This is a genomic window from Mycobacterium sp. DL440 (assembly GCF_011745145.1).
In the GTDB taxonomy this organism is placed as follows: Bacteria; Actinomycetota; Actinomycetes; order Mycobacteriales; family Mycobacteriaceae; genus Mycobacterium.
Window position 1 is genome coordinate 1,096,873 of record NZ_CP050191.1, and the last position, 225,092, is coordinate 1,321,964.

The 225,092-nt window shown below is 65.8% G+C and carries 222 protein-coding genes, 1 tRNA gene and 3 pseudogenes (2 of these 226 only partly in view); 118 read left to right on the forward strand and 108 right to left on the reverse strand.

Annotation, left to right across the window (positions count from 1 at the left end; genetic code table 11):
- A protein-coding gene (locus HBE63_RS05455) for a hypothetical protein (RefSeq protein ID WP_166903842.1) crosses the window boundary here: on the forward strand, positions 1–2 show a 2-nt sliver of it. Its footprint begins 304 nt before the window's first position; just 2 of its 306 coding nucleotides fall inside the window; its start codon lies beyond the left edge, outside the window; its stop codon straddles the left edge of the window (only 2 of its three bases are visible, at positions 1–2).
- A 29-nt stretch (positions 3–31) separates the two neighbouring features.
- On the opposite strand, the gene HBE63_RS05460 is transcribed toward HBE63_RS05455, so the two are convergent.
- On the reverse strand, positions 32–1,594 hold the full coding sequence (locus HBE63_RS05460; protein ID WP_166903843.1) for a PTS transporter subunit EIIC: 1,563 nt from the start codon (positions 1,592–1,594) through the stop codon (positions 32–34).
- 135 nt (positions 1,595–1,729) lie between these two features.
- Here HBE63_RS05460 and HBE63_RS05465 point away from each other — a divergent pair, with 135 nt between their 5' ends.
- The 4 genes from HBE63_RS05465 (at position 1,730) to HBE63_RS05480 (ending at position 6,896) form a co-directional block, all read left to right on the forward strand.
- A complete protein-coding gene (locus HBE63_RS05465) occupies positions 1,730–2,200 on the forward strand; it encodes a glucose PTS transporter subunit IIA (protein WP_166903844.1) in 471 nt (156 codons plus the stop codon).
- Positions 2,201–2,986, forward strand: a complete 786-nt coding sequence (gene nagB, locus HBE63_RS05470) for a glucosamine-6-phosphate deaminase (RefSeq protein WP_166903845.1) — start codon at positions 2,201–2,203, stop codon at positions 2,984–2,986.
- Complete coding sequence (nagA, locus tag HBE63_RS05475; RefSeq protein WP_166903846.1) at positions 2,987–4,132, forward strand: N-acetylglucosamine-6-phosphate deacetylase; 1,146 nt, start codon at positions 2,987–2,989, stop codon at positions 4,130–4,132.
- A gap of 145 nt (positions 4,133–4,277) precedes the next feature.
- Positions 4,278–6,896 (forward strand): LuxR family transcriptional regulator, encoded by a 2,619-nt coding sequence (locus HBE63_RS05480; protein ID WP_166903847.1) that lies wholly within the window; start codon positions 4,278–4,280, stop codon positions 6,894–6,896.
- Between the two features lie 10 nt (positions 6,897–6,906).
- Here the strand turns inward: HBE63_RS05480 and HBE63_RS05485 are convergent, their stop codons facing one another.
- Positions 6,907–7,107: a hypothetical protein gene (locus HBE63_RS05485; RefSeq protein ID WP_166903848.1), complete on the reverse strand. Its 201-nt coding sequence runs from the start codon at positions 7,105–7,107 to the stop codon at positions 6,907–6,909.
- A 20-nt stretch (positions 7,108–7,127) separates the two neighbouring features.
- On the opposite strand from HBE63_RS05485, the gene HBE63_RS05490 reads away from it, so the two are divergent.
- Both HBE63_RS05490 and HBE63_RS05495 read left to right on the forward strand, forming a co-directional pair.
- Complete coding sequence (locus HBE63_RS05490) at positions 7,128–7,487, forward strand: DUF488 domain-containing protein (protein WP_166903849.1); 360 nt, start codon at positions 7,128–7,130, stop codon at positions 7,485–7,487.
- Between the two features lie 86 nt (positions 7,488–7,573).
- On the forward strand, positions 7,574–8,224 hold the full coding sequence (locus tag HBE63_RS05495) for a GNAT family N-acetyltransferase (RefSeq protein WP_166903850.1): 651 nt from the start codon (positions 7,574–7,576) through the stop codon (positions 8,222–8,224).
- 16 nt (positions 8,225–8,240) lie between these two features.
- Here the strand turns inward: HBE63_RS05495 and mbtN are convergent, their stop codons facing one another.
- The 6 genes from mbtN to crcB (HBE63_RS05525) are packed head-to-tail and all read right to left on the reverse strand — an operon-like array spanning position 8,241 to position 13,162.
- Positions 8,241–9,416, reverse strand: a complete 1,176-nt coding sequence (gene mbtN, locus HBE63_RS05500) for a mycobactin biosynthesis acyl-ACP dehydrogenase MbtN (protein WP_166903851.1) — start codon at positions 9,414–9,416, stop codon at positions 8,241–8,243.
- Positions 9,413–10,978, reverse strand: a complete 1,566-nt coding sequence (gene mbtM, locus HBE63_RS05505) for a long-chain-fatty acid--ACP ligase MbtM (protein WP_243858689.1) — start codon at positions 10,976–10,978, stop codon at positions 9,413–9,415. Before mbtM ends, mbtN begins: the two co-directional genes overlap by 4 nt.
- A gap of 5 nt (positions 10,979–10,983) precedes the next feature.
- Positions 10,984–11,253 (reverse strand): acyl carrier protein, encoded by a 270-nt coding sequence (locus HBE63_RS05510; protein WP_055112333.1) that lies wholly within the window; start codon positions 11,251–11,253, stop codon positions 10,984–10,986.
- 60 nt (positions 11,254–11,313) lie between these two features.
- Positions 11,314–12,393, reverse strand: coding sequence for a DUF190 domain-containing protein (locus tag HBE63_RS05515; RefSeq protein ID WP_166903853.1), 1,080 nt, complete (start codon positions 12,391–12,393; stop codon positions 11,314–11,316).
- Entirely contained in the window at positions 12,390–12,767 is a 378-nt protein-coding gene (gene crcB / locus HBE63_RS05520; RefSeq protein WP_166903854.1) for a fluoride efflux transporter CrcB, read from the reverse strand. The genes HBE63_RS05515 and crcB (HBE63_RS05520) overlap by 4 nt, the downstream gene beginning before the upstream one ends.
- Positions 12,764–13,162 (reverse strand): fluoride efflux transporter CrcB, encoded by a 399-nt coding sequence (gene crcB / locus HBE63_RS05525; protein WP_166903855.1) that lies wholly within the window; start codon positions 13,160–13,162, stop codon positions 12,764–12,766. The genes crcB (HBE63_RS05520) and crcB (HBE63_RS05525) overlap by 4 nt, the downstream gene beginning before the upstream one ends.
- A 71-nt stretch (positions 13,163–13,233) precedes the next feature.
- Here crcB (HBE63_RS05525) and pgm point away from each other — a divergent pair, with 71 nt between their 5' ends.
- From pgm to HBE63_RS05560, 8 genes are all read left to right on the forward strand, one after another.
- A complete protein-coding gene (gene pgm / locus HBE63_RS05530; RefSeq protein ID WP_166903856.1) occupies positions 13,234–14,880 on the forward strand; it encodes a phosphoglucomutase (alpha-D-glucose-1,6-bisphosphate-dependent) in 1,647 nt (548 codons plus the stop codon).
- A complete protein-coding gene (locus HBE63_RS05535) occupies positions 14,877–16,139 on the forward strand; it encodes an MFS transporter (RefSeq protein WP_166903857.1) in 1,263 nt (420 codons plus the stop codon). Before pgm ends, HBE63_RS05535 begins: the two co-directional genes overlap by 4 nt.
- A 55-nt stretch (positions 16,140–16,194) precedes the next feature.
- A tRNA-Ala gene (locus tag HBE63_RS05540) sits at positions 16,195–16,267 on the forward strand.
- 365 nt (positions 16,268–16,632) lie between these two features.
- Complete coding sequence (locus tag HBE63_RS05545; protein WP_208301310.1) at positions 16,633–18,636, forward strand: class I SAM-dependent DNA methyltransferase; 2,004 nt, start codon at positions 16,633–16,635, stop codon at positions 18,634–18,636.
- On the forward strand, positions 18,545–19,516 hold the full coding sequence (locus HBE63_RS31840; RefSeq protein ID WP_371815008.1) for a type I restriction endonuclease subunit R: 972 nt from the start codon (positions 18,545–18,547) through the stop codon (positions 19,514–19,516). Before HBE63_RS05545 ends, HBE63_RS31840 begins: the two co-directional genes overlap by 92 nt.
- 115 nt (positions 19,517–19,631) lie before the next feature.
- On the forward strand, positions 19,632–19,910 hold the full coding sequence (locus tag HBE63_RS05550) for a hypothetical protein (RefSeq protein ID WP_166903858.1): 279 nt from the start codon (positions 19,632–19,634) through the stop codon (positions 19,908–19,910).
- A complete protein-coding gene (locus HBE63_RS05555) occupies positions 19,901–20,848 on the forward strand; it encodes a hypothetical protein (RefSeq protein WP_166903859.1) in 948 nt (315 codons plus the stop codon). The genes HBE63_RS05550 and HBE63_RS05555 overlap by 10 nt, the downstream gene beginning before the upstream one ends.
- Positions 20,849–21,031 (forward strand): hypothetical protein, encoded by a 183-nt coding sequence (locus HBE63_RS05560; protein WP_166903860.1) that lies wholly within the window; start codon positions 20,849–20,851, stop codon positions 21,029–21,031.
- Positions 21,032–21,244: 213 nt separating this feature from the next.
- On the opposite strand, the gene HBE63_RS05565 is transcribed toward HBE63_RS05560, so the two are convergent.
- On the reverse strand, positions 21,245–21,436 hold the full coding sequence (locus tag HBE63_RS05565; protein WP_166903861.1) for a hypothetical protein: 192 nt from the start codon (positions 21,434–21,436) through the stop codon (positions 21,245–21,247).
- 504 nt (positions 21,437–21,940) lie between these two features.
- Between HBE63_RS05565 and HBE63_RS05570 the strand changes: the two genes are divergently transcribed.
- Positions 21,941–22,198 (forward strand): DUF3297 family protein, encoded by a 258-nt coding sequence (locus HBE63_RS05570; RefSeq protein ID WP_166903862.1) that lies wholly within the window; start codon positions 21,941–21,943, stop codon positions 22,196–22,198.
- Between the two features lie 124 nt (positions 22,199–22,322).
- Here HBE63_RS05570 and HBE63_RS05575 read toward each other — a convergent pair whose 3' ends face one another.
- The 5 genes from HBE63_RS05575 to HBE63_RS05595 form a co-directional block, all read right to left on the reverse strand.
- Positions 22,323–22,772, reverse strand: a complete 450-nt coding sequence (locus HBE63_RS05575) for a DUF6319 family protein (RefSeq protein ID WP_371815009.1) — start codon at positions 22,770–22,772, stop codon at positions 22,323–22,325.
- Between the two features lie 109 nt (positions 22,773–22,881).
- Positions 22,882–23,580, reverse strand: a complete 699-nt coding sequence (locus HBE63_RS05580; protein ID WP_166903863.1) for an HAD family hydrolase — start codon at positions 23,578–23,580, stop codon at positions 22,882–22,884.
- Between the two features lie 84 nt (positions 23,581–23,664).
- Complete coding sequence (locus HBE63_RS05585) at positions 23,665–24,054, reverse strand: MerR family transcriptional regulator (RefSeq protein WP_166903864.1); 390 nt, start codon at positions 24,052–24,054, stop codon at positions 23,665–23,667.
- A 19-nt stretch (positions 24,055–24,073) separates the two neighbouring features.
- Positions 24,074–25,558, reverse strand: a complete 1,485-nt coding sequence (locus tag HBE63_RS05590; RefSeq protein ID WP_371814920.1) for a SulP family inorganic anion transporter — start codon at positions 25,556–25,558, stop codon at positions 24,074–24,076.
- Between the two features lie 278 nt (positions 25,559–25,836).
- Positions 25,837–27,333, reverse strand: a complete 1,497-nt coding sequence (locus HBE63_RS05595; protein ID WP_166903866.1) for a potassium/proton antiporter — start codon at positions 27,331–27,333, stop codon at positions 25,837–25,839.
- A gap of 79 nt (positions 27,334–27,412) precedes the next feature.
- Between HBE63_RS05595 and HBE63_RS05600 the strand changes: the two genes are divergently transcribed.
- Positions 27,413–28,105 carry a TrkA family potassium uptake protein gene (locus tag HBE63_RS05600; RefSeq protein WP_166909417.1) on the forward strand — a complete coding sequence of 231 codons (693 nt, stop codon included), beginning with the start codon at positions 27,413–27,415 and terminating at the stop codon, positions 28,103–28,105.
- 124 nt (positions 28,106–28,229) lie between these two features.
- Here the strand turns inward: HBE63_RS05600 and HBE63_RS31845 are convergent.
- Positions 28,230–28,394 (reverse strand): annotated as a pseudogene (locus HBE63_RS31845) (hypothetical protein); the annotation flags it as partial.
- A gap of 83 nt (positions 28,395–28,477) precedes the next feature.
- On the opposite strand from HBE63_RS31845, the gene HBE63_RS05610 reads away from it, so the two are divergent.
- Positions 28,478–28,777: a hypothetical protein gene (locus HBE63_RS05610; protein WP_166903867.1), complete on the forward strand. Its 300-nt coding sequence runs from the start codon at positions 28,478–28,480 to the stop codon at positions 28,775–28,777.
- A 3-nt stretch (positions 28,778–28,780) separates the two neighbouring features.
- Here HBE63_RS05610 and HBE63_RS05615 read toward each other — a convergent pair whose 3' ends face one another.
- From HBE63_RS05615 to HBE63_RS05625, 3 genes are all read right to left on the reverse strand, one after another.
- Positions 28,781–30,157 carry an NtaA/DmoA family FMN-dependent monooxygenase gene (locus HBE63_RS05615; protein ID WP_166903868.1) on the reverse strand — a complete coding sequence of 459 codons (1,377 nt, stop codon included), beginning with the start codon at positions 30,155–30,157 and terminating at the stop codon, positions 28,781–28,783.
- 18 nt (positions 30,158–30,175) lie between these two features.
- Positions 30,176–31,336, reverse strand: coding sequence for an LLM class flavin-dependent oxidoreductase (locus tag HBE63_RS05620; protein ID WP_166903869.1), 1,161 nt, complete (start codon positions 31,334–31,336; stop codon positions 30,176–30,178).
- A 146-nt stretch (positions 31,337–31,482) separates the two neighbouring features.
- Positions 31,483–32,004: an isoprenylcysteine carboxylmethyltransferase family protein gene (locus tag HBE63_RS05625; protein ID WP_166903870.1), complete on the reverse strand. Its 522-nt coding sequence runs from the start codon at positions 32,002–32,004 to the stop codon at positions 31,483–31,485.
- Between the two features lie 89 nt (positions 32,005–32,093).
- On the opposite strand from HBE63_RS05625, the gene HBE63_RS05630 reads away from it, so the two are divergent.
- Entirely contained in the window at positions 32,094–32,693 is a 600-nt protein-coding gene (locus tag HBE63_RS05630; RefSeq protein WP_166903871.1) for a TetR family transcriptional regulator, read from the forward strand.
- A gap of 19 nt (positions 32,694–32,712) precedes the next feature.
- On the opposite strand, the gene HBE63_RS05635 is transcribed toward HBE63_RS05630, so the two are convergent.
- Together HBE63_RS05635 and HBE63_RS05640 are read right to left on the reverse strand one after the other, a co-directional pair.
- The gene (locus HBE63_RS05635) at positions 32,713–33,519 is read right to left on the reverse strand and encodes a Fic family protein (RefSeq protein WP_166903872.1); all 807 of its coding nucleotides are present in this window, start codon (positions 33,517–33,519) and stop codon (positions 32,713–32,715) included.
- Positions 33,513–34,529 carry a putative nucleotidyltransferase substrate binding domain-containing protein gene (locus HBE63_RS05640; RefSeq protein ID WP_243858525.1) on the reverse strand — a complete coding sequence of 339 codons (1,017 nt, stop codon included), beginning with the start codon at positions 34,527–34,529 and terminating at the stop codon, positions 33,513–33,515. The genes HBE63_RS05635 and HBE63_RS05640 overlap by 7 nt, the downstream gene beginning before the upstream one ends.
- 171 nt (positions 34,530–34,700) lie before the next feature.
- Between HBE63_RS05640 and HBE63_RS05645 the strand changes: the two genes are divergently transcribed.
- Genes HBE63_RS05645 through atzF form a run of 5 tightly spaced genes read left to right on the forward strand, consistent with a single transcriptional unit; the run spans position 34,701 to position 41,367 of the window.
- A complete protein-coding gene (locus HBE63_RS05645) occupies positions 34,701–36,242 on the forward strand; it encodes an amino acid permease (protein WP_166903873.1) in 1,542 nt (513 codons plus the stop codon).
- Position 36,243: 1 nt separating this feature from the next.
- Positions 36,244–37,071 carry an urea amidolyase associated protein UAAP1 gene (locus HBE63_RS05650; protein ID WP_166903874.1) on the forward strand — a complete coding sequence of 276 codons (828 nt, stop codon included), beginning with the start codon at positions 36,244–36,246 and terminating at the stop codon, positions 37,069–37,071.
- Positions 37,068–37,688, forward strand: coding sequence for an urea amidolyase associated protein UAAP2 (locus HBE63_RS05655; protein WP_166903875.1), 621 nt, complete (start codon positions 37,068–37,070; stop codon positions 37,686–37,688). The genes HBE63_RS05650 and HBE63_RS05655 overlap by 4 nt, the downstream gene beginning before the upstream one ends.
- Complete coding sequence (locus HBE63_RS05660; RefSeq protein ID WP_166903876.1) at positions 37,685–39,679, forward strand: 5-oxoprolinase/urea amidolyase family protein; 1,995 nt, start codon at positions 37,685–37,687, stop codon at positions 39,677–39,679. The genes HBE63_RS05655 and HBE63_RS05660 overlap by 4 nt, the downstream gene beginning before the upstream one ends.
- Complete coding sequence (atzF, locus tag HBE63_RS05665; RefSeq protein WP_166903877.1) at positions 39,676–41,367, forward strand: allophanate hydrolase; 1,692 nt, start codon at positions 39,676–39,678, stop codon at positions 41,365–41,367. Before HBE63_RS05660 ends, atzF begins: the two co-directional genes overlap by 4 nt.
- A gap of 17 nt (positions 41,368–41,384) precedes the next feature.
- On the opposite strand, the gene HBE63_RS05670 is transcribed toward atzF, so the two are convergent.
- A complete protein-coding gene (locus HBE63_RS05670) occupies positions 41,385–41,963 on the reverse strand; it encodes a TetR family transcriptional regulator (protein ID WP_243858527.1) in 579 nt (192 codons plus the stop codon).
- Positions 41,964–42,146: 183 nt separating this feature from the next.
- On the opposite strand from HBE63_RS05670, the gene HBE63_RS05675 reads away from it, so the two are divergent.
- The gene (locus HBE63_RS05675) at positions 42,147–43,748 is read left to right on the forward strand and encodes an FAD-dependent oxidoreductase (protein WP_166903878.1); all 1,602 of its coding nucleotides are present in this window, start codon (positions 42,147–42,149) and stop codon (positions 43,746–43,748) included.
- On the opposite strand, the gene HBE63_RS05680 is transcribed toward HBE63_RS05675, so the two are convergent.
- The 3 genes from HBE63_RS05680 to HBE63_RS05690 all read right to left on the reverse strand — a co-directional run bounded on the left by HBE63_RS05680 (position 43,726) and on the right by HBE63_RS05690 (position 47,082).
- A complete protein-coding gene (locus tag HBE63_RS05680; protein WP_166903879.1) occupies positions 43,726–44,625 on the reverse strand; it encodes a DMT family transporter in 900 nt (299 codons plus the stop codon). The genes HBE63_RS05675 and HBE63_RS05680 overlap by 23 nt on opposite strands.
- An 81-nt stretch (positions 44,626–44,706) precedes the next feature.
- Positions 44,707–45,849: an acyl-CoA dehydrogenase family protein gene (locus tag HBE63_RS05685; RefSeq protein WP_166903880.1), complete on the reverse strand. Its 1,143-nt coding sequence runs from the start codon at positions 45,847–45,849 to the stop codon at positions 44,707–44,709.
- A complete protein-coding gene (locus HBE63_RS05690) occupies positions 45,850–47,082 on the reverse strand; it encodes an acyl-CoA dehydrogenase family protein (RefSeq protein ID WP_166903881.1) in 1,233 nt (410 codons plus the stop codon).
- Positions 47,083–47,284: 202 nt separating this feature from the next.
- On the opposite strand from HBE63_RS05690, the gene HBE63_RS05695 reads away from it, so the two are divergent.
- Positions 47,285–47,647 (forward strand): PAS domain-containing protein, encoded by a 363-nt coding sequence (locus HBE63_RS05695; RefSeq protein ID WP_208301411.1) that lies wholly within the window; start codon positions 47,285–47,287, stop codon positions 47,645–47,647.
- A 2-nt stretch (positions 47,648–47,649) separates the two neighbouring features.
- On the opposite strand, the gene HBE63_RS05700 is transcribed toward HBE63_RS05695, so the two are convergent.
- Positions 47,650–48,303 carry a ScbR family autoregulator-binding transcription factor gene (locus HBE63_RS05700; protein WP_166903883.1) on the reverse strand — a complete coding sequence of 218 codons (654 nt, stop codon included), beginning with the start codon at positions 48,301–48,303 and terminating at the stop codon, positions 47,650–47,652.
- A 13-nt stretch (positions 48,304–48,316) separates the two neighbouring features.
- Positions 48,317–48,997, reverse strand: coding sequence for a TetR family transcriptional regulator (locus HBE63_RS05705; protein WP_371814922.1), 681 nt, complete (start codon positions 48,995–48,997; stop codon positions 48,317–48,319).
- A 366-nt stretch (positions 48,998–49,363) separates the two neighbouring features.
- Here HBE63_RS05705 and HBE63_RS05710 point away from each other — a divergent pair, with 366 nt between their 5' ends.
- Positions 49,364–50,230 (forward strand): FAD-binding protein, encoded by an 867-nt coding sequence (locus HBE63_RS05710; RefSeq protein WP_166903885.1) that lies wholly within the window; start codon positions 49,364–49,366, stop codon positions 50,228–50,230.
- On the opposite strand, the gene HBE63_RS05715 is transcribed toward HBE63_RS05710, so the two are convergent.
- The 3 genes from HBE63_RS05715 to HBE63_RS05725 are packed head-to-tail and all read right to left on the reverse strand — an operon-like array spanning position 50,210 to position 55,034.
- Positions 50,210–52,072 carry a putative bifunctional diguanylate cyclase/phosphodiesterase gene (locus HBE63_RS05715; protein WP_371814923.1) on the reverse strand — a complete coding sequence of 621 codons (1,863 nt, stop codon included), beginning with the start codon at positions 52,070–52,072 and terminating at the stop codon, positions 50,210–50,212. The two genes, HBE63_RS05710 and HBE63_RS05715, sit on opposite strands and share 21 nt — an antisense overlap.
- Before the next feature lie 17 nt (positions 52,073–52,089).
- Positions 52,090–54,282: an Rv1355c family protein gene (locus HBE63_RS05720; RefSeq protein ID WP_166903887.1), complete on the reverse strand. Its 2,193-nt coding sequence runs from the start codon at positions 54,280–54,282 to the stop codon at positions 52,090–52,092.
- Positions 54,279–55,034, reverse strand: coding sequence for a hypothetical protein (locus tag HBE63_RS05725; protein ID WP_166903888.1), 756 nt, complete (start codon positions 55,032–55,034; stop codon positions 54,279–54,281). Before HBE63_RS05725 ends, HBE63_RS05720 begins: the two co-directional genes overlap by 4 nt.
- A gap of 460 nt (positions 55,035–55,494) precedes the next feature.
- On the opposite strand from HBE63_RS05725, the gene purU reads away from it, so the two are divergent.
- The 4 genes from purU (at position 55,495) to HBE63_RS05745 (ending at position 59,295) form a co-directional block, all read left to right on the forward strand.
- Entirely contained in the window at positions 55,495–56,385 is an 891-nt protein-coding gene (gene purU, locus HBE63_RS05730) for a formyltetrahydrofolate deformylase (RefSeq protein WP_166909423.1), read from the forward strand.
- 22 nt (positions 56,386–56,407) lie between these two features.
- Entirely contained in the window at positions 56,408–56,860 is a 453-nt protein-coding gene (locus HBE63_RS05735; RefSeq protein WP_166903889.1) for a MaoC family dehydratase, read from the forward strand.
- A gap of 177 nt (positions 56,861–57,037) precedes the next feature.
- Positions 57,038–58,390 carry an NAD(P)/FAD-dependent oxidoreductase gene (locus HBE63_RS05740; protein ID WP_166903890.1) on the forward strand — a complete coding sequence of 451 codons (1,353 nt, stop codon included), beginning with the start codon at positions 57,038–57,040 and terminating at the stop codon, positions 58,388–58,390.
- Positions 58,387–59,295: an alpha/beta hydrolase gene (locus HBE63_RS05745; RefSeq protein ID WP_166903891.1), complete on the forward strand. Its 909-nt coding sequence runs from the start codon at positions 58,387–58,389 to the stop codon at positions 59,293–59,295. Before HBE63_RS05740 ends, HBE63_RS05745 begins: the two co-directional genes overlap by 4 nt.
- 86 nt (positions 59,296–59,381) lie before the next feature.
- On the opposite strand, the gene HBE63_RS05750 is transcribed toward HBE63_RS05745, so the two are convergent.
- The 3 genes from HBE63_RS05750 to HBE63_RS05760 are packed head-to-tail and all read right to left on the reverse strand — an operon-like array spanning position 59,382 to position 62,906.
- Positions 59,382–60,872 (reverse strand): class I adenylate-forming enzyme family protein, encoded by a 1,491-nt coding sequence (locus HBE63_RS05750; protein ID WP_166903892.1) that lies wholly within the window; start codon positions 60,870–60,872, stop codon positions 59,382–59,384.
- Between the two features lie 6 nt (positions 60,873–60,878).
- On the reverse strand, positions 60,879–61,700 hold the full coding sequence (locus tag HBE63_RS05755; RefSeq protein ID WP_166903893.1) for a mycofactocin-coupled SDR family oxidoreductase: 822 nt from the start codon (positions 61,698–61,700) through the stop codon (positions 60,879–60,881).
- 24 nt (positions 61,701–61,724) lie between these two features.
- The gene (locus HBE63_RS05760) at positions 61,725–62,906 is read right to left on the reverse strand and encodes an acyl-CoA dehydrogenase family protein (protein WP_166903894.1); all 1,182 of its coding nucleotides are present in this window, start codon (positions 62,904–62,906) and stop codon (positions 61,725–61,727) included.
- A gap of 66 nt (positions 62,907–62,972) precedes the next feature.
- Here HBE63_RS05760 and fabG point away from each other — a divergent pair, with 66 nt between their 5' ends.
- The 5 genes from fabG to HBE63_RS05785 all read left to right on the forward strand — a co-directional run bounded on the left by fabG (position 62,973) and on the right by HBE63_RS05785 (position 68,139).
- Positions 62,973–63,761: a 3-oxoacyl-ACP reductase FabG gene (fabG, locus tag HBE63_RS05765; RefSeq protein ID WP_166903895.1), complete on the forward strand. Its 789-nt coding sequence runs from the start codon at positions 62,973–62,975 to the stop codon at positions 63,759–63,761.
- A complete protein-coding gene (locus HBE63_RS05770; protein ID WP_166903896.1) occupies positions 63,758–64,978 on the forward strand; it encodes an acetyl-CoA C-acetyltransferase in 1,221 nt (406 codons plus the stop codon). Before fabG ends, HBE63_RS05770 begins: the two co-directional genes overlap by 4 nt.
- Complete coding sequence (locus HBE63_RS05775) at positions 64,975–66,168, forward strand: acyl-CoA dehydrogenase family protein (RefSeq protein WP_166903897.1); 1,194 nt, start codon at positions 64,975–64,977, stop codon at positions 66,166–66,168. The genes HBE63_RS05770 and HBE63_RS05775 overlap by 4 nt, the downstream gene beginning before the upstream one ends.
- Before the next feature lie 3 nt (positions 66,169–66,171).
- Entirely contained in the window at positions 66,172–66,840 is a 669-nt protein-coding gene (locus HBE63_RS05780; RefSeq protein WP_166903898.1) for a GntR family transcriptional regulator, read from the forward strand.
- Between the two features lie 93 nt (positions 66,841–66,933).
- The gene (locus tag HBE63_RS05785) at positions 66,934–68,139 is read left to right on the forward strand and encodes a CaiB/BaiF CoA-transferase family protein (protein ID WP_243858529.1); all 1,206 of its coding nucleotides are present in this window, start codon (positions 66,934–66,936) and stop codon (positions 68,137–68,139) included.
- Here the strand turns inward: HBE63_RS05785 and HBE63_RS05790 are convergent.
- Positions 68,136–68,615: a nuclear transport factor 2 family protein gene (locus tag HBE63_RS05790; RefSeq protein ID WP_243858530.1), complete on the reverse strand. Its 480-nt coding sequence runs from the start codon at positions 68,613–68,615 to the stop codon at positions 68,136–68,138. The genes HBE63_RS05785 and HBE63_RS05790 overlap by 4 nt on opposite strands.
- Positions 68,612–69,451 carry an SDR family oxidoreductase gene (locus tag HBE63_RS05795; protein WP_243858532.1) on the reverse strand — a complete coding sequence of 280 codons (840 nt, stop codon included), beginning with the start codon at positions 69,449–69,451 and terminating at the stop codon, positions 68,612–68,614. The genes HBE63_RS05790 and HBE63_RS05795 overlap by 4 nt, the downstream gene beginning before the upstream one ends.
- Positions 69,452–69,521: 70 nt before the next feature.
- Here HBE63_RS05795 and HBE63_RS05800 point away from each other — a divergent pair, with 70 nt between their 5' ends.
- Positions 69,522–70,133, forward strand: coding sequence for a TetR family transcriptional regulator (locus HBE63_RS05800; RefSeq protein WP_166903899.1), 612 nt, complete (start codon positions 69,522–69,524; stop codon positions 70,131–70,133).
- Positions 70,134–70,151: 18 nt separating this feature from the next.
- Here the strand turns inward: HBE63_RS05800 and HBE63_RS05805 are convergent, their stop codons facing one another.
- The 9 genes from HBE63_RS05805 to HBE63_RS05845 all read right to left on the reverse strand — a co-directional run bounded on the left by HBE63_RS05805 (position 70,152) and on the right by HBE63_RS05845 (position 79,118).
- Positions 70,152–70,979, reverse strand: a complete 828-nt coding sequence (locus tag HBE63_RS05805; RefSeq protein WP_166903900.1) for a TIGR03619 family F420-dependent LLM class oxidoreductase — start codon at positions 70,977–70,979, stop codon at positions 70,152–70,154.
- 105 nt (positions 70,980–71,084) lie between these two features.
- Positions 71,085–71,198, reverse strand: coding sequence for a hotdog domain-containing protein (locus tag HBE63_RS31850; RefSeq protein ID WP_166903901.1), 114 nt, complete (start codon positions 71,196–71,198; stop codon positions 71,085–71,087).
- A 9-nt stretch (positions 71,199–71,207) separates the two neighbouring features.
- Positions 71,208–72,335 carry an NDMA-dependent alcohol dehydrogenase gene (locus tag HBE63_RS05815; protein WP_166903902.1) on the reverse strand — a complete coding sequence of 376 codons (1,128 nt, stop codon included), beginning with the start codon at positions 72,333–72,335 and terminating at the stop codon, positions 71,208–71,210.
- Positions 72,332–73,837, reverse strand: a complete 1,506-nt coding sequence (locus HBE63_RS05820; RefSeq protein ID WP_166903903.1) for a class I adenylate-forming enzyme family protein — start codon at positions 73,835–73,837, stop codon at positions 72,332–72,334. Before HBE63_RS05820 ends, HBE63_RS05815 begins: the two co-directional genes overlap by 4 nt.
- Positions 73,830–75,290, reverse strand: coding sequence for a class I adenylate-forming enzyme family protein (locus HBE63_RS05825; protein WP_166903904.1), 1,461 nt, complete (start codon positions 75,288–75,290; stop codon positions 73,830–73,832). The genes HBE63_RS05820 and HBE63_RS05825 overlap by 8 nt, the downstream gene beginning before the upstream one ends.
- Positions 75,283–76,731 (reverse strand): class I adenylate-forming enzyme family protein, encoded by a 1,449-nt coding sequence (locus HBE63_RS05830; RefSeq protein WP_166903905.1) that lies wholly within the window; start codon positions 76,729–76,731, stop codon positions 75,283–75,285. Before HBE63_RS05830 ends, HBE63_RS05825 begins: the two co-directional genes overlap by 8 nt.
- Positions 76,731–77,504 (reverse strand): enoyl-CoA hydratase/isomerase family protein, encoded by a 774-nt coding sequence (locus HBE63_RS05835; protein WP_166903906.1) that lies wholly within the window; start codon positions 77,502–77,504, stop codon positions 76,731–76,733. Before HBE63_RS05835 ends, HBE63_RS05830 begins: the two co-directional genes overlap by 1 nt.
- Positions 77,505–77,507: 3 nt before the next feature.
- Positions 77,508–78,314 (reverse strand): enoyl-CoA hydratase/isomerase family protein, encoded by an 807-nt coding sequence (locus HBE63_RS05840; RefSeq protein ID WP_166903907.1) that lies wholly within the window; start codon positions 78,312–78,314, stop codon positions 77,508–77,510.
- Positions 78,315–78,323: 9 nt separating this feature from the next.
- The gene (locus HBE63_RS05845; protein WP_166903908.1) at positions 78,324–79,118 is read right to left on the reverse strand and encodes an enoyl-CoA hydratase/isomerase family protein; all 795 of its coding nucleotides are present in this window, start codon (positions 79,116–79,118) and stop codon (positions 78,324–78,326) included.
- A 108-nt stretch (positions 79,119–79,226) separates the two neighbouring features.
- On the opposite strand from HBE63_RS05845, the gene HBE63_RS05850 reads away from it, so the two are divergent.
- The 3 genes from HBE63_RS05850 to HBE63_RS05860 are packed head-to-tail and all read left to right on the forward strand — an operon-like array spanning position 79,227 to position 82,108.
- Positions 79,227–79,982, forward strand: coding sequence for a FadR/GntR family transcriptional regulator (locus tag HBE63_RS05850; RefSeq protein ID WP_166903909.1), 756 nt, complete (start codon positions 79,227–79,229; stop codon positions 79,980–79,982).
- Complete coding sequence (locus HBE63_RS05855; protein WP_166903910.1) at positions 79,972–80,874, forward strand: enoyl-CoA hydratase/isomerase family protein; 903 nt, start codon at positions 79,972–79,974, stop codon at positions 80,872–80,874. The genes HBE63_RS05850 and HBE63_RS05855 overlap by 11 nt, the downstream gene beginning before the upstream one ends.
- Positions 80,875–80,926: 52 nt before the next feature.
- Positions 80,927–82,108, forward strand: coding sequence for a thiolase family protein (locus HBE63_RS05860; RefSeq protein WP_166903911.1), 1,182 nt, complete (start codon positions 80,927–80,929; stop codon positions 82,106–82,108).
- On the opposite strand, the gene HBE63_RS05865 is transcribed toward HBE63_RS05860, so the two are convergent.
- From HBE63_RS05865 to HBE63_RS05890, 6 genes are all read right to left on the reverse strand, one after another.
- Positions 82,095–82,934: a MerR family transcriptional regulator gene (locus HBE63_RS05865; RefSeq protein WP_166903912.1), complete on the reverse strand. Its 840-nt coding sequence runs from the start codon at positions 82,932–82,934 to the stop codon at positions 82,095–82,097. The genes HBE63_RS05860 and HBE63_RS05865 overlap by 14 nt on opposite strands.
- A 9-nt stretch (positions 82,935–82,943) precedes the next feature.
- Positions 82,944–84,485, reverse strand: coding sequence for an NAD(P)/FAD-dependent oxidoreductase (locus HBE63_RS05870; protein WP_166903913.1), 1,542 nt, complete (start codon positions 84,483–84,485; stop codon positions 82,944–82,946).
- Positions 84,486–84,502: 17 nt separating this feature from the next.
- The gene (locus HBE63_RS05875) at positions 84,503–85,423 is read right to left on the reverse strand and encodes a ferritin-like domain-containing protein (protein WP_166903914.1); all 921 of its coding nucleotides are present in this window, start codon (positions 85,421–85,423) and stop codon (positions 84,503–84,505) included.
- Positions 85,424–85,486: 63 nt separating this feature from the next.
- The gene (locus HBE63_RS05880) at positions 85,487–86,344 is read right to left on the reverse strand and encodes an SDR family oxidoreductase (RefSeq protein ID WP_166909431.1); all 858 of its coding nucleotides are present in this window, start codon (positions 86,342–86,344) and stop codon (positions 85,487–85,489) included.
- Positions 86,344–87,324 (reverse strand): alpha/beta hydrolase, encoded by a 981-nt coding sequence (locus HBE63_RS05885; protein WP_166903915.1) that lies wholly within the window; start codon positions 87,322–87,324, stop codon positions 86,344–86,346. The genes HBE63_RS05880 and HBE63_RS05885 overlap by 1 nt, the downstream gene beginning before the upstream one ends.
- Positions 87,325–87,444: 120 nt before the next feature.
- Complete coding sequence (locus tag HBE63_RS05890) at positions 87,445–88,185, reverse strand: TetR/AcrR family transcriptional regulator (RefSeq protein WP_208301311.1); 741 nt, start codon at positions 88,183–88,185, stop codon at positions 87,445–87,447.
- Between the two features lie 261 nt (positions 88,186–88,446).
- Between HBE63_RS05890 and HBE63_RS05895 the strand changes: the two genes are divergently transcribed.
- From HBE63_RS05895 to HBE63_RS31135, 10 genes are all read left to right on the forward strand, one after another.
- Complete coding sequence (locus HBE63_RS05895; RefSeq protein ID WP_166903917.1) at positions 88,447–89,208, forward strand: crotonase/enoyl-CoA hydratase family protein; 762 nt, start codon at positions 88,447–88,449, stop codon at positions 89,206–89,208.
- 7 nt (positions 89,209–89,215) lie between these two features.
- Positions 89,216–90,010, forward strand: coding sequence for an SDR family NAD(P)-dependent oxidoreductase (locus HBE63_RS05900; protein WP_166903918.1), 795 nt, complete (start codon positions 89,216–89,218; stop codon positions 90,008–90,010).
- 8 nt (positions 90,011–90,018) lie between these two features.
- Entirely contained in the window at positions 90,019–91,026 is a 1,008-nt protein-coding gene (locus tag HBE63_RS05905) for a dihydrodipicolinate synthase family protein (protein ID WP_166903919.1), read from the forward strand.
- Positions 91,027–91,137: 111 nt separating this feature from the next.
- Entirely contained in the window at positions 91,138–91,956 is an 819-nt protein-coding gene (locus tag HBE63_RS05910) for an enoyl-CoA hydratase (protein ID WP_166903920.1), read from the forward strand.
- Between the two features lie 4 nt (positions 91,957–91,960).
- The gene (locus HBE63_RS05915; protein ID WP_166903921.1) at positions 91,961–93,208 is read left to right on the forward strand and encodes an amidohydrolase family protein; all 1,248 of its coding nucleotides are present in this window, start codon (positions 91,961–91,963) and stop codon (positions 93,206–93,208) included.
- An 8-nt stretch (positions 93,209–93,216) separates the two neighbouring features.
- Positions 93,217–94,839: an acyl-CoA synthetase gene (locus tag HBE63_RS05920; protein WP_166903922.1), complete on the forward strand. Its 1,623-nt coding sequence runs from the start codon at positions 93,217–93,219 to the stop codon at positions 94,837–94,839.
- On the forward strand, positions 94,836–95,666 hold the full coding sequence (locus HBE63_RS05925) for an amidohydrolase family protein (RefSeq protein ID WP_166903923.1): 831 nt from the start codon (positions 94,836–94,838) through the stop codon (positions 95,664–95,666). The genes HBE63_RS05920 and HBE63_RS05925 overlap by 4 nt, the downstream gene beginning before the upstream one ends.
- A 33-nt stretch (positions 95,667–95,699) precedes the next feature.
- On the forward strand, positions 95,700–96,755 hold the full coding sequence (locus HBE63_RS05930) for an acyl-CoA dehydrogenase family protein (RefSeq protein WP_166903924.1): 1,056 nt from the start codon (positions 95,700–95,702) through the stop codon (positions 96,753–96,755).
- Between the two features lie 10 nt (positions 96,756–96,765).
- A complete protein-coding gene (locus HBE63_RS05935; RefSeq protein ID WP_166903925.1) occupies positions 96,766–97,947 on the forward strand; it encodes an acyl-CoA dehydrogenase family protein in 1,182 nt (393 codons plus the stop codon).
- A gap of 95 nt (positions 97,948–98,042) precedes the next feature.
- Positions 98,043–98,255, forward strand: coding sequence for a hypothetical protein (locus HBE63_RS31135; protein ID WP_208301533.1), 213 nt, complete (start codon positions 98,043–98,045; stop codon positions 98,253–98,255).
- On the opposite strand, the gene HBE63_RS05945 is transcribed toward HBE63_RS31135, so the two are convergent.
- The 3 genes from HBE63_RS05945 to HBE63_RS05955 form a co-directional block, all read right to left on the reverse strand.
- Entirely contained in the window at positions 98,252–98,611 is a 360-nt protein-coding gene (locus tag HBE63_RS05945) for a hypothetical protein (protein WP_166903926.1), read from the reverse strand. The two genes, HBE63_RS31135 and HBE63_RS05945, sit on opposite strands and share 4 nt — an antisense overlap.
- Before the next feature lie 231 nt (positions 98,612–98,842).
- On the reverse strand, positions 98,843–99,868 hold the full coding sequence (locus HBE63_RS05950; protein ID WP_243858533.1) for an amidohydrolase family protein: 1,026 nt from the start codon (positions 99,866–99,868) through the stop codon (positions 98,843–98,845).
- On the reverse strand, positions 99,865–100,479 hold the full coding sequence (locus tag HBE63_RS05955) for a TetR family transcriptional regulator (protein WP_166903927.1): 615 nt from the start codon (positions 100,477–100,479) through the stop codon (positions 99,865–99,867). Before HBE63_RS05955 ends, HBE63_RS05950 begins: the two co-directional genes overlap by 4 nt.
- Before the next feature lie 95 nt (positions 100,480–100,574).
- On the opposite strand from HBE63_RS05955, the gene HBE63_RS05960 reads away from it, so the two are divergent.
- Positions 100,575–102,350 (forward strand): CocE/NonD family hydrolase, encoded by a 1,776-nt coding sequence (locus HBE63_RS05960; RefSeq protein WP_166903928.1) that lies wholly within the window; start codon positions 100,575–100,577, stop codon positions 102,348–102,350.
- On the opposite strand, the gene HBE63_RS05965 is transcribed toward HBE63_RS05960, so the two are convergent.
- The 3 genes from HBE63_RS05965 to HBE63_RS05975 all read right to left on the reverse strand — a co-directional run bounded on the left by HBE63_RS05965 (position 102,322) and on the right by HBE63_RS05975 (position 105,237).
- Entirely contained in the window at positions 102,322–103,554 is a 1,233-nt protein-coding gene (locus tag HBE63_RS05965) for an amidohydrolase family protein (protein WP_166903929.1), read from the reverse strand. The genes HBE63_RS05960 and HBE63_RS05965 overlap by 29 nt on opposite strands.
- 88 nt (positions 103,555–103,642) lie before the next feature.
- Positions 103,643–104,791 carry a thiolase family protein gene (locus tag HBE63_RS05970; RefSeq protein WP_166903930.1) on the reverse strand — a complete coding sequence of 383 codons (1,149 nt, stop codon included), beginning with the start codon at positions 104,789–104,791 and terminating at the stop codon, positions 103,643–103,645.
- Positions 104,788–105,237 (reverse strand): Zn-ribbon domain-containing OB-fold protein, encoded by a 450-nt coding sequence (locus HBE63_RS05975; RefSeq protein WP_166903931.1) that lies wholly within the window; start codon positions 105,235–105,237, stop codon positions 104,788–104,790. Before HBE63_RS05975 ends, HBE63_RS05970 begins: the two co-directional genes overlap by 4 nt.
- Positions 105,238–105,332: 95 nt before the next feature.
- Between HBE63_RS05975 and HBE63_RS05980 the strand changes: the two genes are divergently transcribed.
- Both HBE63_RS05980 and HBE63_RS05985 read left to right on the forward strand, forming a co-directional pair.
- Positions 105,333–107,516 (forward strand): molybdopterin-dependent oxidoreductase, encoded by a 2,184-nt coding sequence (locus HBE63_RS05980; protein WP_166903932.1) that lies wholly within the window; start codon positions 105,333–105,335, stop codon positions 107,514–107,516.
- A 103-nt stretch (positions 107,517–107,619) separates the two neighbouring features.
- Positions 107,620–109,155, forward strand: coding sequence for an aldehyde dehydrogenase family protein (locus HBE63_RS05985; RefSeq protein WP_166903933.1), 1,536 nt, complete (start codon positions 107,620–107,622; stop codon positions 109,153–109,155).
- Between the two features lie 55 nt (positions 109,156–109,210).
- Here the strand turns inward: HBE63_RS05985 and HBE63_RS05990 are convergent, their stop codons facing one another.
- The 3 genes from HBE63_RS05990 to HBE63_RS06000 form a co-directional block, all read right to left on the reverse strand.
- Positions 109,211–109,909 (reverse strand): TetR family transcriptional regulator, encoded by a 699-nt coding sequence (locus HBE63_RS05990; protein WP_166903934.1) that lies wholly within the window; start codon positions 109,907–109,909, stop codon positions 109,211–109,213.
- Positions 109,910–109,920: 11 nt separating this feature from the next.
- Positions 109,921–111,153: a cytochrome P450 gene (locus HBE63_RS05995; protein ID WP_371814925.1), complete on the reverse strand. Its 1,233-nt coding sequence runs from the start codon at positions 111,151–111,153 to the stop codon at positions 109,921–109,923.
- Between the two features lie 89 nt (positions 111,154–111,242).
- Positions 111,243–112,025 (reverse strand): SDR family oxidoreductase, encoded by a 783-nt coding sequence (locus HBE63_RS06000; RefSeq protein WP_166903935.1) that lies wholly within the window; start codon positions 112,023–112,025, stop codon positions 111,243–111,245.
- Between the two features lie 148 nt (positions 112,026–112,173).
- Here HBE63_RS06000 and HBE63_RS06005 point away from each other — a divergent pair, with 148 nt between their 5' ends.
- Entirely contained in the window at positions 112,174–113,661 is a 1,488-nt protein-coding gene (locus HBE63_RS06005; protein WP_166903936.1) for an aldehyde dehydrogenase family protein, read from the forward strand.
- On the opposite strand, the gene HBE63_RS06010 is transcribed toward HBE63_RS06005, so the two are convergent.
- Genes HBE63_RS06010 through HBE63_RS06020 form a run of 3 tightly spaced genes read right to left on the reverse strand, consistent with a single transcriptional unit; the run spans position 113,645 to position 116,936 of the window.
- A complete protein-coding gene (locus tag HBE63_RS06010) occupies positions 113,645–115,288 on the reverse strand; it encodes an acyl-CoA synthetase (RefSeq protein ID WP_166903937.1) in 1,644 nt (547 codons plus the stop codon). The genes HBE63_RS06005 and HBE63_RS06010 overlap by 17 nt on opposite strands.
- Positions 115,289–115,308: 20 nt before the next feature.
- Positions 115,309–115,926, reverse strand: a complete 618-nt coding sequence (locus HBE63_RS06015) for a cysteine hydrolase (protein ID WP_166903938.1) — start codon at positions 115,924–115,926, stop codon at positions 115,309–115,311.
- On the reverse strand, positions 115,923–116,936 hold the full coding sequence (locus HBE63_RS06020; protein WP_166903939.1) for a Rieske 2Fe-2S domain-containing protein: 1,014 nt from the start codon (positions 116,934–116,936) through the stop codon (positions 115,923–115,925). The genes HBE63_RS06015 and HBE63_RS06020 overlap by 4 nt, the downstream gene beginning before the upstream one ends.
- Positions 116,937–117,147: 211 nt before the next feature.
- On the opposite strand from HBE63_RS06020, the gene HBE63_RS06025 reads away from it, so the two are divergent.
- Entirely contained in the window at positions 117,148–117,582 is a 435-nt protein-coding gene (locus HBE63_RS06025; protein WP_166903940.1) for a nuclear transport factor 2 family protein, read from the forward strand.
- A gap of 150 nt (positions 117,583–117,732) precedes the next feature.
- Complete coding sequence (locus HBE63_RS06030; RefSeq protein WP_243858534.1) at positions 117,733–118,194, forward strand: SDR family NAD(P)-dependent oxidoreductase; 462 nt, start codon at positions 117,733–117,735, stop codon at positions 118,192–118,194.
- 4 nt (positions 118,195–118,198) lie between these two features.
- On the opposite strand, the gene HBE63_RS06035 is transcribed toward HBE63_RS06030, so the two are convergent.
- Positions 118,199–119,107 carry an LLM class F420-dependent oxidoreductase gene (locus HBE63_RS06035; protein WP_166903941.1) on the reverse strand — a complete coding sequence of 303 codons (909 nt, stop codon included), beginning with the start codon at positions 119,105–119,107 and terminating at the stop codon, positions 118,199–118,201.
- Between the two features lie 76 nt (positions 119,108–119,183).
- Between HBE63_RS06035 and HBE63_RS06040 the strand changes: the two genes are divergently transcribed.
- Genes HBE63_RS06040 through HBE63_RS06050 form a run of 3 tightly spaced genes read left to right on the forward strand, consistent with a single transcriptional unit; the run spans position 119,184 to position 122,894 of the window.
- Positions 119,184–120,203 carry an NAD-dependent epimerase/dehydratase family protein gene (locus tag HBE63_RS06040; RefSeq protein WP_166909439.1) on the forward strand — a complete coding sequence of 340 codons (1,020 nt, stop codon included), beginning with the start codon at positions 119,184–119,186 and terminating at the stop codon, positions 120,201–120,203.
- Positions 120,200–121,816, forward strand: coding sequence for an NAD(P)/FAD-dependent oxidoreductase (locus HBE63_RS06045; RefSeq protein ID WP_166903942.1), 1,617 nt, complete (start codon positions 120,200–120,202; stop codon positions 121,814–121,816). The genes HBE63_RS06040 and HBE63_RS06045 overlap by 4 nt, the downstream gene beginning before the upstream one ends.
- Positions 121,809–122,894, forward strand: a complete 1,086-nt coding sequence (locus HBE63_RS06050; protein ID WP_243858536.1) for an alpha/beta fold hydrolase — start codon at positions 121,809–121,811, stop codon at positions 122,892–122,894. Before HBE63_RS06045 ends, HBE63_RS06050 begins: the two co-directional genes overlap by 8 nt.
- On the opposite strand, the gene HBE63_RS06055 is transcribed toward HBE63_RS06050, so the two are convergent.
- Positions 122,877–123,485 (reverse strand): TetR/AcrR family transcriptional regulator, encoded by a 609-nt coding sequence (locus HBE63_RS06055; protein WP_166903943.1) that lies wholly within the window; start codon positions 123,483–123,485, stop codon positions 122,877–122,879. The genes HBE63_RS06050 and HBE63_RS06055 overlap by 18 nt on opposite strands.
- A 69-nt stretch (positions 123,486–123,554) precedes the next feature.
- Here HBE63_RS06055 and HBE63_RS06060 point away from each other — a divergent pair, with 69 nt between their 5' ends.
- Genes HBE63_RS06060 through HBE63_RS06070 form a run of 3 tightly spaced genes read left to right on the forward strand, consistent with a single transcriptional unit; the run spans position 123,555 to position 126,033 of the window.
- Positions 123,555–124,616, forward strand: coding sequence for a phosphotransferase (locus tag HBE63_RS06060; protein ID WP_166903944.1), 1,062 nt, complete (start codon positions 123,555–123,557; stop codon positions 124,614–124,616).
- Entirely contained in the window at positions 124,613–124,990 is a 378-nt protein-coding gene (locus tag HBE63_RS06065; RefSeq protein ID WP_166903945.1) for a nuclear transport factor 2 family protein, read from the forward strand. The genes HBE63_RS06060 and HBE63_RS06065 overlap by 4 nt, the downstream gene beginning before the upstream one ends.
- Entirely contained in the window at positions 124,987–126,033 is a 1,047-nt protein-coding gene (locus tag HBE63_RS06070) for a TIGR03857 family LLM class F420-dependent oxidoreductase (RefSeq protein ID WP_166903946.1), read from the forward strand. The genes HBE63_RS06065 and HBE63_RS06070 overlap by 4 nt, the downstream gene beginning before the upstream one ends.
- A 74-nt stretch (positions 126,034–126,107) precedes the next feature.
- Here the strand turns inward: HBE63_RS06070 and HBE63_RS06075 are convergent, their stop codons facing one another.
- Positions 126,108–127,604, reverse strand: coding sequence for an acyl-CoA carboxylase subunit beta (locus HBE63_RS06075; protein WP_166903947.1), 1,497 nt, complete (start codon positions 127,602–127,604; stop codon positions 126,108–126,110).
- A 139-nt stretch (positions 127,605–127,743) separates the two neighbouring features.
- On the opposite strand from HBE63_RS06075, the gene HBE63_RS06080 reads away from it, so the two are divergent.
- Together HBE63_RS06080 and HBE63_RS06085 are read left to right on the forward strand one after the other, a co-directional pair.
- Positions 127,744–128,799 (forward strand): LLM class F420-dependent oxidoreductase, encoded by a 1,056-nt coding sequence (locus HBE63_RS06080; protein ID WP_166903948.1) that lies wholly within the window; start codon positions 127,744–127,746, stop codon positions 128,797–128,799.
- Entirely contained in the window at positions 128,796–130,031 is a 1,236-nt protein-coding gene (locus HBE63_RS06085) for a cytochrome P450 (protein ID WP_166903949.1), read from the forward strand. The genes HBE63_RS06080 and HBE63_RS06085 overlap by 4 nt, the downstream gene beginning before the upstream one ends.
- Positions 130,032–130,106: 75 nt before the next feature.
- Here the strand turns inward: HBE63_RS06085 and HBE63_RS06090 are convergent, their stop codons facing one another.
- The 5 genes from HBE63_RS06090 to HBE63_RS06110 all read right to left on the reverse strand — a co-directional run bounded on the left by HBE63_RS06090 (position 130,107) and on the right by HBE63_RS06110 (position 136,911).
- A complete protein-coding gene (locus HBE63_RS06090; RefSeq protein ID WP_166903950.1) occupies positions 130,107–131,390 on the reverse strand; it encodes an amidohydrolase family protein in 1,284 nt (427 codons plus the stop codon).
- Between the two features lie 92 nt (positions 131,391–131,482).
- On the reverse strand, positions 131,483–131,620 hold the full coding sequence (locus HBE63_RS06095) for a YbdD/YjiX family protein (protein WP_243858537.1): 138 nt from the start codon (positions 131,618–131,620) through the stop codon (positions 131,483–131,485).
- The gene (locus HBE63_RS06100; protein WP_166903952.1) at positions 131,620–133,926 is read right to left on the reverse strand and encodes a carbon starvation CstA family protein; all 2,307 of its coding nucleotides are present in this window, start codon (positions 133,924–133,926) and stop codon (positions 131,620–131,622) included. Before HBE63_RS06100 ends, HBE63_RS06095 begins: the two co-directional genes overlap by 1 nt.
- 114 nt (positions 133,927–134,040) lie before the next feature.
- The gene (locus tag HBE63_RS06105) at positions 134,041–135,564 is read right to left on the reverse strand and encodes an ATP-dependent DNA ligase (protein ID WP_166903953.1); all 1,524 of its coding nucleotides are present in this window, start codon (positions 135,562–135,564) and stop codon (positions 134,041–134,043) included.
- A 60-nt stretch (positions 135,565–135,624) separates the two neighbouring features.
- Complete coding sequence (locus HBE63_RS06110; protein WP_166903954.1) at positions 135,625–136,911, reverse strand: NAD(P)/FAD-dependent oxidoreductase; 1,287 nt, start codon at positions 136,909–136,911, stop codon at positions 135,625–135,627.
- Between the two features lie 46 nt (positions 136,912–136,957).
- Here HBE63_RS06110 and HBE63_RS06115 point away from each other — a divergent pair, with 46 nt between their 5' ends.
- Positions 136,958–137,524, forward strand: coding sequence for a TetR/AcrR family transcriptional regulator (locus HBE63_RS06115; RefSeq protein ID WP_166903955.1), 567 nt, complete (start codon positions 136,958–136,960; stop codon positions 137,522–137,524).
- Between the two features lie 12 nt (positions 137,525–137,536).
- Here the strand turns inward: HBE63_RS06115 and HBE63_RS06120 are convergent, their stop codons facing one another.
- Entirely contained in the window at positions 137,537–137,914 is a 378-nt protein-coding gene (locus tag HBE63_RS06120) for a glutamyl-tRNA amidotransferase (protein ID WP_166903956.1), read from the reverse strand.
- 221 nt (positions 137,915–138,135) lie between these two features.
- Between HBE63_RS06120 and HBE63_RS06125 the strand changes: the two genes are divergently transcribed.
- Both HBE63_RS06125 and poxB read left to right on the forward strand, forming a co-directional pair.
- Positions 138,136–138,903 carry an SDR family NAD(P)-dependent oxidoreductase gene (locus HBE63_RS06125; protein ID WP_166903957.1) on the forward strand — a complete coding sequence of 256 codons (768 nt, stop codon included), beginning with the start codon at positions 138,136–138,138 and terminating at the stop codon, positions 138,901–138,903.
- A gap of 71 nt (positions 138,904–138,974) precedes the next feature.
- A complete protein-coding gene (gene poxB, locus HBE63_RS06130) occupies positions 138,975–140,711 on the forward strand; it encodes a ubiquinone-dependent pyruvate dehydrogenase (RefSeq protein ID WP_166903958.1) in 1,737 nt (578 codons plus the stop codon).
- Between the two features lie 4 nt (positions 140,712–140,715).
- On the opposite strand, the gene HBE63_RS06135 is transcribed toward poxB, so the two are convergent.
- The gene (locus HBE63_RS06135) at positions 140,716–141,390 is read right to left on the reverse strand and encodes a helix-turn-helix domain-containing protein (RefSeq protein WP_166903959.1); all 675 of its coding nucleotides are present in this window, start codon (positions 141,388–141,390) and stop codon (positions 140,716–140,718) included.
- A gap of 161 nt (positions 141,391–141,551) precedes the next feature.
- On the opposite strand from HBE63_RS06135, the gene HBE63_RS06140 reads away from it, so the two are divergent.
- Positions 141,552–142,367, forward strand: coding sequence for a class I SAM-dependent methyltransferase (locus HBE63_RS06140; protein ID WP_166903960.1), 816 nt, complete (start codon positions 141,552–141,554; stop codon positions 142,365–142,367).
- Positions 142,368–142,396: 29 nt separating this feature from the next.
- On the forward strand, positions 142,397–143,461 hold the full coding sequence (locus HBE63_RS06145) for a phosphotransferase family protein (RefSeq protein ID WP_166903961.1): 1,065 nt from the start codon (positions 142,397–142,399) through the stop codon (positions 143,459–143,461).
- 85 nt (positions 143,462–143,546) lie between these two features.
- On the opposite strand, the gene HBE63_RS06150 is transcribed toward HBE63_RS06145, so the two are convergent.
- The gene (locus HBE63_RS06150) at positions 143,547–144,308 is read right to left on the reverse strand and encodes a sulfite exporter TauE/SafE family protein (protein WP_166903962.1); all 762 of its coding nucleotides are present in this window, start codon (positions 144,306–144,308) and stop codon (positions 143,547–143,549) included.
- Positions 144,309–144,538: 230 nt separating this feature from the next.
- Here HBE63_RS06150 and HBE63_RS06155 point away from each other — a divergent pair, with 230 nt between their 5' ends.
- Entirely contained in the window at positions 144,539–144,994 is a 456-nt protein-coding gene (locus tag HBE63_RS06155; protein WP_243858539.1) for a homocitrate synthase, read from the forward strand.
- An 85-nt stretch (positions 144,995–145,079) separates the two neighbouring features.
- Here HBE63_RS06155 and HBE63_RS06160 read toward each other — a convergent pair whose 3' ends face one another.
- Complete coding sequence (locus HBE63_RS06160; protein WP_166903964.1) at positions 145,080–146,561, reverse strand: cytochrome P450; 1,482 nt, start codon at positions 146,559–146,561, stop codon at positions 145,080–145,082.
- Positions 146,562–146,689: 128 nt separating this feature from the next.
- Between HBE63_RS06160 and HBE63_RS06165 the strand changes: the two genes are divergently transcribed.
- Both HBE63_RS06165 and HBE63_RS06170 read left to right on the forward strand, forming a co-directional pair.
- A complete protein-coding gene (locus HBE63_RS06165) occupies positions 146,690–147,343 on the forward strand; it encodes a TetR/AcrR family transcriptional regulator (RefSeq protein ID WP_166903965.1) in 654 nt (217 codons plus the stop codon).
- Between the two features lie 22 nt (positions 147,344–147,365).
- Complete coding sequence (locus tag HBE63_RS06170) at positions 147,366–148,259, forward strand: SDR family oxidoreductase (RefSeq protein WP_166903966.1); 894 nt, start codon at positions 147,366–147,368, stop codon at positions 148,257–148,259.
- On the opposite strand, the gene HBE63_RS06175 is transcribed toward HBE63_RS06170, so the two are convergent.
- The 3 genes from HBE63_RS06175 to HBE63_RS06185 are packed head-to-tail and all read right to left on the reverse strand — an operon-like array spanning position 148,256 to position 151,131.
- The gene (locus HBE63_RS06175; protein ID WP_166909443.1) at positions 148,256–149,434 is read right to left on the reverse strand and encodes an AAA family ATPase; all 1,179 of its coding nucleotides are present in this window, start codon (positions 149,432–149,434) and stop codon (positions 148,256–148,258) included. The two genes, HBE63_RS06170 and HBE63_RS06175, sit on opposite strands and share 4 nt — an antisense overlap.
- Positions 149,435–149,444: 10 nt before the next feature.
- On the reverse strand, positions 149,445–150,521 hold the full coding sequence (locus HBE63_RS06180) for a DNA polymerase IV (RefSeq protein ID WP_166903967.1): 1,077 nt from the start codon (positions 150,519–150,521) through the stop codon (positions 149,445–149,447).
- A gap of 4 nt (positions 150,522–150,525) precedes the next feature.
- Positions 150,526–151,131, reverse strand: a complete 606-nt coding sequence (locus HBE63_RS06185; RefSeq protein WP_371814929.1) for a helix-turn-helix domain-containing protein — start codon at positions 151,129–151,131, stop codon at positions 150,526–150,528.
- A gap of 89 nt (positions 151,132–151,220) precedes the next feature.
- On the opposite strand from HBE63_RS06185, the gene HBE63_RS06190 reads away from it, so the two are divergent.
- The 5 genes from HBE63_RS06190 to HBE63_RS06210 all read left to right on the forward strand — a co-directional run bounded on the left by HBE63_RS06190 (position 151,221) and on the right by HBE63_RS06210 (position 156,030).
- Complete coding sequence (locus tag HBE63_RS06190) at positions 151,221–151,763, forward strand: NADPH-dependent FMN reductase (protein WP_166903968.1); 543 nt, start codon at positions 151,221–151,223, stop codon at positions 151,761–151,763.
- Between the two features lie 502 nt (positions 151,764–152,265).
- Positions 152,266–152,505 carry a redoxin NrdH gene (locus HBE63_RS06195; protein ID WP_166903969.1) on the forward strand — a complete coding sequence of 80 codons (240 nt, stop codon included), beginning with the start codon at positions 152,266–152,268 and terminating at the stop codon, positions 152,503–152,505.
- 38 nt (positions 152,506–152,543) lie between these two features.
- Positions 152,544–152,996 (forward strand): class Ib ribonucleoside-diphosphate reductase assembly flavoprotein NrdI, encoded by a 453-nt coding sequence (gene nrdI / locus HBE63_RS06200; protein ID WP_166903970.1) that lies wholly within the window; start codon positions 152,544–152,546, stop codon positions 152,994–152,996.
- Positions 152,997–153,049: 53 nt separating this feature from the next.
- The gene (gene nrdE / locus HBE63_RS06205; protein WP_243858690.1) at positions 153,050–155,131 is read left to right on the forward strand and encodes a class 1b ribonucleoside-diphosphate reductase subunit alpha; all 2,082 of its coding nucleotides are present in this window, start codon (positions 153,050–153,052) and stop codon (positions 155,129–155,131) included.
- A 332-nt stretch (positions 155,132–155,463) separates the two neighbouring features.
- Positions 155,464–156,030, forward strand: coding sequence for a metallophosphoesterase (locus HBE63_RS06210; RefSeq protein WP_166903972.1), 567 nt, complete (start codon positions 155,464–155,466; stop codon positions 156,028–156,030).
- Between the two features lie 96 nt (positions 156,031–156,126).
- On the opposite strand, the gene HBE63_RS06215 is transcribed toward HBE63_RS06210, so the two are convergent.
- From HBE63_RS06215 to HBE63_RS06225, 3 genes are all read right to left on the reverse strand, one after another.
- Positions 156,127–156,519, reverse strand: coding sequence for a hypothetical protein (locus HBE63_RS06215; RefSeq protein ID WP_166903973.1), 393 nt, complete (start codon positions 156,517–156,519; stop codon positions 156,127–156,129).
- Between the two features lie 41 nt (positions 156,520–156,560).
- Complete coding sequence (locus tag HBE63_RS06220; RefSeq protein WP_166903974.1) at positions 156,561–156,821, reverse strand: hypothetical protein; 261 nt, start codon at positions 156,819–156,821, stop codon at positions 156,561–156,563.
- A gap of 263 nt (positions 156,822–157,084) precedes the next feature.
- The gene (locus HBE63_RS06225; RefSeq protein WP_166903975.1) at positions 157,085–157,471 is read right to left on the reverse strand and encodes a DUF5997 family protein; all 387 of its coding nucleotides are present in this window, start codon (positions 157,469–157,471) and stop codon (positions 157,085–157,087) included.
- Positions 157,472–157,499: 28 nt separating this feature from the next.
- Between HBE63_RS06225 and HBE63_RS06230 the strand changes: the two genes are divergently transcribed.
- Both HBE63_RS06230 and HBE63_RS06235 read left to right on the forward strand, forming a co-directional pair.
- Positions 157,500–158,213, forward strand: a complete 714-nt coding sequence (locus HBE63_RS06230; RefSeq protein WP_166903976.1) for a LysR family substrate-binding domain-containing protein — start codon at positions 157,500–157,502, stop codon at positions 158,211–158,213.
- Between the two features lie 72 nt (positions 158,214–158,285).
- The gene (locus HBE63_RS06235) at positions 158,286–158,639 is read left to right on the forward strand and encodes a cupin domain-containing protein (RefSeq protein WP_166903977.1); all 354 of its coding nucleotides are present in this window, start codon (positions 158,286–158,288) and stop codon (positions 158,637–158,639) included.
- Between the two features lie 24 nt (positions 158,640–158,663).
- Here the strand turns inward: HBE63_RS06235 and HBE63_RS06240 are convergent, their stop codons facing one another.
- The gene (locus HBE63_RS06240) at positions 158,664–159,335 is read right to left on the reverse strand and encodes a nitroreductase family protein (protein WP_166903978.1); all 672 of its coding nucleotides are present in this window, start codon (positions 159,333–159,335) and stop codon (positions 158,664–158,666) included.
- A 125-nt stretch (positions 159,336–159,460) separates the two neighbouring features.
- On the opposite strand from HBE63_RS06240, the gene HBE63_RS06245 reads away from it, so the two are divergent.
- Together HBE63_RS06245 and HBE63_RS06250 are read left to right on the forward strand one after the other, a co-directional pair.
- Positions 159,461–160,231, forward strand: a complete 771-nt coding sequence (locus HBE63_RS06245; protein WP_166903979.1) for an SDR family NAD(P)-dependent oxidoreductase — start codon at positions 159,461–159,463, stop codon at positions 160,229–160,231.
- Positions 160,232–160,238: 7 nt separating this feature from the next.
- A complete protein-coding gene (locus tag HBE63_RS06250; RefSeq protein ID WP_166909446.1) occupies positions 160,239–160,667 on the forward strand; it encodes a VOC family protein in 429 nt (142 codons plus the stop codon).
- Positions 160,668–160,734: 67 nt separating this feature from the next.
- Here the strand turns inward: HBE63_RS06250 and HBE63_RS06255 are convergent, their stop codons facing one another.
- Entirely contained in the window at positions 160,735–161,586 is an 852-nt protein-coding gene (locus HBE63_RS06255; protein ID WP_166903980.1) for a TIGR03619 family F420-dependent LLM class oxidoreductase, read from the reverse strand.
- Between the two features lie 89 nt (positions 161,587–161,675).
- Between HBE63_RS06255 and HBE63_RS06260 the strand changes: the two genes are divergently transcribed.
- Positions 161,676–162,866 (forward strand): cytochrome P450, encoded by a 1,191-nt coding sequence (locus HBE63_RS06260; protein WP_166903981.1) that lies wholly within the window; start codon positions 161,676–161,678, stop codon positions 162,864–162,866.
- A 4-nt stretch (positions 162,867–162,870) separates the two neighbouring features.
- Here HBE63_RS06260 and HBE63_RS06265 read toward each other — a convergent pair whose 3' ends face one another.
- Genes HBE63_RS06265 through HBE63_RS06285 form a run of 5 tightly spaced genes read right to left on the reverse strand, consistent with a single transcriptional unit; the run spans position 162,871 to position 167,049 of the window.
- A complete protein-coding gene (locus HBE63_RS06265; RefSeq protein WP_166903982.1) occupies positions 162,871–163,800 on the reverse strand; it encodes a TIGR03564 family F420-dependent LLM class oxidoreductase in 930 nt (309 codons plus the stop codon).
- Between the two features lie 29 nt (positions 163,801–163,829).
- Positions 163,830–164,693, reverse strand: coding sequence for an SDR family NAD(P)-dependent oxidoreductase (locus HBE63_RS06270; RefSeq protein WP_166903983.1), 864 nt, complete (start codon positions 164,691–164,693; stop codon positions 163,830–163,832).
- Complete coding sequence (locus HBE63_RS06275) at positions 164,693–166,042, reverse strand: cytochrome P450 (protein ID WP_166903984.1); 1,350 nt, start codon at positions 166,040–166,042, stop codon at positions 164,693–164,695. Before HBE63_RS06275 ends, HBE63_RS06270 begins: the two co-directional genes overlap by 1 nt.
- On the reverse strand, positions 166,039–166,248 hold the full coding sequence (locus tag HBE63_RS06280; RefSeq protein WP_166903985.1) for a ferredoxin: 210 nt from the start codon (positions 166,246–166,248) through the stop codon (positions 166,039–166,041). Before HBE63_RS06280 ends, HBE63_RS06275 begins: the two co-directional genes overlap by 4 nt.
- Positions 166,249–166,305: 57 nt before the next feature.
- Positions 166,306–167,049: an SDR family NAD(P)-dependent oxidoreductase gene (locus tag HBE63_RS06285; RefSeq protein ID WP_166903986.1), complete on the reverse strand. Its 744-nt coding sequence runs from the start codon at positions 167,047–167,049 to the stop codon at positions 166,306–166,308.
- 136 nt (positions 167,050–167,185) lie between these two features.
- Here HBE63_RS06285 and HBE63_RS06290 point away from each other — a divergent pair, with 136 nt between their 5' ends.
- Together HBE63_RS06290 and HBE63_RS06295 are read left to right on the forward strand one after the other, a co-directional pair.
- On the forward strand, positions 167,186–168,373 hold the full coding sequence (locus HBE63_RS06290) for a cytochrome P450 (RefSeq protein ID WP_166903987.1): 1,188 nt from the start codon (positions 167,186–167,188) through the stop codon (positions 168,371–168,373).
- Positions 168,374–168,388: 15 nt separating this feature from the next.
- Positions 168,389–169,210: a mycofactocin-coupled SDR family oxidoreductase gene (locus tag HBE63_RS06295; RefSeq protein ID WP_166903988.1), complete on the forward strand. Its 822-nt coding sequence runs from the start codon at positions 168,389–168,391 to the stop codon at positions 169,208–169,210.
- A 72-nt stretch (positions 169,211–169,282) separates the two neighbouring features.
- On the opposite strand, the gene HBE63_RS06300 is transcribed toward HBE63_RS06295, so the two are convergent.
- The 3 genes from HBE63_RS06300 to HBE63_RS06310 are packed head-to-tail and all read right to left on the reverse strand — an operon-like array spanning position 169,283 to position 172,237.
- Entirely contained in the window at positions 169,283–170,887 is a 1,605-nt protein-coding gene (locus HBE63_RS06300) for a GMC family oxidoreductase (protein WP_166903989.1), read from the reverse strand.
- Positions 170,884–171,675 (reverse strand): SDR family oxidoreductase, encoded by a 792-nt coding sequence (locus HBE63_RS06305; protein ID WP_166903990.1) that lies wholly within the window; start codon positions 171,673–171,675, stop codon positions 170,884–170,886. The genes HBE63_RS06300 and HBE63_RS06305 overlap by 4 nt, the downstream gene beginning before the upstream one ends.
- A gap of 7 nt (positions 171,676–171,682) precedes the next feature.
- Positions 171,683–172,237, reverse strand: coding sequence for a nuclear transport factor 2 family protein (locus HBE63_RS06310; protein ID WP_166903991.1), 555 nt, complete (start codon positions 172,235–172,237; stop codon positions 171,683–171,685).
- Positions 172,238–172,560: 323 nt separating this feature from the next.
- Here HBE63_RS06310 and HBE63_RS06315 point away from each other — a divergent pair, with 323 nt between their 5' ends.
- Positions 172,561–172,734, forward strand: coding sequence for a hypothetical protein (locus HBE63_RS06315; RefSeq protein WP_243858541.1), 174 nt, complete (start codon positions 172,561–172,563; stop codon positions 172,732–172,734).
- Here the strand turns inward: HBE63_RS06315 and HBE63_RS06320 are convergent.
- Positions 172,731–173,378, reverse strand: a complete 648-nt coding sequence (locus HBE63_RS06320) for a TetR/AcrR family transcriptional regulator (protein WP_166903992.1) — start codon at positions 173,376–173,378, stop codon at positions 172,731–172,733. The two genes, HBE63_RS06315 and HBE63_RS06320, sit on opposite strands and share 4 nt — an antisense overlap.
- Positions 173,379–173,472: 94 nt before the next feature.
- The gene (locus HBE63_RS06325; RefSeq protein WP_166903993.1) at positions 173,473–174,651 is read right to left on the reverse strand and encodes an NAD(P)/FAD-dependent oxidoreductase; all 1,179 of its coding nucleotides are present in this window, start codon (positions 174,649–174,651) and stop codon (positions 173,473–173,475) included.
- A gap of 151 nt (positions 174,652–174,802) precedes the next feature.
- On the opposite strand from HBE63_RS06325, the gene HBE63_RS06330 reads away from it, so the two are divergent.
- The 3 genes from HBE63_RS06330 to nrdF all read left to right on the forward strand — a co-directional run bounded on the left by HBE63_RS06330 (position 174,803) and on the right by nrdF (position 178,203).
- A complete protein-coding gene (locus HBE63_RS06330; RefSeq protein ID WP_166903994.1) occupies positions 174,803–175,543 on the forward strand; it encodes a TetR/AcrR family transcriptional regulator in 741 nt (246 codons plus the stop codon).
- 80 nt (positions 175,544–175,623) lie between these two features.
- Positions 175,624–177,165: an NAD(P)/FAD-dependent oxidoreductase gene (locus HBE63_RS06335; protein WP_166903995.1), complete on the forward strand. Its 1,542-nt coding sequence runs from the start codon at positions 175,624–175,626 to the stop codon at positions 177,163–177,165.
- A gap of 75 nt (positions 177,166–177,240) precedes the next feature.
- Entirely contained in the window at positions 177,241–178,203 is a 963-nt protein-coding gene (gene nrdF / locus HBE63_RS06340; RefSeq protein WP_166909448.1) for a class 1b ribonucleoside-diphosphate reductase subunit beta, read from the forward strand.
- On the opposite strand, the gene HBE63_RS06345 is transcribed toward nrdF, so the two are convergent.
- Complete coding sequence (locus HBE63_RS06345; RefSeq protein ID WP_166903996.1) at positions 178,204–178,746, reverse strand: hypothetical protein; 543 nt, start codon at positions 178,744–178,746, stop codon at positions 178,204–178,206.
- Positions 178,747–178,885: 139 nt separating this feature from the next.
- Here HBE63_RS06345 and HBE63_RS06350 point away from each other — a divergent pair, with 139 nt between their 5' ends.
- Entirely contained in the window at positions 178,886–180,259 is a 1,374-nt protein-coding gene (locus HBE63_RS06350; RefSeq protein WP_166903997.1) for an alpha/beta hydrolase family protein, read from the forward strand.
- A gap of 9 nt (positions 180,260–180,268) precedes the next feature.
- Here HBE63_RS06350 and HBE63_RS06355 read toward each other — a convergent pair whose 3' ends face one another.
- The gene (locus HBE63_RS06355) at positions 180,269–181,720 is read right to left on the reverse strand and encodes an LLM class flavin-dependent oxidoreductase (RefSeq protein WP_166903998.1); all 1,452 of its coding nucleotides are present in this window, start codon (positions 181,718–181,720) and stop codon (positions 180,269–180,271) included.
- A 144-nt stretch (positions 181,721–181,864) separates the two neighbouring features.
- Between HBE63_RS06355 and HBE63_RS06360 the strand changes: the two genes are divergently transcribed.
- Positions 181,865–182,215: a DUF3349 domain-containing protein gene (locus tag HBE63_RS06360; RefSeq protein ID WP_166903999.1), complete on the forward strand. Its 351-nt coding sequence runs from the start codon at positions 181,865–181,867 to the stop codon at positions 182,213–182,215.
- A gap of 20 nt (positions 182,216–182,235) precedes the next feature.
- Here the strand turns inward: HBE63_RS06360 and HBE63_RS06365 are convergent, their stop codons facing one another.
- The 3 genes from HBE63_RS06365 to HBE63_RS06375 all read right to left on the reverse strand — a co-directional run bounded on the left by HBE63_RS06365 (position 182,236) and on the right by HBE63_RS06375 (position 184,806).
- Complete coding sequence (locus tag HBE63_RS06365) at positions 182,236–183,285, reverse strand: NAD(P)-dependent alcohol dehydrogenase (RefSeq protein ID WP_166904000.1); 1,050 nt, start codon at positions 183,283–183,285, stop codon at positions 182,236–182,238.
- Positions 183,286–183,446: 161 nt separating this feature from the next.
- Complete coding sequence (locus tag HBE63_RS06370) at positions 183,447–183,722, reverse strand: YciI family protein (protein ID WP_166904001.1); 276 nt, start codon at positions 183,720–183,722, stop codon at positions 183,447–183,449.
- A 10-nt stretch (positions 183,723–183,732) separates the two neighbouring features.
- Entirely contained in the window at positions 183,733–184,806 is a 1,074-nt protein-coding gene (locus HBE63_RS06375) for an iron-siderophore ABC transporter substrate-binding protein (RefSeq protein WP_166904002.1), read from the reverse strand.
- Positions 184,807–184,983: 177 nt separating this feature from the next.
- On the opposite strand from HBE63_RS06375, the gene ctaD reads away from it, so the two are divergent.
- The 3 genes from ctaD to HBE63_RS06390 are packed head-to-tail and all read left to right on the forward strand — an operon-like array spanning position 184,984 to position 188,340.
- Positions 184,984–186,711 carry a cytochrome c oxidase subunit I gene (gene ctaD / locus HBE63_RS06380; protein WP_166909450.1) on the forward strand — a complete coding sequence of 576 codons (1,728 nt, stop codon included), beginning with the start codon at positions 184,984–184,986 and terminating at the stop codon, positions 186,709–186,711.
- Between the two features lie 42 nt (positions 186,712–186,753).
- Positions 186,754–187,995 carry a phosphoserine phosphatase SerB gene (gene serB / locus HBE63_RS06385; protein ID WP_166904003.1) on the forward strand — a complete coding sequence of 414 codons (1,242 nt, stop codon included), beginning with the start codon at positions 186,754–186,756 and terminating at the stop codon, positions 187,993–187,995.
- A gap of 36 nt (positions 187,996–188,031) precedes the next feature.
- Positions 188,032–188,340 carry a hypothetical protein gene (locus tag HBE63_RS06390; RefSeq protein WP_166904004.1) on the forward strand — a complete coding sequence of 103 codons (309 nt, stop codon included), beginning with the start codon at positions 188,032–188,034 and terminating at the stop codon, positions 188,338–188,340.
- A gap of 13 nt (positions 188,341–188,353) precedes the next feature.
- Here the strand turns inward: HBE63_RS06390 and HBE63_RS06395 are convergent, their stop codons facing one another.
- Entirely contained in the window at positions 188,354–189,793 is a 1,440-nt protein-coding gene (locus tag HBE63_RS06395; protein WP_166904005.1) for a PLP-dependent aminotransferase family protein, read from the reverse strand.
- A 64-nt stretch (positions 189,794–189,857) separates the two neighbouring features.
- On the opposite strand from HBE63_RS06395, the gene HBE63_RS06400 reads away from it, so the two are divergent.
- The 8 genes from HBE63_RS06400 (at position 189,858) to HBE63_RS06435 (ending at position 196,032) form a co-directional block, all read left to right on the forward strand.
- Positions 189,858–190,001: a hypothetical protein gene (locus HBE63_RS06400; protein ID WP_166904006.1), complete on the forward strand. Its 144-nt coding sequence runs from the start codon at positions 189,858–189,860 to the stop codon at positions 189,999–190,001.
- Positions 189,998–190,714: a YitT family protein gene (locus tag HBE63_RS06405; protein WP_166904007.1), complete on the forward strand. Its 717-nt coding sequence runs from the start codon at positions 189,998–190,000 to the stop codon at positions 190,712–190,714. Before HBE63_RS06400 ends, HBE63_RS06405 begins: the two co-directional genes overlap by 4 nt.
- Positions 190,645–191,514, forward strand: a complete 870-nt coding sequence (locus HBE63_RS06410) for an ABC transporter ATP-binding protein (RefSeq protein ID WP_166904008.1) — start codon at positions 190,645–190,647, stop codon at positions 191,512–191,514. Before HBE63_RS06405 ends, HBE63_RS06410 begins: the two co-directional genes overlap by 70 nt.
- Before the next feature lie 40 nt (positions 191,515–191,554).
- Positions 191,555–192,391, forward strand: coding sequence for an NUDIX hydrolase (locus tag HBE63_RS06415; RefSeq protein WP_166904009.1), 837 nt, complete (start codon positions 191,555–191,557; stop codon positions 192,389–192,391).
- Complete coding sequence (locus tag HBE63_RS06420; RefSeq protein ID WP_166904010.1) at positions 192,388–193,059, forward strand: enoyl-CoA hydratase; 672 nt, start codon at positions 192,388–192,390, stop codon at positions 193,057–193,059. Before HBE63_RS06415 ends, HBE63_RS06420 begins: the two co-directional genes overlap by 4 nt.
- 79 nt (positions 193,060–193,138) lie before the next feature.
- Positions 193,139–194,095 carry a class I SAM-dependent methyltransferase gene (locus tag HBE63_RS06425; protein WP_208301414.1) on the forward strand — a complete coding sequence of 319 codons (957 nt, stop codon included), beginning with the start codon at positions 193,139–193,141 and terminating at the stop codon, positions 194,093–194,095.
- A 71-nt stretch (positions 194,096–194,166) separates the two neighbouring features.
- The gene (locus HBE63_RS06430) at positions 194,167–195,267 is read left to right on the forward strand and encodes a class I SAM-dependent methyltransferase (protein WP_243858542.1); all 1,101 of its coding nucleotides are present in this window, start codon (positions 194,167–194,169) and stop codon (positions 195,265–195,267) included.
- A 75-nt stretch (positions 195,268–195,342) separates the two neighbouring features.
- The gene (locus HBE63_RS06435; protein ID WP_166904012.1) at positions 195,343–196,032 is read left to right on the forward strand and encodes an esterase; all 690 of its coding nucleotides are present in this window, start codon (positions 195,343–195,345) and stop codon (positions 196,030–196,032) included.
- Between the two features lie 7 nt (positions 196,033–196,039).
- On the opposite strand, the gene HBE63_RS06440 is transcribed toward HBE63_RS06435, so the two are convergent.
- Entirely contained in the window at positions 196,040–197,323 is a 1,284-nt protein-coding gene (locus tag HBE63_RS06440) for a PQQ-binding-like beta-propeller repeat protein (protein ID WP_166904013.1), read from the reverse strand.
- A 119-nt stretch (positions 197,324–197,442) separates the two neighbouring features.
- Between HBE63_RS06440 and HBE63_RS06445 the strand changes: the two genes are divergently transcribed.
- Positions 197,443–198,186 carry an acyltransferase gene (locus HBE63_RS06445; RefSeq protein ID WP_166904014.1) on the forward strand — a complete coding sequence of 248 codons (744 nt, stop codon included), beginning with the start codon at positions 197,443–197,445 and terminating at the stop codon, positions 198,184–198,186.
- A 7-nt stretch (positions 198,187–198,193) separates the two neighbouring features.
- On the opposite strand, the gene HBE63_RS06450 is transcribed toward HBE63_RS06445, so the two are convergent.
- The 6 genes from HBE63_RS06450 to HBE63_RS06475 form a co-directional block, all read right to left on the reverse strand.
- Positions 198,194–198,799: a hypothetical protein gene (locus HBE63_RS06450; RefSeq protein ID WP_166904015.1), complete on the reverse strand. Its 606-nt coding sequence runs from the start codon at positions 198,797–198,799 to the stop codon at positions 198,194–198,196.
- 75 nt (positions 198,800–198,874) lie between these two features.
- Positions 198,875–199,633 carry a helix-turn-helix transcriptional regulator gene (locus HBE63_RS06455; RefSeq protein ID WP_166904016.1) on the reverse strand — a complete coding sequence of 253 codons (759 nt, stop codon included), beginning with the start codon at positions 199,631–199,633 and terminating at the stop codon, positions 198,875–198,877.
- Positions 199,626–201,020, reverse strand: a complete 1,395-nt coding sequence (locus HBE63_RS06460) for an MFS transporter (RefSeq protein WP_166904017.1) — start codon at positions 201,018–201,020, stop codon at positions 199,626–199,628. The genes HBE63_RS06455 and HBE63_RS06460 overlap by 8 nt, the downstream gene beginning before the upstream one ends.
- Positions 201,021–201,060: 40 nt before the next feature.
- Entirely contained in the window at positions 201,061–202,302 is a 1,242-nt protein-coding gene (locus HBE63_RS06465; protein ID WP_166904018.1) for a glycosyltransferase family 4 protein, read from the reverse strand.
- A 91-nt stretch (positions 202,303–202,393) separates the two neighbouring features.
- The gene (locus HBE63_RS06470) at positions 202,394–203,878 is read right to left on the reverse strand and encodes a glycoside hydrolase family 57 protein (RefSeq protein ID WP_243858691.1); all 1,485 of its coding nucleotides are present in this window, start codon (positions 203,876–203,878) and stop codon (positions 202,394–202,396) included.
- Between the two features lie 113 nt (positions 203,879–203,991).
- The gene (locus HBE63_RS06475) at positions 203,992–204,765 is read right to left on the reverse strand and encodes a bifunctional 2-polyprenyl-6-hydroxyphenol methylase/3-demethylubiquinol 3-O-methyltransferase UbiG (protein ID WP_166904020.1); all 774 of its coding nucleotides are present in this window, start codon (positions 204,763–204,765) and stop codon (positions 203,992–203,994) included.
- A gap of 228 nt (positions 204,766–204,993) precedes the next feature.
- On the opposite strand from HBE63_RS06475, the gene HBE63_RS06480 reads away from it, so the two are divergent.
- The 11 genes and pseudogenes from HBE63_RS06480 to HBE63_RS06530 all read left to right on the forward strand — a co-directional run bounded on the left by HBE63_RS06480 (position 204,994) and on the right by HBE63_RS06530 (position 214,221).
- Positions 204,994–205,785, forward strand: coding sequence for an electron transfer flavoprotein subunit beta/FixA family protein (locus HBE63_RS06480; protein WP_166904021.1), 792 nt, complete (start codon positions 204,994–204,996; stop codon positions 205,783–205,785).
- Between the two features lie 22 nt (positions 205,786–205,807).
- Entirely contained in the window at positions 205,808–206,764 is a 957-nt protein-coding gene (locus HBE63_RS06485; protein WP_166904022.1) for an electron transfer flavoprotein subunit alpha/FixB family protein, read from the forward strand.
- 281 nt (positions 206,765–207,045) lie between these two features.
- Positions 207,046–207,789: an SDR family oxidoreductase gene (locus HBE63_RS06490; protein ID WP_166904023.1), complete on the forward strand. Its 744-nt coding sequence runs from the start codon at positions 207,046–207,048 to the stop codon at positions 207,787–207,789.
- Between the two features lies 1 nt (position 207,790).
- Positions 207,791–208,201 carry a cupin domain-containing protein gene (locus tag HBE63_RS06495; protein ID WP_166904024.1) on the forward strand — a complete coding sequence of 137 codons (411 nt, stop codon included), beginning with the start codon at positions 207,791–207,793 and terminating at the stop codon, positions 208,199–208,201.
- On the forward strand, positions 208,201–208,761 hold the full coding sequence (locus tag HBE63_RS06500) for a nitroreductase (protein WP_166904025.1): 561 nt from the start codon (positions 208,201–208,203) through the stop codon (positions 208,759–208,761). Before HBE63_RS06495 ends, HBE63_RS06500 begins: the two co-directional genes overlap by 1 nt.
- 88 nt (positions 208,762–208,849) lie before the next feature.
- Positions 208,850–209,710: a GNAT family N-acetyltransferase gene (locus tag HBE63_RS06505; protein WP_166904026.1), complete on the forward strand. Its 861-nt coding sequence runs from the start codon at positions 208,850–208,852 to the stop codon at positions 209,708–209,710.
- Positions 209,707–210,561, forward strand: a complete 855-nt coding sequence (locus tag HBE63_RS06510) for a 1-acyl-sn-glycerol-3-phosphate acyltransferase (RefSeq protein ID WP_166904027.1) — start codon at positions 209,707–209,709, stop codon at positions 210,559–210,561. The genes HBE63_RS06505 and HBE63_RS06510 overlap by 4 nt, the downstream gene beginning before the upstream one ends.
- 48 nt (positions 210,562–210,609) lie before the next feature.
- Complete coding sequence (locus HBE63_RS06515) at positions 210,610–211,833, forward strand: cysteine desulfurase family protein (RefSeq protein WP_166904028.1); 1,224 nt, start codon at positions 210,610–210,612, stop codon at positions 211,831–211,833.
- On the forward strand, positions 211,830–212,900 hold the full coding sequence (mnmA, locus tag HBE63_RS06520; RefSeq protein ID WP_166904029.1) for a tRNA 2-thiouridine(34) synthase MnmA: 1,071 nt from the start codon (positions 211,830–211,832) through the stop codon (positions 212,898–212,900). Before HBE63_RS06515 ends, mnmA begins: the two co-directional genes overlap by 4 nt.
- Positions 212,897–213,907: a methionine synthase gene (locus tag HBE63_RS06525; protein WP_166904030.1), complete on the forward strand. Its 1,011-nt coding sequence runs from the start codon at positions 212,897–212,899 to the stop codon at positions 213,905–213,907. The genes mnmA and HBE63_RS06525 overlap by 4 nt, the downstream gene beginning before the upstream one ends.
- Positions 213,908–213,934: 27 nt before the next feature.
- A pseudogene (locus HBE63_RS06530) lies at positions 213,935–214,221 on the forward strand (ArsR/SmtB family transcription factor).
- On the opposite strand, the gene HBE63_RS06535 reads toward HBE63_RS06530, so the two are convergent.
- Genes HBE63_RS06535 through glpK form a run of 4 tightly spaced genes read right to left on the reverse strand, consistent with a single transcriptional unit; the run spans position 214,218 to position 219,578 of the window.
- Complete coding sequence (locus HBE63_RS06535; RefSeq protein ID WP_166904031.1) at positions 214,218–215,792, reverse strand: 4-coumarate--CoA ligase family protein; 1,575 nt, start codon at positions 215,790–215,792, stop codon at positions 214,218–214,220. The pseudogene HBE63_RS06530 and the gene HBE63_RS06535 sit on opposite strands and share 4 nt — an antisense overlap.
- A 12-nt stretch (positions 215,793–215,804) precedes the next feature.
- On the reverse strand, positions 215,805–216,206 hold the full coding sequence (locus tag HBE63_RS06540) for an MmcQ/YjbR family DNA-binding protein (RefSeq protein ID WP_166904032.1): 402 nt from the start codon (positions 216,204–216,206) through the stop codon (positions 215,805–215,807).
- A gap of 40 nt (positions 216,207–216,246) precedes the next feature.
- The gene (locus HBE63_RS06545) at positions 216,247–218,004 is read right to left on the reverse strand and encodes a glycerol-3-phosphate dehydrogenase/oxidase (RefSeq protein ID WP_166904033.1); all 1,758 of its coding nucleotides are present in this window, start codon (positions 218,002–218,004) and stop codon (positions 216,247–216,249) included.
- Between the two features lie 56 nt (positions 218,005–218,060).
- Complete coding sequence (gene glpK, locus HBE63_RS06550) at positions 218,061–219,578, reverse strand: glycerol kinase GlpK (protein WP_166904034.1); 1,518 nt, start codon at positions 219,576–219,578, stop codon at positions 218,061–218,063.
- A 236-nt stretch (positions 219,579–219,814) separates the two neighbouring features.
- Between glpK and HBE63_RS06555 the strand changes: the two genes are divergently transcribed.
- From HBE63_RS06555 to ligA, 5 genes and pseudogenes are all read left to right on the forward strand, one after another.
- Entirely contained in the window at positions 219,815–221,161 is a 1,347-nt protein-coding gene (locus HBE63_RS06555; protein WP_208301313.1) for an MFS transporter, read from the forward strand.
- Positions 221,162–221,236: 75 nt separating this feature from the next.
- The gene (locus tag HBE63_RS06560; RefSeq protein ID WP_166904035.1) at positions 221,237–222,646 is read left to right on the forward strand and encodes an FAD-dependent oxidoreductase; all 1,410 of its coding nucleotides are present in this window, start codon (positions 221,237–221,239) and stop codon (positions 222,644–222,646) included.
- Between the two features lie 123 nt (positions 222,647–222,769).
- Positions 222,770–222,892 (forward strand): annotated as a pseudogene (locus HBE63_RS31855) (helix-turn-helix domain-containing protein); the annotation flags it as partial.
- A gap of 343 nt (positions 222,893–223,235) precedes the next feature.
- On the forward strand, positions 223,236–223,547 hold the full coding sequence (locus HBE63_RS06570) for an IclR family transcriptional regulator C-terminal domain-containing protein (RefSeq protein WP_166904036.1): 312 nt from the start codon (positions 223,236–223,238) through the stop codon (positions 223,545–223,547).
- 99 nt (positions 223,548–223,646) lie between these two features.
- Positions 223,647–225,092, forward strand: the 5' portion of a protein-coding gene (ligA, locus tag HBE63_RS06575; RefSeq protein WP_371815011.1) for an NAD-dependent DNA ligase LigA. It continues 651 nt past the right edge of the window; only the first 1,446 of its 2,097 coding nucleotides appear in the window; its start codon is at positions 223,647–223,649; the stop codon falls past the right edge of the window.

Genomic DNA, 225,092 nt, shown 5'->3' on the forward strand with positions numbered 1-225,092 from the left:
GAGGCCTCATCGGGCCACAGGGTTGCAAGGGTTACAAACTGTCGATGATCTCGTTCTTCAGCGCCTCGGAGCTGGTGCCGAAGACCGCTTGGACGCTGTTGCCGACCTCGATGACGCCTGCGGCGCCGAGCGCCTTCAGCCGGTCCTGGTCGACCTTGCTCTTGTCCGCGACCTCCATGCGCAGCCGCGTGATGCAGGCGTCGACGTTGACAAGGTTCTCCCGGCCGCCGAAGGCCTCGATGATCTTCTCGGCCTGGGTGTCTGCCCGTGCGGGGGCGGTCAGAGTGGCGGCGCCGCCGGCAGTCGTAGACTCGGCGCCCTCGCCGAGGTTCGCCCGCTCTTCGGCCTCGAATTCGGTCTCGGGTTCACGGCCCGGTGTGCGCATGTTCCACTTTGTGATCGCGACGTAGAACAGCACAAAGTAGATGACGGAGAACACCGCTCCCATCGCGATGAGCAGCCAGATGTTCTTCGCTGCGGGCGCACCGCCGTAGAGCAGCAGGTCGATGAGTCCGGCCGAGAACGAGAAGCCGAGATGTATGTCGAGCAGATACGCGATCGCCAGAGACAGCCCGGTAAGGACCGCGTGGATGACGTAGAGCGGGAACGCCACGAACATGAACGCGAACTCGAGCGGTTCGGTCACGCCGGTGAGGAATGCGGTCAGGGCGGCCGCCGACAGGATGCCGACCGCGACATTGCGTTGCTTCTTGTTCGCGGCGAGGATCATCGCCAGCGCCGCGGCGGGCAGACCGAACATCAAGACCGGGTAGAAGCCCGAGGTGAGAATGCCGGCGGACGGGTCGCCGGCGGCGAACCGGGTGAGTTCGCCGGTGACGACGTTGCCGTCCGCGGTCTGATAGTCACCGTAGATGAACCACACGTATGAGTTCGGAATGTGGTGCAGGCCCAGAGGAATCAGCATGCGGTTGGCGAAACCGTAGATGAATGCGCCCAAAGCGCCGCTTCCGCCGATGAACCGGCCGAGCCCGGTCAGCCCGGCATCGAAGATCGGATAGAAGTAGCTCATCAGGAAAGCGATGAACAAACTTGCGAGGGACACCACGATGGGGACGAACCGTCTGCCGCCGAAAAAGCCGAGATAGGACGGTAATTGGATGGTGTGGTAGCGGTCGAACAGCCATGCCGTCACCAGACCGACCACGATTCCGGCGAATACGCTGTAGTTGATCTGAGCCTGATCGCCGGCCTTGTCCACCTCGCCGGCCAGCACGATGGGCGACATGGTCTTGAAGACCGCGGCCATCACCAGGTAGCCGACCACCGCGGCCAGCGCCGTCGAACCGTCGGCCTTGCGGGCGAATCCGATCGCCACACCGACGGCGAAGAGCAGAGGCAGGTTGCTGAACAGCGCGTCGCCGGCAGCGCTCATGGCCTTGAAGAACGCGCCGATGACAGGGGAGTCGATCCGGCCCAACAGGTCGGGCTGGCCCAGGCGCAGCAGGATACCGGCGGCGGGCAACACCGCGATCGGTAGCATGAGGCTCTTGCCGAGCCGTTGCAGCTGCCCGAAAGCTGGTATCTTGAGGCCGGATTTCTCCTGTGCGCCTTCAGGTTTCGTCATAGCGCTCATCGCCTTATCGCCCTCCTGGCCACCCGGCGTGACCTGCCGCGAAGCTGTGCGGAAGCTTAGACGAGAACCGGCAAACTCGAGACCGTCTTTCGGCCACGCTCGTATTGTTGGGGCACGAGAGAAGGAGCCCTCACAGTGAGCTTGACGCGAGTACTCGCCCCGGTCGCCGGGCGCGCCGTGGCACTCGAGGCCGTTCCGGACCCGGTGTTCTCGGCCGGCATGGTGGGGTACGGCGCCGCGGTGGCCCCGCCGCGTGGCGTGATCGACGCGATCGCCCCGGTCAGCGGCACGTTGCTGAAACTGATGCCGCATGCCTACGTCATCATGACGGCCGACAACGTCGGCGTCCTCGTCCACCTCGGTCTGGATACCGTCGCTCTGAACGGTGAAGGGTTCACCACGCACGTGAGTCAGGGGGATGTGGTGGCCGCCGGCCAGGTGGTGATCACCTACGACGTGCCCGCCGTCGAGGCGAAGGGCCTTAACCCGATTGTCCCCGTTGTGGTCATGGACGAGCGCGAGCCCGGCAACGTGACCGTGGCCGAGCCGGTCACCGCTGGAGCGGATATCGATTCGGGCGCAGACCTTTTCACGATAACCAAGTAGATGGAAGTCATCATCCTGGATGATGCCGCGAAGATCGGCGCAGTGGCTGCCGATGCGGTCGGCGCACTGCTCGACCGCAAACCGGACGCGGTGCTCGGACTTGCCACCGGATCGTCTCCGCTGACGATCTACGACGAACTCGCCGCACGATGCGCTGCGGGGCAGATCTCGTTCCGGGCCGCCCGGGGATTCACCCTCGACGAGTATGTCGGCCTGCCTGGCGATCATCCTGAGCGCTATCGCAATGTCATCGACACCGTGTTCGTCTCGCGCGTCGACTTCGCCCCCGACGCGGTCCAGGGTCCCGACGGTCTGGCGGACGACATTCCCGCGGCCTGCGCGGCATATGAGGAGGCCATCCGCGAAGCCGGTGGTGTCGATCTGCAGGTCGTCGGCATCGGCACCGACGGGCACATCGCCTTCAACGAACCCGGGTCCTCGCTGGCCTCACGTACCCGCATCAAGACGCTGACCCGGCGGACCCGTGTCGACAACGCCCGGTTCTTCGGGGACGACCTCGACGCGGTGCCGACGCACTGCCTCACCCAGGGGCTGGCCACCATCATGGCGGCCCGGCACGTGATCCTGGTGGCCCTCGGGCGCAGCAAGGCCGAGGCGGTGCACCAGCTGGTCGAGGGCGGTGTGAGTGCGATGTGGCCGGCCACCGTCCTGCAGCATCACCGGCACGTCACGGTTCTACTCGACGACGCTGCGGCGCAACGGCTTCAGCTCATCGGCTACTACCGCGAGACGTACCGTTCGAAACCGGATTGGCAGGGCATCTGAGTGCTGCTGACCGCCGAGACGCTGATTTCGGGCGCAGAACTGTTACGGCCCGGGTGGATCGACGTGTCGGGCGAGAAGGTGACGGCGCTGGGAGCGGGTCCGCCGCCCCGGCGCACCGATCGCGACCTCGGCCCGGTGACCGTGATGCCGGGCTTCGTCGACACCCACTCCCACGGCGGGGGCGGGGGTAGCTTCTCGGCCGCGTCGACGGCCGACACGTCGGCCGCGGTGGCGCTGCACCGGCGGCACGGCACCACCACGATGATCGCCTCGCTGGTCACCGCGAGCCGTGACGACCTGCTGCATGAGGTCGGTGCGCTGGCGCAGGATGTCAGGGCCGGACTGATCGACGGAATACACCTGGAAGGCCCGTGGCTGTCGACCGCGCGGTGCGGGGCCCATCAGCCTGCGCTGATGCGTGATCCTGATCCGGCCGAGATCGCCCGGTTGCTCGCCGCCGCTGCGGGAACGATCCGGATGGTGACGATTGCCCCTGAGCGCCCCGGGGCGCTGGGGGCGATCCGGCAATTCGTCGAGGCCGGCGTGGTGGTGGCTGTCGGTCACACCGAGGCGACCTACGAACAGACCCGCGCAGCGATCGCGGCCGGTGCCACGGTGGGCACCCATCTGTTCAACGCCATGCGCCCGATCGACCGGCGCGAGCCGGGCCCGGTGATCGCGCTGCTCGAAGATCCCGGTGTCACCGTCGAACTCATCACCGATGGGGTGCACATCGATCCGGCCATCTACCGGCATGTCACGCGTTCCGCCGGGCCGGACCGCGTGTCACTGATCACCGACGCGATGGCGGCCACCGGCATGCCCGACGGCCGCTACCATCTGGGGCCGGTACAGGTCGACGTGACAGACGGGGTTGCCCTTGTCGGTGGCACGGACACGGTCGCCGGCAGTACCGCGACCATGGACCGGGTGGTCCGATTCGCCGTGGCCCATTGCGGTTTGGGTCGCGACGACGCGTTGATGCTCGTCGCCCGACAAGCCTCGCTCAACCCGGCCCGGGCCTTGGGCCTGCCCGCCGGTGATCTGATCCCCGGGGCCGCAGCTGATCTCGTGGTGCTCGGTGCGGACCTGACCGTGACCGGGGTCTTGCGGCGCGGTGCGTGGGAGCTGGAACCGGCGGGGTAGCGCCACGGTGCCGACGTGCCCGGGAAACCCGAGAAGTGTTTCCTGAGGCAAAGATTGGTGGTGTGGCAGCGGTGAATAACCGTTACATATTCCGGTGCCGGCGTACCGTCAGCCGGATACGACGCGAAGCATCTGGGGGTCGTTCTTGTCGGACTGGCCATTTGTTGCACGGGATGCCGAACTGCTCGAGGCCGCGCGGGCGTTGCATGGCGACTTCCGGGGTGTGGTGCTGGCGGGCGGGGCCGGCGTGGGCAAGTCGGCATTGGCCCGGGTGTTGGCCGCGGAAATGGAGAACGACGGGCACCCGGTGCGGTTTGTTTTGGGTACCGAAACCGGGCAGGCGGTACCGCTCGGGGCGTTTCTGCACGCGCTCACTTTGACCGACGCGCATGACCCCACGGTGATGCTCGCCGCGGCGCACGAGGCGCTGGCCGCCGAACCCGATCTGGTCATCGTGGTCGACGACGCACAGCACCTCGATCAGTTGTCGGCACTACTGGTCCAGCAACTGGCGGTGCACGGCTCGGCGAAACTGATCGTCACCATCCAAAATCGTGCGCCCACATCCGATGCCGTGACCGCGTTGTGGAAAGAACAGCTGCTGCTGCGGTTGGACCTGGAGCCCTTCACCCGGGAACAGACCGGTGAGTTGGTGGCAGCGGTGTTGCACGGTGATGTCGACCCGCGCGCGGTCGGTGACCTACACCGGTTCTCGTCTGGCAGTCCGCTCTACCTGCGGGGCGTGGTCAACGCGGCACTCGGCGACGGGGTGTTCGTGCGCGATGAGGGCCAGTGGCGGCTGCGCGGGCCGCTGCGGGCCAGCGCAGACCTGCACGCCCTCATCAATTCACGATTCGACACGCTCACACCGAACGAGCGGGACGTGGTCGAGGTGGTGTCCACCGCCGAGGTCCTCGACTGGGACGTGCTGACAGCAGTCTGCGACCTCGACGCGATCGCCCGGGTGGAACGGCGCGGAGCGATCCAGGTGCTCAATGATGCGGCCTGCACCCTGGTACAGCCCGGCCATCCGATCATCGGTGAGGTTGCGCGCAGCCGCTGCTCGAAGACCCGAACCCGGCAGATCAATACACAGTTGGCGTCGCTGCTGGCCGAACACCTGCAATCGCCCGGAAAAGGATCGGTTCCGGACGTGCGCGGTCGTATCCAATTGGCTCGATTCATGGTGGGTGGCGACGTCCCGGCGGATCCGGACGCCATCGCCGATGCCGCGGCCAGCGCCGTCACCATGTCCAATCTGTCTCTCGGAGAAGAGCTTGCGCGGTACGCAGTGGATCACGGTGCCGGGATGTCCGCGGTGATCGTGCTGGCCGATGCGATGAGTTGGCAGGGCCGGGGCGAGCAGGCCGAAGACCTGTTGGCCCGGTCGGTGCCGGCCCCCGGCGACGAAGCGATGCTGGCCCAGTGGGGCTGCCTGCGGGCATCGAATTTGTTCTTCGGATGCGCCCGGCCGGACGCGGCCCATGCGGTGCTCTCCACGCTCCGCGAGCAGCTGCACTGCCCGCAGACGGTGAGCCTGGTCGCCGCGATGGAAGCGGTTTTCGCCTTCCACGCCGGTGAGCTGGCCGAGGCGATCGCATTGGGCACCGCAGTACTGGACCAGAAGGTGTCACCGACGGCCACAGTGTGGGCCGCACTGGCCACCTCGAGCGCGTTGGCTCTGTCCGGCAGGTCGGACGAGGCGGTCGCGGTGGCGCACGGGGGTGAGCTGGCTGCCGAAGGCTGTGTGTCAGGCTCGCCGCGGTACTGGTTCGTCTTCGCGCAGATGGCGGCGGCTCTGGGCGACGTCGAGCTGGAGAAGGCGCACGGCATCTGCGACGTCTACGCCGTCCGCGCGGCGGGTTCGCCGCAGGCCGAGGCGATCGTCACCGCACTGTACGGGCGGGTGGAGCTGGCGCGCGGCCGCCTGTCGTCCGCCTGCGATGCCCTGCAGGCGGCGGTGTGGACCACGCCGCAGGGCCATCCGCCCGGGTGGCTGATGGTCGTTGTGGCGTGCCTGGCTCAGGCCGAGGGAATGCGCGGTGATGGCGCTGCTGCGGCCGGAGCGCTGGCGCGAGCCGAGGCCGCCGCAGGCGGGCCATGCGATGTGTTCCGGCCCGAGTTGGAGCTGGGCCGGGCGTGGGCGGCGGCTGCGACGGGCGCGACGGACCGCGCCGTCGAGCAGGCGGTGCAGGCTGCGGACGTCGCCAGGGCGAGCGGCATGGACGCGATCGAGCTCACGGCCCTGCATACCGCGTTGAGATTCGGGGACTCGTCGGGCCACCGGCGGATCCAGCAGTTGGCGCGCCGGCGCGGTACTCGGGTGGCGGAAGCCATTGGAGCGCACAGTCTCGCCGTGACTCGGCATGATCCCGCGTTGCTCGTCGCGGCGGCGGACCGGTTCGAGGCGCTCGGTGCGTTGGTGCTGGCCGCCGACGCCGCCGCCGACGCGGCCCGGATGTTCGCCGAGACCGGCTCCCGCGGCAGTGAATTGGAATCCGCGGCCAGGGCACTGTGGCTGGCGGGCCAGACTGGCGCGCGCACCCCGGCGCTGCGCTGCGCCGGCGACCCCCTGCCGCTCACCCATCGAGAGTGGGAGATCGCCGACCTCGTCGGTGTGGGGCTGAGCAACCGGCAGATCGCCGGCAAATTGTGCCTGTCCGTGCGTACCGTCGACGGCCATCTGTACCGCATGTTCGCCAAGCTCGGGGTCGAGGACCGCGATCATCTGGCCCGGTTGGCGCGCTTCGGTCCGGCGGTATGACGCTGCCGGCTCACACGTCGTCGTCGCTGCCGCTGCGGGCACCCACGAAAGCGAGGAGTTGAGGATCGGAGGAGGTGAACCGGTCCACTTCCTCGCCACCGTCGCAGCGCAGCAAGGCGATCGTCAGGCCGTCCGCGGTGCGGGTGAGGACGCGCCAGTGGGCACCCGAATCCTGCCAGCGCTGCAAATCCGCGACCCGATCGACGCTCATGCCTACTACCATGGCACGGCATGGCCGCGAAAAACCGAGTGCGGTTGGCCCGCGTGTACGCCGAGCCCGAATCCGATGAGGGGAATCGGATCCTGGTCGACCGGTTGTGGCCCAGGGGCATGAAGAAGACGGATCCACGGGTGGGCCATTGGCTGCCTGCGGTGGCCCCGTCCACGGAACTGCGTCACTGGTACGACCACAAGCCCGAGCGTTACGACGACTTCGTCGCCCGCTACACCGAGGAGCTGCAGTCCGGTGAGGAGGCCACGGCCTTCGAGCAGCTGCGTGCGCTGGTCGATGCGGGCCCGGTCACGTTGGTGACCGCCACGCGCGAGGTCGAACTCAGCCATCTGACGGTGTTGGCCAAGCTCCTGGCCTGAGCCGGTGGACCGGGCCATGCGGACCGGGTCGACGCACGGGAGGAAGGTAAACCTACCCTCATTCGCTACGGTAGGCTCGGCGCTCAATGACCGATATCGATACCGACGTGGCCGACTTGCCAGGGGCCCCCGTCCTCAAACGCGAGCTGACCGACATCTCCGACGAGGTGCGCGCGGTCGACGCAGCGCCCATCCCGGTTCTGGCCGAGCCGTACGACATCCGGCCGGCCGACGCTGCCGCCGATGCCGAGTTGATCTCGGAATGGATGAACCGTCCGCATCTGGTCGAAGCCTGGGAGTATGACTGGGCGCCTGACCGCTGGCGGCGTTACCTGCAGGCGCAGCTCGACGGCCAGTACTCACGGCCGCTGATCGCGAGCTTTCGCGGAAAGCCCGCCGGCTACGTCGAGTTGTACCGGGCGGCCAAGGATTCGATCGCGCCCCGTTACGCCGCCGATCCGCACGACATCGGCATGCACGCCGCGATCGCCGATCTGAGATTCGTCAACCGCGGTATGGGCCCGATCCTGTTGCCGCGCATCGTGGCCAGCGTGTTCGAACTCGACCAGGACTGCCGCCGGATCATGTTCGACCCGGACCACCGCAACACCGGCGCCCGCCGGTTGTGCGAGTGGGCGGGTTGCGAATTCCTGGGTGAGCACCAGATGTCGAATCGGCGGATGGCCCTCTACGCGCTGCCGCGTACCCCCGACGACGCCTTCGGCGCCGCCGGGTAACGGGTCCGGAACCGGTTCAGGCTCCGGCGAATTCGGCGTAGCCCTCGTAGTCGGGCTTCATCGCCGCGGCCACCAGCTCCCACAGCACCTCATCGGTGCCGCCACCGACCCGGGCCAGCTTCATGTCGCGCCACCACTTGCCCAGCGGGGTCTCGTCGACGAGGTAGCCCGAACCGCCGAAGATGTGCATGCACTCCGACGCGACCTCCTCGCCCAGACGTGCGGCAGTCACCTTGAAGGCAGCGGCGGCCCGGAGATCGAGCTTGCCCTGCAGGGCCACCCCGGCCAGGGCATAACGCAGCAGATCGACGCGGGCCTGCAGATCGGCGATCCGCATCCGCAGCGCCTGGTGCTCATAGAGGGTGTGGCCGAACTGGCGACGCTTCATCATGCGCGCCAAGGTGATTCCGAGGATTCGTTGTGATCCGGACGCCACCTGCCCGGAAATCGACATGCGTTCGTGGGCCAGGCCCCACGAGATCGCGGCGAGCCCGGTCCCGGCCCGGGCCACCAGATGGTCGGCGGGCACCCAGGTGTCGATGTGTACCGCGGCGGTATCCAGGGGACCGTTGCCGACCTTGCGGTAGGGGGTCTGCACCTCGACCTGCGAGGTCGGGACGGCGATGACGACGACGTTGCCGTGCCGGCTCGTCGGGTCGTGGTCGACGTTGCGGGCCACCACCATGATGTGATCGGCGACCGGCGACAGCGAGACGAACTTCTTGATGCCCTTGATCTCGAAACCGTCTCGTGCCGTGCGGACTTCGGTCTCCACGATCTGCAGATCCGAGCCGCCGGATTCTTCAGAGGCGGCGATGCACAGCACGGCCTCGCCGCGAACGGCTTGTTCGCAGATGGTGCGGAGGTGATCGGATTTGCCGAACCGGCGCAAGAGGGCGATGGCCGAATCATGCAGGCTGACACCCACACCGATGCCGGAGGAGCCCGTCCGGCCCAGCGCGAAGGCCAACTCGATCAGCTTGGCCACATCGGGCTGCTGACCGTCGCCCCATTTCTCGGTGAACACCCCGTTGCGGCCGAGGTGTTCGATGAGTGCACGCGGAAAGTGTTCGGTCTCTTCGGCTTCGGCGGTCCATGCCTTGACCTGGTCGTCGAACACCCGATCCAGCAGGTCGCGGTACTCGTCGAGGGTGGTGGTGGCCGGCGCCGGTGTGGGCACTATGGCGGTCATGACTTCGCTGTCTCCATTTGTCGTTTGACCTCCAGGCGGCGCAGCTTGCCCGAGGAGGTGCGGGGGAGTGAGCCCGGTGCCAGGAACACCACGTCGGCGGGCACGATGCCGCATTCGGAGGCCACCTGCTGGATGACCTGGCTGCGGGCTCCGGCCTCGTCGGCACCGCGGAACTCCGCCGCGATCACCAGACCGGACCGGACTGCCTTCTCGCCGGCGCCCACGGCTACCACCGCGCCTTCGCGAACACCTTTGACCTGGGCGGCAACTCGCTCGATCTCGGTGGGGAAGATGTTGCGTCCGGCGACCGTGATCAGTTCCTTGGTGCGTCCGCACACCACCAGCCCACCGTCGACGAAGTAGCCCAGATCGCCGGTGGCGAACCAGTCGCCGGGACTCAGCGGGGTCTGGCCGAGGTAGCCCGACATCATCGAGGTGCCGCGGATCTCGATCTCGCCCACCTCGCGGCCGACGATGCCGGCATTGTCGTCGCTGGGGCGCAGGCGCACTTCCATCCCGGCGATGGCGTCACCGAGGACCGCGAGCTGTTGCTGATTGGACCCGGCGTCCGTGGTGACGGTGATCTCGTCGAGCACCACGCCGAGCCCGGGAACGGGGACCGTGACCGCGCAGGATGATTCGGCCATCCCGTAGGACGGTGAGAGGGCTCCGGGGTTGAAGCCGAAGCGGGCCAGTTCGGTGCCGAACCGGCTCGTGGCCTCACAGTCGACCGGCTCACCGCCATTGAGGGCGAACCGCAGGGCCGACAGGTCGAGATCGGTCAGCCGCCGGGAGTACTTGCCGATCAGTCCGTAGGCCATGTTCGGCGCGGCGGTCAGGGTGGCCCGGCTCTCGGTGAGCCACCGCACCCAGCTGAACGGTGAGGCCGCGAACGCCGCCGTCGGCGCCTGCCACACCTCGATGCCGTGGATCGCTCCGGTGAGCAGGAAGGTCAGGCCCATGTCGTGGTACAGCGGCAGCCAGGAGCAGCCGATATCGCTGGGCGACAAGCTGATCCGGCCGGCCAGCCCATTCAGGTTGGCCAGTACCGCCGAGGGCGGCATCTGGGCGGTGCGTGGTGTGCCGGTGGAACCCGCCGTGCCTTGCAGGACCGCGCACGGGCCGGTTCCCAGCGGCAGAGTAGTGGAGCGCTGGGTGTGTGCGACGACGACGTCGTCGTGGATCACCGGGGACGGGTCGGCCTTCTGCAGCAGATTCAGGTAGTCGCCATGGCTGAATACGGTGCCCACCCCGATGTCGGCGAACCGCTTCAGGGTGGATTGCGCCCACTGGCCGGCGTCCGCTCCCCGGACAGGACCGGGCAGCACTGAAAGCGCTGCGCCGGAAAGGAGGCCGCCGAGAACCGTCGCGATTCCCTCCACGGTGGGCTCACCGACCACACCGACAGCCGTCGAACCGTCGTGGCCGATCTGCTCGGCGACGTTCTCGGCGCGGGCATACATCTGCCCCCACGGGTGGCGGGTCCAGACGCGGGCCTCCTGGTCGTACACCACGAGATCGGCGTCGCTCGCGGTCAGCGCCGCGGAGAGCGCCGTGGCCAGCACGCTCACTGGCTGCTCTGCGCGGCAGGCACTTTCGCCAGGATGGCCGCCTCGAGGTCTCCGACGGTGTCGCAGCTGAGCAGGTCTTCTTCGGACAGGACGACCCCAAGCTTGTCCTCGATCGCCACCATGCCTACCGCGAAGGCCACCGAATCCAGGCCCGCGTCGTCGACGAGGCGGGATTCCCTGGTCACCCGGCGGACATCGACGTTCATGTCGTCGCGAAGGATCTCGGTGAGGGCGGCGCTGACCGCTTCGGGTGTTGTCGACTGCATGGGGTCGCACGGTACACGGCGAAGGAAAGCTAGGCTAGCCTTACCAGGCCTGCTGTGGGCTTAGTAACTAAAGCGCGCCAGATCGGTGCCGCCGAGGCGGTGGCCGGCGTCGACGACGGTTGCGGAGGGCACCATCTCGGCGCTGATCACGCCGTGCTCGCGGGTGAGCTCGTCGATGATCTCGAAGGCCCCGGCGATGCGTTCCGGGGAGTCCACCACGATCGTCGTCACCGGCACCTGACGTCCGAACTGAAACAGCCGGTCGCCGTGCGGCGTGTCCGCGCCACTGAAACCCCAGACCGCGCGCAGCACGGTGGCACCGCCCGCGGCGCCGGTCTGCATCAGCCTGCGGACGATCGCCCGGTGGATGGGCACTCCGTCGTGGTGCGCGGTCTCGGACGTGTGCACCATCAACTTCTGCCACAGCGGTCGGCCCTCGGCATCGGCGCCCGGGAGTTCGGCCGGGCGGGTCAGCAACTGGCCGCCCCGTTTGCACAGTTGGACACGCTCGACCGTGAGCAGCGGGTTCTCCAGCAATTCGGTCAGCTCGCCGAGCACCTCGTTGACCTGGGCCCCGGTCCCGAGCCCGATGATCATCAGCGGTACCTCGGTGTTGCGGCTGAAGAACGCGGCGCGTCGACGCCGGCCGTGCGCGGTGCCGTCGACTCCCAGGAACACGGTGGCCCCGGCGAAGCCACGTCGGTGCAGCAGATCGCACACCGCGCGGTAGGCCGGGATTCCGCCGACCCGGTGATGACGGCCGACGTACACCGTCAGCTTGGCGAAGTCGGTGGCCACCGGAACCGATGCCGTCGGTGACTGACCGCGGATCAGGCGCGCCCGCTCCAGGGTGATCAGACCTCGGGGAATGAGATCCACGGTCTGCTCGGCCAGCGCAGAGATCTTGTCGGCGGCATCGACCGCCGCGATGGCGATCGGCGGATCCTCCGAGCCGGTCAACGTCTCGTCGGTCCGCAGGTGATGGTGTGGACCGAAGCTGGAGATCCCGCGCAGCATCACGCTGATCGCGACATCGCCGCCGCCGTACAGGTCCAGGAGCGCGTCGGCGACGAAGCGGTGCTCGTGACGCAACCGTTCGGCGAAATACGCGGTCAGCTTGAGGTAATCGGTGGTGGTCACAGCTGGCCCCCCAGCGACATGCCCAGCCACGCCGCGATCAGACCGAGCGCCACGCTGATACCAATGTTGCCCACCGCGGGCCAGACCCGGCGCTCCTCGCCCAGGCGTTGGGTTTCCAGCATCCAGGTGGAGAACGTGGTGTAGGAGCCGACGAATGCGGTCCCGGCCAGCAGTGCGGCGTGCCGGTCCAGGGCCAGCCCGCCCAGGAAGCCGAGCAGAAACGCTCCACTGAGGTTGACGGCCAGGGTGCCGAACGGGAAGCCACGGGTGTGGCGCGCGGACACGGCACGGTCGAGCAGGAACCGGCAGACCGCTCCGACGCCGCCCAGAAGCATCACCCCGGCCCAGACCATCGCGGTCACCGGCGCACTCATCTGCGCACCATGGCCCGGCGCACCATCGCGGTTGCGATCGCCACTGCGAGTAGACCGGCGGCGATGCTGGCCGCGGTGTAGCCGGCCGCCAACGCCCAGTTCCCGTGCTCGAGCATGGTGACCGTCTCGACCTGCATGGTGGAGAAGGTGGTGAGCCCGCCGCACACGCCAGTGCCCAGCAGTGGCCGGCGGTAACTGGACACCGGCAGCCGCTCCAGCAGCCGCGTGGTGAAGTAGCCGAGCAGGAACGCGCCGACGATGTTGACGATGAAGGTCGGCCACGGCCAATGGCCGGGTTCGGGAGCCATGAGCACCGCCAGGAGGGCACGAGCCAGCGTGCCCAGGGCGCCGCCGACGAAAACCGCGGCCAATTCTCGGGGATCGTGGCCGAACATAAGCCAAAAGTATGGCGGCTAGTGTGCGACTAACCGGCACCGACATCCGTTCGGGAGCACAATCGGGAACCATGGCTGCCAATCCCCGTGCCGGGCAACCGGCTCAACCCGAGGATCTGATCGACATCGCGCAGGTGGTGACCGCCTACTACACCAGGCGGCCCGACCCCGATGACATTGCGCAGCAGGTGGTGTTCGGCACCTCCGGGCATCGCGGTTCCAGTCTGGACACCGCGTTCAACGAAGGCCACATCCTGGCCACCACTCAGGCCATCGTCGAGTACCGGGCCGCGCAGGGCACCACCGGCCCGCTGTTCCTCGGTCGCGACACCCATGCGCTGTCGGAACCGGCATGGGCGTCGGCCCTTGAAGTGCTGGCCGCCAATGATGTTGTGGCGATGATCGATTCGGCCGACCGCTACACCCCGACGCCCGCCGTCAGCCACGCCATACTGACCTTCAACCGGGGTCGCGATTCGGACCTCGCCGATGGCATCGTCGTGACACCATCGCACAACCCGCCGCGCGATGGCGGCTTCAAGTACAACCCGCCCAACGGCGGGCCGGCCGACACCGACGCCACCGGGTGGATTGCCAAGCGAGCCAACGACATCCTGCGCGACGGGTTCAAACCGGTGAAACGCATGCCGCTGGCGCGGGCTTTGCAGCTGGCCCAGCGCCACGACTATCTGGACGCCTACGTCGCGGATCTGGCCAATGTGGTGGACATGCACGCGATCCGGGCCGCGGGTATCCGCATCGGTGCCGACCCACTCGGCGGGGCCAGCGTGGACTACTGGGGTGCGATCGCCGAGCGCTACAACCTGGACCTGACCGTGGTCAATCCACTGGTGGACGCGACGTGGCGGTTCATGACGCTGGACACCGACGGCAAGATCCGGATGGACTGCAGCTCACCGAACGCCATGGCCGGGCTTCTCGAAAAAGTGATCGGCCACCCTGGGACATACCAGATCGCCACCGGTAACGACGCCGACTCCGACCGGCACGGCATCGTTACCCCGGACGGCGGGCTGATGAACCCCAACCACTATTTGGCCGTGGCCATCGACTACCTCTATACCCATCGGCCCGACTGGCCCGCGGCCACCGCGGTCGGCAAGACCGCGGTCAGCAGTTCGATCATCGACCGGGTGGTGGCCGGGCTGGACCGCAAGCTGGTCGAGGTGCCGGTCGGGTTCAAGTGGTTCGTCGACGGGCTGATCGGCGGCGGCATCGGTTTCGCCGGCGAGGAGAGCGCGGGGGCGTCGTTCCTGCGCACCGACGGGTCGACCTGGACCACCGACAAGGACGGCATCATCCTGGCGCTGCTGGCCTCGGAGATCCTGGCGGTCACCGGGTCGACGCCGTCGCAGCGGTATGCCGAACTCGCCGGACGCTACGGTTCGCCCACGTATGCGCGCATCGACGCGCCGGCCGACCGGGACCAGAAGGCGCGGCTCGCCAAACTCTCGCCCGAGCAGGTGAGCGCCACCGAACTGGCCGGTGAGCCGATCACCGCGAAGCTGACCGCCGCGCCGGGCAACGGTGCGGCGCTGGGCGGGCTGAAGGTCACCACCGAGAACGCCTGGTTCGCCGCCCGGCCGTCGGGCACCGAGGATGTCTACAAGATCTACGCCGAGTCGTTCCTCGGGGCCGAGCATCTGGCGGAGGTGCAGGAGGCCGCCAAGGGCGTGGTTAATACAGTCATTGGGTGAGCGTTACGGAGGGCGACTGTCAAAGCGACACCAAGGCGAAGCTGCCCGGTGAAGTCTGGGTCCTGATCGTCGCCAACGCCGTCATCGCGCTCGGCTACGGCGTGGTGGCCCCCGTGCTGCCGGCCTACGCGCGGCACTTCGGCGTCAGCATCAGTGCCGCGACGTTCGTCATCACCGCGTTCGCCCTGATGAGGCTGTGTTTCGCGCCGGCCACCGGCGTGCTGATCCAGCGACTGGGGGAGCGCCGGATCTACGTGTGGGGCCTGCTGATCGTCGCCGTCACCACCGGCGCCTGCGCGTTCGCGCAGACGTACTGGCAGCTGCTGCTGTTCCGATCGCTTGGTGGTGTCGGCTCGACGATGTTCTTTGTCTCGGCGCTGGGGCTGATGATTCGCGTCAGTCCGGAGGATGCCCGCGGCCGCGTGGCCGGCTTGTTCTCCTCGGCGTTCCTGGTCGGGTCGGTCGGCGGGCCGGTGCTCGGCAGCCTCACCGCGGGGCTCGGCCTGAACGCCCCGTTCGTGATCTACGGCGTCGCGCTGTTGGTGGCGGCCGCCGTGGTGTTCATCAGCCTGCGGCACTCGTCGTTGGCCGCGCCCGCGCCCGAAGAAGGTGCCAAGGTGACCGTCCGCACGGCGCTGCGCAACCGCGCCTACCGGGCGGCACTGTTGTCGAACTTCGCCACCGGCTGGTCGGCGTTCGGACTCCGAATTGCCTTGGTGCCGTTGTTCATCGTCGACGTGCTGCATCGTGGGCCCGGAATGGCGGGGCTGGCGCTGGCCACCTTCGCAGTCGGCAACGTGTCGGCGGTCATCCCCAGCGGTTACCTGTCCGACCGGGTGGGGCGGCGCCTGCTGCTGATCGTCGGGCTCACGGCGGCCGGGATCTCGACCGTGATGGTCGGGTTCACCGACGGGCTGATGCTGTTCCTGGTGGCCGCCTACATCGCGGGCTTCTCGACCGGCATCTTCACCGCCCCGCAGCAGGCCGCGGTGGCCGACATCATCGGCAACAAGGCCCGCGGCGGCACTGCGGTGGCGACCTTCCAGATGATGGCCGACGTCGGTTCGGTCGGCGGCTCACTGCTTGTCGGACTGATCGCGCAGTACCTGTCGTTCTCCTGGGCCTTCGTGATCAGCGGGGTGATCCTGCTGGTCGCTGCAGTGGGTTGGGTCTTTGCTCCCGAGACCCGCGGACGGCCCTCCGCGGAGCACACTCCGGCCCGCGCGCTCGGCCCTGAGGCCGGCGGAGAGGTTCCCTGACCAGCGATTTTGAACCAGGGGTGGCCGTGGTGTAACTTCGTGGGGCACGACAAACGGGGCTATGGCGCAGTTGGTAGCGCACCACACTGGCAGTGTGGGGGTCAGGGGTTCGAATCCCCTTAGCTCCACGTTTGAAAAACCCGCTCTAGCCATTGGTTGGGGCGGGTTTTTTCGTTGCGAGTCTTCCGGGCGACTCTCTAGGAGAGGTGCCGGTCCGTCGGAGGCTCAGGCATCAGCTGCTTGCACCAGGGACACGCCAGAGCTGGATAGTCGGACGTCCAGATGAACGTCAGTGGCTGACGCTACCGTCACCGGTGAAAGAACGGCATCACACAACCCTCGTGATCGTGAGGGGATAGGTGATTGTGTTCTTCGCCAGCATTTGAGAGCCACAGCCCGGAGGACGTGACCGTTGCCGAACAACTCCATGAACCATTCTCGGATCGTCGCGCTCATTTGTGGCATCGCCGACGACGCCCTCCGAGATGTCTAAGTGCGTAGCAAATACCGGGATGTGATCCTGCCCTTCACCGTGCTGCGTCGCCTCGACAGCGTGCTGGAGCCGACCCGCGATGCGGTCAAGCAGATGAAGGAAACCCTCGACGGTGCGACCATCGCCAATCAAGACGGTCCGCTGCGTCAGGCGGCCGGGCAGGATTTCTACAACCACTCCGGCTTCACGCTCAAAGACCTCCGCAACACCGCAAACTCGACTCGGCTGCGGCAGAACTTCGAGGCCTACCTCGACGGATTCTCACCGAACGTGCAGGAGATCATCGACAACTTCGAGTTCCGCAACCAACTTCCACGGCTGACTAAGGCCGATGCGCTCGGCGCGCTGATCGAGAAGTTCCTTCAGCCCGACCTCGATCTCTCGCCGACCGGTCTCGACAACCACGGCATGGGCACCGTCTTCGAGGAGCTGGTGCGCCGGTTCAACGAGGAGAACAAGGAAGAGGCCGGCGAGCACTGGACGCCCCGCGACGCGGTGCGTTTGATGACTCGGTTGATGTTCGAGCCAATCGCCGAGGAGATCCCTTCGGGCACTTACCGTCTCTATGACGGTGCGATGGGCACCGGTGGCATGCTTACCGTTGCCGAAGACACTCTCAAAGACCTCACTGAGCCTGCGGGCAAGAAGATCTCCACTCATCTCTACGGCCAGGAGATCAATGCTGAGACCTACGCGATCGCCAAAGCCGACCTGATTCTCAAGGGCGAGGGCTCTGCCGCTGACAACATCAAAGGCGGCCCGGAGTATTCGACTCTGTCGAATGACGCCTTTGCGGGCCAGGAGTTCGACTTCATGCTTTCGAATCCGCCGTACGGAAAAAGCTGGAAGGCCGACCAAGACCGCCTCGGTGGCGCGAAGAAGATCATCGACCCACGCTTCGTGGTCACCCACGGTGACGAGACCGAATACTCGCTCGTCACCCGCAGCAGCGACGGTCAATTGATGTTCCTGGCGAACCTGATCTCGAAGATGAAGCGGGACACCCCGCGCGGCTCGCGGATCGCCTCAGTGCACAACGGCTCGTCGCTGTTCACCGGCGACGCGGGTCAGGGCGAGAGCAACATGCGCCGCTGGATTATCGAAAACGATTGGCTTGAAGCGATTGTCGCGTTGCCGCTGACGATGTTCTACAACACCGGCATCGCCACCTACGTCTGGGTTCTCACCAACCGCAAGGATGAGCGCCGCAAGGGCAAGGTGCAGCTCATCGACGCCACCGGATGGTCCACTCCGTTGCGAAAGAACCTCGGCGAGAAGGGTGTCGAGGTCGGCACCACCGACGCCGACCAGGTGCTCGAAGCCTTCACGGCTTTCGACGAGTTCGACGATCCCGACCACTCGAAGGTGTTCGACGGCGTCGACTTCGGCTACTCCAAGATCACCGTCGAGCGCCCTCTGCGTATCCGAAGTGTCGACCCGCACAGGGTCTACACCGCCAAGGAGATCAAGGCGCTTAAAGAAGACGGCGTCCGCGATGAGTCCGCTCCGGCGGTCATCAAGAAGGCGTTGCCATTCGCAGCGACACCCGACCCGCTGCATGGCCGCTACGAGGCCGTGGTCGATGGCCGCACTCGAGTGGTCGAATACGAGCCTGACACCGAACTGCGTGACACCGAACAGGTTCCGCTCACCGAACCCGCAGGTAAGTACGGCGACGGCGTCGAGGCGTTCTTCCGCCGGGAGGTCACCCCGTACGCGCCCGATGCCTGGATTGATGAGACGAAGACCAAGATCGGTTACGAAATCTCTTTCACCCGACACTTTTACAAGCCAGCACCGATGCGAACGCTCGCCGAAATTCAGGCCGACATCCGCGCGCTGGATCAAGGCGGACCCCTACCGAATTCTCGTCGTGGCCAACAAGTTCCAGACCGGCTACGACGAGCCGCTGATGCACACCATGTATGTCGACAAGACGTTGTCGGGAGTGCTGGCCGTGCAGACGCTCTCGCGGCTCAACCGGGCCCACCCCGCCAAGCGTGACACCTTCGTGCTCGACTTCGCCAACGACGCCGAGCTCATCAAACGTTCCTTCGATCCGTACTACCGCGCCACCGTGCTTTCCGAAGAGACCGACGCCAACAAGCTGCACGATCTGATCAACGATCTGGATGGCTTCGGCGTCTACACGCCCGAGCATGTCGACGCTTTCGTCGAGCTCTACCTTGGGGGTGCTGGGCCTGATCAGCTGCATCCGATCCTCGATGCGTGCGTGGCCGAGTACATCGAGCTGCCTGATGAAGATGACCAGGTGAAGTTCAAGGGTGACGCCAAGGCGTTCCTGCGTACCTACAACTTCCTGTCGGCAGTGCTGCCCTACGGGAGTGTCGAGTGGGAGAAGCGCGCGATCTTCCTCGACAACCTCGTGCCGAAGCTTCCCGCACCCGCCGAAGATGACCTTGCTGCAGGCATCCTGGAGAGCATCGATCTCGAGTCGTACCGTGCCGAAAAGGCGGTTGCGATGAAGATCGTGCTCGACGACGAGGACGGCTCCCTTGACCCGGTTCCGGTCGTCGGTGGCGGCCACAAGGCCGACCCCGAGCTGGAGAAGTTGTCGGAGATCGTGAAGAGCTTCAATGACCACTTCGGCAACATCGCATGGGAAGACAAAGACCGCATCGAGCGCCGCATCACCGAAGAGATCCCGCGGATCGTCGCAGCGGACGAGGCCTACCAGAACGCGCAGGCCAATGATGACCCGGTGAACGCCCGCGTGGAGATGAACCGGGCACTCAGCAAGGCGATGCTCGGCCTGATCGCGGATGAGACCCAGCTGTTCAAGGCGTTTCAGGACAACGACAGCTTCAAACGCTGGCTCGAAGATGCCGTGTTCAAGGCGACGTACCAGAAGAAGGCGGGATGATGAACCGCCCCGAGTTTGATGCCGATGCCGTTTGCAATGACGTTGTTGCACGAGGCCGAGCACCATCTGGCGCCGCCGCCCGGAACGGGCTTATAGCACAGTTACGATGACTGTCATGAGTGGGGAGATTCAAGCCGATACTGCCAGCCTGGACAGCGCCGGATCGGGCCTGTCGGCCCAGGCCGACCAGCTACACATCATGGTCGACGGGCAACCCGTGGCCGCAGAGCACGCCAGTGTGTTCGCCGCTGCGAACGTGTCTGCTGACATTCAACAGTTCATGACCGAACTGCGGAACCGGATCAGCAGTCGCGGGACGCACCTCCAGCACGCCGCAGCGGCCTATGTGACCACCGACACCGACGCTGCCGAGCAGGTGACGCGATGGGTCTGACACGAACCGGCATCGCCAACTACCGCAACGCCATCACCGAACTGTCGGCCAGTGCCGACACCTGGCGGTTGGCTGCCGACCACATCGAGACCGCCGTCGATGGCTACGTGTCGACCATCACCGGGACCGACTGGGCCGGGACAGCAGCCGAGGCCGCCGAAGAATCGGCCTATGCCGACCGCGGGGTGGTCTATGACGCCGCCGGCCATCTGCGCACCTTGGCCCGCCACGCCGACCTCGGTGCGTCGAACCTGCGCAACGCGCACACCGAGACCACCGAGGCTATCGACGCTGCCGAAGTTGACGGGTTCGCCGTCGATGATGAGCTGCGTATCCGCGATGCCCGCCGCTACGACATCACCACCATTCGGGCGCGCAACGCCGCGCTGGCCGAGCACAGCGACACCGTGAACCGTGCCGTGGAGAAGCTGATCGCCGAAGACGAAGAGACGGCCAACACCATGACCGCACACAACAACGTCGCCAGCTTCACCCCGGCGCGCTGGCGCGACGATGCCGTGATCAAGTCCGGTGGACACGTGCAGGCCGTCGACTACACCACTGACAGCCAGGTCGGTCCGTTCCCGGTGCCACCATCGGTCAAAGAACGCGAAAAGCCGTTGCCACCAGCGCCTCCGGTGCCCCCGCCGGCGCCGTGGGAACAGCGTATGGCTGACCTGGAGAAACGCAACGCCGAGCAGGACAAAAAGATCACCAAGCTCGAAGAGAACGGACACAAGCCGACCGTCGGCGGGGTGCTCGGTGCTCTGGGCACGGGCTGCGCCACGGGCGCTGCGAGTGCGGCGATTGCCGGTGCGCCGACCGGACCCGGTGAAGGTGTGGCCATCCCGGGCGGCTGCATTATCGGTGGTGCTGTTGGATTGGGTGGATACCTGACCGGTGTCTGGATCACGAACGCCACTGAGGGGGTCGGCTAGATGCGTAACGCCACGTTCTGGGTGAGCATGATCGGTTTGTTCCTGTTCATCGTCGGTGTGACGCTGTGGAGCGGAGCCGCACATACGACGCTGACCGTCATCGGTGGAATCGCCACCGCGGCAGGTGCTTTGATCTACGGCATTGCCACAGTGAAGGTGCTGCACGCGCGTCGACGTCGCTAGCCCGAAAATTCGGCGATCAGTTCGTCGAGCACCTGTAACGCCTCGTCACGTGGCAGATGAACCACGAGGTGACGCACCAAGTGGTAGGCCGCACAGTGTTCCCGCGTTGAACCCGTCGATGTTGACGCGCAGTTTGGCGCTCGCGCAGCACCACGGATCGTCACTCGTCGTCTTTGTAGTCCCACAGCACGTCAGCGCCGGCCTCGATGTCGGTCACGGTGCGACGATGACCGTCGAGTGCCTGCTGTTCGATGGCGTAGCGGAAACACGCTTCGCGTCATGCACGCCGCCGAACACCATGGTTTCGAAGATGATCGGCGGACCGTCGTCGGTGAAACTGTGGTTCAGGCCCAGCCAGACCGTCGAGACGACCACCTCATCGTCGCCGTGATAGTTCTGCTTCATGTTTGCGCCGGTTCGACCACCAGCCGACCGGCCGGTATTCCATACTTTCGTACTTGCGCGCCCATTCCATCATGTCGATTTCTCGACCCGTGAGGTGTTCCATCGAGGTAACATCCCGTGGAAACGTGCAGCTAATCAGGTACGTTGCGACGATGCTCACATACGCAGTTGCGTAGGGGATACCCGCAGGTCGGAGCATTATTTCGGCAGGAAACCGCCGAAAATGTAAGAAATTCGAATCCCCTTAGCTCCACAGCAGAGAACCCGAAGCCGGATGGCTTCGGGTTCTCTGCTGTGTGTGTGGGTTGTTGTCGCCGAACTCGATCGCGAGGCAACCCGGCCAAGGCGATCACTCTGCCGCATGAGCTGATCGGCCGCGCCAGCGTTTCGTAATCCCGCTGAGGGCGGCCCGCCAGGGCCTACCCGAAACCCGCCACTACAGGTCGCGTAGGTTCTTAGGGAATCAAATCCAAGCGTCTAACGCAGCATTCAACGAAAGCCACCATGCCCGAGGATCAGAACACAGACGTTCCACCGAATCACCTCTCCGTCGATCCCCGCAGCGCCTTCTATAACGAAGAGGTGCTGCTCCGCGACGTGGGTATTCGCTTCAATGGAGTCGAGAAATCCAACGTTCACGAATACGACGTGGCCGAGGGTTGGGTGCGTGTTGAAGTCCCTACCGCCAAGGATCGCCGCGGAAATCCGATGGTCGTCAAGCTCAGCGGCACGGTTGAACCCTATTTCCGCCAAGCACAGTAGCGGACGCCCCTGGGTTACTGCCGCCGTCGGCCGGCACGCGCTGTCGAACCGGCCCGTTTGACGACAACCTGACGGCAGTTGCTGCTCCGAGTGCACTCACTAGCGAAACGCGCCTACTGAAGCCTCACTCCAAGTCGGACAAGACCTTTCGAGCTGCTTCGAGTTCAGCCTCCAGTGCGGCAACCTTGGCGGCCTGTTGGGAGCGCGCCTCGTCGATGATCTCGTCGATCGGGGTGGCCAGGTCCTCGTGCAATTCTTTGGCCGCGCGGGAGACGGCGGCGGCCGCGACCGCGAGATCACGAGCCAGGTAAGTGGTGCCCTGCTTGAGCTCGGCGTGCCATTCGCCGTCGGCGGTACCGGTGACCGTGAGGATCAGCTCGATCGTCTTGGCTTTCTTGTTTGCCGCCTTTTTGGCCGGAGCCTTCTTGGGCTTCTCCCCGGCAGGGGCGTCGGAGGCAGGTGCGTCGGGCGCCGGCGTGCTCTCGGGCGCGTTGCCCTCGACCGAAGTAGTCAAGTCGTCGGAGGTGTCGGAGTCGGTGGTCAACGTTCCTGGTGTCTGGGCGTCTACAGTCATGGTCACGGCGAACTCCTTCTAAACATCGCCCGCACTGAGCGGGATGGGCGGCGAGGAGTATTAGAACACACGTTCGACCTTCGGGGTCAAGTCGACGCGCCCGCCGTGCTCACTTCTTCGGGAGGGCGGCCCCGCCGGCCCGAGCGCCGATGGCGGTGGCATCCAGGTGTTGGAGAAGATCAAGTGGATCATCGAAAACGGCTTGCGCACCGGCTTTTTCGAGTTCACAGTCGGCGACTCCACCGCAACGTAGACCGATGAAGGGCACACCGACACGGGTGGCGGCTTCACCGTCCCACACCGCATCGCCGACGAAGACAGCCCGATCGGCAGTGACGCCGGCCCGCTTGAGGGCCACCTGAACGATCCCCGGATCGGGCTTGGCCGTGTCGACGTCTTTCGCTGATGTCGCGTCCATGATGGCGTCGTCGCTGTCCAAAACCTTTCGGGTGAGGGCGAGTTCGTCCTCGGGCGCGGAGCTGGCGAGCACCACCCGCACCCCGCATTCTGACAAATGATGCAGCAGTTCGCGGGCGCCGGGTAAGCGGACGATCAACTCTGCGGACTCTTTGTACAGGCCGCTGTGGCGGTCTTTGAGTCGTTGCTGCACGTCCTCTCCGGCGTTCCCGGACAAGCTCGCCACCAAGTGGCCGCCGTCCATGCCGATGCTGCGGTGTATCCGCCAGGCCGCGACGTCGATCTTCTCTTCGCGGAAAGCGCGTGTCCACGCATCGACATGCAGATAGTTCGAGTCGACAAGTGTCCCGTCGACATCGAACAGGACCGCAAAAGGATCGGCTTCAGACATTCGCATCACCTCCCGCATCGGTGTGCGCCTAACCAAGCGCCACCGCGCGGTATACCCGCCTGCGCTGAGGTCAAACGGTCGCAGTCAGTTGCGGTACTGCGCGAGTTGCTCGGTCAGTTCCTGCGCGTACGCCAGCTGTCGGGTGAGTTTGACGCAGGCATCCTGTGCGCGGGCATGGCATTCGGCCACATACTCGGTGGCTCGGGCACGCCGAGCGCGCGAGGCGGTAGGGGAGTTGAGCGTGTCGAGGGCGTCGAGCAGACCACGCATTTCATCGAGGGTGAAGCCCGACGGTTTCATACGCCGGATTGCCAGCAGCCGGTTGACATCCTCGGTGGTGTACAGACGGAACCCGCCCGCGGATCGGGCTGAAGGCACGACCAGGCCGACCTCGTCGTAGTGCCGAATCGTCTTGATGGACAGTTCGGTTCGCGCAGCGACCTCGCCGATCTGGAGATGATCCTGATTGCTCAACGATTCCCCCTGTGACAATTCAGTGCGTCGCGACGGTTTGACCGCTGAGTCGCGCGTGACGTTCTGCGCTGTTCTCGTTCATCCCGACGATGCTGACGGTCTTGCCCTTGGCGGCGTATTTGGTGGTGATGGCGTCCAACGTGGACACGGTGGATGCATCCCAGATGTGGGCCTGGCTCATGTCGATGATGACGTTGTCGGGGTCCCCGGTGTAATCGAATTGGTAGACCAGGTCATTGCTGGAGGCGAAGAACAGCTCGCCCCGGACCGCATAGACGCGGGTGTCCTCGTCCGGGTGGGCGACGTCGACGACCTCGGTGAAATGAGCGACACGGCGCGCGAACAGCACCATTGCCGTCAGCGTGCCGACGGCGACCCCGTAGGCCAGGTTGCTGGTGGCCACGGTGATCGCCACCGTGGCCAGCATGACCGCGGTTTCGCTCTTGGGCATGCGCTGCAACGTTTTCGGGTTGATGCTGTGCCAATCCAGGGTGCCGACGGACACCATGATCATCACGGCGACCAGTGCTGCCATGGGGATTTGGGCCACGATGTCGCCCAGGCCGACGACGAGACCGAGCAGGAACGTGCCGGCCAGGAACGTGGAGATCCGGGTACGGGCGCCGCATGCCTTCACGTTGATCATGGTCTGCCCGATCATGGCGCAGCCGCCCATACCGCCGAAGAATCCGGTGACGATGTTGGCCACACCTTGGCCCAGCGCCTCGCGGGATTTGTCGGAGTGGGTGTCGGTGATGTCGTCGACGAGTTTGGCCGTCATCAGTGATTCCAGCAGGCCCACCGCGGCCATGGTGAGGGCGTAGGGCGCGATGACCCCGAGGGTCTGCAGGGTGAATGGGACGTTCGGAATCAGCAGGGACGGCAGGCTCGACGGGAGTTGCCCTTCATCACCGACGTTGGGAATCGACCAGCCGAATCCGACGGTGGCGGCGGTGAGCACCACGATGGCCACCAGCGGAGCGGGGATCGTGGTGCTCAGTTTCGGTAGCGCCACGATGACGGCGATGGCGATGGCGACCATCGGGTAGACCAGCCACGGCACGCCGAGCAGGTGGGGCAACTGGGCCAGGAAGATCAGGATCGCCAACGCGTTGACGAAGCCGATCATCACGCTGCGCGGCACGAAGCGCATCAGCTTGGCTACTCCCAGGCCACCCAGGATCAACTGCAGCACTCCGGCCAGGATGACGGTGGCGATCAGATAGTCCAGACCGTGACTGCGCACCAACGGGGCCACCACCAGTGCGACGGCCCCGGTTGCTGCCGAGATCATCGCGGGCCGCCCACCGACGATCGCGATGGTCACCGCCATCGTGAACGAGGCGAACAGGCCGATGCGCGGATCCACGCCGGCGATGATCGAGAACGAGATCGCTTCGGGGATCAGGGCCAGCGCCACCACCAGGCCGCCGAGCACCTCGGTACGCAGCCGGCGTGGCGCGCGGAACGTGGCCAGCAACGATTGCTGTTCGCGCGGTGTCACCGCGTCGGACGATGGTTTCAAAACAACTCCAGATTCAGCGCCAATCCTCAAACCAGACACGGCAAGTAGGCACATTGGACACGCTTCATTGCGTGAAAGGTTTTGTCAGAACGTGCAATTGCTGCCCGCTGTGGGTCAGCTTCTGTCGGAGGTCGCACGACCGCCACGTTCTACGCCGACGGCAACCCTACCCTTAGGGGAGGGTTGAGTTCCAAATTGGCGAGTCTGGATGTGCCCGGCGCCACAGTCCGCGGGCGTCCTACGCGAGCTCCGGAAATTCAGTCCTCGAGCCCGTATTCGTCGAACCAGTAGGCGAGCTTGCCGCGGCGGCTGACCGCGCGCATCCGGGCCTCGGCCGCCGTCCGCATCTTGCTGGTGGTGACGATGAGCAGTTCGTCGCCGACGGCGATGCGGGTGTCCGGTAGCGGGACGAAGGTGCGGCCGTCGCGGATGATCAACGTGATGACTGCCGGGTCCGGTAGCCGCAGTTCCAGGATGGTGACGTTGTGCAGGCGGGAGTGCGGTTGCACGGTCATGGTGAGCAGTTCGGCGTCGAGCACGTCCAGCGGTGCGGCTTCGACCTGGATCTCGCGGGTGATGTCGCGGGTGATCAGCCCCAGCGCGTTCGCCACGAACCGGATGCTGGGGGCCTGGATCAGGGTGAAGATCACCACCAGGACGAACACGATGTTGAGCAGCCGGTAACTGTCGGGCACGCCCGCGACGATGGGGAATGTGGCCAGCACGATCGGCACCGCGCCGCGGAGCCCCGCCCAGGACAGAAAAAGATGTTCGCGGAACGGGATCCGGAATCCAGCCAGCGACAGGACCACCGACACCGGCCGGGCGATCAGCAGCAGCACCAGTCCGATGACGATGGCCGGAATGATGTCGCCGGCCAGATCGTGTGGGTTGACCAGCAACCCGAGGAGCACGAACAGCCCGATCTGGGCCAGCCAGCCCACCCCCTCGGCGAAGGAACGGGTGGCTGACTTGTGCGGCAGGCCCGAGTTTGCGAGGACCACCGCGGACAGATAGGCGGCGATGAAACCGCTCGCATGGGCACTGCCTGCAGCGGCGAACGCGATGAAGCCCAACCCGAAGGTGGCGATCGGGTAGAGCCCCGAGGCCGGCAGCGCGATCCGGCGCAAGGCGAACGCACCGGCGAACCCGACGCCAAGGCCCAGCAGTGAACCGGTGACCAGTTCGTAGAGCAGGTCGGTGATTGCGCCTTCGGGGTGGAACACGAACGGCACCACGCTGAACGTCAGCACGAGGATTACTGCGGGCGCGTCGTTGAAACCGGACTCGGCCTCCAGCAGCCCGGCCAGCCGGCGGGGCAGCGGCAGGATCCGCAGCACCGAGAACACCGCGGCCGCGTCCGTGGACGCGACGATCGCCCCGAGTAGCAGCGCGAGTTGCCAGTCCATGCCCAGCAGCAGGTGCGCACCGACGGCGGTGATGACGGTGCTGATCACCACGCCGACGGTGGCCAGCACCGACGCAGGCGCCAGTACCCCGCGGATATCGGAGAAGCGAGTGGTCAGACCGCCCTCGACGAGCACGATCGCCAGCGCTGTCGTGCACACGTTGCGGGCCAACTCGACGTTGTTGAAGTCCAGTCCGACCCCGTCGACGCCCAGAATCATGCCGACTGCGAGGAAAAACAGCAGGCTGGGAAACCCGATCCGGGTCGCCACGCGCGTGCCGATGATGCTCGCCAGCAGGACAACGCCGCCGGTGAGCAAGGTCAGGTACAGCTGGTTCAGACTCATCGGGAATTAGTTAATCAGGGCGAAGGGCCGTGAGTGGGACGTGCGGATAGGGGAAAATAGCCGAGTGGGCGAACGGAAGATGCGAGTCGTGGTTGCCGGCGCGGGCAATGTGGGCCGGTCCGTGGCCCGCGAGTTGCTCGAGAACGACCACAAGGTTTTGTTGATCGAGCAGCTTCACCGCCGATATGAACCCCACACCGTGCCTGACGCTGATTGGTTGTTGGCCGACGCCTGCGAGCTGTCCGCGATGGAAGATGCCGGGATCGAAACCTGCGACGTGCTGATCGCCGCGACCGGTGACGACAAGTCCAATCTCGTGGTCGGGTTGCTGGCCAAGTCCGAGTTCGGGGTGCCGCGGGTAGTGGCGCGCATCAACGACATCCGCAACCAGTGGTTGTTCGGCCAGGAGTGGGGCATCGATGTCGCAGTGTCGACGCCCGGCGCACTGGTGGCCGGCATCGAGGGTGCGATCGACGTCGGACACCTGGTGCGGTTGATGACCCTGCGCGGGGGCCGGGTGGAGCTGACCAAACTCACCCTCCCGCAGGACAACCCCGTGGTCGGGGAGCGGGTGGACCGCCTGGAGCTGCCGGCGGACACCGCGCTCGTCACCGTCGTCCGCGGAAACCAGGTCAGGTTGCCCAAGCCCGACGACATTCTCGAAGCCGGGGACGAGCTGCTGTTCACCGCCAACCGCACGTCGGAGAACTCGCTGCTGGCCGCCATCCACGGCGGCGAGTTCCTCCGCGAAGTGGTTTCCGAGGAACCGTGACGCGAAATATCGACGCTAGTTCGTCGACGGTGGTGGTTGTGGTTGGAAGGGTTGGTACCACCACCAGTCGGCGCGTTCCCCGGTGGGCCCGGGACACGGTGGAACATCGGGTGGGGGTGTCGTCGGTGGCCCCGCACAGTTCGTCACGCTCCAGCTCGGCGACGATCTCCACGATGCGTCCATCGATCGCGTTGCGCTGACCGCACAGCTCCGACAACTCGTCGCGCAGCACCTCCAGCCGCTGCGCGGGGCTCGCCTCAGCAGTGAAAGTGGTTGCGGTCGAAGACATGACGCTATCATCACAAGAGGGTCCGACAAGTCTGGAACGAAACCTCAGGCGTCATCGGTGGATCGAGCCGTAGGCTCGTTCGCATGGACGCCGAAGACGCTGAGGAATCCGAAGCACCGGAACGCCGGCTGGTCATCAGGGTCAACTCGAACGCCAAAATGTCGCGCGGCAAGGCCGCAGCCCATGCCGTGCATGCCGCGCTCAAGCTTTACGGCATCGAATACGAGCACCCGGTTATCGTGATCGGCGGCAAGCCCGACGAGATCCTGGCGCAGACGGTGCATGTGCGCGACGCCGGGCGCACCGAGCTGGAACCGGGCACGTTGACTGCGGGGGCGAGCTGGGAGTACAAGGACCGCACCGAGCTCGACGCACCCGAGTAGGCCCTATCCTGTTGCGGCTGTGTGCTCCTGACGCGGCTGGGGTACTTCCAGGCCGAGATGCTCTCGCAGCGTTGCCCCTTCGTAGGCGGTGCGGAACACACCGCGCTCCTGCAGCAGAGGCACGACCTGGTCGACGAACGGATCGAGCCCGCCGGGGGTGACGTGGGGGACCAGGATGAATCCGTCGCTGGCGTCGGATTGCACGAGATGGTCGATGGATTCGGCAATCGTGGCTGCCGAGCCGACGAAGTTCTGCCGCCCGGTGACCTCGATGATGAGCTCACGGGTGGTCAGGTTCTCGGCCTCGGCCTTGGCACGCCACTCATTGGCGACGGCGATGGGGTCGCGGTGGATGCGCACGCTGGCCCGGCCCTTGGCGATGGTGTTCTCGCCCACCACCGGGTCCGCGGTGGGCAGCGGCCCGTCCGGGTCGTGATCGGTTAGGTCGCGGTTCCACAGTTGTTCGAGGAACTTGATCGCAGTGGCGGGGGAGACCTGGGCCAGGCGTACCTCGTGTGCCAGCTCGGCGGCCTCGGCATCGGTATCGCCGAGCACGAAGGTGGCCGCGGGCAGGATCAGCAACTGGTCGTGGCGGCGGCCGTATTTGGCCAGGCGGCCCTTGACGTCGGCATAGAACTTCTGGCCGTCCTCCAGCGTCCCGTACCGCGAGAAGATGGCGTCGGCGGCCGCGGCGGCGAACTCGCGCCCGTGATCGGAGTCCCCGGCCTGGAAGATCACCGGGCGTCCCTGCGGACTGCGCGGGACGTTGAAGCGACCGCTGATATCGAAATGGTCGTTGCGGTAGGCGAACTCGCCGGCGGCGGCATCGGAAAGGAAGACGCCGATTTCCTTGTCGGCGACGACCTCGTCGCCTCGCCACGAGTCGAACAGGGTGTGGGCGGCGGCCAGGAAGCTCTCAGCCCGCTCGTAGCGCTGGTTCTCCGGTAGGAAACCGCCGCGTCGGAAGTTCTCCCCAGTGAAGGCATCCCACGAGGTGACGACGTTCCATGCGGCCCGGCCTTCGGAGAGGTGATCCAGCGAGGCGAATTGCCGTGCCACCTCATAGGGTTCGTTGAAGGTCGAGTTGATGGTGCCGGTCAGACCGAGTCGCTCGGTTACCGCGGCGAGCGCGGCCAGCACCGTGAAGGTGTCCGGGCGTCCCACCACGTCGAGGTCGTAGATCTGGCCGCCCTGTTCGCGCAGACGCAGCCCCTCGGCCAGGAACATGAAATCGAACTTGCCGCGTTCGGCTGTCTGCGCGAACCGGACGAACGAATCGAAATCGATGTGGCTGCCCGATTCGGGGTCGCTCCACACCGTGGTGTTGTTCACCCCGGGGAAGTGCGCGGCCAGGTGGATCTGCTTGACGGGCTTGCTCATGGGCGTGTCCTGTCGATGTCAGACGGTCGTGTAGCGGTTGGCCGGGCGGGGCAGGCCCAGCAGGCCACGCAAGGTGGATGCTTCGTAGGACTGGCGGAACAGGCCGCGGTCCTGCAGGTCGGGGACCAGTACGTCGGTGATCTGCTGCAGGTCGTGCGGCAGGGACGCCGGGCGCAGCCGGAAACCGGCGACGCCGGCGGCGTGCCAGGCCTGCAACAGGTCGGCGAGTTGCCCGGGTGTTCCGACGAAAATCTCGGCGTCACTGTGATATTCGGTGCCGGCCAGCTCGTCGAGGCGCGCGCGTCGTGCGCGCGCCACGTCAGGCGCGTCGTCGAGGAACACCACCAGGTCGGCGAATACCCGCACTGCGTCGGCGTCGGTGGGCCGCAACGCGGCGATGGTATCGACCAAGGCGGCGACCTCAGCGACGCTGTGCGGGGTGACGAAGCCGACGTCGGTGCTGCCCGCGATCAGTTGGTAGGCGAGGTCGACGTGACCCAGCGCGGCGACGACGGGCTGGCCCTGCGGCGGCCTCGGGGTGATCGAGGGACCCTTCACGGAAAATGAGGCGCCCTCGAAATCGATGTAGTGCAGCTTGTTTCGATCGACGAACCGCCCGGTGGTCACGTCGCGGATCTCGGCGTCATCCTCCCAGCTGTCCCACAACCGGCGCAGCACCTCGACGTAATCTGCCGCCTCGTCGAACAACTCGGCACTCAGCGCCGCACGCTCGTCGGGCAGGTGACGCCGACCGAAATGCGCTCCGGCATCCCGCCGGGAGGCCACCTGGACCCGTAGCCCGGCACGGCCGGTGCTCACGTAGTCGAGGGTGGCGATCGCCTTGGAGGCGTGGAACGGCTCGGTGTGGGTGGTGATCACGGTGGGTACCAGACCGATGTGCCGCGTACGCGGTGCGACGCGGGAGGCGATGAGTACCGCGTCGAGGCGCCCGCGTACGCGGTCGGTGCGATCATCGGGGCGGAACGGGTGATCGGACTGCAGCGTGAGTCCGTCTTCGATCGTGACGAAATCGAGCAGGCCGCGTTCGGCCTGGTTGACCAGATCGGTCCAGTACCGCGGCGAGAGCGTTTCTCCTGCCCGGGCCAGCGGCTCGCGCCAGGAGGCCGGGTGCCAACCGGTGCCGTCGAGTGCGACGGCGAGGTGCAGAGGGGTACCCATCGACGGTTCTCACTTTCAATCGCGGTCTCTGGCAGCAACGCGAGCTCACACCCGGGTAATCCCGGGCGGGAGCCGCTGCGAGTGGGCAACCCAGTCTGACCTGCTTGAAGAGATCGACGCAGGGTGATGCGAAAGTGCGCGGACCCTCAGCCGCTGTGGGCCGGCACCCACGCAGTCGGGCGCGGAGTCCACCGCGGAACGTTTCGGCAGAAGTCGTCGTACGGGGCACCGAACCGCTTGCGGAGGTGGGGCTCCTCGAAGACCGGGATCGCGATCACGGTCAGGGTGCAGAACAGTACGAACCAGCCGAACAGCCAGGGCGAGGCCGTGGCGACCGCGGTACCGAGCTGGATGCTGAACACCGCGGTCATCATCGGGTTGCGGACGTGCCGGTACGGCCCTTCCACCACAAGGTTGACCGGAGATCCGATGGCCAGGGCGCCCTTGCCGATGCGGTCGAACAGGATCACCGTCCAAACCAGGAACCACAGCCCGAACGCGATCAACGCCGCGCCCGCGAGGGCGAGCAGGAGCCCCGAAGTGGTGGTCAGGTCAGGGGCTTTCGTGCCGGTTGTCCAGATGATCAGGGCCGGAATGAAGATCGTCATCGTTGCCGGGGCGATCAGCACCGAGATGGTGTGCCGCCACCAGAGTCGCCGCTGTGTCATGTCGAGCTCCTTTCTTCAACAGGTGTTGAAGAAAACGCTACGCCTCGGCTTCCACATAGGTCAACGGTTGTTGAACTAAACTTCGGGTCATGTCAGAGACCGGGCGCAGTGGCCGCTGGCGCACGGGCCAACAGAACAAGCAGCGCATCATCGATGCGGCCCGGGACCACTTCATGCGCGGCGGCTACGAGCAGGCGACGGTGCGCGGGATCGCCGCCGACGCCGGCGTCGACGTTGCGATGGTCTACTACCACTTCGGCAACAAAGAGGGACTGTTCAACGCGTCGGTGCTCGACACCCCGCAGCACCCGCTGCATCAGTTGGCGCTTCTGCTCGCCGAAGATCCCGACCAGATCGGGGCACGGTTGGTGCGCGACGTGATCCAACGCTGGGACGAGGGCGCCTCCTTCGACCCGCTGCTGACCGTATGGCGGTCGGCCGCGATTCAACCGTTGGCGCGCAAACTCTTACACGACACGCTGGCTGGTCCTGTGGCCCAGCAGATCGCGGCTCAGTTCGGAGTCGACAATGCGGAGTTGCGGGCCGAGTTGGTGACCGTGCATCTGGTGGGCCTGGCGTTCGCGCGATATCAGCTCAAGATCGAGCCGATGGCGTCGGCAACCATCGATGATCTGGTGGCGTGGATCGGGCCGACCGTGCAGCGCTATCTCACAGATCCGAATCCGTAGCTGTGCCGCCCGGAGGGCGTCAGGCACCGGTATCCGATTGCGTCATCGGCAGGAGCCGCCCGCGCAGCACCGCCACGAACGGACGCGGATCGGCGCGCCCGTCCCGACGGAACGGCATCGAGTCCCGGGACGCGCTGATCCACTCAGACCGGGTCATGTCGTCGAGGAACAATCGGCGTCCGGCCCGGCCGGCGAGCAGATGTAGCAGCAGGGTCCCGGTGCGCCCGTTGCCCTCACGGAACGGATGAATCTGGTTGTAGTCGGCATAGATTCGGGCTAACCGGTAGGACAGCGTGCCGTGGTCGATCTCGGTGCCCTCGTCGGAGAGTCCGCCAATCTCTGCGTGCAGTATTTCCAAGGCCCGCGGAATCCGCGCGCACGAGCCGAACGAGCTGTCACGTTTGCGAAGTTCGACGATGCGGGGCTCGCCCGCCCAGGCGTACACATCGCCGAACACGTGCCGGTGCAATGACCGCACATCCAGATCTGAGTCCTGGCAACGTAGATGCGCCTGAAGGATCCGGCCGGCCGTCGCGACGAATTCCAGCTGGGTGAGCACCGCAGCATCCTGTACACCGAAGTTGTTGCGCAGCACCGTGGTTCCTGGCAGGAAATACGGGCGGCGGCGCGCGAGCACCCGCTGGCGTGACGGCGGCGCGGGGGAGGGGAGGTGCCGTGCCAGGTACTCGCCGTAGGTGGTCAAGCCGGTGAGCAATGCGGTCAGGGAGGCGGTCTGCTCCGGTGTGGGCCGCCAGCCTTCGAGGTGCTCGGCGGCGATGGTCTGGGCCAGGGCGTGTCGCCCGGACTCGGTGGGGTCGGTTACCACGTGGAGAACGTCGAGGTCGACGCCAGATAGTCGAGTTTCCGCCGAACTCCGGTGAGTTCACGGCCGATACTGCGTAGCGCCGTGCGGTCCTGTGGCGGGAGATCCGACATTTCGACGCGCTCATCGACGTGGTCACCGGAGCCCGCGGGGTTCCAGCGTGCGGCCCGCAGCCGCCAGCGGATACTGGATCCGATGGCGTGACATTTCGCGAGCGCCCGGGCGTCATCGGGATCGAGGTAGCGGGTGCCGGCGGCCGCGGCGATCCGGTCGGCGGTGGGCAGTGCGTCGGATCCGCAACTGAGTGCGGCCCAGCGCGCGATTCGGACCACCGGGTCGACGGCGGCGTGTTTGACGTCGACGCCGCTGTCACCGGAGGTCAGCAGCCGCAGCCGGGACGGGATGTGGGCGCGGGCGAAAGTGGCGTCCTGCAGCATCGCGGCCAGCGACAGCGGTTGGGCCCGCACCGCGATACCGGCTTGATCGCGAAGATCGGGCCCCGTCCCGAGGGGCAGGGCGTCGGTCAGCAGACCGATCATGACCACACCCCGGTCGGAGGAGGCATCGGCCGCCCACTCGCCGATGCCGATCGCCCACTCCTGGGCGGTGCGGTTGAACCGCACCCGAGAGGCGACCGCACCGTTGTCGTCGGCTCGGAAACCACAACAACCCAGCAGTTCATGCACGTGTACCGCCTGGGCCAGGGCCGATTCCGATGTGACGGCGGGGCTGCGGACCACCAGGGTCTCCAGATCCGAGCCGGGTAGCGCGTCGCCACGGCCGACGCTGCCCGAGGCGTACCAGTGGCTGCCGGGGTCCACCAGTCGCGCCGCGGTCGTCAGCGCGGAACGGGCGACGGCCGACCACACCGCGGCAACCGAGGCGGCCCCGACCCGGGCGTCGGCCACCTGCTGCACTGCACCGTGGGCTGCAGCGGCGGCGGCGACGAGTGCGGCCTCACTGTCCGCCGACGCAATACGCCGGCGGACTTCGTCCAATGCGGCCATAGCCATGTCGGCGATTGTGACAGTTGATCGACCCGGTGAGGTTTCGGCAACGCAATGCTTACCGCTCGCTACATGAACGAAACACGTGGGTGACAGCTCGGACACGCCAACAGGCTTATCTATCGAATGACAGTTAAGGAGCTGGCGGCACCGCCCCCGAGCCTGAGAGAAACGCCTATGACCAGCAGCGCTACGGACAGACAGCAAGATGTGGCCGACCGTTTTGGCGACCACGACGACCTGGCCGAGTTTGGCTACGATCAGCAGTTGCACCGTCGGCTCGGCAAGTTCGAATCCTTCGCCGCGGGCTTCTCGTTCGTGTCCATCCTGACCACGATCTTCCAGCTGTTCGGACTCGGGTTCGGCTTTGGCGGTCCCGCATTCTTCTGGACCTGGCCCGCGGTGTTCCTCGGGCAGTTCCTGGTGGCGCTGTGCTTTGCCGAGTTGGCCGCGCGCTATCCGATCTCGGGGGCCATCTATCAGTGGTCCCGCCGGATGGGTGGCGAGGTGATCGGTTGGTTCGGCGGCTGGTTCATGATTCTGGCGCAGATCGTCACCGCCTCGGCCGCCGCGATCGCACTGCAGGTCGTGCTGCCCACGATCTGGTCCGGATTCCAGATCATCGGCGAGGACCCGGCCCTGACCTCACCGAGCGGTGCGGCCAACGCGGTCCTGCTCGGCACAGTGCTGCTGGTGCTCACAACGACGATCAACTGTCTTGGCGTCAAATGGATGTCGCGGGTCAACAGCGCCGGGGTGATCTGCGAGATCGTCGGTGTCATCGCGGTCATCGGCGTGTTCTTCACCCACGCCCAGCGCGGACCGCAGGTGGTGTTCGACACCGGTCACGCCGGTGGACAGCCCGGCTACGTCTGGGCCTGGATCATGAGCGGGCTGATGGCCGCCTATGTCATGGTCGGCTTCGGCTCGGCAGGCGAGCTCGCCGAGGAGACCCGCAATCCCCGCCGAGTCGCACCGCGCACCATCCGCCTGGCCCTGTCCGCCTCTGCGCTCGGCGGCGGGCTGATGATCCTGGGCGCCCTGATGGCCGCTCCCAGCCTGACCGATGGCCGACTGGCCACCGAGGGCCTTCCGTACGTGCTCGACACCGTGCTTTCCTCACCGTGGGGCACGGTGCTGCTGATCGACGTCTGCATCGCGATCACCATCTGCACCTTGGCAATTCAGACCGCCGCGTCCCGGCTGATGTTCTCGATGGCACGAGACGGGCGCCTGCCCGCCTCATCGATCCTGTCTCGCGTCAACAGCCACACCGGAACCCCGATCTGGCCGTCGGTGCTCATCGGTCTGCTGTGTATCGGGGTGCTGTTGGTCAACGTCGGCAACTCGGCGATCTTCGCCACACTGGCGAGTGTCTGCATCATCCTGATCTACCTGGCCTACCTGATGGTGACTGCACCGCTGCTGTACCGGCGGCTCAAGGGCTGGCCCGCCCAGCGCAATCAGGTCGACGCCGAAGGGCTACCGCTGTTCTCGCTGGGCAAGTTCGGCATCGCCGTCAATGTCCTGGCGGTGCTCTACGGCACGGTGATGATCGTCAACCTGGGCTGGCCCCGAGCCGAGATCTTCAACCCAGGAGGGGATATGCCGATCCTGCAGTGGGCCGGACCACTGAGTATCGCGGCCGCGGTCGCGCTCGGCGCACTCTGCTTCCCCCGCGGCAAGACCCACCCCAAACCCGTCACGATCGGAGCCTGAGATGACCACTGCGACGACCGCAGGCGCCCGCGACCATGCCCGCGCCCAGGCCGGCACCCTCACCGATTCGATGCCGGTGGTGCCCGCCTCGGCCTGGCCCACACCGCCGCAGGATGTCGCTGCCGAGCAATTGACCTGGGCTGAAACGGTTCCCGGTGGTCGCTACACCAGCAAGGTGCTGGCCCGCGGCACCCGGCTGCGGCTGCGCGACCTCAACGGCACCGCGTGTGCCCACCTGCTGCTGTGGCGGGCAGATGCACCCTGGGAGCGGCTCAATGTCGCCGACACCGTGAAAGTGCCCTGGCAGGCCTATCTTTCGTCGGGCCATCCGCTGCTCAGCGACCAGGGCCGGGTGTTGGCCACCCTGGTGTCCGACACCTCGGGCCACCACGATGCCCTGTGCGGGACCACCACCCGGTCCGGCAATGCCGCCAAATACGGTGCAGGCGACGTGGAGTCGCCGAGCCCGTCCGGTCGTGAACTGCTCGCGCTGGCAGCCGTCAAGAACGGCTTGACCCGACGCGACGTCGCGCCCAGCGTGTCGTTCTTCCACGGTGTGCGGGTCGATCTCGACGGCACGCTGGTGTCCACCGGGTCGGCCGGCGCCGGCACGGCCATTGAACTGATCACCCACCTGCCGCTGATCGTGGCTCTCGCGAATACCGCGCACCCCCTGGACCCGGCGCCGCAGTTCACTGTCGGTTCCCTGGAGGTGCTGGCCTGGTCCGCGCCGGGTGACCTGGCCGAGATCGGCGCCACGGTCGGTGACCGCGATCCGGAATACCTACGCGCCTACCTGAATTCCGAAGATGTCTGGAGTGCCCGATGACCGTCACCGCTGCCCACACCATCGTCGATGAAATCGTTGCGCCACGCGCCCCGTGGTCGAAGATCGTGCGCGCCGGGGACGTGCTCACCGTCGTCGATCTGCACGGCAACCAGGCCGTGGACACCTTGTTCTACGGGGCCGACGACCACACCGTGCGCTACAGCGCCCCGGCCACGATCACGGCCCAGGGCAACATCTTCCTGACCACCGGTTCGGTGCTGCGTGACAGTGACGGCGAGCCGATGCTGACCATCATCGACGACGAGGTCGGCAACCACGACACTCTCGGCGGGGCCTGCTCACAGGAATCGAACACGTTGCGCTACGGACACCACACCAAACACCAGCACGCCTGTGTGGAGAACTTCGTCGGCGAAGGCGCCCGGTGGGGGCTGACCAAGGCCGACATCGTCAGCAACATCAATTTCTTCATGAACGTGCCGGTAGATCCGGATGGCGCACTGGGCATCGTCGATGGCCTGTCGGCACCGGGCAAGGCGGTGTCGCTGCGGGCCGAGATCGACACGTTGGTGCTGGTGTCGAACTGCCCGCAGATCAACAACCCGTGCAACGGATTCGACCCGACAGCCGTGCGGATGGTCGTGACCCGACCATGACCACGCTAGAGGTGATCCGGCCCGGCATGGCCACCACGATCCAGGACTGGCCGGGACGGACCGGGTACTGGCAGATCGGGGTGCCGCCGTCGGGACCGATGGACGATGTGTCCTTCCGGCTGGCCAACATCGCGGTGGGTAACCCCGAGGGCGCGCCCGGCCTCGAGGCCACGATGGGCGGACCGGCGTTGCGCTTCGACACCGACACCTGGGTATGTGTCACGGGAGCCGCTGCGCCGGTGAGCGTCGACGGCGCACGGGTGGCGCAGTGGGTACCTTTGCTGGCCGAGGCTGGTCAGGTTCTGGACGTCGGCATGGTTGACGGCCCGGGCCTGCGGGTCTACATCGCCTTGGCGGGCGGGCTGCAGGCCGACGAATACCTCGGCAGCGCATCGACATTCACTCTCGGCCGGTTCGGCGGTCACGAGGGCCGGGTGCTGGCGGTGGGGGACAAGTTGGAAACCGCCGGGGCGCCTGCAGGCACTCGTCGGCGCATCCTGTTCGAGGAGCAGCCGGCCATCGGCCACCACTGGTACATCGCAGTGACCGTCGGCCCGCACTCCGCGCCGGAATTCTTCACCCGCAACGACATCGACACGCTGCTCAACCACGACTACGTGGTGCACTTCAACTCCGACCGCACCGGTGTCCGGCTGATCGGGCCGAAACCGGAATGGGCCCGCACCGACGGCGGTGAAGCTGGACTGCACCCGTCGAACATCCACGACAACGCCTATTCGGTCGGCTCGCTCGACTTCACCGGGGATACCCCGATCCTGCTCGGACCCGACGGGCCCAGCCTCGGCGGTTTCGTCTGCCCGGTCACCGTCACCGCTGCCGACCGGTGGAAGCTGGGCCAACTCGCTCCCGGTGCCACCATCCGGTTCGTCCCGGTGCAGGCAGCGTCGGCGGCCTCGCCGGCCACTGTCGGCCCGGCGCGCCGGGCCAACATCGCGGCGGTGTTCTCCCCAGGCGGCGATGAGGACGACGGAATCATCTCCGGCACAACCTCATCGGATGGCAGCACGGCGGTTACCTATCGGCGGATCGGGGACGACAACGTCTTGGTCGAATACGGCGAAATGCGCTTAGACCTCGCATTGCGGGCCCGCGCGCACGCCCTGCACCACGCGCTGGAACAACACCGGCCCGATGGACTCATCGACCTCACGCCCGGGATCCGTTCGCTGCAGGTCAAGGTGGACCCGGCCCGGCTGCCACAATCGGCGCTGGTGCCGCTGCTGGCCGAACTCGAGGCCTCGTTGCCTGCCGCGCAGGATCTGGTGGTGCCCAGTCGGACCGTGCGGTTGCCGCTGAGCTGGGATGACCCGTCAACGCGGGAGGCGATCGAACGCTATATGCACGGCGTACGGGCCGATGCGCCGTGGTGCCCGTGGAACATCGAGTTCATCCGCCGCATGAACGGTCTGGATTCGGTCGACGATGTGCACCGAATCGTCTATGACGCCGAATATCTGGTGCTCGGTCTCGGCGATGTATACCTGGGTGCTCCGGTCGCCACACCGCTGGATCCGAGGCATCGTCTGGTGACGACCAAGTACAACCCGGCACGCACCTGGACCCCGGAGAACGCGGTCGGTATCGGCGGTGCCTACCTGTGCATCTACGGGATGGAGGGGCCGGGCGGATACCAGTTCGTCGGGCGCACCACGCAGATCTGGAACCATCGTCATCCACTGGTGGCCCAGGGATTCGACCCCGAACATCCCTGGCTACTGAGGTTTTTCGACCGGATTCAGTGGTATCCGGTATCCGCCGAGGAGCTGCTGGACCTGCGCGCCGACATGGCCGCCGGACGCGGCCATATCGAGATCACCGACGGGACGTTCTCGTTGGCCGAGCATGAGCAGTTCCTGGACGCCAATGCCGAGGACATCGCGGTGAAGCGCACTGCGATGGAGGCGGCACGGGCCGAGGAACGTGAGCGGTGGGCAGCAGCAGGAGAATTCGCACGAAAGGAATCTGCATGAGCGAGCTTGCGAGCGAATCATCGGCCCGGCGTCGGATTGCCGAGATCTACCGCCACATCGCCGATAGCGGGCGATCCGAGGTGTTCGTCCACCTGCGTCCGCAGGCCGAGGTCGAGGACGAACACCGTGCGGCGCTTGCGGGTGGCGGATCCCTGGCCGGTTTGGTGCTCGCGGTCAAGGACAACGTCGACGTGGCTGGGATACCCACCACTGCAGCGTGCCCAGACTTCAGTTACATTCCCCATGCCGACGCACCGGCGGTGTCCGCTCTCAAGGCCGCCGGTGCTGTCGTCATCGGAAAGACCAATCTCGACCAGTTCGCCACCGGCTTGGTGGGGACCCGCAGTCCCTATGGCGCGGTGCGGGATTCCCGTCGGCCCGACTACATTTCCGGTGGGTCGAGTTCCGGGTCGGCGGTGGCCGTCGCGCTCGGATTCGCCGACATCGCGATCGGTACCGACACCGCCGGGTCCGGTCGGGTCCCAGCCGGACTGCAGGGCATTGTCGGGATCAAGCCAACCCTCGGTGTGGTCTCGACCGAGGGCGTCGTCCCGGCGTGCGCCAGTTATGACTGTGTGACGATCTTCGCCGCTGATCTGGCCACGGCACAGTCGGCGATGGCCGTGATGGGCGCCGGGGCACCGCAACGGCAGTGGCCGGCCGAGGTTCCCTTCGCAGCGCCGGTGACTCCTCGGATCGCGATTCCGGAAGCGCTGACCGGACTCGACGATGAATGGCAGGCCACCTTCGACGCCGCCGTACGCCAGGCGAAGGACGCCGGATTCGACACGGTCCCGATCCCGATGGACGACTTCTTCGCCGCGGCCGAGCTGCTCTACAGCGGCGCTCTGGTCGCTGAAAGATGGGATGCGGTAGGGGAGTTCGTCAGCACGGCAGGCCTTGATGCGGGGTTGGATCCGACCGTGGCTGCGATCATCACCGCGGCGGGGAGGTATTCGGCCACGGACCTGCTGCGTGATCGTCGCCATGTCGATGAGCTGCGCGGCAAGGCGTTGACGCAGCTCGCCGGCTGTCACGCGCTCATGGTGCCGACCGCCCCCGAGCATCCACGCATCGACGAGGTCGCGGCTGACCCGGTTGCCGTGAACTCCCGGATGGGCCGGTTCACGAACTTCTGCAACCTCTTCGACATGTGCGCCATCGCAGTTCCCGCGGGGACGGTGTCCGACGGTGCGCAGTTCGGAATCACCCTGCTGGCACCGGGATTCCACGACGGCGTCATCGCCGATTTGGCCGCCCGGTTCCTCGATGCCCCGTCGGCCGGGACCTGGCCCGAGTCGGGCGGCGCGCCGTTGACAGAGCTTGCGGTGTTCGGTGCGCATCTGCGCGGGCAGCCGCTGGAACACCAGCTCAGCGGGCGGGGGGCGCGCTGGGCCGGGCCGATCACGACCGCACCGCATTACCGTCTGTACGCACTCGACACGGTTCCGCCCAAACCGGGGCTGACGCGCGTGGGCGAGGGCGGTGCCCCGATTGTCGGAGAACGGTGGCTGTTGTCCCCGGCTGCGCTGGGCGAGTTCCTGGCCGAGTTACCCGCACCGATGTTGCTCGGGAAGGTGGAGCTCGACGACGGCCGCTGGATCACCGGCTTCGGCTGTGACCACACCGCGCCAGCATATGGCCGCGACATCACCGAGTACCGGGGGTGGTTGGCCGCGATGGCTTGAGCCGGAAGGGGTGGCCCTCAGCCGCCGGGCACGATCAGCGAGACCATCGTCTCGAGCTGGCGGGCCATCTGTCGGTAGCTCATCGCGCCCGATTGTGCCTGCAGCAGTGCGCCCCAGAACACTGATTCCAAGGTGGCGAGTACCTCGGGCCAAGCTCCGCCGCCCAGGGCGGTCGAGATTCGGCGCGTGATCTCAACCGCGATCCGCCCACGTACATCGTCGACCATCTCGTCGTCGGTGCTCATCAGTGCCTGGGTGCAGGCGCGCGCCAATCGAGGCTCATCGGCCATCAACAGCGTGAGTGCGGTGAGCTGCTGGGTGACCCGGTCGGTGGGGCTGGTCGCGGGATCGATGTCCAGCGGCAGCTGAATCACCCGGTCCAGGTACAGCTCGGCGAAGACCACCTCGATGGATGGGAAATGTGCGTAGAGCGCCGCTGGCGCCATCTTCGCGCGAGCTGCCAGCGCCGGCACCGAGACGTCGTTGTCTGCATCGAGAAGTTGCGTCGCCGCACCGAAGACACGACGCTGCGCGCGGACGCGCTGACACTGTGCGTCGTTTAGGCGTGTGACCGTAGCCACCGCTGGCCTGGACATGTGTCCAAGATATAGATTCGCGGCCCGATTGGCAATCGCTCAGCGAAACTGCATGTATCAACCCATATTTAGTGTTGGTATTCGTGCATTTCGGCCGCCGGTGAGTGTTTGGACGGGACTGCTGACTCGGAAAACCGGACAGGTGTCCAGTATGATCTGCTCAGATCTGAAGGGGGAGGTCCGATGGCTTACGTGATCACGCAGAACTGCTGCAAGGACGCCAGTTGTGTTCCGGTGTGTCCGGTGGACTGCATCCGTCCGGCGGAGGGCGGGCTGGATTCCATGTCGGCCGAGATGCTCTACATCGATCCGGAATCGTGCATCGACTGTGGAGCGTGCTTCGAGGAGTGCCCGGTGGGCGCGATCCACTACGAAGAGGACTTGCCCGGTGAACTGCAGCGGTTCAAGGACCTCAATGCCGCGTACTTCAAGCGCCATCCGCTAGAGCCGGTGACGGTACCGACGGCCACATCTCGCTCGCGGGTCGACCCGGGATCGCTACGGGTCGCCATCGTCGGTTCCGGACCGGCCGCCTGCTACGCCGCCGCCGAGTTGATCGATGTCGACGGTGTGGAGATCAACCTGTTCGAGCGACTACCCACGCCGTTCGGCCTGATCCGGGCGGGCGTGGCCCCCGACCACCAGCACACCAAGTCGGTGGTCGACATCTTCGAGCGCGTGTTCACGAGCTCACGGTTCGCCAGCCATTTCAACGTCGAGGTTGGCCGGACCCTCAATCATGATGAACTCCTCGCTCATCACCACGCGGTGATCTACGCGGTGGGGGCGGCCACCAGTCGGCGGCTGGGTATCGAGGGCGAGGATCTGATGGGGCACCACGCTGCGGCCGAGTTCGTCGGTTGGTACAACGGCCACCCCGACCACGCTGCGCACCAGTTCGATCTGTCGGGTGAGCGGGCGGTCATTGTGGGGAACGGCAACGTCGCCCTCGACGTCGCTCGGGTGTTGCTCATGGACCGGGTCGCGCTGGCGGCCACCGACATCGCCCAGCACACCCTGGATGCCTTGGCCGACAGCGCGATCCGGGAAGTCGTGATCCTGGCGCGACGCGATATCGGTCACGCCGCGTTCTCGGCGGGGGAGTTCCTGGCCCTTGGCCACCTCGAGGGCGTCGACATCATCGTCGACCCCGAGGATCTGCCCGCCGACGACGAGCACGACGACGTCGAAACTTCGTTCAAGCTCGCCATCGCCCGGGAGTACGCCGAGCGCCCCCCGACGCCGGGGAACAAGCGCGTGGTGTTCCGGTTCGGCGCCACCCCGGTCGCCATCGTCGGTGCCGACCGGGCCGAAGGGATCGTGATCAGCACTGACCGATGCGGTACCGGAGTGCTCGAGACGTCGCTGATCCTGCGTTCGATCGGATACCGCGGACTGCCGATCGCGGGCCTGCCCTACGACGAGGACTCCGGGATCGTGCCCAACGATTCCGGTCGAGTCGTCGACGGTGCACCGGTGCCCGGCACCTATGTGACCGGCTGGATCAAGCGCGGACCGCGTGGTGTCATCGGCACAAACCGGTTGTGTGCCGAGCAGACGGTGGCCCAGCTGTGGGCGGATTTCGATGCCGGTCTGTTGACGCGTGACGTCGAAGATCGCGAGTCGCTCGATGCGCTGTTGGCCGCTCGGGGAGCAGACCCGGTCGGCTGGCCAGGATGGCGCGCGATCGATGCCGCCGAACGGGACCGTGGTGTCCAGGCGGCACGGCCGCGGGTGAAATTCGTGTCGGTCGAGGAGATGCTCAGCGCGGGCCGGCGCGGCTGACTTCGGCTTCGGTCTGCGGATCGGGATCGCGAGTCGTGCGGGTCGCCAGGACCGATCCGGCGAGGATCAGCGCCAAGCCGGCCACGTTGTAGACGGTCAGCGGCTCGCCCAGCACGATGACCCCGGCGGCCAGGGCGACGGCCGGGTTGACGTAGGTGAACACGAGTGCCCGCGCACCTCCGACCTCGCGGATCAGCGCGAAGAACACGACGAATGCCAATGCCGTGCAGACCACGGCGAGTGCGGCCAGGGCCACCAGTACGCGGTGCGACGGCATCGGGTCCGGCCAGGTGGTCAGCGCCGGCGTGATGTAGATCAGTGCCGCGACGGACAGGCAGGCCGCGGTCAACGGAAGGGCGGGCACGTCGCCCAGGTAGCGCCCGGCGATCAGCGGAGCGATCGCGTAACAGGTTGCCACCAGCAGCACTTCGGCGATCGACCAGCCATGCCCACCCGTCAGCCCTGGCCCGGCGAGCAGCGCCACACCGGATAGACCAACCCCGAGTCCCGTAATCCGCTTGGCGCTCAACCGTTCTCCACCGGTGAGCCGATCGAGAACCGCGGCGATGATCGGGGCGGTGGCGATCAACAGGCCCGTCAACGAGCTGCTCAGGTGGCGTTCGGCATCGGAGAGCAGGAACCACGCCGCGATGATCTCGAAGAACGCGAAGGCGAGCACGGGCCGCCAATGCCGCAGCACCGGCGCCCAGGCCGCGCGCGACATCACCAGCGGCAACAAGACTGCCGCGCCAATGGCGGTGCGGGCCAGGACCAGCACGGGCACCGACACGCCTTCGACGGCGATTTTAATCAGGAGGTACGGGATACCCCAGATGATGCTCATCGCGCTCAGCAGCAGCCAGCCCCGCACGCTCATCGGTCCAGACTACGGATGAGCACCGCGAGCGCCGCCGTCCCCGCTGGTTCAGTTTCGGTGCGCGCCGAGCCCAGGTCGGCCTCAGGCCCGGGTCAGCTCCGCGTAGCGGGAGACGTGGTAATCGGTTGACCCGAACTCGTACTGCACCGCGGTGAGCCGCTTGAAGTAGTGACCGATCGCCAGTTCCTCGGTCATCCCCATGCCTCCGTGCAACTGCACGGCGTTCTGCCCGACGAAGCGCGCGGCCCGGCCGATGGTGGCCTTTGCCGCCGATACGGCCTTGGCCCGTTGCGCGGGTTCGGCATCGAGGTTCAGCACGGCGAGATACACCGCCGCTGAAGCCTGTTCGACCTCCATGTGCATGTCGACCATCCGGTGCTGCAACGCCTGGAAGCTACCGATGGGCAGGCCGAACTGCTGGCGCTGTTTGCAGTACTCGACCGTGTCGGCCAGCACCTTGCGCATTCCGCCCACGGCCTCGGCGCAGACCGCCGCCGCCCCCTCGTCACGGGCCAGGTCCAGCGACGGCCAGGCCTGACCCTCGGTCCCCAATAACGCCCCGGCAGGCAACCGGACGTCGGAGAACGTCAGGTCCGACGCCCGGCGGTCGTCCACTGTGCGATATGGATGAGCGGTGAATCCCGTTGTCAACGAGGCGATCTCGACCAGGAACAGGGAGATCCCGTCGGTGTCGGCGCGTTCCCCCGAGGTACGCGCGGTCACCAGCAGGTGGGTGGCCAGCGGTGCGTCGACGGCCATCACCTTGGAGCCGTCGAGCACCCACTCGTCGCCGTCTCGGCGCGCGGTGGTGGACACGTCGCGCCAGTTGTCCCCGGAAATCGGCTCGGTGGCCGCCAGCGCGACGATGGCTGAACCCGCCACGATGTCCTCCAACAGGGCGGCCGCGCCCGCGCCACCGGACCGGTGCAGCAGACCACCGGCCACCACCACGGTATCCACAAAAGGCTCGATGACCAGGGCGTGGCCCAAAGCTTCAGCGATGACCATGGTTTCGACCGGGCCACCACCGATGCCACCGGCCTCCTCGGGCAGGGTGGCGCCCAGGATGCCGAGTTCGTCGGCGAAGCCACGCCAGATCTCGGGCTGCCATCCCGGGCCGGTCTTGGCCGCGGCACGGCTCGATGTCAGGTCGTAGCGACTGGCCAGGAACTTGGTCAGCCCGTCGCTCAGGAGTTCCTGTTCGTTGGTCAGGTTGAAGTCCATCTAGAGCCCCAGTTCTGCCTTGGCGAGGATGTTTCGCTGAATTTCGTTGCTACCGGCGTAGATCGATCCGGCCCGGTCGTTGAAGTAGCGCAGTGGCGCGACCGCCTGCCACGGTGCTCCGCTGTGATAGCCGTCGGCGGGCGGCTCGTACTCGGCCACCGGACCGCCCGGGAAGGTGGCGTGCGGTTGGTAGGCACGGGCCAGCGGGCCGGCGGCCTCCATGGACAGTTCGGTCAGCGTCTGGCTCAGTTCGGTGCTCAGGATCTTGAGCATCGACGACGCCGTGCCGGGATGACCGCCCTCGGCGACCGCGGCCAGCACCTGGTACTCCAGGATTTCCAATACGTCGGTGCGGATCCGGGCGTCGGCGAGCCTGCGGCTGAACGCCGGGTCGTCGATCAGCCGGCCACCGTTGGGACCGGGTTGTTCGGAGGCGACCGCCGAGATTTCGTCGCCCAGCACCTGCAGGGCGGGCGCGTTGGCGCCGCCGCCGCGCTCGAATTCCAGCAGATATTTGGCCACGGTCCAGCCGTCGTCGATCGTGCCGATCACGTTGGACTTCGGTACCCGGACCTCGTCGAAGAAGACCTGATTCTGTACCTCTTCGCCGGAAGTCATGACAAGCGGACGGATTTCGATGCCGGGGGAGCTCATGTCGATCAGCACGAACGTGATGCCCTGCTGTTTCTTGGCGCCACGGGTGGTGCGCACCAGCGCGAACATCCAGTTGGCTTCCTGGGCGTGGGTGGTCCAGATCTTGCTGCCGGTGCACACCAGGTCGTCCCCGTCGGTCACCGCTGCCATCGACAGCGCGGCCAGGTCCGAGCCGGCCTCGGGCTCGGAGTAGCCCTGGCAGAAGAACACCTCGCCGGTGAGGATGCCGGGAAGGAAGTAGTCCTTCTGCGCCGGTGTACCGAATTTGATGATGGCGTGAGCCACCATGCGGATGCCCATGGGTGAGAGCGACGGGGCGCCGGCCAGGGTCGATTCGCGGCTGAAGATGTAGTGCTGGGTCAGGCTCCAATCGCAGCCGCCGTGTTCCACCGGCCAGGCCGGAGCTGCCCATCCCCGCTCGTGGAGGACCTTCTGCCAGGCCATGCTGGCGTCGTGATCGGCATACACGCTGGTCATCAACTGGCCCGCGCGGCGGAGCTCGGGAGTCAGATTCTTGGCGAGAAAGTCGCGAACCTCGTCGCGGAATTCCTGGTCGCTCGTCGACCACTTCAGGTCCATGCCTGCCCCTGTCTCTGCGGTGTCGCTCCACAGAGTAAACCTAGTTAGTCAAGTGGCGCAGGCCACCCCGCAATGCGCGGTCGCCCCGATGCGAGTGCGACGCTGTCAGATGTTGCTGGGCGGTGGTGGTGCCCGGCCGAGGTCACAGGCGATAATCGAGGGCGTGGATCGTCGCCAAAGCGGTCAGGACCCCCAATCTCCGATGACACTGCTGCAGAACCTGCCTGCCCTGGTGGTGCTGGAGAGGTTCCCGGTGCCGGTGTTGGCGATCGCCGAAGACGGCACCATCCTCTTCGCGAACAGCGCTTTCGGCGAGATGGTGGGTCGCTGCGCCGACGCGGTCAAGAACATGCCGTTTGCTGAGGTGTTTCACTCACTGCCCGCCGACGAGTCGGCGGTGTCGGTGATGCGCGCCAATGCCGGCCTGCTCGTCGATCTCGTCCATCACGACGGGTCGATCGTGCGGGCGCGGATGAGCAAATCGGCGCTGTTGCGCGGCGATGATCCGGTGGCCTTGGCGACGTTCGAGGACCTCACCGAGCAGCTGTGGGCCGACGAGCTGTAGGGCTATCCCGCGGCCTTCGCACGCCGCAGCGATTCGCGTGAGAGAAACTCACGGAAGTAGTCCAGCGACTCCGGGCTGACGATCGCGGGCAGCAGCAGATTCCAGGTGCGGGCCACGCGTTCACGTAGGTCGGTGCCCGTCGTGGTGGCCCGCGACAGTGCCTCGGCACCCAACATGGAGCCCAGGATCACCTCGGCGGCAGCCGCGATATCCAGACCTTCCCGCAGGTCGCCTTCATCGGCGGCCTGGGTCAGTTGTTCGGTGAGCTCGTCGAGCCAGCTCGTGTACACCCGGGTGGCGGCGGCATTGATCCCGCTGAACGTCCGTAGCAGTTGCATACCGATCTGGGAGACCTTGTCCGACCGGGTGAAGTCGGCCACGACGAACAATCCGTGGATGGTGTTTTCCAAAGCCGGCGAAGAGGATTCGGCGATGGCGCGGAACGTGGTCAGCATGGCGGCGCCGCCATCGTCGATGATTGCCTCGGCCAGGGACTCCTTGGAATCGAAGTGGTAGTACAGCGCACCCTTGGTCATCTCGGCCCGCGCGATGATGTCGCCGAGCCCTGTTGCCGGATAGCCGTGCGCGCTGAACAGGTCGACGGCGGCGGTGATGATTTTCTGCCGGGTCAGCTCGGATCGAGCCTGGCGTGCCATTGTGGCGTTCCTATCACTTTGTGCGGTGGCGCAGTGGCGCCGCCTTCTTGATGCCCACTGCGGTGCGTCGCCGGATGAATTGTTTGAGGTAGCCGAGCCGGTCTGGCTCGACGAACCCGGCCATCGCCAGCAGCCAGCTGTGCTCGAGGTCGGTGAGAAACCGCGCTGGATCGTCGAGGTCACTGGTCTGACGCACGCCCAGGTATATCGACACCAACAACCGGGCGACCGCCTCGGGGTCTGTCTCAGCGGTGAAATCGCCTTCGCCGATGGCCCGTTTGGCGATGCCGGCGAAGCCCTGCACCCATTCGTTCAGCACCCGCGGGCCCAGGTCGTCGGCCCGGCCGATGGATTCGACGAGGTTCAGGCAGGCCCGGGCGATGGGGTCACCGATGTCTTCAGCGGCAACCAGGCCCGAGAGATCGATCAATGTCTCCGCTCCGGACAGGTTGCGGGCCAGGACGTCCTCGATTGCCTTCCGGGCGCGCTCGGTCCGGTGTTCGACGATCGAGACCGCCAGTGCGTGCTTGGACCGGAAGTGGAAGTACAGCGCGCCCTTGGTGACGTTGGCGTCGGCCAGGATGTCGTCGAGGCTGACCAGGCTGTAGGGAGTGCGGGCGAACTGTCGCGCCGCCGCCTGCAGGATCTGGAGGCGGGTCAGCTCTGCTCGCCGGTCGAGCTGCTCAGTCACCACGGGGCCTTCCTGACTCTGATCGGCAGGCGGCCGTCTGATTAGTCGTCGCCACCAGCAGACTCAAAGTCTTCGCCGTACGTGCATAACATTCTAAAGGTATGTATCGTGCTTAGGGTGATAACTCTTGGTTCGTCGCGGGCTGCCCGCCCGGCTGCGGCGTTCGCCACGGCCGCGGGCGCTGTGGCGAGTGCCACCATTTGGCGGTCGGCAGTAGCCAAGGGCTATCCTGGAAACGTTGCCATGGCCTGCACCGGCAATCCCCCTCGAATCCCGGTGCGGGCCATGGCGACCTCAATTTCTGGTGCCTACCAAGATTATTCGATCTTGATAATGCACCCGGTGGTTCAGGCGGAGTGTCACTAGCCGATGTGGGATGACGAAGTCGACGTCGTTTGCTGTGGCTCGGGCTTCGGAGCATTGGCCGCAGCCGTAGCGGCGGCGGATGCCGGGCTTGACGTGCATATCGTGCGTCCGGGAGCCCCTCGATCGCTAACGCCCGGACCGGAGACATCGTGGTTGGGTGTGGGCGTCGAGGATCCCGAGACCCGCGAGTACTTCGATGCCCTGTCGGCGGACCTGAAACCTCTCGCTGACGCCGAGTACGACACCGCCCTGATGGTCCGGGCGGTCAGTGAATGGACCCCCGTTTCCGGACGTGGCCGGATCGCGCCGTTCTACGGTGCTCGGCTGCAGGACTGGGCACAGCGATGCCTGACTTCTCCCTACGGCGTGCTCTACACGCGGTTGGCGGACCGCGGTACCACCTCGATGACGTCCGGCACCGGTGAGGAAATCCAGGTCAAGATGCTGGGCGCGCTGGAGGCCGAGCCGGCCACAGGCACCGCAGCGGTGCTCGGTGACTGGTTGTCGGCCCAGGTACACGACCGGCAGATCCCGACCGTGGACAACGCCACCCTGCAGCGCCTCGTGTTCGAGGAGGGCGAAGTACTGGGCGCGGTGATCGATACCGCAGACGGTCCGTTGGCCCTGCGGGCCCACCATGGCGTGGCCATATCGACGGAACCTCATGGTGCCTCGACCTCGGTGGCTGCTCAGCTCATTGAACCCGGCAAGCTCGTGCAGGTGGGCCTGGTCGGTTACAGCGCGAGCCGATTCGGCCGACTGGAACTGTTGGAGGTCGGGCGGGGCGGAGCGGTATCGGGCTATTGCAGCTCCGGCGGGGTGCACGACTCGAAGCGTGAGTCGTATCGATCACGTGCGCGGCGCAGCTGAGAAGTGCACCGGCACCCGCCCTCTGGCCAGTAGCGCGGCCATCTCGGGGCCGAGGATCGGTTTGGACAGCAAGAAGCCCTGGGCGCGGTAGCAGCCGTGCCGCAACAGCGTCAACGCGGCACGTTCGGTCTCCACGCCCTCTGCCACCAGTTGGAGGCCGAAAGCTCCGGCCAAGGCGATCACCGCACGCACGATCGGTAGATCGCCCGGGTCCGAACCGAGTCCGGCGACAAAGCTGCGGTCGATCTTGAGGGTGTCCACCGGCAGGGACTTCAACAGCGACAGCGCGCTGTAGCCGGTGCCGAAGTCATCGATGGCCACCTGCACGCCCACCTTGTGCAGTCCGGTCAGTGTCGAGCGGGTGGTTTCGATGTCCTGCACCACGATGCTCTCGGTGATCTCCAGACAGACCGATCCGCGGGGCAGGCGGAACTCCTTCATGACGCCGGCCACCGATTCGACGAATCCGTCGGTCACCAGCTGCACCGGCGACACGTTGATCCGGAGCACGATGTTGCGGCCGACACCGTTGGACCGCCACCGGGCGAACTCGGCGCACGCGTTCCGGAGCACCCAGCGCCCCAATTCTCCTGCCAGGTTTATGGATTCGGCCACACCGATGAAAGAGTCGGGGGATAGCAGGCCTCGGGTCGGGTGCTGCCAGCGGACCAGGGCTTCGGCGGCCAGCACCTCGCCGGTACGCATGTCGATCTCGGGCAGGTAGTGCAGCACGAGCGCGCCGCTCTCGATCACGCTCTGCAGGTGCAACTCGATGTCGTTGCGGAAGTCGATCTCCATCGCCATTGCATCGGAGAACACCGCGACCCGATTGCCGCCTGAGCTCTTGGCGGTCAGCACCGCGTGGTCGGCTCGGTTGAGCAGATCGGAGGTGGAGTCCCGGCCCGGCATTCCTTCGGCCAGGCCGATGCTGACGGTGCGGGTGAGCATCTCGCCTTCGATGGTCACCCGTTCGCGCAGCACCGACTGGAGTCGATAGGCGAGTGCGGTGGCCGCCTCGACGGTCATCGATGCCGCAGGGACGACGACGAACTCGTCACCGCCGAGTCGCGCGATGAGCTTGGGTTGGTCGTCCCCGCGCTGTAACCGTTCGGCCAGGATGCTGATGAACGCATCTCCCGCGGTATGGCCCAGGTAGTCGTTGATTGCCTTCAGCCGGTCGAGGTCGAAGAACATCACCACCACGGGCCCGGGCTGACCGGGGGCCAGCCGGGCTTGCAGGTGCGCCATCAGCGCCCGGCGGTTGTACAGCCCGGTCAGGTGGTCGTGATCGGCGAGGTAACGCAACCGGTCTTCAGCCTCGATGCGGGCCTGCACCTGAGCGAACAACGACGCAATCGCCTTGAGCGCGTTGAGCTCTGCGGGTAGCCACTCGCGGTCGCCGAACTTGACGAAACCCAGGACCCCGGTGGTGATGTCGCCGGACAACAGCGGCACGCACGCCATCGAGGTGGTCGGGATGTGACGTCCGGCCTCGATCGTGCGCTGGTAGTCGTCGGTGGCGGGTTCCGGACGGAACACCGCCGGTTCCTTGAGATGCTCGGCCATCGCGAAAACCGGGTCGGCATCGGCGAAGTGGATGACGGCGATCGGGTCGGTCGGAGAGTCGAGCGGACGCGGCGGCCACTCGGCCACCAGCCGTGTCGCATGGGCCTCGTGATCGTTGTGACGCAGGAAGCTCACGTCCACGTCGAAGAACGAGACCAGCTCGGCGAGCACCTGTTGGCTCACCGAAACCGACGTTGCCGCGTCGACGGCCATGAGCTGTGTCGCGACCGACGTAACGAGCAGTTCGAGGCTGCCTGGCACCAGATACCTCCGCATATACCTCTGCACCGACCTCAGCCGCACTGTGGCGTCGAACCCGATCGGGCTCGACGCCGGCTGCGTACCGTTGGACGCTGCGCGTAGGACAACCTGAGCACGAGCGCCTGCGAGTCCTCGCGTTCTGTGCTGGTCAACCTACGAAAAGCGTACTGCAGGTCGCGCAGTGCATCGGCATGGCTGGGCGACAGTGCATCGCGGTCCCGGTCGTCGTGCGCGTAGAGGAACACCGGCGACACCGGTTGAACCGCCAGCCCTTGCTGTTGGGCGCCGACCCAGACGGCCTCGACTGCCGATCCCGCCAGTGCGTAATCGGTCAGCCGGCGGCCACGGACCGTGACGATCGCCAGCGCGGAGCTTGAGGTGACCCGCTCAAAGGTGTCGTCGCCGAGCGCCGCGCCGCCGTCCCAGTCCGACAGCTTCGCCATTACCTCGGGCCGGCGCAGGATGTCCAGCACCACCATGTCGGCCGGGTCCAAACCGAGCGTCCTCACCTCGATGCCGGTATCGGGTTCGGCATCGCCGGGCCACCGCAGTTCCGAGATCATCTCCCGGTGCAGAGTCGGCGTCAGATAGCGGATCCGGTCCGCCTCAGCCAGTAGGCCAGCGGCGGTTTCGATCTCGGCCGGATCGACGAGGACCGTCAGCTCGGCACCCTCCTTGCGGGCGGCGGTCCGCAGACCGTCGAGCACGGCGGGGCCGATCGGAGCCGCCGTGCCCCGGAGTCGATTGGTCTCCCGGGCCAGCATCGGTTCGTAGAGTTCAGCCAACTCCGGCGCACTGCCCGGGGTGAACTTCGCTATCCCGTACAAGGGCGTGCCCTCGTCGCCGCGGGACCACTGCACGTGCCCGGTCAGGCCGTGTGCGGCGGCGGCTACCCGGGAATTGAACGCGGCCGCTCCCAGCGCCACCGCGCTGCCGCGGTATCCGACGTCCATGGCCGTGGTGCATTTCGTCGCCAACCGGAGGCTGATCCGGTCGTCGCTCGCCTCGATGTGCCACGGCTGGACATTGCCGCCCGAGGGGGCGCGCGTCGCCGCGTCCGTGAGGATGTCTGCCAGCCCCGTCGGTTCGGTTTGGACTTCCGCGGGAACGGATGCGGACGTCGGTGCGGACCGGGTGGCCAGTGGATCACTGATCCGGTCGAGCGCGTCGGAGACGTCGACGCGCACCCGCCCGGACGGCATCGGCTCACCCAGACCGATGCGCCGCACGGCATTGGCGACGACGGTTGCCCCGAGTACGACCTCCGCGGCCAGTTGGGGCCAGGTGCTCAGCGTCTTGCCGACCTCGACCAGCGAAGCCGCCATGCGGGGCGAGAGCTGAGGCGCGTCGAGAATGCGCAGGACGTGTGGCACCTTGTCCTTGCTGCTGAGCCCGGCCAGGTCGCGCGCGGCGATGTCACCGAGCAGGCCGTGCAGGAGCGGCCGTGCGGGTTCGAGGTCGAACCGTTCGACGTCGAGCAGCCCGCGGTCGCCGGTGGTCATCAACACCGGCAGCCGTCGGGCCCGAGCGGCCTCGCGGACAAGCACTTTCGCGTCCAGTGAGTCGCATTCCTCGACGACGACGTCGAGCCCCAGCAGGAACTGGTCGATGGACTCGGGCACCGCACCGTTGCGGTCGATTCCAACCTTGATGTAGGGGTCGATCTCGGCGATCCTGCGTGCGGCTACGACCGCCTTGTTCAACCCCAGATCGAACACGGTGCCGGGTACCCGGTTGAGGTTCGCCAACTCCAGTTCGTCGAAGTCGGTGAGTCGGATCTCGCCGCACAGACCCTCGGTGGCGAGGTTATAGGCGACGGCGTGTCCGACGCTGAGGCCGATGACGCCGATCTTCAGGCGCGACAACCGCTGTTGTTCCTCGGCACTGATGAGATTGCGGTTGCGATCCAGGCGTAACCGATTGAACGCCGTCGGCCCCAGAATATGGACCAGGCACCGGCGCCACGGGTAGTACGCCCACCGGGTCGGTTCACTGAGGATTTCGGTGTCGACCGTAGGGATCAGAGTGTGCAGTGCGGCCTGCTGTTCACGGCATTCATCGATGACGGTGATGCGCGGGTCGCGGCGTAACTGGTCGAGGGTGCTTCCTGACCGATCTTCGTCGTCGATGAAGATCGCTCGATATTGATCGGGGTCGTTGTGATCGTTCAATGGGAGATTCTTGATGTTGGTGGAGGCGCTTTCCTGGGTCTCTTCGGGGATCATCGCCGCGCCTCGGTGGAGGCGAGGGCGTCGAAGCCGACGGTTCGGGGGTGCGTGCCGATTCGTTGGGCTTCGGCGAAGTACCGCGACAGCTGCCCCGCATCGGCGTGGTTGGCGAAAGTTCTGCTGTCCCACCACATCATCTTGGTCTGGTATCGCTCGTCTGGATACGGTGTCGCCGGGATCTTCGCTGCAAGTACTCCGCCGGATGACAGCCAGCGTTTCAGCACATAGGCGGCCGCGGTGGCCATACCGAACTGAATGTCCAACAGCGTCATGGCATGCAGCGGCATGCGCGCCAGGGTATCTGTCAGTGCGCGACTCTGTTCTGGGTCGTCACATACCCAGGCGGTCTTCATCTCGACCACTCCGAAGGGCAGGCGGTCGGCGATCATCTTGCGTACCGCGTCGAGTGCGGGCTGTCCGCTCCATTCCACGACGGCGTGGCTTTCGTCGACGCTGCGATAGGGCCCCTTGGCCCGCAGTCCGCCTACAACTTGGCCCGAGGTGTTGATGCCGACACAGAACAGCGCCGTATCCTCGCCTGTCCGTAGGGCTGTCGGGTCCAATGCTCGCTCCACTGCATGCTTGCGGTAATTGGACCGGGCTCCGCGGACATATTCGTTCCACAGTTCGCGCTCGGCGGGCGGGCGGGCCACGACGATCGTGCACTCGCTGTCGGGGTCCCACCAGGTTGGGCTTTCGTCCAATGTCACGCTGCGGTGGGCGACGGCATCGAGTTGGGGAGCGGTCATCTGGAATCCATTTCGTCGGTCAGCCGTGCCTTCCGACTGGACGGCTGATTTTGATGTGCGCCACGGTGTTGCGAATGCGTGTGATGAGTATTGCGCCGCCTCGTGGGGGAATTCCAGCGAGCTGAGAAATCTTGTCTGATCGCGGGACGAATTCCCCGCGGGCATCACCGATTTACTCACCAGTACATGCAATTTTGGCAAATTCGACAATCATCATTGATGCCGAATATGTCTGTTTGACACGCTCTTGGCAAAAATTATGAATTGACGCCGATGTCGAATGGGCGGTCCCCGGGCGGCGGCGCAGGCTTTTGCTGTGGCGGTTCTCAGCCAGCCCTTAGTGGGATTGTGCGTCGCGGTGAATGTCGATCGACTTGGCGAGGGGCCGGGCCTTTCGGATCGGCTGCGCATTGGCGGGTTGTGTGCCGACAGGGAGAGCTGAGATGAGATTCTGGTGTCGATGACACAGGAGTACCCGAAATCAACTGCTCTGCCGGCTCGGGATGTCGGCAGGCTGTTGCTGCGCTGCGGAGACCGGCCCGGCCTGGTAGCGGCGATCAGCGGCTTCCTCACCGGCGCCGGAGCGAACATCGTGTCGCTGGATCAACACTCCACCGAGCAGACTGGCGGTACCTTCATCCAGCGCACGATTTTCCACCTGCCGGGCCTGGCCGCGGTGCGCGACGAACTCGAGCGTGATTTCACGCAGCAGGTGGCCGAGCCGTTCGCGATGGACTTCCGGCTCACGGAGGCCTCCAAACCCAAGCGCGTGGCACTGATGGCTTCCCGCGAGGACCACTGCCTGCTGGATTTGTTGTGGCGCAACCGGCGCGGTGAACTCGACATGTCGGTGGTGATGGTCATCTCGAACCATCCCGACCTGGCCGATCAGGTCCGCGCGTTCGGGGTGCCGTTCCTCTACGTCCCGGCGACCCGCGAGAACCGGGCCGAGGCTGAGCAACGGCTGCTGGAGTTGTTGCGTGGCAACGTCGATCTGGTGGTGCTGGCCCGGTATATGCAGATCCTGACTCCCGAGTTCCTCGATGCCGTTGGCTGCCCGCTGATCAATATTCATCACTCATTCCTGCCGGCGTTCATCGGTGCGGCGCCGTACCGCAGGGCCAAGGAGCGCGGGGTCAAGTTGGTCGGCGCGACAGCGCATTACGTGACCGGCGATCTCGATGAAGGGCCGATCATCGAGCAGGACGTGGTTCGTGTGGACCACCGCCACTCCGTCGGTGACCTACAGCGACTGGGTGCCGATGTCGAACGGCTGGTGTTGTCGCGGGCGGTGCTGTGGCACTGTGAGGACCGCGTAATCCGGTTCGGGAATCAGACCGTAGTCTTCTGACCACGGTTCGGGAGGAGTGAGCGTGAAAGTCTTCAATGGTCTTGACGAATTCGTGGCGGCAGCGGGCAGCGAGCTCGGTCCGACCGACTGGCTCGAGATCACGCAGGATCGGGTGAATCTGTTCGCCGACGCCACCGATGACCATCAGTGGATTCACGTCGATCCTGAGAGGGCGGCGGGTGGCCCGTTCGGCGGCACCATTGCGCACGGCCTGCTCACGTTGTCGTTGTTGCCGCACTTCACCCATCAGCTGTATCGCGTCGACAATGTGAAGTTGGCGGTCAACTACGGCTACAACAAGGTTCGGTTCATCACGCCGGTGCGGGTCGGGGCCAACGTGCGGGCGCGGGCGGCGATCGCCGACGTCGCGCAACTCGACGGCGCGGTGCAGGCGACCATGACGGTGACGGTCGAGATCGAGGGCTCCGAGAAGCCCGCCGCGGTCGCCGAATCGATCGTCCGCTTCATCGGCTGACGGTTCTTCCGCGAGCAGCACAGAACTGCCCATTTTCACGCGAAAATGGGCAGTTTTGGTGGGTGCCCCTCCCGCTTGCGGGGACTGCTCGCCGTCGTCTGACAGTTGTCAGAATTCATTGACGCCCGTCAAAGGCCGCTGCTAGTGTTCTGCATCACAATGTGAAGGAGCACTGTTTTGCAGCGTTCACTGCCGCGGACCGCGATCATCGGCTCGGGCATCAGCGGGCTCACCGCCGGCAAGATGCTCAAGGACTACCGGGTTCCGTACACCACGTTCGAAGCGTCGGACCGCATTGGTGGAAACTGGGCCTTCGGCAATCCGAACGGACACAGTAGCGCGTACCGCTCACTGCACATCGACACCAGCAAGCATCGGTTGTCGTTCAAGGACTTTCCGATCCCCGAGCACTTCCCGTCGTTCCCGCACCACTCCGACATCAAGGCCTATCTGGATGCCTACGCGAATGCCTTCGGACTGTTGGAGAACATCGAGTTCAACAACGGGGTGGTGCGTGCGACCCGGTCCGACGGGGGCGGTTGGGAGATCGAGGATCAGGACGGAGCCCGCCGCGAGTTCGATCTGCTCGTCGTCGCCAACGGCCACCACTGGGACCCCCGACTCCCGGAGTTCCCCGGGACGTTCACCGGTGAGCAGATCCACTCGCACCACTACATCGACCCGAAGGTACCGCTGGAGCTGACCGGCAAGCGGATCCTGGTGGTAGGCATCGGGAACAGCGCCGCCGACATCACCGTCGAGTTGTCATCCAAATCTCTGCAGAACGAGGTGACGCTGTCCACCCGATCGAGCGCGTGGATAGTGCCGAAATACATTGCGGGACAACCGGGAGACAAATACTTCCGCACCAATACGTATCTCCCGTTGTCGTGGCAGCGCAAGATGGTCCAGCTGATCGGACCGATGCTCGGCACCGATCCGACCATGTACGGACTGCCGGCCCCAAATCACAAGCTGTTCGAAGCGCACCCGACGCAGTCGGTCGAGCTGCCGCTGCGGCTCGGATCCGGTGATGTGGTTCCGAAGCCGAACGTGTCCCGGTTGGACGGCGACACTGTGCATTTCGAAGACGGGACCAGCGGCGTCTTCGATGTGATCGTGTACGCGACTGGCTACAACATCACCTTCCCGTTCTTCGACCCCGAGGTCGTCAGTGCGCCCGGTAACCACATCCGGCTCTACAAGCGGATGTTCAAACCCGGTATCGATGATCTGGTGTTCATGGGTTTCGCCCAGGCGATTCCGACGTTGTTTCCGTTCGTCGAGTGTCAGTCGCGACTGCTCGCGGCCTACGCGGTCGGACGGTACGGACTGCCGCCGGTGGCCGAGATGGAGCGGGTGATCGATGCCGATCAGCAGCTGCACGGCGGACACTGCACCGACCGGCCCCGGCACACCCAGCAAGTGGACTACTTCTACTACGAGCACGACATCCGCGTGCGTGAGCTACCGGCAGGGGCTAAACGTGCCGCAGACGGTGCCGGCCTGACGGTGGGAGTGACGCCGTGACTCGCACCGACCTCACGTTCTATTCGGCCGGTGACCGGTGCAGCGCCTGGCATTTCTCCGCCGCAACCGATGACTTCGCCGGTCCGGCGGGACGGCCGGTGGTGGTCATGGCGCACGGGTTCGGCGGCACGATGGACTCCGGCTTGGAGCCTTTCGCCGAATGCTTCGGCGCGGCCGGCCTGGATGTGGTGGCCTTCGATTACCGTGGGTTCGGCGCATCGGACGGGAAACCGCGGCAGAGCGTATCGGTCGAGCGGCAGATGACCGATTACGGCGCGGCCATCGCGGTCGCCCAACAACTGCCGGGTGTGGATCGCAGCCGGGTCGTGCTGTGGGGATCGTCGTTCTCCGGCAGCCACGTCCTACGGGTGGCAGCACAGTGCGCCGATGTCGCTGCGGTGATCGGCATGACCCCGTTGACCAGTGGGCTGGCCGCCAGCCGCGCAGCCGTGGCGCACCGCGATGTCGCATCGGCATTGCGCTGGACCCTGGCGGGGGTGAAGAGTCGCGTGGCCGTGGCGGCGGGCCGGGCGCCGACCCTGATGCCGCTGGCGGCCAAGCCGGGGGAGGCCGGCGCGTTAGCCCTCAATGGTGCCTACGACAGCTACACCGCGATCGCCGGGCCGACGTGGCGCAACGAGGTCGATTCGGCCATCGGGATGGAGCTGGTACAGATTCGCACCGGGGCCGCGGCCAAGGCCCTGAAATGCCCTGTGCTGATTCAGATTGCCGACTTCGACCGGTTCGTGCCGGCCAACTCGGTGATGAAGACGGCGGTGCAGGCCAGGGCCCAGGTTCATCACTACCCATGCGATCACTTCGATGTGTGGCCGGGGCATGACTGGTTCGACACCGCTGTCGAGGACCAGGTGAAGTTCCTGACCCGGACGTTGCAGCCAGCCTGACCGGTTACCTTCCCAGCGCGAGCAGACGCGAATGTACCCGGACGAGGGGAAAATGGGGTAGCTACACGTCTGCTCGCGGGGTGCAGTTACGGGGTGTACAGCGCCGCAACGTCTCCCGGCCGCACCTTGAGCGAGGCATTGCGGGGGAGTGCGTCGACGACCGCGACGGCCACCGGCACGTGATGGCTCGGCAGCGCCTCGCGCACCAGGTCTTTCAATTCGGCTTCGGTGGGCGCGACGGCGTCTCGCCGCAGCTCGACCGCGGCGAACGGCACCGCGCCGAGGCGAGCATCGGGAACGCCCACGACGCACGCGTCGAGCACACTGGGATGTGAGATCAGCACCCGTCGAACGGTTTCCGGCAGGATCTTGAAGCCACCGCGGTTGATCGCGCCGTCGCCGCGTCCGTGCAGGGTGACGAACTCGTCCTCGTCGATCGAGGCCAGATCGGTGGTACGTACCCAGTTCGGGCCGATGACCGTGACACTGGCTTCGAGCATCCCGACGGTGCCGGCCGGGACTTCGGCGGTCGTGTCGGGGTCTACGATGCGGACCCGCACGCCGGGCAGGGGCCGCCCGACGCTGTCAGGTTTGTCCGCGCCATAGCGGCGATGCAGCTCGGGGGTCCAGCTGCACACCGATCCGGCGAATTCGGTTGCCCCATAGGCCCACAACAACGGGATGCCGTAACGGCCCTCGAACTCGGCCCGCAATTCCGGCTCCAACGGCCCGGAGCCACCCGAGAGCCCCTCTAGCGACGCCAGATCCTCGGGTGGAACGTCGGCCTGCAGCAGCATCCGGAGGATCGCGGGTTGCACGCCGGCCCGGGTGATCCGATACGTCTTGATCGCCTGGACCCACTCGGTGACGCTGAACTTCTCCAGCAGCACCATGCGCTTTCCCGCGCACGGCGCGGCCAGCAGTTGGCAGACGCCGATGCTGCCGAACGGCCAGTACACCAGGGCGGGCGGGGTGTCGGGGCCGACCACCTCGCTGCCCGCTCCGATGGTCATGCTCAGGACGGTGTGGGCAAGCACATTGGTGGCCACCGGAATTCGTTTCGGCGGTCCGGTGGTGCCGCTGGTCAGAATGTGCAGACCGGACTGCTCCAGCGTGGGGTGGTGCCGGTTACCGGGCTGTCGCGCCGCGGCCGCGCCGACCCGGAGCGGATCACCGGACAACACGAGACCGGCGGAGCCGGAGGAGGCTACCGCACCATGTAGCTCAGGCGTCCAGTCATCGATGTCGGCGACAATCGCCGGCAATGCGAGGCTTTCGACGTCGCGGGCGATCGCGGTGGCGGATTGGTACGAGTAGATCATCACCACCGGGCGCCGCGTCGCGATGAACCCGAGGATCGTCGCGGCGTGGGCCACCCGGTTGCGTACCACGATGCCGACGGACTCGCCGGGCCCGACGCCTGCGTCCTGCAGCGCGACCGAGACCTGCTCGATGAACCACGTAATCTCGTTGCCCGAATACCAGTTTCGGGCGAACTCGATGAACGGCCGGTCGCCGTAGGCGTCCAGCCCGGCAGCCAGCACGTCAGCGAAGTCCGTGTTTACTGGGCTGGACACGCCGGCCTAGAACTGCGTGGAGCCCAGATCGACGGCGACCCGACTGGCCGTGACATACCTTGACTCGTCGCTCGCCAGCCAGATCGCCGCGTCCGCGATGTCCTCGGGTTCGGCGATGTAGTCCGGCAGGAACGGGGTGACCATCTGCATCAGGCCGGGGTTGGTGTCGTTGGCCCGGTTGAGTGCAGCCAGCATGTCACCGGTGCCCATCGGGGTGTTGACCGCGCCAGGATGCAGGCTGTTCACCCGGATCTTGTGCTTGCCCAGCTCGGCGGCGAACGCCCGGGCCATACCGGCGACAGCGTGCTTGCTGGCCGTGTAGTGCACCATGAACGGCTGCATCTTGATACCGGCAGCCGAGCTGATCAGGATGATCGACCCGCCACGTCCGCCGTCGATGATGTGCTGGGCGCCGGCCATCACCGTGTTCCAGGTGCCGGTGACGTTGATATCCATGACGTCGCGGAAGGATTCGGGGGTGGTCTCGTTCCACGGCTCGGGCACCGTGATACCCGCGTTGGCGACGATGACATCGAGCCGGCCGAACTCGGCGACGCCCTTGCCGACGATTGTCCGCAATGCGTCGTGGTCGCGGGTGTCGGTGGCGGTGGCGATGATCCGCTTGCCGGTGGCCTCGACCAGGCGCACGGTCTCGGCGAGATCCTCGGGGGTCGCCGAGTCGTAGGGCACGCTCGGCGGCAGCGGCGCGGCGATGTCGACCGCGATGATGTCGGCGCCCTCTTTGGCCATCCGGATCGCATGCGCGCGTCCCTGCCCACGGGCAGCTCCGGTGATAAAGGCGACCTTTCCGGCGAGCCGCTGGGTCATGGATTCTCCTTAGTGAATAGGTATTTAGAGTTGACGCTGGGCGGCCTTGACCAGCCCGCCGCCGATGATGAGCCGCTGGATCTCGCTGGTGCCCTCGTAGAGACGCAGCAGCCGGACTTCCCGGTAGATGCGCTCGACCGGGACCTCACGCATGTAACCGGTACCGCCGTGGATCTGCACCGCGAGATCGGCTACGTTGTCTGCCATTTCGGTGCAGAAGAGCTTGGCCGCCGACGGGGCGATGCGGCGGTCCTCGCCAGACACCCAATTGGCTGCGGCGTCGCGGACCAGCGCGCGTCCGGCCATCACGCCCGTCTGCTGGTCGGCGATCATCGCCTGCACCAACTGGAAGCTGCCGATCGGCTGGCCGCCCTGGGTGGCCGCGGCGGCATAGGCTACCGATTCGTCGAGCGCGCGTTGGGCCGACCCCACTGCCAGCGCTGCGATGTGTACCCGGCCGCGGGCCAAGGAGGTCATCGCGGCGCGATAGCCGACGTCTTCGCTTCCTCCGACGAGTGCGGTGGCCGGCACCCGCACGTCGGTGAAGTTGACGTCTGCCGTCCAGGCGCCTTCCTGTCCCATCTTGGCGTCCTTCGCGCCGACTTCGACGCCGGCTGCGTCGGCGGGGACGAGGAAGACCGCGATCCCCGCACCTTTCTCGTCAGCCGGGCGGGTGCGGGCGAACACCACGAAGAGATTCGCGGTGGGCGCATTGGTGATGAACCGCTTCTGGCCGTCGATCACCCAGTCGTCCCCGTCGCGAACCGCCTTGGTGCGCAAGCCCGCCGGATTGGATCCGGCGCCGGGCTCGGTCAGCGCGAACGAGGCGACGACGTCACCGGAGGCAATGCCCTCCAGCCACCGGGTCTTCTGCTCGTCGGTGCCGAACCCCACCAGCACCTGCCCGGCGATCCCGTTGTTGGTGCCGAACATCGACCGCAACGCCAGCGAGGTATACCCGAATTCCATTGCCAGTTCGACATCTTGGGCCAGGTTGAGCCCCAGACCGCCCCACTGCTGAGGGATCGCGTAGCCGAACAACCCCATGTTCTTGGCCTGGTCGCGCAGATCGTCGGGCACCTTGTCGGTGGCCAAGATCTCGTTCTCGCGGGGCACCACGGCGGTGCGGATGAAGCTGCGGGTCTGCGCCAGGATCTCCCGAAAATCCTCGTCGCTGACTTCGGCAAGGGCCGCGGTGGTGGTCACAGGGGAGCTCCATTTCGTCGCGCGGGATTCGCGGGGCTGATGAATCTCCAATATCGTATATGAAATATGATCTGGTTCAGACAGAGCCCCCGGGATCGAAAGTTAGGTGATCAGGTGTCGTTGCTGACCGGACAGACTGCAGTGGTGACAGGCGGTGCCCAGGGTCTGGGCCTGGCCATCGCGAAGCGCTTCATCGACGAGGGTGCCCGGGTGGTGCTCGGCGACGTCAACCTGGAAGCCACCGAGGCGGCCGCCCAAGAGCTCGGCGGGCCCGAGGTGGCGACTGCGGTGCGTTGCGATGTGACGTCGTCCGCTGAGGTCGAAGCCCTCGTGCAGGCCGCCGTCCAGCGATTCGGTGGGCTGGACATCATGGTCAACAATGCCGGCATCACTCGCGACGCGACGTTGCGCAAGATGACCGAGGAGCAGTTCGACCAAGTCATTGCGGTGCACCTGAAGGGGACCTGGAACGGCACCAAGTCGGCCGCGGCCATCATGCGGGAGAACAAGCGCGGCGCGATCGTGAACATGTCCTCGATCTCCGGCAAGGTCGGGTTGATCGGCCAGACCAACTATTCGGCGGCCAAGGCCGGCATCGTCGGCATGACCAAGGCCTCGGCCAAGGAACTCGCCCACCTCGGGGTACGGGTCAACGCCATCCAGCCCGGACTGATCCGGTCGGCAATGACAGAAGCCATGCCGCAACGGATTTGGGATCAGAAGCTGGCCGAGATCCCGATGGCCCGGGCCGGTGAACCCGACGAGGTGGCCAAGGTCGCGCTGTTCCTGGCCAGCGACCTGTCGTCGTACATGACGGGCACCGTGCTCGAGGTGACCGGCGGTCGGCACGTATGAGCACCCGCGAGGCGGTCATCTGCGAGCCGGTCCGCACGCCGATCGGTCGCTACGGCGGGATGTTCGCCTCCCTGTCCGCCGTCGAACTCGGCGTCGCCGCGCTCAAGGGTCTCTTGGGGCGCACCGGGGTGGCACCGGATCAGGTGCAGGACGTGATTCTCGGCCACTGCTATCCCAACAGTGAGGCCCCGGCGATCGGCCGGGTGGTGGCGCTGGACGCCGGGCTGCCGGTGACGGTTCCCGGCATGCAGGTCGACCGCCGTTGCGGGTCCGGACTGCAGGCCGTGATCCAGGCATGCCTGCAGGTGCGCAGCGGCGACAACGATCTGGTGGTGGCCGGCGGCGCCGAGAGCATGAGCAACGTCGCGTTCTACTCGACCGATATGCGTTGGGGTGGGGCCCGAGGTGGCGTGCAGATTCACGACGGGCTCGCGCGAGGCCGCACCACTGCCGGTGGGCAGTTCTACCCGGTGCCCGGCGGAATGTTGGAGACCGCCGAGAACCTGCGCCGCGAGTACGGCATCACCCGGGCCGAGCAGGACGAACTTGCGGTGCGATCGCATCGCAGCGCCGTGACGGCCCAGGAGTCAGGTGTGTTGGCCGACGAGATCATTCCGGTCACCGTCCGTGACCGTAAGGGTGAGCGCGTCGTCGACACCGATGAGCACCCGCGTGCCGGCACCACGGTCGAGGCCCTGGCCAAGCTCAAACCCGTTCTGCTCAAGCAGGATCCGGAATCCACTGTCACCGCCGGCAACTCCAGTGGTCAGAATGATGCCGCGTCGATGTGCATCGTGACCACCCCGGAGAAGGCCGCCGCGTTGGGCCTGCGGCCGTTGGTGCGGATGGTCTCGTGGGGATCGGCGGGCGTCGCACCCAATGTCATGGGTATCGGTCCGGTGCCGGCCACCGAGGTCGCGCTGGCCAAGGCCGATCTGCAGCTGAGCGACATCGACCTGATCGAACTGAACGAGGCGTTCGCCGCCCAGGCGCTGGCGGTGATGAAGGAGTGGAAGTTCGGCGAGGCCGACTTCGAGCGCACCAATGTCCGGGGATCCGGTATCTCGCTGGGGCATCCGGTCGGGGCGACGGGTGGGCGGATGCTCGCCACGCTGGCCCGGGAGCTGGATCGGCGTCAGGCCCGCTATGGGCTGGAGACCATGTGCATCGGTGGCGGGCAGGGGCTCGCCGCTGTGTTCGAGAGGGTGGCATCGTGACCAAACTTGCCCAGACCCTGGGGCTCACGGAGTTCCAGACCGAGATCGTCTCGACCGTACGGCAATTCGTCGACAAGGAAGTCATTCCAACCGCCCAGGAGTTGGAACACTCCGACACCTACCCGCAGGCCATCGTCGACCAGATGAAGGACATGGGCCTGTTCGGGTTGATGATCCCCGAGGAGTACGGCGGGCTCGGCGAGTCGCTGCTCACCTACGCGTTGTGTGTGGAGGAACTCGCCCGGGGCTGGATGAGCGTATCCGGGGTGATCAACACCCACTTCATCGTCGCGTACATGATCCGGCAGCACGGAACCGATGCTCAGAAGCAGAAGTTCCTGCCGCGCATGGCCGTTGGTGAGACCCGTGGGGCGTTCTCGATGTCCGAGCCCGAGCTCGGCTCGGATGTGGCGGCGATCCGTACCCGGGCGAAGAACAACGGCGACGGCACGTACACGATCGACGGTCAGAAGATGTGGCTGACCAACGGCGGGAGTTCGACGCTGGTGGCTGCGCTGGTGCGCACCGATGAGGGTGCCGACAAGCCGCACCGCAACCTGACTGCTTTCCTGGTCGAAAAGCCTTCCGGCTTCGGTGAAGTGGTTCCAGGACTGACCATTCCGGGCAAGCTCGACAAGCTCGGCTACAAGGGCATCGATACCACTGAGCTGATCTTCGACGGCTACCGTGCCGGCTCCGACGATGTGCTCGGCGGTGTCACCGGGCAGGGCTTCTTCCAGATGATGGATGGTGTCGAGGTCGGTCGCGTGAATGTGTCTGCGCGCGCCTGCGGAGTCGGGATCCGCGCCTTCGAACTTGCGGTGCGCTATGCGCAGCAGCGTGAGACCTTCGGCAAGCCGATCGCCGAGCATCAGGCGGTGGCATTCCAATTGGCCGAGATGGCCACGAAGGTCGAGGCTGCCCATCTGATGATGGTGAACGCCGCCCGGCTGAAGGACTCTGGCGAACGCAACGACGTGGCAGCGGGCATGGCCAAGTACCTGGCCAGTGAGTTCTGTTCGGAGGTCACCCAGCAGAGCTTCCGGATCCACGGCGGCTACGGCTATTCCAAGGAGTACGAGATCGAGCGGCTGATGCGCGACGCGCCGTTCCTGCTGATCGGTGAGGGCACCAGCGAAATTCAGAAAAATATCATCAGTAAGCGACTCCTGTCCGACTATCGGGTCTGAGCCGTGTCCATACCCGATTTCGCGGCGCGCCCGCAGCTGGCCGAGGATGTGGCACGGCTGATCCGTCGGCGCATCTTCGACGGCAGCTACCCGGCCGGGAACTACATCCGCCTCGAACAGCTCGCGGATGAACTGGGCATCAGTGTGACGCCGGTCCGCGAGGCGTTGTTCGGTCTGCGCACCGAGGGGCTGCTGACCCAGCAGCCCCGGCGGGGGTTCCTGGTGCTGCCGGTCACCCGGCGGGACATCGATGACGTGGCCGGGGTGCAGGCGCATATCGGCGGACAGTTGGCGTCGCGGGCGGCCGGTCAGATCAGCGACGGCCAGCTGGATGAACTCGACCGGGTCCAGCGGGAGCTGGAGGACGCGTATGAGCACAACGATCATGAGCGCGCGGTCAGGCTCAACCACGCGTTCCATCGGGGGGTGAACCGCGCGGCCGAGTCACCGAAGCTGGCCCAGCTGATGTCCCAGATCACCCGGTACGCACTGGAATCGGTGTATCCGACGGTCGAGGGCTGGCCCGAGCAGTCCACGCACGACCACCGCCGGATCTTGGCCGCGCTGAAGGCGCGCAACGGGGATGCGGCCCGCGACGCCATGGCTGAGCACCTGTGTGCGGCGTCCAAGCCTCTGACCGATCACCTCGAGCGCCTCGGCGTGCTCGAGTAGGGCTCAAGTAGACCCGCGAGCAGACGCAAACTCGCACATTTAGGTGCAAGAATGTGCGAGTTTGCGTCTGCTCGCCGAGAGAAGGGTGGGGCAATGCCAGGTATGCCAGGTACGCCAGGGGTTCTCGACGGGATTCGGGTGCTCGACTACGGCCGATTCATCGCCGCACCGTGGTGCAGCGCGATCCTGGCCGACATGGGCGCGGACGTTCTGCGTGTAGAGAAACGTGAAGGCGGGGAGGACCGTTGGGTGCAGGCCGTCACCGAGGGCGGTGAAGGGGGCACCTTTCTGCAGTGCAACCGCAACAAGCGTTCACTCACGCTGGACTCCACCACGGCCGAGGGCGCCGAGGTCACCAGACGTCTGGTGGCACAGGCCGACATCGTGATCGCGAACATGCCGGCGGCCGGGATGCGAGCCAGCGGACTGGATTACGACACGCTCAAGGCGGTCAAACCCGACATCATCCTGGCCAGCGCCACCGCCTACGGAGAGGGCGGTCCGTACAGCGACAAGATCGGTTTCGATGGTGCCGGGCAGGTGATGTCGGGTGCGGTTTATCGGCAGGGTCTGCCGGATCTGCCGATCCGGACGGTGGTGCCCTATGCGGATTTCGGGACGGCGCTGACGTTGGCCATCGGCGTGATGATGGCGCTGTATCACCGTGACCGCACGGGGCAGGGGCAGCATGTCGAGGGCGCCCTGCTGCCCACCGCGCTGATGTTGTCGAATGCCTTCCTGATCGAGCGGGAACTTCTGCAGGTGGATAAGCCCCGGATGGGCAACAAGGGTGCTTCGGTGGCGCCGTGCGATCTCTACCGCACCGCTGACGATCAGTGGGTCCTGCTGCAGGTGGCCGGCCAGCCCATGTTCAAGAGATGGTGCCGCCTGATGGGCAGGGAAGAACTGTTCGACGATCCCCGTTTCGCGAACGACGACATCCGTTGGACCAACGGCGACGTCCTCAACGACATCATGGCCGACTGGTGTGCCGACAAAACCAAAGCCCAGGTGCTGGAACTCCTGGAAAGCGCGAAAATGCCTGCCGCCCCGTTGCATTCCCCACAGGACGTCCTTGACGACCCGCACGTGCAGGCCATGGGCTACCTGCAGCGGATGCCGTTCCCCGGGGCGTCGCGGGATGTGCCGATCATCGAAACACCGTTCCGGATGTCGGCGACGCCCGGCACGATTCGCCGACGGTCTCCGCTGCTGGGAGAACACACCGACGAGGTGCTGGGTGAGATCGGTTATGACGCAACGCAGATCGCGGAACTACGGGCGAACGCGATCGTCTAACGGAGCAGCGCCCGCGCTTCGGGGCTTCCGTTCAGCGCTCGGGTGGTGCGGCGCACGATCTGCCACCCGCCATCGATACGACGCAGCGCGAAATGGTTCGCCCCGGCACGTGCCACGATCCACTTCTCGTCCCGGTACACCACCAGCAGTGATTCACACACTGCCTCCGCGGTGTCGCCGTCGAGTGTGACCCGGGCAGGACCGAGAAAATGACAGGCGCCTCGGGCGATGAGCGTTTGATGCGCATCCGAGTTCACCATGGCCTCTACATCGGCGCGGTTGCGCATCTGCCAGCCTTCGACGTCGTAGCTGCCGTCCTCGCTCCACAACCCCGCAACATCAGTGGCGGCACCGGCATCGACGAGCGGGCCGTAGGAGGCGATCAGCTGCGTCACCTCAACCTGGTCGCTGAGTATCTGGAGACGCTGCTCGAGGTCACGAAGTCGGGATTCGATGGGATCTCCCTGCTGCTTCACTGGGCGTCTGGCTTTTCCGCGCCGATCAGCCGGCGCATCATCCTGTCGGTCCGGAGGATGGTCGCGGCGCGGTCCGGGTTGCTGTGGGCAAGAGCGACTTTCGCATGCTGCGAGATGACGTGCAGGGGGCCGTTGCCGAGCGCGGTGAGACCTTCAGCGGCGACGTCGTCAGGCTCGGAAACCGCCATGCCGGGGATGTCGAAGTTGAGTCCGACCCGGTCCATCGCCGGGGTGCGGGTCACTCCCAGGACGAGCTCGAGCACGTCGACGTTGTGGTCTCGCAATTCCAGCCACAGGCTCTCGGCGAAAATCCTGCCGAATGCCTTCACCCCGCCGTACACCGTGTGCCGGTTCGACCCGAGGTAACCGGCCATCGATCCGACGAGCAAGATGCCTCCACGTCGGCGGTTGCGCATCGCGGCACCGAAGTGATGAACCAACGCCAGGGGGGTGGTGACGTTCAAGTCGATGACCCGCTGAAACGCGGCGAGATCGCCATCGAGGAACTCTGCGCTGTGCGTGTTGGCGCCGGCGTTGTGGACCAGCAGGCCCACCTCGACGTCCGAAACTGCCTCGGCGACAGCGTGGGCCGAGGAGGGCTCCGAGAGATCGACGCTGAGCGTGCGAACTTCGACCGAGAGGGCGCGACAGAGTTCGGCGGTTTCCTCCAGCGTACCTGCCTTGCGGGCGACGAGGAGCAGGTTTGTTCCGGCTTGCGCCAGTTGGAGCGCGAATGATCTGCCGACACCTTCCGAGCCACCGGTGACAACGGCCCACGGGCCGTACTTCTGAGCATTGAACGCCGTCACGTCGAGCCGGGAGCCTTCTTCGGTCACCAGTCTGTTGTAGCATCGCGTTGTCCATATTTCTAGATTGAATTCTAGTTTTGCGGAGGAGCTCGTTCGGATGCCGCGCGTCGGAACACCACGGGAGCCGGGGCAGGCCTCGACGCCCCGTCAACTGGCACGCAACGCCGCGATTCTTGGCGCGGCCGCCCGCTTGGGGACACTGCACGGGCTGGAGCGGGTCCAGATGGCGGACATCGCCGCTGAGGCCGGCGTCGCTCTCGGCACGCTCTATCGCTACTACCCGACCAAGCATCACCTGTATGCAGCGGCGCTCGCCTCGTCCATCCGGGCGATGCCCGAACCGACAGGTATCCCGGACGACCCGGTGGTGGCCGTATGTGGCTTCTTGGGTGAGGCCGCCGACAGACTGCTGGCGCAGCCGCGATTGGCTCGGGCAATGCTGGTTTCCATCAACGCTATTCGGTCGTCGGCAGACGCACCGGCAGATCTGTCGACGCGTGAGCGGATCTTGGCCATGGCAGGGGTTGTCGAACCCACCGACGAGGATCATCGGCTGGCCCGGCTGGTTGAGCAGTGCATGTACGGGATCCTGACCTGGGCCACCGCGGGGCAACTCGACGCGCAGAGCGCGGTCGCGGATGTGCGGTACGCATGTGAACTGCTACTGGCGCCGTGGAATGAGCGAGTTGCGGGCACACGACATGTGTGAACCACACGGCGGTGTGACTTACAACGGGTCCCCGATTTCGCGCAGGGCCGCGAGCTGATCACCGTAATGGTTGGCGCTGTCCGCGCTCACCGTGCAGTGGGCGATCGTCGCACCGACCTCGCGTAGCTGTTCCAGTCGTCGGCGTGCTCCGTCGGGGTCGCCGAGCGGATCTAGCGCCGCGCCGGGGGCCAGAACGACCTCAAAGCCCTCGGGCGGGCGGTGGACGGCGAGAAACTCGGCGATCGTCTCAGCGGACAGGCCGAACGGCATCCACCCGGTCCCGAGATCGACCGCGCGGCGCAATGACCGCTTGGTGCGGCCACCCACCCACAACGGTAGATCGGTTGTGGTCGCGTGCGGTTCGATGCTGAAGCCGTCCACCACAGGCCGGCCCCAGGCGGCCCGAAGCTTTGCGATATCCAGGTCAGCCGCCGCACCGCGGCCGTGCCACTGGGCGCCGAGCAGCTCGAACTCCTCGGTCAATGACCCCACACCGACACCAAGGATCACCCGTCCGCCACAGAGCCGGTCCAGAGTTCCGTAGCTCTTGGCCAGTGCCACCGGGTGGTGATATCCGAGCACCAGCACTGCCGTGACCAGCTGGATGCGCTGGGTCCGGGCCGCCAGAAACGACAAGGTGGCCAGTGGATCCCAGTACACCGTGCCGCGCACTCCGGCAGCCGAGGCGGGGATCCCGGTGTGCTCCGCGCAGGTGAGATGGTGGAACCCCAGCGCGTCTGCGGCTTCGGCGATCAACGCCAGCTCGCCAGGTCCGGCGTCGGCCTCCCACGGGGAGGTCATACCGGGATGTTGCATGACTACGGGGGTGGATAGTCCGAGCCTCACGGCGCAGCCTCCTTAGCGGTAATCGTGGCGAAGCTGACGGTGGCCACGACGGCCAGATCCTTGTCCGGAACCGTGAAGATGTCTACCTGAATCACCATGGACCGTTTACCACTGTGCACGATGGGCCACGGCCCGCGCGGCGCCACTGGTGACCGGGCGCAGATACCGCAGATTCAAATCCGACGTCACGACACTGTGGCCCGGTGGCAGCTGCCGCATCGCCAGCAGTCACCGGTCCGCCTCGGTGTAGCGGATGACACCGCGGATGTTGCGCCCCTCCAACATGTCCCGGTACGCATCGTTGATCTGGTCGAGGCGGTACTCGCGGGTCACCATGTCGTCGAGATTCAACCCGCCGAGTTGATAGCGGCTCAGCAGCTCGGGGATGTCGAATTGCGGGTTTCCGCCGCCGAACAGGCTGCCCTGCAGGCTCTTCTGCAGCAGCGTCAAGCCGGCCAGGTTCAGCGTGGTGTCGGAATCGACGACATTACCCATCGCCGTGAGCACACACGTACCGCCTTTTGCGGTGAGCTGCATCCACGACTCCACTTCGCGGCCGTCAATGCGCCCGACGGTCACGATGACCTTGTGGCACATGCGGCCGCCGGTCGCTTCGGCCACTCCGGCCAAGGCGGCCGCCACATCTGGGTAGACCGCGCGCGCACCGAATTTCAGTGCTTGCTCGCGCTTCCACTCCACCGGGTCGACGGCGAAGATGCGCCGGGCTCCGGCGATCGCCGCGCCCTGTAGCGCCGCGGTGCCGACACCGCCGATGCCGATGACCGCCACGTCCTGGCCGGGCCGAACGTCCGCACTGCGTACCGCCGAGCCGTAACCGGTGGTCACTCCGCAGCCCACCAGGCACGCCACCTCGAAGGGGATCGTCGGATCGATCTTCACCACGGACGTCCGATGCACGACGACGTACGGCGAGAAGGTGCCGAGCAGTGACATGGGAATCACGTTCTTTCCCTTGGTCTGTATACGGAATGACCCGTCGGAGACCGAGGCGCCCGCGAGTAGTCCCATTCCGAGGTCACACAGATTGCGCAGGCCGACCTGGCAGGCGGGGCAGCTGCCGCAGGAAGGGATGAAGGACATCACCACGTGATCGCCGACCTCCAGGCCCTCGGTCTCCGGCCCCACCTCGACGATCACCCCGGCGCCTTCATGCCCACCCAGGATCGGAAAGTCGGCCATCGGGATGTCTCCGGTCATCAAATGATGGTCGGAGTGGCACAGCCCCGCGGTTTCCAGGGCCACCTTGACCTCGCCTTTGCGGGGGTCGCCGATCTCGATCTCCTCGATCGACCACGGTTGACCGAAGTCCCATACCAGGGCACCTTTGGTTTTCATCGTTGGACACCTTCCCTCAACATGGCCCGCAGCGCGGTGTTGTCGACCTTCCCGGTGGCTCCGCGCGGAACCGCGTCCTCGTGGTCGAGCAGCAGCCACAGCGTGGGAACCTTGAACGAGCTGATGGAGACGTGAGCCTCGGTGCATAACGCCTCTACCGAGAGCCCGTCGACCACTACAGCCGCACCAACCCGATTGGCCTGGCCAACAGGAACATTCACAACGTGAGCGGTCCGGACTCCTGGAACAGACCGCAGCGCACGCTGAACCTCGCTGGGATAGACCGTGGCGCCACTGACTTTGAACATGTCATCGGAGCGGCCACGGTAGAACAGGAATCCGTCGCGATCGAGGTAGCCCAGATCACCGGTGGGGTAGTAGCCGTCCGGAGTGAAGACGTCCTCGCGACTGCGTCGGCAGATCCCACGCATGACATGCCGCCCGCGGATCTGGATCTCGCCGACGGCGCCCGCGGACTGTGTTGTGCCGGTTTCGGTGTCGACGATGCGAACATCCATGCCGTCGAACGGCTTGCCGCAGCTGCCCCAGGCCGATTCCGGCATGTCGGTGTCGGACTGGTATCCGCAGTACGGGCCGAACGATTCGGTCATCCCCAACAATGACGCCCGCGCTCCGGGACGTGACCGCATCTCAACCGGCAACAGCGCCTCAAGGCTTCCCGGCTGCAGTGTGGTCAGCTCTGCGGTGCCCGCATGGCGGGCCAGTGCCTCAGCCTGTTCGGGCCAGCCGCGAAACAGGGTGACCCGCTGGCGCCGCAGCAGTTCAAGGGTGGAGTCGGGACGGGGGATTGGCTCGGTCACCAGGGTGGCCCCGGCCAGCAGGGCAGAAAGGATTCCAGCGCCGAAACCGCCTACCCAGAAGAACGGCATGGGCAGATAGAGCCGGGTGTCGGGGGTGATGCGGCGGGCGTCGAGGCCGGAGCGGACGGCGCCCAGGGCATTTCGGTGCGAATGAATGGTCCCTTTGGGTGGCCCGCTGCTGCCCGAGGTGAACATGATCACCATCGGGTCGCTCTCCCGGACCCGGGCGGCAAGCGCATCGGCCGTGGCCCGTGGTCCGCTGAATAGCAGCGTCTCCCCGGCGGTCCACACTGCACGTAGCGCGGGCAGTCGACCGATTTCCACCGGGTAACGATGACCCCGGAATTCCTCGACCGCGATGAGGAACTGCACCGATGCCATCCGTAGTTGCGCCGCGAGTTCGCCGGGGCGCAGCAGTGTGCTCAGCGGCACCAGTACCGCACCGATCCTGGTGAGCGCGATGGCAATCCGTACCCAATCGACGCCGTTGGGCATCACGAGGCCGACCCGGGAACCTTTGGTGACGCCGTTGGCGAGGAATCCAGCTGCCAATACTGCTGTACTGGAATCCAGTTCGGTGTAGGAGAGCCGGGTCATGGGGTCGATCACCATCGGTTTCGATGCCATGGTTGCGGCACGCTCACGCAGCACGGTGTCGATGGTGAGGGCGGCGTCAGACATCGAACAGTCCCGCCAGCGCAGTGGTGTCGACTTTCCCGCTCGATAGCACGGGCAGTTCCTCCGCTCGCAACACCGCGAACCTGCGGGGCACCTTGTAGGCCGACAGTCGGGTACGCAGAGCGCGACACACCGCGGCCTCGTCGAACTGCGTCGAGTCGTTCATCACCACGACGGCAGCCACGACCTGCCCCCGGTCGGGGTCGGGCAGGCCGAGCACGTGTACTTGAACCTGGGCCTCGGCTTCGGTCAGGACTTCCGTCAGCGCCTTCTCGACCTCACCAGGTGTGACATTCGCACCGGCCGTTTTGATCATCGCGCCGGCTCGACCGAGAAAATAGAAGTATCCGTCGTCGTCGACGCGCACCAGATCGCCGGTGTGGAACCATCCGTCCACGTCAAAGCAGTCGTCGCGGTTGCGTCCGTAGTAGCCCAGCATGAGATACGGTCCGCGCACACACAATTCGCCCGACGGCAGCACTCTGGTCTCGAATCCGGGTGCGGACCGCCCGTAGCTGCCGCGACGATGCTCCGGCTGATCGCGTACGTCCTCGTCGATCAACACCACGCTGCCGGTCTCGGTCATGCCCAGTATGTTGTGCCGCAGTTCGGGATCATCCGGCCGGGCGTCGGGCGCCATGACCGGATACAGATTGCCCCGGGACGCCGTGAAGATCCGGTCGGGGTAGCTGGGGTGGCGTGTCAGGTTGGCGATGCCCGCGACGAAACCATTGGTGACGGTGGGTTTCTCAGTATCCAGCAGGTCGAGAGTGACGCCGGCATCGGTCGAGTTAGAGCAAATCAGCGTGCCCCCGGCGGCCATGGTGGCCAGTAGCCCGAAGGCGAACCCCCCGATCCAGAAGAACGGCGAGTTGCAGAACAGTCGGTCAGCGGCGGTGAGCCCCCGAATCTCGTTGAGATTGCGCTGATGTGCCACCAGTGCGCCATGTGTGTGCACCACGCCTTTGGGGGTGCCGGTGGACCCCGATGTGTAGATGATCGCCAACACGTCCGACTCTTCGACATCGTCTTCCAGCCCGGTCAGCCCCGGTCCGTCGGCGTGCGGCATCTCGAACAGCACGTGCCGCAGACCCGGGGCTTCGATATCGGCAAGACGTTGCACATAGTCGTTGTTGCGGTAGCTGCGCGTCGACAGCAGGATTCCGGTGTCGCTGTTGCGCAACTGGGTCCGCAGTTCGCTGCCGGTGAGGAAGGTCGAGTACGGCACCACCACCGCACCGATTCTCGCGGCGGCGAGCATGGCCACCACGAAGTCCACGCCGTTGGGGTAGAGCAGACCGACGTGGGTACCTTTGCCTGCACCCAGTTCGATCAGCCCGGATGCCACCGAGGCGGAGCGACGTTCGGCCTCGCCGTAGCTGATCCCTTCGTCGTCACAGATCAGCAGCGGGTGCTCGGTGCATCCGCGCAGAAGTCCGGGAACGGTGTCAGGCACTGGCAGAGAAGTACTCCCGTACGGCACCCAGGTCGGCCTTGCCCGACGGGGTGCGGGGGATCGAGTCGACAATCGCGATCCTGGTGGGGATCTCGTACCGGGCGAGCCGGCCCTGCAGAAAGTCGGTGAGTTCGGCCGAGGGGGCAGGCGCGCGCAACTCCACCATCGCCACCGGTGTCTCACCGAGCCGGTCGTCGGGCAAGCCGATCACAGCCGCACCGAGGACGGCCGGATGGCTCTCCAGTGCGGTGCGGACATCGTCGGGCATGACCTTGAATCCGCCGCGGATGATGGCCTGATCGGCGCGGCCGAGAATCCAGACGAAACCGTCGGCGTCGATGCGGGCCAGGTCGGTGGTTCGTATCCAGTCCGCGTCGGCATCGAACTGTGCCGGTTTGACCTCCAGCAAGCCTTTCTGATCCGACCCCAACGGGTCGCCGTCCTCGTCGACCACCTGCAGCTGGGCACCGGGATTGGCCCGGCCCACACTGCCGCGCTTGTCATTCCAATATTTGTTGTGGTCGGCGAGGGTCCAGCTCGCCACCCCACCGCCGAACTCGGTCGCGGCGTAGGAGGTCAGTACCGGGATACCGAACTTCTCGGTGAAGGCGTCGGCGTCGTCGGCCGACAGTGGGGCGGTACCGGAGGTGACCGCGCGCACACTGGCGAGGTCGTCGCGGGTGAGGTCGGAGTCCAGCACCATGCGCAGTGCGGCCGGCACAAGTGACACCGCCCGAGGCTGGTGCTCTCGCACGGCATCGGCCCAGCGTTGGAGCTCGAACTTGGGCAGCAGCACGAATGATCGCGCTTCGGCGATGCACAACAGCACCCGGAACACTCCGCCGACGTGGACCAGCGGTGAGTTGACGATGGCCACCCCGCGTCGCAGTTCGGTTGGTGCCGGGGCATTCTCAGGATCACGCCCGATGACGCTGCGGGCCAGCATGTCGTAGGTGAGGTCTACGCGTTTCGGTGGACCGGTGGTGCCGCTGGTCAGCATCCACACCGCCACGCCGGGGCGTCCCGCATCGTGGTGGGGGCTCACGGCGGCGGTGACCCCGGGTGCGGTGTCGAGATCGCTGATCGTCACTGTTGTCGTCGTGGGGGAGCGAGACGCCAGGTTGGCGATATCGTCGGCCAGGCCAATGAGTACCGGCACGGCGAGGGCTTCGATGTCGGCGCGGGTGCGCTCGTCACCGCGGGACGGATTGATCACCACGACGGTGCCGCCGGCGGCCAGCACACCGAGTAGGGCCGCCACATGGGCGGGCTGGTTGCGCAGCATGATCCCGACCCGCAGACCCACCGACACCGCGCCGATGTGCCGTGCCAGCGTCGCGACCTGGCCCCAATTGCCCCATTGCCCGTCGTACTGGATGGCGTTCGCGGCAGGATCGAGATCGAGTACGTCGTTGATGCGCTGTGAAAGCGGGTGGGCCATCAGCGGATCCGGGGTGTTGTCTTGGGCAGGGGACGGTCGGCCAACTCGGCCTTGGCGATCGGATTGCCGAGGCGGGTGTAGATGAGTCCCTGATCCATCGCGGCGCGGTAGGGCTTGTCCAGAGATTCCCAAATGGCCTTCACTGTGCCCTGGGTGGCCGTCGGCGGTTTCGCCGCAATGGTCGCAGCAATCTCGTGCGCGCGGTCCCACAACTGATGTCTGGTCACCACTTCGGTCACCAGACCGATCCGCAGCGCGGTGTCGGCCCCGACCCGTTCGTCGTTGCCCATCAACGCCATCCGCAGCGTGTCACCGAGCCCGACCCGGCGCATCAGGCCGATCGGCTCCAGTGCCGAGACCAGCCCGGCGCTGACGTGAGAATCGAAGAACGTGGCTTCCTGCGAGCAGATCACCACGTCGGCCTCGTTGACGAAGTACAGCGCGCCGGCCGTGCACATCCCCTGCACCGCACACACCACCGGCTTCCACATCTTCTGCCACTTCGGGCTGAGGAGTTCACCGGGATCCTCGTGGTTCCAGACGATTTCGGGCTGTCCGTAACTGGACTTCACGTCCAGCCCGGCGCTGAACGCGCGGTCGCCGGCCGCCCGCAGCACGACGGCGTTGATGCCCTCGTCGTCCTTGATGGCGTGCCAGGCGTCGCGCATCTCGTTGCACATGATGCGGTTGAACGAGTTCAGGGCTTCGGGCCGGTTCAGCGTGACCGTGGCGACGCGGGACTCGTGGTCGGCGTCGAGGAGAATCGTGTCCATGACCTAGCGCGCCTGCCAGTTGGGCTTACGCTTCTCCACGAAGGCCCGCGGCCCCTCGAGCGCATCCTCGGTCCGGACGACCCGTTCGCGGAACGTCTCGGCCAGGATCTCGCCCTCGTGCAGCGGCAGGTCCAGCGTCTTGTGAATGGCCAGCCGGGTGCCCCGGACCGCCAGTGGCGCATTGAGACACACCGTGTCGGCGATTTCGTGGGCACGTTCCAGCAGCTTGTCGTGCTCGACGATCTCGGTGATCAGTCCGAGCTCGTAGGCACGTTCGACGGTCATTCGCTCGTGCTTACCCATCAAGGCCATTCGCAGCGCCACTGATCGGGGGAGTGCGCGGGCCAGTCTCACCATCTCGCGAGCGGCGACCAGGCCGATGCTCACGTGTGGGTCGAAGAAGGTCGCCTTGTCCGAGGCGATCACGATGTCGCCGGTGGTGACCCAGTCCAGCCCGGCACCGCAGCAGATTCCGTTGATCGCGACGACCACCGGCTTGGCCATGGTGCGAAACGGTGGGGTGCCCTCCTGCGGTGCCTCCCACTGTTCGTAGGTGGACAGGTAGGGGCGCTCGTTGAGGACCTTGCCGTCGCCGGGGATCTCCTTGACATCGGCGCCGGTGCAGAACGCCCGGCCGGTGGCGGTGACGATCATCAGCCAGATGTTGTCGTCGGTTTCGGCCTCGTCGTAAGCGGCCCGCAGTTCGGTGATCATGTGCGGGGACAACGCGTTGAGCGCATCCGGCCGATTCAGGGTGATGGTGGCTTTGTGGCCGTCCACCTCGTACTTGATCGTGTCGTAGTCGGTCATCGATTCCTCTTATCGTCCGGTGAAGTCCGGATCGCGGTGTTCCCGGAACGCGGCCAGGCCTTCTTTGAAATCGCCTGTGCGGCAGGAGAGTTCCAGGTTGGACAATTCTTGATTCATGGACTGGGTCAGGGTGGCGTGTTGGCCGTAGGCGATGGCCTGTTTGGCCAGCCCGATCGCGACGGTGGGTCCGGCCGCCAGCCGGGCCAGGAGTTGTTCGGCCGCGGAGTCCAATTCATCGGCGGGAACGGCGCTGTGGATCAGTCCCCACTCGGCGGCCTGTGAGCCACTGACTTTCTCGCCGAGCAGGAGCATCCGCTTGGCCCGGGCCACTCCCGCCAGTCGCGGCAGCAGCCAGGTCGCCCCGGAATCGGGGGTGAATCCCCGGCTCATGAACGGCTCCCAGAACGTCGCGCCGGTGTCGGCGATCGTGAAGTCGGCGGCCAGCGCGAGGTTGCAGCCCAACCCCACCGCCCAGCCGCGCACCGCGCACACCACGGGCAACTGGATGGTGGCCACCAGTTCGATGACCCGGTGCGCCGTGTGCGGGATCCGGCGGACCAGGTCGCCGGTACGGGGGCGTTGTCCGGTGCTGTTGGTGGCGACCCAGTCGGCTCCGGCGCAGAAGTCCTCCCCGGCGGCGGTGATGACGACGGCGCGCAATGACTCGTCATAGGCAGCTGCCGACAGTGTGGCGACCAAGCTGTCGATCATGCTGTGACTCAATGAGTTACGCCGCGACGGCCGGTCGAGTGTGATGCGCAGGACCGCGCTGTCGCGGGATGTCGATATCGCCTCGTCGCTCACTTGAAACCGCCTTCCCAAGCCATACAGTTGCCCATACAGTAGACGATGCGATTACTATCCTGTACAAGTTAGCAAGGAAAGGCCGTCAGCGGAACAGGGGAGGGGCAGGTGCCGGTACATCGGATACGCCAACCTCGGGTGGCCGAGATCGTCGCGTCCAAACTGCGCGACGACATCCTGTCCGGGCGCCTGCGTGAAGGTGACATCCTGCCCACCCAGGAGAACTTGTTCCAGCAGTTCGGGGTCAGCCCGCCGGCGTTGCGGGAAGCCATCCACCTGCTGGAGACCGACGGTCTGATCTCGGTGCGCCGCGGAAACGTCGGAGGAGCGGTGGTGCAGATGCCCTCGGCCGACCGCACCGCCCACATGATCGGCATGGTGTTGCAGACTCGGGCCGCAACGCCCGCCGACGTGAGCGAGGCGCTGCTGCGCCTGGAACCGATCTGCGCCGGGATGTGTGCGGCCCGTGAGGACCGCGCTACCGAGGTGGTGCCCCATCTGCAGGCCGAGATCGACCTTCAGGCAGCGCAGTTCGGCGATCTGTCGCAATATGTGCCCAATGCCAGACGGTTTCACGAGGCCTTGGTGTCCCGGTGTGGCAACGAGCCGATGATCCTGCTGATCGGCTCGTTGGAACTGATCTGGTCGGCGCACGAATCTTCGGTATGGGGCGACGACGTCGATCAGAAGACCATGCGCGCCGCGCTACGTGACCATCAGCGCCTGCTCGACGCCATCTCCGACGGCGACGTGGCCCGTGCCACCAAACTCGCCGCCGACCATCTCACCGCCGCCCGGCGCACCACGCTGGCTGCCGGTAACGACAAAACCATTGAAGCGAGGTTGATTTCGCATGACAGATGACCGGGTCCTGTTCGAGGTCGATGCGGATCATCGCATCGCCACCATCACGTTCAACAATCCCGAGCGGCGCAACTCCTATGACGCGGCCATGCGCGACGAGGTTGCCCGCTACCTCGACATCGTGGCCGACGATGACGATCTGACCGTGGTGCTGTTACGCGGGGCCGAGGGTGTCTTCAGTACGGGCGCGGATATGAACAACGCCTACGGCTGGTACGGCGAGGGCGATGAGCGCTCGCGCGAAGAGCAGAGCGGTGGAGTCAGAGCTTCCTCAAAAAAGTCTCGGCCCAGCCAACGCCGCCGACTTACCGTGGACCGCAAGTCGTTTGGCTTCTATCACAACTTCATGGGTTTCCCGAAGGTCACCGTGGGTGAGATCAGCGGCTACGCGCTGGGCGGCGGATTCGAGATGGCATTGATGACCGACATCTCGGTAATCGCCCGCGATACCAAGATCGGCATGCCTGCCACCCGTTTCCTCGGTCCGGCGCTGGGCAGCCTGCACATGTTCTTCCATCGCCTCGGCCCGGTGCTCGCCCGCCGCATGCTGCTCACCGGCGACACCGTCGAGGCCGGTTCCATCGAACACCTCGGCATCTTCACCGACACCTGTGATGCCGATCAGGTGACGGCGCGGGCGCAGTACTGGGCGGCCAAGGCGGCCAAGATGCCGGCCGACGGGGTGGTGATCGCCAAGGAGGCGTTCCGGCTCGTCGAGCAGAGTCAGGCCTATCAGGGCGAGGAGGTGGCCAGCTACATCTTCCACGCCTACGGCACCAACCTGCAGTTCTCGCCTGGTGAGTTCAACTTCGTCAAGACCCGCGCGCAGCATGGCACCAAGGAAGCGTTCCGGCTGCGTGACGAACATTTCCACGTCCCCGAACCGCAGTAGAAACCCGTCCTGATACCGTTACATAAACACGATATAGCGTAAAGGTGAAACTATGCCAACACCCGTAATCGTGGGCGCTGCCCGCACCGCGATCGGCCGCTCCTTCAAAGGCACGCTGGTCAACACCACTCCGGAGACCCTGATCACCACGGTGCTGCCCGAGGTCGTGCGTCGCGCCGGGATCGCCCCGGAGGCCATCGACGATCTGATCTTCGCCGAATCCAATTACGGCGGTGGCGATATCGCGCGCTACGCCGCCGACGCCCTGGGCTGGGAGTCGGTGCCCGGCCAGGCCGTCAACCGGCACTGTGCCGGATCCCTGACCGCGATCGGCAACGCGTCGGCCCAGATCGGCTCCGGTATGGAACGGGTCCTGGTGGCCGGCGGCGTGCAGTCGCTGTCTTCGTCGCCGCTGATGAAGTGGCGCGTGCCGGGGTTCGGGCCCGAGATCGAGTTCATCGAGCCGTGGATGACCCCGACGCATGTCGAGACCCCGGATTCGCCGATGCGCGACATGTCGATCACCGTGGGCTGGAACACCGCGCAGGCCGCCGGGATCACCCGTGAGGATATGGACGCCTGGGCCGCGCGGTCACATCAGCGGGCCATCGCCGCCATCGACGCGGGCAAGTTCCTCGACGAGATCGTTCCGCTCAAAGTCGCCCAGCCCGACGGTTCGGTCATCGAATTCAGCGTCGACGAGCACCCGCGCCGTGGCACCACCGCCGAGAAACTCGGCGAGCTCAAGGTCCTGCACCCGGAGATCGAAGGATTCTCCATCACCGCGGGCAACAGCAGCGGCACCAACGATGCTGCCGCTGCTGTCGCGCTCGTCGGCGACGACTACGCGGCCGCGGAGAATCTCAATGTGCTGGCCAAGGTCCGGGCCTGGGGTTCCGTCGGTGTTTCTGCCAAGGACACCGGGCTCGGGGGTGTCAAGGTGATCGGCCACGTGCTCAAGCGCGCCGGCCTCAAGCCCTCGGATGTCACGTTGTGGGAGATCAACGAGGCCTTCGCCTCGGTGCCGATCGCGGCGGTCCGCGAGTACGGCATCGATGAGGAGCTGGTGAACTTCTCCGGCAGCGGCTGCAGCCTCGGCCATCCCATCTCCGCGTCGGGCGCCCGCATGGTCACCACGCTGATCTACGAGCTGCAGCGTCGCGGTGGCGGTATCGGCGTGGCCGCGATGTGCGCGGGCGGCGGTCAGGGTGGCGGGCTGGTCATCGAGGTTTAGCTCGTTTGGCGTGAGGCCGATGGGGAGCATCCGGTGTGATCTCCCCACCGGGCTTACGTTCGGCGGTGATCTCCGGGCCCGCCTCCGCGGTGCCGGCTGCCTGGTACTCGTGCAACTCGGCGCGGACAGCTTCGTCGAACGCCCGGTCCAAACTGGCGTGAGCGAGTCGTCTCGCCGCCCTGCGCATGGCGTCTACAAGGTCTGCGGCCCAAGCTAGTTCGGCATCGTTGGTAGGTAGCCACCCCGGCCCCCGCTGCCGGACAACCTCGGTATGGCCGCCGCGGGTCAGCTCGCGAGCGGCGGCGTCGAGCTTCTTGTCGACGGCTGTAGTCGTTCTGAGAACTATCGCGAGCGGCATTCCCCGGGAGACGAGTGAGGCGAAGTCGTCGATTAGGCGTGCATCGGTGACCGAGTAGACGTTTTCGTCAGCAGTTGGCTCGATCAGACCGTGGGTGGTCAGCCGGCGCACCATCGACGGGTCCAGCTCGCCCAGCCGCTCCTCAAGCTCCTCGAGGGACATGGTGCGTGTCTCCGGGCGCGACCACGGTGCGGTCACCAATTCCTCAAGGTCGGACAGATCCAGGACATCGACGAGGTTCTGTCCGGGCTGCAGCCCGGACAGGAACTTCATGATGTGCTTGACCGTGAAGCCCTCACCGAGCAAACGGGTGATCGCGCGCAGTTGGCGCAGGTGTCGATCGGTGTAGATGGCCACCCGGCCCCGACGCTGTGGCCGGGGCAGCAGCCCGCTGTCCTGGTAGACGCGTACGTTCCGGGTCGTCGTCCCCGCCTCCCGGGCGAGGTCGTCAATCCGATACTCGGTCACCACGGAATCCTATCCGGTGGCAACGGAATCACCGCCGGTCTGCGCCAGGGCGGTCTGGTTGTCGCGGCCCGCCGCGGTCTCGTTGTCGCGACGCGCGGTGATCTTGTAGTCGTGCAGGTTGACCGACTTCAGCTGATTGACGTATTGCGTGGCGAACCCCGGATACATGGTCGCGTTGAAACCGTCGTCGGTCAGGTACCAGCTCTGGCAACCGGAGTTCCACGTCGTGGACTCCAGGCGCCGTTGGATGTCCTCGTTGTAGCTGTCCTGGGCCTCCGGTCGGACATCCAGCGACTTCCAGCCATGCTGCAGGAGCGTGGAGACCGCCTCGACGATGTAGTTGATCTGAGCCTCCATGTACACCAACGCCGAACTGTGGCCGGGCCCCGAGTTCGGGCCGAAGGTGAAGTACAGGTTGGGATAGCCGGATACCGCAACGCTGCGGTACGCGAAGGCGCCGCGACTCCATTCGGCGGCCAGCTCACGGCCTTCGACCCCGGTGATCGGGAATGGCGTGCCGGCCTTGGAGACATCGAACCCGGTGGCGAACACGATGCAGTCGAATTGGTGCTCGATACCCTCGACGGTGCGAATTCCGTTGGGGGACAACCGCGCGATGGGCCAGGTCACCAGCTTGCAGTTGTCGGCCTGCAGGGCGGGGTAGTACTCGCTGGTCATCAGGAGCCGCTTGCAACCGGCGGAGAAATCGGGCGTCAGCTGTCGCCGCAACCACGGATCCTTCACCTGCAGGCGGAGATTGGCGCGGCTCACCGTCTCGACCAGCCGAGTGAACGGGCTGTCCCAGACCACGCCGAGGGCGACCGACTCGTGTCCCCAGAACCAGGCGTTCCTCATGAGGCTCTGGGTCAGCGGGAGGTTGCGGTACAGGCGCTTGAGCCGACCACTGGTCGGGGTGTTGACTCGCGGCAGCACCCACCCGGGGGTGCGCTGGAAGACCTTGACCGACTTCGCCGTCTTCACCAATTCCGGCACGATCTGCACCCCGCTGGCGCCGGTCCCGATGACCGCGACCCGTTTGTCGGCGAAATCGTAGTCATGGTCCCACCGGGCGCTGTGGATCTTGTGGCCCTCGTAGGTGTCGATCCCGGGGATGTTCGGGAAACTCGCGTTGGACAGCGGACCGGAGGCGACGATCACGGTCCGGGCCCGCACCGACTCCCGGTCTTCGAGGTCCAGGGTCCACTCGCCGGCGACCTCATCGTAGGACACGCCGGCGACCGTATGGTCGAACCGGATCTTCGGTCCGACGCCGGACGATTCGACCATGCCGTCGATGTATTCGAGGATCTCGGCACTGCCCGAATAGGTGTGGGACCAGTCCGGGTTGGTGGCGAAGCTGTACGAGTACAGCCGGGATGGGATATCGCAGGCCGCGCCGGGATAGGTGTTGTCGCGCCAGGTTCCGCCGACCCGCGAATCGCGCTCGTAGATCACGAAGTCGGTGATGCCCTCGGCTTGGAGCCGGATGGCTGCGCCGATGCCGGCGAATCCGGCACCGATGATGGCAACGGACGGCGAAGAAGAAGTCATGTCGTCGATCGATTCTCTTAGGCGACGGGTTCGTAGGTCAGTTCCTGCGACCAGGCCGGGGTGTTCTCTACCATCGCCATCGGAATCACACCGGTGATCTTGACCAGCGAATCAGCCAGCCAGTGGTACTTGGAGGTTCGGTCGATCACCTTGCGAGCCTGCCACGAGATGATCCGGTACATCGGCAGTCGGCGGGCGAATTCGCTTCGCTCACCCACACTTTGGAACCTGCGCATCGCCTGGTACAGCCGCTCCTCATTGACGCCCATCTCAACGATGTTGTCGCGCATCTTGTTCAGCAGCGGGAAGTAGCTGAGCACGCCGACCAGGAAGGTGGGCTTGATCCAGCCGCCCACCAGTTCGATGAGCAGCTTGCGCATATCGGCATGCCCGAGGATGTCCATCACCTCGAAGTCGACGGCGAGGTGGCGGGACTCATCAGAGTTGATCCGCTTGAAAACCTCCTGTGCGACCGGATCGTTGACCTCTTCGGTGATGAACTTGATCAGCGCGCCGTCCAGCGCCACTTCGAGCATGGGGATGACGGTGCCGAGGAAGGTGAGACCCATACCGTCGGAATACTTGTCGAGCCAGTTGATGACCAGCTGGACATTCACGTTCGGCGGCGGGATCTCGTCGTCCTCGAGCATGCCCCACCGGCGCATCAGCGCGAGTTCGGCGTTGGCGTGCTTCTGCTCCTCGGCGTGGAAATGCTCGTAGATGCTCTTGAGCGTCGGAGTCGGCGCCTTCTTCGCCAGCGCGGCAAAACCTCGGGCGCCGACGTTCTCGATCCACATCAGGTCGGTCATGAAGGGCTTGAGCTTGGCGTGCAGTTCGGGATCGATCAGCTCGGCTCCCGGTGCGTCCCAGTCGATATCGATCAAGGCCCACTGCTTGTCCTTGATCATCTGGAGCATGTTGTCGAGATCCATCGCCATGTCGAGTCCTTTCTGGAAGAGGCGGTTCTGGTTTTCGGGAGAGCTTCAGTCTTTGGAAAGGCTTCAGTCTTTGGGAAGAACTCGGCCGAGGAGTCCGGCACCTCGGACATAGAGACCGGGGAAGTGCCGCTTCAGATGCCAGATGACGGTGGCGTCGATCTGGGGTACCACGTACAACCGGCCGTTGTCGTGCGCGTCCAGGGTGCGCGCCGCGACATTGTCCGGAGACAATCCGGTCCAGCGGGCGAGCTGCTGACTGAGGTTCATCGAGCCAGGCGTGATGCGACCGTCCTGGAAGACGTTGGTCTTCACGAAGGTGGGACACAGCACCGTCACCCCGACGCCGGTGCCTGCGAGTTCGGCGGCGAGTGTCTCCGACAGCGACATCACGCCCGCCTTGGAGACGTTGTACGGGCCCATCGACGGTGCGGCGGCGAATCCCGCGGCCGAGGCCACGTTGATGATCCCACCCCGGCCGGTCTCGCGCAGGATCGGCGTGAAGACCTCACACCCGTACACGACGCCCCACAGATTGATCCCGAGTGCCCAGTCCCAGTCATCGAAACCGATTGCGCCGACGGGCTTTCCGCCGACGCCCACGCCGGCGTTGTTGATCACCAGAGTCGGCGGGCCGCCGAAGATGTCGTTGGCCTGCTTGGCCAGTTGCTCGACCGCACTGCGATCGGACACGTCGCAGACCACGGCGTGGCCATTCCCGGTGCCCAGTTTGTCGATCAGTTCCACCGTCTCGTCGGCCCGGTCCGGATTGATATCGGCGCAGATGACCTCGCCACCCCTCCGGGCGAGCTCAAGTGCGAAGGAGCGTCCGATGCCGCTACCTGCGCCGGTGACCACTGCCTTCGCGTTGGTGCAGCGGCGGTCACCCCGGAAGACGTTGAGTAGCATGTCGATTCCGAACATCAGCATGCCTCCACTTGGTCGTCTGCCGTTGCGGAGGAGATGAACGCCGCGGCCCGGCGCAGCGCCGTTTTCGCTTCGGGTGCCAGCCGGGGCAGCGCTTGGAAAACGTGCACCATGCCCGGCCACACCTCGAGGACGCTCGCCCCTCCGGCCCGCCGGATCTCGGCATCGAGGTACCGGGCGTCCGCGCTGAGCATCTCGAACTCACCGACCTGAATCAGTATGGGCGGCAGTCGATTTGTCTTCTCGAAATCGAGGCGCAGTCGCGGATCATCCGAATCGTGTGTCGAGGTGTACAGGCCGACCAGGCGCCGTGCTGCCGTCGCCGACATCGCGGGATCGCGGCGGACCCGTTCCTGTTGCAGCGCGAGTTCCATGGTGAGGTCGATCAGGGGGGAGAACAGCACGACCCCGGCGGGCTGGAAGTCGGGTTCGTCGGCGTGCTGGAGCAACAGGTCGCACGTCAGGTGGCCGCCCGCGGAGTCCGCGCCGATCACGATGTCCGACGCTGCATATCCCTGGGTGAGCAACCAGCGATAGCCGGCTTCGACGTCGTCAGCGGCGGCGGGGAATCGGTGTTCGGGAGCCAAGCGGTAGTCGACCGAGAAGAACGGCATGCCAGTAGCTTCGGACAACCGTGCCACCAGTTTGCGGTGGGTCCGTGCCGAACAGATCACGTATGCACTGCCATGGATGTAGTACCCGGCTCGCGTCCCGAACTTCACGCCCGGTCCGAGCACCCATTCCCCGCGGACTCCGGGCCGGCGCACCGGGATGACCCTGGTGCCGTCGGGCATCGATCCCAACGTCCCCATGATCGCTGCGATTAATCCCCGGGAGAACCCGACCCCCGGTCGATTCAACGGGACGACGCTGGTGAGGCTGCCCAACGTCCATCGGGTGGCGGTGGCGGCGACGACGGCGCGCAGGGAACGCGCGCCGGGCACAGCCGGCAGGTCGGGTGAGTCAACTGCGGTCACAAGGGTTCACGTCACCACAGACTGTTACATTTGTCAATGTAACGGTCGGGGATGACAGTGAACGGAAATCGCCCGATCCGGAACGGAAGTCCAGGTCGAGGTGCTATTCGCAGCAGGCGCCTATTTGCGCTTTGTCTTGGTCGCCGGAGTCTGTGCGATCCGTGCGGCCGCGTGATCGAGGATGCAGTCCAGGCCGTACTCGAAGTTCTTCTCGTCGGCCGCCCCGATGCGATGCCCCTCGTTGGTAACTTTTGCCAGCAACGGGGTGACTTCCGGATCGATCACCATGGTCTCTTCGTAATCGCCAGGCGCGTTGTCATTGGCCCGGTTCTTCTCGTAGAGACGGTGCAGCACAACCGAGCCGCGGACGTGCACCGAGACAGCCGAATACGTGTCGAAGGCATCTTCGACCGGTAGCCCGGCCTCCACCAGGCCGGAGATGGCGGTCTCCATCTCCTGCACGCCCAGGCGTGCGGCGCGCGCGCTCAGGGCCGACCGAATGAGAATGAGATCACAGAGAATCGGGTTACCCATGAAGGCTTTTCGCATGGTCCTGGCGTGGTTGGCCAGTGACTCACGCCAATCTTTGGCCTCGACATAGGGTGTGGCGACCACGAACTCACGCAGCGCACGGTCGGTCATCGCGTTGAGCAGATCGTCCTTCTTGCGGAAGTACCAGTAGATACTCGTGACGCCGACGCCCAGATGTTTGCCCAGTAGCGGCATGCTGAGGTTGTCGATCGACACCTGCTCGGCGAGTTCGAAAGCGCCCTTGATGATGTCGTCGGGATTGATGGACCCGCGTTCGCGCCGTTGACGTTTCTCAGCGGTCGGTTGCTTTGCCACTGCGGGCACCTCCATCGAAATCGATTCTGCTCAAGCCGTCCCTGTGCCGCGGGTCAATCGCAGGTGAATTTACCGCCGGCCGCCATCTGAACTGCGCCTATGCGCGCGTGTCGCGGGGTCTTGTCGCCGTCAACCTTACCGGTAGCCTCTCTGTTGCTGCTGTCCACCGTCGGCGCCGAGGCGTCGCTCGGGGCGGTAGATGGGGTTCCAGCTCTGTACTGTAATCCCTATAGTAGGCTTTTCCGGGTAATTGGGCCGCGAGCAAAAGGGGCAACGATGTCGGACGAAGTTCTCACGGAGCGACGAGGTCGCACTCTGGTCATCACCATCAATCGGCCCGAGGCGCGCAACGCGTTCAACCTCGCGGTGGTTCAAGGGCTCGCCGATGCCATGGACGAACTCGATGACTCACCCGAGCTCTCGGTAGCGGTCCTGACCGGTGCGGGTGGAAACTTCTGCGCGGGCATGGACCTCAAGGCGTTCGCTGCAGGGGAACTGCCCTATGTTCCCGGCCGGGGTGCGGGGTTCACCGAGCGCCCACCGCGCAAGCCGCTGATCGCCGCCGTCGAAGGGTTCGCCCTTGCCGGTGGTACCGAGCTGGTGCTCGCCACGGACCTCGTGGTGGCCTCCAAGGTCGCGAAGTTCGGCATCCCCGAGGTCAAGCGTGGGCTGGTGGCCGGTGGTGGTGGCCTGCTGCGACTGCACCAGCGCATCCCGTACCAGAAGGCGATGGAACTCGCGCTCACCGGCGACAGCTTCACCGCTGAGGAAGCCGCCGCATGGGGTTTCGTCAACAAGCTGACCGAGCCCGGTGACGCTCTCGACGGGGCGCTCGAACTCGCCGATCGGATCACTGCCAACGGCCCGCTGGCAGTGGCGGTGACCAAGGAGATCATCGCGTCGTCCTCAGAGTGGTCGGCCGACGAGATGTGGAAGAAGCAGGGTGAACTGCTCGGTCCGGTGTTCACCTCGAACGACGCCAAGGAGGGGGCGATCGCGTTCGCCGAGAAGCGTGCCCCCAATTGGACCGGTTCCTGACGATCCTATGGATCTCGGATTCGCAGGAGCGGCCACCGTCGTCGTGGGCGGTGGCCGCGGCATGGGCTTCGCGACGGCCCAATGCCTGGCCGCGGACGGAGCACGGATCGCGATCGTCGGGCGCTCCCGGGACGTACTCGACAGTGCTGCAACGGAGCTGACCCGCCTGGGGTCGCCAGAGGCGGTGGCGATCGTCGCCGATACCTCTGACAGCACCCAGGTCGAGCGGGCCTTCGCCGAGGTGGGCGAACGTTGGGGCGAGCTCAACGCACTGATCAACACGGTAGGCCCTGGGGCTGCAGGCAACTTTGAAGAGTTGACCGACGGGCAGTGGCAGGAGGCGTTCGACGCCGGCCTGATGGGCATGGTGCGCTGCGTGCGGGCCGCCCTGCCATTGCTGCGCAAGGCCGAATGGGCGCGCATCGTCAACTTCTCGGCGCACTCCACCCAGCGGCAGAGCACCCGGTTGCCGGCATACACCGCGGCCAAGGCGGCCGTGAACAGCGTGTCCAAGAACCTGTCGCTGTTGTTGGCCGAGGACGAGATCATGGTGAATGTGGTCTCCCCGGGCAGCATCTCGTCGGAGGCGCTGCGCGGCTGGGCCGACACGGTGGGTGTCGACGGCGATGATCCGTATGCGTTGATGGCGGCCATCGACGAGCATTTCGGACATCCCGCCCACCTTCCGCGGGCCGGGCTACCCAGCGAAATCGGGCCTGTCGCAGCATTTTTGGCCTCCAGGCCCAACTCGTACATGACCGGGGCCAACGTCAACGTGGACGGCGGATCGGACTTCATCTAGGGGGCGGTATGGCAACGGCAGCCGAAGCGCGGGACTGGGCCCGCGGTGCACTGCGCGGAATCGGTAATTCGCTCTACACCCCGTTCTGCGGGACCGATGGGGACGATATCGACTGGGACGCCTACCGATACCTTGTACGCTACTGCGTCGGCGATCTTGGCCACCAGATGCTTTGGTGTACCAGCGGTTTGGCCGAGTTCTGGGCGCTGACCCTCGCCGAACGCAAGCAGTTGCTCGAGGTGGCGATCCAAGAGGGACGCCAGGCCAACCCGGATGTCGTGGTTCAGGCCTGCACCGCGGCAACGTCGGCCAAGGACTGCCTGGAGCTCACGCTGCACGCGCAGCAGGCGGGCGCCGACATCGTCTACATCCAGACGCCGATGATGGAGGCACACGGGGGAGAGGGCGTTCTTCGGTTCTTCTCCTACATCGCCGATCGCACGGATATCGCCCTGGGGATGTTCAATTCACCTTCCTCGGGCTACGTGCTGACACCGGACGAAAGCGCCCGGATCGCTGAGTCCATCCCGGCGGTGTGCGCGACCAAGGAGGGCGCCTTCCGGCCTGCGGCGAGCCGTCGATTGCATGAGCTGGCACCGTATCTCGCGGTCTGGGAATGCGACACCACGGTGTACCGGGCCGGCTGGCTGCGAGAGGGCGTCGTCTGCCCGGCCCAGTTGGGCACCGCCGGCTATCTGTATGAAACCCCGCAACGGCGCATCTTCACCGAGTACTGGGACCTGGTGTATGCCGATCGGCTCATCGAGGCGATGGACTTTGCCCGGGAGTCCGGGTTGGACCAGTTCAGTCTGGACATGGGGTCCTGGTTCACCTGTTACCCGGGCCGCGCTGACTATTTCACCCACTGGGCCGACGCGTTCAAGTACGCGGCTTCGGTCCTCGGATTGCCGGTCGGGGACTACCCGCATTCCCGTCCGCCCCAGGCATTGCTGCCGGACGCTGGAAAGGCCCAGATCGAGGCTGCCTACCGAAAGCTTGGTTTGATCGACGATTGACCCGTCTTTGTGCAGGTGGTAGGCCCTAAGGTGGGCTTGCGGAATGCACTACCGATAGGTATACAGTATCTATGTCTGAACGGCTGGTGTGGCATCGGGAGGTATCGGCGGATGACGGTCGCTGACAGTGTGGGAACCGAGGCGGTCCTCTACGAGGTCTCTGACGGTGGGGTCGCGGTTATCACCCTCAACCGTCCCGATCGGCTGAACTCCTGGGGTGCGGACATCTCCGCCGGCGTCTACGCGAGTTTCGATCGCGCCGAAGCCGATCCGTCGGTCCGGGTGATCGTGCTGACCGGCAGCGGACGAGGGTTCTGCGCCGGCGCCTACATGGGCGCCATGCAGGATCTGGGTGCCAGCATCAACGAGGACACGGACGTCAGCAAGATCGTCGGCGAACGTCATCCCCATTTCCTCACCGAGCTGCGCAAGCCGGTCGTCGCCGCCATCAACGGCGCGTGCGTCGGCATCGGCCTCACGCATGCCTTGATGTGCGACGTTCGGTTCGCAGCTGCCGGAGCGAAATTCGCCACCGCCTTCCCGCGTCGAGGGCTGATCGGCGAGTACGGCATCACCTGGATCCTGCCGAGGCTGGCCGGCTGGGGTGCCTCGGCGGATCTGCTGCTGAGCGGTCGGACCTTCTTCGCAGAGGAAGCATTGCAGCTCGGTTTGGTGAAAGAGGTTGTGGCGCCCGAAGATCTGTTGCCCCGGGCGCTTGAGTACGCCGAAGACCTGGCCCGCAACTGCTCACCCGCCTCGATGGCCGTCATCAAGCGTCAGCTCTACGGCGATGCTCATGACCACGTGCGCGATGTCAGCGCCCGTGCCGAGGCCCTGATGCACGAATCCATGGTGCGGCCCGACCTGATCGAGGGCATCACCGCGTTCTTCGAGAAACGGTCCCCGAACTTCCCGCCCCTGAAAGGCTGATGAAATGACCGACACACCAGAGCGTCTGCCCTACCTGGCCGTCGACGTCGACAACCATTACTACGAACCGGTAGATGCCTTCACCCGGCACCTGCCCAAGGAATTCAAGAGCCGCGGCGTGCAGATGGTGCAGGACGGCAAACGGACCCTCGCAGTGTTCGGCGGGACGGTCAACCACTTCATCCCCAACCCGACCTTCGACCCGATCATCGAACCGGGCTGCCTGGACTTGCTGTTCCGCGGTGAGATTCCCGAAGGCGTGAACCCCGCATCGCTGATGAAGGTGGACCGCCTGTCCGAGCACCCCGAGTATCAGAATCGCGATGCCCGGCTCAAGGTGCTCGACCGGCAGCGCCTCGAAACCGTGTTCATGCTGCCGACTTTCGCGTGTGGCGTGGAGGAGGGGCTCAAGCACGACATCGAAGCCACCATGGCCTCGGTGCACGCCTTCAACCTGTGGTTGGACGAGGACTGGGGTTTCGACCGACCTGACGGGCGTTTTGTGTCCGCCCCGATCATCTCGCTGGCTGACCCAGAGAAGGCCGTCGAGGAAGTCGAATTCGTGATCGGCCGCGGCGCCAAGTTGGTGTGTGTGCGGCCGGCGCCGGTGCCCGGGGCGGTCAGGCCGCGGTCGTTGGGCGACCCGCTTCACGATCCGGTGTGGGCCCGGCTGGCCGAGGCAGGTGTCGCCGTGGTCTTCCACCTGTCGGACTCCGGGTACATGGCAGTCCCGGCGTTGTGGGGCGGCAGCGGCGTCTTCAAGGGATTCGGCAAGCGTGATCCGCTCGACATGGTGCTGATGGACGACCGCGCGATCCACGACACCATGGCCTCGATGATCGTGCACCAGGTGTTCACTCGGCATCCCAAGCTCAAGGTGTGCAGCATCGAGAACGGCTCCTACTTCGTCTACCGGCTGATCAAGCGGCTGAAGAAGGCGGCCAACAATGCGCCATACCACTTCACGGAGGATCCGGTCGAGCAGCTACGCAACAACGTGTGGATCGCGCCGTACTACGAGGACGATGTGAAGCTGCTCGCCGCCACCATCGGTGTGGACAAGATCCTGTTCGGCTCGGACTGGCCGCACGGAGAGGGTCTGGCCGATCCGACCACCTTCACCGCGGACATCCCGCAGTTCCCGGAGTTCAGTCTCGAAGACACCCGGAAGGTCATGCGCGACAACGCCCTCGAACTCCTCGGCGACCCGACCCGGACTGCACCCGGTGTCGCAGGCCTGGTGTCGGTCTAGCCGCCAACATGGCTGAATGGACCATCGGCGCCGTCGTCGACGCGATTGCCGAGGCGGTGCCCGACCGGGAGATGACGGTGTGCGGCGCCCGCCGCACCACCTTCGCGCAGGGGGCTGACCTGACCCGCCGGCTGGCCAACTTTCTGGCCTCGCGCGGGCTGGGTCCGTACCGGGAGCGTCGGGACCTGAACCGTTGGGAATGCGGTCAGGACGTCGTCGCGCTCGTCATGCACAACGACCTGTACCCCGAGATGGTGATCGGCTGCCTCAAGGCGCGCACGGTCCCGGTGAACGTGAACTACTACTACTCGCCGGGCGAGGTGGCCGACCTGCTGGCGTACCTGAAGCCCCGCGCGGTGATCTACCACCGCTCCCTGGGGGCGAAGTTCGTCGACGTATTTGAGGATAAAGCGCTGCAGGCCGAATTGTTGATCTCCATCGACGATGGCGACGGTGCCGAGTTGCCGGGCTCGGTGACGCTGGAAGATGCTCTGGCTCAGGAGGATACCGACCACGGCGTCACCCCGTCACCCGATGACCTGCTCATGGTCTGCACCGGCGGGACGACCGGCCGGCCCAAAGGCGTGATGTGGCGCCAGGGCGACATCTACGTGTCGTCGATGAACGGCGCCGACCATGATCAGGTGAGCGAGATCCACGACAAGGTGGCCAATGCCGGCCCACCCTGGTTCGCGGTGTCGCCGTTGATGCACGCCGCCGGGATGTGGACCGCGTTCTCCGGGCTGCTGTCCGGCCAGACCGTGGTGCTGCACGACACCAAGCCGCGCTTCGACCCGCGCACGGTGCTCGAAACGGCGCAGCGGGAGAAGATCGGGCTGATGACGATGGTCGGTGACGCCTACGCCGCGCCGATCATCGAAGAGTTGGGCCGGCGATCCTATGACCTGTCGTCGATGTTCGCGATCGGCACGGGTGGCGCGGCCACCAACCCGAAACATCAACGCGCACTGCTGGAACACATCCCACAGATCACCATCATCAACGGGTTCGGCTCGTCGGAGACCGGCAACATGGGATTCGGCCATACCCAACGCGAAACCCCGACCGCCGAAACCTTCCAGCTGCGGGCCGGCGGGCTGGTGCTGGCCGACGACTACTCCCGTTTCCTGGACCCCGGTGACCCCGAGGTGGGCTGGGTGGCACGCAACGGCCGGATCCCACTCGGCTATTTCAACGACGAGGCGGCGACGGTGAAGACCTTCCCCGAGGTGGCCGGCGAGCGAGTGGTGGTCTCGGGTGACCGCGCCTCACTCGACGCCGACGGGACCCTCCGCCTGTTGGGGCGGGACTCGTTGGTGGTCAACACCGGTGGCGAAAAGGTGTTCGTCGAAGAGATCGAAGAAGTCCTGCGGGCTCATCCTCACGTGGTGGATGCGCTGGCTGTGGGTCGGCCCAGCGAGCGGTGGGGTGAAGAAGTTGTTGCGCTGGTGTCGATCCGCGATGTGGTCGACGCAGCCGCGCTCCGGGAGCACTGCGCCACCCGGCTGGCCCGGTTCAAACTTCCCAAGGATGTGCTGTTCGTCGAGGACATTCGCCGACTTGGCAACGGCAAGGCCGACTATCGCTGGGCCAAGAGCCTGGCCTCGGAACAAGCGGGGATCAAGGCATGACACAGCAGGTGATTGACTGTCTGGCCAATGTGCACTTCGGCGAGACCGAAAACCAGCCCACCTTCATGAAGAAGGTGCGCGACGATTACTTCAAGGGCCCGACGTCGATGTATGACCCCATCGAGCTGTCGGAGATGCTCGACGAGATGGACACCCACGGTGTGCGGAAGGCAATCCTGATGGATTCCCTGGTCAAGCCATCGGTGACTGCGCGAAAGTTCGTCGAGGCGCATCCCGACCGCTTCGCGCTGGCGATGGGCGGGGTCAACCTGTTGCGCCCCATCCCGTCGTTGCGTGAACTCGCAGCCGTCGTGGCCGACCTTCCAGTCGCGTATACCGTTGTCGGACCCAGCTTCTGGGGAGACGGGCAGTACCCGCCGAGCGACGCGGTGTACTACCCGCTCTACACCAAGTGCGCCGAGCTGGAACTGCCGCTGTGTGTCAACACCGGTATTCCCGGCCCGCCGATTCCGGGCGAGGTGCAGAACCCCATCCACCTCGACCGCGTGTGCGTTCGGTTCCCGGAGTTGCAGCTGTGCATGATCCACGGCGCAGATCCATGGTGGGACATCGCGATCCGAATGCTGATCAAGTACAAGAATCTGCGGCTCATGACGTCGGCGTGGTCGCCGAAACGATTGCCGGACAGCCTCTTGCACTTCATGCGAACCCGGGGGAAGGACAAAGTCATCTTTGCCTCGGATTTCCCGGTGTTGCGCATGCAGCGCGTCGTGCCCGAGGCCCTGGCGCTCGACCTGCCGGCCGATGTGCTGGACAACTACCTCTACAACAATGCCGCGGAGTTCTTCTTCGGCAGAGACGACTAGGACGCCCTCGGCGAAGCCGAGAAAGGAGCACGGATGGACCGCTACGAACTGCGCAGGCTGGACTACAGCCTGACCGAGGACCACGTCGACCTGCAGACCGCGTACCGGCAGTTCTTCAAGACGCACTCCGACATCGAGACAGTGCGCGCGGCCGAACCGTCGGGCTTCGACAAAAGTCTGTGGGAACGGTTGTGCGCCATGGGCGCCACGACAATGGCGCTTCCGGAATCTGTCGGCGGTGACGGGGCAACCCTGGTCGACCTGACCTTGGTGGCTGAGGAGCTCGGGCGCTCATTGGCGCCGGTGCCGTGGATCGACCATGTCGTCGCGGCGCGGTTGCTCGCCAGGTTGGGGGCCTGCGAGTCCGAAGAGATCGTGCAGGGCACCCAGATCGTCGGGCTCGATCCACAGCAGGTGGCGCCGGCCGGCGCCCGGCTCATCCCGATCGGGTCGATCGCCGACCACATCTTCGTCCGCGATGGAGACGACGTCGTGAAGCTGGAATTCTCCACGCGGCCTGCCCGCGTCGACAACATCGGCAAGCTGCCGATGGCGTGGGTGGACCCGTCCGCCGCAGACACCCGGGTCGTGCTGGCCAGCGGTGCCGACGCCCTGGCGGAATATCAACGGGCGTTGGACGAATGGCGTCTGCTGACCGCGGCGGTGCTGGTGGGTCTGGTCGAGGAGACCATGACGATCGCCGCGGAGTTCGCCAAGTCCCGGTACACCCTCGGTGTGCCGATCGGGACGCTGCAAGGCATTTCACATCCGTTGGCCAACATCGCGATCACTGTTCAGAGCGGGCGGGGTCTGGCTCGGCGGGCGGCATGGTTCCTCGATAACGAGCCTGACGAGCGTGCCGAGCTCGCCCCGTCGGCGTTCGTCTTCATGGCCGAGGAGGCCGCCAAGGCCGCCACCATGGCGGTACACGTTCAGGGTGGACTGGGGGTGTCCGCGGAGGCCGCCGCCACCGCGTACCTGGTGCGGGCGCGAGGGTGGGCGCTGGCCGGTGGTGACCCGGGCGCCACCGCGGTGCACATCGCTCACATCGTCGCGGCTCGCGAGAGCCGTGAAGCGGCAAAGGTTTAGGGGAGCAGGCGTGGATTTCTCAACAGTCGAACTGTCCGCGGAGGACGAGGCGTTCCGCACCGAAGTGCGCGAATTTCTGTCCAGTGTCGTGACCGAGGACGTCATCCGTCGCGACCGCGAGACCGGCGACAACTTCGACGAGGGCGTGCACCTGGCACTCGGCGCCGCCGGCTACCTCGAGAAGGAATTCAAGTCCCAGGCCGATGGTGGGTTCACCCGGGTGCAGTCGCGGATCTGGCAGCTGGAGAAGCGCCGGGCCGAGGTGCCGTGGGTGACGTGGGGGACCACCTCGATGGTCGCCCGATCCGTGGCGAAGTTCGCCGGCCCGGAGATCCGTGACGACGTGTTGCGTGGGGTGTTCGACGGCACCGTGCGGTTGTGCCTGGGCTACACCGAACCTGAGGGTGGTTCCGATGTGGCCACCTGCAAGACCCGTGCGGTACGAGAAGCGGATGGGTCGAGCTGGATCATTAATGGGTCCAAGATGTTCACCACCGGCGCACACAACTGCCAGTACGTCTTCCTGATCACCAACACCGATCCGGAGGCGCCGAAACACAAGAGCCTCACCATGTTCCTCGTTCCGCTCGATCTGCCAGGCATCGAGATCCAGGGCATCCGGACCGTCGACGGTGACCGCACCAACATCGTCTACTACTCGGACGTGCGGGTCGACGACAAGTACCGGCTCGGCGATGTCAACGGCGGCTGGACAGTGGTGCGTGAACCGCTCGACGCCGAGCACGGGGCCGTCGCGGCCGCCGACGACGGTCTGGCCGACGTCGCGATCATGATGCATCAGGCCGGATTCATGGCCGAGGCGGCGGACAATGTGGCCGCGTTGGTAGGCCGGTCGGGTGCCGTTGACGACGGATCTGTCGCATATCGGTTGGGGCGCAGCGTGGCTCGTCTGGAGGCCTCCCTGTCCTCGCCCAGCATCTTCGGCCGGGTCGCGCTGGCACAGACCATGCGTGACATTGCCCCGGATCTGATGGACATCGCCGGATCGGTGGCCGCACTGCCGATCGGGGCCGACGGGGGAGCCGACGACCGCAGCGAGTACGTGTACCGGTTCGCGCCGCTCGTCGGTATCTACGGCGGGACGCTCGAAGTGTTCCGCAACATGATCGCCCAGCACGTGCTGGGCCTGGGCAAGCCGAACTACTCGGCGCCGAAGGCACGGGTGTCCTAGCGCGAGCAGACACATATGTACCCAAACCCCGGGTGTGTCGGGTACATACGCGTCTGGTCGGCAGCTAGGCGGGCGTCTCGCCCAGCATCGACATCATGATCACCGCGGCCGCCACCACGACGCGGCTGGCCTGGGTGAACCCGTCACCGCGTCATCGCCGCGGTGCCCGTGCACGTGGGCCTCCGGCCGCGTCCGTGGCACTCGATCAACCGCCGCAATTGCGTCGTCGGTATCTGAGCTTGATGCTCGATGCCCTCAATCCAGCCGACGCGCAGCCGCTCCCGCCGCTACCGGGCAGCCGCACTTAGCCGGTCGGTGCCAGGCTGGGTTGAATGGGAACCAATACCGGCGGCGGAGCCGACGGTGCCACCTGTAGATCGCCGCGGGGCACGAGACCCTCGGGAACTCGACCGGCCGCGCCGGCTTCAGCCGGTGGGGCCTCGCACTTCTGCTGGCCCTCGTTCCAGACCCCGCCGCTGTGCCGGCAGCAACCCTTGGTGTCGTCGATCTTCTCCTGCATGGATTCGTCGAGACCGTCGTTGAGGATGTCAGTGCAGGAGTCGAAGTCCTCGATGTCCCACACGCCGGGTTCGGCCTGTGAAACCCCGCTCGGCGCCACGATGATGAACATCACCGCGGCGGCGAATGTTGCTGCGGATCCCATCAGTCGGCGCGCGAAAGTGCTCGTCCGCGTGAATGCGAGTGTCGTTGTGTTCGGCATTGCTGTGCCCCCGTAGGCCAGGCCCCGCGACCGAATGCGACGCGGTAGCTGTGCATCACCTGTATTGAATACAAATAGTGTGCGCTTCGGCCGGTCGGTGAAACAACCTCGGCGCCGACTCATATTTGCCGGGGCAAGGTCCCGGCTAAGTCAGAGCGGATTGCATCTGAGCGGTCAGATACGTAACAGGGACTCGACGTTGTTATGGGCGATGGCGTGCATCTGCTGATCGGAAAGCCCGGAACCGGTGAGGAATTCGCTGACGTTGTCGCGCTTGACGTATGGGAAGTCCTCGGAGTAGATGATTCGGTCGGCCCCCAGGTCGGCCACCACGTGGTCAAGTTGGTGTTGATTGAACATTCCCGATGGAGTGACCCAGATTTGTTCGCGGTAGTAGTCACTGACGTTGCGGTCATGGCCTGGTCGAACCAACGCGAAGGTTTCGTCGAGGCGCTCGAGCCAGAACGCCATCACTTCCCCCCAGTGGCCACTCAGCAGTTTCAGGCGCGGGTGCCGGTCCAGCGCACCGGACAGGATCAGCCGGATGACGTGGATACCGGCTTCCGCGTGCCAGCCGAATGCGGGACCGGAGAACATCACTCCGATGGCGGCAGACCAGTCGCCGAAGTAGTAGGGCCGCGAGACCTGCGGGTGAGGTAGCCCAGGATGAACATAGATGGGCAGGTCCACTGCCTCCGCCGCGGCGAGTATCGGATCGAAACGGGCGTCATCGAGGAAGAGTCCGTCGAATGTTCCGGCGATCAATGCGCCGACGAATCCGAGATCGCCGACGCAGCGACGCAATTCCTCCGCCGCGGCGGAAGGATCGTAGAGCGGCAGGGTGGCGAAGCCACGGAATCGATCGGGATGTTCGGAGATCTGTTGTGCCAATGAGTCATTGACTTGACGGCACAGTTCCGCCGACTGCGGCGCGGCCAGCGTGCCGGGGCTGCCGTTGCCGTGCGAAACCACTTGAACGTCAATGCCCACCGCGTCCATGTGCGCCAGCCGATGCCCACCGAGTCGAGTTGCCGCATCGCGGTCGTCGTTGAAAACCGAACCGAACTCGGCAAGTTCGTCCACGGGTAATCCGCTGGGCGGACCGCCCAACTGGAGGACCCGCTTACTGACCTCAGGGTGCTCGAAGTGTTCTTCGACGGTGATGATGCGCATCAGGTCAGCTCCTTCGATCCTGGTCATGGCTTCGATGTCAGCACGCTTTGGATTGCCGGTGCGACGAGTGCCGCCAGCGTCGCGATATCGGCTTTGACGAGCACGGGGACACCCACGACCTGGCGCCCCATGACGAGGCCGACCAGCAACGACGACGCAAGCCCGGCCCGCAGCACCGCGTCGTCGTCGATGGCGCCCGCGGCGGCGGCATCGAGGAGCCGTGCCTGGATAAATTCGCGCAGCTGAGTGTTCGCCTGCTCGTTGACCACGGCGCCTCGAAGCATCGCCATGAGTGGCTCCGAATCCGCCGGGGCACCCACCCACACGTCCAGAAAGGTGCGGACAACTCGTTCTCCGAGGCGTTCGTGAGGTCCGTCGAACGCACTGGTCAAGCGCGCCAAGGTATCCGGTGAGATCGACATCACGGCGGCGAACAGCTCATCTTTGGACCGGAAGAACTGCATCACCAGGGCGGCATCAACCCCGGCATCGGACGCCACCTGCCTGATGGTCGTCGCGGCGAATCCGTGACTGGCAAACCGGCTGCGGGCCGCGTCGAGGATGGATTGCCGAGTCGTGTTGGTACCCGGCCGCCGCCCGCGGCGCTGTTCCGGTGCCGGCCGAATCCTCGCGCTCATGGCTGCAATTTACCGCTCCTTGTGTAGAATATCAACGTGTGTTGATATGATCGGGCGATCATGCCCCGATCGAGGGGTGACTGAAAGGGGTGGATATGGCCCAGGAGAAAGTATTCATGCCGTCCCGTCCGTTGGAACCTGGTGACAGGTACGGAGTGCTGAGCGGATTCGATCCGGGTATGCGTACTCTGCCGGCGGGATTTCGCCTCGCACCAGCATTCAAGGCGTTGCCGGTCGACATCGTGCTGGATAAGGACGTGGCCGTCCGGATGCGGGACGGTGTGACAACCTATGTCGATATTTTGCGGCCCGCCGGCGCCGCGAAAGTGCCGGTCATTGTGGCCTGGAGCCCGTATGGCAAGGGCGAGGGCAGTGCCCCAGCGGCCATGGGAGTGTTCGGGCTGGTCGGCCTGGAGAACGGAATCGTCTCCGGTCTGCACAAGTTTGAGGGCCCCGACCCGGCGTATTGGTGTGCCCAGGGCTATGCGATCTGCAACCCGGACGTTCGCGGTGTCTCAGATTCAGAGGGCGACAGTGTTCTATGGGATCGCCAAGAGGGTCAGGACTGCCACGATCTGATCGAGTGGCTGGCCGTCCAGGAATGGTGCACCGGCAAGGTGGCGATGAGTGGAACCTCCTATCTCGCTGTCGCGCAATGGTTCGCCGCTGCCGAGCGGCCGCCCCACCTGGCCGCGATCAATCCGTGGGAGGGCGTGAGCGATGTCTACCGCGATCTCGTGATGCGCGGCGGCATGCCCGACACCGGGTTCGCCAGACAGCTCCGCGACAACAGCTATTGGGGTAAGAGTCGCAAGGAGGACATCCTCGCCGAGGCCGAGCGCTATCCGCTCATGAACGCCTTGTGGCAGAACAAGATCCCACGCGTCGATTACATCAACGTGCCGGCGTACGTAGTGGCCAGCTACTCCAATTCTCTGCATACGGTGGGCACATTCCGCGCGTGGCGCGGGTTGGGTTCAAAACAGAAGTGGCTGCGTATCCACGACAGCCAGGAATGGCCGGACTACTACGACGAGGCGAACAGGGAGGACCTGCGCAGGTTCTTCGATCACTTCCTGAAGAGTGAAGACAACGGCTGGGAGCAGACTCCGCGCATCCGGTACGCCGTCCTCGATCTTGAAGGTGGTAATCAGGTCAACCTGCCGGCAGACAAGTTTCCACCGCAAGGCGTCGTCTACACGAAGTACTACCTTGACGGTCGCACACGCACCCTGCATATGGACGCACCGGCAGGGGACGTGGCGACGACGTATGAGGCGGAAGCCAATCCGGGCCTGGTCTCGTTCATCGTCCGCTTTGACGAGGAGACCACGATGGTCGGCTATCCCAAGGCGCGGCTATGGGTCGAAGCGAACGGGAGTGACGACATGGATCTCTTCGTCTTCGTCCAGAAACTGAACGCGCAAGGGACGGCCCTGCAGGAATTCACCGTGCCCAACCAGTCGGCGATGATCCACGACGTGACCGAACAGGGGGCCTCGATCCTTCGGTACAAGGGGTCGTGCGGTCGTCTACGCGTGTCGATGCGGCACTTGGACCAGACGGCATCGACCGACGAAGTCCCTGTCCACAGCTTCGACCGCGTCGAGAAGCTGAACCCGGGTGACGTCGTCGATGTCGAGATCGAGCTGTCCCCGATCGGTATGGTGTTCCACCCCGGCGAGCAGCTGCGCCTGGTTATCAGCGCCAAGGATCTTTTCGGCCCGTGGATGCCCGGACTTCGGGAGTACATCCCGCAGAACAGCGGCCAGCATGTCATCCACTCCGGCGGATCGCGAGCTTCGTTTCTCCAACTGCCGGTGAGGGCCGGCGGCTCAAGCGCTATGTGCCGACCAATGCCGGCGGCTTGACCGCGTCCGGATCGGGGTTGGCGATGGGCAGGCCCATGAACCGTCGGGCGTTGTCACCCATGAAGTCGTAGGTACGACGGATGTCCATGCCCTCGGCGTACTTCCAGAAACCCTTCGGTTCGGCCAGGCCTTCGGGATGCGGGTAGTCCGATCCGAACAGCACCTTGTCCCAGCCGACCGTTTCCACCACGTCGGAAACGCATCCCTCCCAGAACGGGCTGACCCAGATGTTGCGGCGGAACACATCATGCGGGTGCTCGGGGAAGTTCTGCGGCATTTTCTTGTACAGGTCGGCGAAATCGTGAAACAGCGGGAAGATCCAGCTGCTGCCGTTCTCGACGCTGGCGATGCGCAATTTGGGGAACCTGGTCAGGGTGCCGTGGCAGATCAGGGCGGCCAGCATGTCGGCGATCTCGCGGTGGCCCAGCACCATCCAGCGGAATGCGCTCTGCGCCATGAAATTCTGGGTGTAGGGCGGTTCCCACTTGTTGACGTACTCGTCGAGCGGAGGATAACTGGCGTGCAGCACGATGGGCAGACCGGCGGCCTCGACGTCACGCCAGAACGGGTCGAACTCCGGCAGCGCGGGGGAGCGCCAGCCGTGCAGCCCGTTAACCGGGCCGGGCTTGATCAACGCCACCTTGCCGCCGTTGGCAAGGATCCACTCCAGTTCCCGTTGTGCCGCATCGACTTCGGAGAGGTTGATGATGGGTGTGGAGAACACCCGACTCTCGTAGTCGAAGCCCCAATGTTCGAGGATCCACTCATTGAGGGCGTGGACGATGGCCAGGGTCAGCTGCGGGTCGTCGGCGCTGGAGTGCTCGACGAGGCTGCCCAGCGTCGGATAGTTCAGCGCCTCGACCACACCCTGGCGGTCCAGCTCTTTGACGCGGTCCGCCGGGTTTCGGGTGGCCGCGGGCGCCTCGATCGCCTTGCCCTGCATCTCCCGTAACGTCAGGCCGTCGGCGTTTTCGCCCGCGAAGAACTTCTCGTGCGCACCGGGCGCGGCGACGCGCTCGAAGGTCGGGTTCGGGATGAAGTCGGTGACGCGGTTGTTGATGACCACCCGGGTCTGACGACCGAACTGCGCGTATTGCACCGCGCGACTGTATTGCTCGGGTAGGAATTTGGTCAGCGCATCAGCGGTTTCGTACATATGCTGGTCGGCATCGAAAATTGGTGCGTCCCTGAACTGTTCATTCATGTTGGTGGTCTCCCTATCCGGCGAGCAGACACAAACCGGTAGGTTTTTGCCCGAAAAGGTACGGGTTTGCGTCTGCTCGGCGATGAAATCAGAGGGTCAGGACGGTGGCGCCGGCGGTGCCGGGGGCTCCGTACAGCTGTGCGAAGCCGACCCGCGGATTGCCGGGCACCTGACGGTCACCGGCCTCGCCACGCAACTGGCGCACCAGCTCGTGGATCTGGCGCAGGCCCGACGCGCCGATCGGCTCGCCGTTGGCGATCAGGCCGCCGTCGGTATTGACCGGCAGTGACCCGCCGATCTCGGTGGCGCCGTCGGCCAGCAGCTTCTCCTGGTCGCCATCGGAACAGAATCCGCATTCGGCCATGTGAATGATCTCGGCGCCGGCATCGGTGTCCTGCAGCTGTACGACGTCGACGTCTTCGGGCGCGACCCCGGCCTTTTCGAACGCAGCGCGGGCGGCGTACACCGTCGGAGCCACGTCCTCTTCCACCGGCGCGCAGGTGGTGTTGACCTCGTAGGCGCCGTAGCGGCGGGTCCGGACCTCGACGGCCTTGAGGTACACCGGCTTGTCGGTGTAGCGATGCGCGATGTCGGCTCGGCACATCACCACTGCGGCCGCGCCCTCGTCGGGGGCGCAGAACATGTACTGGGTCAGCGGATAGTTGAGCATCGTCGAGTTGAGGATGTCGTCCTCGCTGATCGGCTTGCGCCGGAACGCGTTCGGGTTCAGTGCGCCGTTGCGGAAGTTCTTGTTGGCCACCTTGGCCAGCGTGCGCTGAGAGATGTTGTGCTCGTGCAGGTAGCGGTTGGCCTTCATGCCGAAGAACTGTGTGGTGAGGTACTGGCCGTTCTCGGCGTACCAGCTGGGCATCCCGACCAATGACGGGTCTTCGGTGAACGCGCCGCGGGGGTGCTTGTCCAGGCCGACGGCGATGCCGATGTCGTAGTCGCCGAGCCGGATCCCGTCAGCGCAGGCCTTTGTGGCACTGGCGGCGGTGGCACAGGCGTTGAACACGTTGGTGAACGGAATGCCGGTTAGGCCTACCATCCCGACGATGGCGTCGGGGTTGGCGACCGTCCAGCTGCCTCCGGTCGCGGCGCCGATGTCTTTCCAGTCGACTCCGGCGTCGGCGACCGCGGCGAAGATGGCATCCACACCCATCGCCATCGCGGACTTGCCCTCGAAGCGGCCGAACGGGTGCAGGCCGACGCCGATGATGGCTACGTCATTGGTCATTGGGCGGAACCTTTCGGCGCGAAGGCGAAGGTGACGATGTCGACCGGGCTATCGGGGTCATCTTCGTCCTTCGCAAACGGGATCATGGTGAGTTCGACGTCCATGCCGAATTGCAGTTTGGCGGGGTCGTTTTCGGTGAGGCGGCCTTCGACGCGCAGGACGGGTCCGGTGTCGTCGGCGAGTTCGATGAGGCCGACGCCGAAGGGGACGAAGGCTTTTCCGGTGGGGCCTTTGTAGGGGGCGCCGGGTGGGAAGCCCTGGGTGGTCCAGGCGATGACGGTGCCGCGCCGGGGTAGGCGGGTCTGTTCGGTGTTACCGCCGGAGCATTTGGGGCAGCGGGCCTGGGCTGGGAATGTGGTGGCTGTGCAGTCGGTGCAGCGGCTGCCGATCAGCTGGGGTTCGGCGTCGGGCCACGTCGAGATCTCTGGGGCCAGCGCTTTCTGCATTGTGAGCTCCTCTTATCGCCGGACTACGCACACCAACTGTAATTCTTACAGTAGCGTATATCGGGCAGTGTTCCAGCCCCTGTTCGGAGGTATCGATGTCACCGTCAACCGTCGAGCAGAAACCGACCTTCTGCCGCATCTGTGAGCCGCTCTGCGGGATGATCGCGACCGTCGAAGACGGCCGCCTCACCGCGCTGCGCCCGGACAAGGAGCATCCGCTCTCGGCGGGCTTCGCGTGCCAGAAGGGCATCGCGTTCACCGAGGTGGTCAATGATCCGGACCGGGTGACCACGCCGCTGAAGCGCACCGAGAGCGGGTTCGAGCCCGTCAGCTGGGACGCCGCGCTCGACGACATCGCTGCCAGGCTGACCGAGATCCACCGCAGGCACGGTTCCGGAGCTCTGGCCTGGTACATGGGCAATCCCGCGGCCTTCAGCTACTCACACCTGTTCGCCGCGATGGCGTTCGCCAAGGGGATCGGTGGCGACAGCCACTTCTTCAGCTCCTCGACCCAGGACACCAGCAGCCGGCTGCTGGCCAATCAATTCCTCTACGGCGCGCCGTTCCCAGTGCCCATTCCAGACCTGATGCGGACCGATCTGCTGGTGATGCTCGGCGCGAATCCGGTGGTGTCCCATGGCAGTTTTCTGACGGCGCCGCGGATCAAAGACCGCATGCACGACATCGTCAAGCGCGGCGGCCGGGTTGTGGTGGTCGATCCGCGGCGCAGTGAGACTGCCGCCCAGTTCGAATGGCTCGGCATCACCCCGGATGCGGATGCGTACCTCCTGTTGTCGATTCTGCAAGTGCTGTTCGCCGAGGGGTCGGTAAGTGCCAGGGCCCGGACCCAGGCCGACGGCCTCGACTGGCTGCACGGGCAATGCGCGCCGTTCACTCCCGAAGCGACGCAGTCTCACACCGGTATTGACCCGGACACGGTGCGTGCGTTGGCTCGCGATCTGGCGTCCATCCCGCGAGCGGCGGTTTACGGCCGGCTGGGGACGTGTGTCGGCCGCAACGGCACGCTGACCACCTACCTCCTCGACGCGGTCAACCTCGTCGCGGGCAATCTGGACACCCCGGGCGGCAGCGTGTTCAGCACGTTGGGCATCCCCGGTCAGAAGTGGGGCTCGATGGCGATGGGCGTCTCGCTCCGTAGGAGTTACCGCACCAAACGCACTCGGGTTGGCGGGTTCCGGTCCGTGATCGGGGCCGAGCCTGCTGCGTTCATGGCCAAGGAGATCACCACGCCCGGTGACAGGCAGGTCAAGGCGATGTTCATCGGAGCGGGAAACCCGGTGCTATCGGTCCCCAACGGAGCGGAGCTGGAAGAAGCGCTGGGCGCGGTCGATCTGTCAGTGGGGCTGGACCTCTATGTCAACGAGACCACCGCGCACTGTGACTACGTGCTGCCGGTGACGACGATGTACGAGCGCGATGACTTCGCCGTGACGTTCCAGATGTTCCAGGCCACCCCGTTCCGTCAGGCCACCGACGCGGTGGTGGAACCGACGGGCGAGGCTCGCACCGAATGGGACATCGTCGTTGACCTGATCGGCAGAATGGGTGTTCGTACACCGGTTTTCGTCGCGATTCGGCTGGCGGCCAAGCGAGCCGTCCGACGCGGCCGTCGGCTCAGTCCCCGGCCGATGATCGACATGATGATTCGCATGGCCGACGGCGGTGACCGCTTCGGGCTGCGCCATGGCGGATTGACATTCCGCCGCCTGGCCGAAGAACATCCGCACGGCGTCGTGGTGGCGCCCAATCTCCGCACCGGAGTGCTCGGCGAGGTGGTGGTGTATCCGAAGGGGCGGATACGGCTCGCACATGAGGACATCGCGTCGGAGATCACCGCGATGTCGCGTCGCGCTGCACCGGACGGCTTTCCGCTGCGCATGATCGGGATGCGTGAGCCACGCTCGGAGAACTCGTGGTTGCACAATTCGCCGTTGCTCATGCGCGGCAACAGGTTTCACCGCGCACTCATGCATTCCGAGGATGCTGCGGTGCGTCGCCTCGCGGATGGCGACGAGGTGCGGGTTCGATCGCCCTACGGCCAGATCGACATCGCACTGTCGCTCACCGACGACATCGTGCGCGGCACCGTCGCGATACCGCATGGATGGGGTCACAAAGGCAGTGGTGGCTGGCGGATCGCCAATCAGGCCGGCGGTGCCAACGTCAACCAGTTGATGTCCAGCGATCCGGCCGATGTCGAGGCGCTGGCCGGCATGTCCTGGCTGACGGGTGTGCCGGTGCAGGTGGAATCCCGCTGATGTCCCGCGAAACGGCATTCCGGCAGGGAAAGTACGAGTACTCGCCTGCTGGAACGCCGTTTCGGCGGCGGAGGACATTACTGTAAGTGTTACAGTTGTACGCGTGAGCGAAGTCGTGGACGAGGCCGTCACCAGTGTGGACATCGGTAGGCGCGCCGCCGGCCGCGCCGAGAAGCGGATGCTTATCGACGGCGAGCTGGTGTCGGCGGCGTCCGGCGCCGAATTCGACAACCTCAGCCCGGCTACGGGCGTGGTGCTGGGGACGACCGCGGCCGCAGGTACGCCGGACATGGACGCCGCGATCGGTGCGGCCCGGCGCGCATTCGACGAATCCGACTGGAGTGCCAATCGCGGCTTGCGGAAGCATGTGCTGGCCCAGCTGCAGGACGCCATCGAATCTGAAAAGGACGATCTGCGTGAGGAATTGATCGCCGAGGTCGGCTGCCCGGCGATGACGACGGAGAATGCGCAGCTGGACTGGCCGCTGGCCGATGCGCTGCGATACCCGGCCCGGATGATCGACGAATTCGGGTGGGAACGGACGCTCGACGGCGGCGGGCTATTCGGTGAGCGCAACGCCCGCACCGTGGTCAAAGAGGCGGTCGGTGTGGTCGCCGCGATCACCCCGTCGAATTTTCCGATCGAGGTAATCCTCAACAAGCTCGGCCCGTCGCTGGCCGCAGGCAACACCGTTGTCCTCAAACCCGATCCGAACACGCCGTGGAATGCCACCCGGTTGGGCCGGCTGATCGCCGAACGCACCGACATGCCGCCCGGCGTCGTCAATGTGGTGCCGACGCCGTCCAACGAGGTGGCCGGACAGTTGGGTACCGATCCTCGTGTCGACATGGTGTCGTTCACCGGGTCGACGGCGGTAGGCCGGCATCTGATGCGGGTCGGCGCCGACACCATGAAGCGCACCTTCCTCGAACTCGGCGGAAAGTCGGCGATCATCGTCCTCGACGACGCCAAGTCCGGCCACGTCATCCCCGGCGCGATCGGGGCATGCGTGCATGCCGGTCAGGCCTGTGCCGCCAATACCCGGATGCTGGTGCACCGCAGCCTGTTCGACGAAGCGGTCGCCAATGTCACGATGGCGTTCGGGGCGGTCCCCGTCGGCGACCCGGCGCTGCCGACCACGCTGGTGGGACCGCTGATCACCGCGGCTGCCAAGCAACGGGTGCTCGACGCCATCGACGGTGCCCGCCGCGACGGCGCAGACATTGTGGTCGGCGGCGGGGTACCCGACGGACTGCCTGCGCATCTGGCCGGCGGACACTTCGTCGCACCCACCGTCATCGTCGGGGCAGACCCGCGCTCGTCGATCGCCCAGGACGAGGTGTTCGGGCCGGTGTTGGTGATGATCCCGTTCGACGATGACGAAGAGGCGGTGCGCATCGCCAACGACAGCGCGTTCGGCTTGGCCGGTGCGGTGATGTCGGCGTCGTCCGAGCGGGCGATGGGGATCGCCCGGCGCATCCGTACCGGGGCCATCGGCGTCAATGGTGGGATGTACTACGGCGCGGACGCACCTTTCGGTGGATACAAGAACAGTGGTGTCGGAAGACAGTGCGGTATCGAGGGGTTCGCGCAGTACACCGAGACCAAGACCATCGGCTGGCGGCTGCCCCGGCAGTGACCCATCATGGCGCGAGCAGACGCGAAAGTACCCGAGATCGCGCGTTTTGAGGTACCTACGCGTCTGCTCGGCAGAGTGATGTGGCGCGATCCAGGATGCTGTCGAGGATGTGGTCGAAGTTCCCGTCATCGGCCATGCCGATGCGGTGGCCACGCCCGGGGATCGAGGCGATCAGTGGCATTGCATCGGGGTCGATCACCTGTTCCCAGTACTCGCGGGGAAACTGAACCTCGGCGGTGCGGGTCTGCAAGCGTTGCAGCACAGCGGAACTACGTACGAGCACGGAGATGGCCGTGTAGGTGTCGAAGGCCTGTTTCGCGGTGAGCCCGGCCGCCACCAGTGCGGCCACCGGCTGCTCGATCTTCTCGAGTGCCGTGCGCGCCGCCGGGATGCCTCGAGTGCCGCGGATCAGGATGAGGTCGCACACAATTGGATTGCTCGTGAACATCTCACGCATCCGGTGCGCGTGGGCGCGCAGGGATTCTCGCCAGGTAGCGGCCTCGATGGACAGCACGCTGAGATCATAATCGCGCAGCACGCGCTCGGTCATCGCGTCGAGCAACTCGTCCTTGCGGCGGAAGTACCAGTAGATGCTGGTCACGCCGACATCGAGATGGCGGGCCAGCTGCGGCATGCTGAGGTTGTCGATCGATACCTCGTCGGCGATTTCGAAAGCGCCGCGCAGAATTTCGTCGACACTGATCGACCCGCGCTCGCGGCGTTGACGACCACGGGTGCTCGCGGGTCTGACCATGGCGGCGCCTCCTAGCGGACCGGCTCGAAGGTGACGGGGATGTCTGTGGGGGAGCGGAACGGCTGGCCGAAGATGTGTGGGTCGTCGTCGGTGACCAGCTCGAGGTTGCGCACCCGGGAAAGCAGGCTCTCCATGGCCACCCGGGTCTCCATCCGGGCCAGGTGCAACCCCATACAGGTGTGCTCGCCAGCGGCAAAGGTAATGTGCGGCAACCGCTTCCGGAAGATGTCGAACTCCTCGGGCCGTTCCCAGCGATTCTCGTCCCGGTTGGCCGACCCGATGCAGACATCGATCACCGCGCCGGCGGGCAGGGCCACCCCGTCGAGCTCGGTGTCCTGGCTGGCCGAGCGTTGCACGGTGGTCAGCGGGGTTTCGTAACGTAGCCCCTCCTCGATGGCGGCGTCGATCAGCCCATGATCGGCATGCACCGCGGCGAACTGCTCGGGATGAGTGAGCAGCAGATAGATGAGATTGCCCGAGGAGCGGTAGGTGGTCTCCAGTCCGGCGGGCAGGAGCAACCGCAGGAATGAGAAGATCGCTTCGTCCGTCAGCTTCTCGCCGTCGATCTCCGCGGTGACCAGGTCGCCGATGATGTCGTCGGTGGGCTGGGAGCGGCGTAGCTCGATCTGCCCGAGGAAATAATCCTTGAGCGCCGCGGAGGCCTCGAAAGCCCGCTTGTATTTGACGGTGTAGCTGATCAGTTCGACGGCGCGCTGACGGAACCAGGACAGGTCTTCTTCGGGCAGCCCGAGCAGCTTGGAGATCACCCGCGTGGGGAACTCGAAGGTGAAGTCGCGCACCAGATCAGCGCTGCCGGCCTCGATGAACTCATCGACGAGGGCCTCGCAGATCGGACGGACGATCTCGGGTTCCCAGCGTTGTAGCGAGCGTGACTTGAACGCGGCCGAGACCAAGTTGCGGTGGTCACGGTGGGTCTTGCCCTCCATGGCCAGGATGGTGGGGCCGATGAACAGCCCGATCGTGTTGTCGTAGATCTTCGAGTTGAACGACTTGCCGTCCCGGAACACTGTGTTGACCGCGTCGAAGGACACTGCTGCGAATTGATGTTCGGGCAGAAGGGATTCCGGCGTCTTGGACCAGTCCATCACCGAGCCGCGGAACACGCCGTGCCTGGCCCGGTGCCGCGCGAAGGTCGGGTACGGATCGCGCAGCAGGGTGGCGGTGTCGACGACGGACTCGTCTGCGGTTTCGCCGGAAGCGACATCCTGCACTTGACTATCCACAGCTCACCCCACCATTCGGAACGGACCGATCACACTGATGCATATTACTGTAAAGATTACAGTATCGGAATCTGCGCGGGGCTGAACGGTCAGAGTGGGATCGGTGCCCCATTGCTCATCGACGCGATGAAACCGGCGTCGACCTGGATATCCTGACCGTTGATCCAACGCGCCTCGGGGGAGGCCAGGAAGGCGATCAGCGGAACCACGTCGTCGACGGTGGCGTGCCGGCCGACTGTGGCACGGACCAGATCCAGCACGTCTTTGCCCATGGTTTGTTCGAAATCGGTCAGGATCGGCGTCTCGACCGGCCCTGGGCTGACGGTGTTGACCCGGACCCCGTACTTGGCCCACGCCGGGCCCGCCACCCGCTTGGCGAACAGGATCGCGGCCTGCTTGGAGGTGGTGTAGACGGGGAAATCCGGATCCTGTCCGGTCTGCCACTGCGCCACCGCATCCCCATCGGTCAGCTGGAGAAGCCCATCGAGGATGTCGATGCGTTGCTGCCAGCCCAGGGCCGCGGTCGACGCCACCGTGACGATCGAGCCGCCGTGCCGCAGGAGTGGCAGCATGCCCTCGGTCATCAGGCGCATGCCGAGGTAGTTGACCTTGAGGACGTCGGCCGCGGGTGCGGTGCCCGGAACCCCGGCGACGTGGGCGAGCATGTCCCAGCCATCACCGATCTCGCTCAAGAATCGGGCGATGTCGGTGGCGTCCCGGAGGTCGCAGGTCGCGTGCTCCGAGGCCGGGGTGTCATTGGTGCGCACGTCGACTGCGAGTACATGGTCGCCCTGCTCGAAGAAGTGCGTCGCGGTGGCCGCTCCGATCCCGGACCCGGCTCCGACGACGATGATTCTGCGTGCTTGCGACATGAGCCGACCCCTCACTGAATGAACGACAGTAAGGATGACTGTAAACAATTCGGGCGGGCTGGACAATCGTCGTCGGCCTGGCCGGACAGTGCTACCGTTAGCCCTCCGGGAGGGGCTTCCGGAACGTATCGCCAAGGAGACGGATTCGATGAGTGCGATCGAGGAGCGTGCGGCGGTGCAGCCGCAGCGCGGCGGCTTGGATGAGCTGCTGGCTGCTCAGCGCCGGTCTTTCATCGCCGATGGTCCGCCCGATGTCGCGTTGCGCCGCAACCGTATTGACCGGCTGCTCGCGATGATCCTCGACAACTCAGAGGATTTCGTCGCCGCTACCGCGGCCGACTATGGATCACGTTCCCGGTCGGCGGCGTTCTTCGCCGAGATACTCGGCATGCTTTCGGTCATCGAGCACACCAGAGCGCATGTGCCGCAATGGATGCGTGCGACGAAGTTGATGCGGGCCGCCCGATTCGCGGGCCTGCGCGCCGAAGTACTGCCGAGTCCGCTCGGCGTGATCGGCGTGATCGGTCCGTGGAACTTCCCCATCCAACTGACGGTGCTGCCCGCGGCAGCGGCATTCGCAGCAGGCAACCGGGTGATGATCAAGATGTCGGAGGTCACCCCGCGCACCGCCGAGCTGATGGCGGCGACGGCACCGAAGTACTTCGATCCGGCCGAGCTGCAGGTCGTGACCGGTGGGCCGGATGTCGCCGCCGAGTTCGCCGGCCTACCGTTCGACCACCTGTTCTTCACCGGCTCACCCTCGATCGGGGAGTTGGTGGCGCGGGCCGCCTCGCACAACCTGGTTCCGGTGACGTTGGAGCTGGGCGGTAAAAACCCCGTGGTGGTGGCGCCCGGCGCCGACATCGAACGGGCCGCGAACCGAATCGCCCAGGCGCGCATGGTCAATGGCGGTCAGGTGTGTGTATGCCCGGACTATGTCTTCGTTCCCGAGGCTGGGGTCGACCGGTTCGTCGCAGGGGCGCGCAAGACCTTGACCAATCTGTTTCCCACCATCGTGGGCAATTCCGATTACTGCTCCTCGGTGAACCAGGCCAATTTCGACCGCGTCGTCGGCCTGATCGCCGACGCGCGTGCGCACGGCGCCCGGATCGATTCCCTCGTACCGGCGGGGGAGGTGCTGCCAGATCCGGTGTCCCGCAAGATCGCTCCCACCATCGTGCGGGACGTCGATGACCGGATGCGGATCGCGAGCGAAGAGGTGTTCGGGCCGGTGCTGGTGGTTCGCGGCTACTCCAGCCTCACCGAGGCGGTCGACCACATCAACGCCAACCCGTCACCGTTGGTGGCGTACTGGTTCGGCCCTGACGACGCCGACTTCAGGCATTTCGTCGGCCACACCCGCAGCGGTGGAGTGGCCCGCAATGATTTTGCCGCGCACATGATTCCGTCCAGTGCCCCGTTCGGCGGCGTCGGCCGCAGCGGGACCGGCGCCTACCACGGCAAGGCCGGCTTCGATGCGTTCAGCCACTACCGCACCGTGGTCGGCAGCGACCTGCCGTTCAGTGTCACGGGTCAGGCGGCCAGGCCGTTCAGCGCGTCCATGCGGGTCAGCGCGGACCTCAGTCTGCGTCGAGCCCGTAGCCGAACCGCCTCGAGGCTCAAGAAGTTTCGCTGACCGCCTGCTCGCGGGCCCACCGGTAGTCGGCCTTACCGGCCGGGCTGCGCTCGATGATCGGGCGGAAGACCACGGCCTTGGGCAGCTTATAGCGGGCGATCGAGGATTCCGCGTGCCGGATGAGGTCATCGGCGTCTGTAGAGGCATCCTCTTTCAACGCAACGACAGCCACCACCTCCTGTCCCCAGCGTTCACTGGGGCGGCCGGTGACGACGACGTCCTGCACTGCCGGGTGCGAGGCGATTGCGGATTCGACCTCCTCGGCGAAGATCTTCTCGCCGCCGGAGTTGATGGTGACCGAATCGCGGCCGAGCAGTTCGATCGCCCCGCTGTCCAGGTGGCGGGCCCGGTCGCCCGGTGTCGCGTAGCGCACGCCGTCGATCACCGGGAAGGTGGCCGCGGTCTTGGCGGCGTCTCCCTTGTACCCCAGGGGCACGAACCCGCGCTGCGCCAGCCAGCCCAGCCCATCGTGACCGGCGGGCAGGACGGCGGTGAATTCCTCTGTCACCACACAGGTATCGGGTCCGGCGTTGAAGGTGCCGGTCGACACCGCGCCAGGCGCCGACATGTGGCTCATCTGGGCGCCGGTCTCCGACGAACCCACGCCGTCGATGACGATGAGGTTGGCTTTCGAGTCGATGAGTTGCTGTTTGACGTAAGGGGTCAACTGCGCGCCGCCGTTGGCCACGACCGACAGAGACGACACGTCTGCGGTGCCCCCCTTGATGGCATCCAGGAGCGGGCGCGCCATGGCGTCACCCACCACCGTCGCCACCAGCACCTGCTCGCGTTCGATGGTGCGCACCACGTCGTCGGCGTCGAATCGGTCGACCACGCTGGGGAACACCACCGTCTGTCCCGTGGTCACGGCCGTCATCGCACCCCATTGCGCCGCACCGTGAATCAGCGGCGGCAGGATGAGCAACTTGGTGCCCGGATTCTCGACCGCACGCCCGACGATCTCCTCGACGGACTGCGCTTTCTCACCGGTCACCATGTTGCGTCCGCCGAACGCGGTCATGAAAATGTCGTGCTGGCGCCACAGCACGCCCTTGGGCATACCGGTGGTACCGCCGGTATACAGCACGTAGAGGTCGTCGGGGCTGGGTTGCACGGGAGGTAGCGAAAGTGTCGGGGAGCCGACGATCGACTCGTAATCCACTGCGCCGTCGAGCAGTTCATTGCCGGAATCGTCGGCGATCTGGATCAGTACCCGCAGTGCCGGCAGATCGGGGAGGATCTCGGCCACCCGCGGTGCGAACGCTGCGTGGTACACGATCGCTGAGGCACCGGAATCGGCGAGCAGGTACTGCAATTCGTTCTTGACGTAGCGGTAGTTGACGTTGAACGGGGCGACCCGGGCCCGGAAGGAACCGAGCAGGGATTCGACGAATTCGGGACCGTTGTAGGCGTAGATGCCCAGCAGATCCTGGCCGACCTCGTGGCCGGCCAGTTCACTGCGTTCGGTCTGTGCACCCAGTCCGCGCGAATGCAGATACGCAGCCAGCCGATTCGAGCGGTCCACGATCTGGCGGTAGGTATAGCGCCGGTCGCCCTGGACGATCAGCGGGCGGTCTCCGAGGGCGGCGGCGACGGCTTCGGCGACGGCCGGAACGGTGAACTGCACGGGTTTCTCCTCTTGGGCGGTCAGCGCTGCCAGGCGTGCAGCAGGTCTTCGGTGGTGGTGACGGTGGCCAGCAGAGACAACGTATTGTCGATGACCGCGTCGGCATAGGCCGTCGGAATTCCGGCCACCGCGTCGCGGGGCAGCACCACGCGGTAGCCGGCGTTGACCGCGTCCATCACCAGATTGATGATCGCGATGTTCACCGAGACGCCCACGGCCACGATGGTGCGCACTCCGAGGTTCCGCAGGACCGCATCCAGGTCCGTGCCGCCCATCGGGCCCAGGCCGTGCCAGCGGGACAGAACGAGATCGTCAGGCTCCGGGCCGAATTCGGGAAGCAGCGTGGCACCCGGGCTGCCGGGCAGGATGCCGACGTCATTGCGGCCGATGGCGAAGATCTTGGCGTTGTGGTTGGAGCCCAGCCCGTCCGGGCGTCGCTGCACCAGACAGTGCACCACCCGGGCCGAGGCGGCCCGGGCCGCCGGCAGCAGTTTGGCGATGTTGGGCAGCGCCTGCCGCCGGGCCTCGTCGGCCAGTGCGGCCAGCCCGGCGTCGGGACCGACTACCGCCCCTTGGCATTCCTGGGTGACGATCGCGGTGTGCTCGGGTGCGACCAGTTCGGTCAGGTTGACCTTCATGCGTGGGCGACTGTGTCGACGGGAGGGACCTCGTAGAACTGAGTAGCCCACTTTCGCATGGCCATATACGGTTTGGCGTCGATCTTGGCCAGCGGGGGATGCTCGACGTACTTCTGGTAGCGCCAGATGTCGCAGTCCTCCCATACGGTTTTGAGGAACTGCTTCTCGACCTTGGCACGCACCTGCTCGGGCGGGATGTCGGAGGTCTCACCGGGCACTTTGGGCCACCAGATCGAGTAGAACATGTCTGACACCTCGTCATCGACCGGGGTGCAGGCGAAGATCAACCGGTGGTTGGACGAACCCTCGAAGGCGCTCATGGCGAACCCGAGCCCGGAGAAGTGGCTGTGAATCCGCAGTGCCATCTCGTCCGGATCGTCACTGCGTGCGTCGGGCCAGCCCGTCAGAAACCGCCATTCCTCGTCGACGTGTTCCCAGTGCAGGCACACCGGCGTCACGGTCGCGCCGTGGACATAGCGGAAATGTGAACTGTCGGGACCATTTTCGGCCACGATCTGCGGGTGGACCGGGATCGCGTCGGCCCGGCTGGAGAACTCCGGGTAGGGCCGGTAGTACGCATCGGGGTCGGTTTCGAACTGCGGGAACTTGTGGAAGATGTCGGGCAGCTCCCACTGCGGTTCCAGGCCGGCGGGCTGGTACCACATGAAGATGCAACCGTACTGCTCCCTGACCGGGTACGACCGCAGGCGCAGTCCGCGGTTGGGCTTGTCGGGCTGATAGGGGATGTAGGTGTTGTTGCCCTCGGGTCCCCACCGCCAACCGTGGAACGGGCACTCGACGCAGTCACCGACGACCTTGCCGCCGTGACCGATGTGCGCGCCCAAGTGCTTGCAGTGGGCTTCCAGGACGTGCAGCTCGCCTGACTCGTCGCGGTAGGCGGCGAGATCCTCGCCGAAGTACTTCAGCGCCTTCACATCGCCGACCTCGTACTCGGCTGACCAGCCGATCATGAACCAGCCGGTGACCTTCCAGGTGAACGGCACTTTCATGCTCGCTGCCCTCCTGTTTCACTGCTCTCGCCATAGGTACGGAAGACATTACAGTAGCGGTTTCTGCATAGAAAGCGCGCAAGGTGGGCTCGCCCGTCGAAACGGCATTCCAGCAGGTCTTCTCTCGCACTTCTTCTGCTGGAATACCGTTTCGGCGGTCGACTGAAATGCCTACCGTATAGTCCACCGCAGTCGACCAGGAGGTGACCCGTTGTCCGACGACATCGAGGCGATCAAGCAGCTCAAGGCCCGCTACTGCCGGTTCCTGGACACCAAGGACATCGACGCGTGGCGGGCGTTGTTCGTCGACGACGTCGTGGTGAAACTGGACATGGCCGTCTCGACCGGTGGTGCCGATCCGCAGACCGCGCCGCCGCTGAACGGCTTCGACGAGTTCTTTCCGGTGGTCTGGGGCGGGGTGCAGAATGCGGCGACGGTGCATCATTGCCACACCCCCGAGATCATGCTGACGTCCGACACCACCGCGACGGGCATCTGGGCCATGGAGGACATGCTGTTCTTTGAAGGTGGCAACGAGTTGCATGGGGCCGGCCACTATCACGAGACTTACGAAAAGCGTGACGGCACATGGCAGATCACCAGCCTGCACCTGACCCGGACCCTGTTGAAGTTCAAGACCGCCTAGCCCGGTGAGCGGCCGCGTCGCCGGTAAACGCCAGCTCACCGGCCTTGTACCATCGACAAATGGCCAAGCCGCTCATCCCCGTCGAGGTAATCCTCGAGCGGCGTCACCCAGGCCGTTCTGCCGCTGATCCGCAATGCCCGCGGACGCCTTGTGTTCATCTCCTCGACCAGTGGGCGAGTGGCCACCCCGTCACTGGGCGCGTACGGGGCTTCCAAATTCGCGTTGGAGGCCATTGCTGATTCACTGCGAAATGAACTGCGCCCCTGGGGTATAAGGGTCAGCCTGATCGAGCCTGGGCAGATCGACACCGATATGAGCAAGGGCTCGCACGAACAGCATGAAGAGAACATCGCCAAGATGAGTGCCGAGCATCAGAAGTTGTATGCCAAGCACTCCGAGGGTATGCACAAGGCAATTGACCTGATGGACGGCGTGATCTCCTCTCCGGAGGAGATCACGGTGGCTATTGAACGCGCGTTGACCGACAGGCGCCCCCGCGCGAGGTATCTCGTCGGCAAGGGATCGCGAGCCCACGCCTACACCCGGATCCTGCCGTCGCCAATCGCCGACGCGATTTTCTCAAAAGCCACCGGCATTCCGAAACGGGTGTAGCGCGCTATCCGGTCATCTCCGCCCCGAACGCCTTGATGTAGTCGAGCGCGGACTGCGGGCTGCTGCCGTCCACATGCACGACGGCCCAGGTGGCGCCGTGGCCGGCCAGTTCGGCAAGAACCTCGCGCGCGCGGCGCAGCGAGGTTTCGTCCTCCAGATCGGTGTACGGGCACACCACCTGTATGTCGATGGACAGCGGGTCACGGCCGGCGTCGGCGAGGCGCTCACGTAGTTGCTGCACGGTGGCACCGAACTGCTCGGTGTTCTCGATGGTCGCGGTACGCATCGCCGACGCCATGCCCGGGGCGGCGATGATCGGCATCCACCCGTTGCCGTGTTCGACGACCCGGCGGATGGCGGCCTTGCCGTTCCCGCCGATCCAGATCGGTGGATGGGGTCGCTGAACTGGGGGTTGCAGAAACACGGTCCCCACTGCGGCGAAATCGGTACCGGTAATTGGTGTTTCGGGGTCGGTCCAGATTGCGAGTAGTGATGTCAGCGCCTCGTCGAGCAGCTCGGCGCGACGCTCGATGTCCACGCCCACCGCCGAGAACTCCGATCGCAGGTAGCCGGCGCCGACCCCGGCGATCAACCGACCGCCGGATATCAGGTCCAGACTTCCGAGTGCCTTCGCTGACAGGTACGGGTTGCGGAAGGGCAGCACGTACAGATTGGTCATCAACCGGATGTGCGTGGTAGCTGCCGCCATGAAACTCAGCGCGGCGATCGGGTCCAGCGTGTTATGACCGCCGTTGTTGCGCCACTTCACCGACGGGGCCGGATGCTCGCTCAGAGCTACCGCCGAGAAACCCGCCGCTTCGGCCTGCGTGGCGACCGCACGGATGACCTCGGGTTGCAGGAAATCGTCAGGTGCGGTGGGTAGTTCGCTGGGATACTCCAGGGTGTACTTCACCGATCTCCCCGTTCTGGCGCGATACTGAAACCATTACCGTAACATCCATCGGTAATCATCAGATGGGATGGTAGTGATGGCCGGCCGGCGAAAAGTACTCGTGATGGGCGCAAGCGGAAATGTGGGCGCGTGCGTCACCCGCCAACTTGTCGAGCGGGGCGACGATGTGCGGGTACTGCTGCGTAAGAGCAGTTCGACCAAGGGCATCGATGATGTCGAGGTCGAACGCAGCTACGGCGACATCTTCGACACCGAGGCGGTCGCGGCCGCGATGGCCGACCGGGACGTGGTCTTCTACTGCGTCGTCGACACGCGTGCCCATCTCGCCGACCCGGCGCCACTGTTCTCCACCAATGTCGAGGGTCTGCGCAACGTCCTCGACGTCGCGGTCGACGTCGACCTGCAGCGCTTCGTGTTCCTTTCCACCATCGGAACCATCGCTATCGGTGACGACGGCGCAACCGTCGACGAGGACACCCCGTTCAACTGGGCCGGCAAGGGTGGGCCCTACATCGAATCGCGGCGCCAGGCCGAAGATCTGGTGCTGTCCTATGCGCGCGAACGTGGCTTGCCTGCCGTGGCGATGTGTGTGTCGAACCCGTACGGTCCGCCGGATTGGCAGCCGAGACAGGGCGCGCTCATCGCCATGGCGGCGTTCGGCACGATGCCGGTGTACATCCGTGGTGTCGGTGCCGAGGTAGTCGGAATCGATGATGCGGCAGAGGCACTCGTTCTGGCCGCTGAGCACGGGCGGATCGGCGAACGCTATATCGTGTCCGAGAGCTATATGAGCCAGCGGGAGATGTTCACGGCGGCTGCGCACGCGGTGGGCGCGCGGCCGCCCAGATTCGGCATCCCGATGGCCCCGCTGTATGTCTTCGGGTGGCTGGCCGGCATGTCGAATCGATTGTTCGGCACTGACTTTCCGACGAACCTCACCGCCACCCGGCTGCTGTGGCTGACGTCGCCGGCCGACCACAGCAAGGCGACACGCGACCTGGGGTGGAAGCCCGCGCCGACCGTGGAATCGATCGGCCGGGCCGCCCAGTTCTACGTCGACCGCAAGAACCGCAACGAGAAGGTCATCGACTTGTGAGCAACGCCAATTTCGATGCGATCGTCGTCGGCGCCGGATTCTCCGGCCTGTACGCACTGCACCGGCTACGGGAACAGGGCCTGCGGGTGCAGGTCCTGGAAAAGGCCGACGCCGTCGGCGGTACCTGGTTGGTCAACCGGTATCCGGGTGCGCGCTGTGACATCGAGAGCATCGAATATTCCTACAGCTTCAGCGATGCGATCCAGCAGGAGTGGGTCTGGACCGAGACGATGCCGGCCCAACCGGAGATCGAGGCGTACCTGAACTTCGTCGCCGACCGGCTCGACCTGCGTCGCGACATCTCGTTCGGTACTGACGTCGTCTCGATGACCTTCGACGAGGGCGCTGCACAGTGGGCGGTGGAAACCGCTGTGGGGCAGACGCTGACCGCGCCATTCGTGGTGGCGGCCACCGGAATCCTGTCTGTGCCACTCGAGCCCGACATTCCCGGGATGGACCAGTTCACCGGCACCTCGCTGTTCACCAGCCGTTGGCCGCGTCAGGGTGTCGACCTCACCGGTAAGCGGGTCGGGGTGATCGGTACCGGTTCCACCGGTGTCCAACTGATCCCGGTGGTGGCCGCGCAGGCCGAGCAGCTCACGGTGTTCCAGCGTTCACCGGCCTTCACCCTGCCCTGGCAGGTGCGCCCGTTCGAGCCCGGCGAGCTCGACGCGCTCAAGGCCGACTACCAGCAGATCCGTGCCGCGCAACGGGAACATCCGGTCGGTGCGGCACGCCTCAGCGCGTTCTCGGTGCTGCTCGAGATGCTCGCCCGGCCGCCGGTGAAATCGGCTTCGCCCGAGGAGAAGCGACAGGCTGTCGAAGAACACGGTGTGATGGGTGCGCTGAATTGGGGCGACGTCTTCTTCGATATCGAAGCCAACCGGATGGCCACCGAGCTCTACGGCCAAGCCGTGGCCCGCGTCGTCACCGACCCGCAGACGGCGGCATCGTTGACGCCCAGTCACCCCTTCGCGTGCAAACGGCCGATCATCGACCAGGGTTACTACGAGGCGTACAACCGAGACAATGTCACCCTGGTCGATCTGCGCAAGGGGGCCATCCGTGAGGTCACTGCCACCGGGATTTCCACCGAGCAAGGCGATTTCGATCTCGACGTGATCGTGTACGCCACCGGTTTCGATGCCATGACCGGTGCGTTGAGCCGGATCGATGTGCGGGGCCGCGACGGGCTGGTGCTGGGGGAGTACTGGGCCAAGGAGGGGGCATTGTCCTACCTGGGGTTGGCCGTGGCCGGCTTCCCCAATCTGTTCACCATCCAGGGTCCGGGAAGTCCCTCGGCGGCAACGAACTTCGTGGCTGCCCTGGAGCAGCACGTGGAGTGGATCGCGGACTGCATCGCCGACCTGAGGGCCCGTGGGCACCGCAGTATCGAGGCGACGCCACTGGCGCAGGCCGAATGGGTCGAGCACACCACGGCACTGGTGGCACCCACCGTGCTGGTGCACCCCACCTGCAACTCTTGGTACAACGGCGGAAATGTGCCCGGCAAGAAGCGGATGTATCTGGGATACACCGCGGGCATCCCCGAGTACCGTCGCCGCTGTGACGAGATCGCCGCTGACGGCTATACGGGATTCATCCTTGAATAGGGCGGCCCGGATCGCCTGGGAACTCGGCGGCGTGGTGCCGCGCTCGGTGAGTGCACTCGCAGGCGCTGGGGATTGGCGGGCGCTGTCAGTGACTGGTCTGCGCCAGCTCGGTGAAGTCACTCTTGACGAACTGGTGGTCACCGGCATGACCCTGACCGGTCCACCACCGCAGCTGCCGCGGCCGCTCAGTGACTACGAGTCGGCCGCCTGCGAACTTGAAGCGCTCGGGATCGACGGGGCGCATCCATGCCCAGATGCCTTGACGATCAAGCATATCCGGCCGCGCAGGTTCGGTGCGCTGACCTTCGACGAGCTGATCTTTGACCACGAGCCCGCGCTCCCGGACGCGGTCCTGGCCGATGGGCACGGTGGTGCCGCCACGGCCAGGGTGCGGCTGTACCGCTGCGGCGACGAGGCGCGGCCCTGGCTGATCTGGGTGCACGGGGCCGGGCAGGGTGATCCGATGGATCTGCTGGTGGCCCGGGTACGGCAGTTGCGCGAACTCGGATTCAATGTCGCGCTGCCAGTGCAGCCCGGACACGGGCCGCGGCGCGGGTCCTGGCCGGAGTATCCCGCCCGCGATCCGCTGGCCAATGTCGCCGGCATGATGCGTGCGGTGTCGGAAGTGCGGGCGCTGATCGGCTGGCTCGAGCCGCAGGCATCATCGATCGCGGTGGCCGGACTTTCGCTGGGTAGTGCTGTGGCTGCGCTGGTTTCGCATCTTGACCAGCGGGTCGGCGCGGTCGGAGTCTACACACCCATCCTCGGTCTCAACACGATGATCGGTCTGCATCTGGGTCGCTGGGGAACGGCCGGACTGGAAGCGGGCGATCTGCTGCAATCCGACATCGTGACGGCGTTGTCCTCGGTGATCAATCCGCTGGGCACCGTGCCCCGCACCGATCATCGCCTGATCGTCGGGGCGTGGCATGATCGGATGGCGATGCGGGAATCGGCCGTTGCCCTGCACGAGCGGTGGGGCGGTGAATTGCACTGGCACGACGGCAGTCACGTCGGGCACCTGTTCTCCGGTGCGGTACAGGATGTGACCGAGCAGTTCCTAACGACTGTAGCTTGACGTGATCCGTGCTCGGACGCAGTCGATCTCGTGGTCCAGATCGTGTTCCTCGGGCAGTACCACCCACTGGAATGCCAACCCGAAGATCGCCCCGGTGATGTCACGCAGGGCCATATCGACGTCGATATCGGGCCGCAGCGATCCGTCGGTGATGCCGGCGCGCAGGCCGGTATCGATCTTGACCGCAGCGGCGCTCAGCTGCGTGCGCACCCCGTCGCGCAGCGGCGACGTCGTCTTGACCGCCTCGAAAGCTGATACGAACATGGCTCGGGTCACCGCCGGGTCCTCGGCGTGGATTTCTTGAACACGGTCGAAATGTGCCAGCACCTGCTGCAGTCCGGTGGCGCCCGGTTCGGCGTCCGGGTTCAGGCGTGCCACATACACATCCTGGAAGGCTTCCAGGATCGCGTCTTTGCTGCCGTAGCGGGCGTGCACCATGGCCCGGCTGTAGCCGGCGCGCCGGCCAATCTCGGCGGCCGTTGTTGCTTCCCAGCCCTTTTCGACGATCAGCTCGGCGGCGGCCTGCAACAGTCTGCGCGACGACAGCTCGACGCGCTCGGGTTGGGTCAGGCCTAGGGACGGTGACGGCACCCTTGCATATTAGACGGTCGACAACTAACTTAGTTGTTCGGCGTCAAATTTCCCTATCGGAGGTCAAGGATGACTTCAGCCGCTGTGCCCGCCGCCAAGGCGGTGCCGTCGACGATCGACGAAGTGAGCGCGCAGTGGCTGACCGAGGCGCTCTCGGCGACGGTGACCGCGGTGCATGCCGAGCGGATCGCCGAGGACACCGGTTTCTCCGCGGCGTTGTACCGGCTGCATCTGACCGGAGAAGATGGTGTTCCGCCAACGTTGATCGTCAAGTTGCCTGCTGACTCGTTGGCCCGGGGCGGCATGGAATTGCTCGGCGGATATCAGCGCGAACTCCATTACTACCGCCACGTCGCGGCGGCCGCTCCGCTGTCGGCTCCGCATTGCCATGTCGCACGGATGTCCGGTTCCGACTTCGTGCTGGTGCTCGAAGACCTGCGGGACTGGGAGAACGCCGACCACCTCGCCGGATTGTCGCTACCTCGGGCGCGGTTGTGCATCGGCCAATTGGCCGGCCTGCACGCCTGGTCGCAGACGATGGATAGTGCTGTCCGGGACAGCTTTCCGGCCATCGACAACCCGCTGACGCGGGATCTTCTCCTGCCCGCGTTTGCGCCGGGCTGGCAGCTGTACCTGGAACATACCGACCAGGAGGTGCCGTCGGCGGTGGCACAGTTCGCCGAGCAGTTCACCGAACTCGCGCCCATCGCGATGGAGGCGCTGTCGCAATGGGAGATGTTGGTGCACGGCGATATCCGGGCCGACAATATGTTCTTCCGCGGCGACGATCTGAAGGTGGTGGACTTTCAGCTGACGGTGCGGGGTGCGGGTGCCGCTGATATCGCCTATCTGGTCAGTCAGGGGCTGCCGACCGAGGTGCGCCGCGGGCACGATGAGCAGCTGGTGGGCGAGTACGTGCGGCGGATGGCCGAGCTCGGCGTCACCGACTATTCGTTCGACGAGGCGTGGCGGCACTACCGGTTCGGCGTCGCGCTGCTGATGTACATGCCGGTGATAGCCCTGCTCACCTGGGACAGCGCCCCCGAGCGATCCCGGCGGCTGTGCCTGACGCTGATCGACCGGGCTGTGGCGACCATCGAAGACATCGATGCTCTGGGGGTATTCGCGTGAACGCCCGCAGTGCCCGCGAAGTCGTCGACCTCTACAACTTGGTGGTGTGGAACAAGCGGGACTTCGTCCTTGCCGAAGAACTGATGGGCGACAGTGTGATTCGTCATGATGTGGGGGAGGCCCAGACGCTCACGCACGAGCAGGCCGTACAACGCATCATCGACCACTGGGCGATGTTCGAGACCGTCCGCTTCGACCTCAATCTCGTGGTCGCCGGCGACGACGGGGAACACGTGGCGATCGTCTACGAATCGCCGATGAGCTTCCCTGATGGCAACGCCATGACGATCAGCAGCATGGAGATCTTCCGGGTCGTCGACGGCCGGATCACCGAAGTGTGGAATTGTGGTTACAAACAAGGAGTTTGGGCATGAGCCAACCTGTACTCGACGAACTTGGCTACTACCTGTTGGCTGGCGCCGGCGGTGAAGGCCCCGCCACGCTGATGGATGAGGCGCGGCGCGGTGAGGAACTCGGCTTCGGCACCGCGTTCATCTCCGAGCGCTGGAACGTCAAGGAAGCGTCGTCGCTCGTCGGAGCCGCCTGCGCGGTGACCGACCGCATGCAGATCGCTACGGCGGCAACCAATCACAACACGCGTCATCCGCTGATCACCGGATCGTGGGCCACCACGATGCACCGGCTGTCGCGGGGCCGGTTCACGCTCGGCATCGGCCGAGGCATCGCAGCCATGTACAACGCGTTTGGGGTGCCCGCGGTGACCACCGCGCAGATGGAGGACTTCGCGCAGGTCATGCGCAAGCTGTGGCACGGCGAGGTGATCTTCAACCACGACGGGCCGTTGGGCAAGTACCAGGTGCTGTTCCTCGATCCCGACTTCGACGAGGACATCCGGATGGCGATCGTGGCCTTCGGCCCGCAGACACTGGCCCTGGGCGGGCGGGAATTCGACGACGTCATCCTGCACACCTACTTCACCCCGGAGACCCTGGCGCGCGCGGTGAAGACGGTCAAGGACGCTGCCGAGCAGGCCGGCCGCGACCCGGCCAGCGTGCGGGTGTGGTCCTGCTTCGCGACCGTGGGCGATCACCTGCCCGAGGAGCTGCGGCTCAAGAAGACCGTGGCCCGGCTGGCCACGTACCTGCAGGGCTACGGCGATCTGCTGGTGAGCACGAACAACTGGGATCCGGCTGTGCTGCAACGATTCCGGGAGGACTCTGTCGTGACGTCAATCCCGGGCGGCATCGACCACAAGGCCAGCGCCGAGCAGATCGAGCACATCGCGACCCTGATCCCCGCCGAATGGCTGGAACCGTCGGCTACCGGATCGGCGAGCCAGTGCGTGGACCGCATCCGCAAGGAGTTCGACTACGGCGCCGATGCGGTCATCATGCACGGGGCCACGCCCGACGAGCTCGAGCCGATCGTCACCGAGTACCGGGCCACGCGGGCCTAGATTTGGCGAGCAGACGCAAAACTGCCCACTTTCGCGTGAAAATGGGCAGTTTTGCGTCTGCTCGCGGGAGGAAGTTACGGCATGATCAGGGTGCGGGACACTGGCTCAGCCACCACCTGACGGCTGAAAATGCCGTGCTGCAGGGTGACCAGGAGCGCGTTGCGGGTCTCCTCGGGGGAGATGAGCTCGTCGAACCCGAGGTGGCCCGCTGATCGGAACGATGCCTCGAGTTCCATGCGCTTGAGCACCTCGGTGTAATCCTCGCCGGCGTGGGTGGCGGCGCTGAGTGCGGCCGCACCCATCGCGCCCATCGTCGCTCCGGGATAGGCGAACGTTGCGACCTGGTCGTCAAAACCCAGCAGCGACATGACCATCGAGCCGAATCCGAAGGCCTTACGCAGCGTGACGTGCAGCTTGAGCGTCGTCGCGGCGGTCTGAGCGGCGAACATGCGTGCCCCGCTGCGAAGCACGCCGCTGCGCTCGGAACGGCTGCCCGGCATCATGCCCGGATTGTCGGCAAGGAACACGATCGGCAGATGGAACGAGTCCGCCACCGAGATGAAGTGTGCGGCCTTGTCGGCGGCGTCGGCGTCGATGGAACCGGCCATCACCTGCGGCTGATTGGCCACCACCGCAACCGGATAGCCGCCGAGGTGGGCGAGCGCACAGATGATCGCGCGACCGAATTTCGGTTGCACCTCGAACCAGTCGGGCCGGTCGAAGATCTCGTCGATCACCGCGCGCATGTCGTAGATCTGGCGGTTGTCGCGGGACACGATGTCGAGAATCTCCGGGGTGAGTCTCGGGTCTGCGGTGTCGTCGGCAAGCCGGGTCGGCGGATACGACCATGCGCTGGACGGGAAGTAGGACAGGTAGCGCCGAATGTCGTCGATGACCGTCTCGTCGTCGTCGGCGTAGTTGTGTATCACGCCGCTGGCCAGCGCCACACTCGGACCGCCGAGATCCTCCTTCGAAATATCCTCTCCGGTGGACTCTTTCACCACCGGGGGACCGGCGGTGAAGATCGCCCCCTGGTCGCTCATGATGCTGAAATCGCATACCGGCGCAACCAGGGCTCCGTGGCCGGCTGACGGGCCGAGGATCGCCGATACGGTGGGCACCTTGCCCGAGCACTTCGCTTGGGCGATCAAATCGGTCGGGGTGCGTCCGTAGTGCTCGCCGCTGGGGCGAAAACCCGCGCCCTCCAACAACATCACGAGTGGGATCTTGTTGCGCAACGCCAACTCGGCCAACCGGTACCTTTTGGCGTTGCCGCCCGGGCCGATGCTGCCGGCCAGAGTGGTGAAATCCTCGGCGCCCACCATCACCGGCGTTCCGTCGATGCGGCCCGAACCTGCTACGAGCCCATCGGCGGCGATGTCGCCGCCGACCAGGGTCCCGAACTCCTGAAAGGTGCCGGAATCCAGCAGTCGCGCGATCCGCGCACGGGCGTCGAGCTTGCCCTTGCCGTGGTGCTTGGCCAACCGCTCGGGACCGCCCATGCCGCGGGTGTGCTCACGTCGACGCGCAAGGTCCTCGAGAGTTTCCTTCCACTCCGGGTCGTTCGTCATGCCGCCGTCCTTTTGTCGAGCGCTCGAGCTTGGGTGCTCCAGCCTACCGCCGTTGACCATACTGAATTGCTTACTGTAGCGTCGATCAGGTGCTCGCTTTGCGCATTGTGCAACACACTGGCAAAGGAATCTGTCGCCGATGAGTGACCCCGTTCCGGTCGCTGTCAAAGTCGACCGCGGCATCCCGAGCCGGCTCGCCGAAGTTCCGGATGTCGCCCGTGAGCTCGAGTTGAGCGGCTACGACGGATGCTGGACCGGCGAGATCAACCACGACCCGTTCCTGCCCTTGGCGATCGCAGCCGAGCACACCGAGCGGATCCAGATCGGTACCAGCATTGCGGTGGCCTTCGCGCGCAATCCGATGACCACGGCCCAGCTGGGCTGGGATCTGCAGACCTACTCGGGCGGACGTTTCATCCTCGGACTGGGCACCCAGATCCAGCCGCACATCGAGAAACGTTTCAGCATGCCGTGGAGTCACCCGGCGCGCCGCATGCGCGAGTACATCCAAGCGCTGCACGCGATTTGGGGCTGCTGGCGTGACGGAACAAAGCTGAGGTTCGAAGGCGAGTTCTACACCCACAAGATCATGACGCCGATGTTCACCCCGGAACCGTCGGCGCTGCCGTTCCCCAAGGTGTTCCTGGCCGCGGTGGGTGAACTGATGACCGAAGTGTGCGGTGAGGCGGCCGACGGGCTGCTGGCCCACGCGTTCACCACCCGGCGCTATCTGGACGAGGTGACCACGGTCGCGTTGCAGCGCGGCATGGACCGCAGCGGTCGTGATCGCGCCGACTTCGAGTTGTCTTGCCCCGTCTTCGTGGTCACCGGCGCCGACGAAGAGGAGATGGCCGCGGCGTCCATCGCGACCCGCAAGCAACTCGCGTTCTACGGCTCGACGCCGGCCTACCGCAAAGTCCTGGAGCTGCACGGCTGGGGTGATCTGCATACCGAACTGCACCGGCTGTCGCTGGCCGGTCAGTGGGACGCGATGGGTGAGCTCATCGACGACGACGTGCTCGGCACCTTCGCCGTGGTCGCACCGATCCCCGAACTGGCCGCGGCGTTGCGTCGCCGCTGCGAGGGCGTCATCGACCGCGTGCTGCCAGGTTTTCCCACCGCTGTGTCCCCGGAAACCGTCAACGCGGTGCTGCAGGAGTTTCGCGAATGCCCGCCAGTGAGGAGCAACGTATGACCGTCCGCACGATCGACGATGTCGCCAAGATGTTCGCCAGCCCGGCGGCGTATACCGACGAAGTCACATTGCACGCGGACCTGGCCCACCTCCGGGTCAACGCCCCGGTGTCCTGGGTCGAGGTAGACGAGTATGCCCCGTTCTGGGCGATCACCAAACACGCAGACATCATGGAGATCGAGCGTGCCAACGACATCTTCACCAACTCGCCGCGCCCGGTACTCGTCACCCGCGAGGGTGACGAGCAGCAGGCCGCGATCGGAATCCGGACGTTGATCCACACGGACGACCCACTACACCGCGACCTGCGGGCCATCGGAGCCAACTGGTTTCGGCCAAAGGCCATGCGCGCGTTGAAGGATCGCGCCGATGAACTGGCCAAACGGTTCGTCGACAGAATGGTCGACGAGGGGCCGGAATGCGATTTCGTGCAGCAGGTCGCCGTGAACTATCCGCTGTACATGATCATGACGCTGCTCGGCGTGCCCGAGTCCGACTTTGCGTTCATGCTCAAGCTCACCCAGGAGCTGTTCGGCAGCGACGACGACGAGTTCAAGCGCGGCACCAGCATGGAAGAGCAGGGCATGGCGCTGCTGGAGATGTTCCAGTACTTCACCGAACTGACCGCCTCGCGCCGGGCGAATCCGACCGAAGACCTGGCTTCGACGATCGCCAACGCCACCCTGGGCGGGGAGCCGCTGTCCGATATCGACACGGTTTCCTATTACGCGATCATCGCCGCTGCCGGCCACGACACCAGCAGTGCCAGCATTTCTGGCGGCATGCACGCGCTGCTGCAGAATCCCGACCAACTGGCCCGGCTGCAGAACGACATGAGTCTGATGCCGCTGGCGGTCGAGGAGATGGTCCGGTGGACCACACCGGTCAAGGAGTTCATGCGTACCGCGCAACAGGACTACGAGATTCGCGGTGTGCGCATTGCGAAGGGCGAGTCGGTACTGCTGTCCTATGTCTCGGGTAACCGCGACGAGGACGTCTTCGTCGATCCGTTCCGCTTCGACGTCGGGCGAGATCCCAACAAACACATCGCGTTCGGCTACGGCGTGCATTTCTGTCTCGGTGCCGCACTGGCCCGGCTGGAGATCAACAGCTTCTTCTCCGAGCTGCTACCGCGGCTGCGCTCCGCAGAGCTCGCCGGCGTACCGCAGCACATGGCGACGACGTTCGTCGGAGGTCTCAAGCACCTGCCGGTGCGGTATTCCCTGCGATAACGGTTCGCCGAGCAGACGCAAACCTGCCCACGTGAAAAGGGGCAGGTTTGCGTCTGCTCGCGGGGTAACGGGCCCCTACTCGCCCGAGTTTCCCCGCGCCGCGGCGTGCAGTGCGTCACCGCGGGTGCCCTGCTCGTGGTGGCTCAGTGCCTGGATCGAAACATCATGGCCCTCAGCCGATTTACGCAGTGCACCCACGGTGGCCTGCTCCCGCGCGATGTGGGTGAACGGATCGAACGAGTACCAGCGCATGGCGTTCTCGTGCGTCATCTTGTTGATCTCGTCGTCGGGCACGTTGTTCTCGGTCAGCACGTCCCACAGTTCCTCGGGAGCGCCCGGCCACATGGAGTCGCTGTGCGGATAGTCGGCTTCCCAACTGATGTTGTCGATTCCGATCCTGTCCCGCAGAGCCACGCCGACCGGGTCGGAGATGAAGCAGGTCAGGAAGTGCTCACGGAACACCTCGCTGGGCAGCTTGTCGCCGAAGTTCTGGTGCGTCCAGGTCGAGTGCATCTCGTAGGTGCGGTCGACGCGCTCCAGGAAATACGGAATCCACCCCGTGCCGCCCTCCGACAGCCCGATTTTCAGATCCGGATAGTCCTTGATGGGCTTGGACCACAACAGGTCCGCGGCGGCCTGCACGATGTTCATCGGCTGCAGGGTGATCATCACGTCCAGCGGCGCGTCCGGTGCGGTGATGGCCAGCTTGCCCGACGATCCGATGTGCACATTGAGCACGGTGTTGGTGTCGCACAGCGCCTTCCACAGCGGGTTCCAATAGTCGTCGTGGAAGCTGGGGTAGCCCATCGCGGCCGGGTTCTCGCTGAACGTCAGGGCGTGCACGCCCTTCTCGGACACCCGGCGCACCTCCTGGGCGCACGCCTCGGCATCCCAGATCACCGGAAGCGCCATCGGAATGAAGCGGGCCGGATAGGCACCGCACCATTCGTCGATGTGCCAGTCGTTGCAGGCCTGCACCAGAGCCAGGGAGAACTCGGGATCCTCGGTGGCGAACAGGCGGCCGGCGAAACCGGGGAACGACGGGAAGCAGATCGAGCCGAGGATGCCGCCGGCGTTCATGTCCTTGACCCGCTCGTCGACGTTGTAACAACCCTTGCGGATCTCGTCGAGGCCCTGGGGCTCCAGGCCGTATTCCTCCTTGGGTCGGCCGGCGACCGCGTTGAGCGCGACGTTGGGGATGACGATGTCGCGGAACTGCCACGTGTCGCTGCCGTCGGGGTTGTGCACCAGGCGCGGTGCCTCGTCGGCATATTTCTTCGGAAGGTGATTCTTGAACATCTCAGGTGGTTCGACGATGTGATCGTCCACGCTGATCAGGATCATGTCGTCTTTATTCACGAACGCGCTCCATTCACGACGGCCTTACCGTATGGACGACAGTTTAGCTGGACGTGACGCCCCCAGGCCAGACGATCAGCAGATTCGTCGGCTCAGCAGCAGCGCGCGCCGGGGTTGGCCTCCGTGTTGCGGTGCCGCATCTTCCAGTAATCCCGCTCGGACAGCACCTGCTCACCGGGGTGCGTCCGCTCTCGGTGCGCGACGTAGCGCCGATAGTGGTTGTCGCCCATCAATGTTGACCAGTACCACCCGATGTGGCGTGCGGCCCGGCGTGTGCTCCGGGCAAGGTGTCCCACTGCTTCTGCACCTCCTTCTCGGCCGACGAGGCGATCAATCCTGACGGTGCGAAGATGCGCGAGGGCACCTCCTCTTCCACGGCCAGCGGCCGACCGGCTCCGCGCAGCGCCTGCAGCGCCATCACCACGCCCGCGATGAACACGATCAGCACCAGCACGGCGAAGACCACCGACAGCGTGCCCTGGATGAAGGTGTTGCGGATGACAGCATCGATCTGATCGGGGTTCTTCGCTGCCCCGAAGGTCGATTTGCCGGCTTCCTGGGCCGCGACGTACTGCGAATGCTGTTTCCAGTAGCCGACTTTCGGATCGGCGGAGAAGATCTTCTGCCAGGATGCCGTCATGGTCACCGTCAGATCCCACAACAACGGAAGGCCGGGTATCCAGGCCCATTTCACCAAGCCGCGTTTGATCACCACCACCGTGACCACCGTCAATGCGATCGCGGCGAGCAGCTGATTCGCGATGCCGAACAGCGGGAACAAGGTGTTGATGCCGCCCAGCGGATCCGTCACCCCCATCAACAGGATGGAGCCCCAGGCGGCGACCACAATCACGCTGCAGACCCAGGCGCCGACCCGCCAACTCGGATCGCGCAACTTCTTGAACGGTCCGCCGAGATTCCCTAGGCCGTCGGAGAGCATGAACCGCGCCACCCGGGTGCCGGCGTCGACAGTGGTGAGGATGAACAAGGCCTCGAACATGATCGCGAAGTGGTACCAGAACGCCTTGAGGCTTTCCCCGCCGAACACCTGGTGCAGTACCTCGGACATACCGAAGGCCAGGGTGGGGGCACCGCCTGTGCGCGACACGATCGAATGCTCACCGACGCCGTCGGCGGCCGCGGTGATCTCCTGCGCAGTGATCGGCTGACCGGACAGGCCAAGGCCGTTGACGTAATCGGCCGCGGTCTGCGCGGTGGTACCGGTGGCCGCCGTCGGCGCGTTGATCGCAAAGTAGAGGTGCTGGTTGAGGATCGCCGCGGTGATCAGGGCCATGATCGCGACGAACGACTCGGTGAGCATGCCGCCGTAGCCGATCAGCCGCATCTGGCTTTCCTTCTCCAGCAGCTTGGGCGTGGTGCCCGAGGAGATCAGCGCGTGAAAGCCCGACAGTGCACCGCAGGCGATGGTGATGAACAGGAACGGGAACAATGAGCCGGCGAACACCGGGCCCGTGCCACTGGCGGCGAACTGCGAGATCGCCGGCGCCTGCATCACCGGCCGAGCGATGAGGATGCCGATGGCCAGCAGGGCAATGGTGCCGACCTTCATGAATGTCGACAGGTAATCGCGCGGGGCCAGCAGGAACCACACCGGCAGCACCGAGGCGGCCAAGCCGTAGATGATGATGCACCACGACAGGGTGACCTTAGACAGCGTGAACCAGTCGGCGCCCCATGGTGTTTCGGCCACCCAACCGCCGGAGATGACCGCGAGCAGCAGCAACACGACGCCGATGAGGGACACCTCGGAGACCCGGCCGGGGCGGAAGAAGCGCAGGTACAGGCCCATGAAGATGGCGATCGGGATGGTCATCGCGATCGAGAACACGCCCCACGGGCTTTCCGCCAGTGCGTTGACCACCACCAGCGCCAGTACCGCCAGCAGAATCACCATGATGACCAGTACACCGACGATGGCGGCGACACCGCCGACCAGGCCGAGCTCGTCGCGCGCCATCTGACCGAGAGAGCGTCCGCGCCGGCGCACCGAGATGGACAGAACCAGGTAGTCCTGGACACAGCCGGCGACGACGGCGCCGATGATGATCCAGATCGTGCCGGGCAGATAGCCCATCTGCATGGCCAGCACCGGGCCGACCAGCGGGCCCGCACCGGCGATCGCGGCGAAATGATGACCGAACAGCACCCGCCGGTCGGTCGGCATGTAGTCCGTACCGTTGTCGAAAAGCTCTGCCGGAGTGGCATTCTCGTCACGAGGCCGGACGATCTTCATCTCGATCAGCCGGGCGTAGAACCGGAAGCCGATGACGTAGGTGCAGATCGCGGCGATCACAAACCAGACCGCGTTGACGGTCTCACCGCGAAAGAAGGCGATCACCGCCCAGGCGACGGCGCCCAGCACCGCGACGGTCGCGAAGATCGCTCTGTGCTTGGCGGTGATCGGAGAGCGGTCGATGACCGCCACCGGCGGAAGGTCTTTGTCGGTACGGATATAGGTGACGTCGCCGTCGTGCTCCTCGATGCGATCCGTTGGTGGGGCATCCGGTTGTGCCACGGTCTCTCCTCGCTCACCCAGTGTCATAGACGTCGGGTGTGATCTTTTCATCGAGCCAAACCGCGCGGCATCGAATCCCGGTTTCAGAACCCTAACCAGACGAACGGGGTCCCGTCAGGCGAGGAATGCACGCACCGTGTCGATCGTGTCGGCTTCTTCCGGGGTCTTGTCGTCCCGGTAGCGAAGAACCCGGGCGAAGCGCAGCGCGACGCCGCCCGGGTAACGGCTGGACCGCTGAACGCCGTCGAAGGCGATCTCGACGACCTGCTCGGGCCGGACCGTGACCACCCAGCCGTCGTCGTCGACCTGCAGTTCGCGAAACCGCTCGGTCTGCCAGATCAGCATCGCGTCGGTCATCCCTTTGAAAGTCTTGCCCAACATCACGAATCCGCCGGTGTCCGGATCCCGGGCGCCCAGATGGATGTTGGACAACTTGCCGGTGCGTCGCCCCGACCCCCGCTCGACCGCCAGCACCACCAGGTCCAGGGTGTGCACGGGCTTGACCTTGAGCCAACCGGCGCCGCGACGGCCGGCCTCATAGGGCGCCGTCGGCGCCTTCGCCATCACGCCCTCGTGGCCGGCGGCCAGCGTGCGGTCCAGGAACTGCTGTGCGGCGGCGGCGTCGGCAGTGATGACGCGATCGACGCGCCGGTCTCGCGGTACCAGCGCGTCAAGCGACGCCAGCCGCTGATCGGTCGGCAGATCGAGCAGATCCTGGCCATCGATGTGCAGCAGATCGAAGAAGAAGACCGACAGCGGTTCGAGATCGTTCGGAGTCTTGCGGCCGAACCGAGCCGCGGTGACCTGAAACGGGTGGGGCCGTCGATCGGGCCGCAGTGCGATGGCCTCTGCGTCGGCGATCAGATCGGTGGCCGGCAAGGCCAGCGTCGCCTCGACCACCTCGGGCAGTCGGTGGGTGACGTCGTCCAGGCTGCGCGTGAACACCGACACTTCCGATCCCTCGCGGTGGATCTGTACGCGGGCGCCGTCCAGCTTGGCCTCCAGAATCGCCGTACCGCCGAGCCGTTCGAGCGCGTCGGCGACACCGGTCGCGGTTTGCGCGAGCATGGGTCCCACAGGGCGCCCGACCTGTAACTGGAACTCGGCCAGCGCGTCGCGGCCACCGGTCAGCGCTGCGGCCGCCACCGCGGGCAGATCGCCGGCGAGCATCGCCGCGCGCCGGACCTCGGCCGCCGGGATGCCGGAGGCCCGGGCCACCGCGTCGGCCATCACCCCGGTCAGGGCGCCCTGGCGCAGTTCGCCGCCCAGGAGCCTCCGGAGGAACGTCTGCTCTGTGTCGGTGGCCGCCGCGAAAAGGTCGCGCACCGAATCGGCGCGCAGCGACTGAGAGCCTTTGCCCGCGATTCCTTTGATGTCGGTGAATGCGGTGTCGACGCCGCTGATGGTCAACGTGGGGATCTCCGCCGACGCCGGGAGTGAGCGCAGGGCGGCCCAGCCGACACCGATCTGGCGTTGGGGGAGCTCCCCGGACAGCCAGGACACGGTGACCGCCACCGTCTGGGCGTCGCCCTCGGCGGCGGCCAGGGCCAGCAGAGTCGCGATGCGTGTGATCTTGGCCAGCCGCGCCGAGGCTCCGGCGATGTCGGCGGATGCGGCAGCGACGTCGGCGAGCAGCATGCGTTCAGCGTCCCACGATCTGCCGACAACGCTGTCGAGGCAGTGCAACCGGGTAGCTGCCTACCTCACCGCCAGCAAGACGTCGCGCGCTGCACGTTCACCGCTGCGAACGGCGCCCTCCATATTGTCCGGCCAACTGCTGCGCCCTACGCCGGCGAAATGGATGAGACCGTGCGGACGGGTGAGCAGCGGTCCGAACCCGCACACTTGCCCAGGCGCGAACACGGCGTCACACCCGCCGATGTAACGCTCGTCGGCCCAGCGGAACACTGTCGGGCAGCGCAGATCGGCGCGGGTCTTGACGCCGAATGCGTCGGCCAGATCGTCCATGAGATCCGCATCGGACACGGCCCCTGCCATCGGGGGGACAAAGCCCGTGACTCGATCGTCACGCCGCCATGCACCCCAGAGGAAGCGGCCGCCGAGCACAGTGTTGTGTTTAACCGGATGTCCGGACGGCAAGCCGGCGATCACCTTTATGCCCGCGCCGACGTTCAATTGGGACAGCTCGGCGAGTGCGGTCGGCAAAGGTGGATCGAACTCGACGTGGGCAACCTGCGGAACCGGTGTTGCCACGATGGCGTGGCGTGCGTGCACCGTCAGCTGCCCGGCTTCGGCCACTACTACGCCACCGACCTGTTGGAGCCGATGCACGGGCGTGTTCAATCGGATGGATTCCGGGCCCAGCTCACGTGCAATGCGGACGCTGATCTCCTGAGCGCCCTCAGCGATGCGCCACTGAAATGTGGTGTTGGCGCTGCGAAGTGGGCCGCCTGCCAAGCGGAAGAACCACAGCATCTGCAGGAGGGACATCGAATCCAAATTCTGGCAGGCGGGCGATCCGATGAGCCGCTCGATGAGGTAGCGACCCTCAATGCCCAACCGACGGTCGTCGAGCCAATCGGCGACGGACCTGGCGTCGAGCCGTTCAGCGTCGGGCGCTGCCCAGGGCGCCGTCGGGTCGATACCACGCGAATCCCGCCCTGCGCACGCGAAAACCTTGGCGATATCGACCAAGGCACGTGGCGGTGGCAGCCGCCGACAGGTGTTCCCGCTCGGCAGGCGCCAGAGGACGGGGTGCCCGATGTTCCGCGCCGGTTCGGTGTGCAACCCCAGTTCGCGGACCAGCGCGCACATCCGCCGATGAGCGCGTCCTATCCATTCACCACCGAAATCGACTGTTCTCCCGTCGATTTCACGCGTGCGGGTGCGGCCGCCAACTTCGCCACGGGCCTCAAGGACCACAATTCGCCTACCGGCCCGCCGTAACGTACGCGCCGCGTTGAGGCCTGCAAGTCCGGCGCCGACGATCACAACGTCGACGGGATTGCGGGTATCGTCCCGCATAAGACGAACGTATCAGACAAATGTCTCATTCTCGAGGGGTGATTCGATGGCACGTCGACGAGGTAATCGCGAAGCGTTGCTTGAGGCCGCTGTCGCCTGCATCCAGGACCGCGGCTATGGCCGCACGACAGCGCGCGATCTCGTCGACGCCTCCGGCACCAATCTCGGTGCCATCGGCTATCACTTCGGTTCCAAAGAAGGGCTGCTCAACGAAGCGCTGGCTGAATGTGGGCGGCGCTGGCTGGAACAGATCGCAATTGTCGCCGCAGAGCCCGCGGATGGTGCGACCGACCACTGGCAGCAGGTCATCGCAGCGAGCCACCGCGCCGTGCTGCACGGCCGGCCGGTTGCTGTCGGCTATTTGGAGGCGTGGACGCAGGCGCAGCGTTCACCGGAACTTCGTCAGCAGCTGGCGGCGCACTACCGTGAATTCCGTGCTGCGGCAGCGGCCATCGCGACACCAGGCGGCGGGGGCGGCGATCCCGAAGGGCTGGCAGCTGTACTGGTTGCCGTCGCCGACGGTCTGATTGTTCAATGGCTGCTCGACCCGGATGCGTTGCCTGACCCCGAGCGGTTGGCCCGGGTTCTGATGCCGCTGGTGTCGTCCGCGTGACGGCTCAGCGCACTATCGTCGATCGACGCTGCAAAGGGTCTGGCTGAGAACTGCCGCCTGCGATCGCAGATCCGATGCTCGTTCGTGATGCCCGTTGGCGTTGTATTCGTCTGCCGCCGTGAGTCGTTCATCGACCTCGGCCTGAATCAGGCCGCGAATCTCGGCATCACTGAGCGCCCGGCGGGCGACCTCGGTCGAGCCCACCCCGGACACCGCACCCGCGATCGATCCACCGATGCGGGTATCCGTTTGATCGGCCCGCGGTGTCTCGGCGTTGTCGATGGCGCTCAACGCCGACCGGATCGCGGCTGTGCTGATGGTGTCGCGGGACTTACGCGCCGACAGCAGGGACTCGCGCAGTCGGTCGCGCCAGTGCTGGGCAGGGGTCATGGCAGGCCAACCTATGCGGTCTCAGTGGCGGCGTCGAGGGATTTACGCACGCTCATCAGCGGCGAGCGTGCGCTGATTGTGGACGAAATGCGGCGTGTCGGGGGACAGACACGCACGCGCGCGGTGCAAAGCGGTGCAAGACGAGAACCCGAAAGGCTTACCGGAAGGGTTGATGGGATAGGTTGCTTTACGATTTCGGTCATTTTTGGAAAGGAAGCTAGATGGAGATCGAAGGCAAGAAGACTATCGTCGTCGGCGGCGCGTCGGGCTTCGGCCGGGCCACCGCCGAGGCCTTGGCCAAGCGCGGCGCGAGCGTGGCTGTGCTGGACCGGCCGCAATCCAAAGGGCAGGAAGTGGCCGACGCGATCGGCGGCTCGTTCTTGGCCGTTGACGTCACCGACTTCGACGGCACCGAAAAGGTGCTGGAAGAGGCCGTCGGCGCACTGGGTGGCCTGCACATCATCGTGACCACGGCCGGTGGCGGCATCGGCGAGCGCACCATCAAGAAGGACGGACCGCACAGCCTGGATTCGTTCCGCTCCACCATCGACCTCAACCTGATCGGCACGTTCAACATCAGCCGGCTCGCGGCGTGGCACATGAGCAAGAACGAGCCCGTCGACGCAGAAGCCGAGGAGCGCGGCGTCATCATCAACACCGCCTCCATCGCGGCGTTCGAGGGCCAGATCGGGCAGGTCGCCTACACCGCGTCCAAGGCAGCCATCGCCGGCATGTGCCTGACCATGGCGCGCGACCTGGGCAGCCTGGGCATCCGGGTGCTGGCCATCGCGCCGAGCCTGTTCGCCACCGGCCTGACCGAGGGCATTCCCGACGAGTTCGCCGCGGTGCTCACCAAGGACGCCGCGTTCCCCAAGCGTCTCGGCAAGCCCGAGGAGTACGCCAAGCTCGCCGTCGCGATCGCCGAGAACCCGATGCTCAACGGCCAGTGCCTGCGTTTGGACGCCGGCCAGCGGTTCGCCCCCAAGTAGTGTGAGTTCCGGCGTGATCGACGGCGCCCAGCGTCATCGATCACGCCGGAATCGCATACCCGGGAGGCGTCATGGCGACCATTGCAGACCACTTCATCTCCGCCCTGACGTTGAGCGGGGTAAGGCGCGTCTACGGCCTTCCGGGTGACAGCCTCAACGGATTCACCGACGCCATCCGCCGCAGCGCCGATATCGCCTGGGAGCATGTCCGTCACGAGGAGACCGCGGCCTTCGCCGCGGCCGCCGATGCCGCCCTGACCGGTCAACTGGCCGTGTGCGCGGGCAGTTGTGGGCCGGGCAATCTGCACCTGATCAACGGCCTGTTCGACGCGCAGCGCAGCCGTGTGCCGGTGCTGGCCATCGCCGCCCACATTCCGCGCACCGAGATCGGGTCGGAGTACTTCCAGGAGACCCACCCGCAGGACCTGTTTCGCGAGTGCAGTGTGTATTGCGAACTGGTCAGCACCCCCGAGATGGCACCGCGCATCCTGGAGATGGCCATGCGCACGGCCGTCGAGGAAAACGGTGTGGCGGTCGTCGTGATACCGGGCGAGATCTTCCTGCAGCGCGCGGGGGAGAGCGGCTGGACGGCCCGCCCGGTGCGGCCCACCCGATCGATCCTGCGCCCCGACGACGAGTCGGTGCGCAGGGCCGCCGACATCCTCAACGCCGCCGAGCGGGTCACCATTCTCGGCGGGGCCGGCGTCGCGGGGTCCCACGACGCCCTGATCGAACTGGCCTCAACGCTGCAGGCTCCCGTTGTCCACGCGTTGCGCGGCAAGGAATTCATCGAGTACGACAACCCGTTCGACGTCGGCATGACCGGACTGCTGGGCTTCGCGTCGGGCTACAAGGCCATCAAAGAGGCCGACACCCTGCTGATGCTGGGCACCGACTTCCCGTATCAGCAGTTCTATCCCGAGGGCGCCACCGTTATCCAGGTGGACATCCGCGGGCGCAACCTCGGCCGGCGCACCCCGGTCGACCTGGGGCTGCGCGGCAGTGTGCGTGACACCTTGGCCGCATTGCAGCCGCTGTTGCGGCCCAAAACCGACCGCGATCACCTCGATCGATCCCTGAAGCACTACCGCAAGACCCGCGCCACCCTCGATTCACTGGCGGTCAACGACCGGGACAAGACCCCGATCCGGCCGGAATATGTTGCCGCGCTTGCTGACCGGCTTGCCTCCGATGATGCGGTGTTCACCTGTGATGTCGGGTCCCCGGTGGTGTGGGCGGCGCGGTATCTGACCATGAACGGCCGGCGCCGGCTGCTCGGGTCGTTCAACCACGGCACCATGGCCAATGCGCTGCCACACGGGATCGGCGCCCAGACCGCGTTTCCCGGCCGGCAGGTGGTCGCCCTGGCCGGTGACGGCGGGCTGACCATGCTCTTCGGCGAGCTGGTGACGCTGATCCAGAACAAGCTGCCGGTCAAGGTGATCGTGTTCAACAACTCGTCGCTGAACTTCGTCGAGCTGGAGATGAAGGCCGCGGGCATCGTCACGTTCGGCACCGACCTGGTCAACCCCGATTTCGCCGCTGTTGCCCAGGCCATGGGCATATTCGGCAGGCGGGTCACTGAACCGGCAGACCTCGAACGCGCCATCGCCGACGCATTCGCCCACGATGGCCCGGCCCTGATCGACGTGCACACCGCGCGTCAGGAACTGTCGATACCCCCGGCGATCACCGTCGAACAGGCAAAGGGCTTCTCGCTGTACGCGATCCGCACCATCCTGGCCGGGCGTGCCGACGAACTGCTCGACCTGGTCACCACCAACGTGGCCCGCCGCATCCTGGACTGAGCGCTCAGGCCGGCCGGGGAATCGTGGCCGCCGTGCTCTGGCCCAGCCATTTCGGGATCGCCCGGCGGACATCGCTGGACCCCGACAGCGCCACACTCCCGTCGAGCACCGCCCGCGCCCAGCCGGCATCGCCGCGCCAGATCTCGATCAATGTGCGCAGGCTGGTCTGCACGGTGCCGTCCACCTCGTAACCCGGATCGAAATCGCAGACGTCGGCCTGCCCGTCGCTCACTACCAGCCACCACCTCGACGCCTTGGGGTCGACACCATCGAGGACAAACGCGACCGTGGTGCGCGAGCGCGGCCAGTCCGCAAGCGGAATGGTGCGGCGCATATCCCACATCAGCAGATGCGGATCGAGGTCCTCCTCGCCGAGTTCACCGATCCACCGCACACCCCACGACCCGAGCGCGTCGACCACGCCGGCAAGTTCCTGACCGCACGGGGTCAGGGAATAGCTAGTGCGCCCATCTATCTCGGAACGCTCGATCACTCCGGCGCGGGCCAACGACTTCAGCCGCTTCGACAACAGCGCCGGGGACATCTTCGGGACGCCGCGACGTAGATCGTTGAAATGTGCGCTGCCCCGCAGCAGTTCCCGGACCACCAGCAAGGTCCAGCGTTCGTCGAGCAGTTCCATGGCCTTGGCCACGGGACAGAACTGGCCATACGTCGACATGGGCGGTGTACCTCCCGGGAAAGTGCGTGGCTTTCTAAGTACACCGCTGTCGGGCCTCCGAAGCCAGTACAGATCCAGAACCAGACCCACTACAGATCTGGTACTGGATCGGGTGCGCCGCGCGGGATGACGATGGAGCCAACCTGGAAAGGAATCCCGCCATGAACGTCACGACCACCAATGATGAGCTTGAGGCCAAACACCGGGCGCTGTGGGCGTTGGGTGACTACGCGGAGATCGCCGCGAACATTGTGCGCCCACTGGGTCCCGTACTGGTCGAGGCCAGCGGCATCGGACCCGGTGACCGCGTACTCGACGTGGCGGCCGGGACCGGTAACGTGGCCATTCCCGCTGCCGCGACGGGTGCGCAGGTGACCGCGAGCGACCTGTGTCCGGAACTGGTCGAACAGGGCCGCCGGTTGAGCGCCGAGGCCCACGTGACCATCGACTGGGCCGAGGGCAACGCCGAGGCGTTGCCCTACGCCGACGATTCCTTCGATGCGGTGCTCTCCTGCATCGGGGTAATGTTCGCTCCGCACCACCAGCAGGCCGCCGACGAACTGCTGCGCGTCACCCGCCCGGGCGGCCGGATCGGGCTGATCTCGTGGACGCCAGAGGGATTCATCGGACAGTTGTTCGCCACCATGAAGCCGTATGCGCCCGCGCCGCCTCCCGGAGTCTCCCCACCGCCGCGGTGGGGAGACGAGCAGTATCTGCGCACCCTGCTGGGTGCCGGGCTCGGCGAGTTGACCTGTGAACGGAGGGAATTGGACGTCACCGCATACCCCGACGGTGCAGCGTTCCGTGATTATTTCAAGGCCAACTACGGCCCCACGATCTCGGCCTACCGGGCCATCGCCGCCGATGCCGATCGGGTCGCGGAACTGGACGCGGCGATCGCCGCACTGGGCGACCGGTTCCTCACCGGTTCCACGATGCGATGGGAATACCTGCTGACACTGGCGAACGTGCACTGATCCGGAAGGGCAGCTGGCACCATGGCTGCATGCCCGACGACGTACCGGAATTGCCCACGCTCAGCGCCCCCGATCAGGACGCCGTTGGACGCTGGCTGGGCGAGCAGGGGATCGGAACGACCCTGACCGACGTGGCGCCGCTGACCGGCGGGACCCAGAACATCGTCGTGGGCATGTGCGTCGACGGACGCCGAATGGTGTTGCGGCGCCCGCCTTTACATCCGCGGCCGACCAGTGACAAGACCATGCTGCGGGAGATCGCGGTGCTGCGCACGCTGGCGGGCTCGGCCGTGCCCCATCCGGGATTCATCGCCGCCTGCACCGACCTCGACGTGATCGGCGTGGTGTTCTACCTGATGGAGGAGGTCGACGGGTTCAACCCGGGTACCGACGTGAGCCAGGCCTACCGGGACGATGCCGACCTGCGCTACCGGGTCGGGCTGTCCTATGCGGGGAGTCTCGCGGAACTGGGCAATGTCGCCTGGGAGAACAGTGAGCTCGCCGCCATCCGCCGGCCCGGATCATTTCTGGCCCGCCAGGTTCCGCAGTTTCTCGGATTGCTCGAGAGCTATCGCCACGAGCAGTATTCACCCGAGTCGTTGACGGGCGTGGGGGAGCTGGCGCAATGGCTTGAGGACAACCGCCCGCCCGACGCCGAGCCCGGCATCATGCACGGCGACGCGCATCTCAACAATGTCCTGCTGCGCCGAGATGCCCCCGAACTGGCCGCGTTCATCGACTGGGAGATGTGCACGATCGGCGATCCGCTGCTCGATCTCGGGTGGATGCTGGTGTGCTGGCCCGACGACCCCAATCCCATCAACGCGGGGTCGGCACTGGCTGCGCTCGGCGGACTGGCCCACCGCAGTGAACTGATCGAGGCGTATCGCGCCGCCGGAGGCCGCCAGACCGACCGGCTGGATTGGTATGTGGCGCTGGCCTGCTTCAAACTCGGCATCGTCATCGAGGGCACCTGGTCGCGATACCTGGCCGGGCGGGCCAGCCGTGATGCCGGCGAGCAACTGCACGCGTCAGCGGAGAACCTCCTCGCGCTGGGTACGCGGATTGCCAAGGGGGACAATCCCTTCGAGTGACGTGCGAGCCCCCTGGCGAGCAGACGCTGCGGTACCCGGAAATGGACGAAATGGGGTGCATTCACGTCTGCTCGCGCTGGATGAGTCAGTACGTATCGAGGGCGAGCTTGACGGCAAGCGCCACACCCGCCGCGCCGATCAGAAACCGCAACGGGGTGGCAGGCGCGTGGCGAACCACGATCGGACCCAATCGGGAGCCGATCAGGCAACCGATACCCAGCGGCACCACCGCGCCCCAGTGCACCGGAGCGAAGAACACGAAGATGAGCGCGGCGACGGCGTTCGCGACGCCGGAGATGACATTCTTGCCCGCATTGGCATGCGCCAGCGTTGCACCACCCGCACGGAGCAACAGCGCAAGCAGCAGCACCCCGGCCGCCGCTCCGAAATAGCCGCCGTAGATGGTGATCAGGAAGATGGCGGCGGCTTCCGATGCGGCCCGGATCCGGTGCTGATTATGGTTGGCGATGCGGGATTCGCGGTGTTCGCGGCGCGGCAGGAGAATCGCCACGGACGCGAAACCGATCAGGATCGGCACCACCCGTTCGAACCCCTCAGCCGGGGTGGACAGCAGTAGTGCCGCCCCGGCCACTCCGCCGAGCGCGGCGACCGGAATGATCCGCTTGAGCCAGGCCCCTTGTCCGGCCAGTTCTGGCCGTGAGCCCCAGACCGAACCGACACCGTTGAACACCACAGCCACCGTGTTGGTCACGTTCGCCGTCACCGGGGGCAACCCGACCATCAGCAGCGCGGGGTAAGTGGCCACCGAGGCCAGTCCGGCGATGCTGCCGGTGAGCCCGCCGGCGATTCCGGCGAAAAAGAGCAGCGCAACGTCGGCGATACTCATGCGGCGTCCACTCCGCCGAGACTACGTAGCCACAAAGTGTTTGCGTGACCGGCCAGGCCGGGTCTAGCATCGCCAACGTGCCAAGGCGACTCGTAGTAGCAACCCGCAGCGGGGTCTGATCAGACCGACCCCCCGCTGTGGGTCGTTCGCTACTTCGTCGGTCACTTCCTCTAATCAGAGAAGCCCGGCACATGTATCTCACTTCACCAGCACCGCAATCGGGTGATCCGATGTCATTTTCGGCCCACTTTTCCACCCCGTTGCCGCGCGGCCTGCGCGACGCGGGCGAATCGACGTCCTGGGAGCAGTTCTTGGGCGAATACGCGGCCGGCCCCGGAGCGTTGAAACTGGGCCAGTGGACCTGCACCGATACGGAGCGTTCAGCCAGCAGGCTGGGGCCGCAGGCTCGCCACTACCAGGCCACATTGGCCCTGGGCGACACCATCAGTACCTTGACCGCGGCCGCCAGCGGACCCGTCGCCGCACTGACCGAGATGCTCTACGCGCGGGGGATCACGGTCGAGACGATGTCGTTTCACCAGCTGCCCACCGGCGGTCGGACCGCGACTTTCATCGAAGGCTGCGACGGCCTGCACAGCGAGTGGGCCATGGGGCTCGCCGATGATCCGGAGCAGTCGGCGCTGTACGCGGTGATCGCCTGCGCCAATCGGCTGATGGCGGCTTGACCGCGGCCTCACCGCGCCGAATGGCAGTTGTGGCACGCAAATTCCAGGAACGCGTGCCACAACTGGCCACTGGGCCTCGAATCGCTCAGTGCAGCGGGCGCAGCACGATCGGCATGCCGTCGATCGGTACCGGCATGCCGCCGTAGTCGTAGCTCGGCTGGTAATCCGGGCTGGCGAGCTCCAGCTTGTAGCGGCGCAGCAGCCGGTGCATCACGGTCTTGATCTCCAACTGCCCGAAAACCATGCCGATGCACTTGTGCGCGCCACCACCGAACGGGGCGAACGCGTAGCGGTGACGCTTGTGCTCGCTGCGCGGCTCGGCGAAACGATCGGGGTCGAACTTGTCCGGGTCGGTCCACAATTCCGGCAGCCGGTGGTTGATCGAAGGCCACGTCACCACGCTCGTCCCGGCCGGGATGAAGTAGCCCAGCAGTTCGGTGTCGCGCACCGCTTGGCGGAAGTTGAACGGCAGCGGCGTCATCATCCGCAGTGACTCGTTGATCACCAGGTCGTAGGTTTCCAACTTGTCCAGGGACTCGAAGTCCAGCGGGCCGTCGCCGATCCGCGCGGAGTCCTCGCGCAGCCGTTCCTGCCACTCCGGATTGGCCGCCAGGTGATAGCACATCGTCGTCATCGTCGAGGTCGACGTGTCGTGGGCGGCCATCATCAGGAAGATCATGTGGCTGATGATCTGGTCGTCGGTGAAGGACTGCCCGTCCTCATCGGCGGAATGGCACAGCACGCTGAACATGTCGGTGCTCTCCGACTGCCGCTTCTCGCCGATGCGGCTGGCGAAGTAATCCTCGAGGGTCTTGCGGGCCTGGATGCCCCGCCACCACTTCAGCGGCGGCACCGGAGTACGCACGATCGCGTTGCCCGCCCGCGTGGTCGTGGTGAACGCGTTGTTGACCGTGGTGACCAGTGCCCGGTCGGTGCCGGCCGGTACCCCCATGAACACCTCGGAGGCAATGTCGAGCGTGAGCTCCTTCATTGCCGGGTGCAGGAGGAAACGCGGGTCGTTGGCCACCCAGTCATTGGCCAGCACGCTCGAGGCGACCGAATCGATGTGCGAGATGTAACCGGTGAGCCGGGTGCGAGTGAACGCCTCCTGCATGATCCGCCGGTGGAACATGTGCTCGTCGAAGTCGAGCAACATCAGGCCGCCTTCGAAGAACGGGCCGATCACCGGATCCCAGGCGCGCTGCGAGAAATCCTTGTTGCGGTTGGAGAAGACCGCCTGCGTCGCGTCGGGACCCAGCGCCATCACCGACGAAAGGGCAGGGGACTGCGCGAAGTAAATCGGGCCGTGCTTGCGGTACAACTCCAGGATGAAGTCGGGGCCGCCACGGAAGATCTCGATCATGTGGCCGATGATCGGCAACCCGGAGTCGCCGCTGATCGGCTTGAGCCCGCTGCCCGCCGGAGGCTCGGCGAAGACGAACTGGTCCCAGTCCTTGGCCTTGAGACGCTTTTCCAGCGCACCCATGCCCGGCAGCGTGTTGGGCGTCGGGGTGAACCGGCGCTTGGCCTGATCGAGCAGGTACTGCGGGGTGCTGATGGTTGTCATGGGCCGCTCCTGACCAACAAAGTCCGACGAAGTGTGGTCGATGTCACCACTTGAGGCCATCCTGACTGCCAGACTTGACGCATGTCAAGTTTTGAACTGGCGCGTCGCGAGTGCAAAGGTCTAATGCCATGACAGCCGAATCGATCCCGGGGAGCAGCAATGACTCCACCGGGCGTCCGCAGGCCCGACGAAGCCGGGGTGACCGGCAACGCGACGCCATCGTGACGGCTGTGCGGGACCTGCTCGAAGAGCACTCGTTCGCCGATTTGTCGGTGAGCACCATCAGCGAGCGTGCCGGGGTAGCCCGGTCGGGCTTCTACTTCTACTTCGACTCGAAGTACGCGGTGCTGGCCGTGATCGTGTCGGACGCGATGGAACAACTCGCCACCTTGACGCACAACTATGCGCCCCGAGTCGCCGGTGAGACCCCCGCGGCCTTCGCCAAGCGGATGGTCGGCAGTGCGGCAACCGTCTTCGCCACCAACGACCCGATCATGTCAGCCTGCACCGTCGCGCAGAACACCGACGCGCAGATCCGGGAACTGATGAACGATTACGAGGACGCCGTGATCGGCCAGATCGTCGGCCTCGTCGAGCAGGACCAGGGCGCGCAGCCGATCAGCGATGACATACCCGCGCTGGTGCGGATGCTGGTGGCGACGACGGCGATGACGCTGTCGCACGATTCAGCTTTCGTCGGGCGGGGCACCGATCCGGCACGTGCACTCGACGTGGTGGAGCGACTGTGGCTCAACGCACTGTGGGGTGGCCAGGCGGGGTAGCGCCACAGGTAAGGTCACCCCCATGGGGAGCGATACCGCGGGTAACGTCCGGGCGAGTCGTCGAGAGTACTTCCAGGGAAAAAAGTGCTTGATCACGGGCGCGGCCAGCGGCATCGGCCGCGCCACCGCCCTCGCGCTCGCGGCTCAAGGCGCTGAGCTGTATCTGACCGACCGGGACGAAGTGGGACTGGCCCAGACCGTCGCCGACGCCAAGGCGCTCGGCGCCGACGTGCCCGCCCACCGGACGCTCGACATCTCCGACTATGACCAGGTGGCGGCCTTCGCTGCTGACGTCCACGCGGCACATTCGTCGATGGACGTGGTGATGAACATCGCCGGGGTGTCAGCTTGGGGGACTGTCGACCAACTCACCCATCAACACTGGCGCTCGATGATCGACGTCAACCTGATGGGCCCGATCCACGTGATCGAGACCTTCCTGCCGCCGATGGTGCAGGCCCGCCGCGGTGGGCACCTGGTGAATGTGTCCTCGGCCGCGGGCATCGTCGCGCTGCCCTGGCATAGCGCCTACAGCGCCAGCAAGTACGGGCTGCGCGGACTGAGTGAAGTGCTGCGCTTCGACCTGGCGCGTCACCGCATCGGGGTTTCGGTAGTGGTGCCCGGCGCGGTGAAAACCGGTCTGGTGCAGACGGTTCAGATCGCCGGCGTGGATCGGGATGATCCGAACGTGCAGAAGTGGGTGGACCGGTTCGCCGGCCACGCCATCTCGGCAGAGAAGGCCGCCGACAAGATCCTGGCCGGGATGCGCCGCAACCGATTTCTGATCTACACCTCGGTCGACATCCGTGCGCTGTATGCCTTCAAACGGGTGGCGTGGTGGCCCTACAGTGTGGCCATGCGCCAGGTCAACGTGCTGTTCAGCCGGGCGTTGCGGCCGAAAACCGCGCAGCGCTAGCGTTTTCCCCAGTGCCACGACGGTGTGTTGAGCATGCCGAACCCCTCCACCTTCGTCTCGCCCCATTGCTTGTAGAGCTCCACCTCGATCGCGGTGCCGGGTTGCTCGTCGGCCGCCGGGGTGGTCTCCAGGAAGTCCAGCAGCGCACGCGAATGCGTTACCACCAGTACCTGGGACTGCTTGGCGGCCGTGCGGATCAGGCAGGCCAGCGGCCGGACCAAATCGGGGTGTAACGAGGTCTCGGGCTCGTTGAGCACCATGAGGGACGGCGGACGCGGGCTGGCCAGCGCCGTTGCCCAGAGTAGGAAACGCAGTGTGCCGTCGGACAATTCGGCCGCCCGCAACGGTCGCAGCATGCCGCGCTGACGCAAGTGCAGATCGAACAGACCGTCGTTGACCGCCACCGAGATGGTGGCGCCGTCAAACGCCTCGGCCACCGCGCGGGCCAGATCGTCGAAGGTCGTTTCGATGATTGTCTGCACCGCCGCAGCCAGATCGGAGCCGTCGTCGGAGAGCACCGGGGTACGGGTTCCGACATGGGGTTGCCGGGCCGGTGCACCGGCGTCGACCCGGAACCCGTCGTAGAACCGCCAGTCGCGTAGCCGGTCGGAGACCGCGGAGAGTTCCGGAAGCGCGTCCGGGTGGGCGTACTCGGCGAGCACGCTGCGGTAGGAGGGCAGCGAACGGGTCACCTCGTCGAAACCCCGGCCGGATTGCGCGGCGACCTCGGCGTATTCGCGGGTGCGATGCACCAGCGTCGACGCTGGGCGCAACACCGGTCCGGCGAACACCACTTCCCGTTTGATCTCGGGGTCCTGGGCGAATGCCGACGGCTCACCGCCGGACCCGGCCATCTGCGGCAGGCCCAGATCCACCAGGTAACCGAAATCGTCTGCGGAGAAACCGAGTTCGAGCGATACCGGTCGGGTCCGGACCGTGCCCTGGGTCTGCCCGTTCGGCTGCTCGGGGCCCGCCCACAAGACTGACTGCAGGCCACCCTCGCGGGCCAGTGAGCCGATGACCTGGCCGCGCCCGCAGTCCGCCAGCAGCCGAAGTGCCCGGTAGATCGACGACTTGCCGGAGCCGTTGGCGCCGGTGACCACGGTGAGTTCGGCCAACGGCAGGATCACCTCCCGCAGCGAGCGGTAACCCCGGATCGCGATGGTCTGCAGCATGGTGTCGAGGTTATTGGTGGGGCCCGACAATTGGGGCAGTCCGATGGTCGGATTTTCTGTCATCCATCGAGAGCTCCAGACGAACCCCGAGCAGTCGGATCGGTCGATCCAGGTCGAACTGATCGAACACGGCCAGCGCGGTCTCGGTGATGACACCCGCGTCGGTGCTCGGCGAACTCAGCTTGCGGATCTTGGTGCGGGTGTAGAAGGTGCTGGTGCGCACCGTGACCGCCACCCGGGTGACGATTCGGCCCTGTTCGACCACCTCGTCGAGGGTCCGTCGGGTCAGTTCGCGGATCGCGTCGTCCATCTCGCCGCGGTCGGTGAGGTCGGTGGCGAAGGTGACGACGTGACTGCGTGAGCGCGGAATCCAGGGCTCGGAGCTCACCTCGGTGTCGCCGCCGCCCTTGGCCAGCAACAGGATCCACAGCCCGGTACTCGGCCCGAAGGCCGAAGTGAGCACGGTGGCATCGGTGGCGGCCAGATCGGCGACCGTGGTGATGCCCAGCGTGGCAAGCTTTTTGGTGGTCTTGGGTCCGATGCCCCACAGCGCATCGGTCGGACGGTCACCCATCACCGACATCCAATTGGTCTCGGTGAGCAGGTAGACGCCCGCGGGCTTGGCCAGCCCGGTCGCGACCTTGGCGCGCTGTTTGTTGTCGCTGATGCCCACCGAGCAGGACAACCCGGTCTCGGCGGCGATCACGGTGCGGATGCGTTCGGCCAACTCAACCGGATCGTCCACCTCCGCGCCCAGGTAGGCCTCGTCCCAGCCCCAAACCTCCAGCGGATGGCCGAGATCGCGCAGCAGACCCATCACCTGTTCGGAAGCCTGGTCGTAGGTGTCCGGGTCCGACGGCAGGAACGTGGCGTCGGGGCATTTGCGTGCGGCCGCGCGCAGTGGCATCCCGGCGTGTACCCCGAACTCACGCGCCTCGTACGACGCGCAGGTGACCACCTTGCGGGGTTCGCCTGGATCGCCGCTGCCGCCGACGATGACGGGCAGGCCCTGCAGTTCGGGGTGGCGCCGCAACTCGACCGAGGCCAGGAACTGGTCCAGGTCGACATGCAGCACCCAGGCGGTCATGACGCTAGTGGCCGCACAACTTGCGGGCGGTGTCTTGCCATGCGGTGGACAGGTCATCGAGGTGTCGACCGAGGGACAGTTGGTGCGCGACGTAGTCGGGGTCGAGCAGTGCGATCAGGGCATCGGTCTGTGCGTCGAGATCGCCGGTGGTGCCGGCAGTTTGGAGCAGCATCCGGACGTGCGTGCGGTGCAGGGTGAATGGGCCGGTGTAACGCAGAGCGGGATCCCGGATGGCGTCGGACAACAGCGCCTGATGGCAGTGCACGAACCGCAGGCGGTCCGCGCCGTAGGCCAGCAGCCGGTCCAGCGGGGGCGCCCCGGGCCCCAGTGGGGGTGGGCCGAACATGAAGGAGTTCTGTTCGGCGGTCTCGTCCTCGTCGAGCAGTACCATCATCAGTCCGGCACGGCTACCAAATCGCCGGAACAAAGTTCCCTTGCCGACGCCGGCCTCAACCGCGATATCGTCGGTGCTGACCGCGTCGGGGCCGCGTTCGGCGATGAGTCGACGTGCAGCGTCGAGGATCAAAGCGCGGTTGCGGGCGGCATCGCCGCGTTCCTGTGGCACCTGGTCGATGCCCATGAGCCGGGCCGAGCGGTCGGAGGCTGCCACAACTGCACTTTAACTCAGGCGGAATTAATCGGACCACAGTCCGGTTGACTGTTGCGAGAATCGGGCGAGTCGAACAAGGGAGTGTGAACATGGCTGATACAAGGGTGTTGGTGTTGGTAGGGAGCTTGCGGGCGGCTTCGGTCAACCGACAGATTGCCGAACTGGCAGTGGAGCAGGCGCCCGATGGAGTCGAACTGCGCATCTTCGATCGGCTGGGGGAGCTGCCCTTCTATAACGAGGACATCGACACCGCCGAGGTGGCTGAGTCTGTGGTCGCCCTGCGGGCGGCGGCCGGTGAAGCGGACGCCGCGCTCGTCGTCACCCCCGAATACAACGGCAGCATCCCCGGTGTGTTGAAGAACGCCATCGATTGGCTGTCGCGGCCGTTCGGCAACGGCGCGCTCAAGGACAAGCCGCTGGCGGTGGTCGGGGCGGCGCTCGGGCAGTACGGCGGCGTTTGGGCACATGACGAGACTCGTAAGTCCTTCGGCATCGCCGGGCCGCGCGTGGTCGAAGATCTGAAGCTGTCGGTGCCGTCCAAGTCGCTCGACGGCAAGCACCCTAGGGAGAACGCCGAGGTGGCCGAAGCGTTACGTGACATTGTGGGCAAGCTCACAGTCGAGGTCGGCTGAGGGGTCGTCTTCGCGTTTTGCCGTTTCCGCCGATTTCCGGCAAAATCTTGCCGCCGGCTGGGTCATACCGACCCGGCCGGCGGCTTTGCTATTGGGGGGTCGGCCGCTGTGTGTGAGGCCACCTTGTCGGTGGCTGGTGGTACATCTAGGGGCGCGGCGCGACACGGTCTGTCAAGTCGGGTACGACACGCCGCGAATGCGGTTGCTGGCAAGCTTACGACCTGGGAATTTCAGAAATGTTATTCAGAACATGTTGTATGGCCTCGAACTGTCGGCCACTAGGTGTAGTGTCTGTGAGACCGACAGGCCACCACGGTTCGGGAGCCAGCCGGAGCGTAGCGAATCCGGCCGAGTCGGTTTCAGGACCAGCCGGAGAGCGGCTTCGACCGACAGGAATTTTGGCGGCCCGAAGGTCGCTGAACTTAAGCGAAACGTAAGACCCCATCAGTTGCCAGTCACCTGTCTAGTTTTTTCACTTTCCGCAAGAGGAGCCGTACCGAAGATGACCGTCACCGTGTACACCAAGCCCGCATGCGTGCAGTGCAACGCCACCTACAAGGCGTTGGAAAAGCAGGGCATCGCGTTCGAGAAGGTCGACATCACCCTCGACAGCGAGGCCCGTGACTACGTCATGGCGCTCGGCTACCTGCAGGCCCCGGTTGTGGTGGCCGGCAACGACCACTGGTCGGGCTTTCGTCCCGATCGGATCAAGGCGCTGAGCACGGTCGCGGCGACGGCGTAACGGAAGGCACCACCACCACGGGAGAGGAGCCGGACACGATGAGCCATCTCGTCTACTTCTCCAGCGTCTCGGAGAACACCCACCGCTTCGTCCAGAAGCTGGGGTGGCCCGAAGACCGCGTCACCAGGATCCCGCTGCACGGCCGTATCGAGGTGGACGAACCTTACGTTCTGATCCTTCCTACCTACGGCGGTGGTCGTGCCACTCCGGACATCAACAACGGTGGCTACGTACCCAAACAGGTCATCGCGTTTCTGAACAATGAACACAATCGATCGTTGATCCGCGGCGTCATCGCCGCGGGCAACAACAACTTCGGTGCGGAATTCGCCTACGCGGGCGATGTAATTTCGCGCAAATGCGGCGTGCCGTACCTGTACCGCTTCGAACTCATGGGGACTCCGGACGACGTCGAAGCCGTTCGCACGGGGTTGAAAGACTTTTGGAAGGACCAGACGTGCCACCAACCGTCACAGCTGCAGAGCCTGTAACCACCGCCGCGCACGCGCTTCCCGGCGAGACGGATTACCACGCGCTCAACGCGATGCTGAATCTGTATGACGCCGACGGCAAGATTCAGTTCGACAAGGATGTGCTCGCCGCGCGTGAGTACTTCCTGCAGCACGTCAACCAGAACACGGTCTTCTTCCACAGTCAGGACGAGAAGCTCGATTACCTGATCGAGAAGGAGTATTACGAGCGCGAGGTGCTCGACCAGTACAGCCGCAACTTCGTCAAGGGCCTGCTGGACCGCGCCTTCGCCAAGAAGTTCCGGTTCCCGACCTTCCTGGGCGCGTTCAAGTACTACACCTCCTACACACTCAAGACGTTCGACGGGAAGCGCTATTTGGAGCGCTTCGAGGACCGTGTCGTGATGGTGGCGCTGACCCTTGCCGCCGGCGACACCGTGCTGGCCGAGAAGCTCGTCGACGAGATCATCGACGGCCGCTTCCAGCCGGCCACTCCCACGTTCCTCAACTCGGGGAAGAAACAGCGCGGCGAGCCGGTGTCCTGCTTCCTGCTGCGCATCGAGGACAACATGGAGTCCATCGGGCGCTCGATCAACTCGGCCCTGCAGCTGTCCAAGCGCGGTGGCGGAGTTGCCTTGCTGCTGACCAACATTCGTGAGCACGGCGCCCCGATCAAGAACATCGAGAACCAGAGCTCGGGCGTCATCCCGATCATGAAGCTGCTGGAGGATTCGTTCTCCTACGCCAACCAGCTCGGGGCGCGCCAGGGTGCCGGCGCGGTGTACCTGCACGCGCACCACCCCGACATCTACCGGTTCCTCGACACCAAGCGCGAGAACGCCGACGAGAAGATCCGGATCAAGACGCTCTCGCTGGGCGTCGTGATCCCGGACATCACCTTCGAGCTGGCCAAGAAGAACGAGGACATGTACCTCTTCTCGCCGTACGACGTCGAGAAGGTCTACGGTGTCCCGTTCGCCGACATCTCGGTGACCGAGAAGTACCACGAGATGGTCAACGACGGCCGGATCCGCAAGACCAAGATCAAGGCGCGTGAGTTCTTCCAGACACTGGCCGAGCTGCAGTTCGAGTCGGGCTACCCGTACATCATGTACGAGGACACGGTGAACCGGGCCAACCCGATCGCCGGCAAGATCACCCACTCCAACCTGTGCTCGGAGATCCTGCAGGTCTCTACGCCGTCGCTGTTCAACGAGGACCTGTCCTACGCCAAAGTGGGCAAGGACATCTCGTGCAACCTCGGTTCGCTGAACATCGCCAAGGCGATGGACTCGCCGGATTTCGCACAGACCATCGAGACGTCGATCCGGGCGCTGACCGCGGTGAGCGATCAGACCCACATCTGGTCGGTGCCGTCCATCGAGCAGGGCAACAACAGCTCGCACGCGATCGGCCTGGGGCAGATGAACCTGCACGGGTATCTGGCTCGCGAGCGGATCCACTACGGCTCCGAAGAGGGCGTCGACTTCACCAACATCTACTTCTACACCGTGCTGTTCCACGCCCTGCGGGCGTCGAATCTCATTGCGATCGAACGTGGTACGCGGTTCGGCGGGTTCGAGGACTCGAAGTACGCGTCGGGCGAGTTCTTCGACAAGTACACCGAGCAGGTGTGGGAGCCGGCCACCGACAAGGTCCGGCAGATCTTCGCCGATGCGGACATCCACATCCCGACGCAGGACGACTGGAAGCAGTTGAAGGAGTCGGTGCAGAAGCACGGCATCTACAACCAGAACCTGCAGGCTGTCCCGCCGACCGGGTCGATCTCCTACATCAACCACTCGACATCCTCGATCCACCCGGTGGCGAGCAAGATCGAGATCCGCAAGGAAGGCAAGATCGGTCGGGTTTACTACCCGGCGCCGTACCTGACCAACGACAACCTGGACTACTACCAGGATGCGTACGAGATCGGCTACGAGAAGATCATCGACACCTACGCCGCGGCCACCCAGCATGTGGATCAAGGTCTTTCGCTGACGTTGTTCTTCAAGGACACGGCCGACACCCGTGAGGTCAACAAGGCGCAGATCTACGCCTGGCGCAAGGGAATCAAGACGCTGTACTACATCCGGCTTCGCCAAATGGCTTTGGAGGGAACCGAAGTCGAGGGTTGCGTCAGCTGCATGTTGTGAATCAGTTCTGAGCGGCTCGAATGGCCAGTTATGGCACGTCATACTCCAAAAGGCGTGCCACAACTGGCCATTCGCTATTGAGGGACTGAACCAGCCACTCGATCAGATCGGCACCCAAGAAGCGTACGGGCGTTGAGGCTGACGGCCGTGGCGGTCCTTTTGAGCGTCGTGGATTGAAAGCAGCAGTAATCTACTTGAACGTGAATACTTTCTGCCGGAAAATGGTGACGATTCCTGTAGGAGATCAAGGACGCGGCTAGACCTGTTCCGGCTATGACTGCCAGGGCAGAAACTCGGTCGCATGTGTCGGGCGTGCCCGCTACCGTCCGCGCGTGGACTTCTTCACCGCTGACCTGCACCTCGCGCACCCGAAGCTGGCGGACTTGCGTGGGTTCGACACTGTGGCAGCGCACGACGCGGCGGTGATGGCGCCGCTGTACCGGCTCGATCCGAACCGGGACACGTTGTGGGTGCTCGGCGATATCTGTGCCGGCGGTGTGGCGTCCATGGAATCGGCTCTGGCGCAGCTGAGCACGTTGCGGGTGCCGATGCACCTCGTGACCGGCAATCACGATCCGGTGCATCCGATGTACCGGGGTGCGCAGAGGCATTTCGCCGCCTACATCGATGTGTTCGCGAGTGTGCAGCAGGTGGCGCGGACGAAGGTGGGCGGAGAGGGGGTGATGCTCAGCCACTTCCCGTACGTCGACGCCCCGGACAGGTTCTCGCGCAAGAACTTCGATCAGTATCAGTTGCCGAACCTCGGGATGTGGTTGATCCACGGACACACACACTCCGACCAGCGACGGTCGGGGAAGCGGTCGATCTGCGTGTCGCTGGAGGCGTGGGATCGGCGGCCGGCATCGGCCGAGGAGATCGCGGTGGAGATGCAGCGGTGATGCCGAACCTGCATCGCGTCAGGGCGTAGTCGCGGGACGTCCTACCACTTCGAGGTGATCTGGTACCAGTGCTCGCCGATATTCAGCTGTCGCACATCAACCCCCACTGAGGTGACCAGCTCCTGGGGGGCTGACGAAGAACGCAGAACCGACCGGGGCTCCGCACACGTACCAGCGTTCGCGTCGGCCGCGCGCCGCGGCGATCTCTTCGAGACGACCGAGGACAGCGTGGACGGCGTCGAGGCAGTCGTCGTTGATGTCACGTGCCAGGATCTCCTGACCGTCGAGAGTGATGTCGGCCCTGCGCAGGGGTGTGCGGGTCGCATGGATGCCGACGTTCACCAGCACCGCGGGAGCTTCGGTCACCAACTCCTCGGCCCATTCCTGCGCCTCGTAGTCGGGGACGGAGTCAATGTCGACAGTTACTGCCCGGCACCAATATTCGTTGCTCCAGTCGCCGAAGAGCCGGTGGATTTCCATCTCATCCATGACTGGGTTCCTTGTAGCCGACCGTCTCGTTTAGCGCCCGGTCAGCTTTGTGTCAGGATTTCGCCGCGAGGCGGCAGTTGTCCTTCGCTGAGCGCTTGATCGATTTCCGCGAGCAGCTCGCTCTCACCGAGGCCCTCCACGTCTTCCTGGTAGAGGTAACCGGCATCGATCGCGCTGCCGTCGGGGTATTTGAGGAAAACCAAGACCGAGCCGTCGTCGAGATCGTTCAGGGTGTAGGTCGTGCCGGCGTACTCCGGGTCGTCACTGGCGACCGCGTACGTGGCTCGCACGGTATCTGGCATGTATCGCAGTCTGCCCCATGCCGGCTGGTGCTCCGCACGGAACTTTCCGACGATGTCATCCCTGCGGAGTAGCGTTCCTGCTCATGCGCACAACCTCGGCCGGCGGTCTCAGGAGACCGCGGTAGCCCTGCCCCGTAGCGGATCTGCGGACTCGGTGGGCCATCACCCGCTGCACCTCTGCGATGGGGATCCCGCCGCCCGTCGAGTGGCCAGCTATTACACGCGGACCGCGAAAATGCGTGTGATAACTGGCCATTCGGCATTCAGGCGTCGCGATCCTGCTCCGCACGCAGGGACTTCAGGCGTCGCTCCTCGCGCAGCACCGTCTGGTAGCTCTCACGTTCGGCGACCAGCCATTCCGGGTTCTCCTCGAGTAGCTCATTGATCTGCTCGGTGGTCAGCGCGTCCCCGACGTCGCCGCGCGCGAGACCGGCGATCGAGATGCCCAGCTTCGCTGCCACGAGATTCTTCGGGTGCGGCCCGTTCTTGCGGAGGTCCTTGAGCCACTGCGGCGGGTCGGCCTGCAGGGCGGCGAGCTCGGCGCGGGTGATCGCGTTCCCCTGGAACTCGGCGGGTGTAGCGGGCAAATACACGTCCAGCTTCTTGGCCGCCGTGGCGGGTTTCATGGACTGCGCGTTTGGCCTGCTCATGGAATCAGCGTATCGGTAGCCTGATGCCGTGACCCCGCAGTCCCTCACCCTCGGCTACGTTCCTGGCGGGACGCCTGCGAAGTGGGCTCGGACCTGGGCGGAGCGCAACCCCGGGGTGCCGCTGAGATTGTGCGCCGTCGCCGCGGCAGACGCGGCCTCCGCTGTGCGAGACGGCACCGTCGACGTGGCGTTACTCCGGCCGTCCGCCGACACGTCTGGACTGGCGATCATCCCTCTCTACGAGGAGACAACGGTGGCCGTGGTGCCGACCGACCACCTTCTGAGCGCCGTCGACGAGATCACCGCCGCGGACCTCGACGGTGAGCCGACACTGCTTCCGCTCGATGATGTCGTCGACTGGGCGGGTGCTCCTGGCGCCCCGGTCGATCACCGACCTGAGACCACCCAGGACGCGATAGAACTCGTCGCCGCGGGGATGGGCGCGCTCATCGTTCCACAGTCGCTGGCGCGGCTGTATCACCGCAAGGACCTCACATACCGCCCCATCACCGACGCGCCCACCTGCCCCGTGGCGCTCGCCTTTCCGGAAGGGCCGCAGCCGGCACTGGTCGAGGAGTTCGTCGGGATTGTGCGGGGCCGCAAACCCGGTTCGTCGCGGGGACAGGCCCAGGCGGCACCGAAACGCACCGCCCGGGAGAAGACCCTGGCGAAGCAGGCCGCCCGCGCCGCAGCGGGGAAGGTCGCCCGCAAGCCCGGCCGGGCCGAGCGCGGTCGACGCTGACGCAAGACATCGGGGAGTCGGCAAGCGTGGCCGGTTGGGAATTGCGGACCAGTGCCCACGGTTCGTGCACATATGACAACCAGTGGCGATCTTGCGTCGTTCGGCCCCAATGCGGCTGGATACGTCTGGAAGTCGACGGCCGACGTCGAACCGATCGAAGTCTTTCCGGGAATCACTGTCCAGCCGCTCTGGCAGGGCGCCAACGGTGCCAAAGCGGCCGTCACCACCATCGCACCGGGTGCGGTCTGGGGTGGTGAAGACCTGCACGATCCCGGCCCCGAAGAGGTCTACGTCGTCTCCGGTGTCCTCAACGACGGCGTCAACGATTACGCCGCAGGCACATTCCTGCACGCCCCGGCCGGGTCGTGGCACGTACCGCAATCGACGGAGGGTTGCGTGCTGTTCCTTTTCTATCCGGAAGGCTAGACATTGCCGGCGATCGCCGGCTGATCAGCTTGATCGCGGCCGCGCCCCGCGCCCATAAGTGATGTCGGCGCGCTCGGAATCCCACCGATTGCGGAAGACGACGTCACTGAGCGGTCGGCGGCGGACAGGTCCGTGCTTGCCCCGCGGCCAGCCGACCACAATGTGACCGGCAAGGAACCATTCGTCCGGAATACCAATCGATTTGCGTAGCACCTCGTCGCCGTCGTACGAGGCCCAACTGGTGATGCATGCGCCCAGTCCCTGGGCTCGGGCGGCCAGGTAAAAGTTCTGCATGGCGGGGTAGATCGATCCGCCTTGCAGGAACTCCGAGGAGAACTCGTTCTTGAACGCGACGAACAACACCGAGGTGTACTCCCCGCCGCGGTCGTGCAGCTCGTAGGTGGCCCGGTTGTTTCGTGCAGCTCGGCTCTGATCGTCCGCCGCGGGACGGCTCATCCCATAGATGGATTCGATTGACTGCAAGGCGATCTGGGCTGCCTCGGCGACGGCGGCGCGCTGTTCTGGCGCATCGAGAACGATGAACCGCCACAGCTGGGCGTTCGCCCCGTTGGGTGCCCAGGTCGCGGCTTGTAGGCAGCGTTCGAGTGTCTCGTCGTCGACCGGCTCGTTGGTGAACCGGCGGATGGATCGAGCGGTGGACAGCACTTCCCAGACATCGGTGGTTGGATCCGGCATCTCATTGGTGTACTCGACGCGAGCGTCGGTGTCGAGTGTGTGAGGGCCGTCTCCTTTTGGATGAAAATCTGCTGTACAGTCGTATTGCATCTGACACGTTATGGCAATGGATAGGAGTCGATGCTGTGAGCGATAGGTTCTCGATGGAGGGGAAGGTTGCCGTCATCACCGGTGGCGGAACGGGAATCGGAAGGGCATCGGCGCTGGTCCTGGCCGAGCGTGGTGCTGACGTGGTGCTGGCCGGGCGCCGTCCGGAACCGCTGAAGTCCACTGCCACCGAAATCGAGGCGCTCGGTCGCCGGGCGCTCGCGGTACCGACCGACGTGACGAATGCCGAGGAGTGCAATGCGCTCGTCGACACGACGCTCGCCGAGTTCGGTCGGCTCGATGTGCTGATGAACAACGCCGGCGGTGGCGAGACGAAGTCCCTAATGAAGTGGACTGACGACGAGTGGCATCAGGTTTTGGATCTGAACCTCTCCAGCGCGTGGTACCTGTCCCGGGCCGCGGCCAAGCCGATGATCGCCCAGGGCAAGGGATCGATTGTCAACATCTCCTCGGGGGCCAGCTTGCTTGCCATGCCGCAGGCGCCGGTCTACGCCGCCGCCAAGGCCGGTCTGAACAACCTGACCGGGTCCATGGCGGCCGCATGGACACGAAAAGGCGTGCGGGTCAACTGCATTGCCTGCGGCGCCATCCGAACGCCAGGGCTGGAAGCGGATGCGCAGCGCCAAGGGTTTGACATCGACATGATCGGCAAGACCAACGGATCCGGCCGGATCGCCGAACCAGACGAGATCGGTTACGGCGTCCTGTTCTTCGCCTCCGATGCCTCCAGCTACTGCTCCGGGCAGACGTTGTATATGCACGGCGGCCCGGGACCTGCGGGTGTCTGAGATGGGAATGAACGTCAGTCACGTCGGGCTTCGGGTCCGCGATATCGATACCGTCAAGAAGTTCTACGAGGCACTCGGATTCACCGAGGTGCAGCGGATGACGGTGCCGGACAAGATGGCCGCCGGCCTGCTCGGGTTGGCCGCGCCGATCGGCTTCGAGGCGGCCTACCTGCAAAACGATGGCTTTGTTCTGCAATTGCTGACCTTCTCAGGCCATCCGGCACCCGATGAGCCCCAGCGGGATATGGTCGGCGCCGGCCTCACACACCTGTCGCTGGCGGTGGACAACGTGGCCGATGCGCAAGCGGCAGTGCGGTCGTCCGGAGGCACCGTGGTGGCCGATCCGGGTGGCGGATTCGCCTGCATGGTCCGCGATCCCGAGGGGCAGTTGATCGAGCTGATCCACTCGAAGGTGCGGCCGGTTCCGGCTGGTTGAGAATTCAGTGGCGCGTGGCGCGGCGGTGGTGTGTCGTCGAGGACGGCATACCACCGCCGCGCTGGTTCTACCGGAGTTCGTCGACCATGTCCGCGTAGGCGTCCAGAAACTCCCACGTGGTGGACGGGTCGCCGCCCTTCTTGCGGCCGCCACCCAGCACAGCTCGGTTGAAGCCCAGGTCGCGGTAGCCTGCCAGTTTTTCCAAAGTCGGGTTGCCCCAGGCCATGATCGTGAGATCGAGGGTGGACGGATCGCGACCGGCGTCCTCGGCTGTCCGGCGGAAATCGGCCATGGCGGCTCCCACATCTCGGAATGCGGCATCGCCGGGGAGCCAGCCGTCGGCCCAGGCCAGGCATTCCCGAATCGCCTTGGGTCCGGTGGCGGCAGCCAGTAGCGGCGGACGCGGACGCTGGCTGGGCTTGGGATACGACCACACCGGGGCGAAGTCGTAGAACCCGCCGTGATACTCGGACTCGTCGTCATCCCACAGCGTCGTGAGCGCAGCCACCATGTCGGCCAGTGCGCGATAGCGGTCGGCCCATTTCACCGGGCTCGATGTCTCCAGTTCGGCCCGCGCGCCGACGCCCACGCCCAGCGTCACACGCCCGTTGCTCAAATGGTCAAGCGTCGCGACTTCCTTTGCAAACGTGAATAATTCGCGCTCCAGCGGAAGTGCCACCGCTGTTCCGAGCCGGAGCGTCTCGGTTGCCTGCGCAGCGGATAGCAGCGACAGAAACGGATCCAGAATCTGCTTCTGCGCAGCGAGCAGGGCAGGGTGGAACTGGTCCGCGGCAGCCAGTGGAATCTGCGGATGCTCACCGACCCACAGTGATTCGAAACCGCGGGACTCGAGCTCGGGCCCCAGGGTGGCCGGGCCGAGGTCTCGCGGCGTGTTCATCGAGACGAATCCCAAATCCATGACTCTCCTTAGCGGCAGTTTCAAATGCTGTACGATCGTACTGCACTGGCCGCCTGAGTGGCGATGGACAGATCGAGGAGCGCATCCGCATGGTGGAGACCACCGAGCTCTATTACGACCCCTACGACGTCGATATCGATGCGGACCCGTATCCGGTCTACAAACGACTTCGCAACGAAACGCCGCTGTACTACAACGAAAAGCGAGACTTCTGGTCGCTGTCGCGGATGGCAGACGTAGAGCACGCGCTGCGCGATGTCGAGAACCTCAGCTCGGCCAAGGGTGACATCCTGGAGGTGGTCAAGGCCGAGCCGGTCATGCCGCTCGGTGTCTTCATCAACGAGGATCCTCCGCTGCACACGGTGCACCGGCTCCTGGTGTCACGCGCCTTCACGCCGCGGAAGATGAAGGCCATCGAGGAACAGGTTCGTGACTTCTGCGCGAGATGCCTGGATCCACTGACCGGTGGCGATCGCTTCGATTTCATGGGCGATCTCGGAGCCGAGATGCCGATGCGTGTCATCGGGATGTTGGTCGGAATACCCGACGAATTGCAGCGCAGTGTGCGCAAGGTGGCCGGACGTAGGTTGCGAAACAACCCCGGTGAACCGCTGCCGGTGAGCAAGAACAACTACTTCAACGGCAACATGTTTCGTGAGTATGTCGAGTGGCGTGAAAAGAACCCGTCCGACGATCTGGTGACCGAGCTGTTGAATGTCGAATTCACCGACGCCGACGGTGCTGAGCGGAAGTTGAGCTCCGAGGAACTCCTGGTCTTTCTCGGAGTGATCGCCAACGCCGGCACCGAGACGGTGGGCCGGCTGTTCGGGTGGCTCGGAAAGCTGCTGGGGGAGCACCCCGATCAGCGACGCGAACTGGTCGAGGATCCGTCATTGATCCCGGGCGCCATCGAGGAGGTTCTGCGTTACGAGCCGCCGGTGCACGGCATTGCCCGCTATGTCGCCAAAGACGTGACGTATCACGACACGACGGTTCCAGCTGGTTCGGCGCTCCTGCTCGTTGCAGGCGCAGCCAACCGCGACGAACGTAAATTCGACGATCCCGATCGTTTCGATATCCATCGCAACGGCAACCATGTGAGCTTTGGCCGGGGTACACATTTCTGCCTGGGTGCGTCGCTGGCGCGCGTCGAGGGGCGGGTGGCACTCGAGGAGATTCTCAAACGGTGGCCGGACTGGACGATCGACGAGCAGAACGCCGAGCGTGCACCCACGGTGGCGGTACGAGGCTGGGACACCATGCCCGCCATCCTCGGTTGAGGATTCAGCCCTCTCGCGCCAGGGCGCTCAGCAGTGCCCTGGCACGCCGCACCGAGCCGGACCGGGTGGACCGATCGGGGCCTACGGCGACCGGTTGGGCCCACACATCGGTGGCTCCGGCGTCGAGCAACGACTGCAACTGATGTTGCACGGCGTCCTCGGAGCCGATGATGGCGACATCGGCCGCGCTGGAACCGCCACCGGCTCGAATAATTTGCTCGTAGTTGCGCATTCCTGCATAGGAGACTGCGTTTGCCGCCACCGCGTCTCTGGCTTCGTCGAGGTCGTCGTGTACCGCTACCGGTAGCCCGGCCACGATCCGGGGCCGGGACCGCCCGAATTCGGATGCTGCGGCGGTGAGAGTCGGGGTGATCCGGGACTCCAGCGCCTGACGAGAGGCCATCCACAGCACAACCCCGTCTGCGAACTGTCCGGCGATGCGCAGCATCCGGGGTGACAGTGCGGACAGCAGGAGTGGGACCGGGTGTTCGGCGCGGGCGGCGCGGCCCGCGGTGTGCGCGCTCCAGTCAGTTCCGGCGAAATTCACGTCTTCGCCGCGCAGCAGCGGGCCGATGATCCTCAGATATTCGGCGGTGTTGCGGGCCGGGTGGTCATAGGACAGGCCCAGCACATCGCGCACGATCGGCTCATGTGACGGCCCGAGGCCGAGCGTGAGCCCTGGCCGTCCCATGGCGTTGGCGGCCGCGATCACCCGGTTGCCCTGCAGCATCGGATGGCACGGATACGTCTGCAGCACAGCGGTTCCCAGCTCGATGGACTGCGTCGCGCGCCCGGCGATGGCCATCGCCACCAGAGGGTCGCCCGCGACACCACTGGCGTACCACAGGGCGGAGAACCCGTCAGCCTCGGCTTCCTGGGCCTGGGTGATCATCCGGTCAACTGACGCAGCACCGCCGGACAGTCCGATACGCATGGGTGCGGCTCCCTTTCTGGTGGCCCCGTTTATCGCATGATGTGGGCGTACTGCTCGTGTGGGTGGACGTCGAACATCGTCCGATACGACGGTGGCCGGCGACCTCCCTCGTCCACAATGCCGTACTTCCCGGCGAGTTCGGCACCGATCAGGGTACGGCCGCTGGACTCCATCAGATTCGGATCGTTGAACAACGCCCAGATCACATGGCCGGTGAGTTCAGGGGTCTCAGCGCTGTCGAGTATGTGGCCGAACTTGTCGGGCTTGGCGGCGATGATCGCCCGAACCCGTTCGGTCAGAAGCGAACCCATCCAGATCGATACCGCGGCGATATCGAACTCGCGGAAATCCACGGCCATGTCAGCGGCCATCTTGTCTACGCCGGCCTTCGGCACGCCGTAAGCCGGCCCGAAGGCGTAGTGCACCGAGCCCGAGGAAGAGGTGAATGCCACCAGACCCTTCCGCTGTGGCAGCATCAGGGGTGCGCAAAGTACCGTGGCGACATAGCTGCTGCGCAATCCGACGTCGAAGGTGTCCAACACACTCAGCGGCTCCTCCCAGAACTTGGTGCGGCCCATCATCTCGTCGCGGATTATCGCGGCATTGTTCACCAGGATGTCCACCCGGCCCTGCTCTTCGGCGATCCGGTCGAACAGTGCCTTGACCTGATCGTCGTCACTGTGGTCGACCCGTACGGCGATGCCATGCCCCCCGGCTGCGGTCACCAGCTCGGCGGTGTGGTGGATCGTGCCGGCCAGGGCCGAATCCCCCTGGTTCTCACTGCGTCCGGTGACATACACCGTGCAGCCATGACTTCCCAGCGCATGCGCGATACCCGCCCCCGCGCCGCGGCTGGCCCCGGTGACGACGGCGACTGGTCGGTCCTCGCCCATCAGGCGACGATCTCAGCCGCGGTTTTGAGCTCGGTGATCGGTCGGGCCAGCCCCTGCTCGTCGCAGATACGCTGCAGCTTGACCAACGTCTCCTCCAGGCCGGGGCCGAGGCTCCGGCCTGGAGTGAACTGTGCGGGCAGGTGCCGCATGCCTTGGATCACCCCGATGCTGTCGTAGTGCACCGTGCCTTCGGCCACGCATCGGTAGTCAGGCATCCGGTCGAGAACCGCGGTCAGCATCGACTTGAACACCGTCCTGGCCACATTCGAGCCGATGCACCGGTGTACTCCGAGCCCGAAGCTGAAGTGGCGGTTGTTTTTCCGGTCCATCACCAGGGCATCCGGATCCTCGAACAGTGACGGATCCCGATTGGCCATCGCCCAGGACAGCCACAGCCGCTCACCTTCACGCAGCGATGTGCCGTCCAGATCGATGTCCTCGGAGACGGTTCGAGCATCCCCGGGAGCGGGCGTGAAGAAACGTAAGAACTCCTCAGTGGCTCGGTCGAGCAGTACAGCACGTTCCGCACTCAACTGGGTGCGCTTATCGGTGTGCTGTGACAACCACTCCAGGGCATGCGCGGTAAGTGCGGTCGTGGTGTCGAAGCCTCCGCCGATCAGCAGATTCAGCATGCCGATCAACTCGATATCGGGCGGTGCCTCGCCGTTGATGCGCAGTTTGGCCAACGCGTCGATGATCCCGGGCCGTGGATTGTCCCGTACCTCAGAAAGATTGGTGAACAGGTCGATCCCCATCGTCAGGTACAGGTCGCGCACGCGGGCCGCGTCCGGGGAGTCCGGTGGCGTGTAGACCGAGGCGTGCGCCGGCTCGTTGTAGATCGTCCACTTGTCCAGCCGCACACCAAGCATGGCCAGGGTGAGCACCGCCGGCACCACATTGGCCAGGTCGTCGACGAAATCGATGTGCCCGGTCTCGATCCGGTCATCAATGCAGGCCCGCACGATCTCGTCGATGAACGGGGCCCAGCGCTTGACCGCGGCGGGGGACAGGTACGGGTTGAGTGCGGTGCGGTAGAAGCGGTGTTCCGGATCGTCCATCTCCAGCATGCCGCCACGAAACCCCTCTGCCTCCAACATCGTCGGAATGGAGATGCCCTTGTAGCCGCGGCGTTCGTTGTGTACATCGTGGTCGTTGGACACATGCGGGCAGCGGGCCAGCTCGAACACCTGGGGACCGCCTGCGGCCACCCAATGCCCGTCGTAGGTATCGGTCCAGGCGATGGGGCACTTCTGCTGCATCTCGTGGGTGATATCGAGGAAGCTCTCGCGATAGTCGGCACCGTGGCGGTCGAAGTGGTACCTGGCCGCTGGGTCGGTGGGGGCGTTCATTGTTCGGTCTCCGGGGTCAGGAGGTGGATGGCCTGTTCCGGGCAGGAACGAACCGCCTCGTGCACGTGCTCGTGATACTCGGTTGCGACGGCGTCGACGGCCACCTGAGCGTGGCCGTCGGTGTCATCGAGTTCGAAGATTTCCGGCGCGATCATCGCGCACAGGGTGTGGCCCTGGCACCGTGACGTGTCGACTTCTGCTTTCACCGTTGCTCCTGGATGGAATCTGGATTGGCTGAATGTGATTGGTCCGTGTCTGCCGAATCAGGTGACCGCTCCACCATTGACGCCGATGACCTGGCCTGTGATGTATCCGGCGTCTTCCGCTGCCAGGAACGAACACGCCGCCGCCACGTCCTCGGGGCGGCCCAGCGCTCCGGCCGGGATCGCCTGGTTCAGGTACTTGTCCAGCGGCAGTTTCCCGGCGGCCTGCTGCTCACGCAGCATCGGCGTTTCGATCGCAAACGGAGGCACGGTGTTGGCGGTGATGCCCTTCGACGCGTAGTCGAGTGCCACAGTTTTGGTGAGCGCGATGACACCACCCTTGGCTGCGGAATAGTGCGCCTGGCCCTGTGCACCCTTCTGGCCGGCCGCCGAGGAGATCGTGATGATCCGCCCCCACTGCGCGGGCACCATGTCTTCCAGCGCGGTCCGAATGCACAGGAACGTCCCCGTCAAGTTGACCGCCAGATAGCGATTCCACTGATCCAGGGTGATCTTGTCGAGGCGGGTGAAACCCGAGATGGCCGCGCTGGTCACCAGAATGCCGACCGGATCCAGTTGGGTGCGGACCGAGTCGAAGACCTGCGCGACGGCATCCTCGTCCGACACATCGGCGCCGAGGGCGATGGCTCGACCGCCCGCCGCCTCGATCTCGGCCGCGACCTTGCCTGCAGCTTCGGCGTTGAGATCAAGAACAGCAACATGTTTGCCGTCGGCAGCAAGTCGGATGGCGATTGACCTGCCAAGTCCCGATCCACCCCCGGTTACTACCGCTACCCGGCTCATTACCCAGTTCCTCCTGTGCGCCTCGCCACATTCCACTGTACAGATGTATAGCGGATGCCGATGTTCGACACAAGCCGCTGTACGTATGTATAGCATTGCCTCTACACTCGTGCTGACTTCGAGGAGGAGAACGGCTGTGAGCGACCTCTATTACGACCCGTGGGATGTCGACATCGATATCGACCCCTATCCGACGTACCGCCGGCTGCGGGACGAGGCCCCGGTGTACTACAACGAACGACACGACTTCTGGGGCATCAGCCGGTACGCAGATGTAGACGCGGCCCTGAAAGACACCGTCCGGCTCAGCTCGGCCAAGGGTGACATCCTCGAGGTCGTCATGACCGACCCGGTGATGCCTCCGGGAATCTTCATCAACGAGGACCCGCCGCTGCACACGATTCATCGCGCGATCGTGTCCAGAGCCTTCACGCCGAAGAAGATGCGCGCCATCGAAGACAAGATTCGAGCTTTCTGCGTGGCGTGCCTGGACCCGCTCGTCGGCGGAGGCAACTTCGACTTCGTCGAGGACCTCGGCGCCGAGCTTCCGATGCGCACGATCGGGATGCTGGCCGGTATCCCCGACTCCGAGCAGCCCGCGGTGCGTGAGCATGCCAACCAGGTGCTCCGCAATGAACCGGGTAAGCCGATGCAGATCAAGAAGGATCGCTACTTCACCGGAGAGATGTTCGGCGAGTACGTCAAATGGCGGGAGAAGAACCCGTCCGACGACCTGATCACCGAGCTGCTCAATGTCGAGTTCGAGGACGAGACCGGAACCACCCGCAAGTTGGCCAAGCAGGAACTCATCGTGTTCCTTGCGGTGGTGGCCGGCGCGGGTGTGGAGACAACCGGCCGGCTGTTCGGGTGGATGGGCAAAGTGCTGGCTGAACATCCCGATCAGCGAAAGGAACTAGCCGAGAACCATGGCCTGATTCCAACGGCGATCGAGGAGTTGCTCCGCTTCGAACCACCGGGGCCGCACGTGGCGCGCTACGTCGCCACCGACGACGTGGTGTTCCAGGGTCAGGTGGTGCCGGCGGGCAGCGCCCTGCTGATGATGCTGGCATCGGCGAACCGGGACGAGCGCCACTTCGATGAACCCGACCGGTTTGACATCCACCGAAAGCCGGGTGGTCACTTGACATTCGGTCGCGGTGCGCATTTCTGCGTCGGATCGCCGCTGGCCCGGTTGGAGGGGCGCGTCGCACTCGAAGAAGTACTCAAGCGCTGGCCAACCTGGGAGATCGACATGTCAGGCGCACGCCGATCACGCACCTCCACCGTGCGTGGCTGGGACACCATGCCGGCCATCGTCGGCTGAGGAGAAGGGAACATCGTGACACCACCAGAACGCCACGTCGTCGTCATCACCGGGGCCGCGCGCGGTCAGGGCCGCAGCCACGCGGTGGCGCTGGCCGAGGCCGGCGCGGACATCATCGCCGTAGACCGGTGCGCCGACATCGACTCCATCCCCTACCCGTTGGCCACCAAGGAGGATCTGGCCGAAACCGCCCGCCTGGTGCGGGAGGCGGGAGGCCGAATCGAGACCGCGGTCGCCGACGTGCGGAACCTGGCCGACCTGCGTGCGGCGGTGGACGCCGGGATCGCCGCCTTCGGTGAAGTCGACACCGTGGTGGCCAATGCCGGTGTGGTCGGCATCGGGCTGGGGGAGACGCTCGACGAACAGGTCTACTCCGACATTGTCGACACCAATCTGCGCGGAGTGTGGAACACCATTGCGGCTACCGCGCCGTCGATGATCCGCCGGGGCACCGGTGGTTCGATGATCCTGATCTCCTCGATGCAGGGCCTGGTTGGTCGCGGCGGCGACGGCAGCGCCGCCACTTTCGCCTACGCCGCCTCCAAGCACGGTGTGGTGGGCCTGATGCGCTCGGCTGCGTTTGCCTACGCTCAGCACAGCATTCGGGTGAATTCGGTGCATCCGACCGGGGTGGCCACGCCGATGATCTTCAATGAGCACATGGCCGAGCTCTTCGCGGCCAACCCCGAGGGCACCGGGATGGCGGGCAATCTGCTGCCGGTGCCCTTCGTCGAACCGCTCGATGTCACCAATGCGGTGGTGTTCCTGGCCGGTGAGAAGGCCCGCTACATCACCGGGGTGGCCCTGCCCGTCGACGCCGGTTTCGCCGTCATGTGACGCACCGACTTCCCCGCGATGCCAATCGGCGCCGGAGCCACCATCGCGGTGGCACCGGCGCCGATGTAGTTGTCAGGAGCGGTCTTCGAGGATGAAATCGGCGGCCCGCCAGGCCATCGCCATGATCGGCCCGTTGAGGTTGCCTGCCACCATGGTCGGCATCACCGAGCAGTCGACCACACGCAGGCCGTCCGCGCCGCGCACCCGCAGCCGGCTGTCCACCACCGCGTCGTCGTCGGGACCCATCGCGCAGGTGCCCACCGCGTGATATCCGCTGAATCCACCCTCAAGTGCGGCATCGACAAGCTCCTCGTCGCTGATCGCCGCCGGGCCAGGGTAGGTCTCGGCGCTGATCCGGTCCACGATGGGCTCTTGGCCGAAGATCTCCCGCATCTTGCGCAGCAGATTGGCCGTTGTCTGCCGATCCTCGTCGGTGCCGAGGTAATTGGGATCGATCAGCAATGGCGCACTCGGGTCGGATCCGGTGATCTCGCAACGACCTTCCGCGGTCGGACGCAATGCCATTCCGAGGCAGGATGCGCCAGGGGCTCGCTCGATCTTGACCGGCTCCCCGGTGTTGTAGGCCGGGATGGTCCACGGGCCGAGCATCAGCTGGGCGTCGACCCGCTCGGCCTCGGGCCGTGACTTGACGAATGCCACGATATCGAACGCCGGGGCGGCCAGCGGGCCCTTCCGGGTCGCCAGATACCGTGCCCCGGTTTTCGCCTGGGCCAGGTTGCTCGACAGCTGTCGGTTATAGCCGAGGTCGGCGTTGAGCCGGAACCGCATGGCGGCGCAACGATGTTCGCGAAGACCGCGACCCACCCTGTCCCGGTCGAGATAGACCTCGACACCGGCGGAATCCAGCACCTCCCTGGGGCCGATCCCGGACAGCTGCAGCAGTTTCGGGCTGTTGAGGCTGCCCATGGAGACGATCACCTCGCGGTTGGCCCGGATTTCGGTGCGACCGTGACGGTTTCGCGTCACCACGCCGACCGCCCGGTTGTTGTCGAACAGGATCCGATCGACCGAGGTATTGGTCACCACGGTGAGATTCGGCCGCCCCATGGCCGGCTTGAGGAATGCCCGCGAGGCGCTGACCCGGCGGCCGTTCTTGATGGTCGACGTGGTGTAGCCGATCCGCTCCTCGTCGGATTCGTTGATGTCCTGTACCTCGGTCAGGCCGGCCTTGACCCCGGCGGCCAGCATCTCCCGGCACAGCGGATCAGGATCGCGCGGAACCGAGATGTGCAGCGGCCCACCCGCTCCGCGCGTCGGTGATGACCCGAACTGATTGTCCTCGAAGGACTTGAAGATCGGCAGGATGTCGTCCCAGCCCCAGCCCGGGTTGCCCAACCGTTCCAACTCGTCGTAGTCGGCGCGGTTTCCGCGGTTGTAGACCATTCCGTTGACCGAACTCGACCCGCCGAGCAGCTTGCCGCGCATCCAGGTCTCGACATGCGAACTCGGCCCGAAGGGGATGGTCTGATACTGCCAGGTGTACTTCTCGTTCTCGAACACCAGACCTGCGCCCTTCGGGATGCTGAACATCGGGCTGCGATCGCCGCCGCCCGCCTCGATCAGCAATACCGATACCGACGGGTCGGCAGACAGCCGGTTGGCGAGTACGCAGCCGGCGGATCCGGCGCCGGCAATGATGTAGTCGTAGCTGGTCATAGCTCCCTCGATGCAACCGGAACGTTCAGTCGTAGGTCGGCGCCGGTGACTGCGGTGAAAGTCATTGGCCAGGCTGGCTTTCCGTGTTGGGCCACCCAGCACGCCCCGGTTTCCCTGATAGGTGCGGTGGCCGCCGTGAGCACCGCGTCGGCGATCGCGTCGGGCTCCATCACCGGTACCCCGATGCGCTCGACCAGCTTCCGTCTATCGCCCAGCACCCCGGTTTCGGTGATCCCGGGGCAGATGGTGTGGACCGCGATACCCTCGGGCGCCAGGTTGGGTGCTATCGACCGCATGAACCCCACCACGCCGTGCTTGCCGAGGCTGTAGACGGGGTCAGGATGCCAGGGCATCAGGCCGGCCAGTGAGGCCGTGGCCAAAATCGCCCGGTCCGGCACGCTCCCGCAGGATCGCATCGTCTTGACGGCCACAGCGGCGCCATAAACCACTCCGTCCAGGTTCACGCCGACCGACTTGCGGTACTGGTCAAGGTCCAGTGCTCCGATGTCGCCCGACCAGTGAATAGTGATGCCTGCGTTGAGGAATGCCAGATCCACGCTGCCGAGTTCGTCAACACAGCGGGAGAAGGCAGCCTCGACCTGGCCGGGATCGGACACGTCGCAGGCGAACCCCAGACCATTGAACGACTGGGCCACGGTCTCGGCCGCTTTGCCGTCGATATCGACCACACAGACCCGCATGCCTTCGGCCGCCAGCCTCAGCGCCGATGCCTTGCCGATGCCCGAGGCCCCGCCGGTGACGAGCGCTACATTTCCGACGAGCTTCATCTGATGGTTACCAGCGATTGACCGGTGCGCCGTCCATGGATAGCGGCCGCTGATACGACGCGTCGGTCTTGTCCCAAGTACCCTTGATGAACCCGGCGACAGCGCCGGACTTCAGCAACGAGGTATCGCCGTTCATCATCCATTCGATGGTGCACCGGCGCAGCGCGATCTTCCAGACCCCATCACGGCGCTCCAGGCGGTCGATGTAGCGGCCGCCCATCAACGAGACGATCTTGCCGCCCTTGGCGCGCATGGCGCCGATGACATAACTCTCGGCGTGCGCGACATCGCCGTCGATCTCACAGGTGTGGGTGGTGATGTTGTGCAGGTGGTCCTCGAAGACTGCCGTATGTGCTCCATTGGCCCATTCGCCGTACTCCGGACCGGTTTTGACGGTGGGGCCGTGCTCGTCGATGCCGTCCTCGAAGTACACGCTGCCCATGAGTTCGGCGTCGTGGCGGTCGTGGCCGCGGGATTGATTCATGATCAGGTCAATGATCGCGAACCGGTCCTCGACGTACTGCAGACGCTGACGGAGTTGATCAAGGTCATCGGCGGGCATGGGCCGTCCTTCCTCTGGGGGTGAATGCTGGATAAGTTGTACAACTGTATAGCACGGTGGTGGGGCGAGACGGCAAGTGTCAATTCGACTGCACCCCTCGGGCCGATGCAATACAGTCGTACAGCATCGGGGTTCTCGGTAGTCGGAGGAGATGGAGCTTTGATGGATGCGCTCGGGCACAACTTCCACGGAAGCTGGCGTCACCCCGACGCTCGCAACCGTGAGTTCAAGGGTTTCGACCTATGGATGGATCTGGCGAACAAGGCCGAACAGGCCAAGGTCGACGCGCTTTTCTGCACCGACGTGATGGGCGTGCAGGGGCAATGCCGCAGAGCTACGAGGAGTTCTTCGAGCATCTGGTGCCGGTGCTTCAGGACAAAGGCCTGATGCAGCGGGAATACCAGCCAGGAACCCTGCGGGAGAAGCTGTTTGGAACATCGTCGGGTGACATTTCCGAGCGGCACCCGGCGCACGGATACCGCGGAAAGTTCTGTTAGTCGGCGGTCTTCTTGGTACGACGGCGAGCCGCGGACGAACGCTTTGTTGGAGTTGTCCGCGGCTCGACGGCGTCCAGTTGATCCTCGAACGCCTTGGTCAGCTCGCCATGGGCGGTCTGGACACCGATACCCTTCTCCAGGTTCAGGAATTTCGGCAGGCTGGAGATCAGTAACTGCAACGCCGGCAGCGACAGATCGCCGACTGGCCGCGCGTCCTCACCGAATCTGGCTGTCAAAGCGTCCAATTGGACTTTCCGGGCGGACTCGGTGACAGAGGCTATCTCAGTCTGGATCGACTTGCGATGGTTGCCGAGGGCCATGAACTCGGTCATCAGCACACCGGTGGCCTCATCCCAGTTGTACTCCCACAGCGCACGCAGCGGATCGTCGGAGCGCTTGCCCAGGATCTTGTTCAGATACGCGAGATTGCGTTGGGAGTAGCGGGAGATCGCGGCCACGAAGATGTCGTCGAGGGTCGGGAAGTAGTACTGCACCAGGCTCGGCGTGACACCCGCCTTGGTGGCGAGGGCGCGGTAGGTGACGCTGGCATAGCCGTCCTCCAGCATCATCTGCTCGACGCAGTCAAGAAGCGTGTCGCGCGTTTTCGACGTTTCGGCGCCGACGCGTCGGCCAGATGCTGCCATGGACTCCTCGCTCGATCGGCTCTCGCCATTCTGACACCCGATCGCCGGATATGGCGCAACTATGCCCGTCGGGAAACGTCGTAGTCGTGCGCCGCTACGTGTGCTGCGGGCTCTGCGCCTTCTTGTACAGCGACTTGAGCAACATGTCCCGGAACGTGTGGTTGTCCAACGCCTTCAGGCCCGCACCCGCGACCGCGGGCATCCCGGCGAGCTTGTTGAAGAACCGACCGCGTCGGTACTCGCTGCCCCAGGCGGCACGCATCCGTTGCTCGTAGTTCGTGAAGTCGTCGGGTCCGCCGTTGGTCAGCGCGGCAATCGCGCATTCGCCTGCGGTCAAACCGGATTCGAGCGCCTTGGAAATGCCGGCCCCGGACACCGGCTTGCCGGCACCCAGCGAATCTCCGACGAACAACACGCCGGGACGCCACGGTGGCCACGCCGTGAAACCCATCGGCAATCGCCAGGCCCGCACGCTCTTGTTCTTCTTGAGCTCCTCGATCGCCGGCAGTTCCCATTCGGCCGGCAGGGTCCGCAGGAAGTCGCCGAGGAACTGCGTGGCGTTGATCGACTGCCAGTTCTTGTAGCTGTTCACGTAGCCCAGGCCGATGTTGAACCGGCCACCGCCCATCGGGAACACCCAGCCGTAGCCCGGCAGCTGATCGCCCTGGAACAACAGCTTGAGGTAGATCTCGAAGGCGTCGGAGTCGGGACGGTTGGCGTGCATCTCGGACCGGATCGCGATGGCCGAGTAGCCGTTGTACTCGGAGTCGATCTTCAGGGCCCGCTTGATGGGGGAGTAGGCACCGTCGGCCGCGATGACCGCATCCCCATATACCTTTTCGCCGCTCTTGAGCACCACGCCGATCACGCGTCCCTTGGCGTCGAACTCGGGCCCGGCGACCTCGGCGCCCTGGCGCACCTCGGCGCCTGCCGACTCGGCGTGCTTGAGCAACAGTGTGTCGAGTTCGGTGCGGCTCACGGTATGGCCGTGGTCGGGCATGCCGGGGCGACGCGGGAAGGACAGCTCCCACTCGCTGGGGCTGAACACGGTCACCTTGTTGACCCGATGGAACTTGGAGACCTCGTCGGCCAGGCCCATCTTCTGCAGGTAGCTCACCGCGCGAGCGGTGAGTCCATCGCCACAGGGCTTGTCGCGGGGAAACTCCGCCTTGTCCAGGACCAGCACCTTGGCGCCGGTCTGAGCGGCCTGCCACGCCGCGGCCGACCCCGATGGGCCGCCACCTGCTATGACCAGGTCGTATCGCTGCGTCATGAGCCTCGTCTCATTGATTGACTGTGGCTGCGATAGTACCCAAGCCAGGTGTCGAGGGCTGGACGGGCGAACGGCCGGGTCAAACGGCAAAACCGCGTGTCATGAGGCGGTCTGGGCAGGTCAGCACTATCAGGGCGCGTACAGTGATCGCGTGCGGCGAACGTCGAGACCACATTCCAGCGATGGCACGGGTGTCAAGGTTGATGCCCGTAGCGAGCGCTGGCGTGAGCACCGTAAGAAAGTGCGTTCGGAAATCGTCGACGCCTCGTTCCGGGCGATTGACCGGCTGGGCCCCGAGGTCAGCCTGCGTGAGATCGCCGAAGAGGCCGGTACCGCCAAGCCAAAGATCTACCGTCACTTCGCCGACAAATCGGACCTGTTCCAGGCCATCGGCGAGCGACTGCGCGACATGTTGTGGTCCGCGATCTTCCCGGTGATCAACCTGGGTGCCGACCCGGCCCGGGAAGTCATCCGACGCAGCGTCGAGCAGTACGTCAGGCTCGTCGACGAACACCCGAACGTGTTGCGGTTCCTGATCCAGGGCCGGTTCGCCGAACAGAGCGAATCGACCATGCGCGCACTCAACGAAGGCCGCGGCATCACCCTGGCGATGGCGGACATGTTCTCCAACGAACTGCGCGAGATGGAACTGGACGGGGCGGCGATCGAATTGGCCGCGTTCGCCACGTTCGGTGCGTGCGCGTCGGCCACGGACTGGTGGCTCGGCACCGAGGAGGACAGCCCGCGCCGGATGCCGGCCGAGGAGTTCGTCAACCACCTGACCACCATCATGGTCGGTTCCATCAACGGCACCTGTGAACTGCTCGGCATCTGGATCGACCCGGACCTGCCGCTGCATGAAGGTGTCCAGCGTCGCCAGCACGCCAGCTGACCGCCTCGTTGACAGCTGACTCCCACGTCCGGAGACTGGGAAATATCCGGTACCGCCGTTCCCAGAAAAGGACCTGAGCTATGACGGCTGCCCAACCCTCACCACAGGGTCAGCAACCCATCCGTACCCGCGCCCTGGTCATCGGCAGCGGGTTCTCGGGGATGGGGATGGCGATCGAACTGCAACGTCGAGGTGTCGACTTCCTCATCCTGGAGAAGGCCGACGAGTTCGGCGGGACTTGGCGGGACAACACCTACCCGGGCTGTGCCTGCGACATTCCGTCGCACATGTACTCATTCTCCTTCGAGCCGAAGGCGGACTGGAGCCACATGTGGTCCTTCCAGCCTGAGATTCAGGACTACCTGCTCGGCGTGGCCGCCAAGTACGGGCTGCGCCGCTACACCCGGTTCAACACCCACGTGGACCGCGCCCACTGGGACGAACAAGAGCTGCGCTGGCACGTGTTCAGTGACACCGGCCAGGAGTTCATCTCCCAGTTCCTGGTGTCCGGGGCCGGCGGGCTGCACATTCCGCAGATCCCGGAGGTTGAAGGACGCGAGGATTTTGCCGGCGCGGCTTTCCACTCCGCGGAGTGGGACCACAGCGTCGACCTCACAGGCAAGCGGGTCGCAGTGATCGGCACCGGTGCGAGCGCCATCCAGATCGTGCCCGAGATCGTCAAGGACGTCGCCGAGCTGCACCTCTACCAGCGCACCCCGGCCTGGGTGATGCCACGGGTGAACAACAAGTTCCCGCAATGGATTCGGCGCTTGTTCAGCTATGTGCCCGGCACCCGCGCGGCCATGCGTGCCGCCATCTACTGGATCCACGAGGGCGTCGGCTTCGCCATGACGCAGCAACCGCGGCTACTCAAGATCGGCGAGGCGATGGGCCGCTACAACATCAACCGCAGCATCAAAGACCCCGAGTTGCGCCGCAAGCTCACCCCGAGCTACCGCGCCGGATGCAAGCGAATTCTCAACTCCGACACGTACTACCGCGGGATTGCCAACCCCAAAGCCCAGGTGATCACCGAGTCGATCACCCGGATGACACCGACCGGCATCGTCACCGCCGACGGCGTCGAGCATCCGGCGGACGTGGTCGTGTGGGCCACCGGCTTCCACGTCACCGACTCCTACACCTACGTCGACATCAAGGGTGCCGGCGGCGAGGATCTGGTGGACCGCTGGAACCGCGAGGGCATGGCAGCCCACCGCGGCGTCGCGGTGTCCGGTATGCCCAACCTGTTCTTCCTGCTCGGGCCGAACACTGCACTGGGCCACAACTCGGTGGTGTTCATGATCGAATCCCAGATCCGCTACGTCGGTCAGGCGATCGCCGCCGTCGACCATGCCGGAGCGGCCGCGCTGTCGCCCAGCCCTCGCGCGCAGGCGGAGTTCAACGCCGAGCTGCAGCGCGATCTGGCCGACACGGTGTTCAACACCGGTGGTTGCCGGAGCTGGTACATGGACGCCCACGGCGTCAACCGGACCCTGTGGAGCGGCATGACCTGGCAGTACTGGCTGGCAACGCGCAAGCTGGACGTGAAAGAGTTCGACTTCATCGATGAGGCGCGCGACACGAAGACACAAGGTGTTGCGGTCACCGCGGGTAGCTGACCCCAGGGGTAGTGTCGTGGGTACTGTCCGGCAAACAAAACAACCTGGTGAAGTGGGGTTCTGGTGAGCGAAGGCATGAAGCTGATCGACCGTGTCTCAGCGATCAACTGGAACCGGCTCCAGGATGAGAAGGACGCCGAAGTCTGGGATCGGCTCACCGGCAATTTCTGGTTGCCGGAGAAGGTGCCGGTGTCCAACGACATCCCGTCGTGGGGAACGTTGACCGCGCACGAGAAGCAGCTGACCATGCGGGTGTTCACCGGCCTGACGCTGCTGGACACCATCCAGGGCACGGTCGGTGCAGTCAGCCTGATCCCCGATGCGCTCACCCCGCACGAGGAAGCCGTCTACACCAACATCGCCTTCATGGAGTCGGTGCACGCGCGCAGCTACTCCAACATCTTCTCCACGCTGTGCTCGACAGCCGAAATCGATGACGCGTTCCGCTGGTCGGAGGAGAACCCGAACCTGCAGCGCAAGGCCGAGATCGTCATGCAGTACTACAAGGGTGACGAGCCGCTCAAGCGCAAGGTGGCCTCCACACTGCTGGAGAGCTTCCTGTTCTACTCGGGCTTCTATCTGCCGATGTACTGGTCCAGCCGGGCCAAGCTGACCAACACCGCCGACATGATCCGGCTGATCATCCGCGACGAGGCCGTGCACGGTTACTACATCGGCTACAAATACCAGCGCGGCCTGGCCCTCCTCGACGAGGAAAGGCGTACGGAGCTCAAGGATTACACCTACGAGCTGCTGTTCGAGCTCTACGACAACGAGGTCGAATACACCCAAGATCTCTACGACGAGGTCGGGCTCACCGAAGACGTCAAGAAGTTCCTGCGCTACAACGCCAACAAGGCATTGATGAACCTCGGCTACGAGGCGCTGTTCCCCAAGGACGAGACCGACGTGAACCCGGCGATCCTGTCCGCGCTGTCACCGAACGCCGACGAGAACCATGACTTCTTCTCGGGCTCGGGTTCCTCGTACGTGATCGGTAAGGCCGTCAACACCGAAGACGAAGACTGGGACTTCTAGCTAGTTGGCGTACGGGTTGCGCCCCTCGCCGGTATTGAGCAGCAGTGGGTTGTTCACATCGAGGACGTGGCTGCCGCCCGGGCTGAGGACGAACCCGGCTCCGTCAAAGGAGTTGTTGCACATCGTCACTGTGCCGTCGGTCCCACACGTCACATTGCGGAAGCTGATGCGAGTCCCGGGCAGCAGCCGGTTGGGCAGCCCGTCGAACACGAACAACGGACGGTTGTCGCTGACAAACGTCGGCGGCCCCTGCTGTGCGCCGGTCACCGCGTTGGCCCCATCTGGTGCTGCGGGCAGCGGACCGCTGCAGCCGTATTTGCCTGATCCGCGGCCGATCGCGCACGCGATATCGCCCGGCACCGCGAATGCGTAGTACTCGCCGTTCTGCATCGCGAAGTCCGACGGCTTCACCGGGGTGAGCGCGTTGAGATTGAGCGGCGGCGGGGGCGGAGGTGGCGGCGGGTCCGCTGCCGCCACGCCCGGGAAACCAAGGCCGGCGCCGACCGCCGCGCTCACCAGGGTCGCCAGCATCAACCTTCTCATCACGCCACTGTAGAGCGTCACTACCTGGCACGCGGCGGTGCCCAAGCGTACAGTGCCGCCCGGTCACCGCCGCGTATTCGGTCTCCCGCTCAGCGTCTTTCCAGCGAGCTGACAGCCGGCGCTGATATCAAAAGAACCGATGCACCAGCTCATTGCGCAGATCTCGCTGATCCACGGCTGGTTCCCGGTAGTCGTCCAGCTGATCGCTGCGCTGCTGCTGGGCGCCGCCGTGGGCTGGCGTTCGTCACGCTGGCGCGCCCGGTTGTTGCCGGCACTGGTGGTCGGGGCGGCCGCGTTGGCAGGTGTGGCGTACTGGTACATCGACTCGATCGGGGTGGCCGGAAACGCCGGCCCGCCCGAGTTGTGGCTCTGGATCGCGTTGACCGCCTTGGCGTTCGGCGTCGCCATCGTCGGTTGGGTGAGTGCGCGATGGTGGCGACGCGCCGCCTCGGTAGCCGCGATCGGGGTGTGCGGGCTGGCCTGCGCACTGACGCTCAACATCTGGGTCGGGTACTTCCCGACGGTGGACGGCATGTGGAAGCAGCTCACCTCGAGTCCGCTACCGGGGCAGACGGACCGGTTGACCGTGACGAAGATGCAACTGGCGCACTTCCGGCCCACGAGTGGGGTGCTGGTCCCGGTGACCATCGACTCGCAGGCTTCCGGGTTCGGCCACCGCGGTGAACTCGTCTACCTTCCGCCGGTGTGGTTCGCCAGCACCCCGCCACCGAAACTCCCGACAATCATGATGATCGGTTCGCAACTGAACACCCCGGCCGACTGGCTGCGCGCAGGCAACGTGCTGGGCATCCTCGACGGGTTCGCGGCTGCGCACGGCGGCAACGCTCCCGTGTTCGTGTTCGTCGATGCCACCGGTTCATTCGCCAACGACACCGAGTGCGTCAACGGAACCCGGGGCAACGCCGCCGACCACCTGACCAAGGATGTCGTCCCGTACCTGATCTCGAACTTCGGGGTGCGCGCTGATCGTGACGGTTGGGGGATTGCGGGCTGGTCGATGGGCGGCACCTGTGCGGTGGACCTCACGCTGATGCATCCCGGCATGTTCCGGTCGTTCATCGACATCGCCGGCGACCTGCGTCCGAACGCGGGGGACAAGACGCAGACGATCAACCGTCTGTTCGGCGGGGATGCCGACGCCTGGGCGGCCTACGATCCGGTCACAATCATGCGTCGGCACGGACCGTACTCCGATGTGACGGCGTGGTTCGAGGTGCCGCACCACGGCGGGGTGACGCATGACCCCACGGCCAACCCAGAGGCCCAGGACGTCGCCGCGACCACGCTGTGCGAGGCGGCGCGCGCCGAAGCGATCACGTGCTCGGTGCAGACCGCGCCTGGCCGCCATGACTGGGCGTTCGCCACCAACGCCCTCGGTGCCGCTCTGCCGTGGCTGGCCGGGCAGCTCAACACCCCCGGCGTGGAAAAGGCCCAACTACCGGCGTCGACGTTGGAGAAGCAGCCCTCGTCGGTCCAGGCCGCGCCGCGCTGACCGGCGAACCTACCGGCCCCGCGCGGGCTGGGCAGCGGTCGACGCCGACGAGGACGGCAGTGTGGACGGGCGCTCGATGATCGTCGAATTCGGCCCGCCCACACGGTAACTGGCTCCGCGGTGCTCAGCGGCCAGGCGATCGCCGTGCCCCAGCAGCTTGTTGCGCAAACTGCCCGGTGCGTACGCCGACTGGTAGGCGCCGCGCTCGGTGAGCACCGGAACGACGTGGTCGATGAACTCGGCGAACGAGCCCGGCGTGATCGCATACGCCAGGTTGAAGCCGTCGACGTCGGTCTCCTCGACCCACTCCTGCAGGGTGTCGGCGACGTGCACACCGGACCCGACGATGCGCGGCCCCATGCCGCCGATCTCACCCCACTCCGCGATATCGCGCACGTTCCACTCACCACCCTGGTCCGAGGCGGACTGAAAGGCCTTGACCGCGGACAGGATTGCATTGGAATCGACGTTGCCGATCGGCTCGTCGAGGCCGTACCGGGCCAGGTCCACGCCCATCCACCCGGACATGAACACCAGGGCGCCCTCGGGATCGCCGTACGCCAGGTATTCGACATGTCTGGCGTGGGCTTCTTCGTCGGTCTCCCCGGTGATGACGGTGGTGAGATTGAAGATCTTGGCCGAGTAGGGATCCCGGCCGGCCAACTCGAGCTCGGCGCGGATCGTGGAAACCGTCTCGCGTAGAAGGGCTTTGGTGGGTGCGGCGGTGAAGATGGCCTCGGCGTTCTCGGCGGCGAAACGAACTCCGCGTGGCGAGGAGCCGGCCTGGTAGATGACCGGCGTGCGCTGCAGTGACGGCTCGGCCAGATGCACCCCCGGAACACTGAAATGTTTTCCGGCATGGCCGATGTGGTGCACCTTGGCAGGATCGGTGAAGACACCGCGTTCGGCATCGCGCACCACCGCGTCGTCCTCCCAGGAGCCCTCCCACAACTTGTAGAGCACCTCGAGGTACTCGTCGGCGTGGTCGTAGCGCGCGTCGTGCGCCGGCTGGTCGGTCTGGCCCATGTTGCGCGCCGCAGCAGGAAGATATCCGGTGACGACGTTCCAGCCGACCCGACCGTTGGTCAGATGGTCCAGTGTCGACATCCGCCGGGCGAAGGGATAGGGATGTTCGAATCCGGTCCCGGTGGTGATGCCGAAGCCCAGGTTCTCGGTCACGAGCGCCATCGCCGACACCAGCAGCATCGGGTCGCCCACCGGGATCTGCGCGGCCTGACGGATCGCCGCTTCATCACTGGCGCCGTACACGTCGTAGGTCCCCAGCACATCGGCGATGAACAGGCCGTCAAAACGCCCGCGTTCCAACAACTTCGCCAGTTCGGTCCAGTAGGTGATGTCCTTGTAGCGCCAGGACTGGTCCTCGGGATGGCGCCAGAGTCCGGGGGACTGATGGGCGACGCAGTTCATGTCGAAGGCGTTGAAGCGGATCACGCGAGTCACTGCGCCGAGAGTGCCCGGACGCCGGGAGGCGGTCACCGGTTGCGCTCAGCGGGATTGTTTTTGGTGGTGAATCACCAATGAATGCCCAACCAACTGTCGGCGCGTCCAGTGGTGGGTCGGCCGGGCAGCCGCGAAACTTACTGGGTGTCAACCAAGTCGTTGCTGATCTCGGTCCTGAACTGGCTGCGGGCCGGCTATCCGGAAGGGGTTCCGGGCACCGATCGGGTGCCGCTGCTCGCACTGTTGCGGGCCACCCCACTCACCGAGGAGCAGGTGGCCGAGGTGGTGCGCATCATCGCCGAGGCCTCAGCGCCCGCCGACGTTGATGATCCCATCGAGCGCGACGACATCGCGGAGTTCATCGCCGAAGTCACCGACCACGACGCCGGCCCGGAGAACATCGCGCGGGTGGCGGCAAAGCTGGCCGCTGCGGGCTGGCCATTGGCCGGCGTCGAACTCCAGTCCGACGCCGGCCGTGGCTCAGATGGCCAATAAGGCGTTGACGTGGGTTCCGATTAGCCGCGCAGCGAGGCGGTATCGATCACGAAGCGGTACCGCACGTCACTGGCGAGCACGCGCTCGTAGGCCTCGTTGATGTAGTCCGGCTGGATGACCTCGATCTCCGGGGTCACGTTGTGCTCGGCGCAGAAGTCGAGCATCTCCTGGGTCTCCGGGATGCCGCCGATCATCGAACCGGACAGGCTGCGCCGCATACCTGCCAGCGGGAACGGCGGAACCTCCATCGCATGCTCGGGCATGCCCAGCTCCACCAGGGTGCCGTCGACTTTGAGCAGGCTCAGGTAGGCGCCGAGGTCGAGGTTGGCCGACACGGTGTTGAGGATCAGGTCGAACTTGCCGGCCAGCTTGCCGAAGGTGTCCGGGTCGCTGGTGGCGTAGTACTCGTCGGCGCCCAGGCGCAGGCCGTCTTCCATCTTCTTCAGCGACTGCGACAGCACGGTGACGTGCGCACCCATCGCGTGCGCGAGCTTGACGCCCATGTGGCCCAGACCGCCCAGGCCGATCACGGCGATGTTCTTGCCCGGCCCGGCGTCCCAGTGCCGCAGCGGCGAGAACAGCGTGACGCCGGCGCACAGCAGGGGAGCGGCCTTGTCCAGCGGGATGCTGTCGGGGATGCGCAGCACGTAGTTCTCGTCGACGACGATCGCGCCGCTGTAGCCGCCGTAGGTCGGCGTGCCGTCGCGCTCGGTCGAGTTGTAGGTGCCGATCATGCCGCTGCCGGTGCAGTACTGCTCAAGACCGGCCTTGCAGTTGTCGCATTCCCGACACGAGTCGACGAAACAACCGACGCCGACATGGTCGCCGACCTTGTACTTGGTCACCTCCGCGCCCACCTCGGTGACGACACCGGCGATCTCATGGCCGGCGACCACGGGGTAGTTCGGGGTGCCCCACTCGGCCTTCACGGTGTGGATGTCGGAATGGCAGATGCCGGCGAAATGGATGTCGAAGGCCACGTCGTGCGGCCCGACCTCGCGGCGGGTGATGGTGGTCTTGGCCAGCGGTTCGGTCGCCGAGTTGGCGGCATAGGCGTAAACAGTGCTCATCAAAGCCCTCTTTGCTCGTCGTCTTACGTGTCCCGGAAAAGATTAGTCCGGTTAACTGATCACCGCCTGTGACGGCAGTCCGCAGCGTGCAACGACGCAGGCGGCACCGGTAATCCCGCTACCGCCTGTGACATATCTCCCGGATCGAGGCCGGGATGCGGTCAGAGCCCGGGTGCGCGGAAGGACGCGTTGAACGACACGCGCTCGCAGCGAACCAGGCCCGCCAGGGTGTAGGGATCGCGGGCGATCACGTCCTCGACTTCGTCCTCGCGGAGGTCTCCGGTGATGAGCACCGCACCGGTCGCCGATTCCAGACGCCCGGCCAGCAGGATGCGGCCCGCGGCCACTTCCTCCTTGAGCCAGGCGACATGGGCCGGGCGGGTCTGATCGACGATGTCGAGGGGCTTGAGGTAAGTCGTGGTGAGGACGTGGAACACGTTCGTGAGATTAGTTGATGGGCGCGTTGACCCAGCGCAGATCATCGAGGATGCCGCGGGCGGCCACGATGTTCTGGCCCGCCTGCCAGACCTCGTTGTTCACCACGAACACCCGGTTGTCCTTGGCCGCCGACAGCGCCCGCCAGGCCGGGCTCTGGAGGATCTTGGGCGCGTTGTCCCGGGCTGCTGCGGACGTGAACGAGACGTAGACGATGTCTGCGTCCGCGCTGCGGTAGTCGGCGTCGGCGGTGCCGAGCTCTTCGTAGGGCTTGTCGGTAAACCGTTGCGCGGCAGGGCGATCCAATCCCACCGCAGCGAGCACACTGCCCGGGAAAGTGTCGGCCCCGTACACCCGGACGGTGTTCTCGGTCAGCTGAACCACTGAGGCCTGGAAGTGCGGGGCGTCGTTCTTCGCGCCGGTGTCGCGGGCGGCGTCGTCGAACTTCGTGATCAGGTCCGCTGCGGCGTCCTTGCGGCCCGTCGCCTCACCCACCGCACGCAACGTGTCACGCCAGGCGGCGCCGGGCGCACCGGTGAACACCGTCGGGGCGATCGCCGACAGTGCGCCGAAGGACGCAGGAGTCAGCGCCGCCGAACCCAGGATCAACTCCGGGTCGGCAGCCTTGACGGCATCCAGGTCCGGCGCGCTCCGACTGCCGGCCGGAGCCACCCCGTGCACGACGGCGCCCAGATAGGAGGACACCTCGGACGAGCCTTCGGGAAGCGCGGCCGCGACGATCCGGGACTGCAGGCCCAGCGCGCACAACGCGTCCAGCTGGTCGCCGGACAGTGCAACGATGCGCTGTGGGTCGCCGCGCACCTCGGTGGACTCGGGAATATCGGCGCCGTCGGGGCGCGCGTTGCGGACCTCCCGCGCCGATTGATCGGCGGCCGCGGGCTCGGCCGCGCAGGACTCGTCGGGCTTGCGATCATTACCCAACACGCCGGAATCGGCGATCTTGGTGACGCTGGTCGAGATCGAAGTCTGTGACTGCGGCGTCTGCTCCGCCGAACTGCATCCACTGGCGAGTGTCGCGGCCGCGGCGATCACCGCGACTGCGGCGCGGGGTCGGTTGATCAGCACCGGGCGACCGTAACATTCATGGCTTTGCCGCTGGTCAGGACCTCGCCATCGAAAGTTGCGACTCCGGGGCGCGACTCAGTACGACGGTTTGTAGGACCCAGGGGCGCACAAGCCGTCGGGAGCGTTAGGATTCAGGTCGATATGCGGGATTTCCCGAACGAATTTTTGGAGGATCTCTTGGTAGCCGAAGCGCCCCCAATCGGAGAAGTCGAGGCACGTCGTCCTTTTCCGGAACGGATGGGCCCCAAGGGCAATCTGATCTACAAGCTCATCACGACGACCGATCACAAGCTGATCGGCATCATGTACTGCGTCGCCTGCTTCGCCTTCTTCTTCATCGGCGGTCTGATGGCGCTGCTCATGCGTACCGAATTGGCGATGCCCGGGTTGCAGTTCCTGAGCAATGAGCAGTTCAACCAGCTGTTCACCATGCACGGCACGGTGATGCTGCTGTTCTATGCCACCCCGATCGTGTTCGGGTTCGCCAACCTGGTGCTGCCGCTGCAGATCGGCGCGCCCGACGTGGCATTCCCGCGGCTGAACGCCCTGTCGTTCTGGCTGTTCCTGTTCGGTGCGCTGATCGCGATGGGCGGCTTCATCACCCCCGGCGGTGCCGCGGACTTCGGATGGACGGCCTACTCACCGCTGACCGACGCCATCCACTCCCCGGGCGCCGGTGGTGACCTGTGGATCCTGGGTCTGGCCGTCGGTGGTCTGGGCACCATCCTCGGTGGCGTCAACATGATCACCACCATCGTGTGCATGCGTGCGCCGGGCATGACCATGTTCCGGATGCCGATCTTCACCTGGAACATCCTGGTGACGTCGATCCTGGTGCTGTTGGCCTTCCCGATCCTGACCGCCGCGCTGTTCGGCCTCGCCGCCGACCGCCACCTGGGCGCCCACATCTACGACCCCGCCAACGGCGGCGTCCTGTTGTGGCAGCACCTGTTCTGGTTCTTCGGTCACCCCGAGGTGTACATCATCGCGCTGCCGTTCTTCGGCATCGTGTCCGAGATCTTCCCGGTGTTCAGCCGCAAACCGATCTTCGGTTACACCACGCTGATCTACGCCACCATCAGCATCGCGGCCCTGTCGGTCGCCGTGTGGGCGCACCACATGTACGCCACCGGCGCCGTCCTGCTGCCGTTCTTCTCCTTCATGACGTTCCTGATCGCTGTCCCGACCGGCATCAAGTTCTTCAACTGGATCGGCACGATGTGGAAGGGCCAGCTGACATTCGAGACGCCGATGCTGTTCTCGGTCGGCTTCCTGATCACCTTCCTGCTCGGTGGCCTGTCCGGCGTGCTGCTGGCCAGCCCGCCGATCGACTTCCACGTCACCGACAGCTACTTCGTCATCGCGCACTTCCACTACGTGCTCTTCGGCACCATCGTGTTCGCCACCTACGCGGGCATCTACTTCTGGTTCCCGAAGATGACCGGACGTCTGCTCGACGAACGCCTGGGCAAGCTGCATTTCTGGCTGACCTTCATCGGCTTCCACACCACCTTCCTGGTGCAGCACTGGGTCGGTGACGAGGGCATGCCGCGTCGCTACGCCGACTACCTGCCGTCGGACGGCTTCACCACGCTCAACGTGATCTCCACGATCGGTGCCTTCATCCTGGGCATCTCGACGTTGCCGTTCGTGTGGAACGTGTTCAAGAGCTGGCGCTACGGCGAGCCGGTGATGGTCGACGACCCCTGGGGTTACGGCAACTCGCTGGAGTGGGCGACCTCTTGCCCGCCGCCGCGGCACAACTTCACCGAGCTGCCCCGGATCCGTTCGGAGCGTCCGGCGTTCGAGCTGCACTACCCGCACATGGTCGAGCGGATGCGCGCCGAGGCCCACGTGGGCCGCACGCATCACCCAGAGCTCGAGTCTGCGGACAGCTCCAGCTGACGGGTGGCAGCAACCGGGGGTGAGCACGTCGAAGGTGTTTCGATGACTGGTGCTCCACGAGAGCGCTCGTCGGTTCTGATCACCGTCACCGGGGTCGATCAGCCCGGTGTCACCTCGGCACTGTTCGAGGTGCTCGCCCGCCATCAAGTGGAACTGCGCAACGTCGAACAGGTCGTGGTCCGCGGCCGGCTCACCCTGGGTGTGCTGGTCGCGGCACCCATCGAAACGGCTGCCGACGCCCTGCGCAGTGACGTCGAGACAGCGATTCACCGACTCGGCCTGGACGTGACGATCGAGCGCAGCCACGACATGCCCGTCATGCGCGAGCCCTCGACGCACACGATCGTGGTGCTGGGCCGTCCGATCACCGCCGAGGCGTTCAGCGTGGTGGCCCGCGCGGTGGCGGGCTTGGGCGTCAACATCGACACGATCCGCGGGGTGTCCGACTACCCGGTGACCGGCCTGGAACTGCGGGTGTCGGTGCCGCCAGGCGCCGCCTACGGTCAACTGCAGTCGGCGTTGGCCCAGGTGGCGGCGGATGAAGGCGTCGACATCGCGCTCGAGGATTACAGCCTGGCCCGTCGGGCCAAACGCCTCATCGTCTTCGACGTCGATTCCACTCTGATCCAGGGTGAGGTCATCGAGATGCTGGCCGCCCGGGCCGGCATGGAAGCCCAGGTGGCCGCCGTCACCGAAGCCGCGATGCGCGGCGAGCTGGATTTCGCCGAATCCCTGCACCGCCGGGTGGCGACCCTGGCGGGCCTGCCCGCTTCGGTGCTCGACGATGTCGCCGAACAAGTCGAGCTGACGCCCGGCGCCCGGACCACCATCCGGACCCTGCGGCGGCTCGGCTTTCACTGCGGCGTGGTGTCAGGCGGCTTCCGTCAGGTCATCGAGCCGCTCGCCCACGAACTCATGCTGGACTACGTGGCCGCCAACGAACTGGAGGTCATCGACGGCAAGCTGACCGGGCGCGTCATCGGCCAGATCATCGACCGCCCAGGAAAAGCCAAGGCGCTGAGAGATTTCGCCCAGCAGGTCGGCGTGCCCATGGAACAGACCGTGGCCGTCGGCGACGGGGCCAACGACATCGACATGCTGGCGGCCGCCGGACTCGGCGTCGCCTTCAACGCCAAGCCCGCGTTGCGTGAGGTCGCGGACGCCTCGTTGAGCCATCCGTACTTGGACACCGTGCTGTTCATCCTCGGCGTCACCCGCGGCGAGATCGAGGCCGCAGACGCCCTGGACGGCGTGTTGCGTCGCGTCGAGATCCCGGAGGACTGACGCCGCGCCGGGTCACCCCTGAAGTAGGGTAGGGGCATGGCGAACCTGAAGCACACGGTCGTGGTTGGCGTGTTCGCCGTTGCGGCAGTTCTGGGACAGTTGGCGGTCGCGGCCCCGGCCGAGGCCAAGCGATGCCCGTCGGGAACGGTGCAGACGAAGTTCGACGGCGTATGCGTGGCCGGTTCGTCCGGCGGCGGGATGGGCGCCGTGGCACCGCCGGTGATGGCGCCCAGCGCCGGGGGAACCAACATCACGAACAAGCCGGGCCAATTGCCGACGGTGAATGGGATTCCGTGCACCATCGAGCATTACAGCACCTGCTACGCAATGTCGCAGCAGCCGTAGCATCTGCGCGGGCTCAGACCACCAACGTCTGCGGTTGCGCGCTGAGCGTGCCGGTGATGCTGTGCCAGGCCCGCGACAACAGTTGCACCGCCTCTTCCAATTCCGGCTCCGGCAGCGCATAAGGCAGCCGGATGAACCGCTCCAGCGTGCCGTCCACCCCGAACCGCGGCCCGGCGGGCACATCCAGACCCAGGCGCATCGCGGCGGCCGACAATGCGGTGCTCATCGGCGTGGGTAGCTTCACCCACAGCGACATTCCGCCGCGGCCGTGCCCGGGCTGCCAATCCGGAAGTTCCCGGGCCAGCAGCGCCACGAGGAACTCCCTACGGGCGCGGATGATCTCGCGCCGTTCCGGCAGCACCTCCGCGCGCATCGCGAGCAACCGCGCCGCCGCGAGTTGTTCGAGGATCGGGGTGCCGAGGTCCACCGAGGATCGGATCGCGGCGATGGTGGCCAGCGTGCCGCGCTCGGCGCGAATCCAGCCGACGCGCAGACCACCCCAGAACGATTTCGACATCGAGCCGATGGTCAGCACCAGATCGTTGCGGGGCACCGAGGCCGCCAGCGGTTCGGGCGGCGCCTCGTCGATCCACATGTCGGCGATCGATTCGTCGACGATGGTGCGGGTGCGCGTATCGGAAATGATCTGCCCCAACCGCTTTCGCTCTGCGATGGGCATGGTGAACCCGGTCGGGTTGTGGCTGTCGGGAACCAGGTAGGCCAGACTCGGGGCGAGCTGCCGCAGCGCGGCCTGCACGGCGTCGAGCTCCCAGCCGTCGTCGGTGAGTGCGACCGGGACCGCCCGCGCTCCCGCGGTCGAGATCGCCGACAGAGCACCGTGATAGGTGGGCTGCTCGACGAGGACCCGGTCGCCCGGCTGGGTGTGGCTGGCCAGGATCAGTCCGATGGCGTGCTGGGCGCCGGTGGTCACCATGATCTGGCTCGGATCGGTGGGTAGACCTCTGGAGCAATATCTTTCGGCGATGGCCGCACGCAGCGGGCCGACTCCCATCAGTTCGTGACCGGGCTCGCGCAGGTACGGCGCGATATCGCGGGCCCCTTCGGCGAACGCTTCCAGTACGGCGGTGCCGGGTGCGGACAGAGCGGCGGCGGCCAGGCTGACCCTCGGCGTGGTGGTCTCGGGCTGAATGTGGCCGGCGGCCGGCAGGGCGGTGATGCTGCGGGCCCCGCGGCGCGCGTGCAGGTACCCGTCGTCGCGCAGCTGGGCGAAGGCCGCGGTGACCGTGGTGCGCGACACCCGCAGGGACTCCGCCAGGGCCCGTTCGCTGGGAATTCGTGACCCGACCGGAACACGGCCGTCCACGATGAGCAGCCGGATGGCATCGGCCAGGCCCAGGTAGGCGGGGCCACTTTGACTCGAGGTACGCCAGTTGCCCAATTCGCGCGCCAACAGGTCCACATCGAGAGCTCTGGTGGCCATATCCGCAGACATAATGAGGCCAGTATGGGCCAACTGGATATTGATGCGCAATCCAGATGGCCGCAATCATGGATGCATGGCCCGGAACTGGATTTCTCGATTGGCGGAGAATCTCCGCCGCGTGTACGACACCAACAGCTACGGCGACCACGATGTGGACGCCCGCCGGGTGCGCAGCGAGCTCGACGCGATCCGCGTGCGATTCCCTGACCACGCATGAGGGCCGCATTCCAACGCGGAGCGCTGCTCCTGGTCGGCCTGTGCGGTTACGGCGTGTCGATGGCGATGATGGTGCGCGCCGGGCTCGGACTCGATCCATGGGACGTCTTCCATCAGGGCCTCACCCGGCACACATCGCTGTCCCTCGGGATGGCCTCGGCCGCCATCGGCGTCGTCGTCCTCCTGGCCTGGATCCCGCTGCGCAACCGGCCCGGAATTGGGACCGTCGCCAACGTCATCGTCATTGCTGTCACCGTCGATGCGACGCTGGCCGTCCTTCCGGCGCCGTCAGCATTGCCGGTGCGCATCGCGATGTTGATCGGTGCCGTGGTGCTCAACGCCATCAGCACCGTGCTCTACATCGGCGCCGGCCTGGGCCCGGGTCCTCGCGACGGCCTCATGACCGGACTCGTGGCCCGGACCGGGCTGTCGGTGCGCCTGGTGCGCACCGGGATTGAGGCGACGGTGCTGGCCGTGGGCTGGCTACTGGGCGGCACCGTCGGCATCGGCACCGTCGTCTACGCCGTCGGGATCGGGCCGTTGGTGCAGCTGTTCCTGCGACTGACCCCACGATCCTTGTTGTTCCACGATTTCAGCGGCGGGCGTGCCCGAGCGGACCGGGACCCGATCACTACGATGGGCGAGTGGCCTCAGGGGAACGCACCGACTCGACAATCAGCGATGACGGAGACGGAACCGACCCCGACCTGTTGATCGACTTCGCGCGCGTGACCCTGCGCCGCGGCGGCAACACTCTGGTCGGGCCGATCACCTGGGCCGTCGAGCTCGACGAACGCTGGGTGGTCATCGGTCCGAACGGCGCAGGCAAGACCTCGCTGCTGCGGATCGCGGCGGCCACCGAACATCCCTCGTCGGGCACCGCCTACGTGCTCGGTGAACGGCTGGGCCGCACCGACATGTCTGAGTTGCGGGCTCGCGTCGGACTCAGTAGCTCAGCGCTGTCGCAGCGGATTCCCGACGACGAGGTGGTGCGCGATCTGGTGGTATCGGCCGGCTATGCCGTGCTGGGCCGCTGGCGCGAGGACTACGAGGATGTCGACTACGCCCAGGCCGTCGACATGCTGGAGAGCGTGGGTGCCGAACACCTCGCCGAACGCACCTACGGGACGCTGTCGGAAGGCGAACGCAAACGGGTCCTGATCGCCCGCTCGCTGATGACCGACCCCGAGCTCCTTCTGCTCGACGAGCCCGCGGCCGGACTCGACCTCGGCGGGCGTGAAGAGCTGGTGGCGCGATTGACGGATCTGGCTGCCGACCCCGATGCGCCGGCCATGGTGCTGGTCACCCATCATGTCGAGGAGATTCCGGTGGGATTCAGCCACGCGCTGATCCTGTCGGAAGGCCATGCGGTTGCGTCGGGTCTGCTGACCGAGGTGTTGACTGCTGAGAACCTGTCCAAGGCGTTCGGCCAGTCGATCGCCCTGGATGTGATCGACGGGCGCTACTTCGCCCGCCGAACCAGGAGCCGTGCGGCTCATAGGAGGCGTGAATGACCAGCACCAGCACCGACGAGCGCTTGCGCGAGGAGCCGGCATGACCGACCCCCTGGTGCCGCGGCCGGCGGCCACAGTGATGTTGGTCCGGGACGCCGCCGAAGCGATCGAAGTCTTCATGATGCGCAGGCACGCGGCGATGGAGTTCGTCGCCGGGGTGATGGTGTTCCCCGGCGGCGGAGTCGACGACCGCGACCGCAACGCCGATATCGCCTGGTTCGGTCCCGGACCGGATTGGTGGGCCCAGCGCCTCGGGGTGGACACCGGGCTTGCCGAGGCGCTCGTGTGCGCCGCGGCCCGGGAGACCTTCGAGGAATCCGGGGTCCTGTTCGCCGGTTCCCCCAGCGGAACGGGCAATCCGGGCATCGTGTCCGACGCGTCCGTCTACGGCGAAGCACGTGCCGCCCTGGCCAACCACTCGTTGTCGTTCGCCGACTTCCTGCGCGACGAGAAGCTCGTGCTGCGTGCCGACCTGCTGCGGCCGTGGGACAACTGGATCACTCCCAAAGAGGAACGCACCCGTCGCTACGACACTTTCTTCTTCGTGGGCGCGCTGCCCGAGGGACAGCGGGCCGACGGTGAGAACACCGAAACCGACCGTGCGTTCTGGAGCACCCCGCAGGCCGGCCTCGACGACTTCGAACAGGGCAATTCGTTCCTGCTGCCGCCGACCTGGACCCAGCTCAATTCCCTCAGCGGTCGCTCGGTCGCCGACGTACTGGCGACCGAGCGCAAGATCGTCGCCACCGAACCCAACCTCTCCCTGGGTGAAGGGAGCTGGCAGATCGAGTTCTTCGACAGCGGCCGGTACAACGCGGCCAGGAACCATCGGGCGCCCCTGGATAGAGGTCCAGCGGCCGGGGAATCTACCCAATGAGCGAGTTCGTCAGCGTGATTACCGGGGTGACGCCGGAGCAGGACGGCGTCGGCACTCTGATGCTGTCGAGGCCACCGACCAACGCGCTGACTCGACAGATATACCGCGAGATCGTCGCGGCCGCCCATGAGCTGGGTGAACGCACCGACATCTCCGTGGTGATCCTGTTCGGTGGACACGAGATCTTCTGCGCCGGCGACGACGTACCCGAGCTGCGCACGCTGAACACCGCCGAGGCCGCGGCCGCGGACACGGCACTGCGCCAGTGCGTCGAGGCGGTGGCAGCCATCCCCAAACCCACCGTCGCCGCGATCACCGGCTACGCACTGGGCAGCGGAATGACCCTGGCGATGGCCGCCGATTGGCGGGTGAGCGGCGACAACGTCAAGTTCGGAGCGACCGAGATCCTGGCCGGCCTGGTTCCTCGCGCCGGCGGCGGTGCGCTGTTGGCCCAGACGATCGGCGCCAGCAAGGCCAAGGAACTGGTGTTCAGCGGACGGTTCGTCGGCGCCGAGGAAGCCCTGGAGCTCGGTCTGATCGACCAGATGGTGGCACCCGACCACGTCTACGACGAGGCGCTGGCCTGGGCACGGCGATTCGTCGACCATCCCGTGGAGGTGTTGGCCGCGGCGAAGGCTGCCGTCGACGGAGCGGTGGACCGGCCCTGACGCCGACCTGACCCGGCCCGTTAGGCTGCCCTGCATGACTGACATCAAGGATTCCGGCACCGACGCAGATATTGCCGGCATGCCGACTCCTAACCCGCACGCCACGGCCGAGCAGGTCGAAGCCGCGATGCACGACAGCAAGCTCGCGCAGGTGCTGTACCACGACTGGGAAGCCGAAACCTACGACGAGAAGTGGTCGATCTCCTACGACCAGCGGTGTATCGACTATGCCCGCGGCCGATTCGACGCGATCGTGCCCGAGGCCGAGCAGCGTGAGCTGCCGTACGACCGGGCCCTCGAGCTGGGCTGCGGTACCGGTTTCTTCCTGCTCAACCTGGTCCAGTCCGGGGTGGCGCGGCGCGGCTCGGTCACCGACCTGTCCCCGGGCATGGTCAAGGTGGCGACCCGCAACGGTCAGTCACTCGGCCTGGACATCGACGGACGGGTCGCCGACGCCGAGGGCATCCCGTACGAGGACAACACCTTCGACCTGGTGGTCGGGCACGCCGTACTGCACCACATTCCCGACGTCGAGCTCTCGCTGCGCGAGGTGGTCCGGGTGCTCAAGCCCGGCGGCCGTTTCGTCTTCGCCGGCGAGCCCACCACGACCGGCAACAAGTACGCGCGCGAGCTGTCCACTCTCACCTGGCACGCCACCACCAACCTGACCAAGCTGCCCTGGCTGAGCGAATGGCGTCGGCCCCAGGCCGAACTCGACGAGTCGTCCCGTGCCGCGGCGCTGGAAGCCGTCGTCGACCTGCACACCTTCGACCCGGCCGATCTGGAACGGATGGCCTCCAATGCCGGCGCGGTCGAAGTTCGCACCGCCAGCGAGGAATTCACCGCGGCGATGCTCGGCTGGCCGGTACGCACCTTCGAAGCAGCGGTGCCCCCGGAGCGCTTGGGCTGGGGCTGGGCCAAGTTCGCGTTCAACAGCTGGACCACGCTCAGCTGGGTCGACGCCAACGTGTGGCGCCGTGTGGTTCCCAAGGGCTGGTTCTACAACGTGATGGTCACCGGAGTTAAGCCGTCGTAGCGTTCGATCTCGCCGATGTCACATATCTGCGCTCGGAGGCGGGACAGCAGGCACTGGCTCGGGTTGCCGGGATGTCGTTGACCGGAGCGGCCTTGGTCAGCGACATCGCCTCGGTCCGAGCGCAATTCGGTGACCATGCGGCGGTGCTTGTGGAGACCGTGCAACTGCGCAGACGTGCGCAGGCCAAGTTCACCGACCCGGACCGGTGGCTGTTTACCGACGAGGCGCTGCAACAGGCGACTGCCGCACCGGTGGCCGCCCACCGGGCCCGCAGGCTGACTGGGGCGCGGGTTCACGACGCCACCTGTTCGATCGGCAGTGAGCTTGTGACACTGCGGGATTGCGCCGCTCAGGTGATCGGCAGCGACCTCGATCCGGTGCGGCTGGCGATGGCAGCCAACAATCTTGATGACGGCGGCCCCGCTGTGTCACTGTGCCGGGCCGACGCACTGGTGCCCATCACCCGCGACACGGTGGTGATCATCGACCCCGCCCGCCGGTCCGGCGGACGGCGCCGCTTCGACCCGCGTGCCTACACCCCGGCGCTCGACGCGGTCCTGGACGTCTACGGTGGCCGGGACCTGGTGGTGAAGTGTGCCCCGGGCATCGATTTCGACGAGCTCACCAAGATGGGGTTCACCGGTGAGATCGAGGTGACCTCGGTGGGCGGCAGCGTCCGGGAGGCCTGCCTGTGGTCACCCGGCCTGACCGAACCCGGTGTGCGGCGGCGGGCCAGCATGCTCGAAACGTCCGAACAGATCACCGACGCCGAACCCGACGACTGCCCGGTCGCCGCGGCGGGCCGCTGGATCGTCGACCCGGACGGTGCGGTGGTGCGCGCCGGGCTGGTGCGCCACTACGCGGCCCGGCACGGCCTGTGGCAGCTCGATCCCGACATCGCCTACCTGTCCGGTGACGAGCTGCCTGCCGGGGTGCGCGGCTTCGAGGTCCTCGAGCAGCTGCAATTCCAGGAACGCCGACTTCGGGCCGCGCTGGCTGCCCGGTCGGTAGGGGCACTGGAAATCCTGATCCGTGGCGTGGACGTCGACCCCGATGTGCTGCGGACGCGGATGCGGCTGCGCGGCACCGAGCACCTTGCCGTGGTGATCGCCCGGCTCGGTTCCGGGGCCGCCAGTCGGGCAACGGCATTCATTTGTCGCCCGTCTCGATAACCGCCAAGTAACCTGGTCCCAAACACGCCGGTGGATCCACCGGTGTGAGTTGATCGCCTGCGAGGACGACTGACGATGCGAATTCCCCCTGTGACAGCGCTGCTGGCGGCCGGTGCGCTGCTCGGCTGGCTCGGCATGCCCGTGGTGGCCGCGCAGTCGGCCTGTGTCGACCTCGGCGGCACCGTCGACGGTGACCAGATCTGTCAGGTGCACACCGCCAATGCCACCTACACACTGGATTACACGTTCCCGGTCGGCTATCCCGATCAGCAGGCGGTGGCCGGTTACCTGATCCAGACGCGCGACGGCTTCGTCAACGTCTCGGGTATGCCCGGATCACGCGATCAGCCGTACGTCCTGGACGCCAAAGGCACGGCCTACAGTTCCGGGACGCCACCACACACCCAGAGCCTGGTGTTCGAGGTGTATCAAAACGTCGGCGGCGCCCACCCGCAGACCTGGTACAAGACGTTCAACTACAACGTGGCCACCCGGGCACCGATCACCTTCGACACCTTGTTCAAGCCGGGATCCAGGCCGCTGGACGTGATCTTCCCGATCGTGCAGCGCGAATTGCAGAAGCAGTCCGGCGTCGAACAGGCGATCGCGCCGGCCGTCGGCCTGGACCCCACGCACTATCAGAACTTTGCGATCACCGACGACTCGGTGATCTTCTTCTTCGGCCAGGGAGAACTGTTGCCCGAGGCCGCCGGAGCCAGCCAGGCAGGAGTTCCACGGTCCGCCGTGGCGGCCCTGCTGGCCTGAGCTCCGATCACGCCGGCGCGAACCCGTACACCTGACCGTCACTGGTCGCGGTGACGATCCGGTGGTCCTGGCCGATCGACACCCCGACCGGCCAGCCGGTGGCCTCGGGTACGGGATAACTGTTGAGGGTGTGACCGTCGCCGCTGTCGAAGACCAACAGCGTCTGGCCGTGCCCGCCCTCACGGGCAACCGTGTAACCCACGCCGTCCGCGCGGCTCGACGTGGTCAGCGGTATGACGTCGTCACGGGTCCAGGCCACCTCGCCGTGGTCGCCGGCGTCGCGCACCGCGGTCAGTTTGGCCTCCGGCCCACCACCGGCCACGATCAGCCCGTCTGGTGACACCGACGGCGGAGTCTGGGCCAGGTAGGTCAGCGGCACCGACCATTTCGGTGAGCCGTCGGCGGAGTTGAGCGCCCACAGTTTCTGATCGCGGCCGTTGACGTAGACCGTCGACCCGTCGGCCGACAGCACCGGGCTGGCCAGCGGCCCGCGGTCCACGGCGGTGCTCGTCCATTCCTGCGTCAGCAATGTCTTCTCGCCGGGGTGGTAGCGCAGTGCCATCAGCACGGGCGCGTCGGCGCCGGGCTGCCACACGCTCAGCACCACGAGGCCGGCCTGATGCGAGAACGCCGGGGCGGCTGCCACCGGGCATCGCGACCGGGCCGGCTGGCAGTCGCCGAGACCGCGCTGTGAATCGGTCGGGTCCACGCCGGAGACCAGATCCAGCGGCGTGCCCTCGACCGTGCCGCGATGCCCGTTGAACACCAGTACCTGACCCAGATGGGTGACCACCAGCAGCTGACCGTCATCGAGAAGCCTGGGTGTGGTCGGCATACCGATCACCGGCTGGCGCCAACGGATCCATTGCGTCGGCGGGAAGGACAGGATGGTGCCGGGCTGGCCCACATAGACATTGTCGAACCCGTCGAACAGGGGACTGGACCAGCCACCTCCCAGTACCAGTCGCGTACACCAGCGTTGGCGGGCGTTGTTGTCGGCCTCCCACACCATCAACGAACACCCCCCGGCGGTCTGCGCATTGACGGCCAGGCGGTTGTCCGTGCTCAGCGCCACCTGGGCCGCCAGCTCACCCTTGACCGACCGGCTCCATTCCAGCCGGAGAGCTTCGGGACCACGGGATCGGATGAAACTGCTGTTGGCCGCATCTCCATATTGCGCTGACCAACCCTGTGCGGCCTGTGCGTCCACCCATGAATCGGTGTTCTCACAACCGGCGAGCAGGCCCGTGAACAGCACCGTGACCGCCAGTGCAAGGTATCGCCGGAACACGATGTCCTTTCGCCGAATACGCAGGGCGCTCGTAATAGTGACCCTGGTGAGGGTAACGCGGCCGCGTTGCGGCGCAGGACCCGGAAGCCGTCAGAAGTGCTCGCGTAGGCTGTCCGGCCATGACGACGATGTGGGGTGCCCCGATCCACAAGCGCTGGCGGGGCTCGCGGCTGCGTGATCCGCGCCAGGCGGATTTCCTGACCAAGGCCTCGCTCAAATGGGTGATCGACAACCGTGCCTACACCCCGTGGTACCTGGTGCGGTACTGGCGGCTGCTGAAGTTCAAGCTGGCCAACCCGCACATCATCACGCGCGGCATGGTGTTCCTGGGCAAAGGCGTGGAGATCCAGTGCACCCCGGAACTGGCGCAGATGGAGATCGGCCGCTGGGTGCACATCGGTGACAAGAACACCATCCGCTGCCACGAGGGCTCGCTGCGCATCGGCGACAAGGTGGTGCTCGGCCGCGACAACGTGATCAACACCTACCTGGACATCGAGCTCGGCGACTCCGCGTTGATGGCCGACTGGTGCTACGTGTGCGACTTCGACCACAAGATGGACAGCGTCGACTTGCCCATCAAGGACCAGGGGATCATCAAGGGCCCGGTGCGTATCGGCCCGGACACCTGGATCGCCGCCAAGGTAACCGTCCTGCGCAACACCTCGGTCGGCCGTGGCTGTGTGCTGGGCGCCCATGCGGTGGTCAAAGGTGAGATCCCCGATTTCTCGATCGCCGTGGGGGCGCCGGCCAAGGTGGTCAGGAATCGCAAGCTGGATTGGGAGACGTCCGCCGCCGAGCGCGCCGAACTCGCCGCGGCGCTGGCCGACATCGAGCGCAAGAAGGCCGCCAACAGCAACTAGCCACAGATCACGCCCCGTTGCACACCCCGGAGTCGCGGATCACGTTGCCGTAGACGTTGGCCGTGGCGATGTTGGCGTTGATCACCCCGGCCGGCTGTTGTTGCTGGATCTTGTCGCTGATCTGGGTCAGCTGATACCACAGGTGATAGATCGAGTCACCGTTGTACAGCGGTGAATACTCGCTCTGGTCCGGGTAATTGGTGATGTAGAGGGTGTGCGCGCGGGGGTCCAGGAACGCCGCGGACTGGTCGACATTGGCCTTCACGGCGTCGCCCGCGGCCTGCACGCCGGGGACGGTCCAATAGTCGTGCCGCTCGCCCAGGAAATGCTGGAAACCCACGATCTGACTCATCAACGTGCCGTACTGGGCGTTGAACCACTGGCAGGACTCACGCTGAGCGTCGACCTGCTCGGGAGTGACGCGTACCTGCCACAGGTTGTAGGGGAACACCGTGTAGTTCGGTGACCAGTCCGAAGGGTGGGGCACGAACGTGGGCAAGCTTGGCGTGGCGCCGCTGGGTTCGGCGGTGGCCGGTGCGGCGAGGCCGAGTGAGATTGCTGCGCCGACGAGCGCAGCGCAAGCCTTCCGTAGGTGTCTGCGGGTCCGGGTCACGGCTCGATTGTGCTTGGTGGACACCGCGGTGGACAGCGGTTCGGCGATTCTTGAACGCGCCCGTCAACCCGTGCGTCAACCCGTCCAGGCGATGCCGAACCGGTCGCTCAGGGCGGCGCGGTCGGAATCGGTCACGGTGAGAGCGCGGTGCCGCGGTGCGCGGCGCAGCCATTCCGCGGCCAGGAAATGGTGGAGAAGCGCCCGCCCCAACCCGCCGGCGATGTGGTGACGTTGTTCGGTCCAGTCCACGCAGTAGCGCACCACTGGCCTTGGGCCGGTGGGCAATTCGATTCCCATTTGATGAAGCAGGCTGCGTCCGCCTTCGGTCAGCTGATAGGGCACGTCGCGGCCGGGGCTGCTCAGCCGGTCGGTGCCGCCGGGGTGAAACCACCCGTCCCCGCCGGTGAGTACACCGCGATCGAGCAGGCTGCCCATGAGCTGCACGCCGAGCCGGCCGGCGATGTGGTCGTAACAGGTTCGGGCGGAGCGTAGCCGCGCCGCGCGGGTGCCCTCCCGTAGCGAGGTGACCGGCCGGGCCGGCGCCAGCCTGCCGAGTTGCTCGATGAGCGCACCGACCTCGGGACCGGCCAGCCGGTAGTAGCGGTGGCGGCCCTGGGTGCGTACCGCGAGCAGGCCGGCATCGGTCAGCTTGGCCAGATGACTGCTGGCCGTCGGACGGCTGATACCCGCTTCCTCGGCCAGCACACTGGCCGGTAGGGAACGGCCGTCGTCGAGCGCCAGCAGCACCTTGCAGCGCGCGGGGTCGGCCAGCAGCGCCGCCACCGCGGCGATATCCACCTCGGATGCCGAGGCCAATTCCTGTGCCTCACGCATCGCATGACTCCTTCCCGACGGTGTGGTCGCTGCGTTGCGCCGCTGCCCGCGTGCGTCGTGTCAGGTGTAGCGCCAACACCGCGCCCACCAACTGACACAGCGCACCCATGAGCAGCGCGAGCCGCACCCCGGCCGCACCGCCGACGCCCGTCATGGCACTACCCAACACCGCGACCCCGACAGTGATACCCAGCAGACGGGCCAGATTCACCACACCCGCGGCCAGGCCCGCCCGCCGCAGCGGGATCGCTTCCATGGCCAGCATCACCGCCGGGCCGGTATTGAGGGCCAGCCCGGCACCCGCGAGCACGAATGACAGCTCCAGCCACCCGACGGCACCCAGCGGGCCGGCCGCGGCGTAGAGCAGCGAGCCTGCCGCCATCAACACCAGTCCTGCGGCCATCGGTGGGCGTGGACCGGTGCGGCGGGCCAGCATGTTGGCCACGGGAATCAACGCCAGGTAGACGATCGGCATCGGCAGAAACCACACGGCGGTCGTCAGCGCGCTTAAGCCCCGAAGTTGTTGGAAGGCAAAGCTGTTCACGAGGAGCAGGCCATAGATGCCGAAAGTCATGGCGAAGGTTGCCAGCAGAGCGCCGACCAACTTGCGGCTACCGAACAGATCCAGCGGCAGCATGGGGTGCGGGCTGCGGCGCTGGGAGACCAGGAACGCGACGAACGCGCCCAGCGCTGCTGCTGCGATCGCCACGGTGTGCTGCCAACGCCAATCGTGTCCCTCTACCAGCACCAGCGTCGTGGCACCGAGCGCCAGGATCGCCAGGCACTGACCCGGCAGGTCGATGCGCGCGGCGCCCGGATCGCGCGAATCGGGCAGATGCGTGGCGCTGGCCGCCAACGCCAGCAGACCCACCGGCACGTTGACCCAGAAGATCCAGCGCCAGCCCACGGTCTCGGTCAGCACCCCGCCCAGCAGCGGCCCCAGCGCGGTACTGCTGGCCGCGGCCATCGCCCACGCCGCGGTGGCGCGGGCCCGTCCACGCGGGTCCGGAAAGACCGCCGCGGCGATGGCCAGGCCCTGCGGCAGCATCATCGCCGCGCCGACCCCCTGAACCGCCCGCGCCACCAGGAGCAGCGCAAGTGAGGGACTCAGCGCGCAGACGATCGACGCCGTGACGAACGTGGCCAAGCCGACCCGCAGCATGCGGCGTCGGCTGAACCGGTCACCGAGCGATCCGGCGGTCAGCAGAAACGCCGCGAACGTCACGTTGTAGGCGTCGATGGTCCATTGCGCGCCGGCCACCCCGCCGCCCAGGTCACGGGCGATCGCGGGTAGGGCCAGGTTGACGGCGTTCGCGTCGACTAGGCCGATGAACAACCCGAGGTACGCGGCGATCAGCGTTATGGCGGCAGAACGTTTGGGTGCCATATCCGCACGCTAGGTGCGGATTGATTCGACGCCGGTCGAATCAGCGGTCGGGCAGGGCGTGCTCGACGATCGGCCGACGCGGATGCGGTTCCCGCTCGGCACGTTTGGCGGCCAGATAGACCTGGCTGGTTTCGGCGGCCACGGTGTGCCAGTCGAAGTCGGCGCTGAGGCGTTCGCGCGCAGCGATCGCCCGGCGCTGGGCGGCCTCGGGATCATCGAGCACTGCGCGGACCGCCGCGGCGAGCCCCACCACATCCCGTGGCGCGAAGGACATTCCGGTCTGGCCGTCGATCACCGCTTCGCCCAGGCCGCCCACATTGGAGGTCACCAGCGGGGTGCCGGTGGCCGCGGCCTCCAGCGCCACGATGCCGAACGGCTCGTAGTGGCTGGGCAGCACGGCAGCGTCGGCCGCCTGCAGGGCCTGCAGCAATTCCTGGTGGTCGAGTCGCCCGACGAATCGGGTTGCCTTGAGCACCTTGTGCTTTCGGGCCTGGTCGACGAGCCACTGCTGCTGGGTGCCGTCGCCGGCGATGGTCAGGGTGGTGCCGGGGTGCGCACGGCGGACGCGGGGCAGGGCCGCGATTGCGTCGTGCACGCCCTTTTCGTATTCCAGGCGACCGAGGTAGAGCAACTCCGGTGGCCCCTGGCGGGGACGCCGTGGCGCGAACGGCCAGAGGTCGGCGTCGATCCCGTTGCGGATCACCCTGATCTCGGACAGTTCTGGTCCGAACAGTTCGGCGATCTCATCGCTCATCGACGCCGAACATGTGATCAGCGAATCGGATTCGCGCACCAGCCAGGACTCCACGGCGTGTACCTGGCGGCTGATCGGCCCGGAGACCCATCCGGAATGCCGCCCGGCCTCAGTGGCATGGATGGTGGAAACCAGTGGTACATCGAAATATTCGGCCAGGGCGATGGCGGGGTGGGCGACCAGCCAGTCGTGGGCGTGCACGATGTCGGGCACCCAGCGATCGCCCGAATAGTCTTTGACGGAAAGGCCGGTACGCACCATCGCGTGGCCCATGGCCAGGGTCCAGGCCATCATGTCCGTACCGAACTCGAACTCATGCGGATCCTGGGCGGCGGCCACCACCCGTACGCCCTCGCTGACCTCGTCAGTGGACGGATGCGTGCTCGGATCGGTGTCGGTGGGCCTGCGGCTGAGGACCACGACCTCGTGACCGGCTTCGGCCAGCGCGGTGGCCAGGTGGTGGACATGTCGGCCCAGACCGCCCACGACGACGGGCGGGTACTCCCATGACACCATCAGGATCTTCATGACTGCGTGCCTTCATGCCGGTGCGTGTGTGCGGACAATGCTGAGGATCGGCGGCGTGTCGGGTGGCAGACGCGCACGCTCGCGATGGTGGTCATTTTGGCAGACGCCGGGCGTCGAGGGCGCCGAACAGGCCGTCGGCCTTGTTCCAGCCGTCGGCGAGGCGCTCGGCATGGTCGCGACGGCCCGAGGCCAGTGCGTCGGAGATCTCGCGGGTCGCGTGGGCGTGCAGGTGAGCGCGGTAGCGCGCGTATTCGGCGGCTGAATCCTTGCTCACCATGAACGGCCAGTCACTGGACACCGTCAACAGGGTCTCCCGCAGGATCTGATCGGCCACCCGGTCGCGCGGGGTTGGCGCACCCACCGCGGCGTGCTGGGTGAGCGCCTTGTCCACGGTGCTCATGGCGCCGTCGACCACCTCGCTGTTGAGCGCCACCAGATCGGCCACCTTCTCGCCGTTCCAGACCTGCCAGTTCTTGCCTGAACCCCATGAGCTGGGCGGTAATTCGACGGGCGCACCGACGAAACCCTGGGCCTTGGCGTCCGCGAGGGTGCCCACCCGCACGCCGGCCTCGGGCAGTGCCCGCAGCACCCGGCCCAGCCACTCCGGGCCCTCGTACCACCAGTGTCCGAACAGTTCGGTGTCGAACGCGGCCACCACATGGGCCGGGCGACCGATCCGCTCGCTCTCGCTGATCAACCGGCGCCGGACCACCGCGACGAAGTCGGCGACATGCTCGTCGATCGCACGGTCGGCGCGCTGCGGATCGTAGGGCGCCTTCTCGTCGGACGGGACATTGCGACCGGTGACGCGGGACGGCTTGAGGCCCGTCGTGTGGTCGTAGGTGTGGAAATCCCGGTAGGCGGCGTGACCGGGGTAGCCCGACTTGGGCGACCAGACGCGGTAGCTGACCTGGAGGTCGCGGCCGAAGGCCACCACGTCGGACTCGCCGACGGGCCGGCCGAGCGCGGTGTCACCGTGCAGCGACGGGCCGTCGACCATGAAATGGCCGACACCGGCCGCGGCGTAACCGGTTTCCATACCCGGCGCGTACGCGCATTCGGGCGCCCAGATGCCGACCGGGGTGTGCCCGAACCGCTGCTGCGCGTCGGCCAGCCCCTCGCGCAGCGCGAACTCGCGCAACCGGGGGTTGAGCAGCGGCTGGAACGGGTGCGCCAGCGGGCCGCCGAGCAGTTCGATGGTCTCGGCGTCGATCAGCTGACGCAACAGCCCGCTGGCGCCGTGACTCCAGTAGGTGGTGAACTCCTCGATGGCTGCGCCGGCCTCGGAATACTCGCGAATCCCGAACTGCCGCAAACCTTCTGGCTCGCGCAGCGTCGTCGCCTCCTGGGCGCGCAGCTGCCAGTTGGATAGCCAGTGGTGCATACCCGTCAGGCAGTAGGGGTCATCGAGCTGGGCGGTGACCACCGGCGTCATGCCGAGGGTGATCAGGTGGCTGCGATCTTCGGCGGCCAGGCCCCGCAGCACGCGCATCAACGGCAGGTACGCCGCGGCCCAGGACTGGTAGAGCCATTCCTCGCCGACCGGCCAGCGGCCGTGATGGGCCAGCCAGGGCAGGTGGGTGTGTAGGACGAGCGTGAATAACCCCGGAGCCGGGTCGCCGGCGACATTGGGCCGGGGCGCCGGATCGCCGGCGACATTGGGCCCCGGAGCCGGGTCGGGATTCGAGGTCACGGCCGCACCGCGATCGCCACCAGATCGAGGCTGTCGTCAATGTTGCGCTCGTCGGCGGAAGTCAGGTCGAAATCGTCGATGCTCACCGCGGCCACATCGGCGAGCAGCCGCTCGGGCCACGGTGCGTCGGCCACGGCGCGCTGCACCTGCGCCTCGATGATCGACCCGCCGTGCCGGGCGTCCAGCTCCGCGAGCCCGGCGCCGTGAAAGACGCCGAGCATCGACTCGACGGTGAATCCGGCGTCCTGCAGCAGCTCGGTCAGCTCAGCGCCATTGAGTTCACGGGTGTGGAACGGGTTGAGCGGGGTGTCCCGACCGGGGGAGAAGGTGATGCGGTTGGGGGTGGAGACCAGGAATACGCCGCCGGGCCGCAGCACGCGGAAGCACTCGGAGACGAACTGCGCCTGGTCCCAGAGATGCTCGATGACCTGGAAGTTGACGACGACGTCGACCGACTGGTCGGCCAGGGGCAGCTCGGCGAGGTTGCCGTGCTGGATCTCCACCCGGGGGTAGCGGGCGCGCACGTGTGCCACCGTCGCCTCGTCGTAATCGAGTGCCACGACGCGGCGCGCCACGTCGGCGATCAGATCGGCGCCGTAGCCCTCACCGCAGCCGGCCTCCAGGACCTCACGATCGACGCACCGGTCGGCCAGTCGCTGATACACCACCTCATGGCGGCGGAACCAGTAGTTCTCCTCCGCCAGGCCGGGAATGGTCCGCTCGCCGGTAAGAGGAAGGGCGTTATCCGGGTCGCCAACGATTGCGCTCATTGGAAGGCAGGCTAACCCAGGCTTACCCAGGTTGAAGGGGTCGGTGGCGAATAACCAACGGTTCCCCTACCTCCGGGGTGTGGTAGGGGAGGCCGGAATACAAAGTCCGACCAGCTATGGTGTTTCTGCGAACCATCAAAAGTTACCGACCGGTAACATGATGCTAGTTGCCTAGAACGTGATATGAGCCCGGGCTACCGGTCTCATCGAGGAGGACGAACCAGAGTCATGACGAACATCGTGGTCCTGATCAAACAGGTCCCAGACACTTGGTCGGAGCGCAAGCTGTCCGACGGCGATTTCACCCTCGACCGCGAGGCTGCCGACGCCGTGCTCGACGAGATCAACGAGCGCGCCGTGGAAGAGGCGCTGTTGATCAAGGAGCGCGAGGGTGGAGACAGCACTGTCACCGTGCTGACCGCCGGCCCGGAGCGCGCCACCGAGGCGATCCGCAAGGCGCTGTCGATGGGTGCCGACAAGGCTGTGCACCTCAAGGACGACGGCCTGCACGGCTCCGACGTGATCCAGACGGGGTGGGCGCTGGCCCGCGCGCTGGGCACCATCGAGGGCACCGAGCTGGTCATCGCCGGTAACGAGGCCACCGACGGCGTTGGCGGCGCAGTCCCGGCCGTGATCGCCGAGTACCTCGGTCTGCCGCAGCTCACCCACGTGCGCAAGCTGACGGTCGAGGGCGGCAAGGTCACCGCCGAGCGTGAGACCGACGAGGGCGTGTTCAGCCTCGAAGCCGCGCTGCCGGCCGTGGTCAGCGTCAACGAGAAGATCAACGAGCCCCGCTTCCCCTCCTTCAAGGGCATCATGGCCGCGAAGAAGAAGGAAGTCACCGTGCTCACCCTCGCCGAGATCGGCGTGGAAGCCGATGAGGTCGGCGTCGCCAATGCCGGTTCCAAGGTGCTGTCTTCGACCCCGAAGCCGCCGAAGACCGCTGGTGAGAAGGTGACCGACGAAGGCGACGGCGGCACCAAGATCGCCGAGTACCTGGTCGCGCAAAAGCTGATCTAGCAGAAAGACATAACGAGAACTCATGGCTGAAGTACTTGTGCTCGCTGAGCACTCCGAAGGCGCATTGAAGAAGGTCAGCGCCGAGCTCATCACCGCCGCCCGTGTGCTGGGTGAGCCTGCCGCTGTCGTGGTGGGCAAGCCGGGCACCGCGGCCCCGCTGGTCGACGGCCTGAAGGCCGCCGGTGCGGCCAAGATCTACGTCGCCGAGTCTGACGACGCGGAGAGCTACCTGGTCACCCCCGTCGTCGACGTGCTGGCCGGGCTGGCCGAGACGGCCGCCCCCGCCGGCGTGATCGTCGCCGCCAGCGCTGACGGCAAGGAAGTTGCCGCCCGCCTGGCCGCGCGCATCGGCTCGGGCCTGCTGATCGACGCGGTCGAGGTCAAGGAGGGTGCGGTGGGCGTCCACAGCATCTTCGGTGGTGCCTTCACCGTCGAGGCGCAGGTCACCAGTGACACCCCGGTGATCACCGTGCGTCCGGGTGCCATCGAGGCCGCCCCGGCCGCCGGTGCCGGCGAGGTCGTCAACGTCGAGGTCCCGGCCCAGGCCGAGAACGCGACCAAGATCACCAAGCGCGAACCCGCCGTTGCCGGTGACCGCCCCGAGCTCACCGAGGCCAGTGTCGTGGTCGCCGGTGGTCGTGGTGTCGGCAGCGCCGAGAGCTTCTCGGTGGTCGAAGAGCTGGCCGACTCGCTGGGTGGTGCCGTCGGTGCCTCCCGTGCCGCGGTCGACTCGGGTTACTACCCGGGCCAGTTCCAGGTCGGCCAGACCGGTAAGACGGTGTCGCCGCAGCTGTACATCGCCCTGGGCATCTCCGGCGCGATCCAGCACCGCGCCGGCATGCAGACGTCGAAGACGATCATCGCGGTGAACAAGGACGAGGAAGCTCCGATCTTCGAGATCGCCGACCTCGGCATCGTCGGCGACCTGTTCAAGGTGAGCCCGCAGCTGACTGAGGCGGTCAAGGCCCGCAAGGGATAGTTCCCCCAAGGCGTCAACGCAGAACCCCGGTGCACCTGGTGCGCCGGGGTTTTGTGCTGTGTGGGCAATGGTGTGGGGCAAACGGGCGTACACAACGTGCGCCGAGTGCCACGCTGGAGTGACGCTCGAGCCCGAAAGCCACTCTCGTGTGACAAGGCGGCGGTGCGGCGCGCGGACCCGGGCTGACCCGTCGTGCCGACTACGGACTTTCCAGGGTTTGGATCTCGGCATGCGGTGCCAGTGTTGGTGCTGTCAGCACGCCAGAGAAAGGTATTCGCACAATGAAAATCACAGTCATAGGTGCCAGCGGCCAGATCGGCTCGCGGGTCGTGCGGTTGCTCACCGAAGCCGGGCATGACGTGGTCGCTGCCTCCCTCTCGTCGGGTGCCAACGTCCTCACCGGTGAGGGCCTGGCGGATGCGCTGAGCGGCGCTGAGGTGTTGGTCGACGTGGTCAACTCGCCCTCGTTCGACGACGGCCCCGTGCTGGACTTCTTCAGCACGTCCTCACGCAATCTGGCGGCCGCCGCGAAGGAGACCGGTGTGGGGCACTACGTCGCGTTGTCGATCGTGGGCACCGACGGCCTGCCGGACAGCGGCTACATGCGGGCCAAGGTGGCCCAGGAGAAGAACATCACCGACTCCGGGCTGCCGTATTCGATCGTGCGGGCCACGCAGTTCCAGGAGTTCGCCGAGGCCATCACGGGATCGCTGGTGGTGGGCGACGAGGTGCGGGTCCCTGATGCACGGATCCAGCTGATCTCCGTCGACGACGTGGCCGGTGAGGTGGCCAAGGTGGCTCAGGGTGCTCCGCTCAACGGGATCGTGAACATCGGTGGGCCCGACAAGTTCTCGTTTGCCGACATGGCACGCGCGGTGCTCGCCAAGCAAGGCGATGACAAGCCCGTCGTGATCGACCCGCAGGCGACGTACTTCGGTACCGCTGTCGACGACAACAGCCTGGTCACCGGTGATGACGGGATCCTCGGTGAAACCCGTTGGGCCGACTGGATTGCGGTTCGCTGACATGCCTGTCTCAGCTGAGCGCGAGCAGGCGCTGCATAATGCGATGACCGTGATTGCCACTGCGACACCGCCGTTCATCCCGCCGAACGCCGAAGTGATGACGACCATCATCGAGTGGCCCGCCGGGTCGCCCGGCGCGCCGGCGCACCGGCACCCGGCCGGACCTGCCTTCGGCTATGTGCTTGAGGGCGAGATGCTCTTCGAGTTGGAGGGTGAGGCGCCTCGGGTGGTCAAGGCGGGGGAGGCCTTCTGGGAACCGGGCGGTGACGTCATCCACTACTCGGATGCCAACAATCGTGACGACGTTCCCCTGCGATTTCTCGTCAACATGCTGTGTGTGCCCGGCGAACCGATGCTCGTCATCGTCGAGGATGACGAATTGGAGGCGCGCAAGGACCGACGAGTCCGCTGATGGGCGAGTTCGGAGACGTGGTCCGGTCGCGTCGGTCTTCGCGGATGTTCTTGCCGGACAAACCTGTCCCGCGGGAACTGCTCGATGAGGCACTCGCACTGGCGATCCGGGCGCCGTCGAACTCCAACACGCAGCCCTGGCACGTCTTTTTCGCCACCGGTGAGCGGCGCGGCGGTGCCCTGGTCTACGGAGCAATGGGGATCGCCCGCGACGACGCCGAGGGCCGCTGGGCGGCGCAGAAGCGCAACTGGGACTTCTTCCACGCGCCCGTTGCCGGGGTGGTCTGCATGCACCGGGATTTCACCGACGTCGATGCGGTGGGGGTGGGGATGTTCCTGCAGACCCTGCTGTTGGCGTTGAACGAGCGAGGTGTTGGCAGTTACGTGCAGGTGTCGATCGGGTTCTATCCCGATGTGCTGCGCGAACTACTCGGGATCCCAGAGGACCTGAAGATCCTCTGTGGCCTGTCGATCGGTTACGCCGACGAGGCATTTCCCGCCAACAACCTGGACACACCGCGCAATCCGATCGGAGAGAACGTGGTGTTCCTCGACGCCTGATCGGGCAGTCCAAAAAGTCACCTGGCGCTCACAGACATGTCATGCGGGCGATGCCGTATGGAGACCCGACTGGGCGACCGTGCTGGTTATGAGCACTGCATCTGTACTCATCGCCGCTGATCACACCGACAGCGCGGCGCCCGACGCGCCCCGCTACACCCTGTTGTTGTCCGCCGATCCCGAGCTCATCGAAGCCGCCCAGCGGCTCCGCCACGACGTGTTCACCTCCGAACCCGGATTCGCCCTGAGCGAAGACGTCGATGGACGCTCGGCTGGTCTGGATGCCGACCGTTTCGACGAGCACTGCGACCACCTGCTGGTACGGGAGGACCGCACCGGTGAGCTGGTGGGTTGCTACCGGATGCTGCCGCCGCCGGGTGCCATCGCCGCGGGCGGGCTGTACACCGCCACCGAGTTCGATGTCCGTGGCCTCGACGCGCTGCGACCGTCTCTGGTTGAGATGGGCCGTGCGGTCGTACGGGCCGATCACCGCAACGGTGCCGTCGTCTTGCTGATGTGGGCGGGCATCCTGGCCTACCTCGACCGCTCGGGGTACGACTACGTGACGGGCTGCGTATCGGTGCCGGTCGCAGGCAACGCCGACGGCCCGCCGGGAACGCAGATCCGCGGAGTCCGCGACTTCGTGCGACGCCGCCACGCGGCGGCCGCCGAACACACGGTGTACCCGTACCGGCCGGTGGTGCTGGACGGCAGAGAGCTCGACGACATCGACCCGCCGTCGCGGACCACGGTGCCGCCGCTGATGCGCGGCTATCTGCGCCTCGGTGCGCAGGTCTGCGGGGAACCCGCCCACGACCCCGACTTCGGGGTGGGGGATTTCCCGGCCCTGCTGGACAAACGACGCGCTGACGTCCGCTACCTCAAACGCCTCCGCTCGGTCTCGGCAGCCGCCGACATGGCCGACGGGACGGCCGGGGACGCGTCATGACCACCGCCACTTGTGAGCATTCCTGGCTGCCCAGAGCATCGTGTGACGGCAGTTGCGTACATGCCGGCGGCGCCGACGCCGGCCGTCGGCTCGTGGTCTGGATCCGGACCACGGTGCGGGTGGCCATGGCCGTTCTCCTGGCGCCCGGGGTGCCGCTGTTGGCGGTGCCGATGCCGGGCCGCTCCCACGTGCAGCGGTTCTACTGCCGGTTGATGCTGCGTTGCTTCGGGGTCCGAATCGCGTTGTCGGGCGGACCTATTCGTAACCTGCAGGGCGTACTCGTGGTCAGCGGCCACGTGTCATGGCTGGATATCTTCACGATCGGCGCGGTGCTGCCCGGCTCGTTCGTGGCCCGTGCCGACCTGGTGGAGTGGCCCGCGGTGGGCCGGCTGGCCCGGGTGATGAAGGTGATCCCGATCGATCGGTGCAGTCTGCGCCGCCTGCCTGCGGTGGTGAACACCGTCGCCGAGCGGCTCCGCGCCGGGCACACCGTGGTGGCCTTCCCGGAGGGCACCACCTGGTGCGGGCTGGCGTACGGACCGTTTCGGCCGGCGATGTTCCAGGCCGCGATCGACGCGGCCCGGCCGGTGCAGCCGTTGCGACTGACCTACCGGCACCGCGACGGCCGACCGTCGACCATCCCGTCGTTCGTGGGAGAGGACACGCTGCTGCGGTCGGTACGACGGGTCATCACCGCACGTCGCACGGTGTGCCACGTCCATGTCGGGTCGTTGCAGCTGCCCGGTGACGACCGGCGGGCGCTGGCCGCGCGCTGCGAGGCCGTGGTCCGTTCAGATCGGACTGCGCTCCAGGAGCTGCCTGGCGCTCCCGCGCACGTTCTGGTGGCCTGACGACGGCTGGGAAGCGGGTCGGCTGCCAGCGGCTATCCTGGAGAGGTTATGAGCTCCTCCGCGGGCGGGCCGGTCTATCTTGATCACGCCGCCACCACCCCGATGCACCCAGCCGCCATTGAAGCGATGACGGCTGCGCTGGCCAGCGTGGGCAATGCCTCCTCGTTGCACGGTTCGGGGCGCCTGGCCCGGCGCCGGATGGAGGAGGCCCGCGAGACGCTGGCGCGTCTGCTGGGCTGCCGCCCCTCGGAGGTGATCTTCACCGCCGGTGGCACCGAGAGCGACAACCTTGCCGTCAAGGGCATCTACTGGGCCCGCCGCGATGCCGAGCCGAAGCGGCGCCGGATCATCACCACCGCCGTCGAGCATCACGCGGTCCTCGACGCCGTGCAGTGGTTGGTCGACCACGAGGACGCCGAGGTGACCTGGCTGCCGGTCGACGCCGAAGGTGTCGTCGCACCCGAGTCCCTGCGCTCGGCACTCGAGGGGGAGGGCGGATCCGGCGGTGCCGGCGAGGTAGCCCTGGCCAGCATCATGTGGGCCAACAACGAGGTCGGATCGATCATGCCGATCGCCGAGCTGGCCGCCATCGCTGCTGAGTTCGACATCCCGATGCACAGCGACGCCATCCAGACAGTCGGCCAGCTACCGGTCGATTTCGCCGCGACCGGGCTGTCGGCGATGAGCGTCGCCGCGCACAAGTTCGGCGGCCCGATGGGCGTCGGCGCGCTGGTGCTGCGGCGCGACACCGCCTGTGTGCCACTGCTACACGGCGGCGGTCAGGAACGCGACGTGCGTTCCGGGACCCCCGACGTGGCCGGTGCCGTGGCGATGGCCGCGGCCGCCGAAGTGGCCATCGGTGCGCTCGCCGAGCACAGTTCGCGGGTGCAGGCGTTGCGGGACAGGCTGATCGACGGTGTGTTGTCCACGATCGAGGACGCCTACCTGAACGGCCCCCGGGCAGCCGGCCGGTTGCCCGCCAACACACACTTCACTTTCCGGGGCTGCGAAGGTGATTCGCTTCTGATGCTGCTCGATGCCAAGGGCGTCGAATGCTCCACCGGCTCGGCGTGTACGGCCGGCGTGGCGCAGCCGTCGCACGTCCTGATCGCCATGGGTGCAGACCCGGCCACCGCGCGCGGATCACTACGATTCTCGTTGGGACACACCAGCACCGACGCCGATGTTGACGCAGTGCTCGAGGTGCTGCCCGCGGCCGTCGAGCGGGCCCGAGAGGCGGCGCTGGCCAGTGCGGGGAGGACGTTCTCATGAGAGTCCTGGTCGCGATGAGCGGCGGCGTGGATTCCTCGGTGGCTGCCGCCCGGATGGTCGACGCCGGTCATGATGTCGTCGGAGTGCACATGGCGCTCTCGTCGGCGCCCGGTACGTTGCGCACCGGATCACGTGGATGCTGCTCCAAGGAGGACGCGGGCGATGCCCGCCGGGTGGCCGATATCCTCGACATCCCGTTCTATGTCTGGGATTTCGCTGATCGGTTCAAAGACGACGTGATCGACGACTTCGTCGAGTCCTACGCCCGCGGCGAGACCCCGAACCCCTGTGTGCGATGCAATGAGCGGATCAAGTTCTCCGCGCTGGCGGCGCGCGCGCTGGCGCTCGGCTTCGACGCCGTGGCTACCGGTCACTACGCGCGGCTGACCGATGGGCGGCTGCGCCGCGCCGTCGATGCCGACAAGGACCAGTCCTATGTGCTCGGTGTGCTGACCGCCGAGCAGCTCTCACATGCGATCTTCCCGATCGGTGACACCCCCAAACCGCAGATCCGGGCCGAGGCCGCCGAGCGTGGCCTGGCTGTCGCGGAAAAGCCCGACAGCCATGACATCTGCTTCATCCCGTCGGGGGATACCCAGGCGTTTCTGGGCGCCCGCATCGGCATCCGCCGCGGCGCGGTGGTCGACGACAGTGGCACGGTGCTCGCCGAACACGAAGGCGTGCACGGCTTCACGATCGGACAGCGCAAGGGCCTGGGCATCGAGGGACCAGGCGCCGACGGCCGCCCGCGCTATGTCACCGCGATCGATGCCGAGACCGGCACGGTGCGGGTCGGGGCCGTCGAGGACCTCGAGCTGTGGGAGTTGACCGGCGACAAGCCGGTGTTCACCAGTGGAACCGCGCTGCAGGGACCGGTGGAATGCCAGATTCAGGTGCGTGCCCACGGCGGGATCGCCGACGCGGTCGCCGAGCTGTGCGACGGCCGGTTGGTGGTGTCCCTGCGGGCGCCGCTGCGGGGGGTCGCTCCCGGCCAGACCATGGTGCTGTACCGGCCCGACGCCGAGGGCGACGAGGTCATCGCCAGCGCGACCATCGCACACGCGTGAGCGTCTTCGCAGCGGCCACCGGCATCGGATCCTGGCCGGGCACGTCGCCGCGGGCCGCCGCCGAAGTCGTCGTCGGTGAACTGCACACCCTGTCGCACCTCGTGGAGCTGCCGGCGCGGGGGATCGGTGCCGACCTGATCGGCCGGGCCGGGGCCCTGCTGGTCGACTTCGGGATCGACACCGTGCCGCGCGGGTACCGCATCGCCTCGGGGCGCAGCAGCGCGTTGCGGCGGGCGGTGAGTCTGCTCGGTGAGGACATCGACGCACTGGAGGAGGCGTGGGAGCGCGCCGGACTGCGGGGCAGTGGACGTGCCGTCAAGGTGCAGGCGCCCGGCCCGATCACGCTTGCCGCTCAGCTGGAGATGCCCAACGGGCACCGGGCCATCACCGATCGCGGTGCGCTGCGGGATCTTTCGGCCTCGCTTGCCGAGGGGCTGGCCGCCCACCGCGCCGAGGTGGCCCGCCGCTTGGAGACGCCGGTCGTGGTGCAACTCGACGAGCCGTCACTGCCCGCCGCGCTGGCCGGCCGGCTGTCCGGGGTGACCAGCTTCACCCCGGTGCATCCGGTGGATGAGCCGTTGGCGATGAACCTGCTCGGCGAGTGCGTGGCGGCGGTCGGCTGCGAGGTCGCGCTGCACAGCTGTGCACCCGAACTGCCGTGGAAGTCGTTGTTGCGCAGTGCTTTTCACGCAGTATCGGTTGACGTGGCCACCCTGACACCTGCGGACCTGGACGGGATCGGGGAGTTCGTCGACTCAGGGCGGACCGTGCTGCTCGGAGTGGTGCCATCGACCGCACCCGAGGCCAGTCCCTCGGTCGAAGAGGTCGCCAAGGCCGCTGTGGCCCTGACCGACCGACTGGGTTTCGCTCGGGATGTACTGCGCGACCGCATCGGCATCACGCCGTCTTGCGGGCTGGCCGGCGCCACGTCGCAGTGGGCGCGCACCGCGGTGGAGCTCACGCAGAAGGCCGCTGATGCCTTCGCCGAAGATCCGGACGCGATCTAGTTAAAGCAACCAAAAGGTTGCGCTTGGCTGTACGCGGTCGATCCCAACCGGTTACGCATCGTGACCCGGCTCTGTGAGGGTGGCCCGTGTTCGACGGTGCAACTGACGCAGGTGATTCCGGTGACACGTCAGGCCGCACCAAGCACTTGCTGCTGCTGGAGGCGGTGGGTCTGGTGACCAGTGATCGCGAGGGCCGCGAACGGATCTGGCGGATCCAGCCCGAACCGCTGGTGCGGGCCGGCGACTACCTGACGGCGCTGTCGCGGCGCTGGGACAGTGCGATCGACCGGTTGCGGGCCTACGTCGAGGACTAGTTACCCCGCAGCTCCCGGCGCAGGATCTTGCCCGCCGAAGACTTGGGGATCGCGTCGATGAACTCGACCTGGCGCACCTTCTTGTAGGGCGCTACCAGGCCGGCCACGAACGCCATCACTTCATCGCCGCTCAACTCGGATGAAGGCTGTTTGACCACAAAGGCTTTCGGTACTTCTTCGCCGGATTCCCTGTCCTGTACCCCGATCACCGCGGCATCGGCGATGTCGGGGTGGCCCAGCAGCACGGATTCCAGCTCGGCTGGTGGCACCTGGTACCCCTTGTATTTGATCAGTTCCTTCAGCCGGTCGACGACGTAGACGCAGCCGCTGGAATCCACCTGGGCCAGATCCCCGGTGTGCAGGAACCCGTCGGCGTCGACGGTCTCCTGGGTGGCCTCCTCATTGTTGAGATAGCCGGCCATGACGTTGGGTCCCTTGAACCAGAGTTCGCCGGTCGCGCTCAAACCTTCTGCCGGGATGTTGATCTCATCGCCGGTGTCGGGGTCGACCAGCTTGCTCACGCTGTTGGGGACGGTCCAGCCGCATGAGTCCAGCGGTGCGACCGTGCCGACCGTCGCCAGCCCGCCGTCATGCGGGGTGATGTGACTGACCGGGCTCAGCTCGCTCATGCCGTAGCCTTGAGAAACAGTGCAGCCCAACCGATCCGCCACAGCCCGGCCAAGGTCGGCATCGAGCGATGCCGCACCGGACAGCACGGCCCGCAGCGACGACAGATCATACGAGTCGACCATGGGGTGCTTGGCCAGGGCGACGGCCACCGGCGGGGCGATGTAGACGAACGTGCACCGGTGGGTCGCGATGTTGTCCAGGAATTCACCGAGATCGAACGACGGCATGATCACCATCCGGGCGCGGGCATGCAGGGCGGCGTTGAGCAGCACCGTCATGCCGTAGATGTGGAAGAACGGCAGCACGGCCAACAGTCGGTCATCGGAGGTCAGCCCCTGCAGTGGGCGGATCTGCGCCACATTGGCGGTCAGGTTCGCGTGGGTGAGCATGACGCCCTTGGGATTGGCGGTGGTGCCCGAGCTGTACGGGAGCGCGGCCAAGTGGCCGGCCGGATCGAAGCTCACATCGGGTGCCGGGCCCGTCGCGCCGATTCCGTGGCCGTCGAGTACCACCACCTGGTCCTCGCCGAGACCGGCGCCTGCTGCTCCCTCCAAGGCCTGCGGCAGCAGGGCATTCACCGTGACCAGCAGGCGCGCCTTGGAATCATTCAGTTGCTTGGCGATGTCACGCGCGGTGAACAGCGCGTTGACCGTGGTGGCCGTGGCGCCCGCGCGCAGGATGCCGTGAAATGCGATCGCGAACCCTGAACTGTTGGGGGACAACAGGGCCACCACATCGCCCACACCGATTCCGCGTGCCGCCAGCCCGCCGGCGAACGCATCGATCCGGCGCACCAGATCGCCGTAGCTGGTCTCGGTACCGGACTTGGCGTCCACCAGGGCGATCCGGCCGGCATCGTCCGCCGACATGTCGGCGAAGAGGTAGTCGTAGACGCTGACGGCGGGCAGGTCGACGTCGGGGAAGGGGCTGGCAAAACTCATGGCTGTTTCCGATCAGTTCTCGTCGAGTTGTTTGATGAGGCGGCGTGCGGCGGTCAACCGGAACGAGGCGTCGACGAGTTCGCGCACCTCGCCCCAATCCACCTTTGCCGCAGTGAAGTCCAGGCCGAGCCAGCCGAAGGGGCCCATGTAGGCCGGGAAGAAGAAACGGCTGTCCTGCTCGAGCGCCCGGCGGTCACTCTCGTCGACCTTGATCAGTAGCGAATGGGGATACGGCACCATTTCGCCGCGGCTCTCGGGTTTGACGTTGCCGCCGTACATGGCGAACATCTTCGGTGCGCAGAACACCGGCCGACCCCAGGAGATCTTCTCGAACGCCTCGGGAAATCCCAGCGCAACGGTGCGGAGTTCGGCCAGGCCCGGGTCGTCGTCGGTGAACATGATCGGGTGCGGCATGTTCGTCAGGGTAGCTGTGCCGTCGTGACGACCGTGCCGGCTATCGGTGTGCGTGTGAGTTGAGTGGCTGCGGTCCATCGCTCGCGACCGGTGACGCACTTCGCGGATCAGGGGCGCCCTTGCGGATCGCGTCGGCACTGAGATCGTCGGGTTGACGCTGCGATTCGATCTCTGCCTCCACTCTGGCGCGGTACTGCGCGACTTCTCGACGGGTGTGCACTTCGTCCCAGTTCAACAACGGTGCGGCCAATTCGGCGACGGACTGTGCGGCGTCCACCCCGCGGTCGGCCGTGTCGATCGACATCCGGGTCCGTCGGGTAAGGATGTCCTCGAGGTGCAATGCACCTTCGTGCGATACCGCGTAGACCACCTCGGCACGTAGGTAGGGCCCGTGCGGGGTGATCGGCCGAGCCAGCCCCCGATCCGCCTCGATCAACGCCAGTACCTCGGTGATCGCACTGCCGTAACGCCCGAGCAGATGTTCAATGGTGGCCACCGGTAGGCCGCTGTCAGCCGACAGCCGGGACCGGCCGGCCCACATCTCGTGATAGCCGTCCGCACCGAGGAGCGGAAGCCGTTCAGTGCGCGAGTTCTCACTGGGCCGGCCGCGCAGTGCCTCGTCCACCGCATCCTTAGCCATTACCCGGTAGGTGGTGTACTTGCCGCCTGCGATGACGACGAGCCCATCAGCTGGGCTCACGACCGCGTGTTCGCGGGACAGTTTGGCGGTCTCATCGGAGTGTCCGGCGAGTAGAGGACGTAAGCCGGCGTAGACCCCCACGATGTCGTCTCGGCTGATCGGGCTTTCCAGCAGCCTGTTCACCTGCGTCAGGATGTAGTCGATATCGGAGGCGGTGGCCGCGGGATGGGCCAGATCCAGATCCCAGCTGGTATCGGTGGTGCCGATCAGCCAGTGCTGCTCGCTCCACGGGCAGGGGATCACGAACAGCAGGCTCTTCGGGGTTTCGGTGACGATGCCGACGCGGGAATCGATTGCCGCGCGGGGCACTACGATGTGTACGCCTTTGGATGCGTGCACCCGGAACCGGCCCTGCTTTCCGAGGGCCTTCTGGACCTCGTCAGTCCATGCCCCGGTGGCGTTGATCGTCACCCTGGCCCGGACCTCGATCTCGTTGTCGCCCTCCACATCGACCACGCGGGCGCCGACGACTCGGCCATTCTTCTCGAGAAATCCGACCGCCCGGGCGCTGTTGGCGCACAATGCGCCGTAACCGGCCGCGGTCCTGGCGAGCATCAAGGTGTGCCGCGCATCATCTAGGTGGCCTTCGTAGAAACGCACCCCTCCGCGGACGGTACCGCTCTTGCCGCCGGGAAACCTCTGCTCTGTCTTGCGCTTTCCCAGATGCCGGTGGTGGGCCGGTACCCCCCGGCCCGCGCCGAGCGCGTCGTAGACGCCAACTCCTGCGCCCACCCACACACGGTCCCGCGCCGCGCGGGTCAGCGGATAGAGGAACTCCACTGGCCGGGCCAGGTGTGGTGCGAGAGTCTCCAGGATCAGCGAGCGCTCCCTCAGAGCCTCAAAGACCAGACCGAAGTCGAGCTGTTTGAGATACCGCAGGCCGCCGTGCACGAGTTTCGATGAGCGACTGGATGTTCCGGACGCATAGTCGCGCGCCTCGACCAGGCCGACGGTCAACCCTCGGGTCACTGCGTCGAGGGCCACACCCGCGCCGACCACACCCGCACCGATCACCAGTACGTCGAGTTCGGTATCGGCCATCGCGGCCAGCGCATCCCGGCGGGATTGCGGATCGAGGGCGACGGGGGAGAGCGGCATCAGTGCATCCGTTTCTTGAGAATTGTTGGTAGTCAAGGTCTTGGGGAGGCCTGGGCTCAGTCGACCTCGACCCAGTCCAGGGTGCGGTCGACGGCCTTGCGCCAGCCTCGGTGGCCACGCTCGCGTTCGGCGTCGTCCCAGCGGGGATGCCAGCGCTGGCTCTCGTGCCAGTTCCGTCGCAGCTCGTCGGTCGTCGTCCAGAAGCCCACGGCCAGGCCGGCGGCGTAGGCGGCGCCCAATGCGGTGGTCTCGGCGACCACCGGCCGGCTCACCGGTATGCCGAGCACATCGGCCTGGATCTGCATACACAGGTTGTTCGCGGTGACCCCGCCGTCGACCCGGAGCACTTCCAGGCGCACCCCGGAATCCTGGTACATAGCGTCGGCAACGTCTCGGCTCTGATAGCAGATCGCTTCGAGGGTGGCTCGGGCGATATGGGCGTTGGTGTGGTAGTGGGTGAGGCCCACGATGGCGCCCCTGGCGTCAGATCGCCAGTACGGGGCGAACAGGCCGGAGAACGCCGGGACGAAGTACAGCCCGCTGGAGTCACTCACCTGCGCAGCCAGCGATTCACTATGTGCCGCACCGGAGATGATGCCGAGCTGGTCGCGCAGCCACTGCACAGCGGACCCGGTGACCGCGATCGATCCCTCGAGGGCGTAACAGGGGGCGTGGCCACCGAACTGGTAGCACACGGTGGTGACGAGCCCGTTGCCGGAGCGCACCAGCTGTTGGCCGGTGTTGAGCAACAGGAAGTTACCGGTTCCGTAGGTGTTCTTGGCCTCGCCCGCCGATAGGCACAGCTGTCCGATCATGGCGGCTTGTTGGTCGCCCACGGCCGCGCCGATCGGGATGGCGGCACCCAGTGGACCACGAGAGGTGGTGTGACCGTATAGATCTGGCGTCGACGAGGGCAGAATCCGAGGGAGCATCTGCCGAGGCACGCCGAACAACGCCAGCAGCTCGTCATCCCAGTCCAGGGTCTGCAGATTCATCAGCATCGTGCGGCTGGCGTTGGTCACATCGGTGAGGTGGACACCGCTGTCTACACCGCCGGTCAGGTTCCACAGCAGCCAGGAATCGATGGTTCCGAACAGGGCGTCACCACGGTCGGCGGCGGCGCGCACGCCGTCGACGTTGTCGAGGATCCAGGCCAGCTTGCCGCCGGAGAAGTATGTCGCCGGCGGCAATCCGGCCTTGTGTCTGATGGTTTCGCCCGCGGAGGTGGCGGCCAGTCCGGCTGCGATCCGGTCTGTACGGGTGTCCTGCCAGACGATGGCATGGTGGTACGGCCGCCCGGTAAGCCGGTTCCACACGACGGTGGTCTCGCGTTGGTTGGCGATGCCCAGGGCCGCGAGGTCGGTTGAGGCCAGGCCGTGTTCGTTGAGGGCGGACTGGAGCACCGCCGACGTGCGTTCCCAGATCTCCACCGGATTGTGTTCAACCCAGCCGGGTTTGGGTGTTATCTGCTGGTGTTCGAGTTGGCTGTGCGCGACGACACGGCCACCGTGGTCGAACACCATGAATCGGGTACTGGTTGTGCCCTGGTCGATCGCGCCGACGAAATCCGGCATCAGGCAGGTCCTTCCGTGATCGGTGAACGGATTGCGAGCAGCTTCGATGTGGCGGATCGTTGGGTCGTCAGCGGTGGGACCCCGCGATCAGGTATTTGTGCTGGTGAATTCGCCAAAGTTGTTGACACCGTTTTCACCACGCGCTTACAGTAACGCTTATCCCGATTATCGGGATGACATTCCAATAATCGGAATTAAGCCTCCTGGCCTCAACGCGGAGAAGGGTGGACATCCTGATGGAGTCAGCCGGGCCTGTTATGGCCCACGAGCACGGCTCGTCGCCGATCAAGCGGGTAGCAGCTGCAAGTCTGATCGGGACCACGATCGAGTGGTACGACTTCTACATATATGGCGCGGCGTCCGCGACGGTCGTCGGCGGCCTGTTCTTTCCTGATTTCTCGCCGCTGGCCGGCACTTTGGCAGCATTCAGCACATTTGCGGTTGGCTTCGTCGCCCGCCCGTTGGGCGGTGTCTTCTTCGGCCATTTCGGCGACCGGATCGGCCGCAAGCGCATGCTGATCCTGAGCCTGCTCATCATGGGCCTGGCCACCTTCGCCATCGGACTGCTTCCCACGTTCGCCGCCATCGGCGCATGGGCGCCCATTGCGCTGGTGGCGTTGCGATTCATCCAAGGTTTCGCCGTCGGTGGCGAGTGGGGCGGTGCGGTGATCATGGCCGTCGAGCACGCCCCGCCGGACCGGCGAGGCTTCTACGGGAGCTGGCCGCAGATGGGTGTGCCGATCGGACTTCTGATGTCCACCGGCTTGTTCGCCGTGTTCTCGTCGATGTCCCCGAGCGCCTTCGAGACCTGGGGTTGGCGAGTTCCGTTCCTGCTCAGCATCCTTCTGGTGGCGGTCGGGCTGTTCATCCGGTTGCGGGTGGTCGAGACGCCGGTCTTCGCCGAGGTGCAGAAGGCCGGGGAAGTGGTGAAGGTTCCGTTCCTGGAGCTGATCCGCTCCGACCTGCGCAATGTACTGCTGGCGGCAGGAATCTACCTCGGTCACGGCGTGATGTTCTACGTCCTCAGCGTTTTCACGCTGTCCTACGCCACCACCCAGCTGGGCTTGGAGCGCAGCGTCATCTTCACCGGCACGATGCTGGCCGCGGTCTTCCAGGCGTCGCTGGTCCCGTTCTTCGGCAGACTCTCCGACACGCTGGGCCGACGCCAGGTGTACGCGGGAGGTGCGGTCTTCACCTTGCTGTTCGCCTTCCCGTTGTACTGGATGATCGGTACCGGGCAGCCGCTGCTGGTGTGGACGTCGGTGGTGCTCATCCTGGGTGTCGCGCATCCGGCCATGTATGCGCCGACAGCCGCGTTGTACGCCGAGATGTTCCCGCCGCGCGTCCGCTACAGCGGCGCCTCGGTCGGATACCAATTAGGCGGAGCCACCGTGGGATTCGTTCCGTTGCTGGCCACCTCGCTGGTCGGTCTCGGTCACGGCGCGTCCTGGCCGATCTCGCTGCTGATCGTGGTCAGTGCCGTAATCGGACTGGTCTCGGTGTTCAGCGCCCGGACCGATTACCTGGACGGTCCGGTGCCCCGGGCGGCAGCGGTCCCGGAATCAGAATCACTGAATGGGTGACCGCAGTTCTGCTGATGTGCGGGCACACGGCGCGCCCGATCCGAATATAGAGAAGATGAAAGTGAGAAGAGAAGGATGCCAAACGAATACGATTACGACGTCGCGGTAATTGGCGGTGGCACCGCCGGTGCCTTCGCTGGGATCGCGGCGGCGGCCACGGGCGCCCGCACCGTGATCATCGAGCAGTACGGCTACCTCGGGGGCATTCTGTCGCTGGGTATGAACCTGCTGGGATCCGCTGACGCCGACGGGTACTGGGCGATGGGCGGATTCCCGCGTGACATCGTCCGCGACCTGATCAAGAACCAGCACGCCACCCCGCCGGTGAAGGACAGCCTATTCGGATCGATCCTGGCCCAGGACCCCGAGCCGTTCAAGATCTACCTGCTCCGGGCGGCCAAGCAGTATGGTGCAGATCTGTTGTTCCACACCATGTTTCTCGATGCCGAAACAGAGGATGGTCACATCACCAAGCTGACCGTCGCCAACAAGGCCGGCATCTCGGAGATCCGGGCCAAGTACTTCGTGGATGCCTCGGGCGACGCCGACGTGGTGGCTCGTGCCGGCGGAGAATTCGTCTTCGGCAACGGGCAGGATGGCGTCACGCAGCCGGTGAGCAACATCTTCCGGGTCGGCGGCGTGAATCTCGGCAACCTGTGGGACTACCTGGAAGAACACCCGGAGGACCGCACCGTGCCCACCGGCTGGTCCGGCCAGCCCTACGACATGGACTACATCCGCAACACCCCCGGCGTGCACCTGATGGCCTTCGGAAACCTGATCAAGGAGGCTAAGGCGGCCGGTGATTTCACCCTGCCGCGCAACCGGCTTGGCATCTACACCCTGCCGGAGCGCGACGACGTGGTGATCAACCTGACCCGGGTGCACGGCATAGATGGCACCGACCCGTGGGACGTCAGCCGCGCCGAGGCCGAAACTCAACTGCAGACCTATGAATCCCTGTACTTCCTCCGCAAGTACGTGCCCGGGTTTCAGCGGTGCTACCTGGCTAACCTTCCGCACCAGCTCGGCGTGCGCGAGTCGCGGCACATCGTGGGCGAGCACACGCTCACCCGCGAGGACGTGCTCGCCGGGCGCGATTTCGACGACCAGGTCGGTCGCGGCGCGTACCCCCTCGACATCCACGACACCGGGATCGGCGCCAAGGTGCTCGGGGCCAAGGTCGAGGGTGGCGGTATCACGTTGAAGTATTTGTCGCGCTCCTACGGGATTCCCAAGCGTGCACTGATCCCCAACGGGTTGGACAACATCCTGGTGGCCGGCCGCTGCATCAGTGCCGATCACGAGGCCGCGGGTTCGGTTCGCGGACAGGCGGTGTGCATGGTCAGCGGTCATGCCGCCGGCACCATCGCTGCGATCGGGGCCAAATCCGGTGCCGCCGCGCGCGATATCCCGCACGGTGAGGTGCAGGACGTGCTGCTGCAGCAGGGGGCGGTGCTGACTCGCAACGACCTGATCGACTAGCAATCATGTTGCGACGGTGGCCATGCCGATGATTCTGTTGCCGCATATGCTCGGCAGTTGGGAACCGGGATCAATCCAGATACGTGCGAACTCCGGGAATTTATCGGACGTTAGGATACCGGCATGGCCACTGATGGCACGCTAGCCAAGGGCTTCATCCTGCTGCAGGTGCTCGTCGAGCATCCCGATGGCGTGACCGTGACCGGCCTGGCCAAGGAGGTCGGACTGCCGGCCAGCACCGTGCATCGGCTGCTGGCCGAGCTGGTCCGGATCGACTTGGTCCGGCTGGACGAGCGCAGCAGGCGATATCAGCTGGGCACCAAGTTGTTCGAACTGCATCAGCGCGCATCGGAGGTGCGGACCCTTCCGGAGGTCATGCTCGCGGTGATGCGCCGGCTGGCCGACAGCACTGGCAGGACCATCTTCATGGGGGCCCGTGAAGGGTCGGAATACTTCTATGTGGAGCGAATCGGCGGATCCGACCGGGTGCAGATCAGAGCCTACGTCGGTGAGCGGCTGCCCATCCATGCCTCCTCGGGCGGCAAGTGCCTGTTGGGATACCTGCCCCCCCGTCGAGCTGGACGCGATCATGCGAACCCTGCACTGGGAGAAGTTGACTCCCAACACGCATATCGACGAAGAGCAGTTCCGTGCCGAATTGCGCCAGGTGGTCGAGGATGGCTACGCGATCAACAACGGGGAGATCCAGGACGGAGTACGGGCCATCAGTGTGCCCGTCATGCGGGCAGGCCGACCCGCATATGCATTGACCGTCGCCGGGCCCGAATTCCGGATGCCTCTGGAGGAGATCACTGGATTTCTGCCCGAACTTCGCGAGGCGGCCCGCGAGATCGAATTGCACCTTCCGCGCGATGACGGCCGGCCCGCGCACACCGCCTGAGTGTTCAGCGACAGCGGCCGCCGATGGCCCGGGGTGTCGGCCTGCTCGACTAGCCTGCTCAGAGTGAGCGAGAAGCCAACCGGAGATGCCGACGCCGTGCTGCCCGAACAGCCCGATGCCGATCTGCGACGACGCTGGCAGGAACTCGCCGAAGAGGTGCGGGGGCATCAGTTCCGGTACTACGTCAAAGACGCACCGATCGTTTCCGATGCCGATTTTGACGTGCTGTTGCGCGAGCTGCAGGCGTTGGAAGACGAGCACCCCGAACTGCGGATCCCGGACTCGCCGACGCAACTGGTCGGCGGGGCCGGATTCGCCACCGAATTCGCCCCCGCCGAGCACCTGGAACGGATGCTGTCCCTGGACAACGTGTTCGATTCCGATGAGCTCTCGGCCTGGGCGGCCCGGATCAGCGTGGAGACAGGTGACACCGCGCACTATCTGTGCGAGCTCAAGATCGATGGCGTCGCGCTGGCTCTCGTCTACCGCAACGGGCGGCTGGTTCGCGCCGCGACCCGCGGCGACGGACGCAGCGGTGAGGATGTGACACTCAACGCCCGCACCATCTCCGACATCCCCGAGCAGCTGGCGGCCTCCGACGAGTTTCCGGTGCCCGATGTGCTGGAGGTACGCGGTGAGGTGTTCTTCCGGGTTGCCGATTTCGAGGATCTCAACGCCGGGTTGGTCGCCGAAGGTAAGCCGCCGTTCGCCAACCCCCGCAACAGCGCGGCGGGCTCGTTGCGGCAGAAGAACCCGGCGGTCACCGCACGGCGCAAGTTGCGGATGATCTGCCACGGGCTCGGTCATATAGAAAGCTCTGGGGGGTTCCCGTTCAAATCCCTGCATGACGCCTACCGGGCGTTGGGTGAATGGGGCCTGCCGGTATCCACCCACACCGCAAAGGTTTCCGGGGTTGCCGCGGTCGCCGAGCGCATCGCCTACTGGGGTGAGCACCGCCACGACGTCGAGCACGAGATCGACGGCCTTGTGGTCAAGGTCGACGAGGTGGCGCTGCAGCGTCGGCTCGGGTCGACGTCGCGCGCCCCGCGGTGGGCGGTGGCCTACAAGTATCCGCCGGAAGAGGCCACCACCAAGCTGCTCGACATCCGGGTGAGTGTGGGGCGGACCGGCCGGGTCACCCCGTTCGCCTATATGGAGCCGGTCAAGGTGGCCGGCTCGACCGTCGGTCTGGCCACGCTGCACAACGCGACCGAAGTTCAGCGCAAGGGGGTTCTGATCGGCGACACCGTGGTGATCCGCAAGGCCGGCGACGTCATCCCCGAGGTGCTCGGTCCGGTGGTCGACCTGCGAGACGGATCCGAGCATGCATTTGTCATGCCGACCAACTGCCCCGAGTGCGGCACCGTTCTGGCCCCGGCCAAGGAGGGTGACGCCGACATCCGGTGCCCGAACACCCGCAGTTGCCCGGCGCAGTTGCGGGAGAGGGTGTTTCACGTCGCGGGCCGCGGCGCGTTCGACATCGAGGGGCTCGGCTACGAGGCGGCCACTGCGCTGCTGCAGGCAGGCGTGATCGCCGACGAGGGC

Excerpts from the sequence above, each read along its gene's own strand:
- HBE63_RS05460 (WP_166903843.1), bottom strand. The coding sequence starts at position 1,594 with ATGAGCGCTATGACGAAACCTGAAGGCGCACAGGAGAAATCCGGCCTC.
- nagB (WP_166903845.1), top strand. The coding sequence starts at position 2,201 with ATGGAAGTCATCATCCTGGATGATGCCGCGAAGATCGGCGCAGTGGCT.
- HBE63_RS05485 (WP_166903848.1), bottom strand. The coding sequence starts at position 7,107 with ATGAGCGTCGATCGGGTCGCGGATTTGCAGCGCTGGCAGGATTCGGGT.
- HBE63_RS05490 (WP_166903849.1), top strand. The coding sequence starts at position 7,128 with ATGGCCGCGAAAAACCGAGTGCGGTTGGCCCGCGTGTACGCCGAGCCC.
- HBE63_RS05495 (WP_166903850.1), top strand. The coding sequence starts at position 7,574 with ATGACCGATATCGATACCGACGTGGCCGACTTGCCAGGGGCCCCCGTC.
- mbtN (WP_166903851.1), bottom strand. The coding sequence starts at position 9,416 with ATGACCGCCATAGTGCCCACACCGGCGCCGGCCACCACCACCCTCGAC.
- HBE63_RS05510 (WP_055112333.1), bottom strand. The coding sequence starts at position 11,253 with ATGCAGTCGACAACACCCGAAGCGGTCAGCGCCGCCCTCACCGAGATC.
- crcB (WP_166903854.1), bottom strand. The coding sequence starts at position 12,767 with ATGAGTGCGCCGGTGACCGCGATGGTCTGGGCCGGGGTGATGCTTCTG.
- crcB (WP_166903855.1), bottom strand. The coding sequence starts at position 13,162 with ATGTTCGGCCACGATCCCCGAGAATTGGCCGCGGTTTTCGTCGGCGGC.
- pgm (WP_166903856.1), top strand. The coding sequence starts at position 13,234 with ATGGCTGCCAATCCCCGTGCCGGGCAACCGGCTCAACCCGAGGATCTG.
- HBE63_RS31840 (WP_371815008.1), top strand. The coding sequence starts at position 18,545 with ATGCACACCATGTATGTCGACAAGACGTTGTCGGGAGTGCTGGCCGTG.
- HBE63_RS05550 (WP_166903858.1), top strand. The coding sequence starts at position 19,632 with ATGAGTGGGGAGATTCAAGCCGATACTGCCAGCCTGGACAGCGCCGGA.
- HBE63_RS05555 (WP_166903859.1), top strand. The coding sequence starts at position 19,901 with ATGGGTCTGACACGAACCGGCATCGCCAACTACCGCAACGCCATCACC.
- HBE63_RS05560 (WP_166903860.1), top strand. The coding sequence starts at position 20,849 with ATGCGTAACGCCACGTTCTGGGTGAGCATGATCGGTTTGTTCCTGTTC.
- HBE63_RS05565 (WP_166903861.1), bottom strand. The coding sequence starts at position 21,436 with ATGAAGCAGAACTATCACGGCGACGATGAGGTGGTCGTCTCGACGGTC.
- HBE63_RS05570 (WP_166903862.1), top strand. The coding sequence starts at position 21,941 with ATGCCCGAGGATCAGAACACAGACGTTCCACCGAATCACCTCTCCGTC.
- HBE63_RS05575 (WP_371815009.1), bottom strand. The coding sequence starts at position 22,772 with ATGACTGTAGACGCCCAGACACCAGGAACGTTGACCACCGACTCCGAC.
- HBE63_RS05580 (WP_166903863.1), bottom strand. The coding sequence starts at position 23,580 with ATGTCTGAAGCCGATCCTTTTGCGGTCCTGTTCGATGTCGACGGGACA.
- HBE63_RS05595 (WP_166903866.1), bottom strand. The coding sequence starts at position 27,333 with ATGAGTCTGAACCAGCTGTACCTGACCTTGCTCACCGGCGGCGTTGTC.
- HBE63_RS05600 (WP_166909417.1), top strand. The coding sequence starts at position 27,413 with ATGCGAGTCGTGGTTGCCGGCGCGGGCAATGTGGGCCGGTCCGTGGCC.
- HBE63_RS05610 (WP_166903867.1), top strand. The coding sequence starts at position 28,478 with ATGGACGCCGAAGACGCTGAGGAATCCGAAGCACCGGAACGCCGGCTG.
- HBE63_RS05615 (WP_166903868.1), bottom strand. The coding sequence starts at position 30,157 with ATGAGCAAGCCCGTCAAGCAGATCCACCTGGCCGCGCACTTCCCCGGG.
- HBE63_RS05620 (WP_166903869.1), bottom strand. The coding sequence starts at position 31,336 with ATGGGTACCCCTCTGCACCTCGCCGTCGCACTCGACGGCACCGGTTGG.
- HBE63_RS05625 (WP_166903870.1), bottom strand. The coding sequence starts at position 32,004 with ATGACACAGCGGCGACTCTGGTGGCGGCACACCATCTCGGTGCTGATC.
- HBE63_RS05630 (WP_166903871.1), top strand. The coding sequence starts at position 32,094 with ATGTCAGAGACCGGGCGCAGTGGCCGCTGGCGCACGGGCCAACAGAAC.
- HBE63_RS05640 (WP_243858525.1), bottom strand. The coding sequence starts at position 34,529 with ATGGCTATGGCCGCATTGGACGAAGTCCGCCGGCGTATTGCGTCGGCG.
- HBE63_RS05645 (WP_166903873.1), top strand. The coding sequence starts at position 34,701 with ATGACCAGCAGCGCTACGGACAGACAGCAAGATGTGGCCGACCGTTTT.
- HBE63_RS05650 (WP_166903874.1), top strand. The coding sequence starts at position 36,244 with ATGACCACTGCGACGACCGCAGGCGCCCGCGACCATGCCCGCGCCCAG.
- HBE63_RS05655 (WP_166903875.1), top strand. The coding sequence starts at position 37,068 with ATGACCGTCACCGCTGCCCACACCATCGTCGATGAAATCGTTGCGCCA.
- HBE63_RS05660 (WP_166903876.1), top strand. The coding sequence starts at position 37,685 with ATGACCACGCTAGAGGTGATCCGGCCCGGCATGGCCACCACGATCCAG.
- atzF (WP_166903877.1), top strand. The coding sequence starts at position 39,676 with ATGAGCGAGCTTGCGAGCGAATCATCGGCCCGGCGTCGGATTGCCGAG.
- HBE63_RS05670 (WP_243858527.1), bottom strand. The coding sequence starts at position 41,963 with ATGTCCAGGCCAGCGGTGGCTACGGTCACACGCCTAAACGACGCACAG.
- HBE63_RS05675 (WP_166903878.1), top strand. The coding sequence starts at position 42,147 with ATGGCTTACGTGATCACGCAGAACTGCTGCAAGGACGCCAGTTGTGTT.
- HBE63_RS05680 (WP_166903879.1), bottom strand. The coding sequence starts at position 44,625 with ATGAGCGTGCGGGGCTGGCTGCTGCTGAGCGCGATGAGCATCATCTGG.
- HBE63_RS05685 (WP_166903880.1), bottom strand. The coding sequence starts at position 45,849 with ATGGACTTCAACCTGACCAACGAACAGGAACTCCTGAGCGACGGGCTG.
- HBE63_RS05690 (WP_166903881.1), bottom strand. The coding sequence starts at position 47,082 with ATGGACCTGAAGTGGTCGACGAGCGACCAGGAATTCCGCGACGAGGTT.
- HBE63_RS05695 (WP_208301411.1), top strand. The coding sequence starts at position 47,285 with ATGACACTGCTGCAGAACCTGCCTGCCCTGGTGGTGCTGGAGAGGTTC.
- HBE63_RS05700 (WP_166903883.1), bottom strand. The coding sequence starts at position 48,303 with ATGGCACGCCAGGCTCGATCCGAGCTGACCCGGCAGAAAATCATCACC.
- HBE63_RS05710 (WP_166903885.1), top strand. The coding sequence starts at position 49,364 with ATGTGGGATGACGAAGTCGACGTCGTTTGCTGTGGCTCGGGCTTCGGA.
- HBE63_RS05715 (WP_371814923.1), bottom strand. The coding sequence starts at position 52,072 with ATGCGGAGGTATCTGGTGCCAGGCAGCCTCGAACTGCTCGTTACGTCG.
- HBE63_RS05720 (WP_166903887.1), bottom strand. The coding sequence starts at position 54,282 with ATGATCCCCGAAGAGACCCAGGAAAGCGCCTCCACCAACATCAAGAAT.
- HBE63_RS05725 (WP_166903888.1), bottom strand. The coding sequence starts at position 55,034 with ATGACCGCTCCCCAACTCGATGCCGTCGCCCACCGCAGCGTGACATTG.
- purU (WP_166909423.1), top strand. The coding sequence starts at position 55,495 with ATGACACAGGAGTACCCGAAATCAACTGCTCTGCCGGCTCGGGATGTC.
- HBE63_RS05755 (WP_166903893.1), bottom strand. The coding sequence starts at position 61,700 with ATGACCCAGCGGCTCGCCGGAAAGGTCGCCTTTATCACCGGAGCTGCC.
- fabG (WP_166903895.1), top strand. The coding sequence starts at position 62,973 with ATGATCTGGTTCAGACAGAGCCCCCGGGATCGAAAGTTAGGTGATCAG.
- HBE63_RS05770 (WP_166903896.1), top strand. The coding sequence starts at position 63,758 with ATGAGCACCCGCGAGGCGGTCATCTGCGAGCCGGTCCGCACGCCGATC.
- HBE63_RS05785 (WP_243858529.1), top strand. The coding sequence starts at position 66,934 with ATGCCAGGTATGCCAGGTACGCCAGGGGTTCTCGACGGGATTCGGGTG.
- HBE63_RS05800 (WP_166903899.1), top strand. The coding sequence starts at position 69,522 with ATGCCGCGCGTCGGAACACCACGGGAGCCGGGGCAGGCCTCGACGCCC.
- HBE63_RS31850 (WP_166903901.1), bottom strand. The coding sequence starts at position 71,198 with ATGCGGCAGCTGCCACCGGGCCACAGTGTCGTGACGTCGGATTTGAAT.
- HBE63_RS05815 (WP_166903902.1), bottom strand. The coding sequence starts at position 72,335 with ATGAAAACCAAAGGTGCCCTGGTATGGGACTTCGGTCAACCGTGGTCG.
- HBE63_RS05820 (WP_166903903.1), bottom strand. The coding sequence starts at position 73,837 with ATGTCTGACGCCGCCCTCACCATCGACACCGTGCTGCGTGAGCGTGCC.
- HBE63_RS05830 (WP_166903905.1), bottom strand. The coding sequence starts at position 76,731 with ATGGCCCACCCGCTTTCACAGCGCATCAACGACGTACTCGATCTCGAT.
- HBE63_RS05835 (WP_166903906.1), bottom strand. The coding sequence starts at position 77,504 with ATGGACACGATTCTCCTCGACGCCGACCACGAGTCCCGCGTCGCCACG.
- HBE63_RS05840 (WP_166903907.1), bottom strand. The coding sequence starts at position 78,314 with ATGACCGACTACGACACGATCAAGTACGAGGTGGACGGCCACAAAGCC.
- HBE63_RS05855 (WP_166903910.1), top strand. The coding sequence starts at position 79,972 with ATGACAGATGACCGGGTCCTGTTCGAGGTCGATGCGGATCATCGCATC.
- HBE63_RS05860 (WP_166903911.1), top strand. The coding sequence starts at position 80,927 with ATGCCAACACCCGTAATCGTGGGCGCTGCCCGCACCGCGATCGGCCGC.
- HBE63_RS05870 (WP_166903913.1), bottom strand. The coding sequence starts at position 84,485 with ATGACTTCTTCTTCGCCGTCCGTTGCCATCATCGGTGCCGGATTCGCC.
- HBE63_RS05875 (WP_166903914.1), bottom strand. The coding sequence starts at position 85,423 with ATGGCGATGGATCTCGACAACATGCTCCAGATGATCAAGGACAAGCAG.
- HBE63_RS05880 (WP_166909431.1), bottom strand. The coding sequence starts at position 86,344 with ATGTTCGGAATCGACATGCTACTCAACGTCTTCCGGGGTGACCGCCGC.
- HBE63_RS05890 (WP_208301311.1), bottom strand. The coding sequence starts at position 88,185 with ATGGAGGTGCCCGCAGTGGCAAAGCAACCGACCGCTGAGAAACGTCAA.
- HBE63_RS05895 (WP_166903917.1), top strand. The coding sequence starts at position 88,447 with ATGTCGGACGAAGTTCTCACGGAGCGACGAGGTCGCACTCTGGTCATC.
- HBE63_RS05900 (WP_166903918.1), top strand. The coding sequence starts at position 89,216 with ATGGATCTCGGATTCGCAGGAGCGGCCACCGTCGTCGTGGGCGGTGGC.
- HBE63_RS05905 (WP_166903919.1), top strand. The coding sequence starts at position 90,019 with ATGGCAACGGCAGCCGAAGCGCGGGACTGGGCCCGCGGTGCACTGCGC.
- HBE63_RS05910 (WP_166903920.1), top strand. The coding sequence starts at position 91,138 with ATGACGGTCGCTGACAGTGTGGGAACCGAGGCGGTCCTCTACGAGGTC.
- HBE63_RS05915 (WP_166903921.1), top strand. The coding sequence starts at position 91,961 with ATGACCGACACACCAGAGCGTCTGCCCTACCTGGCCGTCGACGTCGAC.
- HBE63_RS05920 (WP_166903922.1), top strand. The coding sequence starts at position 93,217 with ATGGCTGAATGGACCATCGGCGCCGTCGTCGACGCGATTGCCGAGGCG.
- HBE63_RS05925 (WP_166903923.1), top strand. The coding sequence starts at position 94,836 with ATGACACAGCAGGTGATTGACTGTCTGGCCAATGTGCACTTCGGCGAG.
- HBE63_RS05930 (WP_166903924.1), top strand. The coding sequence starts at position 95,700 with ATGGACCGCTACGAACTGCGCAGGCTGGACTACAGCCTGACCGAGGAC.
- HBE63_RS31135 (WP_208301533.1), top strand. The coding sequence starts at position 98,043 with ATGATCACCGCGGCCGCCACCACGACGCGGCTGGCCTGGGTGAACCCG.
- HBE63_RS05945 (WP_166903926.1), bottom strand. The coding sequence starts at position 98,611 with ATGGGATCCGCAGCAACATTCGCCGCCGCGGTGATGTTCATCATCGTG.
- HBE63_RS05950 (WP_243858533.1), bottom strand. The coding sequence starts at position 99,868 with ATGACCAGGATCGAAGGAGCTGACCTGATGCGCATCATCACCGTCGAA.
- HBE63_RS05955 (WP_166903927.1), bottom strand. The coding sequence starts at position 100,479 with ATGAGCGCGAGGATTCGGCCGGCACCGGAACAGCGCCGCGGGCGGCGG.
- HBE63_RS05960 (WP_166903928.1), top strand. The coding sequence starts at position 100,575 with ATGGCCCAGGAGAAAGTATTCATGCCGTCCCGTCCGTTGGAACCTGGT.
- HBE63_RS05965 (WP_166903929.1), bottom strand. The coding sequence starts at position 103,554 with ATGAATGAACAGTTCAGGGACGCACCAATTTTCGATGCCGACCAGCAT.
- HBE63_RS05970 (WP_166903930.1), bottom strand. The coding sequence starts at position 104,791 with ATGACCAATGACGTAGCCATCATCGGCGTCGGCCTGCACCCGTTCGGC.
- HBE63_RS05975 (WP_166903931.1), bottom strand. The coding sequence starts at position 105,237 with ATGCAGAAAGCGCTGGCCCCAGAGATCTCGACGTGGCCCGACGCCGAA.
- HBE63_RS05980 (WP_166903932.1), top strand. The coding sequence starts at position 105,333 with ATGTCACCGTCAACCGTCGAGCAGAAACCGACCTTCTGCCGCATCTGT.
- HBE63_RS05990 (WP_166903934.1), bottom strand. The coding sequence starts at position 109,909 with ATGGTCAGACCCGCGAGCACCCGTGGTCGTCAACGCCGCGAGCGCGGG.
- HBE63_RS06000 (WP_166903935.1), bottom strand. The coding sequence starts at position 112,025 with ATGTCGCAAGCACGCAGAATCATCGTCGTCGGAGCCGGGTCCGGGATC.
- HBE63_RS06005 (WP_166903936.1), top strand. The coding sequence starts at position 112,174 with ATGAGTGCGATCGAGGAGCGTGCGGCGGTGCAGCCGCAGCGCGGCGGC.
- HBE63_RS06015 (WP_166903938.1), bottom strand. The coding sequence starts at position 115,926 with ATGAAGGTCAACCTGACCGAACTGGTCGCACCCGAGCACACCGCGATC.
- HBE63_RS06020 (WP_166903939.1), bottom strand. The coding sequence starts at position 116,936 with ATGAAAGTGCCGTTCACCTGGAAGGTCACCGGCTGGTTCATGATCGGC.
- HBE63_RS06040 (WP_166909439.1), top strand. The coding sequence starts at position 119,184 with ATGGCCGGCCGGCGAAAAGTACTCGTGATGGGCGCAAGCGGAAATGTG.
- HBE63_RS06060 (WP_166903944.1), top strand. The coding sequence starts at position 123,555 with ATGACTTCAGCCGCTGTGCCCGCCGCCAAGGCGGTGCCGTCGACGATC.
- HBE63_RS06070 (WP_166903946.1), top strand. The coding sequence starts at position 124,987 with ATGAGCCAACCTGTACTCGACGAACTTGGCTACTACCTGTTGGCTGGC.
- HBE63_RS06075 (WP_166903947.1), bottom strand. The coding sequence starts at position 127,604 with ATGACGAACGACCCGGAGTGGAAGGAAACTCTCGAGGACCTTGCGCGT.
- HBE63_RS06080 (WP_166903948.1), top strand. The coding sequence starts at position 127,744 with ATGAGTGACCCCGTTCCGGTCGCTGTCAAAGTCGACCGCGGCATCCCG.
- HBE63_RS06085 (WP_166903949.1), top strand. The coding sequence starts at position 128,796 with ATGACCGTCCGCACGATCGACGATGTCGCCAAGATGTTCGCCAGCCCG.
- HBE63_RS06095 (WP_243858537.1), bottom strand. The coding sequence starts at position 131,620 with ATGGGCGACAACCACTATCGGCGCTACGTCGCGCACCGAGAGCGGACG.
- HBE63_RS06105 (WP_166903953.1), bottom strand. The coding sequence starts at position 135,564 with ATGCTGCTCGCCGACGTCGCTGCCGCATCCGCCGACATCGCCGGAGCC.
- HBE63_RS06110 (WP_166903954.1), bottom strand. The coding sequence starts at position 136,911 with ATGCGGGACGATACCCGCAATCCCGTCGACGTTGTGATCGTCGGCGCC.
- HBE63_RS06115 (WP_166903955.1), top strand. The coding sequence starts at position 136,958 with ATGGCACGTCGACGAGGTAATCGCGAAGCGTTGCTTGAGGCCGCTGTC.
- HBE63_RS06120 (WP_166903956.1), bottom strand. The coding sequence starts at position 137,914 with ATGACCCCTGCCCAGCACTGGCGCGACCGACTGCGCGAGTCCCTGCTG.
- HBE63_RS06125 (WP_166903957.1), top strand. The coding sequence starts at position 138,136 with ATGGAGATCGAAGGCAAGAAGACTATCGTCGTCGGCGGCGCGTCGGGC.
- poxB (WP_166903958.1), top strand. The coding sequence starts at position 138,975 with ATGGCGACCATTGCAGACCACTTCATCTCCGCCCTGACGTTGAGCGGG.
- HBE63_RS06135 (WP_166903959.1), bottom strand. The coding sequence starts at position 141,390 with ATGTCGACGTATGGCCAGTTCTGTCCCGTGGCCAAGGCCATGGAACTG.
- HBE63_RS06140 (WP_166903960.1), top strand. The coding sequence starts at position 141,552 with ATGAACGTCACGACCACCAATGATGAGCTTGAGGCCAAACACCGGGCG.
- HBE63_RS06145 (WP_166903961.1), top strand. The coding sequence starts at position 142,397 with ATGCCCGACGACGTACCGGAATTGCCCACGCTCAGCGCCCCCGATCAG.
- HBE63_RS06150 (WP_166903962.1), bottom strand. The coding sequence starts at position 144,308 with ATGAGTATCGCCGACGTTGCGCTGCTCTTTTTCGCCGGAATCGCCGGC.
- HBE63_RS06155 (WP_243858539.1), top strand. The coding sequence starts at position 144,539 with ATGTCATTTTCGGCCCACTTTTCCACCCCGTTGCCGCGCGGCCTGCGC.
- HBE63_RS06160 (WP_166903964.1), bottom strand. The coding sequence starts at position 146,561 with ATGACAACCATCAGCACCCCGCAGTACCTGCTCGATCAGGCCAAGCGC.
- HBE63_RS06165 (WP_166903965.1), top strand. The coding sequence starts at position 146,690 with ATGACAGCCGAATCGATCCCGGGGAGCAGCAATGACTCCACCGGGCGT.
- HBE63_RS06170 (WP_166903966.1), top strand. The coding sequence starts at position 147,366 with ATGGGGAGCGATACCGCGGGTAACGTCCGGGCGAGTCGTCGAGAGTAC.
- HBE63_RS06175 (WP_166909443.1), bottom strand. The coding sequence starts at position 149,434 with ATGCTGCAGACCATCGCGATCCGGGGTTACCGCTCGCTGCGGGAGGTG.
- HBE63_RS06180 (WP_166903967.1), bottom strand. The coding sequence starts at position 150,521 with ATGACCGCCTGGGTGCTGCATGTCGACCTGGACCAGTTCCTGGCCTCG.
- HBE63_RS06190 (WP_166903968.1), top strand. The coding sequence starts at position 151,221 with ATGGCTGATACAAGGGTGTTGGTGTTGGTAGGGAGCTTGCGGGCGGCT.
- HBE63_RS06195 (WP_166903969.1), top strand. The coding sequence starts at position 152,266 with ATGACCGTCACCGTGTACACCAAGCCCGCATGCGTGCAGTGCAACGCC.
- nrdI (WP_166903970.1), top strand. The coding sequence starts at position 152,544 with ATGAGCCATCTCGTCTACTTCTCCAGCGTCTCGGAGAACACCCACCGC.
- nrdE (WP_243858690.1), top strand. The coding sequence starts at position 153,050 with ATGCTGAATCTGTATGACGCCGACGGCAAGATTCAGTTCGACAAGGAT.
- HBE63_RS06215 (WP_166903973.1), bottom strand. The coding sequence starts at position 156,519 with ATGGATGAGATGGAAATCCACCGGCTCTTCGGCGACTGGAGCAACGAA.
- HBE63_RS06220 (WP_166903974.1), bottom strand. The coding sequence starts at position 156,821 with ATGCCAGATACCGTGCGAGCCACGTACGCGGTCGCCAGTGACGACCCG.
- HBE63_RS06225 (WP_166903975.1), bottom strand. The coding sequence starts at position 157,471 with ATGAGCAGGCCAAACGCGCAGTCCATGAAACCCGCCACGGCGGCCAAG.
- HBE63_RS06235 (WP_166903977.1), top strand. The coding sequence starts at position 158,286 with ATGACAACCAGTGGCGATCTTGCGTCGTTCGGCCCCAATGCGGCTGGA.
- HBE63_RS06240 (WP_166903978.1), bottom strand. The coding sequence starts at position 159,335 with ATGCCGGATCCAACCACCGATGTCTGGGAAGTGCTGTCCACCGCTCGA.
- HBE63_RS06250 (WP_166909446.1), top strand. The coding sequence starts at position 160,239 with ATGAACGTCAGTCACGTCGGGCTTCGGGTCCGCGATATCGATACCGTC.
- HBE63_RS06255 (WP_166903980.1), bottom strand. The coding sequence starts at position 161,586 with ATGGATTTGGGATTCGTCTCGATGAACACGCCGCGAGACCTCGGCCCG.
- HBE63_RS06260 (WP_166903981.1), top strand. The coding sequence starts at position 161,676 with ATGGTGGAGACCACCGAGCTCTATTACGACCCCTACGACGTCGATATC.
- HBE63_RS06265 (WP_166903982.1), bottom strand. The coding sequence starts at position 163,800 with ATGCGTATCGGACTGTCCGGCGGTGCTGCGTCAGTTGACCGGATGATC.
- HBE63_RS06270 (WP_166903983.1), bottom strand. The coding sequence starts at position 164,693 with ATGGGCGAGGACCGACCAGTCGCCGTCGTCACCGGGGCCAGCCGCGGC.
- HBE63_RS06275 (WP_166903984.1), bottom strand. The coding sequence starts at position 166,042 with ATGAACGCCCCCACCGACCCAGCGGCCAGGTACCACTTCGACCGCCAC.
- HBE63_RS06285 (WP_166903986.1), bottom strand. The coding sequence starts at position 167,049 with ATGAGCCGGGTAGCGGTAGTAACCGGGGGTGGATCGGGACTTGGCAGG.
- HBE63_RS06300 (WP_166903989.1), bottom strand. The coding sequence starts at position 170,887 with ATGACCAGCTACGACTACATCATTGCCGGCGCCGGATCCGCCGGCTGC.
- HBE63_RS06305 (WP_166903990.1), bottom strand. The coding sequence starts at position 171,675 with ATGAAGCTCGTCGGAAATGTAGCGCTCGTCACCGGCGGGGCCTCGGGC.
- HBE63_RS06310 (WP_166903991.1), bottom strand. The coding sequence starts at position 172,237 with ATGCCCGCCGATGACCTTGATCAACTCCGTCAGCGTCTGCAGTACGTC.
- HBE63_RS06315 (WP_243858541.1), top strand. The coding sequence starts at position 172,561 with ATGCCGCAGAGCTACGAGGAGTTCTTCGAGCATCTGGTGCCGGTGCTT.
- HBE63_RS06320 (WP_166903992.1), bottom strand. The coding sequence starts at position 173,378 with ATGGCAGCATCTGGCCGACGCGTCGGCGCCGAAACGTCGAAAACGCGC.
- HBE63_RS06325 (WP_166903993.1), bottom strand. The coding sequence starts at position 174,651 with ATGACGCAGCGATACGACCTGGTCATAGCAGGTGGCGGCCCATCGGGG.
- HBE63_RS06335 (WP_166903995.1), top strand. The coding sequence starts at position 175,624 with ATGACGGCTGCCCAACCCTCACCACAGGGTCAGCAACCCATCCGTACC.
- nrdF (WP_166909448.1), top strand. The coding sequence starts at position 177,241 with ATGAAGCTGATCGACCGTGTCTCAGCGATCAACTGGAACCGGCTCCAG.
- HBE63_RS06345 (WP_166903996.1), bottom strand. The coding sequence starts at position 178,746 with ATGAGAAGGTTGATGCTGGCGACCCTGGTGAGCGCGGCGGTCGGCGCC.
- HBE63_RS06350 (WP_166903997.1), top strand. The coding sequence starts at position 178,886 with ATGCACCAGCTCATTGCGCAGATCTCGCTGATCCACGGCTGGTTCCCG.
- HBE63_RS06365 (WP_166904000.1), bottom strand. The coding sequence starts at position 183,285 with ATGAGCACTGTTTACGCCTATGCCGCCAACTCGGCGACCGAACCGCTG.
- serB (WP_166904003.1), top strand. The coding sequence starts at position 186,754 with ATGACTGGTGCTCCACGAGAGCGCTCGTCGGTTCTGATCACCGTCACC.
- HBE63_RS06390 (WP_166904004.1), top strand. The coding sequence starts at position 188,032 with ATGGCGAACCTGAAGCACACGGTCGTGGTTGGCGTGTTCGCCGTTGCG.
- HBE63_RS06395 (WP_166904005.1), bottom strand. The coding sequence starts at position 189,793 with ATGTCTGCGGATATGGCCACCAGAGCTCTCGATGTGGACCTGTTGGCG.
- HBE63_RS06400 (WP_166904006.1), top strand. The coding sequence starts at position 189,858 with ATGGCCCGGAACTGGATTTCTCGATTGGCGGAGAATCTCCGCCGCGTG.
- HBE63_RS06405 (WP_166904007.1), top strand. The coding sequence starts at position 189,998 with ATGAGGGCCGCATTCCAACGCGGAGCGCTGCTCCTGGTCGGCCTGTGC.
- HBE63_RS06415 (WP_166904009.1), top strand. The coding sequence starts at position 191,555 with ATGACCGACCCCCTGGTGCCGCGGCCGGCGGCCACAGTGATGTTGGTC.
- HBE63_RS06420 (WP_166904010.1), top strand. The coding sequence starts at position 192,388 with ATGAGCGAGTTCGTCAGCGTGATTACCGGGGTGACGCCGGAGCAGGAC.
- HBE63_RS06425 (WP_208301414.1), top strand. The coding sequence starts at position 193,139 with ATGCCGACTCCTAACCCGCACGCCACGGCCGAGCAGGTCGAAGCCGCG.
- HBE63_RS06430 (WP_243858542.1), top strand. The coding sequence starts at position 194,167 with ATGTCGTTGACCGGAGCGGCCTTGGTCAGCGACATCGCCTCGGTCCGA.
- HBE63_RS06435 (WP_166904012.1), top strand. The coding sequence starts at position 195,343 with ATGCGAATTCCCCCTGTGACAGCGCTGCTGGCGGCCGGTGCGCTGCTC.
- HBE63_RS06445 (WP_166904014.1), top strand. The coding sequence starts at position 197,443 with ATGACGACGATGTGGGGTGCCCCGATCCACAAGCGCTGGCGGGGCTCG.
- HBE63_RS06455 (WP_166904016.1), bottom strand. The coding sequence starts at position 199,633 with ATGCGTGAGGCACAGGAATTGGCCTCGGCATCCGAGGTGGATATCGCC.
- HBE63_RS06460 (WP_166904017.1), bottom strand. The coding sequence starts at position 201,020 with ATGGCACCCAAACGTTCTGCCGCCATAACGCTGATCGCCGCGTACCTC.
- HBE63_RS06465 (WP_166904018.1), bottom strand. The coding sequence starts at position 202,302 with ATGAAGATCCTGATGGTGTCATGGGAGTACCCGCCCGTCGTCGTGGGC.
- HBE63_RS06475 (WP_166904020.1), bottom strand. The coding sequence starts at position 204,765 with ATGAGCGCAATCGTTGGCGACCCGGATAACGCCCTTCCTCTTACCGGC.
- HBE63_RS06480 (WP_166904021.1), top strand. The coding sequence starts at position 204,994 with ATGACGAACATCGTGGTCCTGATCAAACAGGTCCCAGACACTTGGTCG.
- HBE63_RS06485 (WP_166904022.1), top strand. The coding sequence starts at position 205,808 with ATGGCTGAAGTACTTGTGCTCGCTGAGCACTCCGAAGGCGCATTGAAG.
- HBE63_RS06490 (WP_166904023.1), top strand. The coding sequence starts at position 207,046 with ATGAAAATCACAGTCATAGGTGCCAGCGGCCAGATCGGCTCGCGGGTC.
- HBE63_RS06495 (WP_166904024.1), top strand. The coding sequence starts at position 207,791 with ATGCCTGTCTCAGCTGAGCGCGAGCAGGCGCTGCATAATGCGATGACC.
- HBE63_RS06500 (WP_166904025.1), top strand. The coding sequence starts at position 208,201 with ATGGGCGAGTTCGGAGACGTGGTCCGGTCGCGTCGGTCTTCGCGGATG.
- HBE63_RS06505 (WP_166904026.1), top strand. The coding sequence starts at position 208,850 with ATGAGCACTGCATCTGTACTCATCGCCGCTGATCACACCGACAGCGCG.
- HBE63_RS06510 (WP_166904027.1), top strand. The coding sequence starts at position 209,707 with ATGACCACCGCCACTTGTGAGCATTCCTGGCTGCCCAGAGCATCGTGT.
- HBE63_RS06515 (WP_166904028.1), top strand. The coding sequence starts at position 210,610 with ATGAGCTCCTCCGCGGGCGGGCCGGTCTATCTTGATCACGCCGCCACC.
- mnmA (WP_166904029.1), top strand. The coding sequence starts at position 211,830 with ATGAGAGTCCTGGTCGCGATGAGCGGCGGCGTGGATTCCTCGGTGGCT.
- HBE63_RS06535 (WP_166904031.1), bottom strand. The coding sequence starts at position 215,792 with ATGAGTTTTGCCAGCCCCTTCCCCGACGTCGACCTGCCCGCCGTCAGC.
- HBE63_RS06540 (WP_166904032.1), bottom strand. The coding sequence starts at position 216,206 with ATGCCGCACCCGATCATGTTCACCGACGACGACCCGGGCCTGGCCGAA.
- HBE63_RS06545 (WP_166904033.1), bottom strand. The coding sequence starts at position 218,004 with ATGCCGCTCTCCCCCGTCGCCCTCGATCCGCAATCCCGCCGGGATGCG.
- glpK (WP_166904034.1), bottom strand. The coding sequence starts at position 219,578 with ATGCCGGATTTCGTCGGCGCGATCGACCAGGGCACAACCAGTACCCGA.
- HBE63_RS06555 (WP_208301313.1), top strand. The coding sequence starts at position 219,815 with ATGGAGTCAGCCGGGCCTGTTATGGCCCACGAGCACGGCTCGTCGCCG.
- HBE63_RS06560 (WP_166904035.1), top strand. The coding sequence starts at position 221,237 with ATGCCAAACGAATACGATTACGACGTCGCGGTAATTGGCGGTGGCACC.
- HBE63_RS06570 (WP_166904036.1), top strand. The coding sequence starts at position 223,236 with ATGCGAACCCTGCACTGGGAGAAGTTGACTCCCAACACGCATATCGAC.